This window comes from Embleya hyalina, assembly GCF_003967355.1.
Classification (GTDB): domain Bacteria; phylum Actinomycetota; class Actinomycetes; order Streptomycetales; family Streptomycetaceae; genus Embleya; species Embleya hyalina.
Genome location: NZ_BIFH01000021.1, coordinates 92,103 through 257,925 on the forward strand (window position 1 = coordinate 92,103; position 165,823 = coordinate 257,925).

Consider the following 165,823-nt stretch of genomic DNA (forward strand, 5'->3'; position numbering starts at 1 on the left):
TGCGACCGGGAAGCGGCCCCGGTGGGCACTTGTGACGGCTGTGCGGTCGGGAAGTGGCCGCGATGGGCGCTGTGACGGCGGCGCGGTCGAGGATCTGCCCCGATGGACACCCGTATCGCCGCACGGCCGGGAAGTGGCCGCGATGAGCATCCGCGATCAGTACGAAGCCGAGAGTGGACCGACGTGAGTACCCGCAATCTCCTGACCGATACCCCCGAACTCTACGAACGCCGCTTCCCCGACCCCGGTCGGCTCGCCGCCCGGTGGACCGACGCGATCCTGCGGCGCCACCGCGCCGGGCCCCGCGTGCTGGACGTGGGCTGCGGCACCGGACGGGACGCGGCCTGGTTGCAGGCGCACGCCGCCCGCGAGGTGGTCGGCATCGACACCTCGGCGGCGATGGTGCGGCACGCCCGCGCCCACCACCCCGGCCCGGACTACCGCCTCGCCGACATGCGCGACTTCGACCTCGGGCGCGTCTTCGACGCCGTGGTCTGCCTGGACAGCGCGCTGCTGTACTGCCACGAGAACGCCGACCTCGCCGCGTTCCTCGATCGTTGTCGGGAACACCTCGTGCCCGGCGGGCTGTTCGTGGCCGAACTGCGCAACGGCGCCTACTTTCTGCAGGGCGCCGAGGGCGCCCGGCCCGAACCCGAACCCCGTACCGACACCGTCGTGCGCGCGGGGGTCACCTACACCTCGCGCACCACCCTGTGGGTCGACCACACGGCCCAACTGCTGCGCCGACGCCGGGAATGGACGTCGGACGACGGCGTGCCGCCCCGGGTGCAGCACTCCGCGTGGCGGCTGCTGTTCCCCCGCGAGCTGGGCTATTTCCTCGACGTCGCCGGCTTCGACGTGCTCGACCTCCACGACCGCCCCGGACCGCGTACCGACCCGCCCTGGACCGAGGGCGCCCCGCCCGCCGCGACCGGGCACGGCGACCGCCTGCACGTGGTCGCCCGCCGCCGCTGACGCGGCATCACTTCGCCCACCACCACCGCCGACACGGAGAGAACGACCCATGAGCCGGATCCACCCCCGCATACCCCTCGGCGCATCGCTCGCCGGTACCTCCCGCCGGGCCTTCCTGACCGCCGGGGGCGTCGCCGCGCTGACCCTGGCGGTGGGCTGCACCGGCGGCACGGCCGAGCCCGGGCCGCGCGCCGGTACGCCGGGCGAGGGAACGCCCAGGCGCGGCGGGCGGTTGCGGGCGGCCTTCCCGGGCGGCGGCGCCAACGAGACGCTGGATCCGCACCTGGCCAATCTGTTCGTCGACGTGGCCCGGGCCAAGGCGTTGTTCGACAAGCTCGCCGACTACGGCGCGGACCTGGCCCCGGTGCCCCGACTCGCCGCCGGATGGGAGCCGAACGCGACGCTGGACACCTGGCGGGTGCGGCTGCGCCCGGCGACCTTCCACGACGGCCGGCCGGTGACCGCCGAGGATGTGCTGTACAGCTTCCGTCGGATCGCCGACCCCGCACGGGCGTTCCGGGCCAAGGCCGCGTCGGAGTCGATCGACCATGCCGCGAGTCGGGTGGTCGACCCGGCCACGGTGGAGTTCCGACTCAAGCTCCCCTACGCCGAATTTCCCAACGTGCTCGCGGCGTTCGGCGCCTACATCGTGCCGGCCGGTGCGGACTCCTTCGAGCGCCCGGTGGGATCGGGTCCGTTCGTCTTCGGGTCGTTCAAGCCCGGGAGTTCGCTGCTGCTGCGGCGCAACGACGGCTACTGGGACGGTGCTCCGCACCTGGACGAACTGGAGTTCGTGATCGCGGGAGAGGAGTCGGCGCGGACCAACGCGCTGCTCGGCGGTCAGGTGGAGTACGCGCACGAACTGAACCCGGCCACCGCGCGGGTGCACGAGGGCGGGGGCCGGATCACCGTGTTGCGGTTGCGGAACAGCGCGATGCAGGGCTTCGTGATGAAGACCGATCGGCCGCCGTTCGACGACCGGCGGGTCCGACAGGCGTTCTGCCTGATCGCCGACCGTCGGGAACTCGTGGACGGGGCGCTGTCCGGCGCCGGGGAGGTGGGCAACGACCTGTTCGGCAAGGGATGTCGCTACTACGCGGCGAGCCTGCCGCAGCGCACCCAGGACCTGGTCCGGGCCCGGGCGCTGCTGCGCGAGGCCGGTGCGGAGGGATTGACCGTCACCCTGGACACCGCGCCCGCCGCCACCGGATTCGTCGAGGCCGCCGGGATCTTCAAGGAACAGGCGGCGAAGGCCGGGGTCACCGTGCAGGTGCGGATCGGCAACAAGGACACCTACTGGAAGGACATCCTCACCGCGGGCACCCTCGCGTCCTACCGCTCGGGTGCGATGCCGATCGAGTCGCACGTCTCCCAGCGGCTGTTGACCGGATCCACCACCAACGCCACCCGCTGGCGGGACCGGGACTTCGACGAGCTGTACCGGCAGATCCAGTCCACCCCCGACGAGGCGTCGCGCACCGCGCTGTACGAGCGCATGCAGCGCCGACTCCACGACGAGGGCGGGTTCCTGATCTGGGGCTTCGCCGACTGGATCGTGGCCACCGCGAACCGGGTGCGCGGCGTGGCGACGAACGCGCCCGCCAATACGCTGGACTGGGCCCGGTTCGACAAGGTCTGGCTCGGGTGAGCGCGGATCGTGGTCGGCCGGCGCGCCGACTGCTGCTCGGCCCGGTCCAGATCGCGGCCGTGGTGGTGCTGATCTTCGCGTTGACCGAGGCGCTGCCGGGGGACGCGGCGGTGGCCCTGGCGGGCGACCAGCCCGACCCGGAGCGGATCGCGCGGATCCGGGAGTCGATGGGCCTGGACCGTTCGATGGGCGGGCGGTTCGGCGCCTGGGTCGAGCGTCTGGCGCACGGCGACCTGGGCACCTCGCTGGTCTCGGGCCGGCCGGTCGCCGACCTGCTCGCCGATGGGTTCGGCCCGACCCTGGTACTGGCCGGGGTCACGGTCGTGCTGCTCGTGCCGCTGTCGGTGGGCCTGGGGGTGCTCGCCGCGCGGCGCGAGGGCGGTCCGGTGGATCGCCTGATCAGCGCGCTGACGTCGGCGGTGCACGCGGTCCCGGAGTTCGCCCTCGGGGTGTTGCTGATCACGCTGTTCGCGCTCGAACTCCGGTGGTTGCCGCCGACGGCGGTGGGTACCGACGGTGATCTGCTCGGCCGTCCGGCCGTGTTGGTGCTGCCCGTGGTGGTGCTGCTGTCCCGGCCGGTGTGCACGATCGCCCGGCTGGTGCGTGCCGGCATGATCGACGCGATGGCGTCGCCGTACGTGGCACACGCGCGACGACAGGGCCTGTCCGGTGCCCGGGTGTGCTGGACGCATGCGCTCCCGAACGCCCTTGCCCCCGCGACCCAGCAACTCGCCCGTACGTGTGACTGGTTGCTGAGCGGGGTGATCGTGGTGGAGGCGCTGTTCGTCGTCCCCGGGCTCGGCACCGTGCTGGTGGACGCGGTCGCGGCGCGCGACATCCCGGTGATCCAGGGGCTCGCGCTGGTGTTCGGCGTGGTGACCGTTTCGGTCAACCTGGTCGCCGATCTCGTGACGCTGCGGCTGGCGCCGCGCGTGGAGGTGGCCGCGTGATGAACTCGCGTCTTCGCGAGCCGAGTCGGGCCTGCCGGGACGATCGCAGCGGTCGGCGCTACGCGGTGGCGCTCGGATTGATCGGGCTGCCGCTGGTGATCGCGTTGATCGGGCCGTGGTTCGCGGGGTCGGCGCAGCCGCGTGCGGTGTCTTTCAGCGCCGGGGAAGGGCACTGGTTGGGCACCGACTTCGCCGGGCGCGACGTGTGGCGGCAGGTGTTGCTCGGCGGGCGATCGGTGGTGTTGGTGGCGGTGGCCGCGACGCTCCTGGCCTATCTGGTGGCGGTGCCGCTCGGGCTGGCCGCGGCGGCGACGCGGCGCGGGTGGGTGGCCGAGGTGCTGATGCGGCCGCTGGACGTGCTGATCGCGGTGCCCTCGCTGCTCGTCGTGCTGCTCGTGGCCGCGCTGTTTCGGCCGGGGCCGGCCGAACTGGTGCCGGTGATCGCCCTGGTGGCGATGCCGGACGCCGCCCGGGTCGTGGCCGCGGCGGGCACCGAGGTGGCGGCGCGGCCTGCCGTCGAGGCGCTGCGCATGCAGGGCGAGTCCTGGTGGCGGATCACCGTCGGCTACCCGCTGCGGTCGATCCGGCGCACGCTGGCCGCCGACGCGGGGACCCGGCTCGCGAGTGCGCTGTACCTGGTGGCGACCGCCGCGTTCCTGGGCGTGGGTGTGGCCCCGGATGCCGCCGACTGGGCGGTGATGGTGGACCGCAACCGGCCCGGCCTGTTCCTCCAACCCTGGGCCGTGGTGGTGCCCGCGGCGCTGATCGTGGCGCTGTCGATGGGCACGAACCTGGCGTTCGACACGGCCTTGCGGACGCCGACGGGCGGGCGGGGGAGGGACGATGAGCGACGCTGAACCCGTTGCGGTGGTCCGCGGGTTGCGGGTGGAGGTGGGTGGTCGGGCGATCGTGGACGGGGTGGATCTGACGCTGCGTGCGGGGCGGATCACCGCACTGGTGGGACCGTCGGGCAGCGGCAAGACCACCACCGCGCTGGCCCTGCTCGGCGAATACCCGCCCGGCGCCCGGGTGACGGGCGAGGTACGGGTCGTGGGTGGCGGAGCGGTCGGCTACGTCCCGCAACATCCCGGCGCGGTGCTCAATCCGGTACGTCGGGTGGGCGTGTTGTTGCGGGACATCGCGCGGGCGCGCGCGGGCGATCGGAGGTCGCATCGGGAGGCGGTGCACGAGGCGTTGCGGGCGGCGCGGATCGAGCATCCCGAGCAGGTCGTGCGGCGCTTTCCGCATCAGCTCTCCGGCGGGCAGCAGCAACGCGTCGTGGTGGCCCAGGCGTTGCTGCTCGGTGCGCGGGTCGTGGTCGCCGACGAGCCGACCACCGGGCAGGACGCGCTGACCAGGCAGGGCGTCGTGGAGCGACTGGCGGCCCTGGCCGGGGAGGGGATCGCGGTGTTGTTGCTCAGCCACGACCTCGACGTGGTGCGCCGACTCGCGGACGAGGTGGTGCTGTTGGCGAATGGGCGGCCGGTCGGGTTCGGGCCGCCGGCACGAGTGCTGCCGGCGCCGGAGCCGGTGGAGGTTCGGCCCGCGAGAGCGGGGGCCGACGACGGCCCCGACGCCGACGCCGCCACCGAGGTTCGGCTGGAGGTTCGGGACCTCACGGCCGGATACCCGACAGGCGTGCGGCGCGAGGCGACCGTCCTGGATCGGCTGAGCCTGACCGTGGCACCCGGCGAATGCCTCGCCCTGGTGGGTCGTTCGGGCAGCGGCAAAACGACGCTGGGACGCTGCCTCGCCGGGTTGCACAGCGGATACCGGGGACGGATCCGGTTCGACGGGATGCCGTTGCCCCGCTCGTTGCGCGGCCGTACCACCGGTCAACTGGCCGCCGTGCAGTACGTGTTCCAGGACGCGCGGGCCTCGTTCGACGAGGGACGGCCGGTCGTGGACCAGGTGGCCCGGACCGCCGTGCGGCTGCGTGGCGTGTACCCGGACGCGGCTCGGACGCAGGCGCTCGACACGCTGGCAGACCTCGGCCTGGCCGCGCCTGTGGCGGAGCGGCGACCTGGCGCCCTGTCCGGGGGCGAGTTGCAGCGTGCCGCGTTGGCTCGGGCCCTGCTCGCCCGGCCCGGTGTGCTGGTCTGCGACGAGATCACCTCGGGCCTGGACGGCGCGGCCCGGGCGGAACTGCTGGACCTGCTCGCCCGTTCCCGGGAACGCATCGGCCTGTCCCTGGTGTTGATCACCCACGACCTGACGGCGGCGGCACGGCTCGCGGACCGGATCGCGGTCCTGGACGCGGGCCGGCTGGTCGAACAGGGCCCGGCCGGACGGATCCTGACCGATCCCCGACACATGTTCACCCGCAGCCTGGTGCGCGCGGCCGGCGAAGCCGTGTCCCGGGGCCGGGGAGGCGACCTCGACGACCCGGACGGTACGGACCTTCTCGGCCCCCCGCGCATCGGCCGGGAGCCGAGCGACGGCGACCGGGTCGAACCCGTACCGGGCCGGGCGAGCGAGCCACGCGGCCCGATCGGAGGTTGACGGACCCGGTTCGGCGGGTACCGGCGCGTCGGTGGTGGCCCGATGTGGGTTGCTCACGATGGCGAGTGACGACGAATGCGGGGGCGTCGTTCTTCTTGGAGGTTCCGTCATGCCCGAGGTAACCAGTCCCTATACACCCGGTACACCCTGCTGGGTCGACCTGATGGTGCCCGACCAGCAGGCCGCCCTCGACTTCTACCGCGACCTGTTCGGCTGGCAGGGTGAGGTGGGTCCGCCGGAGACCGGTGGTTACGCGGTCTGCACGCTCAACGGCAAGGCCGTCGCGGGCATCATGAAGGCGATGTCCCCCGACGGCGGACCGACCCCGCCGACCGCGTGGACCACCTATCTGGCCACCGAAGACGTGGACGCCTCCCAGGAGAGGATCACCAAGGCCGGCGGCAGGGTGATGATGCCGGCGATGGACGTGATGACCCTGGGCCGGATGTGCGTCGCGGCCGGTCCCACCGGCGCGGTGTTCGGTCTGTGGCAGGCGCGGGACTTCGGTGGTGCGCAGGTGGTCAACGAGCCCGGTTCGGTGATCTGGAGCGAGCTGAACACCAGTGACACGGACGCCGCGGCGAAGTTCGGCAAGGCCGCGCTCGGTCTGGAGGCCGCGCCGATGGAGGGGGCCGAGGGCTACTACTCGCTGAGCGCGGGTGGGCGGGTGATCGGCGGGATGCAGGGACTCGACCGGCAGCCGCCGGGTACGCCGTCGCACTGGCTGACCTACTTCTCCGTCGACGACACCGACAGCGTGGTCGACGCGCTGATCCGGGCCGGCGGCAACGTGCTCCAGCCGCCGTTCGACATGATGGCCGGCCGGATGGCCGTGGTCACGGACCCGCAGGGCGGCGCGTTCGCGGTGATCAACGCGACCGCTCCGGCCCCGTACTGACCCGACGGCCCGCCCGGCGCCCGCGTAGGGCGCCGGGCGGGCCGTGTGGTCGTACTGCCGGGTCGTGCCGTCGTGCGGTCGTGCCGTCGGGGCCGGCGCGGCGTTGCGGCCGGACGGGTGACCACCGGTGCGCGTCGCCCGCCGCCGCCGGGTCGGCGAGGCGTACGTACCCGACGCCGGGCGCATGTCTCACCACCTCGGCGGGCCCGATCTGCGGTCCCCCAAGGACGACGCGCGGCTCGATCTCACCGACCTGTTCGTGTTCTCCCGGCCCGGCGGCCGCACCGTCCTGATCATGAACGTGCACCCCCTCGCCGGGGCGGGCGCGGCCTTCCATCCGGACGCGGTGTACCGGATCAACGTCGACACCGACGGCGACCTGCGGGCCGACGTGGCGTTCAGCGTGGTCTTCTCGGCGCCGAAGGACGGACGCCGGACCGCCACCGTCCACCGGGCGACCGGCGAAGCGGTCCGCGCGCACGAGGCAGCGGGCGAGCCGATTGTTGTTGACGCGCCGGTGGCCGGCGACGCCGACGCGATCGTGGTTCGGGCCGATCCGTACCGCTTCGCCGTCGGCCTGCGCAGCGACCCGTTCTTCGCCGATCCGGACGGCATCGTCAAGGATTTCCAGTGGACCGGCGTGTCCCGGGGCGCGCACCCCTCGTCAAGGACGCCGACAACGCCGGCGAGCCCGCTGGGACTGGGACACCTATCGCGAGCCGTGGATCGCCGCGCTCGCCCACTTCGGCCACTACGAGCCTGCCGACGCGGAACGTACGCTGCGCACGGTCCTGCCGGACGTACCGCGCTTCGACCGCTCCCGGCCCGCCGCCTATCCCAACGGCCGCACGCTCACCGACGACGTCACCTCGGCCCGGCTGACCATGCCGTCCAACGGCAGGATCACGAGCGACCACATCGGGCCGCACACCGACCTGCTGCCCGACTTCCCCTGTCTCGGCGCGCCGCACCCCGCCTGAATCGGCCGGTCGCGCGACACGAACGGTCCGCCCCCGTGGTGTGAGGGGCGGACCGTTCGCACTTTCGGGTCGGGACTACGGGGTCGGGTGGGTGTTGTCGGCCAGGGCCTTGAAGCCGCGCAGCCGCAGGCTGTTGCTGATCACGAAGACCGAGCTGAAGGCCATCGCGGCCCCGGCGAGCATCGGGTTCAGCAGGCCGGAGGCGGCCAGCGGGAGGGCGGCGACGTTGTAGGCGAAGGCCCAGAACAGGTTCGACTTGATCGTGCCCAGGGTCTTGCGGGCGAGGCGGATGGCGTCGGCGGCGGCGCGCAGGTCGCCGCGCACCAGGGTGAGGTCGGAGGCCTCGATGGCGACATCGGTGCCGGTGCCCATGGCCAGACCGAGGTCGGCCTTGGCCAGCGCGGCGGCGTCGTTGACGCCGTCGCCGACCATGGCCACGATCCGGCCCTCCTCCTGGAGGCGGGTGACCACGTCGACCTTGTCCTTGGGCATCACCTCGGCGAACACGTGTTCCGGGTCGATGCCGACCTGCGCGGCGACGGTGTGCGCGACCGTGGTGTTGTCGCCGGTGAGCAGGATCGGGGTCAGGCCGAGGTCGCGGAAGCGGCGGATGGCCTCGGCGGAGGTCGGCTTGATCGCGTCGGCGACGACCAGGACCGCGCGTGCCTTGCCGTCCCACGCCACCGCGACGGCGGTACGGCCCAGCGCCTCGGCGTCGGCCATGGCCCGCTCCAGCTCCGCCGGGAGGTCGAGCGCCCACTCGGTCAGCAGCCGGGTGCGGCCGACCAGGACGGCGTGGCCCTCGACGATGCCCTGCACGCCGAGCCCCTCGACGTTGGCGAAGTCCTCCGGGTCCGGCAGGTCGCCGACCCGCTCGGTCGCGCCCTTGGCGACCGCCTGGGCGATGGGGTGCTCGGAGGCGTTCTCCAGGGCACCGGCCAGCCGCAGCACCTCGGTCTCGGTCTCGTCGGCGGCGAGGTGCACGTCCAGGAGGGTCATCCGGCCGGTGGTGACGGTGCCGGTCTTGTCGAGCACGACGGTGTCGACCCGACGGGTGGACTCCAGCACCTCGGGGCCCTTGATCAGGATGCCCAGTTGCGCGCCGCGCCCGGTGCCGACCATCAGCGCGGTCGGGGTGGCCAGGCCCAGGGCGCACGGGCAGGCGATGATCAGCACGGCGACGGCGGCGGTGAACGCGCCGGCGATGCCCTGGCCGGTGCCCCACCAGAAGCCGAGGGTGGCGGCGGCGAGGGCGATCACGATCGGGACGAAGATGCCGGAGACCTTGTCGGCCAGGCGCTGCACCCGGGCCTTGCCGTTCTGCGCGTCCTCGACCAGACGGGCCATCTGGGCGAGCTGGGTGTCGGCGCCGATCCGGGTGGCCCGGATCACCAGCCGGCCGCCGGCGTTGACGGTGGCGCCGGTGACGGTGTCGCCCGGTGCGACCTCGACGGGGACCGACTCGCCGGTGAGCATCGAGGCGTCGACCGCCGAGGTGCCCTGCTCGATCACGCCGTCGGTGGCGATCTTCTCGCCGGGACGGACCACGAACAGGTCGCCGACGGCGAGCTGTTCGACCGGGACACGCTCCTCGCGCCCGTCCCGCAGCACCGCCACGTCGCGGGCGCCGAGTTCGAGCAGGGCCTTCAGCGCGGCGCCGGAGCGGCGCTTGGCGCGGGCCTCGAAGTATCGCCCGGCCAGGATGAAGGTGGTCACCCCAGCGGCGGCCTCGAGGTAGATGTTTCCGGCCCCGTCGCTGCGTTCGATGGCGAAGGAGAACGCGTGGGTCATGCCGGGCTCGCCGGCGCTGCCCCAGAACAGTGCGTAGACCGACCAGGCGAGCGCGGCCAGCGTGCCCATCGACACGAGCGTGTCCATGGTCGAGGTGCCGTGCCGCAGGTTGGTCCAGGCGGCCTTGTGGAACGGCCACGCGCCGTAGGCCACGACCGGCCAGGCCAGCGCGAGGGACAACCACTGCCAGTTGGTGAACTGGAACGCCGGGACCATCGCCATCGCGATCACCGGCACGGTCAGTACGGCGGAGATGAGCAGTCGGTCGCGCAGGGCGCGGACCCGACCACCCTCGGGGTCCGCCTCGGGCGCGGCGTCGCCGGCTCCGCCGGCGGTGACGGGAGGGGCGGGGAGCTCGGCCGTGTATCCGGCCGCCTCGACCTGGGCGATCAGGTCGGCCGGCGCGATCTCGCCGGCGTAGCTGACCTTCGCCTTCTCGGTGGCGTAGTTGACCGTCGCGGTCACGCCGTCGAGCTTGTTCAGCCGCTTCTCGATGCGCATCGCGCACGAGGCGCAGGTCATGCCGCCGATCGACAGTTCGATCTGCCCGCTGTCCTGTGGCGTCGAGGTTTCGGTGGTCGAACCCATCGCCTGCTCCTGTTCGGATCGGTGGTTGCGCGGCCGTCGCGGGGCCGGGGGCGGTGGCGGCCGGTGCCGTCCCGCGATCATGCCTGAACTATACCCTAGGGGGGTATCAAAACGTCAAACGTCGGCCACGGCCGAGGGACGTGTCGGGTGTCCCTAGTGCGCGTGCTCGCCGTGCTCGGGCTGGTCGGACCGCGTGGGCGGGTCGGACTGGGCGGGCGGCGGGGTCGGTGCGGTCGCGGCGCCCACCGTGACGGTGAACTCGGCGGTGCGGACCCTGCCCTCGTGTTGGAAGTCCAGGTACAGGCGGTAGTTGCCCGCGCTGGGGGCCTGGGCGTGGAAGCCGATGCCGGGGCCCGCGGGGGTCTTGCCGTCGCCGGGCGCGCCCTGGGGGTGCACGTGGAGGTAGGCCAGGTCGCCCTGGCGCAGCGCGACCAGGTGGCCGTAGGCGCCGAGATAGGGCTGGAGGTCGGTGACGGGGCGGCCGTCCCTGCTCACGTTCAGGGTGAGCGGTGCGGATGCCCCGGTGGTCAGGTCGCCGGCCAGGGTGACGGTGTAGCCGTCGACGACGGCCGTGCGGGTCGGTGCGGGCAGCGCGGCCGGTTCGTAGCCGCCCGCCACCACGACGTCGGCACCCAGCGTGAGCGTGCCGCCGGGGTCGCCGGTGGGTGTGAAGTCGGCGAACACGCGGTACGTGCCGGCGTTCGCGAAGGTCAGCGGCACGCTCCAGGTGCCGTCGGCGCCGAGTACGGGGTGTACGTGCTGGAAACCGGACAGGTCGCGGCGGGCCACGATCAGATGCAGGTCCTTGTCGTGGGCGCGGTCGTAGCGCGTCCACGGTCGCCCGTCGGGGCCCAGTACGCGGAAGCGGAAGTCGCCGGCGGCGCCGGCCGGCAGCGGCTCGGCGGGGGCGACCAGGGTGTAGCCCCGCTCGGAGACCTGGAGGCCGCCCGGCGTCTCGGCGGCGGCCGGTGTGGCGCCGGGGGAGCGGGCGCCGCCCGACGGGCCCGCCTGGGCGCCGCCGTGGCCGCCGTGTGCGGGGGCGGGATCGGAGCCGACCGGGCCGACCGCGTGGCCGACGCCGAAGGCGGCCCCGAAGGCCAGCACGACGCCGGCGCCGAACGCGCCGACCTTGACTGCGGTGTTCATGGTCTCTCTCCCTGTTCGATGGCGCGTTCGACACCGCGTCGGATGCCGCGTTCGAGGCGGTGGGGCGGGTGGTCGCCGCGGTGTGGCGGGTCCGGGGGTGCGGCGGGGCCCGGTGGTGGGGCCGACCGGGGCCGTGGGTGCTCCGTCGAGGGGGCGCCGGTGTCGGGCGGCGCCCCCTCGACGGGTCAGTGGCAGCTGCCGCAGCAGCTCGCGCCGGCCTCGGGGGCCTCGGGGGCCTCGGGGGCCTCGGCCGCCGGGGCGACCAGTTCGTAGCCGGCCTCCTCGATCGCCGCCGCGACGGCCGTGTCGGCCGGAGCCGCGTCGGAGGTGACCGTCACCGTGCCGCTCGCGAGGTCGACCGCGACCTCCGTGACGCCGTCGATCCGGCCGACCTCGGCCTTGACCGAGGAGACGCAGTGGCCGCAGGTCATGCCGGTGACGGTGTAGGTCGAGGTGACGGAAGTGGTCGTGCTCATGGCGAAGCCTCCTGGTTCTCGGGTCCGCCGCACCGGAGGCGTTCCGGTCGGCGGCTTCGACTACAACATACCCCCCCTGGGTATGTTGTCAAGCCGAGAAAATGGATTCCCGGTTCGGAGCGGGGGTGTGGGGGCGGTGAACTACCGTCAGGAGCGCACCAGTCGGGCCACCGCGTCGGCGGCCTCGCGGACCTTGGCGTCGGCCGCGTCGCCGCCCTGCCCGGCCGCCTGGACCACGCAGTGGCCCAGATGATCGGTCAGCAGTCCCAGGGCGACCGCCTGGAGCGCCTTGGTCACGGCGGACACCTGGGTCAGTACGTCGATGCAGTAGGCATCCGACTCCACCATCCGATGCAGGCCTCTGACCTGGCCTTCCACCCGCTTCAGGCGGGCCAGGTAGGCGTCCTTGCCGTCGTCGTATCCGGTCATCGCGGGCCTCCTCGGTCGGGCATGCGGTCTCGGTTCGACCGCAAGGTACCCCCGTAGGGTATCGTTTCGGCCGGTCGAATACCCCCGGGCCCTATGAAAATATTCGGAGTGCCCGGCGTCCGGCCCGAACCTCGGAGGCACGACATGCGGCCGCCCCCGGGATCGGTGGATCCCGGGGGCGGCCGCAGGTGATTCGGGGCGGGCGCTCGCGCTCAGTCGCGCAACATCAGGATGACGCCGGCCGTGAGCGCGCCGACCGCGACGGCGGCCAGGCCGTAGGCGACGCGGTGGCTGCGCAGGATCGGCAGGAAGCGGTCCACGGCCAGGCGGCCGGGGCCGGTCAGCGCGAGTGCGGCGGCGGCCGCGGTGAGCAGCAGTTCGTACTCCACGCCCTTGGGCGCGAAGAAGCCGCCGTCCCACTTGACCGCGATGGCGTTGATCATGGTGCCCACGATCCCGGCGGCGGCCAGCGGCGTGCACAGGCCGATGACGAGGGCGAGGCCGCCGAAGGTCTCGGTGAGGCCGGCCACGGTGGCCATCGCCTTGCCGGACGGGTAGCCGCTCATGGTGAAGAACTGGCCGGTGCCGTCCAGACCGGAGCCGTCGAACCAGCCGAAGAGCTTCTGCGAGCCGTGTGCGGCCATGGTGAGGCCGACCACGACGCGCAGCAGGGCCAGTCCGAGGTCGTAGCCGTGCAGCGACCCGCCGGGCGCGCCGGCCGGCGCGGTGCGGGTCGCCTGATCGGGGTCGCGGTGGGTCGTCTCGGCGGGGGAGTACATGCGGGTGCTCCTGTCGATGGCGAGGTCGCTGGGGCGATCTTGCGGCGTGCGGACATGCGGCGCCGCCGCACGCGGTGTCACCACATGTGGCGGCGCTCTCCGCGATGCGCGGTAGGTCCAGTTCAAATTTGAACTACTTCGACGCTACAGGCCGACCCCGGCTTCGACAAGCTGGGTAGGGTTTGCCGCATGAGCGAACCGCGTTGGCTGGACGACCTGGAGATGGCCGCGTGGACGAGCTTCGTCGAGGCCGGCCACCGGGTGGACCGGGCCCTGGAACGCCAGCTCAAGGACGAGGCGGGGTTGTCCCACCCGCAGTACGAGATCCTGGTGCACCTGGCGGACGCGCCCGACGGCGAACTGCGGATGGCCGAACTTGCCGATCGCCTGATCACCTCGAAGAGCGGGATCACCTACCAGGTCGCCCAGTTGGAGAAGCTGGGCCTGGTCCGCCGACGCGCGTGCCCGGAACAGGCGCGCGGGGTCTACGCGGTGCTGACCGACGAGGGCTCCGCACGGTTGCGCGGCGCCGCGCCCGCGCATGTGGCGCGGGTGCGCGAGGTCCTGATCGACGTGTTGGATCGCGAGCAACTGGCCGTACTGGCCGAGGCGTTGGGCGTGGTCGGCCGCCGGCTGCGAGCGCACGACCGGGCCTGAGGCGGGGCCGGCGCGCGGACCCGGACACGGATGCGCCCCGCCCCCGGCGCGATGCCGGGGGCGGGGCGGTCACTCGTGGTGCGGTGCTTCTCGGGACGCGGTCAGGAGATCGAGACGTCGTCCACGAAGAACGTGGTCGTCGCGGACTCGTCCTCGGAACCGGAGAACTGGAGGCTGACCGTCTGGCCCGCGTAGGCGCTCAGGTCCACGGTCTTCTGTACGTAGGTACCGGTCGCGTTGGCGTTGGAGTAGGTGGCCAGGGTGGTGCCGTTGATCTGGACACCGAGGGTGTCGTAGACGGTGCTCCCGACCTCCTCGGTGGTGATCTTGACCCACACGCGGAGCTTGGCGTTGGCCGGAATCGTGATGTTCGACTGGCTCAGGGTCTCGGTGGCGGTGCTGCCGTAACCCATCATCCAGGCGTACCAGCCGCCGCTGTGCGGGGTGGCCTGCGTGCTGTTGGTGATGTCGTTGGCGCTCTGCGTCCAGTTGGCGGTGCCCTGCTCGAAGCCGCCGTTCTGCAGCGAGTTGCCCGGGTTCACGGTGCCGACGGTCAGCGTGTACGTGGTCGCGTGCTGCACGTTGCCGGTACCGGTGATGGTGATCGGGTACGTACCCGTCGCGACGTTGGCCCCCACCTGGAAGGTCACCGTCGAGGACGCGCCGGACTGGACCGACGTCGGGTTGAAGGTCACGTCCACGCCGTTCGGCGCGCCGGAGGAGGTCAGGTTCACCGTCTGCGGGTTGCCGCTGGTGGTCTGGGTGTTGACGGTCGCGGTGGTGTTGCCGCCCGGCTGGGTGTTGCCCGAGTTCGGGCTCACGCCGACCGAGAAGTCGTTGCCGGGGTTGCCGCCGCCGACCGCGGTCTTCCAGATGGTGTAGGCGACACCGTCCGCGCTGCGGTCCAGAACCGTCGCGTTGATGTTGGAGGTGGTGTCACACGCGGAGTGGTAGCAGGAGTCGTAGGACTGGTTGGCCTGTCCGCCCCACTTCGTCGCCTGCGCGGAGGTCTTGACCGCGTCGGCACCGGCCGCGTAGCCGGAGGTGGGGATGCCGCCCTGCTGGAAGGAGTAGTCGTCGGAGCGGCCCTGGCCCTCGACGTTCTCCTCGGGACGCAGGTTGAGCGAGTCCCAGTACGCCTTCATCGGGGCGGCGGTGGCGGAGTTGATGTTGTTGATGAAGTAGCCGCCGTTGGGCGAGCCGACCATGTCGAAGTTGTAGTAGCCCTTGATCGCGGTGCGCTGCGTGGAGCTCAGCTGGCTGACGTAGAACTGCGAGCCCTGGAGGCCCTGTTCCTCGCCGGCCCACCAGCCGAAGCGCACGTGCTTGGTCAGGTTCGGGTTGGCCTGCGCGAGGACGAGCGCGTTCTCCAGGAGGGTGGCGGAACCGGAGCCGTTGTCGTTGATGCCGGGGCCGGCCTGGACGCTGTCCAGGTGGGCGCCGAACATGACGGTGGAGTCGGCGGGGCCGCCGGGCCAGTCGGCGATCAGGTTGTTGGAGCGATAGGTGCAGGAGGTGCAGGTCTGCTCGGTGACCTGGTAGCCGGCCGCCTGGAGCTTACCCTTCACATAGGCCAGCGACGCGGTGTAACCGGCGCTGCCCGCGCGGCGGTTGCCGCCGTTCTGGGTCGCGATCGTATTCAGCTGGGACAGGTGCGACTGCACGTTCGCGACGCTGACGTCGGGTATCGGGGAGGACGTGCCGCTGACCGTCAGGGTGTACTGCGCGGTGTGCGTCGCGCCGGTGCCGGTGCCGGTCACCGTGATCGTGGACGTGCCCGGCGTGGCGGTGGAACTCGCCGACAGGGTCAGCGTGGAGTTGGCGCCGGACTGCACACTGCCCGGGTTGAACTGGGCGGTCACACCGTTCGGCAGGGGGGAGGTGGTCAGGTTGACCGTCTGCGCCTGGCCGCTGGTGATGGTCGTGGCCACCGTGGACGTGACGGACGAGCCCGGGGCCACCGTGCCGGCGGTCGGGTTGAGGGTGATCGAGAAGTCGTTCTGACCCGGGCCGGGGGTGCAGGTCGGGTCACCGGTCTGCGCGGGCACGCTGATCGCGTCCCAGGCGGCCTTGGTCTTGGTGAACAGCGCACAGGTCGGGTCGAGCGTCTTGGCCGCGCTGAGCGTCGCGGTCCGGTAGCGCTTGTAGGTCATGCCGCTGGTCTTCAGGAGCATGCCGCCGTAGAAGACCTTGCCGGCCTGCTGGATGCCGACCCCGGTCAGGGTGCTGCTGTTGCAGGTCGGGCTGGTCGGCTTGCCACCGCCGGGGTTGGTGCCCTCGGCGAGCAGGTAGAACCAGTGGTTCATCGGTCCGGCCGCCGCGTGCTCCTCCGTGTTCGGGATGGAGGAGCTGTAGCAGTCCGGGTCGCCGTTGGTGGACGGCTTGTACATGTAGCGGATCGGGCCCTGGCCCACGAGGTTGACGGTCTCGCCGACGGTGTAGTCGGGCGCGTCGTAGGGGGAGGGCTCGTTCGTGTACGCCTCGGTCAGCGCACCCATGATGTCGCCGGTGGCCTCGCCGAGTCCGGCCTCGCCGCTGGTGCTGCCCGGGGTGAACTGGTCGATGCCGTGCCCGAATTCGTGGCCGACCACGTCCATCGAGCCGATCCACTGGTTGCTCTGGTTGTGGCCGATCGAGATGGACGAGCCGTCCCAGTAGGCGTTGACGTCGTTCAGGCCGACCTTGACCGGCCAACTGCCGCCGTTGCCGTTGTGGCCGTTGCGACCCAGCCAGTCCTTGAGCATGTTCCATTCCTTCTGCGCCGCCCACATGACGTCGACGCAGCCGGTTTCCTTGCTCGATGCCTGACCGTTGCCCCACGAGTCCGAGGACTTGGAGAAGACCTGGCCACTCGAGTAGTCGGCGCAGGTCAGGCCCGGCCGGTTGGGGTCGCGCAGGGAGTACGTACCACCGGAGTTGGTGGTGTCGATGGCGAGCGGGTTGGGACCGTTCCACTGGCTGTTGCCGGTGCCCGCCTTGACGTCGTCGACGGTGTCGAGCACCGTGCCCGTGCTCGCGTCCACGAACACGTGCAGCCGGCTGGGCGCGGTGGCGGTCCGGCCGATCAGCACGGTTTCCCAGGCCAGCGCGCTCTTGCCGTCCTTGACCCGGACGACCAGGCGGTGCGAGTCGACCCGGTCCACGCTCGCCAGCTTGGTCCTGGACGTGGCCTCGGCCGCGCCCGCCGCGACGGTGGGCTGGGTCGGTACGGAGATCCGGGCGTCGGTGGACGACTGGGTCGCCCGTACCCGGCCCTTGCCGTCGGCCATCACCACGGCGTCCGCGCCGACGACCGGCAGGCCGCGGTAGGTGCGCTGGTACGCGACCGAGTACAGGTCGTTGATCCACGGGGTGACGGCTTGGCGCTGGTACTGCTCGTCGGGACCCTTGGCGAGGGTGTCGAGGCCGCTGGAGACGGCGCGGTCGGCGGCGGAGACCGCCAGTTCCTGTGAGCTGGGCTGCGGCGGGTCGGCTTGCGCCGGCTGGGCCGCCACGCCCACGGTGAGGCCGGTGAGCATGGCCAGAACGGTTCCGGCCGTGGTCATTCTTCGATTCATCGAGGCTCCTCGAGTGGGAAGGCAGACCTCGACCACGAATCCGGCGTGGACCGGGCGCCTCGTGAGCGCCGCGGCCGACCGAGCGAGCCGGGTTCGTGCCCGAGCGAGCGAAACACTCACACGGACACGAGGGCCACGCGAAGGGCTCCGGCGAGGCCGGCAAATAGTGGCGAAATCGGCGCCGCTTAGGGCCTGTTGCGGTCGCGGCGGCCGGGCCACGACGCCGTGGCCCGGCCGCCGCGGGAGGGTCAGGGACAGGAGGACGGTTCGCCCGGCTGGACCGGGATACCGACCGCGCTCCACGCGTCCCTGGTCGCCTTCCAGGCGACGCAGGTCGGGTCGAGAAGCTTGGCCGCGCGGACGGTGATCATGCGCAGCTTCGGGTAGTTGGTGCCGGCGGGTCGGCCCATGAGGCCGCCGTAGAAGACCCGGCCGGCCGTCTTGATACCCACGCCGGTGACCGTGGAGCCGTTGCAGGTGGGGCTGTTCGGCTTGCCACCGCCGGGGTTGGAGCCTTCGGCGAGCAGGTAGAACCAGTGGTTCAACGGACCGGACGCCTTGTGCTCGTCCGGTGGCAGCGTCGAGCTGTAGCAGTTCGGGTCGCCGGTCAGCGAGGGGTTGTACATGTGGCGCAGCGGTCCGCCGCCGAAGTCGACCATCTCGCCGACCGTGTAGTCCGGGGTGTCGAACGGCGGGGGCTCGTTGGCGTAGAACTCGGTGAGCGCGCCGAAGATGTCGCCGGTGCCCTCGCTGAGGCCGTACGCCTTGAACGGGTAGCCCGGACTGGTCGAGTCGACGAGGTGCCCGTATTCGTGGCCCACGATGTCCATCGCGCCGAGCCACTGACCCCTGTTGTCGTGGCCGATGATCACCTTGGTGCCGTCGAAGTAGGCGTTGACCTGGGGGAGGCCGACCACTACCGGGAAGGTACGGCCGGCGCCGTTGTGCCCGCCGCGGCCCAGCCAGTCGCGGAGCATGTCCCATTCCTTCTGCACCGCCCACATGGCGTCGACGCAGCCGGTCTCGATCGAGGTCGGGTTCGCGTTGCCCCAGTCGTCGACGGTCTTCGTCAACACCGCGCCGTTGTACTTGGAACAGGTCAGGCCGGGGCGGGTCAGGTCGTTCATGAAGTAGGTGGAACCGCTGGAGGCGGTGGTGATGGTGATCGGGTCGGGGCCGTTCCACTTGCTGTGCCCGGTGCCGGCGCGCACGTCGTCGAAGGTCGCGTCGTCCAGCACCGCTCCGGTCCGCGCGTCGACGAACACGTGCAGCCTGCTCGGCGCGTTCCCGATCCGGCCGGCCAGTACCGTCTCCCAGGCCAAGTGGGCGGCGTCGGGCCCGAGTTGAACCACCAGGCGAGGCGCGTCGACCCGGTCCACCGCGGTCAGTCGGGTGCGGGCGCTCGCCTCGGCCGTCGCGGCGGGCAGGGTCGGTTCGGTCGGCACGTCGATGACGCGCGGGCCGTCGGCGCTCTCCACGGCCCGGACCCGGCCGGTGCCGTCGGCCAACACGGCGGCGTCGCCGCCGACCACGGGCAGGCCGCGATAGGTGCGGGTGTAGGCGATCGAGTAGAGGTTGTCGAGCCAGGGCGTCACCATGCCCCGCCGGTACCGCTCGCCGGGTGATGTGGCGAGTCCGCTCGAGGCGCCGGTGACGGCGCGGTCGGCCGCGTCGATCGCGGCGGCGCGGGCGGCGTCGGGGGAGTTCGGGGGTGCGGTCGCGTTCGAGGGTGTGGTGGTGCCGATCACCAGGCCGGCCAACAGGGCCAGGACCGACCCGACAGTCAGCGTTCTGCGATGCATCGAGGCTCCTCGGGTGGAAGACGGGCCCCGACGACGAAACCGATCGCCGGCGCGCCGGGTTCGTCGCCCGAGCGAGGAACACCCTCACAGCGGAACGGTTCTGCGGCAACGAAGGCCGAATAATCGGCACATTCCGGCAAGTTACGGGAGCGGAGCGGGCGATTGGAGCACCCCGGCGCGGCGCCGCCCGCCGACCGGCTCCCGGCCCACGCGGATGGCCGGCCTCAGTGCCGGGGCTCCCAGCGAAACAGCCGGACGCCGAGCACGGCGCCGATCAGTGTCCAGGCGCTCACCGACGCCAGCGCCAGGAGCGCGCTGCCCACGCCCATCCCTTCCCAGGCCCCGGTCGCGAGGGTCACCACGCCGTCGCCGGGTACCAGGTAGCCCAGCCATTGCAGGTGCTCGGGCGCGCGGTCCTGCACCAGCAGACTGCCGCCGACGGCGACGACCAGGAACGGCATCGTGGTGATCTGCGCCTGCTCCGCCGACGCGGTGAACGCCGAGGTGGCCATCGCGACCCCCGTACACATCAACGCCCCGCTCACGATCGCCAGCACGAGCAGCCCCGAGTTGTCGGGAGCGGAGAGCCTGGTGTGCGACAACACGGCCACCAGCACCACGATCTGACCGCACGTGACCAGGATCGCCGGCAGCACCAGCCCGACGATGACCGACGCGTCGGGGTCCGCGCCGCTGCGCAGACGTTTGAGGAACAGGTCCTTGCGCCGGGCCGCGAGCGTGGTGGCGAGTGTCGCGTGCACCCCGATCAGCAGCATGAACAACACGGCGTGGGCGACCGTGTCCGGCGTCGGCGAGGCCAGTGCGGTGAACGCGACGAACAGCGGCAGCAGTACCACCGTGGCCGCGACCGCCTTGTTGCGCAGCATGATGCGCAGTTCGGCGGCGGCCACGGCCCGCCAGGCGGTGCCCCTCACGCGGCCACCCCCGTCGGCGCGGGCCCCGCGACGGCCCGGAAGACGTCGTCCAGCGTCGCCGGCCGGGTCACCAGGCCGCGCAGCCGCACGCCCTGCCCGTCCGCCCAGGCGAGCAGCATCACCATGGCGCGCTCCGGTTCGTCGGTGGTCACGGTGACCCGGTCGCCCCGGCTGCCGGCCACGTCCACCGCGAGCGGCAGGTCGGTCGCGGCCGGTCCGTCGGGGAGGTCGAAGGAGATCCGCGCGGGGTACGGGGCGAGCAGTTCGGCCAGGGTGCCCTCGACCGCGATCCGACCCTCGCGCATGATCGCGATCCGGTCGGCCAGCGTGCTCGCCTCCTCCAGGTAGTGCGTGGTCAGCACCACCGTGGTGCCGCCCGCCGACAACTCGCGCAGCAGGTCCCACAGGAGATCGCGCGTCTGCGGATCCAGCCCGGCGGTCGGCTCGTCGAGGAACAGCAGTTCGGGCCGCCCGTACACCGCCATCGCCAGGTCGAGCCGCCGCCGCTCGCCGCCGGACAACCGGTCCACCCGGACGTCGCGCCGCCGGGTCAGCCCGAGCCGGTCGATCAACGCGTCGTCGTCGTCCTCGCGCCGGGCGACCCGGCTCCACAGCCGCAGCGTCTCGATCGGCGTCAGCTCGGCCGCGAACCCCGACTCCTGGAGCATCATCCCGGTCCGCAGCCGCACCGCCGTCGAGCGCGGATCGCCGCCGAACACCCGGACCGACCCCGAGGTCGGCCGGCGGTGGCCCTCCAGGGTCTCCAGCGTGGTGGTCTTTCCCGCGCCGTTGGTGCCGAGCAGGGCGTACACCTCACCCCGGCGCACGTCCAGGTCGATGCCGGAGACGGCCTCGAAGGTGCCGTACGAGCAACGCAGTCCGCGTACTTCGATCATCGTCGCTTCCATGTCCCCAGCGTGTGCCCGGCCGCCCGGGCCCGGTAGTGGCCCGGTGTCCGCTCCCCGGCTGACAAATGTCACGCCCGCCGATGACCGATCGACCGGGAGCCGACCCGGGCCCACACCTACGCTGGGCACATGGTCTCCTCCACGATGCGACGGGCGCGCCGGTTCACCGCGTGGTCGCTGCTGTCGGCCGTGGTGCTGGTCCCCGGCATCCCCGCGCTGCTCGCGGTGGTCGAGGCGGTGCACGGCGACAACGGGTGGCCGTTGGCCCTGGCCGCGGTCGGCTGCTGTGGACTGCTGTTCGCCACCGCCCGGTACTGGGCCGGTACGCCGCCGCGCGGCCTCTTGGTGGCGACCGGCGTGGTGGCCCTCGGGGTCTCCGCGGCGGCGCTGGCCCACGACGCGATATTCCCGTGGCCCATGCCGCTCGCCACCGCCGTGGGGCTGCTGACGATGTACGCGCGGGGTCGTCGGTGGCGGGTGCTGGCCGCGGGCCTGCTGGTGACGGCGGCGCTGCCGATACTCCTGGGGCCGTCGCCGAGGGAGGCGCCGGATCAGACGGTCGGCGCCCTGATCATCGGCGCCAGTGTGGCGCTGACGTGCGTGATCAACGACTGGGTCTGGCGCCAGTTCGTCGAGCTCGACGACGCGCGCCGGATCGCGGGCGAGTTGGCCGTGGCCAACGAACGGTTGCGGTTCGCCGCGGACCTGCACGACATCCAGGGGCACACGCTGACCCTGATCGCGGTCAAGAGCGAACTCGCCCGCCGGCTGGTCGAGAGGGACCCCTCGGCCGCCGCCGCGCAGATGGGCGAGGTGGAGGCGCTGGCCCGCGAGGCGGTGACCGACACCCGGGACCTGGTGCACGGCTACCGCGAGGTGTCCTTCGCCGCCGAACTGGCCAACGCGGCAGCGGTGTTGACGGCGGCTGGGATCGAGTGCAGCTACGCGAGCCCACCACCGCTGCCGGACCGGGCCGGCACGCTGTTCGGCCTGGTGGTGCGGGAGGCCACGACCAACATCCTGCGGCATTCGGCGGCCACCACCGCCTCGATCGACGTATCCGCCGACGGTTGTCGGCTCACCATCCGCAACGACGGTGCCACGCGCGGGAAGCGCGCCGGCGGCACCGGTCTGGCCGGCCTGGACGCCCGGCTGCGCGGCCACGGCGGCGAGTTGCGCGCCTCGGCCGGCCTGGGCGTCTTCGAGGTCGTGGCCCGTCTCGATGTCGCCGACCGTACGGAGGCCCCCGCGTGATCCGCCTGGTGCTGGTCGAGGACGAGGCGATGTTGCGCGGCGCGCTGGGCCAACTCCTGGACCTGGAGCCGGATCTGACCGTGGTCGCGCAGGCCGCCGACGGGACGGCCGCGATCGCCGAGGCCGCCCGGCACGTACCCGACGTGGTGGTGATGGACCTGGAGATGCCCGGCGGCCCCGACGGTCTGGAGGCGGCCGGCCGCATCCTGGCCGGACGCCCCGACACCCGGATCGTGCTGGTCACCCGGCACGCCCGCCCCGGCGTGCTCACCCGCGCGCTGCGGGTGGGGGTACGCGGATTCGTGCCCAAGTCGCGGCCCGCCGCGCATCTGGCCCAGGTGATTCGCGACGTGCACGCGGGACACCGACACGTGGATCCGGAGATCGCGGCGGCGGCCCTGGTGCTGGACTGCCCGTTGTCCGAGCGCGAGTTGGACGTGCTGCGGCTGACCCGGGAGGGGTTGAGCGTGCGCGACATCGCCGGCCGGGTGCACCTGGCCGCCGGGACGGTACGGAACTACCTGTCCTCGGCGATGATCAAGGTGGGCGCCCCGAGCCGGCACGCCGCGGCCCGCTACGCGGTCGAACGCGGCTGGTTGTGACGGCCGTGGTGGGGGATCGACGGTGACCGGTCGGGAATCGCCGGAGGCGGCGGCCTTCGAGCCGGCCACCGGCACGGAGGCCGTACCGGTGGCGGGCACGCGGGAGCGCGCGGCGGCGGTGCGGGACGCGTTCGAGGCGCTGCTGCGGATTCGCGACGTGGTGAACAGCGGCGCCGTCGACCCGCGCGCGACGCCGGCCGAGTGGGAGCGGGTCCGGATGGTGCGTGCCGTCGCGCTGGCCCTGGAGGCCGCCGGCGTACCGCCGTCCGCCCTGGACGAGCGCGGACAACGGACCGCGACCGGATACTGCGTCACCGCCGGCGACCACCCCCGGGTGGTCCGGGTCGAATGGCCGGGCCCGCGCGGCAGCGGCGCCGGTCACGAGGCGGAGCGGGCGCTGCGCGGGTGCGCGCGGGTGTTGGGCGAGCTGGGCTGGGTGGTGCTGGAATACCGGGGCAGGGGCGGCCGGCGATATCTGGAGGTCGAGGCCCCGGCGACGATCCGACGGTGAGGCGGTCATGCGGTCATGCGGTCCGGCGGGTCGCCCTCACAACCCCGGATCCAGGCCCGCGTGCCGACCGCACAGGGCCATGCAGACCTGATTGGGTCCTTCGTACGCGCGCTCCGGAAGGGCTGCCAGGGCCCGAGCCACCCAGACCGCGGCTCCATTGATCGTCGCCGCGGCGCTCAGCGCCGCCGGGCGGGCGGGGAACCGCACACCGAACATCGCGCAGTGCAACTCCTCGGGATCCACGGTCGTCGATTCGCCGATACTCCTCATGGCTCCTCCACACGCGTCCACCCGACGCGGGTACGCGAGGACCCACCGCCGGTGTCGCTGCGCGCCGGGGGCCGGTCTCCGTGTCACCCACGGGGTCGCGCGTCGACACGAAGAGCCGCCGGTCGCACGACCACGGGGCGGTCGCGGCTCGGGAAGCCCGGGGTGGCGGCAGCTTGTGGTTTCAGAGCTATAATACGCCGCCCGCGCCCCGATGAGGGGATCACGACCCGGTCGGATGCACGCGACACGGACCCGGGCACCCCCTCGCCGCCCGGCCCGGCGTCGTTCACAGCCCCGGCGCGCCCCACACCGGGAACCACCGGGACAGGTCGGATTCGAGCCGCAGATCGTCGGTGACCGCCGCGCCCACCTGGAGCTCCAGCGCACTGTCCCGCTTCTCGTGCCCGCCCGGCACCGGGGCGAACGGATAGAAGGTGCCCCGCTTGTAGAGGTAGACCAGGGCGAGCCGGCGGCCGTCGGGATGTCCGAACACGGCGAGCGAACACAGCAGTTGCGGACCGAAACCGCCGTCCTCCAGCGCCGAGTTGATCGCGTGCAGGTCGGTCACCAGGGCGCCCGTGTCCTCGGGCGGCCGTTCGGCGAGCAGCCAGGTGTACCCGTAGTCGTCCCGGCTGCTCCGCAACCCGTCGAGCAGTTCGGCCAGGTCGCGCAGCACCCCGTCGAACGTGCCGCCCTCGACCGTGGCGAAACACACCGATCCGGCGCCGGTGGGCCGGAAGCCGGTCGCCAGGTCCAGTGTGATCGCCGCCGAGGGCAGGCCGAACAGCTGGTCGAGATCGGGCTTGACCGCCCTGCTCCGGCCGAAGAGCGAGTCGAACAGCCCCATCAGGCGGCACCGCCCAGTTCGGCGCTGATCCGGGCCAACTGCTCCAGGCGCCGTTCCAGGGTCGGGTGGGTCGCGAACAGGTTGGCCAGGCTGTCCTTGGAGGCGATCGCCGGCGCGAAGAAGAACGCGTTGAACGGCTCGGCCCGGCGCAGGTCCCGGGTCGGGATCCGGGCCATGGTGCCGCTGATCTTGGTCAACGCGGAGGCGAGTACGGAGGGCCGGCCGGTGAGCAGCGCGGCCGAGCGGTCCGCGCACAACTCGCGGTAGCGCGACAGGGTCCGGATCAGTACGAAACTCAGCGCGTACACGGCCACGCTCACCGCGGTCACGACCAGCACCAGCACCGCGGCGTTCTGGTCGCGGCGCATCCCGCCGAAGAGCCCGAACTGCACGCCGACGCGGGTGAGCAGCCCGGCCAGCACGCCGAGGAAGGACGCGATCGTCATCACCGCGACGTCCCTGTGCGCGACATGCGAGAGCTCGTGCGCGAGCACGCCCTCCAACTCGGCGGGCTCCAGGCGGCGGAGCAGCCCGGTGGTGGTGCACACCACCGTGTTCTTCCGGTTGCGGCCGGTGGCGAAGGCGTTGGGCACGTCGGAGTCGGCGACCGCCACGCGCGGCTTGGGCATGTCGGCGAGCGCGCACAGCCGGTCCACCGCGCCGTGCAGTTCCGGCTGCTCCTCGGGGGTGACCTCGCGGGCACCCATCGCGAACGCGGCGAGTTTGTCGCTGAACCAGAACTGGGCGACGAAGACGCCGCCGATCAGGACGACCGCGATCGGCCAGGCCCGGCCCAGGACGACCACGAGGGTGCCCACGAAGACCACGTAGAGCAGGCCGAGCAGGAACATGGTGGCGAGCATGCGGCCGACCAGGCCGCGATCGGTGGCGAATCGGGTGCCGGCGCTGGTCCTGGTCATCGATTCCTCCCTAATGGGGGGACCTGGCGGCGGGCCTCGTGGGTGGCCCGAGGGAGGCGCTCTTGCGGGTTGAAAAGCCAACAAATCGGGCGCCACTTCGATTCTGCCTCGCCGGCGGGCACGGCGGGCGTGCCGCCCAGAGGTTCGGGTGCGGAATCCGAGGTGGACGTGGTCGTGGCGGGTGCCGTCGCCGAGGAAGGCCGCGCCGGATGGTGCCGGCGCGCAGGTCGGCGGCTGTGGCCGGCGGCGGCGTGACGCGCGGGCCGGCCGGGACGGGGCCTCCCGGGCGGAGGGGGTGGCGGCGGGTGTTCCCGGTGTCGAGGGGTGCGGGCGGTGACCGTGCGCTCGGGCCGGGCCCGGCCCGAGCGCACGTCGACGGTCACGCCGTCGGCCGCCGTGGTTCCGCCCGCCCTGCGGATCCGCGGGCGGCGGACGACAGGACACCGGTGGTGTTGTCGAGGATGCCGCCGTACCGGGCGTCGACCACCTCGACGACGGCCTCCGGCGCGTCCGCGAGCAGTGGCCCGGCCCGGTCGGCGAGGGTCGGGGAGTAGCCCGGCGTGGCGATCCGGGCCCGCGCGGCGGCCGGATGCCGGGCGCGGAGACCAGGGTGACCCCGCCCGCTATTCGACGTGCGGTCGCACGTCGCCCGGGCCGGGTGTCCGGGCGGTGACCGCGGGCGGCGTGGACGGGACGGCCGGCGGGACGCCGGTCGTGGTCGGATGCGGGCTCGCGGACCGGCTCCCGCCCGGCGGGTGGCCCGAGGGCGTCGGCTCGGGGTGCCGACTTCCGGACGACGAGCAGCCGGTCGCCGCCGCCACGATGCCGAGAACCACCGCGCGCCGTCCCGGAACGGATGTCTTGTCCACGCGGCTGCCCGCGTCGGGGGATGGGCCGACCTCGGACGACGCCGAGTCCGACACGCGGGTGTCGGCTACGACGCCGGTACGGGTGCGTCCGCCGGCGGCCGGACCAGTATCCCGGTCAGCAGGGCGTCGAGGTAGCGGGCGGCCAGCTCCGGGTCGTCGCGGTCGGGGGAGTGGCGGACGGCGAAGCCGAGGCCGTGGAGCAGGAGCAGCAGGTCGGCGGGTCCCAGCGGCTCGCGCAGCACCTCGGCGTCGGCGGTACGGGCGAGCAAGTCGCCGGTGGCGTGCAGCAGTTGGCCCCGCAGCTCCAGGGTCTCCGGGGTGGCCGCGCCGGGGTCGGCGGCCGCGGCGGCGAATGCCTCGTCCTGTATGTACGCGTCCAACGCGTCCTCGAGGAAGGCGCGCAACGCCTTCTGCGGGTCGGCGAGTCCGGCTGCCTCGCGGGCCTGCCGGACGAGCGCGGCGAAGCGGTCGGCGGCCAGCGCCTCGAGCAGCGCCTCGGGTGTGGGGAAGTGCCGGTAGACGGTGCCGACGCCGACATCGGCGGCGAGGGCGACCGCGTTCAGCTGCGGCGGCCTGCCCCCGCGCACGAGCACCCGCGCGGCGTCCATGATGCGCCGCCGGTTGCGGGTCGCGTCCTTGCGCCGCGTGGGGCGATGGGGGGAGGCCGTGTCGTCCATGCGCGTGACGTTATCGGCAAAGCGGATGAGTAGTCCATTAGGAGGATTCATCCGTTTACCGGGGACGCCGGTGACCCGAAGAGCCGGAAGGCGCTCGCCGCTTCGGGGGGCCGAAAGAGTTCGCCGGATCGGGTGAAATTTCGGGGTTCTCGGCCTTGCCGGCGTGCCCGCGGCCGGAATCGGGGGTTCTCTCGGAGGGCGGTTCCGAAGGAGGTCACGATGGCGCGCGTCACGGCCGGTGGTGCTGTGTCGCGGCACGGCGTGCGCCTGGTGGTCGTACTCGTCGCGCTGCTGGCCCTGTTGCACGCGGCGCACGGCGCCGGTGCCGGAGCGCGCGTCGGTGGGTGGGATCCGGATCGGTGTGCCGCCGGTACCACCCGGTACACGGCCCCCGCCGACGCCGAGGACGTGCCGGCGGAGGACTCGGGTGGTCGGCCCGGTCCGGCGGACCCGACCGGCTGTACCCCGCCCGGCCTGCGGCCGCGACCCCCGTCCGGCTCCGTGTCGAGCGCGACGTCGGTCGGCAGGCGCGGACTTCGGCTCGCCGACCCGGACGTGCCGGTCGCCCGTACCGCGTCGAATCCGCCGGCGGGGGTGGCGACACCCGCGCGGACAACGGTCCTGCGCTGCTGAGCGGGCACCGCCGCCCCGCCGTCGCCGCAGTGGGCGATCGGCCGGGCCGGCGTGCCGATCCGATTCCGCAGCCCGCGAACACGGGAGATTCCGCCATGTCCTTCGACGCCTACCTGCTGATGAGCGCCCTGGTCCGGGCCGAGGCCGCCCGCGCGGCGGCCGGTGCCCCGGACGCGGAGACGCCGCCCGCCAAGACCCCGCCTCCGGTCGCCGACCCCGTCGCCGGCGACCCACCCGGCGCCCGGGCCGAACCCGAGGGGGTCCCGGGGATCTCGGGCGCCTCGGGTGCCGACCACGGCCCCGCCGGCGCGATCCCCGGGCACTGATCCCCGCCCCGCGGCCCCCGGCACGCGTGCGCCGGGGGCCGCGGGGCGCCCCGACTCGACCGCTCGTGCCCGCATACCCCCGGCCTGGACACCTTCCGACCAGATGATTATGGTTTTCATTATCGAAGCGTCGGGACGGCACCTGCCGATCGACGTGGACCCACCCCTGCCTGGAGACATCCCATGCGTATATCCGCCCGCGCCGGCGCCGCCCTCGCCGCCGGCGTCCTGAGCACCGGCGCCCTCGCCGCGTGCGGTTCCGACGACAAGGACGCCAAAAACGGCAAGCGGACCGAGGCCGCCCCGGTGGCCAACGCCGGCGCACCCGCCGCCGGTTCGGGGCCGAAGGTCAAGGTCGTGGCGACCACCACCCAGGTCGCGGACTTCGTGCGCAACGTCGGCGGCGACCGGGTCGAGGTGACCCAGTTGATCAAGGCCAACGCGAGCGCACACGAGTACGAGGCCACCCCCGCCGACCTGAACGCCATCCGCGGCGCCAAGCTCGTCGTCGAGAACGGCGTGGACATGGAGAAGGCGTGGCTGCCCAAGGCGGTCCAGGCCGCCGGCTTCACCGGAAAGGTGGTCGACTCCTCCACCGGCGTACGCCTGCGCAAGGGCGAACCCGGCAGCGACGGCGAGGAGTCCGACCCGCACATCTGGCACGACCCGACCAACGCCAAGGTGATGGTGGCCAATATCGGCCGCGCCCTGAGCACCGCCGACGCGACGAACGCCAAGGTGTACGAGAACAACCTCGCGGCCTACACCGCCAAACTCGACGCGCTCGACGCGGACACCCGGGCCAGGATCGACGGCATCCCCGCGGCCGATCGCAAGCTGGTCACCAACCACGACGCGTTGGGCTACTACGTCGACCGCTACCGGCTGGAGTTCGTCGGCTCGATCATCCCCGGCTTCGACGACCAGGCCGAACTCTCCGGCAGCCGGATCGACGAGATCGTCGGCAAGATCAAAGCCACCGGCGCCAAGGCCGTGTTCGCCGAGAGCGCGCTGCCGCCCAAGACCGCCGCGACCATCGCGCGGGAGGCCGGCGTCAAGGTCGTCGACGGCGACGACTCGCTCTACGCCGACTCGCTCGGTGCCCCCGGCTCGGCCGGCGACACCTACCTCGGCGCGGAGAAGCACAACACCGACACCATCGTCGCCGCGCTGCGAGGGTGACGATGACCGACCGCATCGCCGCCGCCGCGGCCGTCGCCGCGCCGTGGGCCCGGCCATGACCGAGCCCGCTCCCGACCCGATCCGCTTCACCGACGCGACCATGGCCTACCACCGCGCCCCCGTCCTGGAAGGCGTCGACGGCCGGGTCCGCGCCGGCGAGGCGGTGGCCCTGATCGGCCCCAACGGCGGCGGCAAGACCACCCTGATCAAGGCCGTGCTCGGCCTGGTCCCGGTGATCGCGGGCACGGTGACCGTGGCCGGCCGCCGCCCGGCCGAGGCACGCGCCCGGGTCGGCTACGTGCCGCAGGCGGCGAGCCTGGACCCCGAGTTCCCCGTCACCGCCCGCCAGGTGGTGATGATGGGCCGGCTGCGGCTGATCGGCCGATGGCGCCGACCCGGGCGGCAGGACCGGGCGGCCGTCGACGAGGCGCTGGACCGGGTCGGCCTCGCCGACCGCGCCGGCGCCCGCTTCGGCACGCTGTCCGGCGGGCAGCGCCAGCGGGTGCTGCTGGCCCGCGCGTTGTCCCCGGACCCGCCGATCCTGCTCCTGGACGAACCCTTCAACGGCGTCGACGCGGTCAGCCAGGACGCGCTGATCACCGCCCTCACCCGGGCCAAGAGCACCGGCACGGCCGTGCTGGTGAGCACCCACGACCTCGCCCCGGTCCCGTGCCTGTGCGAACAGACCTGCCTGGTCAACCGCCGGCAGATCGCCTTCGGCCCGACCGAACTGGCGCTCACCCCCGACCTGTTGCGCGCCTGCTACGGCGGACACGTGGTCGACCTCGACGCCGGCCGACTCGTCGTCACCCGAGGCTGACCGGCCGTGGACACCGCACTGCTCCTGGAACCCTTCCGCGTCCCCTACCTGACCCGGGCCCTGATCGAACTGACCATCCTGGGCGTACTCTGCGGCACCGTCGGCACGTTCGTCGCGCTGCGCCGCCTCGAATTCGTCGCCGACGCGCTCACCCACACCGTCTTCCCCGGCGTGGTGATCGGCTTCGCCCTCCGGGGCGCGACCGGCATCCTCGCCGGCGCGCTGATCGCGGCCGGCGTCACGGCCTGCGCCCTGACCCTGCTCGGCCGCCACCGCCGCACCGGCGACGACACCGCGCTCGCCATCGTGCTGACCGCGATGTTCTCCATCGGCGTCCTGGTCGTCTCCCGCAGCCACTCCTACACCGCCGACCTCGAGACCTTCCTGTTCGGCCAGGTCCTGTACACCTCACGCGCCCAGATCACCGAAACCGCCGCGGTGGCCGTGCTCTGCCTGGCCGCGCTCGCCGTACTGGGCCGGGAGTTCGTGCTGCGCGCCTTCGACCCCGACGCGGCCCGAGCCGCCGGTCACCGGGTCGGCGCGCTGGACCTGGCGCTCAACCTGATCGTCGCGCTGACCGTGGTCGCCGCGGTCCGCACCGTCGGCACCGCGCTGATCCTGGCCCTGCTGGTGATCCCGGCGGCCATCGGCCGCACCCTGGGCCGCCGCCCGGCCCACCTCGCGCTGATCGGCTCGGTCGCCGCCGTGCTGTGCGGCTACCTCGGCCTGACCATCAGCTACACCGCCTCCGTCGACCACGACCTCGCCCTGCCCGCCGCCCCCACCGTCGTCCTCACCCTCGTGGCCGTGCACCTGCTCGCCCTCGGCGCGTGCGGCGCGGCCCGACTGCGCCCCGCCCGCTTCCGGAGCCCCCGATGACCTGGTTCGACACCTACACCCACCGCGCCTACGCCGAGGCCGTCATGGTCGGACTCCTGGCCGGCGTCGTCGGTGTCCAGGTCGTACTGCGCAGGCTCGCGTTCCACGCCATGGCGACGACCCACGCCACCTTCCCCGGCGTGGTCCTGGCCTCGATCCTCGGCATCGACATCTATCTCGGCGGCACCGCGTTCGGTGTGCTGTTCTCCATCGCGGTCCTCGCGCTGACCCGGCGCCCGGGCCGGACCGCGTCGGGTGCGATCGGCGTGGTCCTCGCGGCCGGCTTCGCCCTGGGCGCCGTCCTGGTCGCGGCCGGACCGGCGAGCGATCGCAAACTGTCCGCCTTCCTGGTCGGTTCCATCGTCACCATCGACACCCACGACCTGGCCGTCACGGCCGCTGTCGGGACGGTGATCCTGGCGCTGCTCGCGGTGTTCGGCCGCGAACTCGGCTTCGCCGCCTTCGACCACGACGGGATGCGGGCCGCCGGGCACCCGGCCCTCGCCCTCGATCTGCTGCTCCTGCTGATCGTGCAGGCGGTGGTAGTGGTGCTCACCCCGGCGGTGGGCGTCATGCTCACCCTGGCCCTGCTCGTGGCCCCGGCTGCGACCGCCCGGCTGTGGACCGACTCGCTGCGCCGCACCGGCGTGGTGGCCGGTCTGCTCGGCGCCGGCAGCGCGGTCACCGGCCTGGAACTCTCCCGGCACTACGACGTGGCCGCGGGCGCGACCATCGCCCTCGTGGCGGCGGCCGGCTTCGTCGTCTCGCTGCTCGTATCCCCACGACACGGCGCGCTCGGCCGGCTCCTCGACCGCCGCCCGGGAACGGCGACGGCCCCGGCCTGACCCCGCCCCCGGAAGCCGCTGTGGCGCACGTCACCCGATTTTCCCGGCGGTACGCGTCGACCGAGACTTGGTCCGCGGGCGTATGTCCGCCGAGTCCGAAAGAGAGCCGGGGGAGTCGTTGACCGTCGAGGAGTTCGAAGAGTTCTACGCGGCCGCCGTCGGCCGACTCACCGGTCAGCTCTACCTGATGCTCGGCGATCGACACGAGGCCCAGGACGTGGTCCAGGAGGCGTTCGTCAAGGCGTGGAGCAGACGCGGACAACTCGATCGGCACGGCAATCCGGAGGCGTGGATCCGAGTGGTCGCCTGGCGACTGGCGGTGAGCCGTTGGCGCGGTAGACGGCGCACCGACGACGCGTGGCGGCGACACGGCGCACCCCTCCAGGCGCCCGGTCCCGAACCCGGCATGGTCGTACTGGTCTCGGCGCTGCGGCAGTTGACCCCGAAGCAGCGCCGGGTGATGACCCTGCACTACGTCTGCGACCTGACGGTGGAGCAGATCACCGCCGAGACCGGTATGGCGAGCAGCACCGTCAAGACCCACCTGGTGCGCGGACGTGTGGCCCTCGCCCACCTCCTGCCCGACCCGTACGCAGAGGAGTCGCCCGGTGCCGGAGCCTCATGAGTCGTCGAACCCGTCCCTCCCGTACCTCCCGGACCGGGATCCGTTGCGCGCCGCGCTGCTCGAGGTCGCCGTCGAGGGGGGCCGGCAGGCCACCCCCGCGCCCTTCGCCACGATCCGGCGCCGCGGCGACCGCCTGCGCCGCCGCCGGACGGCCCTGCTGGGCGCGGCCGCGTGCCTGGTCCTCGGCGGCACCGCCGCACTCGCGGCGACGCTGATCCCGGACGACCCGAGCCCGTCGCCCCCGGCGGTATCGCCCGGTCCCGTGCCCTCGGAGTCGCCGATCCCCACCCCCGAGGGCACCGACGCGACGCCGTCGCTGTACACCGACCCGACGGGCGACACCGCCGGCGACCCGACCGGCTGACCCCGCCGGCCGCACCGCACGGACCCGCGACCCGCCCGCCCGACCGGCCCGACGCCGCCCGGTCGGCGTCAAGGATGCGACAAGGTTGGCGGCGGAGCCGCCAAAGGTGTGTCAAGACTCGTCCGGACGGTGGACGATCGAGGAATTTGGGACTCGTCCGCCGCGTATCCGGTGAGAGGCCGGGCCCGTGCCCGAGTCGGTATCGCCGCGCGGCCGGTCGAGCGACGGATACCCGGACGGTCGAGCAACGGAAAGCGGGGGTGCACCGACCCGGATGCAGATCTCTCGACGCGGCACTCTGCGCGTCTATCTCGGCGCCGCGCCCGGGGTCGGCAAGACGTACGCGATGCTCGACGAGGCCCGCCGCCGGTTCGACCGGGGCACCGATGTCGTGGTCGCGGTCGTCGAATGCCACAACCGGCCGCACACCGAGGCGATGCTGGCCGGCCTCGAAATCGTGCCGCGCAGGCAACTTTCCTACCGGGAGGGCTCGTTCGCCGAGATGGACGTCGACGCGGTGCTCGCCCGCCGACCGCGACTGGCACTGGTCGACGAACTCGCGCACACCAACGTCCCCGGCTCGCGCCACGAGAAGCGTTGGCAGGACATCGACACACTTCTCGACGCCGGGATCGACGTCATCTCCACGATCAACGTGCAACACCTCGAATCGCTCAACGACGTGGTCGAGTCCATCACCGGCGTCCCGCAGCGCGAGACCGTGCCCGACGGCGTGGTGCGCCGGGCCGACCAGATCGAACTGGTGGACATGGCGCCGGAGGCGCTGCGCCGCCGGCTCGAACACGGCGACGTGTACACGCCGGACAAGATCGACGCGGCCCTCGCCAACTACTTCCGGGTCGGCAACCTGACCGCGCTGCGCGAACTGGCCCTGTTGTGGGTGGCCGACCGGGTCGACGAGTATCTGCGCGCCTACCGCGACGAGCACGGCATGGAGACGAGCCGGCCGACCCGGGAGCGGATCGTGGTCGCCCTCACCGGCGGCCCGGAGGGCGACACGCTGATCCGCCGGGCCGCCCGGATCGCCGGCCGCGGTCCGGGCGGGGAACTGCTCGCGGTGCACGTGAGCCCCAGCGAGGCCCTGTCCGAGTCCTCGCCGATGGAACTCGCCCGCCAGCGGCGCCTGGTCGACTCGCTCGGCGGCACCTTCCACTCCGTGGTCGGGGACGATGTGGCCGGTGCCCTCCTCGACTTCGCCCGCGGGGTCGACGCCACCCGGATCGTGCTCGGGTGCAGTCGGCGCACCCGCCGGGAGTACGTCTTCGGCCCCGGCGTCGGTGCCACGGTCGCCGCCCGCGCCGGCGACATCGTCACCCAACTGGTCACCCACGAACACGCCGGCCGGGGCCGACCGGATCGGCCGCGCCGCTCGACCGTGCCGCGCGGGCGGGCGATCGCCGGCTGGGTGACCGCGCTGCTCGGCCCGCCCGCGCTGACCGCCGCGCTGATGCCGACCCGGGGTACCGCGACGCTGCCCGTGGACATGCTCCTGTTCCTGCTCCTGACCCTGGTGGTGGCCCTGTTCGGCGGACTGTGGCAGGCGGTGACGACCGCGGTGCTCGCCTCGACGATGGTCGACTACTACTTCACCCCGCCGCTGGACACCCTCGACATCGCCGCGCCGGGCAACGTGTTCGCCTTCCTCGTGTTCGTGGTGATGGCCCTGGCCGTCGCGTCGGTGGTGGACCGGGCCGCGCGGCGCACCCAGCAGGCCGCGCGCGGGCAGCGCGAGGCGGAGACGCTCGGCTTCCTCGCGGGCACCGTGCTGCGCGGCGAACGGGCGCTGCCCGCGCTGCTGGAGCGGGTGCGCACGACGTTCGGCATGGAGTCGGTCGCGCTGCTGCGCCGCGACGGGCCGCGCGGTGTGTGGACGAGCGTCGACGCGGTCGGCGCCGACCCGCCCACCCGGCCGGACGCCGCCGACGTGGAGGTCCCGATCGACGACTCGCTCGCGCTGGTCCTGTCCGGGCGTACGCTGCCCGCGGACACCCGCCGAGTGCTCGGCGCGTTCGCCGCGCAGGCCGCGCTGGTCCTGGAGTGGCGGGCGCTGCGCGCCGAGGCCGAGGAGGCACGCCTGCTGGGCGAGCGCCACAGCGTGGACACCGCCCTGTTCGCCACCGTCGCCCGGGACCTGCGGGCGCCGCTGGTGGCGATCAAGTCCGGATCGTCGGGGCTGCGGGCGGAGGAGGTCGCCTGGGCGCGCACGGACCGGGCCGAACTGCTCGCCACCATCGAGGCCGGTGCCGACCGCCTGGACCGGCTGATCGGCAATCTGCTCGACATGAGCCGGTTGCGGATGGGCACGATCGAACCGCTGCCCGTCGACATCGCGCTGGACGAGGTGGTGCCGGGCGCGGTGGTCCGGGCCACGCCCGGCACGGTGCGGGTGTGCGTCCCGGAGACGCTGCCGACCGTGCGGGCCGATCCGGAGCTGTTCGAGCGGGTGGTGGCGAACCTGGTGGCGAACGCCGTACTGCACACCCCGCCGGACACGCCCGTGGAGGTGGCCGCCGAGGAGGTCGGCGACCGGATCGCGCTGCGGGTGGTCGACCGCGGCCCCGGTCTGCCCGACGAGGCGAAGGCGCGGGTCTTCGAGGCCTTCGCCCGGCACGGCGACGCGCATCGAAGTCGCGGGGTGGGTCTGGGACTCGCGGTCGCCCGGGGCTTCGCCGAGGCGATGGCCGGCACGCTCACCGCCGAGGACACCCCGGGCGGCGGGCTGACCATGGTCCTGACCCTGCCGGTGTCCACCACCACCCACCACCCCGAGGGGTTCCCGTCCTGAGACCCCATGGGCGTCGGGCCCGGTCAGGCGCGGCTGGCGAACAGGCGGCCGTCCACCGGCGTGACGGGCAGGGTGAAGCCGAGGCCGGTACCGCCGGCCAGGGCCAGGACCGGGATGATCGCCTCGGAACCGTAGGCCACCGACGCCATCGCGTCCGGCGACAGCGGGGCCGGTTGCTCGACGACCGTGAGCCGATACCGATCACCGTCGCGGGGCTCGGCCCCGACCTCACCTTCGGACTCGCGCACACCGATCCTGCGGACACGGCGGGACATCATGGACACGCTCACGGTCCCTCCGACCGGACCGGCTCGAACGCGGCACAGGCTGCGCGCCCACGACGCGCCGGGAGCCGCACCCGACATGATTCCGGCGCCGCCGCGACCGACTCCTACGCGTTCCTGTCGGCCCGCAGGTCGCGACGTCCGGACCGGGTGCGCGCATGCCGTTCGGGATCGCCGGACGCCCGGGCGCGCGTGGTGCGCCGACCTCGAACGGGCGCGTCGGGGCGGGGGGTTGTGCTGAACTGTGGGTATGGAATTCTCCCGACTGCTCGACTGTCTCGCGGCCGACTTCGCCCGCCTCCGGGCCGTGTCGGCGACGGACCCCACGGCGGGCGTGCCGACCTGCCCGGGCTGGACCGTGGCCGACCTGACCCGCCATGTCGGCGAGGTGTACCTGCACAAGACGCAGGCCATCCGCGAGGGCGCCGAACCCGACCCGTGGCCGCCGCGGGAGCTCGCGAAGGAGGACCCGATCGCGCTGCTCGACCGCGCGTACGCCGATCTGCGACACGAGTTCGCCACCCACGGCCCGAAGGATCCGGCCGGATCCTGGTACACCCCGGACCCGACCGTCGGCTTCTGGATCCGGCGGATGGCGCAGGAGACGGTGATCCACCGGATCGACGCCGAACTCGCCGCCGGGGAGCCGATCGCCGAGATTCCCGCCGATCTGGCGGTGGACGGCGTCGACGAGTTGCTGAAGGTGTTCGTGGCGTACGGCGTCGCCGAGTGGGGCGACTACTTCACCGGCGTCCTGGCCGAATCGCCGGGCCGGACCTACCTCGTGCGCGCCGACGAGGCGGCGTGGCGGGTATCGACGGGACCGGGCCTGTTCCGCGTCGAGGACGGCGCCGGCACCGGCCCGGCGGACGTGACCGTGAGCGGGCCGTCGGCGGCGGTGTTGCGCCGACTCTGGAACCGGGAGGAGGCCGACGCGACGAGCCCGGTGACGGTCGTCGGTGCCCCGGAGGCGGTCGAGGAACTGCACCGCTGCATCGTCGTCGCGACCCAGTAGCGGGGATCGTGCCCCGCGTCCGCCCCGGCCCGCACCCGGATCGCCGGCCCCGCGACCCGAGTGGCCGACGAGGTGTGCGGCGGAGACGATGAAAGGAGCGTGTGCGGGCTTCGCCGCGCGGTTTCGGCCGCCGCCGTCGGCGGCGCGTTTCGGGAGAGGTACACACCATGACCATGGCCAGGGACATCATGCACGAGGGCGCGCAGTGGATCCCGCGGACGGAGACGTTGGACCGCGCGGCCCAGCTGATGCTTCGGCTCGACGTGGGCTCGCTGCCGGTCGCCGATCCGAACGAACGACTGTGCGGCATCATCACCGACCGCGACATCGTCACCAAGTGTGTTGCCCTCGGCCACGATCCGGCCAAGGTGACGGCGGGCGACCTGTGCGAGGGCACACCGCGTTGGATCGACGCCGAGGCGGACATCGGCGACGTGTTGCAGGAGATGCGGGAACACCGGATCCGGCGACTGCCGGTGATCGATCACAAGCGCCTGGTCGGCATGATCAGCGAGGCGGATCTGGCCCGGCACCTGTCGGACGAGCAGATAGCCGCCTTCGCGGAAAGCGTGTACGCGGCGTCGCGCTAGGGCTCGAGGACACGCCCTGGGGCCGTCCGGCGGATCGCCTGCCACAACGGCCGTTCCCCGCAACCCGGTTCGGATCTCCCGGGGCGCGGGGGGCGGCCGTTTCGCGTGGGCGCCGACGTCGGTCAGTGGACGGGCACCACGCCCACCGGACACCGGGCGTGGTGCAGGACGGCGTGCGTGGTCGGGCCGAGCCGCATCGGCAGGGGGCCGCGCCTGCGGTGCGCGGCGACCACCACGAGGGCGCCGTCGATCGAGGCGTCGACCAGGTCGCGGCCCGCGGTTCCGTTCATCACCACGGTGTCCACGGGCAGTTCGGGATCCGTGCTACGGATCCTGCCGAGCACCTCGTCCACCATCCTGGTGCGTTCGGTTCGGACCGCCTCGACGTCGATCATGCTCGGCAACACCAGGCTCGGCGCCAGGCCGGTGACCGGGAGCACCCACGAGTGCACCGCGCGCAGTCCGCCGCCGAGACGTCGCGCGTGGTCGGCCGCGAAGTCCGCGGCGGGGCCGTCCTCGGGGCCGCCGACGCCGACCACGACGTCGCGCGCGTCCTCGGCCGCGGCGGTGTGTACGACGATCACCGGACAACTGCTGTGCGCGCACACCCGCAACGACACCGAGCCCAGGAGCAGCCCCGTGAAGCCGCCGTGCCCGCGACTGCCGACCACGATGGTGTCGCACCGGGCACTCGCGGCGAGCAACGATTCGGCGCTGTCGCCCTCGCGGACCGAGGTCTCCACGGCCAGCCCGGGAAAACCCGCGCGGATCCGCGCGGCGGCGGTGTCGATCAGGACGTGGGCGCGCTCGCGGACCTCGACCCGATGCTGATGGCCGAGCCCGCCGCCGGGCACCGCCGTGACGATGTACAGCGGCACCCGACGCGCGGCGGCGTCCCGCGCCGCCCAGTGCAACGCGTGGTCGGCCGCGGCCGAACCGTCGTGACCGACCAGGACCCCGAGACCGACTTCGCTGTGTGGGTACGACATGGCACTCACCTCGAGAGGGCATCCACCTGGGTCATACCCGCTCCGGCGGGTGCCGAGTTCGATCGGATCGACCCGGGACCTCACATTCGGGCGCGCCCGCGCGTCTACCCGATACGGAGTCGACACCCGGTCGACACGGGCCGATACACACCGATACACGCCGAAACAGGCCGCACGCGGCAGCCGTACATCGCAGAGGAGACCGGCATCATGGACACCCGCCACGCGCTCGTGGACACCTCCCTGGGCGCACTGACCGTGGTGGCCGCGGACGACGCCGTCGTCGGGCTCTACTTTCCGGGGCACTGGTACCTGCCGCCCGAGGAGAGCATGGGACGCCGGGTCGACCACCGCGACGACCCGCTCCTGGCCCGGACCGCGGCCCAACTGGTGGAGTACCTGGCCGGCGAGCGCACCTCGTTCGACGTGCCGACGGCCACCCACGGCGACCCGTTCCAGGAGCAGGTGTGGGCCATGCTGCGGGAGATCCCGTTCGGCGAGACCACGACCTACGGAGCGCTCGCCGAGCGGCTGGGCAACAAGGCGCTGGCCCAGTCGGTCGGCCAGGCCGTCGGGCACAATCCGATCTCCATCATCGTCGCCTGTCACCGGGTGGTCGGCAGCGACGGCAGGCTCACGGGCTTCGCGGGCGGCCTCGCCCGCAAACGTACGCTGCTCGACCTGGAGGAGTCCGACGCGTCGAAGGCGGCCCGGCTGTTCTGAGCGCCGGCCGGGCGCGAGCACGACGTCGTACGGGATCGGGGAGATGAAGCAACCTTTCGAACGGGTCGTCGACGAACACGGGGACACCGTCCTGCGGGTCTGCCGGGCGATCGTGGGGGTGCACGACGCCGAGGACGCCTGGTCGGAGACCTTCCTCGCCGCCCTGCGCGCCTACCCCGACCTGCCCGAGGACGCCAACACGCAGGCCTGGCTGGTGACCATCGCGCACCGCAAGGCCATCGACATCACCCGCGCCCGGCGCCGGCACGCGGTGGTCACGGACGACCTGCCCGAGCGGCCGTCGACCATCGGCGTGCCCGGCTCGGTCGACCACGAGTTGTGGGACGCGGTCAAGGCGCTGCCGCCCAAGCAGCGCCGAGCGGTCGCCTACCACCACTTCGCGGGCCTGCCCTACGCGGCCATCGCCGAGATCGTCGGCGGCACCCCGGCGGCGATCCGCCGCGCCGCGTCGGACGGGATCGGGGCGCTCCGCGCCGCCCTGTCCGCATCCACCCCGAAGGAGTAGCACCGTGATCGACACCCACACCGACGGCCCGGACACCCCGGCCGTCCGCGCCCGGGCCGTTTCGGACCCGGACACCCTCGATCGGCTGCACGAGCGGCTGGCGGCCGCCGCGAGTCGGGACGGGCTGCTGGACGTGGCCTACACCAGCGTGGACACCCCCGTCGGTTCGCTCCTGCTGGCCGCCACCGGGACCGGCCTGGTCCGGGTCGCCTTCGAGAGCGAGGATCACGACCTGGTCCTGGACACGCTGGCCGGCCGGCTCGGCCCGCGCGTGTTGCGCGCGCCGGCGCGCCTGGACCGCGCGGCCCGCGAACTCGACGAGTACTTCGCCGGCACCCGGACGAGCTTCGACCTGCCGCTCGACCTCGCGCTGTCGCGGGGCTTCCGGCACCTGGTGCAGCGCCGCCTCGCCGAGATCGAGTACGGGGACACCTGGAGCTACGCCCGGGTGGCCCGCCTGGTCGGCAACCCCGGCGCGGCCCGCGCGGTCGGCACGGCGTGTGCGACCAACCCGCTGCCGATCGTGCTGCCCTGCCACCGGGTGTCGCGGGCCGACGGCACGCTCGGCGGCTACGCCGGCGGCCCGGCCCGGAAGTCGGCCCTGCTGGCCCTGGAGGCCGGCGTCCGGACCGGGCCCCGGTCCGGCGACACCGGCTAGCCGGCGATCCGAACGCCACGATCGGGGTCCGGAGGAGGTTTCGGGCGAGCCGGTTACGACATGTGGACATACAGTGACTTTCATGGACGATTTCTTCGGTGTGTCGGGCGATGAGGCGCCCGGGGACGCGGTGCGCGAGTTGGCCGAGCAGACCACCCGCCCGGACTGGGTCGAGCCGGATCCCGCGACGGACCTGGTGCCGCGCCTGCGGGTGGCCTGTGACCTGCCCGGTTCGCCCTGGCGGTTGCGCGGGACCACGCTCCTGCCGGGCGGCATCCTCGCCGTCGACGTCGAGCACGCCCGCCCGCGCAGCCCCCGCCTCCTGGCCGACGCCATCGAGCTGCTGGCCGGCGTCGCCGGTCCGGCCTTCTTCGTGCACCACACCGACGCCGCGACGTTCGACTGCGTCACCGGCACCCTGCGCAGCGACACCCCCGGCCCCGGCCGGGGCCACCTGCTCCGGCTGCGCCTGACCGCGCCCGGACCCGACGGCAGGCCCACCCTTCGGGCCCACGCGGAAGCCCTGATCCCCGCGCCCTGATCCCCGCGCCCCGAACCGGCCGCGACCGTGCGGAAGCCGGGCCGGCCGCCCGGGACACCGGTACCCCGGGCGTGGGGCCGGCGCTGCCGAACCGCCGCCCCGGGCCCGGATATCCGGTGGTTCGGCGGCGGTGGGACTGGTTGGATCCGGGGATGAACAGTCACTTTCCCGAGGGCTTCGAGGTGTCCACCGATCCGACCCGGCTCGACGTGGCGACGATCCACCGATGGTTGTCCGAGGACGCCTACTGGGCGCTCGGCCGGCCGCGCGAGAAGTTGGAGCGGGCGATCGCCGGCTCGCTAAACTTCGGTGTGTACGACGTCGTTTCCGGCGCCCAGGTCGGCTATGCCCGGGTGATCACCGACCGGGCCACCTTCGGCTGGCTCTGCGACGTCTACATCGATCCGACGGTGCGCGGCAAGGGGCTGGGGACCGCGCTCACGATCGCCGTCCGCGACGAGTTGGCGCCGGACGGGCTGCGCCGGATCATGCTCGCCACCGCCGACGCGCACGGGGTGTACGCCAAGGTGGGTTTCCGGCGGCCGGCCTCGACGGACACGTGGATGGTGCTGGGCGAGCAGTGACCGCCGCACGGTGCCGGGCCCACCCGACCCGCGACGGGCGGCCCCGGTCCGGGCGGGACACGACCGGGCCGGCGGGGGGCCGCAGGCTCATTCGCTCGGGACACCGTCGGGCGCACGGTGGGTGCATGACTTACCAAGGCGACACGATCACGCGGGAACCCGACGACCCGCTCCCGCTCTCGGCACCCGTAGCATCCCTCGGAAGGACCAGGACCATGTGCCGGCACATTCCCACCTGTCCCACCGCATCGGCCCCCGACCACCTCGCGGCCCACGTCGTCAACAGCCACCCCGAGCAGGGATGGAGCCTGCTGTGCAACGGGGTGGTGATCTTCGAGGACACCGGCGCGCTGCTGCCCGACGGTGGCGTCGAGGCACCGCACCGGCCGAACCCGGAAGGACCGCCCGTCGACGGGCCCGCCCGGGTCCCGGCGCAGCGCCGGCTGGAAACCGCCGGCTAGGCGGGCCGACCGCACCGATACCCACACAGGACCGCACGCCCCGCGCGTGCGGTCCTTTTCGTGTGCGCCCGAGCGCGTGACGCGGGTGTCCCGCGGGGGTGCGACCGCCTCGTTCGGTCCCGGGGTGCTCCGGGACTCGGGACGGGACTTCGGCCTCAGGTGATCGGGACCCGGGTGCGCCGAAGGTTGTGGACACATCGCCCCGCAGTTCCGCACGGTAGAGAGAGGCACCCCGTGAGTACTCTGTGCCGGCCCGCCGTGGCCGTTCCCGAGAACATCGTCACGCTGGACGAATCGATCGACGTCGCCCGTCGGTTGCACGCCGACAACCCGCGGCTGCCGCTGGCGCTGCGGCTGATCGGCAACACCGGCGTCCGTAAGCGACACCTCGTACAACCGCTCGAACAGACCCTGCGGCACCCGGGCTTCGAGGCGCGCAACCTGGTCTACGAGCGCGAGGCCAAGCGTCGGGTGCCGCCCGTGGTCTATCAGGCGCTGGCCAACGCGGAGTTGGGCGTGCGGGACATCGATCTGCTGATCTACGTCTCCTGCACCGGCTTCACCATGCCCTCGATGACCGCCTGGCTGGTCGAGGCACTGGGCATGCGCTCGGACACGCGCCAGTTGCCGATCGCCCAGCTCGGGTGCGCGGCCGGTGGCGCGGCGATCAATCGGGCGCACGACTTCTCCACCGCCTACCCCGACGCCAACGTGCTGATCGTGGCCTGCGAGTTCTGCTCGCTGTGCTACCAGCCCGGCGACGACGACATCGGCTCGCTGCTGTCCGACGGGTTGTTCGGCGACGCGGTCGCGGCGGCGGTGGTGCGCGGTTCGGGCGGTACGGGGGTCCGCCTGGAACGCAACGCCTCCTACCTGATCCCGCACACCCGGGACTGGATCTCGTACGCGGTCAAGGCGACCGGTTTCCACTTCCGATTGGACAAGCGGGTGCCGGGCACGATGGAGCCGCTGGCGCCGGTGATCACCGATCTGGTGAGCCGACACACCTGGGACGCCTCGGCGTTGGACTTCTACGTCGTGCACGCCGGCGGCCCGCGCATCCTGGACGACCTGAGCCGATTCCTCGGCGTCGACAAACACGCGTTCCGGCACAGTCGGGCCACGCTCACCGAGTACGGGAACATCGCCAGCGCCGTGGTGTTCGACGCGCTCGATCGGCTGTTCGCCGAGGGCGAGCCGAGCGTCGGCGGGCGCGGCATCGTGGCCGGATTCGGCCCGGGGATCACCGCCGAGATGGCGCTCGGTACCTGGACCCGCGGCGCGCCGCCCGTCGAGCACCACCGGCGCGGGCGGACCCGGGGCCGGGTCGCCGGACAGCGGTCCGCGCCCGTGCACCCGGCGACCTCGCCCGTGCGGCCGGGATGAGGCCGCCGAGCCGGTCGCGACCGTCCACCGATCCGAGCACCGGGAGAGCCCGATGAACGCGAAAACCTCCGAGCCCGCCGCCTCCGCCGGGGCGCCGGCCACGGACTGGCTGGCCTGCCCGAGCTGTCGGGCGCTCGTCTACCGCAAACGGTTCGAGCGGGCCGACGGGGTGTGTCCGAGTTGCGGGGCGCACGCGCCGCTGAGTGCGGCGCGGCGGCTGGAGGCGCTGCTCGACCCGGGCAGCGCCCGGCCGTTGACCGCCGCCGAGACGGTGCACGACCCGCTGTCGTTCGCCGATCTGAAGCCGTATCCGGACCGGTTGTCCGCCGCCCGCGCGGCCACGGGGCACGCGGACGCGGTGCGGGTGGCGGCCGGCACGGTGAGCGGGCATCCGGTGGTGGTGGCCGCGATGGACTTCGCCTTCATGGGCGGCAGTCTGGGCGTCGCCGCCGGGGAGGCGGTGGCGATGGCCGCCGAGGCCGCGCTGGCCCGGCGGGCGCCGCTGGTCCTGGTCACCTCGTCGGGCGGCGCGCGGATGCAGGAGGGCGCGTTGGCGCTGATGCAGATGGCCAAGACCGCGGCGGCGATGGCGGCGCTCGACGAGGCCGGCATCCTCACGGTCACGGTGATCGCCGATCCGACCTACGGCGGGGTGGCCGCCTCGTTCGCCACCCTCGCCGACGTGGTGGTGTGCGAGCCCGGGGCCCGGATGGGCTTCGCCGGTCCGCGCGTGATCGAACAGACCATCGGGCAGCGGCTTCCGGACGGCTTCCAGACGGCCGAGTTCCTGCTGCGGCACGGCCTGGTGGACGCGGTGCACCCGCGCGGCGAACTGCGCCGTACGCTCGCGGTCCTGCTGGCCTCGGCGCGCGGACACCCCGACCACACCGGCCCGGCGCGCGCCGGCCGCGACGATCGGGTCGCGGAGCTGCCGCGTCCCGCACCGGCGCCGGTGGTGCGCGATCCCGCGCGGCTCGCCGTGCGGTCCGCGCCGGAGGTGGTCGCGGCGGCCCGGGACCTGCGGCGGCCGACCACGCGCGACCACCTCGCGTACTGGATGGACACCTTCGTCGAACTGCGCGGCGACCGGGCGGGCGCGGACTGCCCGGCGATCGTCGGCGGCCTCGGCACGGTGGAGGGCCGCGCCGTGGTGGTACTCGGCCACCAGAAGGGGCACACCACCGCCGAACTGGTGCGGGCCGACTTCGCGATGGCCTCGCCCGCCGGCTACCGCAAGGCGATCCGGCTGGCCCGGCTCGCGGAGAAGATCGGCGTGCCGCTGGTGACGCTGATCGACACCCCCGGCGCACATCCGGGGATCGAGGCGGAGCAGCAGGGCCAGGCCGGGGCGATCGCGGACTGCCTGCGGGTGTTCACCGGGCTGCGGGTGCCCGTGGTGGCGGTGGTCACCGGGGAGGGCGGCAGCGGCGGGGCGCTGGCGCTCGGCGTCGCCGATCGGGTGCTGATCGCCGCGAACGCGCTCTACTCGGTGATCAGCCCCGAGGGCTGCGCGGCGATCCTGTGGAAGACCCGGGAGGAGAGCCCGGCGGCGGCCCGCGCGCTGGGTCTCGACGCCCGGTCGCTGCTGGAGCTGGGCGTGGTGGACGGGGTGGTGCCCGAGCCCGAGGGCGGCGCGCAGGCCGATCCGGCCGCCGCGAGCCTGACCCTGCGCGACGCGGTGCTGGGCACGCTGGACGAACTCGCCGTGCTCGACCCGGCCGAACGCATGCGCCGACGGCGGCGACGACTGCGCGGCTTCGGACTGCCCGGGCCGACCGCGACCGGGACGGACCGGGCGCGCTTCGAGGACATCGACGAGGAGGAATCGGCATGACCGGCGCCGATCACCAGGGCCCGGCGGCCACCCTGGCCGCTCTGCACGCCGCGCTCGACCGGGTGTTGCGCGATGCCCCGCGACCACCCACGCACGTCGTGGTGCGGTCCGGAGGGGAGAGCATCGAGTTGACCTGGTCGGCCGCGGTCGCCCCGCCACCCGCACCCGAGGCGGCCCCACCCGCGCCGGTCGAGGCGGAGCAGCCGGCGGCGAGCGACGGACACCTCGTCCGCGCCCCGCTGGTCGGCACCTTCTACGTCGCGCCCGAACCCGGCGCGCCGCCGTTCGTCGCGGTCGGCGACCTCGTCGAGGCGGGCCAACAGGTGGCCATCATCGAGGCGATGAAGCTGATGAACCCGATCGAGGCGGACCGCGCCGGTCGGGTCACCGCCGTGCTGCTCAAGAACGGCGAGGGGGTCGGCTACGACGAGCCGCTCTTCGAACTCGACTGCGACGGGCAGGGGTGAACCACCGTGTTCGACACTGTACTGATCGCCAACCGGGGTGAGATCGCGCTGCGCGTGGTGCGCACCTGCCGGGACATGGGCATCACCAGCGTGGTGGTGCACTCGGGGGTGGACGCGGACTCGGCCGCGGTGCGCGCCGCCGACCGGCGGATCAACATCGGCCCGGCCGATCCGCGGCGCAGCTATCTCTACGCGCCGGCGGTGATCGAGGCGGCCCGGCTGACCGGGGCGCAGGCCGTGCATCCCGGATACGGATTCCTGTCCGAGGACCCGGACTTCGCCACGATCTGCGCGGAGAACGGGCTGGTCTTCGTCGGCCCGGCGGCCGACGTGATGGCCCGCCTCGGCGACAAGTCCACCGCCCGGCGGATGATGGCCGACGCCGGGCTGCCGGTGGTGCCGGGCTCGCGCGAGCCGGTGGGCACCGCCGACGAGGCGGCCGAGGTGGCGCGGCGGATCGGCTACCCGCTGATCGTCAAGGCGGTCGCGGGCGGGGGCGGCCGCGGGATGGCGGTGGTGCGCGACGCCGGCGCGCTGCTGCCCACGTTTCGGGCCACCCGCGCCTCGGCCCAGGCGGCGTTCGGCGACAACCGCGTGTACCTGGAGCAATACCTGCACGGCGCCCGGCACATCGAGATCCAGGTCCTGGCCGACGGGCACGGCAACGTGGTGCATCTCGGCGAGCGCGACTGTTCGGTGCAGCGCCGACATCAAAAGCTGATCGAGGAGTCGCCGGCCCCGGAGTTGCCCGCGGGACTGGCCGATCGACTGGCCGGCCACGCGGTGGCCGGGTGTCGGGCCGCGGGGTATCGCGGCGCCGGCACCTTCGAGTTCCTGGTGCGTGGTGACGAGGCGGCGTTCATCGAGGTGAACTCGCGGATCCAGGTGGAGCATCCGGTGACCGAGATGGTCACCGGGATCGACATCGTCCGCGAGCAGCTGCGCATCGCCGCCGGGGAACCGCTGGGCTTCGACCAGGATCGGGTGCGGCGGCGCGGGGCCTCGGTGGAGTGTCGGATCAACGCCGAGGACCCGGCGCGCGACTTCGCGCCGTGTCCCGGCACGCTGACCGCGTTCCACGCGCCGGGCGGGCCGTTCGTCCGGGTCGACACGCACGCGTTCCCGGGGGCGCAGGCCCGCCCCGAGTACGACTCGCTGCTGGCCAAGGTGGTCACGTGGGGGCAGGACCGGGATCAGGCGCTGGCCCGGATGCGCCGGGCGCTGGGCGAACTGCGGGTGGAGGGACCCGGCGTGCACACCACGGCCGGGCTGCTCGCCGACGTGCTCGACGACCCGGACTTCCGGGCGGGCCGACACGACACGACCCTGCTGGACCGGCGCGCGGCGTCCTGACGACGAGGGCATCCGGCGCGTCGACGCAGGGTGCCCCGTCCGGCCGGGCGCCGGCTTGCGGCGCGAAACCCGGCCGGCCGAGGAGCCTTCGAGGCGTCGGCCGGTTCGGTGCGTCGGACGTGCGCATGATCTCGCCCCCATCGCCGGACGCGATGGGGGCGAGATTCCCGCTGTTCGACTGTTTCCCGATGTCCGGATCCCGATGTCACCGCCCGGGTGGATCGGGATCCGCGACGATGGGCGCTCCGCCGGCGCGCCGGGCCTACGGCGGGTAGCGATGGCCCGGGTCGGAGGTGTGCGGATGGCCCGATCCCGACGGCCGGTGTGGCTTGCCCGGTTTCCCCGGCTTCCCGGGCTTCCCCGGTTTCGACGGGTGTTCACCACCCGGCTCGTCCGGTTCGCTCGGGTCGGGCAGCACGAAGCACTTCGGGTTCGGCGGCGTGCACGAGGCACTCGGGTCGATCCCATTCGGCTCCGGTGGCTGTTCGCCCTTCGGGTGGGGGTGGTGCGACATGTCGTCCTCCGTGGTGATTGGGTGGGGATGCGGTGCTCCTGTTCTGCGACCGCTCCTCCACTCTCACGCAGCGCCGTCCCGGGCGCATGTGATCATGGTCCCGGCCCGGTCCGGGGTATGTCCCGGGTGTGTGGGCCGGGGCGCGGGATCACCGCACGCACGGTGGTGCCGTGTGCGTCCCTGGTCGCGGTGAAGGTGCCGCCCAGTTCCTCGGCACGATCGGCCATCGAGCGCAGGCCCACCCCACCGCCCGCGGCGTCGGGGCCGGCCGGGTCGGGGGCGAGGCCCACACCGTCGTCGGTGATCTCGACGCTCACTCGGGTGTCGCTGATCCGGATGGCGAGCGCGGCGTGTCGGGCGCGGGCGTGCCGCACCACGTTGTTCAGTGCCTCGCCACAGATCCGGTAGACGGCGACCTCGACGGCCGGGGGCAGCTCCGGTGGCGGGTCGGGGTCGAAGGCGATCTCGATCCGGGGGTGCCCGTCGGGGCCGGCGTCCAAGCGGTGCGCGGCTTCGCGCAGGGCGCCGGCGAGGCCCAGGCGCAGCAGCGCGGCGGGGGCGAGCCCGTCGGTGATCCGGCGCAGTTCGGTGATCGCTTCGCCGATGCCCTGCGAGGCGATTCCGAGGGTGCCGGCGGCGGGGGTGTCGGGGGGTACACAGGCTCGGGCGGTGTCGACCTGGAGGCGGGTGCCGGACAGCGCGGGGCCGAGGCCGTCGTGCAGGTCGTGCCGCAACCGGCGGCGGGCCTCCTCGCGGGCGAGCACGATGCGCTCCCGGCTCTCCTGCAACTCCTCGTACAGGCGCAGCGACGCGACGGCGGGGGCGGCCTGGTCGGCGAGGAGACGCAGCAGGTCCACGTCCTGCCGGTCGAGCGTGGTCTGGCCGACGCGTGGCGGTACGGACAACCGCCCGATCACGGCCCCCTCGTAGGCGAGCGGGAATTCGGTGCGGTCGTCGGGGAGAGTGCCCAGGTGCGCGAGTTCGCGTTCGCCGCGCCGGGTGTCGACGACGACGCTCGCACCGGGCAGGCCGAGGGTGTGTACGACGGTGCGGCACAACAACTCGGGGGCCGCGCCGGGAGCGACCGCGCGACTGAGTTGTTCGGCCAGGTCGCGGACCACCTGGTAGGGCTTGGCGCGTTCGCCGTAGTAGAAGCGATCGACCAGGCGCGCGCCCCATGCGACGGTCGGGCGCAGCAGCGCGCCGATGACGAGCGCGCCGCCGGCCACCACGATGGCGCCGGAGCTGTCGGCACCGGGCAGGCGGTCGGACAGTTGCACGGCGATCGCCAGGTATCCGCCCATGAGTACGGCGGCCAGCGCGAACGAGGCCAACACCCGGGAGACGGAGCGGTCCAGATGTCGGCGTCGGTCCCGGGCGAAGGCGTACGCGAAGGAGAGCTGCCACACGACGATGCCCCCGTAGATCAGGAAGTTGTAGACCGAGTCCGAGAGTTCGAGGTGGTAGCCGAGGAATTCCACGGCGAGCCAGAACACGTAGGGCAGCAGCGGTAGGAAGCGCACCGCGTGCGGGCCGGGGGAGCGCACCCAGCGCACCGTCATGATGGTCAGGCTCATGGCGATGACCAGGGGTGGGATCAGCTCCTGGTGCGGGGTGATCCAATCGTTCAGCCACCGTTCCACGTCGGCCCACACGCCCTGGTCCAGGAAGCCGGGCAGGCCGTACCAGTCGAAGCTTGCGTAGTCGCGGTAGGCGTGTACCGCGCTCCACCCCGCGACCAGCACGGCCCACACCCGCACGACGCGCGAGCGGGGCAGCCGACCGTCGGGGAGCCACAGGGGCAGCGCGTACATGGTGAACAGGTACACGGTGTCGGCGATCAGCCACAGCGTGATGGCGAACGCGGACCAGCCCGGTCCGGCGTCGGCGAACACGGCGCACAGCAACACCGCGTAGCCGACGGTGACCGCGACTCCGGTGTAGAGCAGCAGCCGGCCCAGACCGGGCGCCGAGCGGCGGGCGAGCACGAACAGACCGGACAGCGCGAAGGCACAACCGATCAGCACGAACACACCGACCAGGCCGGGGTTGGGGGCCAGGCGCGGGTCGTCGAGGTGGGTGATCAGCAGGACCAGGGCGACGAGACAGCTCAGCAGGCTGACGGCACCCGCTCCGTAGACCCGGGCGGGTCCCGCACGTTGCTCCAGCGCAGTGATGGGCATGTGGCCTCCTCACGGGACGTCGGCGGGGACGTCGCGGACGAGTGGAGCGGGGCCGCCGCCGGCGGATCCGACACGTGGATGCCATCTGCGTTCGCCGGTCCCAGCGTGCGGCTCCCGTGGTCCCGGGCGCGGGAGGCACCGGTCCCGAGACGGTCCCGGGGTGGTCGGGACACCGTGGCGGGGTGAGCGGGGTGCGGCCCGGGACGTGCCGGTCGGTCCCGGCAGGCGCCGGTTCAGGGTTCGGTGGGCTCGTCGGCGCCCAGACCGACGTCGCGGGCCCGGGCCACCGCCTCGGCGCGGGTGCTCACGTGCAGCTTTTCGAAGATGTGGGTGATGTGGTTGCGTACGGTCTTCTCGGCGAGGAAGAGCCGACGCGCGATGCGTCGGTTGTCCAGGCCGCGGGCGAGCAGGTCGAGCACCTCGCATTCGCGGTCGGTGAGCTCGGGGAAGACCCGCTCGCCGCCGCGCCCGGCGGTGCCGGCGAGCAGCGCGGTCAGTCGGGGCACGGTCTGCGCGCCGAAGACCGCGCCGCCGCCGGCGACGGTGCGCACGGCGTGCAGGACCTCGTCCCGGGCGGCGCCCTTGACCAGATAGCCGCCGGCACCCGCGCGTATCGCGGCGAGCAGGCTGCCGTCGTCGTCGGACATGGTCAGCACCAGGACCGGCACCGGCGTGTCGGCGACCAGGGCGCGGGTGGCCTCGATGCCCGAACCGTCGGGCAGGTTGAGGTCCATCACGACCAGGTCCGGCCGATGTTCGGCGACCGCCGGGGCCACCGCGGCGGCGGTCTCCACCTCGGCGACGACGAGGATGTCACCGGCGCTCTCCAGGGCCGCCCGCAGGCCGGCGCGGAACAGCGGATGATCGTCGACGATCACGATTCGCAGCGGCACGGACCCGCGTTCACCAACCACGCGGTACATACTACGCGTGAACAGGTCGTTACATCTCGTAGCTTCCGTGTGTGGCGACGCCGGCGTCGCGACCCGGTCGGCCCGAGCCCTCGCGGCGTCCCCCGATCGGCCCGGTTGTGGCGCAACTGCCCCAACCGGTCAGGTTTTCCGGGCATGGCCCTAGGAACCGCAGGCACCCGTCGCTACCCTCCAGCGCATGATTTCCACGGTTGTCTGGGGTACCGGCAACGTCGGTCGCGCGGCCATTCGAGCCGTCGAGGCCCATCCGGCGCTCGACCTCGCGGCGGTGCTCGTGCACAACCCGGACAAGGTCGGCCGCGACGCGGGCGAACTCGCCGGACTCGACGGGACGCTGGGGGTCGCGGCGACCGACGACATCGACGCGGTGCTGGCCGCCGGACCGGGGGCCGTGGTGTACGCGGCGTCCGGCGACATCCGCCCCGACGAGGCGCTGGCCGACATCGTGCGGGCGATCGAGGCGGGCGCGGTGGTGGTCACACCCGCCCTGTACGCGCTCTACGACCCGACCAACGCCCCGGCCGAGCTGCGCGATCCGGTGCTGGCGGCGATCGCGGCGGGCGGTGGCTCGTTGTTCGTCTCCGGCGTCGACCCGGGGTGGGGCAACGACGTACTGCCGCTGCTGATCAGCGGATTGGGCACCACCGTGGACACGATCCGCTGCCAGGAGATCTTCGACTACTCCACCTACGACCAGGAGGACTCGGTCCGCAACCTGGTCGGTATGGGCCAACCCATGGACTACGGCGCGCCGATGTTGTGGCCGGACATGCCGACCATGGTGTGGGGCGGGCAGATCCGGTTGATGGCCCGGGCGCTCGGCGTGGAACTGGACGAGATCCGCGAGACGATGGACCGCCGGGCGCTGGAGAGCACCGTGCGGACCTCGACGATGGGCGAGTTCGCGGCGGGCACGCAGGGTGCGGTCCGGTTCGAGGTGCAGGGCATCGTCGAGGGCGAACCGCGCATCGTGATCGAACACGTCACCCGGATCCACCCGTCCTGCGCGCCCGACTGGCCGACGCCGCCCGACGGGGCCGGGGCGCACCGCGTGGTGATCGAGGGCCGGCCGCGGATCGAGGTCACGGTCGAGGCCACGGACGAGGGCGAGAACCGATCCGCCGGCGGCAACGCCACCGCCGTCGGCCGCCTGGTGGGCGCCATCGACTGGCTCGTGGCCGCCGAACCCGGGCTCTACGACGCACTCGACATCCCCCTTCGGCCGGCCGTGGGCAAACTCGGAAGGAAACACGCATGAGGATCGACATCCCCGAGGACAAGGACCCGATCGCCTACGTCTGGGGCGAGATGGTGCCGGAGATCGGCATCGCCGCCTCGACCTTCTCGATGAAGGTCTACGACCACACCACGCTCGGCCTGCGCGAGTTCGAGGCCGCGCGGTTGCGGATCGCGCAGATCAACGGCTGCGTGTTCTGCCTGGACTGGCGCACCGAACGGGACGGGGAGAAGGTCGAGGACGGTTTCGACGAGGCGGTCGCGCAGTGGCGCACCACCGAGGTCTTCGACGACCGCACCCGACTGGCCGCGGAGTACGCCGAGCGCTACGCGGAGGACCACCACAACCTGGACGACGAGTTCTGGGCCCGGATGTCCGCGCGGTACAGCCAGGCCGAGATCGTGGAGCTGAGCATGGCGATCGGCTCCTGGCTGGCCTTCGGCCGGCTCAACCACGTGCTGGGCCTCGACACGGTGTGCGTACTCACGCAGCACTGACGCGGACCGGCCGGGCGCGGGTGCCCCGGCCGCCCGGTCGGCGGGCGGCCGGCGCGACCGCGAGCGGTCGCGCCGACTCCGAATTCGACGTACGAGCGTTCGTATGGATCGGGCGGGGCGTGCGAGGATGGAGGCATGAGTGCGACACGCCCCGATTCGGCGGCCGGGTCGGCCCGCGAGCCGGTGGATCCGGCCGATGCCGTCGATCCGGTGGACGTGATGGAGCCGGTGGATCCGGTCGTGTCCGGGACGACCGATCGGCGGCTGTTGCGGGGCGCTCGGGCCCGGCAGGCGATCGCACGGCACGCCGTCGATGTCGCCTCCCTGGAGGGGCTGAACGGCCTCAGCATCGGTCGCCTGGCCGGTGACCTGGGGCTGAGCAAGAGCGGCATCGCCACCCTCTTCGGCACCAAGGAGAAATTGCAGCTCGCCGCCGTCGCCTGGGCGCACGCGGCCTTCCTCGACGCGGTCGTGCGCCCCGCCTCCGTCGCCCCGCGCGGCGCCGCGCGGCTGCGGGCGCTGATCGAACACTGGCTCGGCTACGCCGAGACGCCGCTGTTCGCGGGCGGCTGCTTCTGGGCCGCCAACCTCCCCGACTTCGACAGCCGGCCCGGCCCGGTCCGGGACGAACTGCTCCAACACCATCGGGGCTGGTTGGCGCTGCTGGCCGGCGAGGTGCGCCGGGCCGTCGAGGCCGGCGAGATCGTGGACCCCGACGCGGACCTGGCGGCCTTCCAGATCGACGCGGTGCTCACCGCGGCGAACACCGCGCTGCGCCTGGGCGACGCGGACGCGCCGGACCGGGTCCGCCGGGTCGTCGACACGCTGCTCGTGCCGCCGGCGTGAGGCCCGGGCGCGCGGCGGGTCAGGCGGCCCACGGCGGGATGAACGGCTCCCGGCCGGCGAGCAGGGCCAGGCCGCCGACCGGGAGGATCGCCACCGCCTCGAACGGGTCAGGACCGGGGTTGGCGAGGGTGAACAGCGTGTCGGCCGGGACGATCAGCGCGTCGCCGGGGCCGACGTCGAAGGTGTCGCCGTCCATGGTGACGACGGCCCGGCCGGAGAGCGCCACGAAGATCTCCTCCCGGGACAGGGCGTGCGGCGGACCCGCCGCACCCGGTTCGAGGGTCACCCGCCAGGCCGAGTTCTCGCCGGAACCCCGGCTGGGGGCGGCCAACCCGACGAAGGTGGCGTGGCCGTTGTCGAAGACGGGGGCGTCGGCGGCCTTGACGAGCGGCATGGTGGTTCCTCCGGGTGATATCAACGGCTATGGTGAGCACCCTGAGTGTTCAACCGAGGTTGACAACCAAGGTGTGTAACCAGAGTTGAACATATGCGGGAGAGGCCGTCAATGGATTTCGGATTGTTGCTCGGGCACGCCTACGAGTCGTTCGTCCAGGAACTGCACGCGCACCTGACCGCCAACGGCGCGACCGTCGTGGGCGCGTCGTACGGCTTCGTGCTGCGCACCCTGGACGTGGCGGCGGTCACCACGAGCCAACTCGGCGACCGGCTCGGGATCACCGCGCAGGGGGCGGCGAAGATCGTCGACGACATGGTGGCGGCGGGATACGTGGAACGGCGGCCCGACCCGGCCGACGGTCGGGCCAAGCGGCTGTACCTGTCACCGGAGGGCCGCGAACTGCTCGATCGGGTCCGGGCGTTCCACGCCGACTTCGAACGCCGCCTGGCCGAACGGCTCGGCGCCGAGAACGTGGCGACCACGCGCGAGGTGTTGTCCCGCGTCGTGGCGACCACGTCCGACTCCACGCGCCTGTTCCGGTCCGTGTAACCGCCGTCGGACCCGGGTCGGGCCGCGTCCTCGCGGCCCGACCCGGGTCCGGCGGCGGTGCGGGCGGGGTCAGACCACGCCGGCCGTCATGTCCATCAGGCGGGACAGGACCGTGGCGCCGGAGGCGGCGACGCCGTCGTGCTCCCACTCGTTGGTGACCCAGGTCCGGACCGCGCCGACCTCGCGGGCGGTGCGCAGGGACAGTCCGGCGTCGACGTACATGTCGTCGTGGTAGACGATCGCCGCGACCGGGACCCGGTTGGCGGCCAGCCGCGCGGGGTCGTACAGCGGCGCCCAGTCGGCGCGTTCGGCGAGCAGGTGGGCGGCCTCGGCGAACGGGCGCAGGCCGGCGATCTCGTCGAACATCCAGGGATGGATGGTCTCGCCGGTGAGCAGCAGCGGGTCCGCGTCGTCGGCGAAGTCCGCGAACCCGGTGTGGGTGCGCTCGGCGGCCCATCCGGTGGGGCCCGCGCCCTGGGCGTAGACGGACTCGTGGAGCACCGCGTACAACGGGTTGTCGACGAACCCGGTCAGCGTGGCCACCTGGCGCAGGAAGGTGTCGGAGAGTTCGCCGGTCGCGGGGTCCAGGGCCTCGTCGAGCAGCCAGTGCACCCGTTCGAAGCCGTCGCCCATGCCGAACACCTGGCCCAGGGTGCGCAGTCGACGCACCGTCAGCACATCGCCGTCGGGCAGTCGCACGCCGCCGTCGGCGACCGTGTCGGCGATTCGGCGCAGGCGGGCCACGTCGTCCGGGTAGCGCTCGCGGAACTCGGCGTTCTTGTCCCGGATGCGCGGGTAGGTCAGCGCGTACACGTCGTCCGCCGTGGCGGACAGGCCGGGCAGCCCGCCGGTGATGTGGCAGCGGCGCAGTCCCTCCGGGGCCAGCGACAGGTAGCTGAGCGTGATGAAGCCACCGTAGCTCTGGCCGAGCGTCTCCCAGGGTTCGTCGTCGCACAGCGCGCGGCGGATCGCCTCGGCGTCGGCGACGATCGAGTCGGCGCGGAAGTGCCCGAGGTGGGCGGCCAGTTCGTCGGCGGAGCGGAACCGGGCGGCGGCCCGGGCGGTCACCGGGGTGCTGCGTCCGGTGCCGCGCTGGTCCAGAAGCAGGACGCGGTGGGTCCTGGTGGCGTGCCGCAGCCAGCCGGGGGATCCGGAGATCGGACGCGGCGACTTGCCGCCCGGGCCGCCCTGGAGGTAGAGCAGCCACGGCAGCTTCTCGTGGGCGCGGGCGGGATCGACGACCTCGCGGGCGAAGACGTCGATCCGGGGACCGGTCGGATCCCGGTGGTCCAGCGGCAGCGGGAACACGTGGTCGGTGATCGTGTATCGGTGGTTCATGGGGGAGTTCGCCCTACTCTTCCGGTGTGGACTCGCGCGCCCGGTCGGACCAGAGCGAGCGGATGTGGCCGAGGTGTTCGCTCATCGCACGGCGTACGCCGGCCGCGTCGCCGGCGAGCAACAGGTCGAGGATCTCCTCGTGTTCCCGAGCCGAGGCGACCAGCGTGCCACGCTCGGCGAGTTGGGTGAGGCCGTACAGCCGCGAGCGCTTGCGCAGGTCGCCGACCACCTCGACGAGGCGGCGGTTGCCGCCGAGTTCGAGCAGGCCGAGGTGGAACTGGCGGTCGGATTCGAGGTATCCGATCAGGTCGCGGCGTTCGGCGGCGGCCACGATGGCGGCGGCCACCGGGCGCAGCGCCTCCAGGGCCGCGTGGTCGGCGGTCTCGGCGAGGCGCTCGATCACCGGGATCTCGATCAGCGCCCGGATCTCGGTGTATTCGTCGAGGTCGCGGCCGGACAGCGCGGTCACCCGGAAGCCCTTGTTGCGGACCACCTCGACCAGACCCTCCTTGACGAGGTCGAGCATCGCCTCGCGCACGGGGGTGGCCGAGACGCGGAACTGGGCGGCCAGGCTCGGTGCCGAGTAGACGACGTCGGGGCGCAGCTCGCCGGCGATCAGGGCGGCGCGCAGCGCGTGCGTGACCTGATCGCGCAGACTGCGGTGCTCCCGCACCGACGGCAGGTTCAGCGAGCCCGGGGTGTTCCCGGCGCCGTTCCCGAGGACGTGCCCGCTCGATGCTTCGGCGTCCGCGCTCATCTGGTTGTCCTTCCTCGGGACCGGATACGATCCGGCCTTTGTACGATGTGCAATGGCACAGCGTAGCCGCCACCGCGCCCGAAGCCTCCTCTCCGTCGTGATCTCTTTGTGTGCCGGTGTGCCGACCGGGTGCCGGCGGGGTGCCGGTCGCGGGTCGACCGCGCAGCTACGGCGTGCCGGTGGGGTCCGCCGGGAGCAGGCTCACGGTGCGTACCGAGGTGTAGAAGTCGGCGGCGGCGCGGCCCTGTTCGCGGGGGCCGTGGCTGGATGCCTTGGTGCCGCCGAAGGGCAGGTGGAAGTCGACGCCGGTGGTCGGCGCGTTGACCTTGACCAGGCCGGTGTCGATCCGGTCGACCACGGTCAGCGCGGCGTCGAGGTCGCGGGTGTGTACGGAGGTGACCAGCCCGTGCGGCACGTCGCGGGCCAGTTCCAGGGCCTCGGTGAGGTCGGCGGCGGTCTGCAGGACGGCGACCGGGCCGAAGACCTCCTCGCGCAGGATCGGGTGGCCGGCGGGGACCCGCTCCAGGATGGTCGGGGCGGTGTACCAGCCCGGGCCCTCGGGGGTCTCGCTCGTGGCCAGGACCCTCGCGCCGGCGCCGGTCGCGGCGTCGATCGCGGCGCGTACCCGGTCGCGGGCCGCCTCGCCGATCACCGGTCCGCACACCGTGGCCGCGTCGCGGGGGTCGCCCACGGTCAGGGCGCGGGCGGCGGCGGCCAGGGCCGCGCGCAGCGGGTCGGGGTCGCCGACCACGATGATCCGGCCGGTGGCGGTGCACTTCTGGCCCGCGTAGCCGAACGCGGCCGCGATCAGCTGGCCGGCGGTGGTGCGCACGTCGGCGTCCGGGAGCACCAGCGCGGCATTGCAGCCGCCCAGTTCGGCCTGTACCGGGACGCCCCGGGCGGTGGCGGCGCGGACCACCTCCTGCCCGACGGCCGTGGAGCCGGTGAAGGAGACCACGTCGGCGGCCTCGACCACGGCCGCGCCGGTGGCGGCCTCGCCGGGCAGCACGGTGAACACGTCGGCGGGCAGCACGTCGGCCAGCAGTTCGGCCAGGCGCAGTGCGCAGCCGAGGGCCTGCGGGGCGGGCTTGAGCAGGACCGCGTTGCCGGTGGCGAGCGCGGGCGCGGCCTTCCACAGCGGGATGGCCAGCGGGAAGTTCCACGGCGTGATCAGTCCGGCCACGCCGTGCGGGCGACGGCGGGTGAGCAACAGGCCGGGGCCGGCGGCGGCTTCGTGCACCGTGCCGACCGGGTCGTAGGCCTGCTGGGCGTTGTAGCGCAGGATGGCGACGGTGCGGGCGACCTCGCCGCGGGCCTCGGTGATCGGCTTGCCGACCTCGCGCACGATCAGGTCGGCGAGGTCGCCGGCCGCCGCGGCGAGCCGGTCGGCGGCGGCGTCGAGCGCGGCGCAGCGGGCGCCGGCGCCGGCGTCGAGCCAGGCCCGCTGCGCGATCCGGGCCCGCTCGGCGGCCCGACGCACGTCGGCGGGCGCGACGGCCGGCGCCTCGGCGACCCGCGTGTCGGGGTCGGCGGGGTCGTGGCTGCGGACGGACGGTGCGGTGGTGGTGGTCACGATGGCAAGCCCTTCGGGAAGGGAACGGTGGGGGCGGGTGGCGTCGGTGCGGTCGGCCGGCGGCCCGCGACGGGCGTGGCTCGGAGCGATGCCCGGGGTGGGCGAGGGTGGTGTCGCGGGCCGGAGGCGGGTGTGGGCCGGAGGTCGGGGCCCGTCGGTCGCGGGTCGGTCGGTCAGGTCAGCCCGGCGGCGACGGCGCGTTCGGTGGCTCGGCGCACGGTGTCCCGGGCCTCGGCGGAGAGCGGGCGGCGCGGCGGGCGGCAGGGGCCGCCGGGCTTGCCGACCACATCCATGGACAGCTTGATCGCCTGGACGAACTCGGTGCGGGTGTCCCAGCGCAGCAGCGGGTGCAGGATGTCGTACAGCTCGCGGGCGCGGACCAGGTCGCCGGCGCGCGTGGCGTGGTACAGCTCGGCGCAGGCGGTCGGCAGCACGTTGGAGAAGCCGCCGATCCAGCCCTTGGCGCCGCCCACGGCCAGCTCCAGGAGCACATCGTCGGCGCCGGCCAACAGGTCGAGGTCGGGGGCGAGTTCGGCGATCCGGTAGGCGCGCCGGGGGTCGCCGCTGAACTCCTTGACGCCGACGATGTGACCGTCGGCGTGCAGCTTGGCGAGCAGTTCGGGGGACAGGTCGACCCGGGTGTCGAACGGGTTGTTGTAGGCGACGATCGGCAGGCCGACCGCGGCCACGTCGGCGTAGTGCGCGTGCACCTCGGCGTCGTCGGCGCGGTAGGCGTTCGGCGGCAGCAGCATCACCGCCCGGGCGCCGGCCTCGGCGGCCTGTTCGGTCCAGCGGCGGGCCTCGGTGGAGCCGTACGCGGCGACTCCCGGCATCACCCGGTCGCCGCCGATGGCCTCGATCGCGACCTCGACCACGCGGGCGCGTTCCTCCGGCGTGAGGGTCTGGTACTCGCCCAGGGATCCGTTGGGCACGACGCCGTCGCAACCCGCCTCGACCAGCTCGCGCAGGTGGTCGGCGAACGCGTCGTAGTCGATGCTCAGGTCGGTCCGCAACGGCAGGGTGGTGGCGACCATGAGGCCGCGCCAGGGGCGCGGTGTGCGGTCGGCGGTGGTCGGTGCGGACATGGGAACTCCTTGACGGGTCGGGCGAATCGGATGGTGGCGCGCACTGCGGAGGCGGCCCCCGGGCAGGCCCTCGGACCGGCCCTGCCGGCCGCGCGGGCCGGGCGCGGGTCGAGGGGCGGGTGACGGGGGAGGGCGGGTGCCGGTCGCCGGCGAGGCGGACGACCGGACCCCGGGCGCCGGGGCCGGGGGTGCGGCGCCGACGCCGGTCCATGTCGGCTCGTGCGACGTCGTTGTCGCAGGGCTCGGCTCCGGTCACCTCAGTACAATGTCACATGGCTCTCCGTTGCGCCAGTCCCCCGACGGAGGCGGCCGAAAAATGACCGCGAGGGTAAAACCGCAGGTGAAAGGTAAAGGAAAAGTAAATACAATGTCGCACCTCAAATGTGACACGGCCTAAACCTTGACCCTTGGATCACCCGTGGGCAGAGTTCCCCACCACCACCCACCCCGCCGCCTCCCGAGAGGCCCGCCAAACATGACCACCCTCGCGCCCCCCACGGATCCGCCGGTCGAGGAGGATCCGCCCGCCACCCGACCGGCCCCCACCGGGCTGCGCCCCTCGCAACTCGCCTGGCGTCGCTTCCGGCGCGACCGCACCGGGATCGCCGCCGCCTGCGTCGTCGCCGTCTTCGTCGTCGCGGGCCTCGGCGCACCGCTGTTCGCCAAGCTCTACGGCAAGGACCCGTACACCACCTACGGCCAGAACCGCCCCGGCCTGCTCAACGAGTTCGGCTTCCCCATCGCCCCCAACGGCGGCATGTCCGGCGAGTTCTGGCTCGGCCTCGAACCCGGCCTCGGCCGGGACGTGCTCACCCAACTCCTGTACGGCATCCGCACCTCGCTGCTCATCTCGCTCGCCGTGGTCGCGGTGGTCACCGTGCTCGGGGTGCTGGTCGGGGTGACCGCCGGATACCTGGGGGGCGGCACCGACTTCGTGGTCGGCCGGGTGATCGACGTGATGCTCAGCTTCCCCTCGACGCTGTTCTTCATCGCCTTCACGCCGGTGGTCACCTCGCTGCTCACCGAGCCCGGCGAACAGATGTCCTCGGTCCTGCGGGCGGGGGTGATCATCGCCGTGCTCGCCGCGTTCGGCTGGGCCTCGGTGGCCCGCCTGCTGCGCGGTCAGGTGTTGTCCCTGCGCAGCCGCGAATACGTCGAGGCCGCCCGGGTGATCGGGGCCTCGCCCGGCCGCGTGGTGTTGCGCGAACTGCTGCCCAACCTGGTCACCCCGATCCTGGTCAGCGCCTCGATGGCGGTGCCGACCTACGTGACCACCGAGGCGGCCCTGTCCTACCTCGGCGTGGGCATGGTCGAACCCACCCCCGACTGGGGGCGGATGTTGCTCAAGGGCGCCGAGGTCTACAAGACCGACATCACCTACATGTGCGTGCCGGGCATCTCGATGCTCGTCTTCGTCGTCGCCTTCAACCTGCTCGGCGACTCGGTCCGCGACGCGCTCGACCCGAAGAGCGATCGCTGACCACCGCGCTTCCCGCGATACCGCACCGGCACGGCAAACCCTCGGAAGGAACCATGACCCTGCGCACCGGTACCACCAGAGCCACGCTCGTCACGCTGGTCCTCGCCCTCGGCGCGGCGGCGTGTTCCGGCGGCGGCGGCAGCTCCGACGGCGGAGGGCCCGGCAAGGGCGCCGCCCCCAAGGCCCAGGTCCGCGCGGTGTCGATCGGCACCGCCGCCGAGTCGAAGGGTCCGGCCAAGGAACTCCCCGGCGCCAAGCCGGGCGGCACCGCCACGGTCCTGGAGCGGGCCGACTTCAACCACCTCGACCCGGCGCGCGTCTACGTCTCGCACGAGCAGACCGCCGAACTGCTGATCACGCGGCAACTCACCACGTACAGGCAGGAGGGCGACCACACCACGCTGGTCGGCGACCTGGCCACCGACACCGGCACCAGCCCCGACGGCGGCAAGACCTGGACCTTCACCCTCAAGGACGGGCTCAAGTACGAGGACGGGTCGCCGATCACCGCGCAGGACGTCAAGTACGGCATCGAGCGCTCGTTCGCCAAGGAGATCACCGGCGGACCGACCTGGATCCAGGAATGGCTGGTCGGCAACACCGACTTCCGCTCGGTGTACGACGGCCCGTACGGCGGCCGCGAGTTGGACGCGATCAAGACCCCCGACGCGCGGACCGTCACGTTCACGCTGCCCGCGCCGCGCGGCGACTTCCCGTTCGCGGTGGCGATGCACACCAGCACCCCGGTGCCGCGCGCCAAGGACACCAAACTCGAGTACGACAAGCGCCCGTTCTCCAGCGGCCCCTACAAGATCTCCGGGCGTGAGATCGACAAGTCCATGACCATGGTGCGCAACGAGCACTGGGACCCGAACACCGACGCGGTCCGCCACGCCTACCCCGACCAGTGGAAGTTCGAGTTCGGCGCGTCCAACCAGCAGATCAACGAGCGGCTGATCGCGGCCAACGGCAACGACCGCAGCGCGATGACCTTCCGTGTGGCGGTCGGTCGCGAGGTGGCCCAACAGGTGCTCACCACCCCGGAGTTGAAGGCCCGCACGGCGGACGCGGCCACCCCGTACACCGAATACTTCGAGATGAACAACCGGCGCCTGACCAACCCGAAGGTGCGCCAGGCGCTGATCGCGGCGTTCCCCAAGGAGCAGGTGCGGCAGATCCTCGGCGGGCCCGCCTACGGCGAGTTCGCCACCACGCTGATGGGCCCGACGGTGCTCGGCTTCGAGTCCTACGACCTGGCGGGCGTGCCGCCCACGGGTGATGTGAACAAGGCCAGGCAACTGCTCGCCGAGGCCGGCACGCCCAACCCCACCATCACCTACGCGTACAGCCAGACCCCCATGTGGGAGCAGGTCTCGGTGACCATCGTCCAGGCCCTCCAGCAGGCCGGCTTCAAGGTGGTCCCGCAGCCGATCAACGACAAGAGCTACTACACCGAGATCGGCCGGATGGACAACAAGTACGACCTGTACTGGAGCGGTTGGGGCGCCGACTGGCCGAGCGCGGCGACCGTGCTCCCGGCCAAGTTCGACGGCCGCAAGATCATGGACGACGGCTCCGTGTACAGCCTGTACGGCAACCCGGCGATGAGCACCGAGATGGACCGGATCACCTCGATGTCGGACGTGGTCGCCGCGGGCAAGGAGTGGTCGAACCTGGAGAAGAGGATCATGGCCGACGCCCCGGTGGTGCCGTTCGTCTACCGGCGCCAACTGACCCTGTACGGCCCCGGCCTGGGCGGCGTGCGGGTCGGCTTCATCGGCTCGACCTACCCGATCGACGTCTGGGTCAAGTAGCCCCGGGCGAGGCGGCCCCGGCCCCGGCTTCGGCCGGCGGCGCGAGCGGGAAGGTTCCCCCCTTCCCGCCCGCGGCACCCGCGCCGCCGCCGGGCCGCCCGGCCACTTCCCGGTCCGACCTCCAGTGAGGGCCCATCCCCATGTTCCGATTCCTGGTGCAGCGACTGCTCGGCGCGGCGCTGATCCTGTTCGTCGTCTTCACCGTCACCTTCTTCCTGTTCTTCGCCATGCCGGACGACCCGGCACGGCTGTCCTGCGGCAAGACCTGCACCCCCGAGACGCTGGCACTGATCCGTCGCGACCTCGGCCTGGACGAGTCCGTGCCGATGCAGTACTGGCACTACATCGTCGGCGTCTTCGCCGGCCGCGACTTCGGCACCTCGCACTGCTCCGCGCCGTGCCTGGGCTACTCGTTCGTCAACCACGAACCGGTCCTCGACACCCTGCTCGACCGTTTCCCGGCCACCCTGTCGCTGGCGCTCGGCGCCTCGGTGATCTTCCTCGGCGTCGGCGTCATGATCGGCATGCTCGCGGCGCTGCGGCGCGGCACCTGGCTGGACAAGTCCACCATGGCGCTGTCGCTGATCGGCGCCTCGGTGACGATCCAGTTCCTCGGCGTGATCGCCCGATACGTGCTGGTCGACCAACTGCGCTGGTTGCCCAAACCCGAATACCTCCCGTTCACCGGTGATCCCGGCGGCTGGATGGGCGGGTTGTTGCTGCCGTGGCTGACACTGGCCTGCGTCCAGGCCGCGGTGTACGCCCGACTGACCCGCGCGTCGATGATCGACGCGCTCGGCGAGGACCACGTGCGCACCGTGCGGGCCAAGGGATTGACGTCGCGTCAGGTCTACCTCAAACACGCGTGGCGCGGCGCGATCACCCCGGTGGTCACCGTGTACGGCATCGAACTGGGCGTGTTGCTCGGCGGCGCGGTGGTCACCGAGACCACCTTCAACATCCCCGGCATCGGCAAGCTCGCGGTCAACGCGGTCGCCAACTCCGACCTGCCGATGATCACCGGAGTGGTGCTGATCGCCGCCACCGCCATGGTGCTCGCCAACGTCGCGGTGGACGCCGTGTACGCCGTCATCGACCCCCGGGTGCGTGTGTGATGACCTCTCCGCTGCTTGCGGTCCGCGACCTGCGGGTCCGCTTCGCCACCGAGGGCGGCGTGGTCAAGGCCGTCGACGGTGTCTCCTTCGACGTCGAACGCGGCCGCACCCTCGGCATCGTCGGCGAGTCCGGCTCGGGCAAGAGCGTCACCAACCTCACCCTCCTGGGCCTGCACAACCCGGCGCGCACCACCGTCGAGGGCAGTGCCGTCCTGGACGGCACCGAACTGGTCGGCGCGTCCGAACGCACCCTGCGGGACCTGCGCGGACAACGCGTGTCGATGGTCTTCCAGGACCCGCTCACCGCGCTCTCCCCCTACTACACGGTCGGCGCGCAGATCGTGGAGACCTACCGCCGGCATACCGGCGCCGGCCGCCGCGAGGCGCTCGACCGGGCGATCGAGATGCTGGACCGGGTCGGCATTCCCCAGGCCGCCCGACGCGCCCGGGAGTATCCGCACCTGTTCTCCGGCGGTATGCGCCAGCGCGCGATGATCGCCATGGCGCTGGTGTGCGAACCCGACCTGCTGATCGCCGACGAACCCACCACCGCGCTCGACGTCACCGTCCAGGCCCAGATCCTCGACCTGCTCGGCGAACTCCAGGCACAACTGGGCACCGCGATCATCCTGGTCACGCACGACCTCGGCGTGGTCGCCGACGTCGCCGACGAGGTGCTGGTGATGTATGCCGGGCGGGCGGTCGAACTCGGCCCGGCCACCCGGGTGTTGGAGACCCCGAAACACCCGTACACCCGGGGCCTGCTCGCCTCGGTGCCGCGGCTGTCCGATCCGTTGGACCGCCCGCTGCGACCGGTCCCCGGCGCACCGCCCAGCCTGCTCGCGCCGCCGCCCGGCTGCGCCTTCCACCCGCGCTGCGACCAGGTGATCGCGGGGCCCGGATCGCCGTGCCGCACCCGGGCGCCGGTGCTCGTCGGGGTGGGCGACAGCGGACACGAGGCCGCCTGTCACCTGGAGGCGGGGGCCGGGGCGGCGGGAGTCGGTTCGGCGGAACGGGAGCGGGAGCGGGCGCAGGTGCCCGACGCGCGAGAAGGCGGGAAGAACCCATGAGCACATCCGAGGCGCCGCTGCTCGAAGTGGCGGGACTGACCAAACACTTCCCCGGGCCGCGCAGTCTGCTCCGCCGCCGAGTCGGAGCCGTCCGCGCGGTGGACGGCATCGACCTCACCGTCGAGGCCGGGGAGAGCATCGGCCTGGTCGGCGAGTCGGGCTGCGGCAAGTCGACCACCGGGCGGCTGATCACCCGTCTGCTCGAACCGAGCGGGGGCACGATCCGGTACCGGGGCCAGGACATCACGCACGCCTCGCGCCGCGAACTGGCGCCGATCCGCGCGCAGATCCAGATGGTCTTCCAGGACCCGTACTCGTCGCTGAACCCCCGGCACACCATCGGCGGCATCCTGCGCGCCCCGCTGGACGTCAACAACATCGACCCACCCGGCGGTCGACGCGAGCGGGTCCGGGAACTCCTCGACACCGTCGGCCTCAACCCCGAGCACTACAACCGCTTTCCGCACGAGTTCTCCGGCGGACAGCGGCAACGCATCGGGATCGCGAGGGCGTTGGCCGCCGGGCCCAAGCTGATCGTGGCCGACGAGCCGGTCTCCGCGCTGGACGTGTCCATTCAGGCGCAGGTGATCAACCTGCTCGCCGACCTGCGGCGCGACCTGGGCATCGCGTTCGTGTTCATCGCGCACGACCTGGCCGTGGTCCGGCACTTCTGCGACCGGGTCGTGGTGATGTACCTGGGCCGGGTGGTGGAGAGCGCGGAACGCGGCGCGCTGTACGAGGACGCGCATCACCCGTACACGCACGCCCTGTTGTCGGCGGTGCCCGGCGCGGTCGGGCCGGGCGGCGGCCGGCGCGAACGCATCCGGCTGACCGGCGACGTGCCCAGTCCGATCAACCCGCCCTCGGGCTGCCACTTCCGGACCCGCTGCCACAAGGCGCGGGACGTGTGCGCGACGACCGTGCCGCCGCTGACCGCCCTGGCGGGGGATCCCGGACATCGGGTGGCCTGCCACTTCCCGTCACCCGCCGAGACGTTGGCGTCGGTGCGGGGATAGGACCCCGGTCGGACGGGGGTCGGCCGGACGGGGGGACGAGGGCGGGGCGGGCGGCCGGTCATGGCTTTGGCGGGCCGCCCGCCCCGTGAGGGCGCCGGTGAAGGGTCCTTCCCTTCACCGACGTTCGGTGTTCCTGTGCCACCACCGCCAGGCCCGCTCCACCGGCTGCCAGGCGGGGTTGCCCACCGATTCGACGGTGGGCCGACGCGGCGCCGGTTGGTCATGCCGGGCGGCGTCGGGACCGAACACCGCGGCCGGAACCACGATCACGACCACCACGGCCACCACGATCGGCACCAGCACCCGGTGGGCGGTGCGGGACGGGCGTTTCGGGCGGCGGGCGTCGGAGCGGCGGGAGTCGCCGTGGCCGGGGGTGACGGACATGGGGAGAGTGTGGCGCGGGGTTCATGAGGATTTCGTGATGCGGCCGCGGCAGGCGTCGCCGGGCCGGGTCAGGGCTCGCGGGGTTCGGGGGGTTCGCAGGGCGCTTCGGGGTGGGATTCCGGGGCCGGTTCGGCCGGCAGGCGCAGTTCGGCCACGGCGCCGCCGCCGGGGGCGTCGGTGATGCGGGCGGTGCCGCCGTGCAGGTCGGCCACCCAGCGCACGATCGCCAGGCCGATTCCCGTACCGCCCGTCGGGCCCGTCGCGCGTCGCTCGAAGACCCGTTCGCGGTCGCCCTCGGCCACCCCGGGCCCGCGGTCGCGCACCCGCACCGCGCCGTCCCCGACCTCGACGTCGATCGCGGCCTCGCCGCCGCCGTGCTTGAGCGCGTTGTCCACCAGATTGCGCACCGCCTGGGCCAACAACTCCGGATCGCCGCGCACCACGGTCGGCTCGGTCCGCACCACGAACCGCGCCCCGGAGGGGGGCAGTTCGTCCACCACCTGCTCGACCAGCTGATCGAGCCGCAGCGCCTCGCGCTCCACCTCCTGCGTCCCGGCCTGGACCCGGGCCCGCACCAGCAACCCGGTGACCAACCGGCCCAGCTGATCCACCAGGCGCGTCGCGCGGGCCAGTTCCCTCGGCGCGGTGTCCGGCGCCGCCGCGCCCGCCGAGGTGACCAGACGCAACGTGGCCAACGGGGTGCGCAGTTCGTGCGCGGCCTCGGACAGGAACTGCTCCTGCTGCTCCAGGGTGCGCAGCGCGGGCCGCATGCTGCGCCCGGACAGCAGGTGCCCGGCCAGGCCCGCCGCCGCGGCCAGGGCGAGACAGCCCAGGAACAACCAGCGCACGAGCCGGTCGTGGTCGCGCCGACCGGGCCCCGGGTCGGCGACGGCGATCAGCGCCGCGTCGATACGATCGGCCTCCCACACCGGCGCCGCGGCCACCCGCACCGTACGGCCGTCGCGCCCCTCGGCGTCCCAGGCCACCGCCGACTGCGCCTCCCGGGCGTCCGCGCCGATCCGGGTGAGCTGCTCCGCGCTCGGCAGCAGCGGCGAGTCGGCGGGTTCGGCGTAGGAGCGTCGGGGCACCCCGGCCGGATCCCATTCGACCACGGCGATCGCCACGTCCCCCTCGACGAGTTCGTCCTCGTGCAGCGAGTCCAGCCGCAGCGTCCCGTCCTCGTAGTAGAGGGCCCGGGACAGGCCCGACACGCGGCGGTCGAGGTCGTTGTCCAGCTCACGGTCCCGGGACTGGCCGTCGATGGAGCCGGCGACCACCGCGAGCACGACCAGACAGACCGCCGTGGTGAGGGTGAACAGCGCGGTCAGCGTCCAGCGCAGGCGGCGCAGCCGGGTGACGGCGGGACGGATGGGCCGGGTGGGCGAGGGGTTCGGTGCCTCGGCCGCCGATCGTGCGCGGGATCTCACGGGGCGCCGGTCGCTTCGTCCGCGCCGATCACGAAGCCGACGCCGCGCACCGTCCCGATCAGGGCCGGCGGGCCGAGTTTGCGGCGCAGTTGGGCGATCACCGCGTCCACGACGTTGGACATCGGCTCGGCCATCTCGTCCCAGCAGCACTCGATCAGATCGGCACGCGGCACCACCCGTCCGGCGCGGGCCGTCAGCAGTTCCAGGACCGCGAACTCCTTCACGGTCAGCGTGAGCAGCACCCCGGCCCGGCGCACCCGGCGCCGGGCGGTGTCGATCTCGACGTCCCCGACCACCGAGACCGGCGGCCGGGGCTGCTCCGCGCGGCGGCACAACGCACGTACCCGGGCAGCCAGTTCCTCGAAAACGAACGGCTTGACGAGGTAGTCGTCGGCGCCGCCGTCGAAGCCCGCGAGCCGGTCGGGCACGGCGTCCATCGCGGTCAGCATCAGCACCGGCGTACGTGCGCCCGCCGCGCGCAGCCGGCGGACCAGGTCCAGCCCGTCCCCGTCGGGCAGTCCGCGATCGACGACCAAACAGTCGTAGCTGTTGACCGCGATCTTCAGGTCGGCGTCGCCGATGTGCCCGGCCGCGTCCACCGCGAACCCGACCGTCTGCAATCCGGACACCACGGCCCGACCCAGTTCCGCATCGTCCTCCACCACGAGCACACGCATGGCCGCGAGCCTAGGCCCTGTCCGGCGGATCCCGCTGGGGTCGCGCCGCCCGGCACCGCACCTCGGCGCGCCGGAGAAGCAGCCGAATGGAACCACTATGCGGCTGCTTCTCCGGCACGCCGATGCACGGCACCGGACGACGCGACCCGATCCACCGGGATCCGCCGGACAGGGCCTGGGCCCTGTCCGGCGGATCCCGGTGGATCACCCGCTTCACGCGGGTGCGGGACCTCGGCTGAGCTCCCACCACGGGCTCACCTGGCCGGCGTCGTCGGTGTCGACCCGATCCCCGGGGCGGGGCACGGCCAGCCGTACGTCCTTGGCCTTGGCCTCCTGCCACAGCCGATCGACCGGTTCGGCCCACGGGTGCAGGGCGAGGTCGAAGGTCGCCCAGTGCACCGGGAGGAGCACCTTGCCGCCCAGGTCCAGGTGGGCGGTGACGGCCTCCTCGGGGTTCATGTGGATGTCGGGCCAGCTCGGGCTGTACGCGCCGATCGGCATCAGGGTCAGGTCGAACGGGCCGTGCGCGGCGCCGATCCGGGCGTAGCCGTCGAAGTATCCGGAGTCCCCGGCGTAGAACACCCGGCGCTCGGCGCCCGCGACCACCCACGAGCCCCACAGCGTGTCGTTGCGACGCAGCGTGCGGCCGGAGAAGTGGCGGGCCGCGGTGGCGGTGAAGCGCAGGCCGGCGACCGTGGCGTCCTCCTCCCAGTCGAGTTCGACGATGCGGTCGGCGGGGACGTCCCAGCGCTCCAGGTGGGCGCCGATGCCGAGCGGGACGAGGAAGGGCGCGGTCTGGGTCGCGGTGAGCGCGCGCACGGTGGCGCGGTCGAGGTGGTCGTAGTGGTCGTGCGAGATGACCACCGCGTCCACAGTGGGCAGCGCGGCGAGCGGCACCGGCAGCGGATGCATCCGGCGCGGCCCGACCAGCTGGGACGGGGAGACCCGGTCGCTCCACACCGGGTCGAAGAGCACCCGGCGCCCCTCGATCTCGACCAGGGTGGTCGCGTGGCCGTACCAGACAGCGCTCACCCCGTGCGCGGACTGCGGCACGGTCGGGGCGGCGACCAGCGGTACGGGCGCGGCGGGTCGCCGCAGGTCACGGTCGCGGAGCAGGGCCGCGATCAGCCCGGGCGCGCTGCCGGCCGCGACCAGGGCGGCGGGTACGGGATTGTGGAACGCGCCGTCGCGGAACTGCGGCGAGCGCCGCATGCGGGCCAGTCGTTCGCCGTCGGCCGTGCCGCCGAGCTCCGCCGGAACATCCCGCAACGCCCAGCCGGCGGCGGCCAGCGCCAGCCCACCCGCGACCAATCGCCCCGCCGATCGGAATCCCGCCATCGATCACACTCTCCTCGTGTCGTCCTCAGGCACTTCAACCGACGACGCGGGTAACACGTTCCCCGATCCGCAAACCGACGCCTCCACCACGACCGCGCCGCTTGCACGCCCCGCCCCGCCGCCCCGCCGGCCGGCTTCATCGCGCCGGCTGTTGTATTCCCATTTGCTTGATTGCATCATGCAGTTGATGGATCAAGTCAAGCGAAGCGAGGGTGCACGCGATGGACACCGGTGAGTTGCTGGACGACCACGACGCGGTGGGGCTGGCCGATCTCGTCCGGCGCCGAGAGGTCGCGCCGACGGAACTGCTCGACGCGGTGCTGCGGCGGATCGAGGAGCGTGATCCGACGCTGCGCGCGTTCGTATCGACACGTGTCGACGCGGCCCGGGCGGAGGCGGCCGGGGAGTTGCCCGACGGTCCGCTGCGAGGGGTGCCGTTCGCGGTGAAGGACCTCGCCTGCGACGTGGCCGGCATGGTGAGCAGCCAGGGCTCCCGGTTGTTTGCCGACGCGGTCGCGGCGCGGGACGGTGCGCTGACCACGCGGTACCGGCGGGCCGGGTTGATCGTGGTCGGCAAGACGAACAGCCCCGAGTTCGGCAAGAACGCCAGTACCGAACCGCTCCTGCACGGCCCCTCGCACAACCCGTGGCGGACCACGCACTCCACCGGGGGCTCGTCCGGCGGTTCGGCCGCCGCCGTGGCCGGGGGCATCCTGCCGGCCGCGCACGCCAACGACGGCGGCGGCTCGATCCGGATCCCGGCCGCCTGCTGCGGGCTGTTCGGGCTCAAGCCGTCGCGGGGCCGGGTCCCCGACGACCACGGTCTGTCCGCCCTGGCCTACCCGCTGTCGGTCGCACACGCGGTCACCCGGACGGTCCGCGACTCGGCCGCGCTGCTCGACGTGGTCGCCGGACCGCTGCCGGGCGACCCGTACGCGGCGCTGCCGGCGCCCGCCGCCGGATCGTTCCTGGCCGCGCTCGAAGCCGCGCCCACCCGGCTGCGGGTGGGGTTCGCGACGGCCAACGTGGACGGGGTCGCCGCGCATCCGGCGGCGGTGCGCGCGGTGGAGCGCACCGCCGCGCTGCTCGCCGAACTGGGCCATCGGGTCGAGGAGGCCGCGCCGGTGTGGGACGGACCGGCCACGGGGCAGGCGCTCGGGCAGGTGATGTCGGCGGCGACGCACGTCCAGATCGAGGACCGGTTGGCCGAACTGGGGCGGGAGTTGCGGGCGGACGACATCGAGCCGTTCACCCGGGTGATCCACGAGCGGACGGCGGCGATGCGGGGGCCGGATCTGGTGCGGGCGCTGCAGACCGTGGTGCGGATCGGGCGGGAGGTGGCGCCGTTCTTCGAGGCGTACGACGTGTGGCTGAGCCCGACATTGGGTGTGCCGGTGCCCGAACTCGGCGTGCTGGACACGAGTGACCCGGCGAGCATGTACACGCACGCCGTGCGGATGACCTGGTTCACGTCGGTGTTCAACGTGACCGGACTGCCGTCGGCGAGTGTGCCGGCGGGCTTCGACGAGGCCGGGTTGCCGGTGGCGGTCCAGCTCACCGGACGGCTCGGCGCCGAGGCGCAACTACTGCGGGTGGCGGCGCAGTTGGAGGAGGCCGCACCGTGGCCCCGGCAGGCACCGTGGCCGCCGGCGGAGCTCGGCGCTTGATGCCGACGCCGCCGTAGCCCCGGACGTTCTCCACCGGGTCAGGCGGGTCCTCGGGTACGCCGTCCGGGTTTTGGCGCGGACGGATGCCCGGGGGCTCGACCGGGTCGAAACCGTCGAAGCGGGACGGGATGTCGGCGCAGCCGCGCATGGCCATCGGGCCGAGGCGTTCTGCCGTCCGGCGGCTCCGGCCCGCCCCCGGGCGGGCTCGGCGTCGGAGGAGACGTGCGACAGGATCGGCCTGCCGCCCGGCGCGAGGGCGTCGCGCAGCGTCGCGACGATTTCCGCCGGGCACTCCACGTCCTCGATCAAGCGCGGGATCGCGATCGGCATGACCGCGACCGGCGCGGCGAAGTCGATCACGTCGGTCACTCACTCCGCGCGCGGTCGGGATCGCCTTCGGGTCGCGCGGATCGGCCGGGTGAAGGTGGTGCGGCCCGGGCCGAGGCCGGTCGTCGGCGCGCGTCCGTGCACGAGCACGATCGGGGCCGGGGCGTGCTCGGCACGGGGCGCTCGGTGCGCCGAAGTGGTGTGACCGGGTGGGGTATCGGCGTCTGGCACGGCCTTTCGGGGATGACTGCGGCGAGATAGTAGCTATGTACATCATCGCCATGTACTGTATCCGTCATCAGCGCGGCCCTCCCGGGCCGCCCGAGAACCCACGGAGCAGTCATGACCATCGCCGCGCCCCCAATCACCCCCCGCGCCCTCGCGCTGGCGCACTACGCCGGGCGGGCCCTCCTCGAACGGGTCCTGGCCCGCCACGGGATCACCTTTCACCAGAGCGTCACGCTGCGGGTCGTCGCCGTCGCGGACGGGCCCGTCGGTCGCGACACGCTCGTCGGCGAGGTGACCGGTTCGCTGAAGGAGGCCGAGTCCGTGGTGCGCGGCGTCGTCGAGGAACTGGTGGCCGCGAAGCTGGTCGAGGCGGACCCGGCGGACGTGGCCCGCCTCCGACTCACCGACGCCGGGCGGAGGTCGTACGACACCACCTCGGTCGAGAGCGCCGAGATCTCCGCCCGCGTCTATGCCGACATCCCACCCGAGGACCTGGCCGCCGCGGGCCGCGTCCTGGCCACGATCGCGGAGCGCGCGAACGCCGAACTGGCCCGCACCTGAGCCGAGTTCGGCGCGGTCGGCGGGTCGGGGGCGGCCCGGTCGGGCACGGTCGTGAGGGCGGCTCGCGGGTTCTCGAAGGAATGGTGCGTCAGTCGGCCGGGTGGAAGTCGTACGGGAGTTCGTCGTAGACGTAATAGACGCAGTCGGCGCCCGGTGCGCATTGGCCCCAGTGCACGGCCTTGCCCAGGTAGGACAGGAAGTCGCCCGCGCCGACGCGGTGGCGCTTGTGGCCCTCGACGTTCCAGAGCACGGTGCCCGAGACGCCGACGACGTGTTCGGGGCTGGTGTGCCAGTGGGGGGCGAAGCGGGTGCCCGCCGCGAGCGTGAACATCGCCTCGGACGGGCCGGTCCTCGGGTCGCCGGCGAGTTGCACGTACGTGCAGCCGGCCAGGCCCTCGCACGGGGTGCCGACGCCGGGGCGGTGGTGGTGGTAGACGACCTTGTCGCGGCCCGTGGGCGTGGCGTCGGCCGCGGCCGAGGCGACGCTGCCCACGGTGAGGGCCGGGGCGAGGGCCAGGGCGGCCAGGAGGGCCCGGTTCCGCCGGTGACGTGTCCCTGTCCGTGGACGCGTCGTACGCGTTCGTGGCATGACGACTCCTCGAGAGTACGCAGGCCCGAAACGGTATTCGGACCGTGGTCCGCTTAATTTAGCGGACTGCGGTCCGTTTGTCTTCGTCGTGGTGCGTCATTCGAGGGGTCGGCCCGGTCGGGGTCGGCCGAAGAGCAGGTCGTAGCCCGGTGGAAGTTGCAGCAGCAGGCGGTTCATCAGGTCTTCGCCGGCGGCGTCGGCCACCACGCTCAGCACCGCCCCGACGTCCCACTGGGCGGTCTCGTCGGTGGCACCGTCGATCCAGGCGCCGGTCGCGCGGACGAAGCGCTCCGCGCTGAGCGGTTCGTGCGCCGGGAGCGGGTTGAGCAGTACCAGCGCGCAGGTCTCCGGCAATCGCGGGGCCAGTTCGGCACGTTCGCCGCCGACCAGATGGGCGCCCAGGAGGGCGAGTACGACACGGATGGCGCGTTCGGCCTCTTCGGGCGAGGAGTATTCGCCCCGTTCCCGGACTGCCGCGAGGAATGGTTCCCATCGCATCGGCATGTGCATCGGACCTTCTTTTCCTATCGGTCTGCGGTGCTCGGGGCCGCCGGCGGGCACGGGGCGCGGGTGCCTCGGAGCCTCGTTCGGCCCGGGTCGGCGCACGCGTCTTCGGGGCGGGAGCGGCGCGCCCGGGGTGTCGGGAAACCCCGGGGCCGGTCGCTCCGGGGCTTCCGCTCACGGAGCGGGTGCGTGCGGATGCGCATCGGTATGCGCGCGCCTCCTCGGGTCTCCGACGCGCACGGGGGTGGCCCCATCTATTTAACTCTCCACCTGACGCCGGCATGAACATCCACGACATATCGGTCTGGATCGTGCCGCCGAGCACCGCGCCGGTGTCGTCGCTCCCGGCCGCGGATTCACGCCCACCGGTCTTCGGTGGCGGGACGTGACCGGCCGCCTGCCGTCGGTCGTGGGTTCGAGCGGTCCCGGGGTGCGCCGGGTCTTCCCGTGAAGCTCGTTCGGGTGTGCGCGGGTGTTCATGTGCCGGACATCGGTCGCCGGCCTACTGAGCCGAACCGTTTGGCCAACTCGACTTCTGCCTGGAGTACTTCCGTGCCCACCACCCGTGGCCGCGACATACCGGTCCCCGCCGGTCGCGCGGCCGCGCTCGGGCACGGGTCGGGCATGGCGTGCGATTGCCGAGTGGTGGTCCTACGCGGCGCCGCCTGCCGGAACGTTCTCGGCTGAGTCTCCCCGAGTCGGTGTGCCGCACCACCCGGATGTCCTCGTACCACTGCCACCTCCCCGTACCGGAAAGGAATCGACGACATGTCTGGGAGCTCGCTCACCCTTGTGCGCCCCACCGCGCCGAAGGAGGGTGATCAACTGACCTTCCGCTTCGCCACCGACGCGCCGCACCCGAAGAACTGGGTCGGGGTGTACGACGGCGCCCGCGTACCGGGCAACGGGGCTTCGCTGGTCTGGAAGTACGTCACCACCGCCGAGGGCGAGGTGACCCTGGAGACCCAGGGGCTCACCGACGGGCCGTACACCGCCTACCTGTTGGCGGAGGACGGCTACGCGATCCTCGCGCGGAGCGCGCCGTTCGGCTTCGCGGCCCGGCCGGTGCCGCCGCGGCCCCGGTTCGCCGTCGACACCGTCACCACCTCGGCGGTGGTGGCGGGGGAGGCGGCCGTGGTGCGGTTGGCGGGCCTGTGGACCACGGCCGACGGGCGCCAGAACGGTCGGGGCGTCACGTTCCGGGCCCGCGGCGGCGACGGCTGGCTGAGCGTCGGCGCCGACGGCACCGTCACGGCCAAGGCCCCGCGCGCCGGCACGCACCGCCCCGGCGTGCTGACCGTCGAGGGCCGTGACGGGGCGACCGGGGCCACGTCGCAGGTCGCCGTCCAGGTGCCGGTGCGGCGCAACCCGCGCGGCATCGTGTTGAAGGTGGCCACCCTCGACGCCTGGGACGCGGGTCGGCACGTGGACGGCGCGCTCACCAAGCTGCTCCGACTCGTGCTCATCCAGGGCCTGGACGTGCTCGCCCTCCAGGACACCGGCGGCACGCTGGGTACTTCGCTGGCCGAGGCGCTGGGGTGGGCGGTGTACGAGGACCCGGGAGGGCTCGCGCTGATCAGCCGGTATCCGCTCGCCGACCCGCGTCCGGAGGGCCCGGATCTACCCGCGATCGCGGCCACGGTGCGGGCGCCGGGCGTGCGCGCCGTACGGGTGTGGAACGCGCGCCTGGACGAGGGCGACTACGGGCCGCTCGGGATCCGGCGGGGGCGCACCCCCGCGCAGGCGGAGGCGGCCGAGTGGGCGAGCCTGCGCTACCGGCAGGCGCAGAACCTGGTCGCCGCGATGGCCCCGGACCTGGGCGCGGCCCGGGACACCCCGGTGCTGCTCGCCGCCGCGCTGTCCTCGCCCTCGCACCTGGACTGGACGGTGCGGACCGCCGGCAGCCACGGCACGACCGGCCCGGTGCGCTGGCCGGTCACCCAACTGCTCGACCAGGCCCGCCTCGTCGACGTCTTCCGGGCCGCGCACCGCGATCCGGTCCGCGAGCCCGGCAACACCTGGTCGCCGGTGGACCCGGCCCAGCCCCAGGACCGGATCGACGCGCTGTACACGGCCGGGCCGCTGTCCGCCGACGAGGCGCACATCCTGGTCACCGGCTGGCCCAAGCCGATCCCGGACACGGCCGCGAACGGCTGGCCCAGCGACCATGCCGCCGCCGTGGCCACCTTCGGCGTCCGCGCCTGACTGCCCGTCAATTCCCTTTCCCGAAAGGTCGCTTCGCCATGACCGAGTTCAGCCGCCGCTCCTTCGTGGGGGCCTCCGCGGCCGTCGGCGCGGCCGGCGCGGTGGGTCTCACCGCGACGCCCGCGCAGGCGGATCCGGATCCGGCCGTGGACGCCGCCCGCCGGCCCGCGCCGGGCAGCATCAAGGACGTGCGCCACGTGGTGATCCTGATGCAGGAGAACCGCAGCTTCGACCACTACTTCGGCGCCCTCGCGGGCGTGCGGGGCTTCGCCGACCGGCAGGGGCTGGTCCTGCCGGGCGGCGGCGACGTGTTCCGCCAGCCGCACCCGGGCCGCACCGACGGCGGCTACCTGCTGCCGTACCGGATGGACTCCACCAAGTACAACGCGCAGAACGCCGGCGGCCTCCCGCACGACTGGACCACCGGGCACACCGCGGTCAACAACGGCGCGCAGAACCGCTGGGTGGCGGCCAAGGGCGAGCGGTCGATGGGCTACTTCACCCGGGAGGACATCCCGTACCAGTACGCCCTCGCCGACGCGTTCACCGTCTGCGACGCGTACTTCACCTCGCTCAACGGGCCCACCGACCCGAACCGGCTCTACCTGTGGTCGGGCACGGCGGGTCCCGGTCGGGACGGCACCACGGGGCCGTGGATCGACAACACCCCGGTGACGGACAACCCGGTCGCCGACTGGACCACCTACGCCGAGCGGCTGTCCGCCGCCGGGGTGAGCTGGCGGGTGTACCACAACCCGAGCAAGGACGAGCGCTACGGCGACTACGACGACAACGGACTGTCGTACTTCAAGCAGTTCCACGCCTTCGCCAAGGACGACCCGCGGTACGTGAACGCGATGACCAAGTGGGACCTGGGCGCGTTCGACGCGCACTGCAAGGACGGTACCCTGCCGACGGTCTCCTGGCTGGTCGCGCCGTATCTGTTCAGCGAACACCCCGACGCGGGGCCGAACTACGGGGCGCACTGGGTGAACACGGCGCTGCGGTCGCTGTTCGCCAACCCCGAGGTGTGGAAGCACACCGTGTTCCTGCTGATGTACGACGAGAACGACGGCTACTTCGACCACGTGGTGCCGCCGATGCCGGAGCCGGGTACGCCCGAGGAGTTCGTCGGCGGGCGGCCGATCGGTCTCGGGTCGCGGGTGCCGCTGTGGGTGGTCTCGCCGTGGAGCCGGGGCGGGCGGGTGAACTCGCAGGTGGCCGACCACACGTCGGTGCTGCGCTTTCTGGAGACGGTGACGGGGGTCGCGGAGCCCAACATATCCGCGTGGCGGCGCACCGTCTGCGGCGACCTGACCTCGTGCTTCGACTTCGCCGGGCCCGACTTCACGATCCCGGCGCTGCCGGACACGAACGAGCTGATCGCGAAGGCGGACGCGGCCAAGGCGCTGCCCGGCGTGCGGTTGCCCGAGCCCGGCGCCCAGCAGGTGCCGGTCCAGGAACCCGGCTACCGGCCGCATCGGCCGCTGCCGTATCGGCCGTGGGCGGACGCGACCGTGGACCGGGGCACCGGTCGGGTGGTCTGCACGCTGACCAACGAGGGCACGGTGGGCTACCACTTCACCGTGTTCCCGAACATCGCGCTGCCCTTCGCCGGCACGCCGTTCACGGTGGCGGCGGGCAAAAGCGCGACCTACGTGTGGGAGGCGGCGGGCACGGACGGCGCCTACGACTTCAGCGTGCACGGGGCGGACGGCTTCGTGCGCCGCTTCGCCGGCACCGTCGTGCGCGAGCCGCAGCGCGACATCGCGGTGCCGTCGGTCCGGGCCACGCTGCGCGGGCGCCGGCCGGACTCGGCCCGGCTCGACCTGCGGCTGGGCAACGACGGCGACACGGAGGTCCGCTTCACCATCACCCCGAACGACTTCGGCGGCACCGCCCGCGAACACTGGGTCGGCCCGCGCGCCCACGACTCGGTCTCCTGGCCCACCGACGAACACGGCCGCTACGACATCACGATCACCGCCCCCGACGGCTTCACCCGCCGCTACGCCGGCACGGTCCACCCCTCCGACCGCGACTGACCGGCCCGCCTTCCCCGGCCCCGGGTGTGCCGGGCCCGGGGGAGGGCGGCCCAGGATCGGCCTCGGATCGTTTTTGAACATGTTCAACTTTTCCGACCAGAGTTGGCCCCTCGGATCGAGGGGGTTCGATGAAGGTGGTCATTCCCGGTGGCACCGGGCAGGTGGGTGGGATCCTGCGGCGGGCCCTGGCGGCCGCGGGACATGAGGTGACGGTGTTGTCCCGGCGGGCCGCGGGGGCGGGGGAGATTCGGTGGGACGGGGAGACGCTCGGGGACTGGGTCGAGGCCCTGGACGGTAGCGATGTGGTGATCAACCTGGCCGGGCGCAACGTCGGTTGCCGCTACAGCGACGCCAACCTGCAGGAGATGATGGACTCGCGGGTACGGTCCGCCCGGGTCGTCGGCGAGGCGATCGCGGCGGTGTCGCACCCGCCTCGGGTCTGGCTGCAGGCGAGTACCGCCACGATCTACGCGCACCGCTTCGACGCGGCCAACGACGAGACGACCGGCGTCATCGGCGGCGCCGAACCCGGGGTGCCGGATTACTGGGCGTTCAGCGTCGACATCGCCAAGTGCTGGGAGCGGGCCCAGGAGCAGGCGTACACCCCGCACACCCGCAAGGTGGCGTTGCGCTCGGCGATGGTGATGAGCCCCGATCGGGGCGGGGTGTTCGACGTACTGCTGTGGTTGGCCCGGCTCGGGCTCGGCGGGTCGGTCGGGGGCGGCGCGCAGTACGTGTCGTGGATCCACGAGCGGGACTTCGTGCGCGCCGTCGAGTTCCTGATCGAGCGGGACGACCTGGCCGGGCCGGTGAACCTCGCCGCGCCCGAGCCGCTGCCCCAGCGGTCCTTCATGCGGGCGTTGCGGGACGCGTGGGGGATGCCGATCGGGGTGCCGGCCACGAAGTGGATGGCCGAGATCGGCGCCTTCGCGCTGCGCGTCGACACCGAACTCCTCCTCAAGAGCCGCCGCGTCGTGCCCGCCCGCCTCCGGGCCGCCGGCTTCGCCTTCGACCACCCCACCTGGCCCGAAGCCGCCAGGACCCTGACCCACCAGGTCCGCACCACCCGTACCGGCTAGGGAACCGGTGTCCGGCGCATTCCGGAACGTCTCGGCAGGGGTGCCGGGGGAGCCCGCCGCGGGCTCGGCCGGACGGTCGGGAGGGTGGTGTGCGCGGCGCGCCCGTCAGGGCCGGTTCGGGGTGTGCGACGTCGCGGTCGGGGGATGGTCGGCAAGGAGCGCGGCGATGCGTACGAGCGCGTCCCGGTCCTGCGCCGTCAGGCGATCCAGGAGGTGTCTGCGCACCGCGCCGGCATGGACCGGTCGGGCCTGGTGGAGCATGGCGCGTCCGTGATCGGTGAGCACCACAGTGGTTCCGGTCGGTCCCTTCTCGCGCAGCACCAGGCCGCGTTCGGTCATGCGCGTCAACTGGTGGGACATCGCGCCCTTGGTCAGTTGCATGGACGCGGTCAGGGCCTGCTGGCCGAGGGCCCCGCCGTGGTCGTCGAGTCGGTAGACGACGCCGTAGTCGGCGCCGGACAAACCGGTACCGGCGGTGATGTCGGTGACGACCCTGCGGGTGACCACCATGCCCAGGGTCTTGCAGGCGTGCCACACCGCGAGGTCTTCGCTGCCGAGTGAATGCATGGGGCCAGCATAGGTTGCCATGGCAACCTCGTCCGTGATTCCCTTGGTTGCCATGACAACCACAGTGATCGTGACGGGCGGATCCGGCGGCATCGGCCGCGCGGCATGCCAACGTCTGGCGGGGCAGGGCTGGAACGTCGCCCTGGCCTATCACCGCGGCGCGCGACAGGCCGCCGAGATCGCGTCCGGGATCGAACGGGCGGGCGGATCGGTGCTCACCATCCGAGCCGACGTCACCCGACGACGCGAGGTGAGCGCCCTGTTCGACCGCACCTGCGAGACGTTCGGCCACGTCGACGCCCTGGTCGCGTGCGCCGGTACCAGTGTCGTCCGGTCCATCGCCGACAGCGACGACGACGTCGTCGCCGAGCAGATCAACGTCAACCTCCTCGGTACGCTGCACACGTTGCAGGAAGCGGCCACCCGCCTCCGCCCCGGCGGCGCCATCGTCACCGTCTCCTCCGCCGCCGTCCCGATCGGCATCCCGGGCTTCGGCGCGACCCTCGCGGCCAAGGCCGGCGTCGAAGCGCTGACCCGGGTGTCGGCCAAGGAACTGGGATCACGCGGCATCCGGGTCAACGCCGTGGCCCCGGGGCTGCTGGACACCCCGACATTCCGCGCGGGCAAGACCGAGCGGGACCTCCGGCGATTCGCGGCCCGGGTACCCCTGGGGCGCCTCGGCGACTTCCGGGAGGCCGCGGCGGCCATCGCCTACCTGCTCGGCCCCGACGCGTCCTGGGTCAACGCGCAGATCCTGCGCGTCAACGGCGGATATCCCTAGACCCGTCGACGACCGGATCCCGAACCCGCCCCGACCCCCCGGTCGTCCGCCGGATGTGTGTTCGATTCGGACATCGAGGGCAAACGACCGGAGCGTGGTCGAGTCGGTGCGCGGCCGAAGCGGGATCCCGGCCGGCTTCTTTGGCCGTGAGTGCAACTGATCGGGGCAGTCTCAGCGTTGATGAACATGACGCACCGTTTCGGGGCGTCGCACCATTCACAGTCAGGAGAGGCCATGACCGGTCCCTTGATCCTCGGCCGCAGGGCCCCGGTTCCCATGGGTGGGGCGCCCGTGTTGCCCCGTCACCACTACGACCCCGACCTGTGTGTCAACGTCACCGCGGGCGGGAAGCTGCTGATCCACGCCGTGAACTCCGGCACCTACACCGGCACGCAGGAACCCCGGGGTTACAAGAAGGATGACTGATCACGGCGCGGGCGTCGTGATCGTGGCCACCGAGGAGGATCTGACCGCCGACATGGTGGCGGCTCACCTCCTCGGCGGTCCGGCGGCCGTCCTGCGTCTGGATCCGGGGCGAATGCGCGAACGCCCGCTCGTCACCGGGCATTTCAGCGGCGGGCGCTGGCGCACGGTGTTGAGCTCCGGCACCGCGACGGTGACCCTGGACGAGCAGTGCGCCGTCTACTGGCGCAAGCCCACCCGCCCCGACACACTGGCCCCCGCCGAGGAGCGCTGGCGGGCGGACGAGAACACCACCGCGCTGCTCGGGCTGTTGCGCGCGCAGCCGCTGAAGGTGTGGATCGACGATCCCACCGTCGTCGAGGCCTCACGACACAAGCCCACCCAGCTGCGGGCCGCCGCGCGGCGCGGCTTCACCGTGCCCGACACGCTGTTCACCAGCGACCCCGAGGCCGCGCGCGCGTTCATCGCCGCGCATCGGGACAAGGCCGTGGTCAAGGCGTTGACCCAGCGGCACACCACGTTCATCCCCACCACGCGCATCCGGCTCTCCGACGACCTGTCCGGGATCGCCGGGACCCTGCACTACCTCCAAGCCCTGGTCGAGGACCGGCTGTTCGACGCGCGGGTGACGGTCGTCGACGACCGGGTCTTCGCCGCGGCGATCAGCACCGACGGCGAACTGGACTGGCGCGCCGTGCCCGCCGACGCGTGCGAGCACCGGGTGATCACCCCGCCGCCGGACCTGGCGCGGGCCTGCGTCGAACACGTCCGCGACCTCGGACTCACCTACGCCGCCCTGGACTTCGTGGTCACCGCCGCCGGGTGGACCTACCTGGAGACCAACTGCGTCGGCGAGTTCGGCTGGATCGAGAGCGCGACCGGTCTGCCGATCTCCGCCCGGATCGCACACACCCTGCGGCACGGCCGCAGCCGACCGGGCGACCCCCTCCGCGCCGTCTGCGGCTGAGCGCGCGCCCGCCGCGTGACCGGGCGACCCGCCGTCATCCCCCCATGCCGTCCACGGTGTCCCGGGCGCCTGCGAAGATCGGGGAATGGATCCGCTGCTCGCCGCCGCGCTGGACGCCCTCGGCATCGCCGACCGCCCGCGTCCGCTGACCGCGCACCACACCAATGCCTGGCGGGCGGGACAGTGGCGGATCAAGACCGCCGAGACCCCGGCGGAGGCCGTCCCGCTGCGCCACGAGGCGCGTGCGCTGACGCTGTTGCGCAAGCAGGGGCTGTATCCGGTCTCGGCCACCTACGGGCGGGTGGGCGCCGGACTGTGGACCGCGGTGGAGTGGCGGCCGGGGGTGACCCTGTGGCGGTGGTGCGCCTCCGCCCGACGCGGCGGACCCGGCCGGGCGCATCACCTGCCGGTCCTGGCGCACCGGGCGTTCGCGGGGCTGGCCCGGCTGCACGCGGCCGGGTGGCACCACGGCGACATCCAGCCGATGAACATCCTGGTCACCCCGGGCGGCGAGATCGAGTTCATCGACCACGACCTCGCCCAGCATCCCGAACTGCTCCCGCTGTCGGTGCCCTACCGGGGCGGTATGGACCTGACCACCGCGCCCGAGATAGCCAGGCGCCTCCTGGACACCGGGCCCGGCGAGCACATCGAGCTCAGCGACGCCGCCGAGGTGTACAGCCTCGGCGCCTCCTTCCGAGCCGCGTGGACCGGCCGCCCGCCCGCCACCGACCGGCAGGTCGGCGACGGGGTCCGGGCCGCCGACATATTGGAGGACATCGCCACCGGCCGGCGCCGCACCCCGCTGGTCGACGCCCGGCCGTGGCCGGACCCCGATCTGGAGTCGCTGATCGAGGCGACCATGTCCCTGGACCCGACCCGGCGCGCCAAGGGCGCGTGACGGCCACCGGGCGACCGGGAAGCACTCCCGGGGGCACGCCGTGCGGTGCCCGTGACGCCCGTCAGGCGACCGGGGAGGACATATCGGCGATCGCGGCGGTGTGCGGCGCCTCGGGCCGCTGTGCGGGTACCAGGTGCGGCCGGCGCGCGGCGGCGACCAGAGCGTCCGCGACGCGCGTGTCCCGGCCCGCCTCGGGGTGCCACTGCACGCCGAGCACGAACTTCTCGTTCGGAGCCTCCACGGCCTCCACGATGCCGTCCCGGGCCCGAGCGCACACCACGAGCCCGTCCCCGAGCCGGTCCACCGCCTGGTGGTGGAAGGTCGGCACCTCGTACGCCTCCACCCCCAGGGACCCGAACAGCGTCCCGGGGATCGGCTCCACCACGTGCGCGCCCATGATCCCGGGCGAACCGAAGTGTTCGCCCGGGCCGACCACGTCCGGCAGGTGTTGGATCAGCGTGCCGCCGAGCACCACGTTGAGCAGCTGCATGCCCCGGCAGATCGCCAGGAGCGGGGTGTTCGACGCGAGGGCCGCCTCGATCAGCGCGATCTCCCACAGGTCGCGCGAATCGTTGTGCGGGCCGCTCTCCGGGTGCGGCTGGGCACCGTAGCGCTGTGGCCGTACGTCCGGCCCGCCCGCGATCACCACCGCGTCCAGCCGCGCCACCGTCTCGACCGCCGCTTCGGGCTCGTCCGGCGGCAGCAGGACCGCCAGGGCGCCGGCGCGCCGGAAGTGGGACGGGTAGTCGGTCGGGACCAGGACGGCGGGCTGCCGCCACGCGCCCCATTGGGCGGATTCCTCGAGGTAGGTGGTGATACCGATGAAGGGCTTGGGCATGGTGGCGGCTGGGTTCCTCTCGGTGCGCGGCGGACGGGGCCGGGGTTCGGCGGGGTCGGGGAGGGGATCGGTCGGTACGGGCGGTCGGTGTGGGCGGGGACGGGCGGGCATCGGGGTCAGTCCCGGTCGAGTTCGGCCTCGGCCGCGGCCAGCGCCGCGAACTCCTCCTCCGGTGCGTTGGCCACCAGGCGATGGCGGCTGTACAGCGCGAAGTACGCGAGCGCGACCGCGTAGACACCCAACGCGATGAAGGCCGCCTCCTTGTCCACCAGGAATGTCGCGACCAGCGCGGAACAGGCGAGCACGAAGGCCACCGACGAGGTGAGACTGCCACCGGGAGTGCGGTACGGCCGGGGCAGCTCGGGCTCGCGACGACGGAGCACGATGTGCGACAGCGACATCAGCGCGTAGGAGATTGTCGCACCGAACACGGCGATATTCAGCATTCGAGCGCCGTCCCCGCTCCAGGCGGCCAGGGTGAAGCCCAGCGCACCCGGAACCACCAGGCCGAGCCAGGGCGCCTTGCGACGGCTGGTCAGGGACAGGAAGCGGGGCAGGTAGCCCGCCCGGGACAGGGCGAACAACTGCCGGGATCCGGCATAGATCAGGGAAAAGAACGAGGCTACCAGGCCGGCCAGACCCGCGTAGTTGACGAACCGGCTCAGCGCGGTCGGATCACCGCCGCCCTGGAGCGCGGTCACCAGCGGGTTGCCCGCGTCCAGGACCGCGTTCGACCCGTGCGCCCCGGTCGCGGCCAGGAAGGTGAGCACGGCCAGCAGCAGCAACACGCCGATCGACAGGCCCATCGCCTTGGGCAGGGTCCTGGCCGGATCCCTCGTCTCCTCGGCGGCCAGCGGCACCCCCTCCACACCCAGGAAGAACCACATCCCGAACGGGAACGCCGACCAGATGCCGAGCAGGCCGAACGGCAACCACGAGTTGGCGCCGAGCGCGTCGTGGTCGACCGGGATGTCGTTCAGCCCGTCGCCGTCGAACTCGGTGAACGCGCCGACCGCGAAGATCAGCAGCGCGGCCACCGCGATGCCGGTCACCACGAAGCTGAACCGCAGCGCCTCGCCGACACCCCACAGGTGGATGCCGATGAAGATCACGAAGCAGGCGAGGTAGACCGGCCACGACGACTCCAGGCCGAACAGGTTCAGCGACTCCACATAGTCGCCGATGAAGATCACGATCGCGGCCGGGGCCAGGACGTACTCGATCAGGATCGCGGTCCCGGTCAGGAAGCCGCCCCAGGTGCCGAGGGCGCGGCGCGCGAAGCCGTAGCCGCCGCCCGCGGCGGGCAGGATCGAGGCCAGCTCGGCCAGCGAGAACACCATGCACGTGTACATCAGGCCCATCAGCGCGGCGGCGATCGCCAGCCCGCCGAAGCCGGCCTCGGCCAGGCCGTAGTTCCACCCGGAGAAGTCGCCCGAGACCACGTAGGCCACACCCAGGCCGGTCAACAGCAGCCAGCCGGCGCTGCCGCGGCGCAGGGAGCGCTTCTCCAGGTAGGTGTCCGCCGTGCGGGCCGCGGCGGTCGTGGCGGTCGTGTCGGTGCCGCCGCCCTGCTTCGTGCGCGCTGGTATGTCGTCGACCACGAGCCACTCCTGACGGGAGGGAGGGTGAGGGGAGGGGATTATTGGTTCGAGCGCATACCTTTGCTCGTCGAGTCGGGGCGGCGCAAGACCCCTGGGCGAATCGATATCGACACGCGAAACGCCCGGCGGCCCCGGGAGGGGCGTCACGGGATGCCGCGGTGAGGGGTGGAGGGGCGCACGGGCGGGGCGTCACGGGATGCCGGGGCGAGGCGTCGAGGGGTGTGTGGTGGGGCGGCCGGGGCCGGGGTCGGGGGCGACGTGGTCGGGCGGGGAAGGACGTCACGTGTTCCGCGGTCACCCTCGACCACGCCGCCGGCCCGACCCTCGATCGGCCGGAGGCCGGTCGCCCCGGGCGGCCGTGTGCCGGGGCGGCCGGCCACGCTCGTTCGGGCCGCCGGCCGTCTCGGATCCGACCCCCGGGTCGGGCCGTCGGTCACCCGGCGAGGGTCGTCCGAGCAGACCGGTGGCCGGGGTCCAACCGGCCGGCCCCGGCGGGCGTCGTCCGAGTGGATCGGTGGCCGGGGTCGAGTCGGCCGGTCATCCGGCGGGGTCGTCCGAACGGATCGGAGGCCAGGTCGAACCGGCCGACTCCCGGCGAGGGTGGCCCGAGTGGGTCGGTGGTCAGGGGTGAGTCGGCCGGCTCCCGGCGGGGGCCTCCGAGTGGGTCGGTGGTCAGGGGTGAGTCGGTCGGTCGGGTCCTTGGTCAGGCCAGAAAACCGCGCAGCAGGGCTGCCGTTCCCGCGCAGTGTTCGCGCATCACCTCGGCCGCCGCGTCCGGGTCGCCCTCCAGGATCGCCTCGACCAGCGCGGTGTGCTGATGTTGCGAATGCTCCAGATTGCGCACCAGCAACGGGATACAGTCCAACAGATCGTTCACGGTGGCCCGGACCGCCGCGTACTGGGTGGCCAGCGAGGGCGAACCGCACAACTCCGCGAGGGTCAGATGCAGCAGCGTGTCGCAGCGTCGATATTCCGCGAGCGGCGCGTCCCGGGTCCGGTCGAGCGCCGCCCGCAACCGTGCGGCCCGCGCCTCGTCCAGGCCCTGCGCCGCGCACAATCCCGCCGCGCCCACCTCCAGCACCTCGCGAAAACGCAGCGTGTCCTCCACATCCACCCGCGCGATCCGCCGCCGCAGCTCGGCCGCCGATCCGTCGCCCACCGGCCCCGGACGCTCGCGCACGAAGGTGCCGCCGTAGCGTCCCCGACGGCTCTCCACGATGCCCTGATCCGCCAAGACCTTCAGCACCTCGCGCAGGGTCACCCGGCTGACCCCCAGCCGATCGGCCAGCTCGCGCTCGGCCGGCAGCCGGCCGCCGTCCGCGACCAGGCCGAGCCGGATCACCTGGAGAATCTGCTCCAGCGCCTCCTCGAAGCCGTTGCCCGCGCGAACCGGGCGCAGCAGCGGCGACAACCGGTCCCCGTGGTCCGCCCTCGATCCCTCGGCCACGATCCCTCCCCTCCAGCTCTTCCCAATCAATGGTTCACGGCCATACCTTATGGCTTCCGGTTGGACCGACAGGAGGCATTCCCTTGGCAGACCGAACGCCCCCGCTGTCCGTCGACGAACTGCGCGCACTCGTCGACACCGGGGAAATCGACACGGTAGTCCTGGCCTTCACCGACATGCAGGGCAGGCTCCAGGGCAAGCGCTTCGCCGCCCGGTTCTTCCTCGACGACACGCTCTCCCACGGCACCGAGGGCTGCAACTACCTCCTCGCCGTGGACACCGACATGAACACCGTCTCGGGCTACGCGATGTCGTCCTGGGAACGCGGCTACGGCGACTTCGTACTGCGCCCCGACCTCGCCACACTGCGCCGCACCCCCTGGCACCCGGGCACCGCGCAGCTGACCGCGGACCTCCTGTGGCACGACGGCTCCCCGGTCGTGGCCTCGCCGCGCCAGATCCTGCGCCGCCAACTCGACCGGCTCGCCGAACGCGGCTGGACCGCGCACGCCGGCACCGAACTCGAGTTCATCGTCTTCAAGGACACCTACGAAGCCGGCTGGGACCGCGCCTACCGCGACATGACGCCGGCCAACCAGTACAACGTCGACTACTCGATCCTGGGCACCGGCCGGGTCGAACCGCTGCTGCGCCGCATCCGCAACGAGATGGGCGCGGCCGGGATGACCGTCGAGTCGGCCAAGGGCGAATGCAACCTCGGCCAACACGAGATCGCCTTCCGCTACGACGAGGCACTGGTCACCTGCGACCAGCACACCGTCTACAAGACCGGGGCCAAGGAGATCGCCGCGCAGGAGGGCATGTCGCTCACCTTCATGGCCAAGTACGACGAGCGCGAGGGCAACTCGTGCCACATCCACCTGTCCCTGCGCGACGAGGCCGGCCGGCCCGTGCTCGCCGACGACGACGGCGCATACGGCATGTCGAAGACGATGCGGCACTTCCTGGCCGGACAATTGGCCGCGATGCGCGAGTTCACCCTGCTGTACGCCCCCAACATCAACTCGTACAAACGTTTCCGTCCCGGCTCGTTCGCGCCGACCGCCGTCGCGTGGGGCCCGGACAACCGCACGTGCGCGCTACGGGTGGTCGGGCACGGCCACGCGCACCGCTTCGAGAACCGCCTTCCGGGCGGCGACGTCAACCCGTACCTCGCGGTCGCGGGAATGATCGCCGCCGGGCTGTACGGCATCGAGCACGAGTTGGATCCGGGCGAGGCGTGTACGGGCAACGCCTATACGGGCGACGCGCCGCACGTACCGGGCACGTTGCGCGAGGCCGCCGAGTCGTGGGCGGGATCCACGATCGCCCGGGACGCCTTCGGCGCGGAGGTGGTGGAGCACTACCTCCACATGGCGCGGGTCGAACAGGACGCGTACGACACCGCGGTCACCGACTGGGAGCGCTTCCGCTCCTTCGAACGCATGTGAGGATCGGAACGTTGTCCGAACACCAGGCACCCGACGCACGATTCGCGCCGGACGGGCCGCACGAGCACGACATCATCGACCCGACCACCGAGGAGATCGTCGCCACCGTCGCGGCGACGTCCGCGGCCGAGGTGGACGCGGCGGTGGCCCGGGCCGGCCGGGCCGCGGAACAGTGGGCGGCCCGCGCTCCCGCCGACCGGGCCCGCCTGTTGCGCCGATTCGCCGTCGTGGTGGACGAACACCTGGAGGAACTGGCCCGATTGGAGGTCCGCGAGGCCGGCCACCCGATCGGCAACGCGCGTTGGGAGGCGGGCAACGTCCGCGACCTGCTCGACTACGCCGCGGGCGGAGCCGAGCGGCTGACCGGCCGGCAGATCCCGGTGGCCGGCGGCCTCGACGTCACCTTCCACGAACCGCTCGGCGTGGTCGCGGTGATCGCGCCGTGGAACTTCCCGATGCCGATCGCCGGCTGGGCCCTGGCCCCGGCGCTCGCGGCCGGCAACGCCGTCCTGCTCAAGCCCGCCGAGACCACCCCGCTGACCGCGCTGCGGCTGGCCGAACTGGGCCTGGCGGCGGGGCTTCCGGAGGGACTGTTCCAGGTGCTGCCGGGCGCGGGGCCGGTGACCGGTCGGGCCATGGTGGAGCACCCGGGCGTGGCCAAGGTGGTGTTCACCGGCTCCACGGCCGTGGGCAGGGACATCATGGCCCGCTGCGCCGCAGGGCTGAAGCGGATCACGCTCGAACTCGGTGGCAAGAGCCCGAACATCGTCTTCGCCGACGCGGACGTGGCGGCCGCCGCGGCCGCCGCCCCGGGCGGATTCCTGGACAACACCGGGCAGGACTGCTGTGCGCGCACTCGGATCCTGGTGCAGCGTCCGGTGTACGACCGGTTCCTGGAACTGCTCGAACCGGCGGTGCGGGCCTTCCGGGTCGGCGATCCGAACGATCCCGACACGCGGATGGGCCCGCTGATCTCCGCGGCCCACCGCGAGCGGGTGCGCTCATACGTGCGCGAGGACGCGCCGGCGGTGATCCGCGGCGAGGTGCCGGCCGGCAAGGGCTTCTGGTATCCGGCCACGGTGCTCGCTCCGGAGTCCGCGGCGGACCGTACCGCCGTCGAGGAGATCTTCGGCCCGGTGGCCGTCGTGTTGCCGTTCGAGGACGAGGCCGACGCGGTACGGCTCGCCAACGCCACCGCGTACGGCCTGTCCGGATCCCTGTGGACCCGCGACGTCGGGCGCGCGCTGCGCGTTTCGCGGGCCGTCCGGGCCGGGAACCTGTCGGTCAACTCGCACAGCAGTGTCCGGTATTCGACCCCCTTCGGCGGGTTCGGGCAATCGGGCCTGGGCCGCGAACTGGGCCCGGACGCCCTGGTCGCCTTCACCGAGACGAAGAACGTGTTCATCAGCACCGAGGAGAACTAAGTGACCGAGCAGACCCCCGTGTGCCGCCGCCTGGTCGGCCGTACCGCCGTCGTCACCGGAGCGGGCAGCGGAATCGGCCTGGCCACCGCCCGGCGACTGGCCTCCGAGGGCGCCAACGTGGTGTGCGCCGACATCGACGAGGCGTCGGGCAAGGCCGCCGCCGCCGAGGTGGGCGGCCTGTTCGTCCGGGTCGACGTGACGAACGAGGAACAGGTCGAGGCGCTGTTCAAGGCCGCGTTCGACGCCTACGGCTCGGTGGACGTCGCGTTCAACAACGCCGGCATCTCGCCGCCCGACGACGACTCGATCCTGACCACCGGCCTGGACGCCTGGCGCCGGGTTCAGGAGGTCAACCTGACCTCGGTGTTCCTGTGCTGCAAGGCCGCGTTGCCGTACATGCGCCGGCAGGGCCGCGGTTCGATCATCAACACCGCGTCGTTCGTCGCGGTGATGGGCGCGGCGACCTCGCAGATCTCCTACACCGCGTCCAAGGGCGGCGTGCTCGCGATGTCGCGCGAGTTGGGCGTGCAGTTCGCGCGCGAAGGCATCCGGGTCAACGCGCTGTGCCCGGGACCGGTGAACACCCCGCTGCTGAAGGAGTTGTTCGCCAAGGACCCCGAGCGCGCCGCGCGCCGCCTGGTGCACATCCCGGTGGGCCGGTTCGCCGAGCCCGAGGAACTGGCCGCCGCGGTCGCGTTCCTGGCCAGCGACGACGCGTCGTTCGTGAACGCGGCCGAGTTCCTGGTCGACGGCGGCATCGCGGGGGCGTACGTCACCCCGATGTAGCCCCGGCCACACGCGGGTTCGCCGCCGCCGACCGTTCGCGCCGTACGCTCACGGTCGGCGGCGGCATGTCGCACGTCAGCGTGCGATCGTCGCGATCTCCGCGAAGGGCGCGGCGTGGGTGGCCGCGAACGCCCGGTCGATTTCGAGGGCGGCGGACCGCAGCGGGCGGGCCGCGCGTTGTGCGTCGAAGGAACCGATGCGACCGGTGATACCGATCATCCCGACCAACTCGCCGTCGGGAGCGTGCAGTCCGGTGGCCACACAGGAGTAGCCGAGCAGGCACTGCTCCTGCTCGATCGCGGTCCCGGTGTCCCGGACCGTGTCGACCGCGGCGTCGAGCCGCGCCCACGAACCGGCGGCGTACCGGGTGAGCGGAGCCGGCGGGCGGGCGCGCAGGTGCTCGGCCAGTTCCGGCCGACTCGCCATCAGCACCCGGCCGACGGCGGTGTTCGGGAAGGCGGCGCTGTCGATCGGCAGCGGCCAGCCGCCGCGCCGCACGTCCTGGGCCCGGTTGGCGCCGAACGCGGTGCCCACCAGGGTCAGGGCGGTCTCGGTGAACGTGGTGATCCAGACGATCTCCCCGGTGCGGGCGAAGAGATCCTGGACATGGGGAGTGCCGATGCGATGCAGGCCCTGCTGCGCCGCGGCACGCATGCCCAGATCCAGTAATCGGCTGCCGAGCCGATAACGGTGGCCGCAACGGTCCAACAATCTGCGGCGGACCAGGTCGTGTGCGATGCGTCGCACGGTCGGTTTGGGAATCGTGGTACGGCGGGTCAGTTCGGCCAGCGAAGCGGGGGTGCGCTGGGCGGCGACCGCGTCGAGTACCGCGATGACACGTCCGGTGACGGTGTGATCGTCCATTGGCCCACTATGACCGCGCTTCGTCGTTGCCGCTCGGGTACCGGGGTCACTCAGTGACCCGTCCGGCCGGTGTCCGAACACAGCGGGCCACACACTGCTTTCGTGGGCCGTCGCCGCACCGTGCGGGGGCGGGAGCCCTCGGCGGTGCCGCGCCGGGGTCGAGCTCAGACGCGGTTGCGGCGGTGCAGGCGCACGGCCTTGACCATGGCGAGGGCGGCGGCGGTGGAGAGGGCGGCGCGGATGCCGTTCCAGATGTTCCAGGTGGTCTCGAAGTCGGTGCGGGTTGTGGTGGGGTCGGTGGTGCCGGCGTGGGCGAGCATCTGGTTGAGGGGGACGTTGATGCCGGAGGTGGTCAGGACGGTGGTGGTGTAGAGGGCGAGGGCGGCGAGGGCCCACTTCATGGCGGTGCCGCCGCCGAGTCGGCGGAGTTTCCAGGCGGCGACGGCGGGGGCGGCCATGGCGGCGGTGAAGACGGCGAAGAACAGGGGGTTCTCGATGCCGGTGTTGATGTCCCGCATGGTGGTCACGAAGTCGGCGTCGTCCTTGGTGCCGAGCCAGGGCATCACGGCCGCGGAGAAGGCGACGTAGGTGCCGGCCATCAGGGTGTTGGCGACGGCGCCGGCGGTGAGCCAGCGGCCGACGGCGGTGCGGGTGCGGGCCGTGGCGGTCGAGCCGGCGGCGAGGGTGTGGTCGATGGCGGCCATGGTGAACTCCCTGGTGGCGAGGCGGTGTCGGGTGTCGGGACGCCGGCTTTCGCGGTGCTCCGCGCTGCCGTTCCTTCCGACACCTCAAGATTCGCGGCTGCGCCGCCCCCGAACAACGATCGATCCCGGAACCGGGGTTAACCCAGGGGTTATCGATGCGGCCGAGGGCCGGGGCGTGGCCGAACGGCACCAGGCCCGACCCGGGAAGCCGTACCCCGTGTGTGCTCAGCTCCTCGGCGCGCCGGTGCTGGTGCGGACGACCAGTTCGGGGTGCAGCAGGTGGCGGGCGGCCCGGGTGCGTTCGCCGCGCAGGCGTTGGAGCAGGGTCTCGGTGGCGAGCCGGCCCATCTCCTCCCTCGGCTGGTTGATCGTGGTCAGCCCGATGTGCCGGAGCCCGGCCAGGTGGGTGTTGTCGTAGCCGATCACCGACACGTCCTGGGGCACCCGGACGCCCGCCTCGGACAACTCGCCGATGATGCCGACCGCGTTGAAGTCGTTGGCCGCGACGATCGCGGTCGGGAGCGTGTCGCCGGCCAGGAGGGCGCGGGCGGCCTCGGCCCCGCCGATGTCGGTGTACTCGCTCGGCACCACGCGCAGATGGCGGGACAACGCCAGTCGCCGCATCGCCTGTTCGTAGCCCCGGCGACGGACCGACGACTGCGAGCCGCCACCGCCGTCCACGTGCACGATGTCGCGGTGGCCGAGCGCGGCCAGATGCTCGACGGCCAGCGCCGATCCGGTGGCACCGTCGTCGTTGACCGTGTCCACGTGCCCCGCCCGGACGCTGCGGGCGACCAGGACGGTGGGCACCTGGGAGGCGGCCTCCTCGATCGCCGCGGTCTCCACCACGGGGCCGAGCAGGAGCAGGCCGGCCGGGCGGAACTGGAGCAGGCGCTCGACGCTGCGGCGCTCGTGCGCGGGTCGGCGGCCACCGGTGCCCAGGATGATCTCCATGCCGTTGTCGTGCGCGGCGGCCTCGACGCCGTCGACCACCTCGGCGAAGTACGGGTTGTGCAGGTCGGAGATCATCACGCCGAGCGTGCCGCTGTTGCCCGTGGCCAGCGTGCGGGCGTTGAGGTTGGGGCGGTAGCCCAACTCGCGGGCGGCGGCGAGCACGGCCCGGCGCCGGCCCTCGCTGACCTTGGGCGAGTCGCGCATCACCAACGACACGAGGGAGCGGGAGACCCCGGCGCGGGCGGCGACGTCCTCGAGGGTGGGACCGGACACTGATGCTCACCTTTCTCCCGGATGCGGCGTCGTCGATCCGACGGCGCGCCGTCGGCCGGCTTGTGGCGTCGACGCGTGGCGACGACTCGACGACGTCGACGTCACGATGGGAGCGCGACCCGCACAACCGCGCCCCGTCCACCCGGCGTCCGAACCTCGGCGCCGTGATCCCCACGATCCCCACACGGCCGGGCCCGGCCACACCGGGACCCGCGACCGACAACCTGAACCGAAGATACACGCTTGGAGCGCTCCAATGAATGGAGCGCTCCACTCCGATCGGGCCCGGGCCGCCGCGACCGACCCGACGAATGGCTGTAATGCCCACCGATCCGGGTGTGTCGACGACGTTCGGTCAACGTGGCGGGTGACCCTTGACATGCTCGGACGGCGAGTATCAGTCTTGGGGCGTTCTCGGATTGGAGCGCTCCAAATAGTGGAACGCGCCAACACACGGAGTGCTCCGACGCACGGATCGCTCCGTCGGGCGGACCCGGGGAGGCTCCTCGATCGGCTCGACTGCCAAGTTCCACCTGCCCACTGGAGAAATGAATCTGATGCGTATCGGAGTCGCAGGCGTGGGGCGGATCGGCGCGATGCACGCGCGCAACCTCACCGACCTGGAGACGGTCGACAAGCTCGTCCTGTTCGATCCCCAACCGGGACGCGCGGACACCCTCGCCCGGGAGATCGGCGCCGAGGCGGTCGCCGACCTCGACACCCTGCTCCGCGAGGTGGACGGGGTCGTGGTGGCCACGCCCACCGACACCCACCCGGAGATGGTGCGGCGCACCGTCGCCGCCGGCGTCCCGACGCTGTGCGAGAAGCCGATCGCCTCGGACGTGCCGGCGATGCGCGCGCTGATCGCCGAGGTGGAGGCGAGCGGGGTCCCGGTGCTGGTCGGCTTCCAGCGCCGGTTCGACCCGGCGGTGGTCGAGTTGAAGCGACGCCTGGACGCGGGTGAGACGGGTACGCCGTACCTGGTCCGCGCGGTCGGTCAGGATGCCGCGCCGCCCGACTTCGGCTACCTGCCCGCGTCCGGCGGGATCTTCCGCGACCTGCTGATCCACGACCTGGACGCGGTGCCGTGGCTGATCGGCGAACCCGTGGTCGAGGTGTACGCCAGTGGATCGGTGCTGGTCGACCAGGCGTTCGCGGACGCCGACGACGTGGACAACGCGGTCGTCGTGCTGCGCTTCGCCGGCGGGGCGCACGCGGTGCTCACCGGCGGGCGGCACGACCCGGCGGGATACGACCACCGGATCGAGGTACTGGGCTCGGTCCAGTCGCTCGCGGTGGGTCTGGACCCGCGCACCCCGCTGACCTCCCTGGAGGAGGGCGGACCGCAGGCCGGGCCGGACGCCTATCCGGGCTTCCCGGAGCGCTTCGCCCGGGCGTACGGCAACGAGATGCGGGTGTTCGTCGAGGTGGTCGCCGGACGGATGGCCAACCCGTCGCCGGTGCGCGACTCGCTGGGCAGCCTGATCCTGGCCGAGGCCTGCGAGCGGTCGCGGCGCGAGGGGCGCCCGGTGGTCCCGGAGCCGTCGGCCGGCGGCCCGGCGGTGACGGCGGTCGGGGAGGCGTCGTCGTGAGCGCCCCCGCGGGAGCCGACCTGCGGCTCGCGGGCGCGCCGATCACGTGGGGGGTGTGCGAGGTGCCCGGCTGGGGCCCGATGCTCCCGGTGGACACCGTGCTCGGCGAGATGGCCGAACTCGGCCTGACCGCGACCGAACTGGGCCCGCCCGGCTACCTGCCGGACGACCCCGCCGCGCTCAAGGGCGTGTTGGCCGGCCACGGCCTGACCCTGGTCGGTTCGTTCGCCGCCCTCGTCCTGCACGACCCGCACCGCCTGGCGCGGACGCTGACCGCCGCCGCACACACCGCCGAACTGATCGCCGCGGCCGGCGGCGAGGTATTGGTGCTGGCCGCCGCCACCGGTCTGGACGGCTACGACACCCGACCGGGGTTGTCCGACGCGGAGTGGGGGCAACTGATCGCCACCGCCGAGGAGATCGGCCGGATCGCGGCCGGTCGCGGCCTGCGCGCCACGCTGCACCCGCACGTCGGCACCCACGTGGAGAACGCGGCGGAGGTCGAACGTTTCCTCCGGGACAGCACCCTGCCGCTGTGCCTGGACACCGGCCACCTGCTGATCGGCGGCACCGACCCGCTCGACCTGGTCCGCCGGCACCCCGACCGGATCGGGCACGTGCACCTGAAGGACGTGCACGCGGACACCGCCGCGCTGGTGCGGTCCGGCGCGCTGACCTACGCCGAGGCGGTCGGCCGCGGCATATACCGCCCGATCGGCGAGGGCGACGTCCCGGTCGCCGAGATAGTGGCGACGCTGCGCGCGGCGGGCTATCGGAACTGGTACGTCCTCGAACAGGACATGCGCCTCGGCGACGACCCGGCCGACGCGGACCTGCCGCGCCGGGACACCGCGCGCGGCCTGGCCCACCTGCGCGGCGACTGACCGGTGGGCGCCGGGCGCGGCGCGGTGGGCGGATTCGCTCGCCCCGTCGGGGTACGACACACCTACCGGGCCGGGCGTCCGGCACGCCGCGCACGGTACCCACGCCGCACACATCACGCACGTCACGCACTCGTCGCCGCCAGGCACCCGACCCTCATCCTCATCACCTCCCCCGAACGTCCCGAACGTCCTGACGAGGAGTATTCGATGCCCCGACGTTCCCTCGGATTCGCCGCAGCCATCGGCGTGTCCGCACTCGTCCTCGCCGCCTGCAGCAGTCCCTCCGGTTCGGACCCGGACACCAAGAACACCGCGAACAGCGCCCCGACGGTCGCGGCCAAGGGCAACAACACGGTGGCCGTGATCACCCACGGCTCGGCCGGTGACGCGTTCTGGAGCGTCGTCCAGAACGGCGCGCAGGACGCCGGCAGGAAGCTGGGCGTCGACGTCCAGTACCAGGGCAACGGCGACCCGGCCGGCCAGGCCCGGTTGATCGACAACGCGGTCACCCAGGGGGTGGGCGGGATCGTGGTCTCGATGGCCAACCCGGACGCGCTGGCCAACTCGATCAAGGCGGCCACCGCCAAGGGCATCCCGGTGATCACCATCAACTCGGGGCAGAGCAGGTCCGCCGAGTTCGGCGCCATCGCGCACGTCGGCCAGGACGAGTCGATCGCCGGCGAGGCGGCCGGCGCCAAGCTCAAGCAGGCGGGTCGGACCAAGATGTTGTGCGTCATCCACGAGGCGGGCAACATCGGCCTGAACCAGAGATGCGACGGTGCCAAGGCCGGCTTCGGCGGCGCGACGCAGACCCTCCAGGTCGACATCGGCAACCCCACCGACACCCAGGCCCGGATCCGCGGCGCGCTCCAGTCCGACTCCTCGATCGACGCCGTGCTCGCGCTCAACCCGCAGGTCGCCGCGGTCACCGTCGGCGCGGTCGGCGACGCGAACTCCAAGGCGCAGATCGCCACGTTCGACCTCAACCCGGACGTGGTCACCGCGATCAAGGGCGGCAAGATCGTCTTCGCGGTGGACCAGCAGCAATACCTCCAGGGCTACCTGCCGGTGACGATGATCAAGCTGTACCGGGACAACGCCAACACCGTCGGCGGCGGCAAGCCGGTGCTGACCGGCCCCGGATTCGTCGACAGGAACAACGTCGACGCGGTGGCCGGATACGCACAGCGGGGGACGAGATGACCACGACGCCACCGTCGAAGCCCGCACCCACCCCTTCGCCCACACCCGCGCCGCCCGCGGAGACCTCGGGCGGCGCCGCCCCGGGGCCCGCGGGCGCCGGCGACGAGCGGGTGTCGCCCGTGAACCTGGCCCACCGACTGCTCGTGCGGCCGGAGTTGGGCTCGCTGATCGGCGCAGTGCTGGTCATGGTGTTCTTCTCGGTCGTCGCCGACGGCTTCTTCACCGCCGCCGGCGCGGCGACCTGGCTGGACGACTCGGCCACCCTGGGGATCATGGCGGTCGCCGTGGCCCTGTTGATGATCGGCGGCGAATTCGACCTGTCCGCCGGGGTGATGACCGCCTCGACCGCGCTGATCACCGCCATGCTCGCCACCCGCGCGGGCTGGTCCGTCTGGCCGGCGCTCGCGGTGTCCCTGCTGTTCGCCCTCGCCGTCGGCGCGCTCAACGGCTGGCTGGTGGTGCGTACCGGGCTGCCCAGCTTCATCATCACGCTCGGCACGTTCCTGGCCCTCCAGGGCCTCAACCTCGGCGTCACCCGGCATGTGACGAACAGCGTCCAGGTCAGCGGGATGCGGGCCACCGACGGCTACGAGTCGGCCGGGCGGTTCTTCGCCTCGACGATGGCCGTGGCCGGCACCGAGATCCAGGTCTCCGTGTTGTGGTGGCTGCTGTTGGCCGCGCTGGCCACGTGGGTGCTGGCCCGTACCCGGTTCGGCAACTGGATCTACGCCGTCGGCGGCGCTCCGGTGAGCGCGCGCAACGTCGGCGTCCCGGTGGACCGGACCAAGATCGTGCTGTTCATGAGCACCGCCGCGGCCGGCTGGCTGGTCGGCTCGATCAACATCCTGCGCTACACCTCGGTCCAGGCCAATCAGGGCATCGGGCTCGAATTCCAGTACATCATCGCGGCGGTGATCGGCGGCTGCCTGCTCACCGGCGGCTACGGGTCGGCGATCGGCGCCGCCCTGGGCGCGCTCATCTTCGGCATGGCCCGGCAGGGCATCGTGTACGCGAAGTGGAACAGCGACTGGTTCCAGCTCTTCCTCGGCGTGATGCTGCTCGCCGCCGTGCTGGTCAACAACTCCTTCCGGCGCCGCGCGGAAAGGTCCCGCCGATGACGAACACCACTCCCGAACCCCGGCCGACCGGCGCCGAACCGGACACCCCCGCCCCGCTCGGTTCGGGTGCCACCCGGGCCGGCGCCCGGGCCGGACACCTGCTCGAACTGCGCGGAGTGGGAAAGCGGTTCGGCAATGTGATCGCGCTCGACGACGTGTCCACCTCGGTCGACGCCGGCGAGGTGACGTGTGTCCTGGGGGACAACGGCGCGGGCAAGTCGACGTTCATCAAGATCCTGGCCGGCGTACACGCCAACGACAGCGGCGAGTACCTCGTCGAGGGTGCGCCGGTGCACTTCCACTCGCCCCGTCAGGCGCTGGACCGGGGGATCGCCACGGTCTACCAGGACCTGGCCGTGGTGCCGCTGATGAGCGTGTGGCGCAACTTCTTCCTCGGCTCCGAACCCCGAAAGGGACGCGGGCCGTTCGCCCGGCTCGACATCACGCGGGCGCGCGACACCGCGCGTCGGGCGCTGCTCGACATGGGCATCGACCTGCGCGACGTGGAGCAGCCGGTGGGTACGCTCTCCGGCGGCGAACGGCAGTGTGTCGCGATCGCCCGGGCCGTGCACTTCGGCGCCAAGGTGCTGATCCTGGACGAGCCCACCGCCGCGCTCGGTGTCAAGCAGGCCGGAACGGTGCTGCGCTACATCGCCCGGGCGCGCGATCGTGGTCTGGGCGTCGTGTTCATCACCCACAACCCGCATCACGCGCACCCGGTCGGGGACCGGTTCCTCCTGCTCAACCGCGGGCGCAGCCAGGGCAGTTACACGAAGGACGAGATCACTCTGGCCGAACTCACCCGGCAGATGGCGGGCGGCGCGGAACTCGAGGCGCTGGCACACGAGCTGCATTCGGGAGCCAAGGCATGACCGGGGACGCGGGCATGACCGGGTCCACGACGGAGCCGGAGCGCGGCGGGCCGGTCGACACCGGGCCCGAGGTGCTGACCGTCGGACGGGTCGGGGTGGACCTGTACCCGAGGGAGAGCGGGGTCCCGCTCGACCGGGTCGAGACCTTCGCCCGGTCGCTGGGCGGCACCGCCACCAACGTGGCGGTCGCCGCGGCCCGGCTCGGCCGTCGATCGGCGGTGTTGACCAAGGTCGGCGCGGATCCGTTCGGCACCTTCGTCCGCGACGCGCTGACCGGGTTCGGCGTCGATCCCGCCTGGGTGTCCACGCACGAACGGCTGCTGACGCCGGTGGTGTTCTGCGCGCTCGACCCGCCGGAGGATCCGCCGCTGCTGTTCTATCGGCTGCCCACCGCGCCCGACCTCACGCTCACCGACGCGGACGTGCCGTGGGATCTGGTCCGGCGGGTCCCGGTGTTGTGGGTGACCGGGACCGGCGCCAGTGTCGAGACCTCGCGCGGCACCCATCTGCGGATGCTGGCCGCGCGCGGCCGGCGCGAGCACACCGTGCTCGACCTCGACTACCGGCCGATGTTCTGGCCGGACCGGGACACCGCCTCGCGGCACATCGGCGCGCTCGTCGACGAGGCCACCGTGGTGGTGGGCAATCGGGCCGAGGTGGAGGTCGCGGTCGGCACGGCCGATCCGGACGAGGCCGCGCGGCGGTTGCTCGCCCGGGGGGTGCGGCTGGCCCTGGTCAAGAAGGGCGCCGAGGGTGTCCTGGTGGCCACCGCCGAGGGCAGCCACACGGTGGCGCCGCGCCCGGTCGAGGTGGTGTGCGGGCTCGGCGCGGGGGACGCGTTCGGGGGCGCGCTCGTGCACGGTCTGCTCTCCGGGTGGGATCCGGTGCGGATCGCCGAATTCGCCAACGTCGCCGGGGCGCTGGTGGCGGGGCGGCTCGCGTGCGCGGACGCGATGCCGACGCCGGAGGAGATGGCGGAATCGGCGACCGCACACGAAGCGAACACGAACCACCCGATCGTGGACCACCCGATGTTGGAGACCCGAACGTGATCAGCGACCACGACTGGAACACCCTGCTCGCGACCCGGGCGAACCGGCCCGACGCGGTCCTCGCCGCGTACGACGAGCGCCGTCGCCGACCGGGCCTGCTCTCCCCGCACGGCACCCTCTTCCTGGTCGCCGCCGACCATCCCGGCCGCGGCTCGCTGGGGGTGGGTGGCGACGCGCTCGCCATGGCCGACCGGCGCGACCTCCTCGACCGTCTGGTCACCGCCCTGGAACACCCGGATGTGGACGGGGTGTTGGGCACGCCCGACGTGATCGAGGAGTTGCTGCTCCTGGGTGTGCTGGAGGACAAGGTGGTGATCGGGTCGATGAACCGGGGCGGTCTGGCCGGCGCGTCCTGGGAGATCGACGACCGGTTCACCGGGTACGACGCCGAGGCCATCGACCGCTACCGGCTCGACGGCGGCAAGATGTTGTTGCGCATCGTGGACGCCGACGCCGGCACGATACCCACGTTGGCGGGCTGCGCGCGGGCGGTGAGCGAACTGGCCGACCGGGGGATCCGGGCGATGATCGAGCCGCTGCCCTATCGGCGCGACGCGTCCGGGCGGCTGGTCCTGGACCGGTCGACCGAGGCCAACGTACGGGCCGTGACGGTCGCGTCCGCGCTGGGGACGACCTCGGCCTACACCTGGCTGAAGTTGCCCGCGACCGACGAGCCGGACAAGGTGGCCGGCGCCACGACCCTGCCGACCGTGGTGCTGGGCGGGGTGCCGTCCGCCGATCCGCGGGCCGATCTGTCCTCGTGGGGCCGGGCGCTCGCGCAACCGGCGGTGCGCGGACTGGTGGTGGGCCGGGCGCTGCTGTATCCGGCCGACGGGGACGTGCGCGGCGCGGTGGACGCCGCCGCGCGGGTCCTGCGTGCGGCCAATCCGCGCGCGGCGGAGGTGATCGTGTGAGCGACGCGCGACTGTTCCACCCGTGGGGTACGGCGGGCGGGGCCGACGACCCGGTGCTGATCACGCCCGAACTGGCGGGCTGGCGCTACAGCGGCCTGCGGGTGATCCACCTGCCGCCGGCCGGCCGGCGGGTGCTGGCCACCGGGGACCACGAGGTGGCGGTGATCCCGCTGGCCGGTGGGCTGACCGTGGAGACCGAGGGCCGTCGGTTCGAACTCGCCGGACGCGAGACGGTGTTCACCGCCGTGCCGGACTTCGCGTACGTCCCGCGCGACGCGGAGCTGCGGTTGGGCTCGGCGCACGGGTGCGAGGTGGCGTTGGCGTCGGCGCGGGCGACCCGACGGCTGGATCCCGCGTACGGGCCGGCCGCCGCGGTGCCGGTCGAGGTGCGCGGCGCGGGTCGGGCCACCCGGCAGGCGAACAACCTGCTCACGCCCGACGCGTTCGACGCGGACAAGCTGGTGGTCTGCGAGATCCTGACCCCGGACGGCAACTGGTCGTCCTTCCCGCCGCACAAGCACGACGAGGCGAGCGCGCACGAGTGCGTCAACGAGGAGATCTACTTCTTCCGGGTGGCCGGCCGGGACGGGCGCACGCCCGACCGGGAGGGTTTCGGGCTGCACCGCACGTACACCGCCGACGGCTCGATCGACGAGACGGTGACGGTGCGCGACGGTGACGTCTTCCTGGTCCCGCGCGGCTACCACGGTCCGTGCGTGGCCACCCCCGGACACCACCTCTACTACCTGAACGTGATGGCCGGACCCGCCGCCGAACGCGCGATGCTCGCCTGCGACGACCCCGCCCACCACTGGGTACGGGACAGCTGGGCCGGACAGCCCGTCGACCCGCGCTGCCCGCTCACCTCGCCGCCCGCCCCCGACGGAGGAATCCGATGACGACGCCCGGTGCCACCGTGCGGCTGACCACCGCCCAGGCCCTCGTCCGCTGGCTGATCGCCCAGGGGAGCGAACTCGTGGACGGCCGCCGAGTGCCGCTGTTCCCGGGCGTGTTCGCCATCTTCGGCCACGGCAACGTGCTCGGCCTCGGCGACGCGCTGCACGAGGCGGGTGGGCGACTCCCGGTGTGGCGCGGCCAGAACGAACAGGGCATGGCGCTCGCCGCGGTCGGCCACGCGCGGGCGACGCAGCGCCGACAGGTGATGGTCGCCACCTCCTCGATCGGGCCCGGCGCGCTGAACATGGTCACCGCGGCGGGTGTGGCGCACGCCAATCGGCTGCCGCTGCTGCTCCTGGTCGGGGACACCTTCGCGAGCCGGGCGCCCGACCCGGTGCTGCAGCAGGTCGAGCACTTCCACGACCCGGGCGGCACGGTCAACGACGCGTTCCGCTCGGTGAGTCGCTACTGGGACCGGATCACCCGGCCGGAGCAGTTGATCGCCACGCTGCCGCAGGTGGCCCGGGTGCTCACGGACCCCGCCGACTGCGGGCCGGTCACGCTGGCGCTGCCGCAGGACGTGCAGGCGCAGGCGTACGACTTCCCGGTCGCGATGTTCGCGCCCCGGCTGCACCGGCCGGTGCGCCCGCGCCCGGATCTGGGCGAACTGGCCGACGCGGCGGCACTGGTGCGGGCGGCCGCGCGGCCGTTGCTGGTGGTGGGCGGCGGGGTGCGGTACGCGGACGCGGCGGCGGAGGTGCTGGCGCTCGCCGAGGCGCACGGGGTCCCGTTCGCCGAGACGGTCGCGGGGCGCACTTTGCTGCCGCACGAACACCCTTTGCACGCCGGGCCGTTGGGCATCACCGGATCCGCGTCGGCGAACGCGCTCGCGGCGGACGCGGATCTGATCCTGGCCGTGGGCACCCGCCTCCAGGACTTCACCACCGCGTCCTGGACGGTCTTCGCCGCCGACGCGCGCCTGGTGTCGATCAACGCGGCCCGGTTCGACGCGGTCAAGCGCGGCGCGGCGCCGGTGACGGGGGACGCGCGGGAGGCGCTGCGCGAACTCGGCCCGCTGTTGGGCGACTGGCACCCGGATCCGGCCTGGACCGCGCGCGCCGCGAGCGAACGCCGGGCCTGGGACGACACGATCGACGCCCTGCGCGCGCCGGGCGATCCGGCGGATTTGCCGACCTACGCGCAGGTCGTGGGCGTGGTCAACCGGGCGGCCGGGCCGCGGGACTACGTACTCACCGCCGCGGGCGGGCTGCCCGGCGAACTGGTGGGCGGCTGGCGGTCGGTGGGGGCGGTCGGGGCGCCGACGATGGACGTCGAATACGGGTTCTCCTGCATGGGCTACGAGATCGCGGGCGCGTGGGGCGCGGCGATGGCGCGGCCCGAGGGGGTGGTCACCACGCTCCTGGGCGACGGGTCGTATCTGATGCTCAACTCCGAGGTGTACTCGGCGGTGTTGTCCGGGCACCGGTTCGTCGCGGTGGTCTGCGACAACGGCGGCTACGCGGTGATCGCGCGGCTGCAGGAGGGGCAGGGGGCGGCGCCGTTCAACAACATGATCACCGACTGCCGGGGACCGGGCGCCGCGGCCGACCACCGGGTCGACTTCGCCGCGCACGCCGCCGCGTTGGGCGCCGAGGTGTTCACCGCCGACACGGTGGCCGACCTGGAGAAGGCGTACGCGGCGGCCCGCGCGTCGCGGCGGCCGGCCGTGGTGGTGGTGCGGACCAGCCCGGACCACTGGACCGAATCCGGCGCGTGGTGGGAGGTCGGCGTCCCCGAACTCTCCGCCCGCCCGGAAGTGACGGCGGCCCGCCGGCGCATGGACGAGGCGAGGGCGGAACGCGCGGCCCGGGGCTGACCGGGCCCGCGCCGCCGGGCTCGGGTGGATCGCTCCACCCGAGCCCTCGTGCGCGCGATCAGGCCGCGATCGGGCGGGCCGGGAGGCCCGCGCCTGCCCTCGCCTCGGCGAACGAGCGGAGCAGACGATCGTGGATGGCGCCGTTGGAGGCGACCAACTCCCCGTCGCCGGGCTTCCAGTCGTGGCCCTCGAAGGTGGTGGCCCGCCCGCCCGCCTCGCGGACCAGGATCGCGCCGGGCGCCCAGTCCCACGGACCGCAGCGCTGCTCCCAGTAGGCGTCGAGCCGGCTCGCGGCCACCCAGGACAGGTCGATCCCGGCGCAGCCCAACCGCCGCACGTCACGGGTGTCGTTGACCACCGACAGGAACTCGGCCAGGTTGTTGTCCGGGTCGGTGGCCCGGGACGGCGGGAAGCCGGTGGCGATCACGCTGCGGCCCAGGGTGCGGGTGTCAGAGACGTGCAGGCGCTTGCGGCCCTCGTACGCCCCGCGCCCGGCCTCCGCCCAGTATGTTCGGCGCCGCGTCGCGTCCGCGACCACGCCGAGGGCGAGTCGTTCGCCGTCCCAGAACGCGATCGCGCAGGCGTAGTGCGGCAGTCCGTGCGCGAAGTTGGTGGTGCCGTCGAGCGGATCGACGAACCAGGTCGGGCGGGTCAGGTCCAACTCGGCCAGCCCGCCGCCCTCTTCGCCGACCACCGCGTCCTGCGGATAGTGGCTGCCCAGCCAGGCCCGGACCAGCTTCTCCACGCGCAGATCGGTCGCGGTGACCAGGTCGGCGGACGACGACTTGAGCCGGATCCGCCGAGGCCGCCCGGCTCGGCGAATGACCTGGGCGGCCTCTCGGGCGACGCGCAGCGCCGCAAGCGTACGGGGGAGGGGGAAGACCACGGTGACGCTCCTTGCCTACGGCGCTCGATGAAACCGATGCCCGATCGACCACGGAGCACCCACCGGCCCCCACACCCGACCCACGCCCCTCGCCCCACGCGAAGACCGCCCCGACACCGCCTCGCCGCCCTGCAACACCTTGCCCCGACATTATGTCGACCCCCACCCCCCCACCACCACCAAGTTGGCCCGCGCACCGACCTCCCGCGGTCGGCGGCTCCGGGACGCGGAGCCGCACCGCGGTCGTCGCCACGGGTGCGGGCTCGGCCGCGCACGGTGGCCGAGCCGATCGATACCCGCTGTCGGGCGCGGTTACCGGGCGTGGGGTTTGCGGGGGCTCGGGGTGGTGGTTCGTGCGGGGGTGGGTTGAGGTTGGGCTGGTGGGTCATGATGAGGGGGTAGTGGTATCCGTGCGGCCGGAAGGTGCGAGCGTTCGGCGGGTGGACTTGGGGTGGGTGGGGCGTCGGAGCGCGTGACAGTCGAGGAGCCCCCCATGGCACGTCCTGTTGGTATCGATCTCGGTACGACGAACTCGGTGGTCGCGGTTCTGGAGGCCGGTGAGCCCACCGTCATCGCGAACGCGGAAGGGGCTCGGACGACGCCGTCGGTGGTCGCCTTCGCGAAGAACGGCGAGGTGCTGGTCGGCGAGGTGGCCAAGCGGCAGGCGGTGACCAACGTCGAGCGCACCGCGCGGTCCGTGAAACGGCACATGGGCGACAACACCTGGCACTTTCCCGAGACCGGCGACATCGACGGCAAGCGGTACACCGCGCAGGAGATCTCCGCGCGGGTGTTGCAAAAGCTCAAGCGCGACGCCGAGGCGTATCTGGGCGAGAAGGTCACCGACGCCGTGGTGACCGTGCCGGCGTACTTCGACGACGCCCAGCGGCAGGCCACCAAGGAGGCCGGGGAGATCGCGGGTCTCCAAGTGTTGCGGATCGTGAACGAGCCGACGGCGGCGGCGCTGGCGTACGGGCTGGACAAGGTGCGCGACCAGATGATCCTGGTGTTCGACCTGGGTGGCGGCACGTTCGACGTGTCGCTCCTGGAGATCGGCGAGGGGGTCGTGGAGGTCAAGGCCACGCACGGCGACACGCATCTGGGCGGCGACGACTGGGACCAGCGGGTGATGGACCACCTGGTCAAGCAGTTCAAGAACGCGCACGGGATCGACCTGTCCAAGGACAAGATGGCCGTACAGCGGCTGCGCGAGGCGGCGGAGAAAGCCAAGGTCGAGTTGTCCAGCGCGACCGAGACGTCGATCAACCTGCCCTACATCACCGCGTCGCCCGAGGGCCCGCTGCACCTGGACGAGAAGCTGACCCGGGCCCAGTTCCAGCAGCTCACGGCGGACCTGCTCCAGCGCTGCCGGGCCCCGTTCCACGCGGCGATCGACGACGCGGGGATCTCGGTCGCGGAGGTCGATCAGGTGGTCCTGGTCGGCGGGTCGACCCGGATGCCGGCCGTGACCGAGCTGGTCCGGGAGCTGACCGACGGCAAGGAGCCGAACAAGGGCGTCAACCCGGACGAGGTCGTGGCCGTCGGCGCCGCGTTGCAGGCGGGTGTGCTCAAGGGTGAGGTCAAGGACGTCCTGCTGTTGGACGTGACGCCGCTTTCGCTCGGCATCGAGACCAAGGGCGGCATCATGACCAAGCTGATCGAGCGCAACACCACGATCCCGACGAAGCGTTCGGAGATCTTCACCACGGCGGAGGACAACCAGCCGTCGGTGCAGATCCAGGTGTTCCAGGGTGAGCGCGAGATCGCCGCGTACAACAAGCGGTTGGGCATGTTCGAGCTGACCGGCCTGCCGCCGGCCCCGCGCGGGCTGCCGCAGATCGAGGTGATCTTCGACATCGACGCGAACGGCATCGTGCACGTGTCCGCGAAGGACCTGGGCACGGGCAAGGAGCAGTCGATGACCATCACCGGTGGTTCCAGTCTGCCCAAGGACGACATCGACCGGATGATGCGCGAGGCGGAGGCGCACGCGGAGGAGGACCACCTGCGGCGGGAGACCGCGGAGACCCGCAACCAGGCCGAGCAACTGGTGTACAGCACCGAGAAGTTCCTGGGGGACAACGGGGACAGGGTGCCGGCGGACGTCAAGGGCGAGGTGGAGACGGCGCTGACCGCGCTCCGCGAGGCGCTCGCGGGCGAGGACACGGCCACGATCCGCGAGGCGGCGGAACGGGTGAGCACGGTCAGCCAGAAGCTGGGCACCGCGATGTACGCGAACGCCCAGCCGGGCGCGGAGGGCGCGGCCGGGGCGGCGGGCGGCACCTCGGCCGACGTCGACGAGGACGAGGTCGTCGACGCCGAGATCGTCGACGACGACAAACGCGGAGGTGGGACCGCATGAACCGGATCTCCCCCGGCCCGGGACCACTGCCGGTTCCGACCGGGCAGCCACCGTCGCCGATCCTGGCATCGCTGCTGGCCGAGATCGCGGCGCAGCGCGAGCAGGTGACCGAGCGGGTCGACGAGTTGTGCCGGCTCCGGGCGGACTACGACGGCTATCGCCGACACGTACGGCGGGACCGGCTGGCGGTGCGGGAGGCGGCGCTGGTCAACGTGCTCACGCCGCTGCTGCCGGTGGTCGACGGCTTCGACCGGGCGCGGGCCGCCGGTGATCTGACGCCGGGGGTGGCGAGTGTCGTCGACGCGCTGGAGGACGCCCTCGCGGCGCTCGGGCTGCGGGCGTTCGGGGCGGTGGGCGATGTGTTCGATCCGTACGTGCACGACGCGTTGGCGCTGCACGTGGCGACCGGGGTCGATCCGCCGATCTGCTCGACCGTGCACGAGCCGGGGTATCGGGTGGGGGACCGGCTGCTGCGTCCGGCCCGGGTGACGGTGACGGGGCCGCCGCCGGCGGGTGCGCGATGAGTCGCCGGCGGGTGGTCGTGTCGGGGGACGTGCAGGGCGTCTACTTCCGGGACACGTGCCGCGGTACCGCGGAGCGGCACGGCGTCGCGGGCTGGGTGCGCAATCTGCCGGACGGCACGGTCGAGGCGGTGTTCGAGGGCGCGCCGGACGAGGTCGCGCGGCTGACGGCGTGGACCGGGCGCGGGCCGTCGTTGGCCGTCGTCGACCGGGTGTACGTGTACGACGAGGATCCGGTGGAGGAGGGGCTGGTCGGGTTCGAGATCCGCCCGACACCGGTTCCGCGTGAGCGATTGCGGTAAAACTACCGATTCGTGGCGGATTGAACCATCCTGGTGGGAGGGGGGGAAAGCGGCGGCGGCGACGGAGTGGACCGACGGAGTCGGGGGCTTGGAGGCGGCAGGTATGCAGATCGTGGGATGGCACATAGAGATGGAGTTCAAGGAGGACGGCAAGCGCACCGAGGCCGCGGCGCTGCTGCGCCTGCGCGACGGTACGGAGCTGCGCTCGCACGCGCACGCCAGTCGGTATCCGGACGACCCGGATCAGCCGGCGGTCGGCGAAGAGATCGCCGCGGCACGGGCGTTGACCGACCTGACCCGGCAGCTGCTGGACAAGGCGGCGGGCGAGATCGAGTCGTCGACGAGTCGGCCGGTTCACTCGCTCGCCTGAACGGCGCGGGGCCGACCGGGCTCGACGGGGCCGGTGCCGACCGGCGGCGAACCGCCGACCGGCACCGGCCCCCGCGCGTTCCGGCCGGGACGGCGGGCGAATGACGGGTGGTCGACGGTGGGTGGTTCTAGGGTGTGTTTCGGGGGATTCGGCGGGTATCCACTACCCGGGTCTCTCGATGTGATCGATCGATTACCTTGTGTGCTCACGTGTTGGTTGTTGCGGGCCGCGACCGCGGGGGGTAGAGCAGAGCCGATGAGTGTGGCGATCGAGGTACTCGTGATCACCCCGGTCCGGATCTATCGCGACGCCACCGTGCGGGCGCTCGCCGACGAACCCGCGTTGCGGCTGGTCGGGTCGGGTGGCTCCGCCTCCGAGGCGGTCGCCGGCGCACGGCGGCTGCGCCCCTCCGTACTCCTGCTGGACCTGAGCACGCCGGACAGCATTCCCGCGATCCGCGCGATCCGCCGCGGGTCGCCGCAGACGCGGCTGATCGCGATGGGCGTGGACGAATCCCGCGACGACGTGATCAGCGCGGCCGAGGCGGGCGTGGCCGGGTTCATCGGCCGCGAATACTCGCTCCCGCAGACCGCCGCCGCGATCATCGGCGTGGTGCGCGGCGAGGCCTCGTGCAGCCCGCGGATCGCCGCGCTGCTGCTGCAACGCGTACAGTCCCCGGCCGTCGTCGCACAGCGCACCGGGCCGGCGCTGCCCGAGACGCTGACCGCGCGCGAGCGGGAGATCCTGTTCCTGATCGCCGAGGGCAGGACCAACCACGAGATCGCCCGGGGCCTTTCCATCGGCCTGTCCACGGTCAAGACCCATGTGCACGCCGTACTGCGGAAGTTGGGCGTCCCGCACCGCGAGGCCGCCGCCGGCCTGCTGCGAGCCACGCCGACCGGCGAACCGCTCGGCCGCGCCCGGGTGGAGGCCGACGGCGCACCGGATCGAGCGCTCGGCGCACCGCGCACCGTGCCGCCACCCCAGTGGGGCTCGCGCGCGCCGCGCACCCGACGGGCGCCGGACCACGAACAACACGCCGGTGGCGGGCCCGCGGCCGGGTAACCGGGTCCTCGGGGGCGCGACGGGCCCACCCGATCGGGTGGACGACGCTCTCCATCCGAGGTGGAGGCGGACGGAGTCGGCCGGTGGTGGAGGTCTACTCCTCCGCTCGGCGAAGATCGACCCGGCGGGTGGATGACGCGCTTCGGGCCGATGATCAACGATCGCGACATGGCTGTTGCCGGCTCGATCGGTTCGAGCGCACCCGTGTTCCCCGACCTCTCCGACCTGGAGCGGTGGATCGCGGACGTGCTGGCCCGGGCGGTGCAGGCCAACGGGCCGGAATCGGGCGAGAGTTCGTTGGAACGCCTGTACCCCTCCCACGGCGAGGTGCGCGCGGCGCTGGCGGGCGCGCCACGGCCGGCGCCGGTGCTGATCACCGGCCCGCCGCTGCCCGCCCACCTGGCGCTGCCGCTGGCCCGGCGCGGCTTCGACCCGTTCGACCTCGCCGCGCTCGCGCTGATCCTCGCCCCCGAACTCGACCCGGCGTACGGCCGGGCGATCGCCTGGCTGCAACGCGACTCCGGGCAGCCGTACCCGACGCTCGACCTGCTCGCCCGGCTGTGCTGCGAGACCGGGGAGGACCGGGCGGCGGTCGCGGTACGGCTGTCCGCCGCCGGTCCGCTGCTCCGGTGCGGGCTGGTGGAACCGGTCGGCGGGCGCCCCGGACCCTCCTACGCGGGCGCCGTGCGGCCCTCGGCGGTGCTGCTGCGCCGGTTGTTCGCGATCAGCCGACTCGACGACGCGCTCGCGCCGTTCGCGACGGTGGACGCCTACACGCCGGTCGAGGCGCCCGACCCGATCGCCGCCGAAGCGCTGGTCGCCCGGCTGGTCGGCGACGCGCCCTCGCTCACCCACCTGTCCGGCGCGCCCGCCGCGACCTGCCTGGACGTCGCGTGGTGGAGCGTGGCGCGGGCCGGCCGGCGGGTGCTGACCGTGCGGCCCGAAGCGCTCGCCGATCCGGCCCTGCTGCCCGGCCTGGCCGCCGAGGCGCTGCTGCGCGAGGCCGTACTCGTGGTGGACACGCACACCGGCGGCCCGCCCGACGCGGTGTGGGACCGGTTCACCTACGCCGTCGTGGTCGGCGGCCCCGACACCCTCGCGCCCACCGGGCCCGACGTGCCGGCCGAGCGGGTGGCCGCGCTGTCGGTCCGCCGCGCGGTCGGCGTGCCCGGCGGCCTGGCCACCGCCCTGGCCGCGCACGGCGTCGAGGTCGCGAGCACGCCGGGCGCCGACCCGCTGGCCGGCTGGACCCACCTGGCCGGGCCGGAGTTGCGGCACACCCTGGACGCGGTCGCCGCCCGGGCCCGCGGTCGAGCCGAGCCCGGCGCGCCGCTGCGCACCACCGCGACCGAGGTCGCCGACGTCGCGGCCCGGATCACCGGCGGCGAACTGGGCCGACTCGCCACCCGGTTGGGCACCTCCGACGACTGGTCCGCGCTGATCGTCCCCGACGACGTCGGCGCGCGGCTGCGCGACGTATGCGCCCATCTGAGCGCCCACCGCACGGTGCTCGACGCCCCCGGCTTCGCCGACCGGCCCGGCCTGGGCCGCGGTGTGTCGGTGCTGTTCGCCGGACCCAGCGGCACCGGCAAGACGCTCGCCGCGCGCCTGGTCGCGGGCCGGCTCGGGCTGCCGCTCTACCGGGTGGACCTGGCGTCGGTGGTGTCCAAGTACATCGGCGAGACCGAACAGAACCTGGACGCCGTGTTCACCGCCGCCGCGCGCACCGACGCCGTGCTGCTGTTCGACGAGTGCGACGCGCTGTTCGGCAAGCGCAGCGAGGTGCACGACGCGCGCGATCGCTACGCCAACCTCGAAGTGGCCTACCTGCTCCAGCGGTTGGAGGACCACGACGGGCTCGCGGTACTGGCCACCAACCTCCTGCACCACATGGACGACGCGTTCATCCGCCGGCTGACCTACTGCGTGCACTTCCCGTTCCCGGAGGCCGCCGAGCGGCGGCGGATCTGGCAGGGCGCCTGGCCGGCGGCGCTGCCCCGGGACGTGGACGTCGACCCGGCCGAACTGGCCGAGCACTACCCGCTCTCCGGCGGCCACATCCACAACGTCGCGGTCGCGGCGGCGCACCTGGCCGCCGCCGAGGGGCGCGCGGTGGACCGGGCGGTGGTGCTCCGGGCGATGGAGCGCGAATACGACAAGATCGGCCCGTCCCCGCAGGCCCCCGCCACGATCGGGGCGCGGTGATGGCGGCGCCGACGAAGGCGGGGGACACCGCTTCGCACCTGCCGGCCGAGTTGGAGGCGCGCGCCGAACGGGCCCGGCCGCTGGACGCCGCGCTGCGCGGCTCGATGGAGCGCTCGTTCGGCACGTCCCTGGGCGACGTGGTCGTGCACACCGACGCCGACGCGGCGGCGTCGGCCGAGCACCTCGACGCGAAGGCGTACGCGGTCGGCCGGCACGTCGTGTTCGGCCCCGGGCGCTACGACCCGCACTCGACCGCGGGCCGGGCGCTGATCGGCCACGAACTCGCGCATGTGGTGCAGCAGCGCCGCGGCGGCCCGCGGCCGGGGCCGCGCGGCGTGCACCCCTCGGGCACCGCGGCCGAAGGCGCCGCGCACACGGCGGGCGCCCGAGCCGCCGCCGGCCTGTCCGCCCCGGTCGCGGGCGGCACCGCGCCGGGCGTGTCCCGGGCGCCGAAGAACGAGGCGGAAGAGGAGGCCGAACGCGCCGAACTGCGGGAGAACCGCGCCGCGGCGATGGTCGCCTTGGGCGCCACCGAGGGCGTCGCGCTGGAGGTCACCGGCGCCGTGGACACCCTGATCGGCCTCGGCTACGGAGCACACGACGCGGGTCGCCTCGGCGTGCGCAAGGCGGCCTCGCTGCTCGGGCTGTCGGGCGACCAGACGACGGTGGTCCAGGCGTGGTACGAGGGGGCCTCCGGCGGGTTCGTCCTGGACGCCGTGCGTGACCGGGCCAAGGCGGCGGGGCTGGTCGACCCGTACACCGGCGTACCCGCGCTCTCGCCGGGGGTCACGAAGGCGGGCGACCTGACCGAGGCGTACTTCGACCGGGTCAGCGGCGGCCACGCGCCCGACGACGGCAGTCTGTTCAGCGACCGCGAGCTGACCCAGATCGCCGTGCAGCTCGGGGTGAAGACCATCCTCGCCTACACCGGAGGAGAGGAGGTGCTCCTCGCGCTCAAGGTGTTGGGCGTGGCGAGTTCGGTCGAGGCGATCCTGAACGCGATCAACGCCAATCCGGAGGGCTGGCCGTCCGATTCGCGGTTCTGGCTCCAGGTCGTCGGCGCCGTGCTCAACGTGGCCGGACTGGCCGCGTCGTCGGCGGGCAAACGATTGGCGGCGTTGCTGCTCGACGCGGCGCTGGCCACGCTGTCGACCGCTCCGGCCGTGCGGAAGTTGTGGGTGGACTGGAAGGGCGCGCACGGCCCGGACCGCGACGCGGTGCTCGAACAGGACCTCAAGGACGTGGTGCGGGCGCTGATCGCGGTGATGCACCAGATCCTGCTGCACGCCGCCGGCTACCGACGCTCGAAGGCACCGGGCGGGGGCGGTACGGAAGGCGGCGCCGGCCGCGAGCATGCCGGGCCGCCCGTGAGGCAGCCGCAGCCGGCCGCCGACGCGCATGCCGGCCCGCCGCCGGCGCCCGCGCACGCCGGTGCCGGGACGGCACCGGCCGGGGCGACCACGGCCGGCCCGGCGACACCCGCGCCGCCCGCCGCCGCGCCGGCGGCGGCGCCGAAGCCGGCCGGGAAGTCCGGTGGGAAATCGGGCGGCGTATCCGGCGGCGCGAAGGCGCCCGGCAGGAAATCGCCGGGCAGGCCCAAGACCGCGTCGGCGGACCCGAAACCCGCCCCGTCGACCACCGGACCGGCTCCGATCGAGCCCGCGCCCGGCACGGCCGCACCTGCGGAGGCGACGACGAGCGCCGCGAAGCCGACAGGCGCGAAGGCCACGACAAAGGCCCCGGCAGCCAAGACCCCCGGCCGCAAGGCGCCCGCACGAAAGGCACCCGCACGGAAGCCGGCCGGGAAGAAAGCCGCCGCGCGGAAGGCGACCCCGGAGAAGACCGCGGCGGAGCGCAAGACCGCCGCCGGCAGCGGCTCCGCCGAGGCCGGACGGACCGAGGGCACCCCGGTCGAGCCGACCCGACGGGAGAGGCGGCAACTGGTCAAGGACGTTCGCGCCCGGGCCAAAGCGCTGCGGGCGGAGGCGCGGAAGGACCCGTCCGCCGTGGACCGGCTGCGCGATCTGTACGAGGGCCAACCCGACCACGTGCTCGGCGCGTTGAGCGACGACCCGGTGGCCGCGCAGGTCCGGGACCGCCGCCGGGCGCGGCAGCAGAAGGACGAACTCGCCAGGATCGACGCGAGCGACTTCCGCCCGCCGCACGAGGCCACGGTCCGCGTGCTCGACCCCGACGGGAGCGTCGTGCACAACGAGTCCCTGCGCAGCGGCGGCGTCACCCCCGAACAGCGTGCGGCACGCGGCCTGAACCGGGCCAACCAGGACAGTCACACCGAGGCCAAGGCGGTGACGCGGGTCCCGCTGACGGCCGGTCAGCGGATGTACATCACCGGCCAGTACGACCCGTGCGGATCCTGCCGGGCCGCCATGCAGGCGGCGGCCCTGCGCAGCGGCGGGCGGATCAACTACTGGTGGCCCGGCGGACCACCCGAAGGCATCTGGTTTCCGCTCGGCTCCGGCGGTGCGCGGTGATCGACATCCTCGACCTGATCATCCGCGAGACGCTGATCGCCGGCGTGCCCGGTCTGACCGGTGCCCGGATCGGTTTCCAGCCACCCGACGACGACTGGCGGCAGCGGGTGGGCGCGAGCCAGGGCGTCTGGGTCAACTGCGCGCTGGTCGATCTGCGCGAGGACCGGCACATGCGGCAGAACATCCGGCGGCGGATCACCACCGGCGCGGTCACCGTGGAGCGGCCCGAGCCGGCGCGGATTCGCTGCCACTACCTGATCACCGCGTGGAACGCGGCCAAGGACAGCCCGCAGATGCCCGCGACCGAGCAGGAACACATGGTGCTCGGCGCGATCCTGGCCGTGCTCCTGCACGCCGACCCGCTGGTCGCCTCCGCCGTGCTGACCCCCGATCAACTGGCCTCTGTACCCGAGGTGTTGCGCGAGGCGGAACTGCCCGTCGAGGTGGTGCCGCCGGAAGGGTTCGGCAAACTCGCCGAGTTCTGGGGCACGGTCGGCCGGGCCACCTCGTGGCACCCCGCCGTGTACCTGATCGTCACCATGCCGGTCCCGGAGGCGGACCGGCGGATCGACGGCGTGGTGCACACCGTGCTCACCTCCTACCAGGGCACGCCGCCCGACGGGCCCGTCGAGCAACTGGCCGACGTGGGCGGACTGGTGCTCGACGCCACGGCCGGCCCGGGGATGCCGCCGGTGCCGGTGGCCGACGCCCGGGTCGTGCTGCTCGACGCGGCGGGCGGCGAGGCGGTCCGTGCCCGCAGCGGCGCCGACGGGCGCTTCGTGGTGGTCGACGTGCGGCCCGGCGCCTACACCGCGCTGGTCACCGCCGCCGGACTGCCGCCACCCGCGCCCACCCCCGTCCAGGTCCCCGGTTCCCCCGACGCGCTGATCGAACTGCGCTTCACCTGATCACCTGAGAGGACGTCCGCCATGGCCGTGCAGGTCTCGTACCCCGGCGTCTACATCGAAGAGACCGAGCCCGCCGCGCCCATCCAGGGCGTGTCGACCAGCGTCGCGGCGTTCATCGGCATCAGCGCGCAGGGGCCGATCGCCGAACCCACCCTGGTGACCAGCCCGGACGCGTTCACCGCGCTGTTCGGCCCGCCCGTCGACGGCGGCGACGTGCCCTACTATCTGCCGCTCGCCGTGGACGGCTTCTTCCGCAACGGCGGCACCCAGTGCTTCGTGCTGCGCGTGGGCACCGCGACACCGGCCGGGATCGACCTGCCGGCGCGGGCGACGGGGGCGCCGGCCGCGGCCCGGGTGGTGGCCCGTCTCGACGGGCCCGACGGCGAGGGCGGTTCCGTGCGGATCGCCGACTCCAGCGCGCTGGCCGCCGCGTTGACCGCGGCCGGCGCCGGTACCGACCTGCCCGTGGTCCGGGGCAGCGCGAGCATCACCGCCGTCGACGCCACCCGGCGCGTGCTCACCGTGAACGCGGTCGACGGCCTGGCGGTGGGCGATCGGGTGGTGGTGGCCAAGGGCACCGATCGGCAGACGTCGCGGGTGACGTCGGTCCAGGCGCCGGACACGGTCGTGCTGGCGAGCGGCCTGTCGGGCACGGTCGACTTCGCCGGCGGCACCGTGACCGGTGACGATCTCGCCGCCGGGGACACCGTGTTGCGGCTGACCGTGCCCGCCGCGATCGCGCTGCGCCCGCTGGTCCCGGTCGGCTCCTCCGTGCGGATCTCCGACGGCACCAACACCGAGTGGGGCATCGTCGCGGCGGTCTCCAACGACGCGATCACCCTGCGCAAGCCGCTCGCCAAGGCGTACCGGCTCACCGCGCCGACGCGGGTGGCCACCGCCGAGTTCGACCTCACCGTCACCGACCGCAACGGCCGGGCCGTCGGGTATCCGGGACTGTCCACCACCCCGTCGCATCCGCGCTGGTGGGGCGGGCCCGCGGTGACGAGCGACTACCTGCGGATCGTGATCGCGGCCGACGCGCCGATCCCGGCGGGCGATCCACGCCCCAGGGCCGGGACGTACGCCCTCGCCGGCGCCGTGGCCGACGTGCCCGCCGGCTCCTGGGCCGACGTGGCGAACAAGATGCCCCAGCACCTGAACCTGCTCCGCCCGATCGACGAGATCAGCCTCGTACTCGCGCCGGGCTGCACCGACACCGGCGCACAGCGGGCGATCGTCGAGCACTGCGAGTCGTTGTACGACCGCTTCGCGATCCTGGACAGCCTGCCCGGCGTGGACGTGGTCACGGTCAAGGCCCAACGCGCCGACCTCACCGGCGCGTTGGACAAGGGATTCGCGGCGCTCTACTACCCGTGGATCCAACTCCGCGACCCCGCCAAGCAGGCGGTGGTCGTGCACCCGCCGTCCGGCCACCTGGCCGGGATCTACGCGCACACCGACGCCACCCGCGGCGTCCACAAGGCCCCGGCCAACGTCGGCATCGCGGGCGCGCTGGGCCTGGAACGGCGGCTGAGCGACGCGGATCAGGGCCTGCTCAACCCCGACGGGGTCAACGCGCTGCGCATCCTGCCCGGACGCGGATCGCCGGTGGTGTGGGGTGCGCGCACCACCGCGGGAGATCGCAATTGGCAGTACGTGAACGTGCGACGGTTGTTCCTCTACCTGGAGGAGTCGATCCAACTCGGGCTGCGCGGAGCGGTGTTCGAGCCGAACGACCTCGAACTGTGGGGCAAGCTCAAGCACACCCTCACCGAATTCCTCACCCGGGTCTGGCGCGACGGCGCGCTGTTCGGCGCCAAGGCCAAGGACGCCTTCTTCGTCCGCATCGACGAGGCGCTCAATCCGCCGAGCACCCGCAAACTCGGGCTGCTCCACATCGAGATCGGCGTACAGCCGGTCTACCCGGCCGAGTTCATCGTGGTCCGGATCGGCATCTGGGACGGCGGCGCGGAGGTCAGCGAGCAGTAGCGGGCGCCCGGCGGCGCGACACCGACCGGTACGAACACCGACCGGCACGACAGGGCAACGACAGGCAGTGGAGGGCGCCGTGAGCACGGGCGATATCCAGGACCCCTTTGTCAATTTCAACTTCAAGGTCGAACTCGACGGGATCATCCGCGTCGGCTTCCACGAGGTGAGCGGCCTCGACGCGACGGTGGACGTGGTGGAGCACCGCGAGGGCGGCTGGAACATCACCCCCTACAAGTTCCCCGGTCAGGCCAAATTCGCCAATATCATGCTCAAGTGGGGCATGACCACCGACACCGAACTGTACGACTGGCACCGGCAGATCGTCGAGGGCGACATCGTCCGCAAGAACGGCGCGGTGCTGCTCCTGGACCGGCGCGGCGTGGTCACCTCGCGCTGGAACTTCGTCCGCGCCTGGCCCACCAAGTACACCGCCCCGCCACTCACCGCCGAGTCCAACGACATCGCGATCGAGACCCTGGAACTGGTCCACGAGGGCCTGGAGCGGGTGCAGTGACCATGTTGCGGATCGAACACGACTTCACCCTCCCGGTCGGACTCCTCGGCGACGACGGCACGTTGCACCGCGACGGCACGATGCGGCTGGCCACCGCCGCCGACGAGATCCTGCCGCTCGCCGACCCGCGCGTGCAGCGCAACCCGGCCTATCTGTCGGTGATCCTGCTCAGCCGGGTGGTCACCAGGGTGGGCGCGGTCGAGACGGTCACCCCGCGCACGATCGAGACGCTGTTCGCCGCCGATCTGGCCCACCTCCAGGACCTGTACAACCGGATCAACAGCGTGGACGAGCCGGACTCGGCGACCGAGGGGTCCTGTCCGAACTGCGGCGAGGAGGTCCGTCCGGGCCACGAGCGCCTGGGGGGATCCGCGGATATCCGGTCGATCGGCTGAGGGAGGAGATCGCCTTCGTCGCCTACCACCTGCACTGGTCGCACGCCGAACTGATGGACCTCGACCACGCCGAGCGTCGCCGATGGGTGGAGCGGGTGTCGGCGATCAACCAGCGCCTCAACGAGGCGGCGGGCGGCGGTTGACGTCGGATGGGGGAGCGCGGAGCGCGAGCCCGCGCGGCGGGCGTGGATGTGCGTACGAGCACCGGGCGCATCGGAGCACCGGTCGTGAACGTGGGTATCGGGAAGGGAGTTCGACCGTGATCGTCACGGGAGCGCGTCCGCCGTCGGCGGGGTGGCCGGTTCGGGCGGCGGCCTCCTCGATGCTTGCCGCCGTTCGTGCCCGGGTCGAGCCGGGCGCCGCGCGGGACCGGGCCAAGCGGGTCGAGGGGCGCGTGTCCGGGGCCGCGTTCGTGCTGCGGGTGGCGCCGCGTGCGCCGAGGCCCCCGAAGGCGCGGGAGATTCCCGTGCGGGTCGCGGACGTTCGGCGGTGTGCGCACGTGCGGCTCGATGTGCGGGTGAGCCTGCCGCCGATGGTGGCGCTCACGCGGGTCGAGCGGGTCGACGCGGGTGGGGTGGCCGGGTCCGGGGTGGTCGGCGGGCCGCCGGTACCGGTGTTGCGTACCGGGTCCGCCGGGGGCGGGGTGGTCGAACGGGCGCGTGCGACACGCCGGTTGTACGAGCGGGGGGCCGGGCACGGTCGGCGGATCGAGGAGCCGGGCGGCCGGCCGACCCCGACGTCGCGCGGCGCGGGACCCACCACGCCCGGGGCGGCGCCCTACGCACGGCCCCGGAGCGTGTTGACGTTCGCCGCCCCCGCCCGACCCGAGCCCGCCCCGGCCGCCGCGCCCGGGTATTCGGCCGATCCGATCGCCCGGGACCGGGCCGCGCGGCCGGATCGCGCCGCCCCGGCCGCGCCCGCGCTCACCTCCGCGGATCTGCCGCGCCTGGTGGACGGCGTGGTGCGGGAGATCGATCGCCGGGTGCTCGCCCGCCAGGAGCGTCGGGGGTGGAGCCGATGACGGTCATGGAACGTGCGACGATCACCGATTCCGTCACCGGCAAGGTCACCCGCGTGTTGTTCAACCCGGAGGACTACACGGTCGACCGGCAGACCACCTACGCCCAACTCCCGGTGCCCGGACTGTCCGCGCCGATCGTGCAGTTCGTGCACGGCAACGCGCAGACCCTGGAGATGGAACTGTTCCTCGACTCCCTGGAGGCGAACGACCAGGCGGGCGCGGGCAGCGACGTGCGGATCCTGGTGCGGCGCGTCGTCGACCTGATGAACATCGACCCCACGCTGCACGCCCCGCCGCCGCTGGTGTTCGCCTGGTCGAGTCTGACCTTCACCTGCGTACTGACCCGGGTCGCGCAGAAGTTCGTGATGTTCAAGCCGGACGGCACCCCGGTGCGGGCCCGACTGAGCGTCACCTTCAGCGAGTTCCGCAACGTGGACATGGAGGCGAAGGAGGTCAAGCGGCAGACCTCCGACTACACCAAGGCGCATACGGTCGTGGCCGGCGAGACGTTGCAACTGATCGCCTGGCGCGAGTACGGGTCCGCCTCCGCGTGGCGGCCGATCGCGCTGTACAACGGGCTGGACGACCCGCGCGTATTGGCCGTCGGCGACACGCTGCACATCCCGCGCCTGCCGTACCGGGACCGGGGTACCGACGAGGTCTTCGACGCGCCGCCGCCGGAGGTGCCGGCATGACCGTATTCCCGTACTACGCACCGGAGATGCGGCTGCGGTTCGCCGGGCGGCCCGCGCCGGCGGCGGTGCGCGGCTCGGTCACCGGGGTCACCTGCCAGACGGGCATGGGCGACGCGGACCGCCTGGAGGTCTCGCTCGCCAACGAGGCGCTGCGTTGGCTGGACGATCCGCTGTTCGGGCTCGACACCGAGGTGAGCATCGCCCTGGGCTACGCGCCGGACGAGCCGCGCCGGTTGTTCACCGGCGAAGTGGTGGGCAGCGAGGCGACGTTCCCCGCCGACGGCATCCCGATGTTGCGGGTGATCGCGCAGGACCGTCGGACCCGGCTCGCCGCCGCCTCGCCCGCACGCTGGTTCGGGGTGCCGGTGCCCAAACTCGGCGTGCTGCCGCTGCCGGACCCGGTGGTCGCCCCGCTGCTCGCGGTCGAACACGGGATGATCCCGCTGCTCGACCCGCTGGGCGCGTTCCTTTCCGCCGCCCTGGGCGTGGTCGACGTGGTGGCCTCGGTCGAGGACCCGAGCATGCGGCAGCGGGTGGTGCGGCGGCAACACTCGGAGACCACGCTCGACTTCCTGCGGAAGATCGCCGCGGAGAACGCGTGGGAGTTGATCGTCGAGCACGACAGCGAACCGTCGGGATTCGTGCTGCGGCTGATGTCGCCCGCCGCGTATCTGTCGCCCGACGTGAGCCTGCGGTACGGGAGTTCGCTGATCGAGTTCAACCCCCGGATCAGCACCGTCGGCCAGGTGGGGCGGGTCTCGGTGCGGGTTTGGCGGTCGGAGGTCGGCCTGGAACTGACCATCGCGGTCGGCTACGACTGGGACCGCCGGGCGCTGACCATCGAGGTGGTTCCCGGATTCCGGGGGCCGGAGGGTCGGGGCGGGCCCGCGCGCGAGGTGTTGCTCGTGGACGAACCGGTGACCATCGCCACCGCACCGCGACTGATCGTGTCCAAGCTGCTGCCCCGGCTGAACCGGCGTACCACCGCGAGCGGTTCGTGTGTGGGCGACCCGCGGATCACGGCGGGTCGGGTATTGCGGATCGAAGGCGTGGGGGAGACGTTCGGCGGCCTGTGGCGAGTGGTCTCGGCCCAGCACACCCTCGACGGCGGCGGCTACCGCACCTCCTTCGACCTGCGCAAGGAGATCTGGTTCGGCGGCATCCCGCCCGCCGCACAGGGCGCGGTCCGCGTGCAGGGCGGGCTGTTGTCGCTGCCCGCGCCGAACTCGTAGGTGGGTGACGCGACTTGCCGCAGACCCGATCCGTCACCGACGACCGGCCGCGCCGTGCGCGGACCGGCCCGATGTTCCGACCGCTCGACCTCCCGGGAGGACCGGCATGTTCGAACCGCTTTTCGACGCCCTCGACGACATCCACGAGTCGGACAGCCCCCGGGTGACCGGCGTGGCGCCCGCGACCGTGGTGGACAACCTCGACCTGACCGGGGCCGGGCGGGTGCAGATCCGGTACGCGTGGCTGCCGGGTGTCGAGCCGTGGGCGCGGGTGTGCGCGACGGTGGCGGGTGACGGGTCGGGCGTGTGGTTCATGCCGCAGCCCGACGACGAGGTCCTGGTCGCGTTCCGCAACGGCGACGTGCGCGAGCCGTACGTGCTCGGCGGACTCTGGACGATGACCTCGCGCCCGCCCGCGGCGCTGCCCACCGACTCGATCACCAAGCGCATGATCCGCACCCCCGTGGGCCACGAGATCGCCATCGACGACCTGGTGCAGAAGCTCACGCTGACCCACACCCTGGGCCACTCGATCGAGATCGCCGCGGACGGGATCACCCTGTCGGTGGCGGGCGGCGCGGCGAAGATCTCGCTGAGCGCGTCCGGCGCGGTGAGCATCACCGGCACCCGCTCGGTGGAGGTGACCGGCCTGGATGTGAGCGTCAAGGCCGGCAACGGCCTGACGGCGAACGCGACTCGGGCGGACGTCCGGGCCGCCGCCACATGCAGCATCCAGGGCGCGCTCGTGAAGATCAACTGACTCGCCGGACCGGGCCCGCGCGTGCGCGCGCCGTCGGATCCGAACGCACCCCGACCCACCACACCCGAGGAGGCAGCCGTGCCCGCAGCAGCGCGTGTCACCGACCCCACCGGTCACCCCGGCATGGTCGCGGGACCCGGCGTGGCCACCGTGCTGATCGGCGGCCTGCCCGCCGCCGTCCAGGGCGACATGCACGCGTGCGCGTTCCCGCCGCCGGCCGCGCACCCGCCGTCGCCGTTCACCAAGGGCTCCGCGACGGTGCTCGTCGGCGGTCGCGGCGCGCTGCGGCAGGGCGATCTCGCCGGCTGCGGTGCGCCCGTGGTGGCCGGCGCGCCGACCGTGCTGATCGGAGGCTGACGGTGGCCGAACCGAGCGCTCCGCTGAATCCGGATCCCGCGCGGCGCACCCCCGACGACGCCGCCGTGCTGGGGCGGGGCTGGGCCGCGCCCGCGCACCTGGATCCGCTCGGCGAGGCGGCGCAGACGTCCGGGCCGGAGAAGGTCCGCCAGTCGGTGCTGCTGATCCTGGGCACCAGGCGTGGCGAACGTGTGATGCGCCCCGACTTCGGCGCGGGCCTGGAGGACCTGCTGTTCGAACCGGTCACCGCGGCCACCGCCGCCGTGGTGCGGTTGCGGGTGGAACAGGGCCTGATCGCCTGGGAACCGCGGATCGACGTGCTCGGCGTCGAGGTGTCGGTGACCGACCGCGCGGCGGGACGCCTCGACGTGAGCATCGACTACCGGATCCGCGCCACCAACACCTTCTACAACCTCGTCTATCCGTTCCACCTGCACGAAGGGGCCGCCGGATGAGCTCGTCGCGTGGGCGGGGCGAGGTGGTGGCGGCTCTGCTGGCCGTGCGGAACGGGTGGGTGCCCGATTGGCATCCGACGCCGGGCGGGCCGTCGCTCGGGGTGGCGCACGGGCTCGGGGCGTTGCTGGCCGCGCTGGAGGAGCGACTCCTCGCGCTGCCCGACCGGCAACTCGCCGCGCTCCTGGACATGGTGGGGGTCTCCCTGCTGCCCGCGCAGGGTGCCGACACCACGGTGCTGCTGCAACCGCTGCCGGGCGTGCCCGACGCCCGGGTCACCGCCGGCTCGCGGCTCGGCGCCACCGTGCCCGGACAGGACGCGCCGCTCGTCTTCGAGACCCAGGAGACGGTGGCCCTGGCCGGCGCGCCGCTGGTCGAGGTCTGGAGCGTGGACCCGGGCGCGGACGCCGCCGCCGACCACTCCGCCGACGTACTGGCCCGCCGCCCGGTCACGCTGTTCACCGGACTGCGGCCCGCGGTACGGGAGTTGTACCTGGCGCACGGCACGCTGCTCGCGTTCGCGGGACGCGCCGTCGTCGAGGTGGCGATCGCCCTCGCCCGCCCCGCGTCGACCGCGCTGCGGGTCGGCTGGGCCTGGTGGGACGGCGCCGACTGGCGGCCGTTCGCGCCCTGGGGCGACGGCGACGACGCCTCCCGCGACGGTACCGCCGGACTGACCCGCTCGGGCACGGTGCGGCTCGTCGCCCCCTGCGCGACGGCCGTGACCACGACGGTCGACGGGATCGACGGCTACTGGATCCGGGCCCGACTCGACTCCACACTCTCGGCGCGACCCGGCTTCGTGGTACCCGAGTTCGCGCACATCCGGCTCGCCGCGGAGAGCACGCATGCCCGGATCGCGCTGTTCGCGAGTCCCGCGACGGGCGCCGGGACCACGGTGACCGTGCGCGCGCCGTACGGGACGACCGCGCCGCCGACGGTGACGCTGCATGTCGCGGACACCACCGCCGGGGTCAAGGAGGACGTGGCCGGGCAGCCCGGCACGCCGCTCGCCGTGGCGGGTGGGCACGAGGGCCACACCGTACGGTTCGGCGTCACCGTGCCGCCGACCGCCGCCGACACCTTCACCGCCGGCACCGCCGCCCCGAAACCGGGCGTCGACTACTTCCCGCTCGACGACCCCGACGACCTCACCGCGTCGCTCGCCCTGGACACACCGCTGCACCTGGACCTGACCCTGCGCGCGGGACTGGCCCCGGACAAGGCGGTCGCCGACGCGCAAGCCGTCGATCTCACCCGGGCGTTCACCCCGCTGGGCCCGGCTCCGGTGCGCGGCAGCGCGTTCCACGTCGCGTGCGACGCGGCCTTCGGCAAACCCGGCGCCCGGGTGACCGTGGTGGTCGGCCGACCGCGCACCGCGGCGGAGGAGGCCGACCAGCGCACCGGCGAACTGACCGGCGGCGTCCAGAACGCCAAGGAATTCCGGGACAAGACCGTCGCCGACATCCGCGCCGTGGCGACCAGACTGGCCGCGCTCACCGCCGTCACCGGCGACCTCGGCCGGGCCGTCGTCTCGCCGCTGTCCGGCGAGGACCCGGTCGGCTGGTACACCGGGGTCAAGACACACATCCGCGACGCGCTCACCGCGCTCGGCACCGCCGCGCAGACCGAACCCGGCCTGTTCGCGGGCGTCGGCAGCGCCCGCGACCACGTCAAGGCCGCGCAGACCGCGACCGACCCCGGCCCCGACCTCGCCGCCGCGCTGACCGCCCTCGGCGGCGCTCCGCGCGCCAGTGCCGCGCTGCTCCTGGCCACCGCCGACGTGGCGGCGCAACTGTCCGCCGGGGCAAGCGCGTTGGCCGCACCGCGGGCCGCCCTCGCCCAGGCCCTGGCCGGCGGTACCGATGCCCAAGTGGTCGCCGCACACGGGCCGTTGGCGGGCGTACTCGGCACCGTGCTGGCCACGCCCACGCCCTACCTCGCGGACACGCCGCTGCCTTCCTTCCTCGCCGCCGACCCCGTCGCCTTCGTCGCCGACGTGACCGCCCGGATCGGCACGGCGAAGGCGGCCGTCGACACCCAGGTGCAAACGGCCCGCACGATCGCCACCGACCTGGAGAACCTGGCCCCCGAGGACCTGCTCAAGGCCGTCGCCGGCGCGCAGACCCCCAATCAGCTCACCGCCCCCGAGGTGACCTGGGAATACTTCGACGGCACCCGCTGGCGGGCGATCGGCGCCGCCGGCGCCCCCGCCGTACTCGCCCTGCAACGTTCGGGGGCACTGCACTTCACCGTGCCCGACGACTGGGCGAGCGCGAGCGTCACCGGCGACGAACGCCGCTGGTTGCGCGCGAGGTTGGAACGCGGCAGCTTCTCGTTCCTGCGGCAGGTCAGCTGGACCGACAAGTCCGGCGTGCTCAACTTCCTGCCCGTGGTGGAGCCGCGCCCGCCGATCCTGGACCGGTTCGAGGTGTTCTACCGCCACCTCGCCGGACCGGACGACCCGGCCCACACGCTCGCGCTCGACGACCACACGCTCGCCGACCTGACCGCCGGCCTCGCCTTCCCCGGACCCGGCGCCACGCCGTTTCGACCGATGGCCGAGACGGCCCCGAGCCTCTACCTCGGCTTCGACGGCGAACTGCCCGCCGACCGCCTCGGGCTCTACGTCGAACCCGCCGACGAGGACCCCGACGCGGTACCGGTGCGGCCCACCTGGGAGGGCTACGACGGCACCGCGTGGGTGACGCTGGCCACCGACGACGGTACGGAGGGGCTGACCCGCACCGGCGTGATCGGCCTGCTGTGGCCCGGCACCTCCGGTGCGCCCGGCGCCCCCGTCGCGGGCGCCGCCGACCACACGGTGACCCTGCTCGGGCGCGGTGCCGCGGCCCGATTCGCCCCCGGCGACCGGCTGTTGCTCACCGACCTGCGCGGCGGCGAACCGGTGACCGCGGCCGCCGCCGACGGCGAGACGCTGACCGTGCGCGACCGGCTCACCCGCGCCTTCGCCGGCGGCGAACTCCGCGACGCGCCACCGGCCCGATTCGGCACCCCCCGCACCTGGATCCGGGCCCGCTTCCCGGCCGAGGCCGACCCGCCGCAGGCGACGCTCACCGCGCTGGTCCCGGGCGGCGCGCGGGTGCGGCAGGTGCAGACGGTCACCGACGAACTGCTCGGCTCGGCCGACGGCAGCGCCGGACAGGTCTTCCAGGCCCTGCGGATCCCGGTCCTGGACGGCGCCGTGGTCGAGGTACGCGAGCTGGACGGCGACCGGGCCGCCGTCGATCTGCCGCTGCTGCAACGGGAGTTGGGCGAGCGAGCGGCGGGCGCGCTGCGCCTGGTGAGTGACCCGCGCACCGGCCGGACCACCGAGGTGTGGGTGCGCTGGGACGAACTGCCCTCGCTCGGCCTGGCCGGGCCGGCCGACCGGGTGTACGTGTGCGACCACGCCACCGGACGCCTGCTGTTCGGCGGCGACGGCCACGGCCGGGTGCCGCCGGTGGGCGCGGACAACGTGCGGCTGCGCAGCTACCGCTCCGGCGGCGGCGTGGTCGGGAACGTACCGGCCGGCGCGATCACCCAGGCGATCAGCGCGGTCGCGGTCGGCGGGGTGGCCAATCCCCGTGGCGCGAGCGGCGGTACGGACGCGGAGCGATTCCCCGACGTGCTGCGTCGCGGACCGGCGCTGCTGCGGCATCGGCGGCTCGCGCTGACCGAGGCGGACGTGGCCGCGCTGGCCCGGGAGACGGTGCCGGCGATCGCGGCGGCCCGCGCGCTGGGCGCCCGGGATCGACACGGGCGGGTGCTTCCGGGCGTGGTCCGGCTCGTGGTGGTGCCGCGCGACGGGACACCCCGGCCGGAGCCGACGGGGGAGTTGTCGCGGCGGGTCCGGGACGCGGTGGGTGCGCGGATGCCGGCGGCGGCACGTCTGGTGGTCGAGGGGGCCCGCTATTTCCCGGTCGGTGTGGCCGCGACGGTGCGGCCGACGCGGGCCGGCGACGCGGGGCCGGTCAGGGGCGCGGTGCTCGCCGACCTGGCGCTGTTCCTGCATCCGCTGGACGGCGGGCCGGGCGGGACCGGGTGGCCGTTCGGGCGCGGCGTGTACCTGTCCGATCTGGCGCGGCGGCTGGAGGCGGTACCGGGGGTGGACGTGGTGACCTCGTTGGAGCTGACCGTGGGCGGTGTGCCGGCCGGGGACGTGGTTCCGGTCGATCCGGACGCGGTGGTGTGCGCGGGTCCGCTCGCGGTGCGGTTGGCCGGGCCGGCCGGCCGGTCCGCGGGTCCCGGAAGGGAGTACTGAACCATGCCCCTGTTCCCGCCGAATCCCGACACCAGGCGATGGCCCGACCTCGTCGCCGAGGCGCGGGCGTTGTTGCCGCTGGAGAGTCCGCGGTGGACCGACCACAACCACTCGGATCCCGGCATCGCGGTGATCGAGATGCTGGCGTGGCTGGTGGACACCGACGTCTACCGGGTCTCCAGGGTGACCGACCGGCATCGCCGCAAGCTGCTCGCGCTGCTCGGCGTACGACCGGCCGCGCCGAGCGCCGCGCGCGTGGTGTTGTCGATTCGCCCCGGGCCCGGCGCACCGGCCGAACTGCCCGCCGGTCTCGGCTTCGTCGCCCACGGGGCGGACGCGCCGCTCGGCCTGGAGACCGTGGCGGCAGTACCGCTGACCGGCGCCACGGTGGCGGCGGCGGTGGTGGCGGGCACCGACGAAGAGTCCAATTGGACCGATCACACCCCCACCCTGCTCGCCGGCACCACCGTGGACGCCCTCGGCCCGGACCCGCACGTCGGCGCCGCACTGCTGCTCGGCCTGGACCGTCCGCTGCCCGAGGGCACCGCGCTGACCCTGTGGGTGGACGCCGACGGCACCGACGACCTCGACTCCGAGCCGCATCACAGCGCGCGGACCGTCTGGGAGGTGCGCTCCGGCGGCGCCTGGGTGGCGCCGGCCGAGGTCGACGACCACACCCGCGCGCTGACCCGATCCGCCGCCGTGCGCCTGCGGATCGGGCCCGGCGGACTGCCCGTCGAGCCGCTGGGCGCGGCCGGGGCCCGGGCCTGGCTGCGCTGCCGCCTCGCGCGAGGCCGGCACGACGCGGCGCCGCGGCTGCGCCGGGTGGTCGCGGACGCGGTCGAGGCGACGCAGGCGAGTACGGCGGTCGGCGCCTACGACGTCGCGCCGGGAGTGGTGGTCGGCGGAGCGGGGGCTCCGGTGGAGGGGGCCCTCACCGCGTTGACGATCACCGTGGACGACGCGCGGACGGTACGCACGGTGCGCACCGGCGATCCGGCCGCGCCGACCGTGCGGGTGCTGCGCTGGATCGCGCCGAGCGCGACGGCACCCGGGCGGCTCGTGGTCGAACTCGTCGCGGTCGGCGTCGGGGACGGCGCGCCGGAGCAGGTCTTCGCGCTGCCCGGCGGCGCGCCGGCCGAGGCGCCCCGGGTGTGGTTGGCCGATCCGGCGGGCGGTGTGGAGGCGGTGCGCTTGGTTCCGGATTCGGACGCGGCGGGCCGGACCGACCTGTCCGCCGTGTTCGACGCCCGCACCGGCACGTTGACCTTCGGCGACGGCCGCGCGGGACGGGTGCCCGAAGCGGGCCGTACGGTGCTCGCCGGCTACCGGGGCACCGCCGGGGCCCGAGGCGGCGTACTCGCGCCGCCCGCACCCGTGGCCGTCGCCGACGACGCCCGCACCCGGGTCCTGCTCGGTGGCCCGCCCGCCCCCGGCGCGCTGACCGCCGCCCTCGTCGGCGCCGCGGCGGGCGGCACCGACGCCGAGGACACCGCCGCCGCCGCGGCCCGCGCGGAACGGGCGCTGTGGGCCCACGAACGCCTGCTCGACGCGCTCACCGCGGCCGACGCCCGATCCCTCGACGACCTGCCTCGCGCGACCGTGCCACGCCTGGCCGCGCCGGAACGCGCGGTCACCCTGCCGGGCGTCGAGCGGTGCGCCCTGGACACCCCCGGCACCCGGATCGCCCGGGCCCGCGCCTTCGCCGAGACCGACCCCCGCCTGCCGGGCCTGGTCGCCGCGGGCTGCGTGACCGTCGTGGTGGTGCCGGCGCTGCCGCGCGAGCGCCCCGAACCCACCACGGGCCTGCTGCGCGCGGTCCGCCGGCACCTGGCCGGGCTGCGAACGGTCGGCACCCGGTTCTTCGTCACCGGGCCGAGCTATGTCCGGGTGCGCGCCGAGACGACGGTCGTCCTGTTCCCGGGCGCCGATCCGGCGGCGGTCGCGGCGGCGGTGCGGGCCGCGCTGGACACCTTCCTGCACCCGGTCACCGGCGGGCCGCGCGGTACGGGATGGCCGTTCGGGCGGGACGTGTATCGCAGCGAGGTGATGCGGGTGATCGACGAGGTTCCCGGGGTGGACCACGTGAGCGCGCTCGCGCTGCGCGCCGACGGCGGGCCGCCCGGGTGCGGCGGGTTGTGCGTACCGCCGACCGCGTTGGTCGTGCCGGGGCCGCACACGGTGCACGCGGTACGGGCGGAGGCGGGTCGATGAGGGTCGGTGGCGGCGCGGCGTCCACGGGGTCCGCGGATCGGGTGGTCGAGGAGGCCGGCGTGCGACTGGCCGCCGCCGATCTGCGCGACCTCACGGGCAACGAGGTGTCGAGCCTGGCCCGGCACACCCGGGCCGCGCATCGCACGTGGGGTGTCGGCGTGGGTCTGGCGGTGTGGAACATCGGCGACGGGCGGGTGCTGGTGGAGCCTGGTGTGGCGCACACCCGCCGCGGCGAGTTGCTGGTGCTCGGGGCCGACGAGGTGTCGATCGTGCCCGCGCCGGCGACCGGGCCGCTGACGCTGGTGCTGCGGGCCGAACGCGGCGGCCCCAGGGCCCGGGCGCGCTGGGTGGCGGACGGGGTGCCGGCGGACGCCGAGGATGTGCCGCTCGCGGTGTACCACCCCGACACGCAGGCGCTGGACGTCGGCGACGGCGCGCGGCGCAACGCCCGCGGACCCGGCCCGGCGGTGGTGGTCGCGGGCCGGATGGCACGGGGTGGGACGGCCGCCGAAGGGTCGCGGACGCAGTGGTCGGCCCGGATCGACTTCGCCCGCCCGTTCGCGGGTGTACCGGAGGTGTTCGCCACCGCCGAGGGACCGCCGCCGGCCCCCGCGGGCGCCACCACCGTGCAGGTCTCGGCGGTCGACGCGGCGGGATTCCGGATCATCGTGCGCCACGTGCTGCCGGACGACGGCGAGCCGAGCGAGCAGCCGAAGGTGTCCGCGGTGCCGATGGCGTTCGGGTGGACGGCGGTGCTGGCCGCCGAGGCGGTCCCGGCGCGCCCCGAGCCCCGGACCGACCCGTGCCCACCACCGTGCACCCGCCCGCCCCTGAACCTGCCCGGCCTCCGGGCCGACGTGCGACCGGGCGAGCACCCGGATCCCCGATCGAGAGGGAGGTTCGTATGACGGGCCCGACGACGGGTGGGGCGGCGTCGCCGTCGACGCGTCGACCGAGTCGCTTCGCCCGGCGGGTGCGGGTGGATTCGGTCGTGTGGGGCGGGGTGTGTCGGTTGCCGCGCCGGGTGTGGGCGGGTGTTCGTCCGGGTGTGTGCCCGGGCCTCGGATCGAGGGGGAGGTTCGTATGACGGGCCCGACGACGGGTGGGGCGGCGTTGCCGTCGACGCATCGGCCGAGCTTCTTCGCCCGGCAGGTGCTCGCCGCGGCGGAGTTGAACGACCTGGTCGCGGTGGAGCGTTCGCGGCGGTGGTTGCACAACCGGGTGTTGCACGGCTGGGGGGTGGCGCTCGGGTTGGAGGTCACCGGTGCTCGGGGCGGCAAGCGGGTGGCGGTCGGTGCCGGGTACGCGCTCGACGCGCTCGGGCGGGACCTGATCCTGGCCGAGGGGGTGGAGGTCGACGTACCGGCCGTCGCCGCCGGGCCGGACGGTGGCGCCGTGGTGTTCTGCCTGACGCTGCGCTGGACCGAGGACGACGAGGCGGCGGTGCGGACCCGGTCGGGCGAGTGCGGGGCGGTCGGTGCGGTGCGGTTGGCGGACGGGCCGACCGCGGCCTGGTGCACGCCGGCCGAACTGCGCGACGGGCTGGACGTGCTGCTCGCGACGGTGTCGGTGCGCGGGTGCGCGCTGACCGCGCCGCCCGATCCGGCCGGGCGGCGGGTCCTGCCGGTGCTGCCGACGCCGTATGTGGCCACCGGCTCCACGGGTGCCTTCGGCACGGTGTGGTCGCGGGTCGAGGATCCGGCCACCGGTGTGGTGATCGGGCTGCGCACGCAGGTGGACACGAGCGCCGCGGGGTTCGGTGAGACCCCCGCGTATCTGGTCCGCCTCGACGGCGACCGGGAGTTGACCGCCGCCGGCGCGCCGGGCGGCCAGGCGTGCGTGTTGGACGGTACGCCCTACGTCGACGCCCCGGAGCCGGGCCGGATGACCGTGGTGGTGCCGCTGCCCGCCGGCCGGATCGGCGGGGTCCTCGGCGGCGCCACGACGCTGCCGCTGAACCCGGCGCGGGTCCTGGCCGATGTCACCCTGCCCGACCTGGTGCGGAGCGAACTCGGCTGGCACATCTCGTGGATGGGGGTGGAGGGGGCGTGAGCGGCGTGCGCGACTATCGCTGGGTCAATGCCCTCGGCCGCTGGCCCGGCGCGCGGTTCGCGGGGGTGCGCACCGACGGCGAGCGATTGACGCTGGCCCCCGGCGCCGCCTCGCTCGAACCGGTCGCGGTGGTCGACCTGGACCCGGCGGGCGGTCCGCTGGGCACGGTCGTGCTCGCCGACGGCACGGTCCTGGTCACCGACCCGGGCCACGGCCGCGTCCTGCGGGTGGACGGCTGCGACCACACGGTATGCGTCCTCGGCTGCCTCGACGTCGCGACGGGCGACCCGGCCGCACTGCGCGAACCGCGCGCCCTGTGGCTGCTCGGCGGTGGGCGACTGCTGGTGCTGGACGACGCGACGCAGGGGGGCGACCTCCGTGCCCCCGACGGCTCGCGCCGAGCGGAGTGTCGTGCCGTCGGCATGGTCGTTCGGGCCGACACCGGTGAATATCTCGCGCCGTGGAGCGATCCGCCGCCGGCCGAGGACCCCGCGCTGCGGGCCGCCCGCGAGCGGGTCGGCGGGCTCGCGGCGGTGGGGGTGGCCGACGGGGTGTTGGTGGTGGGTGGCGCACGGCAGGTGCCGGGGGCCGGGGTGGTGTTCGTTCCGGGCGACGGCGGTGACGTTGTGCTCCTGGCCGCCGGGGACCTGGCCGGGATCGCGGTGGATCGTTGTGGGCGGGTGTTCGTGGCCGGCCCCGGTGGCATCGCCCGCCTCGGCCCTCGGCGGATCGGGGCGCGCGGCGTCGCCGTGGTGCCCGCGCCGAGGGAGCCGGTCGGGGTCGAGCACTGGGATCGGGTGCGGGTCGTGCTCGCCGAACCCGCGCCGGCGGGCACCCACGTTCGGGTCTGGACGATGCTCGCGGCCGACGCCGCAGGCACCCCCGATCCGCCCGACCCGACGCACGCCGACGCCGAGGACGCGCCGGTGCCGACCGCCCGGGGGCGCTGGCGGGCCGGGCCGCTGGACGGTGTGGACGTACGGGTCCTCGCCGGCCCGGCCCACCCCGGCGACCGGCTCTGGATCACGATCGAACTGCTCGGCGACGGCCGCGGCACCCCGCGCGTGGACGACATCCGGGTGGAACGCCTCGGCCGCGGCCTCCTCGACGCGCTGCCCGCCGCCTACACGGGCGACGACGACGGCTCCGGCACGCTCGGCCGACTGCTCGGCCTGTTCGGGTCGGCGCACGCGGCGTCGGTACGCGACCTCGACGACCTGCCCGCGTCGCTCGACCCCGGCTCGGCCCCCGATCGTCCCGACGACCCGTGGCTGGACCGGCTCGCCGGCTGGGTCGACGCGGTACCGCTCACCGCCGCCGACGAGGCGGCCCGCCGCGCGAACGTCGCCGGAGCGTACGCCGCGCATGGCCGACGCGGCACCCCCGCCGGCCTGATCGAGGCGGTCGAGCGCGAGACCGGGGTCGTCGTCCGGGTCGTCGAACCGCTGCTGAGCGCCCAGGTCTGGCGCCTGGGCACCGGCGGCCTCGGCCGGGACACCGGCACCCGCATCGCCGACCCCGGCCCGCCCGCCCTGGACAGCACCGCCGTCCTCGACGGCGCCGACCTCGTCCCGGCACACGATCGCGGGCTGCCGCTGTACGCGGCCTACGCACACCGGGTGTGCGTGCACGTCCCGCCGGAACGGGCCGACGCGCTGCCGGAGATCGCCCGCGTGGTCGAGCGGGAGCGTCCGGCACACGTGTTCGCGCAGGTACGGCCGGCCCGCCCGGGCGTGATTCCGGGACAGATCGGCATCGACACCTTCGTGGCGGGCCCGCCGCCCGAGTGGACCGCCGGCGCCGCTCCCGGGCCGGGCGCGGACGTACGCCTGCCCGGGTCGCCGGCCGCGCACGTCGGCGGCCCGGTCGAGGCCCGCCTCGACACAACGCTTCCCACACCGGGCGGTCGCGGTGCGACCCCCGTCCGTCAGCAAGGGGTTGAGCACACGTGAGTCAGGACCGTCGAAACCACGCGTCGGACACGGGATGCGGCTGCGGCGGCGAGGACGCGGCCCCGGCGCCGCCGGTGCGAAACCGGTTCTATCCCGGCAAGTCGATGGACGTCCGCCACTGGTACATCGAACAGTCCTACCACCGGCGCACGGCGGCCACCCTGGCCCGACTCGGCCTCGGCCCGGGCGTGTTGTGCGGGCTCGACGTCGAACTGGGCGCCGACGGCGCGCTGACCGTCTTCCCCGGCGTCGCGGTGGACGGCCGCGGCCGGCTGATCGTGGTCGACGACCAGGTACGGATCGAGCACCCGAACCAGCCCACGGACTGCGCGGGGGACCCGAAGGGCGACCCGATCGAGACCGGCACGGTGGTACTGCGGTTGTGCCGGCACGAGTGCGGGGCCGAGTACGCGCGCATGCCCGTGGTGGACTGCGAGGTGCGCGAGGAGTGTGTGCCCTCGCTGACCCTGGAACGCTTCTCCCTGCGGATCACCGCCGGCGAACCCGATCCGGTCGGGCTGACCGCCGCGCAGTGCGCCGCGATCTTCCCGACCCGGCCCGGCCCGCACTTCGACCGCCGGGAGGAGATCGCCGACACCGTCGAACACGACTGCGGGTGCGTCGAGGAGTGCCTGGCGCTGGCGACGGTGACGTACGACCCGCCCGACGCGCCGGACCTGGACGCGGTCACCGCGCGGCCGGTCGTGTACTCCAACCGGGTGTTGTTCGACCTGCTGATGTGCCTGGCCGCGCGGGTGGACAGGTGTTGCGCCGACACCACCGCCCCGCCCCGGATCACCGGGCTGTGGCCCAAGGTGGGCACCGGGGCGAACCCGGACACCTGGCGGGCGTTCGTCGCCGAGAAGCGCCTGGAGATCGCCTTCGACCGGCCGCTCGTGGACGCCGCGTTCGACGCCCCCGACGCCTGGCTGGGCCTGTGGCAACTGGACCACCTCGGTGCCCGGCGGCTGACCCTGACCCGGGCCGGCGGCGCGTTCACCCACGTCACGGTGCCCGCCGGCGGTGAGGGCGTGGCGTACACCGTCGGCCTGCAGAGCGAGGGGCTGCTCACCTCGACGGTGTTCGTGGTCGGCAGCCGGGTGGCGCTCGGCGGTCCGCCGCGCGCGCAGGGTCCGGACGGACTCGCGCTGGACCCGGACCTGGTCGGCACGGCCCTGACCACCGCCGACCGCAACACGCTGTGGACGCTGACCCCGGGCGCGCCCAAGGACACCACCCTGAACACGCTGATCGACCGGGCGCCGCTCACCGCCGTCCCGCCGTTCCCCTCCGGCAACGGCACCCAGGGCGGCGAGATGCACGTGTTCACGCCGTTCCCGCCGCCGACCCTCCGGGACGAGGAGCGCGCGCCCCGACTGCTGCGGGTGTGGCCCGAGGGTGGCGTACGCCTGGACCCGGCCGGAGCGTCGCGCCGGGAGTGGGAGCACTTCACGCGCAGGCCGCGGATCCGACTCACCGTGGACCGGGCGCTCGCCGACGCCGCCCTGGCCGACCCCGGCGACTGGGTGCGGCTGTTCCAGGCGGTGCGCGAGGGTGATCGGATCGCCGGCTTCCGACGGCTCGAACTGGGCGGCGGTGTCGTCGCGGAACCCGAGGGCGAGTCGCCGGCACCGGCCGAGTCGATCACCTACACGTTCGAGCCGGCCGGCGTGCGGCCGACGACCGCGGCGGAGCCGGACACGCGGTTCCTGCTCCAGGTGCGTTCATCGCACACCGTCCCGGTGCCGCCGCGGGGCGCGGACGCGCCGACCCTGGCGCTGGACGCGGACTTCCTCGGCACCGCGCTCGACAACCACACGCTCTTCTCGATCTGGTCCGGCGACCGGCACCCGCTCCCACCGCTGCCGGGTGGCGCCCTCGGCGCCCGGTCGACGGTCGGCGAGCGGTTGTTCGACGGGAGCCCCGGCGGGTTCCTGCACATCGCGTTCACGGTGGCGCCGGGATGAGCGCGGCGGCCGTGAACCGAGACGCCTGCCGAGACGTCTGCCAAGGCGCATGCCGAGGTGCATGCCACGACGCACACCGACACGCACACCGACACGCATATCGAGGAGCTGAGGGACGTTGACCGGGTACGAGCAGACGATCCGGCCCGTGGCGCCGGGCGGGCCGGGCGGGTGCGGCTGTGGGTGCGGCGGGGGCGGCGCCGGGACCGGCGGGTCCGGTTCCGGTGGTTGCGGGTGCGGGGACTGCCTGGCGGGGCACGCGACCGGGCGGCTGCGCCCCCGCTGGTTCGGCGGACAACTCGTCGGCCCGGAGGACCTGACGCAGACCGGGGTCTGGCTGCTGGAGCGCATGCGCCGCCACAACCGGCTGCTGCACGGATGGGGCGTGGTGTGCGGGGCGACCGTGAACCCCGTGCGGATCGGCGACGGCGGCCGGCGGCCGTGGCTGCTCGACGTGTCGGCCGGCTACGTGCTGGGGCCGTACGGCGACGAGATCGTGATCGAGCATCCGCTGCGGGTGGACGTCCGCGACGCGCTGCCCGGCGGGACGGAGGGCTGTCCGCCGCCGACCGATCCGTGGTGCGCGCCGGTGCGCCGGCGCCGCGAACCGGGGCGCACGTACTACCTGGCGGTGCGGTACGACGAATGCCTCACCGCTCCCGTGGCGGCGGCGGGGTGCGGATGCGAGGACACGGCCTGCGAGTACAGCCGGGTGCGGGAGGGCTTCGTGCTCGGTGTGCTGGACACGCTGCCCCCGGCCTACCTCGAGGGGATCGACGACACCCTCCAGGAGACCACCGGCTGTTCCTCCCGGATCACCGGCATCGGCACCCGGCCGTGCCCGTCGTGCCCCACCGACCCGTGGGTGGTGCTGGCCGACTTCACCGCGTCGGCGGACGGTCGGCTCACCGTCGACCCGCTGTACAACCGGCGCTTCGCCGCCTCGTTCGGCGGATTCGGCTTCTACTGCGGCCAACCGGGCCAGAGCCAGGCGGGGGCGCGGTGGGGCGAGGTCACCCGGCAGGCCGCGGCGCACGCCTTCGCCGAGAGCCACGCCGAGGACGTGCTGACCGCCGACGACCCGGCGGCGGTCCGGGCGCTGCCGGCGCGCGCCCTGCTCGCGGTCGCGGACACCCCGCACCTGGCCGACGTACTGGGCGGGCGCACGGTGGCCGAGTTGGCCCGGACCGACGCCGCGACGCTGATCGAGCGGGCCCGGGCGGCGGCGGTTCCGCCCGGCCCGGTGCTGACCGCGATCGACCGTGCCCACCTGGTGTTGCGGCTGACCGAGGGCTGATCCGGACGGCCGCCGAACCCCGAAGCCGGAATCGAGGCGGTCGAGGGAGCCGAAGACGTCGACCCTGAACGTCGAGTAGAGATCGAGGTGCGCCGCGCGGACCCCGCCCGACCGTCCCGGAAACCGGCGAAATCGGACCGTGCGCCCGGTCACCGGGCCCACCCGGCGCTATCGTGAGAGACGGCCGGTGTCGACGCCACGAGGGCGTCCGGGGTCGCTCCCGGACCCGGGCGGCGCCGCCGATCGGGCGTTGCGGATCGGGTGCTTCGCGGCGGACCGCGCGAGGAGCCGCGCCGATTCGGTCCCACCGCGCTCGGCGCCGTCGCCTCCGGCCCCGGTACGGCCCCCGCCCGTCGCGGGTCGCCGCGCAGGAAGGGGACGCCCATGGCCGGCGCGTACGTGTACGACTTCTCCGAAGGCTCCCGCGATCGGGCCGACCTGCTCGGCGGCAAGGGCGCGAACCTCGCCGAGATGACGCGGCTCGGCCTGCCGGTACCGCCCGGGTTCACGGTGAGCACCGACGCCTGCCGGGTCTTCCTGCGCACCGGCGCGCCGCCGACCGGCCTGGACCGGGAGATCGACGAACATCTGGCCGACCTGGAGAAGTCGATCGGACGGCGCCTGGGGCAACCGGACGATCCGCTGCTGGTGTCGGTGCGTTCGGGGGCGCGGTTCTCGATGCCCGGGATGATGGACACGATCCTCGACGTCGGCCTCAACGACGCCTCGGTGCTCGGTCTGGCCGAGACGAGCGGCCGGGAGCGCTTCGCGTGGGACTCCTATCGCCGACTGGTGCAGATGTACGGGACCACCGTGCTCGGCGTGGCCGCGGCGCGGTTCGAGGCGGTGTTGTCCCGGCGGCGCGCCGAGTCGGGCGTCGCCGACGACCTGGGGTTGGGCGTGTCCGACCTGGTGGCGATCGTGCGGGAGTTCCGGGCGCTGATCGCGGCGGACACCGGCGAGGAGTTCCCGCAGGATCCGCGGGAGCAGTTGGATCGCGCGGTGCTCGCGGTGTTCCGGTCCTGGAACGGCGAGCGGGCCCGGGTCTACCGGCGACGCGAGCACATCCCCGACGACCTGGGGACGGCGGTGACCGTACAGGCGATGGTGTTCGGCAACTCGGGGCCCGACTCGGGCACGGGCGTCGCGTTCACCCGCGACCCCGGCACCGGACGCACCGGCGGCTATGGCGACTACCTGCCCGACGCGCAGGGCGAGGACGTGGTCTCCGGGGTGCGGGACGCGCATCCGCTCCACGATCTGGAACGGCTCGATCCCGCCGCGTACGAACGACTGATCGGATGCCTGGGATTGTTGGAGGCGCACTATCGCGACCTGTGCGACGTGGAGTTCACCGTCGAGCGGGGCAGACTGTGGATCCTGCAGACCCGGGTGGGCAAACGCAGCGCCGAGGCGGCCTTCCGGATCGCGTGCGCGCTGGTGGACGAGGGCGTGATCGACTGGCCCGAGGCGCTGGCGCGGGTCGACGGCGGGCAACTCGACCAGCTGACCTTCCCGCGCTTCGACGCACACGCCGACACGGAGCCGCTGGCGCACGGCGTACCGGCCTCGCCCGGCGCGGCGGTCGGCGCGGCGGTGTTCGACGTGGCGGAGGCGACCCGGCGGGCCGAGGCGGGGGAGCCGGTGGTGCTGGTCCGGCCCGAGACCAGTCCGGACGACCTGCCCGGGATGATCGCCGCCGAGGCCGTGGTCACCGGCCGGGGCGGCAAGACCAGCCACGCGGCGGTGGTCGCGCGCGGCATGGGCAAGGTCTGCGTCTGCGGTGCGGCCGACCTGGACATCGACGTCGAGGGCCGGCGGGCCGCGGCGGCCGACGGGACCGTGGTCGCGGAGGGCGACACGATCTCGGTCGACGGCACGGCCGGCACCGTGTACCTCGGCGAACTGCCGCTGGTGGCCTCGCCCGTCACCCACTACCTGGAGACCGGCGAGCGTACGCCCGGCGTGGTCGAGGCGGTCGCCCGCTTCCTGGACCGGGCCGACGCGACGCGTCGGCTGGACGTGCTCGCCAATGCCGACACCGCCGAGGACGCGGCCCGGGCCCGGCGCTTCGGCGCCCGGGGGATCGGCCTGTGCCGTACCGAACACATGTTCCTGGGCGATCGGCGCCGGCTCGTCGAGGAGCTGATCCTGGCCCGCGACGACGCCGACCGCAAGCAGGCCCTGGACGCCCTGCTGCCGCTCCAGCGCCGCGACTTCACCGACATCCTGGCGGCCATGGACGGCCTGCCGGTGACCATCCGGCTGATCGACCCGCCGCTGCACGAGTTCCTGCCCGACCACACCGAATCGGCGGTACGGATCGCCCGGGAGCGCGCGGCGGGGCGGGAGCCGGACGCACGCGAGGTGCGGATGTACGAGGCGGGCGAACGGTTGCGCGAGCGCAACCCGATGCTGGGGCTGCGCGGGGTGCGCCTGGCCCTGGTCGTCCCCGGCCTGATCGCCACGCAGGTGCGCGCGATCGCCGAGGCGACGGTGGCCCGGCTGCGGGCCGGTGGTGACCCCAGGGCGGAGATCATGATCCCGCTGGTGGCCACCGTCGAGGAACTGCGCCCGGCCCGCGCGGAGGTGGAACGGGTCCTCGCCGAGGTCGGGCGGGAGGCGGGCGTCGCGGTGCGGTGTCCGGTGGGCACGATGATCGAACTGCCCAGGGCCGCGCTCACCGCGGCCGAACTCGCGGGTGAGGCGGACTTCTTCTCGTTCGGCACCAACGACCTGACGCAGACCACGTGGGGCCTGTCCCGCGACGACGCCGAGGCCTCGTTCCTGGCCGTCTACCTGGAGCGCGGCATCCTGCCGGTCTCCCCGTTCGAAACCCTCGACCGCGCCGGTGTCGGCCGGCTGATCGAGAGCGCCGTCACCGACGCGCGCCGCACGAAGCCGGATCTCCGCATCGGCGTCTGCGGCGAACACGCGGGTGACCCGACGTCGATCCACTACCTCGCCGGCCTCCCCATCACCTACGTCTCCTGCTCCCCCTACCGCCTGCCGAGCACCCGCCTGGAAGCCGCCCGCGCGACGGCGGCGGGCGATACCCGCATCCGGAATCGGAATCCGTGACCCTTCGGAATCGGCCATGCGGTGATGTCCGAGAGTGGTCGGGGGGTTGTGCGCGACGTGGATGGGCGGGCCTCGGGAGCGTGCCGAGGAGGGGCTTCTTCACTTTCGGCCCGCTCGGCCGTTCTCCGGGATTTCACCGGGTGTAGTCGACTGGTCACATGATCATCGAGCGCCTTGTCCACTTTCGGTGACGAGGCCGAAACAGAGCGTGTCGCCACTGTCCGTAAATGGGGCTTCACGCACCGCTGTCGATAGGGAAACGTGGCCTGCGTCGGAGCCGGGCCAACCAACCGCACGGCCCACCGGGGCGGCGGGGCAGGTCCGACGAGATCGGCACGAATCCAACCAGGTGAAACGCACGACAAGGAATGAGGAAACGTCGATGTACCGCTCACTCGCCACCGTGGCGTCCGGCGTGGTTGCCGGCACTCTCTCGGGCGCGCTCGCCTTCGCGCCCACCGCACGGGCCGACGCCGCCGCTCCCGACACCTCCTGCCCGACGGGGAACCTCTGCGTCTACAGCGGGGAGAGCCTCACGGGCACGCGCACGGTCGTCCCGGCGCGGGCGATCGAGGAGCGCGGTGACGCCGGGTACACGATCCGGGAGCCGGTTCTGTCGATCGCGAACCGAACCGGCTTCGACGTGCTCCACGGCGTGAGTCGCTCCGTGGTGTGCATTCGATTCCCCTGTTACCAGTACACGGTGGACGGGCGCGTCGAGGCCGGGCGCGACCTCGCGTCCGCCGACACGGCCGGTCGGCCGCTGGTCGTCGGCAAGGACTTCGGCCGGTAGCACCCCGGCCGGTATACCCACGGCCGACAGGGCTCGGGCACTTCGGTACGACCGCCCGGGGTCGCCGTCCCGCGAGGGATGGCGGCCCCGGGCCTTTCGCGCGTGGTGCGGGACCGGCCCGCGGGTCGTCGGTGGTCGGTGGTCGGTGGTCCGGGATGTCGGAGGCCGGCGGGATCATGGTCGACATGACCGATGAGCGATACTCCCGCCTTGCCGCCGAGCACCTGCCCGCCGACCTTGCCGAACGGTGGATCGCGCTGCTGCGTCCCTGCGTTCGGCTGCGCCGAGCCGGCGCCGGCGAGCAGGTCGCCGCGGTCCTCGGCGGCGTGCCGGAGCTGCCGGGTGGGGTCGATTGGCCCGACTGGCCGGGAGTCGGGCCGTTGTCGTTCATTGCCTCGGTGCGGTGCGCGGCGCTGCCGGCGGCCGGGCGGGCTCCGGGCTTTCCGTGCGACGGGACGCTGCTGTTCTTCTACTTCGACGGCCGGGTCGACAGTGATGGCGACGACGAGCCGGCGTTCGTCTCCATCCACGATCCCGCGACGTGGGTCGGCGCCCGGGTGCTGTACGTCCCGGAGGGCACACCGGTCTCCCCGGCGGACGTGCCCCGCGAGCCGGCACCGTACCCGCGGGTGGAGTTGGCGGCCGAGGTCGAGCAGAGTGCCCCCGATCTCTGGCTGCCGCAGGTACGGGAGGCCCTGCTCGGCACCGGTGACCCGTGGCCCGAACCTCGCGAGATCCCGGTCGGGCTGCGGCCGTTCCGGCGTGCCTTCGGGAAACTGAACGGCCGGATCGGCCATCGGATCGGCGGCCACGCCGTGCCGATTCAGGGTCCGGTGGAATACGAGATCGCGAACGCGGATCTCGGCGTCGAACGCCCCTGGGGCGACCCGCCGTTGGATGCGGAGGCCGGGCGTTGGCTGCTCCTCGCCCAGTTCGACGGCGACGAGGACGCGGGGATGGAGTGGGGCGACGCGGGGACCCTGTACTGGCTGATCCGCCCCGAAGACCTCACCGACCGAAACTTCACCCGAACCCGCCTGGTGGCCCAGTGCTGAGCGCCCGGAGCACCGGTGACGGGGCGAAAGCGCGGGCATAGGCTGATCGCGGGTCGGGAAGCTCTCGGGTCGATGGGTCGGAGAGCCCGGGCGATCTCGGCATGGGGGGTTTGGTGCACGCACTCGGGCCGGACGATCCTTCGCGCATCGGCGGGTACGACCTGGTCGGCGTGCTCGGTGCCGGTGGTATGGGACGGGTGTTCCTGGGGCGGAGCCGGTCGGGGCGGCCGGTCGCGGTCAAGGTCGTGCACGCGCGTATCGCACGCGACCCGGCGTTCCGGGCGCGTTTCGAGCGGGAGGTCCGGGCGGCGGAGCGGGTCGGCGGGGCGTTCACCGCGCCGGTGTTGGATCACGACGCGGCGGGCGAACGCCCGTGGTTGGCCACGGCCTACCTGCCCGGTGTGACGCTCGCGGACGCCGTCGGGACGTACGGGCCGTTGTCCGAACCGGCGTTGCGCCGCTTGGCAGCCGCGCTCGCGGAAGCGCTGGCCTCGATGCACGCGGCGGGCGTCGTGCACCGCGACTTGAAGCCGAGCAACATCGTGCTGGGCGAACAGGGGCCGCGCGTCATCGACTTCGGCATCTCGCGGGTCACGGGCGACACGACCGTGACGGCGCCGGGCAGCACGCTGGGCACGCCCGGCTACCTCGCGCCCGAGCAACTGGCGAAGGGTGGAGTGAGCTCGGCGGGCGATGTGTTCGCACTCGGTGCGGTGCTGGTGTTCGCGGCCACTCGGGAGGGGCCCTACGGCACGGGTCCCGCGTCCGCGCTGTTGGTTCGGACCATGCGTGAGGAGCCCCGGTTGGCCGGCATGCGGGCGGCGCTTCCCGGGTCGGATCTGCCGGAGTCGGCCGCCGCGTGCCTCGCCCGGGATCCGGCGGCGCGGCCGGACGCGAGGGACGTGTTGGCGCGGGTCGGTGGCACGGCGCGGGCGGCCATCGGTGGTGACTGGCTGTCCGGGGAGGTCGCGCGCGCGGTCGAGGACAGTCGTACCGAAGCGGAACGCACGCTGGGATCGGGCCTGGTGGAGACGAGTGACGACGGGCCGCCGGGTGCGGGGAGCGGTGTCGCGGCGCACGATCCGGTCGTGATCGGCCCCCGAGAGGTGGTCGCGCCATCGGAGTCGGGCGGAATGCGCCCGCTCACCCGTCGGTTGCTGGTCGGCGGCGCCGCGGCGGGGGTGGTCACGTACATGGTGTACGCCCCGAGGTTTCCGTTGTTCGGCGCCACGGACGCCCCGGCGGCGAAGCCGTCGACGTCGCCGACCGCCCCGCCCGTGTGGCCGGTGCCGGTGGTGTGGGGTCAAGAGGCCGGTGAGGACGCCCGGGAGTTGACCGTCGGGGGCGACGCGCTCTACCTCGCGCGGGCCAGGTCACTCGACAAGGTGGCGTCGGCGGACGGTGCCAAACTGTGGGGCGCGGTCACCGAGTTCGAGGCCGACCCGCCCGTGTGCGACGCGGACTCCGTGTATTTCTCCGATGCGAGCCGACTCGTCGCGGTGGATATCCGGTCCGGCGTCGAACGGACTCGGTGGCGGGTCGCCGATCTCGCCGATCTCTCCAGTGCACCCTCGCTGTGGCGCGATCGGCTGTGGCTGATGAGCCGCGAGGGTGTCCTGACCGCGTACGCCACGTCCGACGGCCGGGTTCTGACGACAAGGAGCATGCCGGAGACGGCGACCCCCGGCGCAGGCCACGTCACACCGCCCCTCGTCTTCCGGGACGCGCTGTACCTCCCATACGCCGGCCTACGTGCGCTCGACCCCGAAAACGCCGCCACACGCTGGACGTTCGGCTCCGCCGGGCGCGGCATCGTGACCGCGGCCGACGAGGGCCCCTACTTCGTCGCGGGCACGGAGCTGTACGCCCTGACGCCGGCCGGGCGGCAGCGCTGGTCGTTCACGGCCGACGCCGAGATCGCCGCCGCCCCCACGATCGCCGACGGCCGGGTGTACGTCGGGGATCTGGTCGGCGCGCTCCACTGCCTCGACGCCGAGACCGGCACGCGCATCTGGCGCTTCTTGTCCGGCGCGCCGATGAAACGCCCGCCGGTCGCGATCGGCGGCACCGCGTACGCGTCTTCCGACAAGGTCTACGCCCTCTCGGCCGCCGACGGCGTCCGGCGTTGGTCGTACCCGCACGCCGGGACTCTGCTCGCCGCGCCGAACCGTTTCCTTGTGGTGTGGACGGGCACGGGGCGCATCGAGGCGCTGCGCGTGGAGTGACATCGCCGAGTGTCGACGCGTGATACCCCTGACCGCCGCCGGTAGCCGGCCCGAGAAAGGAAGTCCGCCACGTGCAGCCGCTGCGCCCCGGCGATCCAGCCGTGATCGGCCCGTACCGATTGAGCGCTCGCCTCGGTGAAGGCGGTATGGGCGAGGTCTTCCTCGGCCGGTCGCCCGGGGGAATGTCCGTGGCCGTCAAGGTCGTTCACGCCGACCTCGCCGAACTCCCCGGATACCGCGAGCGATTCGCCCACGAGATCGCCGCCGCACGGGCGGTGGGCGGGGCGTTCACGGCCGCAGTGGTCGACTCCGGGGACATGCCGCGCCCGTGGATGGCCACGGTGTACCTGCCCGGTGTCTCGCTGTTGCGGGCGGTCACGGACCACGGACCGCTGTCGTATCCGGTGGCGCGCGTGCTCGGCGCGGGACTCGCCGAAGCACTGGTGTCCATACATCGTGCGGGAATCGTGCACCGCGACCTCAAGCCGTCGAACATCCTGCTGACGTCGGACGGTCCGCGCGTCCTCGACTTCGGCGTCGCGCGCGCGGACGACCGCGACACGGTCACCGAATCGGGGGCCGTGCTCGGCTCGTTGCCCTACATGGCGCCGGAGCAGTTGTTCGGCCGGCCACCCGGCCCGGCGGTGGACGTCTACGCGCTCGGCGGGGTCCTGGTCTACTGCGTCACCGGAGCACCGCCTCTCGGCGAGGTCCCTGGTGGGGCGCCCGGCCTCCTGCACCGGATCACGGCCGGACCGCCCGACCTGCGCGCTGTGTCGGATCCCTCGCTGCGGGAACTGCTCATCGAGTGCCTGGCCGAGAACCCCGAAGCCCGGCCCGCGACAGCGGACCTGGTGGTGAGACTGCTTCCGGACGGGGCCGGGCACGGGCATCGATCGGGAGCCGGAGTCACGGTTCCCGGCGACTGGATGCCCGTCCCGCTCACCGGGTCGATCGCCGAGCAGGCCACCCGCGCGCGAGAGGCGCTCGCGGAGACCACGGTGTCCCTCGCCCCGGACGCATCTCACGACGCTCGGCCGACACCTGGCGACCTCCCGGACGAGCCGGCGCCGCCCGCCCCTCGTCCGGCCCGCCGTTCCGCTGCCCGCGCGCAACGCGCACGAGCGGTACTCCCGCGCACGCTGCCGCCGCCGCGGCTCATGGCCCCGGTCGCCGTGGACGCCGCTCCGAGCCGCCGCCGGGTGCTTCGGGCGTTGCTCGCCGCCGGCGGGCTCGCCGCCGCGGGCACGATCGCGTGGGCGGCCACCCGTTCGGACGGCGGCGGGTCCTCGCCGGACACGCTGTGGACCGCCGAGTCGAGGATGCCGTTCGTGAAATCGGCCTCGGGTGGACGGGTATTCGTCGCCGATCCGGCGACGAAATCCCTCCTTTGCCTGGATGCTGGGAGCGGTCGCGAGGTGTGGCGCTCCCAGGGCACCGACAGCTTGCTGATGTCCGACTCATCCGCTTTGCTCGCCTTGGCCGATGTGCTGGTGACTCGCTCCCTCGGCGAACTCGCGGTCCGCGACATCAACACCGGTGTGTCGCGCTGGTCCAAGCCCGTGTCGCCAATCGGCCCGGATCGGCAACGAATCGCGGCCGACGACTCGTTCGTGTACGGCGCCGTCCCCGGCGACGCCATCGGCGCCCTGCCGGTCCTGCATGCCTACCGCCGCGACGGCACGATCGCGTGGCGCCGCGAAGTCACCGGGGGGAAAGCCGGATACGTACGCGTGACCGGTGGGCCGGTGCTCCTCGCCAACCGCCTCGTGGTGACCGGGAACACCGGCATCGGCACCGGGGCGTGCTTCGCCGCCGCGTACGAGCCCCGATCGGGAGCACCTTTATGGGTACGCGAGTTGCCCGGCGACGACGAGCCCTCCCACCCCGTGGGCCCGACGCCGGACACGGTGTACGTCGGCAACGGCCGATACACCGTGTTCGCACTGGACGGCGCCACCGGTGCGCCCCGGTGGTCCGCGGCCCCGCAGTTCGCGCCGGACGGGCGTGACGAGTCGGGCAACGTGCTCGACCACAGCGAGCGCGGCGCCGAGCCCCTGATCGCGAACGGCGTCATGTACGTCGGTGGCGACGACCGAACGATTCGGGCCTTCGACACCACGAACGGAAGCCGGTTGTGGACCCGGCCGGTCCAGGTGTCGGCGAAGGTGACGATACCCGGCGACGCGTGCCTGCCCGTGATCGTGGGGGACACCGCGTTCATCCAGGACACCCGCGCACTCGTCGCGGTGGGAGCCCGGGACGGCCACGTGCTCTGGTCCGCGCCGCTGCTCAACGACGTGGACTCTCCGCCTCCCCGCCCGGTCGTGGTCGACGGCCTGCTCCACACCGTCGACAAGACCCCCGACGGAGACGGAGAGCTCCGCTCGTACGACCCGTCCGACGCCACGCTCGTACGAACGATCCGCTTCGGAACCGGAAGGCTTCGTTTGACGGCGGGCGACGGAGTCCTCTTCCTCGCCTCGAACAGACTGACCGCCTTGTCGCCGCGCGCCCGGTGACGACGGCTCGGCCCGGGGTGGGAGGGTACGGGCGTAGGAGGCGATGGGCCGCCGTGTGGAGGCGGCCGCGGACTTGGGGGTCTACGGCTGCGGGTTCGCGTCGAGGGGGCGCAGGAAGCGGCGTTCGTAGCGCTTGATGCAGCCGGTGGTACGGGCCAGTTCGATCGCGGCCCGGCATTCCGGGTCGACCGCGCTGTCGATGCGGTACTGCTCGTAGGCGGCGAACCCGGGGAACGAGAAGAGGGCGTAGGCGATGTCGCTGTCGCCCTCGCTCGGCAGGAAGTAGCCGTGGTGGGTGCCGCCGAAGCGGTTGACCAGGTGAACCCAGCGGCGGCCGTACTCCTCGAAGTCGGCGAGCTTGTCGGCGTCGATCTCGTACTTGAGGTGAATGGTGATCATGCGCTCATGATGCCGGGTGGCCGGCCGGCGTGCCGGATCAGCCGGAGTTCAGCCGCATGGCCAGCAACTGACCCGGCCACGGGGGCTGGTCGGGGCGTTCGACGGTGAAGGGCGTGACCGGGGTGAAGCCCAGGCTGCGGTATTGGCGGATCAGGGCGCCGTCGTCGCCTCCGTAGCAGTCGACGCGGATCAGGTCGACGCCGCGGCTCGCCGCCTCTCGGCGGGCGTCCGCGATCAGGGCGGCGCCGACGCCCGCGCCGACGAAGCGGCGGTCGGTGACGAGGAGGTTGATGAACAACTCGGGTTCGTCGACCGGGTCGATGTACGCGGAGGGCGTGTCGGAGAAGACGCAGCCCCCGGCCGGGACACCGTCGATCTCGGCCAGACGGGCGTGTCCTTGGCGGATCACCGACTCGACGCGCGCCTCGCCCCCCGGGCGGGTGGACCACGGTTCGGTGCCCCATTGGCCGGGTCGCCCGGCGGCGGTCAGCCAGGCCACCGCGCTGTCGAGCATGGTCAGGAAGACCGACACGGCGCCGGTGTCGACGTCGACCGCCCGCACCCGTACCGGCAAACGTGTGCCGTTCTCGTGTTCCCGTGCCATCGGGGACCCCTTTCCGATCGCCCCGATCCTCGCACGCGACGCGACGCGTGGAACAGGCACGAGGGCGTCGATCGGCGGTCGGTTCCGTCGCAATACCTGTCGTCGCACTGCGGACGCGGTTGGTTCCAGCGTGTTACGTTCCCGCCATGGCATCGGGTGCTGCAAAGCAAGTCATCGATGGTTTAAGGGAGTTGGCCGCATCGGGTCGGCCTGCGGCCGAAGTGTTCGCGCGGGCCGACGAACTGCTGCGGAATGTGCTCGGATACGACGCGGTCTGTTGGCACACCGCGGATCCCACCACCGGGCTCGTCACCTCCGTGGTGAGCAACGACCTGAGCATGGCGGGGTTTCGCGAGGCCGTGCGGATGGAGGTGTGGCACGAGGACATCGCCTCCTTCGCCGCGATCCGGCGCAGTGGGGTCCGGGCGGAGACGCTGAGTCGGGCGACTCGGGGGCGGCCGGAACGGGCGATGAGATTCCGGGAGCAGCTCGCCCCGGCCGGGTTCGGCGACGAATTGCGGATGGTCTTCGACACGCAGGGCGGGCGCTGGGGGTGTGCCGCGTTCATGCGGGGCCGGGAGCACGGCCCCTTTCTGGGCCGGCAGCGGGACCTGGCGGATGTCGCCGCGCGGCACATCGGCAACGCGCTGCGGGCCTGCCACGCCGCTCCGGCGTGGGCGCTCCCGGCGGACCAGACGCCCGCGATGGTGATCCTCGGTCCGTCGAACGGCCTGGTCGCGGCGGATCAGCGGGCCCAGCGGCTGCTCGTCGAACTCGCCGACGACTCGTCGGCCGTGATGTCGGTGCCCACCGCCTTCGCGATGGTGTCCGAGCACGCGCGGCGGGCCGCGTCCGGGGCGCTCGCCTCGCAGGTGCCGATTCGGGTGCGTACCGGGGACGGGCGGTGGTTCGTCCTGCATGCCTCGCTGGTCGACGGTCTCGCCGACGGTCATGTCGGGGTGGTGGCCTCGCCCGCGTCGCCGGCCGAGACGATGCCGCTGTACCTGGCCGCGTTCGGGTTGACCGGGCGTGAGCAGGAGGTGGCGCTGCAGGCGATCCGCGGTTGTGACACCCGGGAGATCGCCCGGCTCCTGGCGATGACGCCGTACACGGTCCAGGATCATCTGAAGGCCGTCTTCACCAAGGCCGGGGTGTCCAGTCGCCGGGCGCTGATCGCCCGTGTCGTACAGGGTGAGCTGCCGCCAAAGTAGCGGTCGTGGGCCGGTGGGCGTGCCCCGGGAAAAGATCGTGGGCGCGCGTCGGGGCGGTGTTAGGGTGCCAGACGCACTGTGTCACATGGGATGAGTTCGTTCGGAGAGGAACGTCATGCGCCGAGGGTTCAGCGGTCTCTACGGAATTCGTCCCATCAGTGCAGTCGCGGGAGCCTCTGGCCGTCATGAACCATCTGAACATCGGGATCCTCGCGCATGTTGACGCGGGGAAGACCAGCCTGACCGAGCGTCTGCTGTTCGACGCGGGAGTGATCTCCCGGGTCGGCAGTGTCGACGCCGGCAGTACCCAGACCGACTCGCTCGACCTGGAGCGTCGGCGCGGGATCACCATCCGTTCCGCCGTGGTGGCGTTTCGGGTGGACGACCTCCAGGTCAATGTCATCGACACCCCCGGCCACTCCGACTTCGTCGCGGAGGTGGAGCGGGCGCTGCGCGTACTCGACGGCGCCGTGTTGGTGGTGTCCGCGGTGGAGGGCGTGCAGGCCCGAACCCGGGTGTTGATGCGCTCGCTCGCCCGATTGCGGATTCCGGTCCTGGTGTTCGTGAACAAGATCGACCGGATGGGCGCGCGCCGCCGGGAGGTACTGGACGCGCTGGCCGCCGAATTGGGGCCCGGCTGCGTCGCGATGGGGTCGGTGGCCGGGATCGGTACCGCGGACGCGCGATTCGCGCCGTTCGACGTGGGCAACCCGGGGTTCGCGGAGCGGCTCGCGGAGGCGTTCGCCGACCATGGCGAGTCGTTCGTGGACGCGTACCTGGACGACCGGATCGTGGTCACGGCGGCGGACTACACGCGCGAACTGCGCCGCCAGGTACGGGAGGCCCGGGTGTACCCGGTGTTCTTCGGCTCCGCGCTGACCGGGGAGGGGGTCGAGCACCTGGTGCGGGGAATCGCCGCGTGGTTGCCGCGGGTCGAGGCGACGGTGGGGCAAGAGCCTCTGCGGGCGGTCGTGTTGAAGATCGAGCGGGGGCGCGCGGGGGAGAAGATCGCCTACGTGCGCACCTGGAGCGGGGTGCTTCGGGCGCGGGACTCGGTCGCGCTGTTCCGGCGCGAACACGGGGGCGGTGTGGTCGAGTCGACCGTGCGGGCCTCCGGGGTGCAGGTCTTCGATCGTGGTACGGGGGTCCGGGACGCGGATGCGACGGCGGGCACCATCGCGAAGGTGCGGGGTCTGGCGCAGGCGCGGGTCGGCGATCAACTCGGGTCGGCGGATGGGCTGCCCCGGACCGGACTGTTCGCGCCGCCGACGTTGGAATCGGAGGTCACGCCCGGGCAACCGGGCGAACGCCCCGCGCTGTTCGCCGCGTTGCAGCGGATGGCCGAGGAGGACCCGATGATCGACGTGCGGGGCGACGAGGCGTCGGGGGCGATCTCGGTGCGCCTGTACGGCGAGGTGCAGAAGGAGGTGATCGGGTCCACCCTGGCCGAGGAGTTCGGTCTGCGGGTGGCGTTCGCCGAGTCACGGCCGCTGTACTTCGAGCGCCCGGTGGGGCCGGGTGAGGCGATGGAGGAGATGGACGCGGACGGGCCCACCTACTTCTGGGCCACGGTCGGTGTGCGGGTCGAGCCGGCGCCGCCGGGGAGTGGGATCGAGCTGCGGTTGGGGGTCGAGTTGGGTGGGCTGCCGCTCGCGTTCCATCGAGCGATCGAGGAGAGTGCGCGCCGGACGTTGCGGCAGGGGTTGTACGGGTGGGAAGTGCTGGACTGCACGGTGACGGTGACCCGTACCGGGTATTTCAGTCCGGTGAGTGCGGCGGGGGACTTCCGGAGCGTGACGCCGCTGGTGGTGGCCGATGCGTTGCGGCGGGCCGGGACGCGGGTGTTCGAGCCGACGCATCGGTTCGAGGTGGAGACTCCGGCGGACTGCCTGGGGGCGGTGTTGTCGGCGCTCTCCGCGGCGCGGGCGGTGCCGGAGGAGCAGGTGGCGCGGGGGGATCGGTTCCTGGTGCGGGGGAGCCTTCCGGCGGCGATGGTGCATGGGGTTACGGGGCGGTTGCCGGGGCTGACGCGGGGGGAGGGGGTCCTGGTCAGCGAGTTCGAGGATTATCGGCCGTTCGGGGGGCACCCGATTCCGACCCGGGAGCGTGCGGGGGCGGACCCGTACGACCGTGAGCGCTACATGTTGCACTCCCTGGGACGGGTTCGGGGCGGCTGAGGTCGCGGGTTGACCCGGCTCGGGTGTCCTCAGGCGCCGGACGGGCTGGGTTGGGTGCGCCCAGTGCCGGAGGCCGCGGTTTGGTGGTGGCCTGCGGCCCGGGCGTCCTCAAGCGCCGGACGGGCTGGTTCGGGTTGGGTGCACCCGGTGGGGGCTGTGGTTTGGCCTCCGGCCGGGTGTCCTCAGGCGCCGGACGGGCTGATTGTTTCGGTGTCGCGAGTGTCGGGGGCTGCGGTTTGGTGGTGGCTTGCGGCTCGGGTGTCCTCAAGCGCCGGACGGGCTGGTTCGGGTTGGGTGCACCCGGTGGGGGCTGTGGTTTGGCCTCCGGCCGGGTGTGCTCAGGCGTCGGACGGGCTGACGTGTTTGGGTGCTGCGGATGTTGGAGGCCGCGGGTTGGTGGTGGTCTCCGGCTCGGTGTGCTCAGGTGCCGGACGGGGTGGTTGTTTCGGTGTTGTGGGCTGCGGTTGGTGGCCTCTGGGGTGGTGTTTTCATGCGTTGGACCCGGTGGGGGCTGCTGTTGTGGAGGCTCTTGCCACCAGGCGGGGGGCGAAGCGGTGGTCTACGTGGGGGACGTGGTAGCCCTGGAGTTGTTGCCACATGGCTGTGGCGATCGCGGTGGACATTTGTTCTATGGGTTGTTGGATCGTGCTCAGTGGGGGGTCGCTGTGGGCGGCCAGGTATGAGTCGTCGTAGCCGACTACCGAGACGTCGGTCGGGACGTGGCGGCCGGATTCTCGGGCGGCGGAGATCGCGCCGAGGGCCATCAGGTCGCTGCCGGTGATGATCGCCGTGGCGCCGGCGTCCAGGAGGCGGCGGGCCGCGGCCTGGCCGCCGGTGATCGAGTAGGTGGACTCCACGTAGAGCGCGTCGTCGCAGCCGCCGAACGTCGCGGTCATCGCCGCGCGATAGCCGGCCAGGCGGTGGCGGGAGGGGCGGTAGAACTCCTCGCCGCCGGCCAGCGCGATCCGGGTGTGCCCGAGGCTGTGCAGGTGCGCCACCGCCATCGCCGCGCCGGCCGCCTCGTCCGTGGTGACCGTGGACACCGGCAGGCCCGGTACGCCGCCGTTGACCAGCACCATCGCCACGTGCTTCCCGTGCAGGTGCCAGTAGAAGCCGTGGTCGGCCTCGGGGTTCGCGTGCCGTCCGGAGACCAGGACCAGTCCCTCGATGCCACGCCGTAACAGCGTTTCGATGTAGTCCAGCTCGGTCGGTCCGTGCTTCGTGGAGCTGCCGATCAGGGCGGTCACCCCGTACTGGCTCAGCCGTGCCTCCACCGCGCCGGCCAGCAGGGCGAAGGCGGGGTTCTCCAGCTCCGGCACGATGATGCCGACGAAGGGTTGGCCGACCGGGGCCGGCGCGACCATGCCCTGCTCGCGAATCGCCGCCAGGACCCGGGTCCTGGTGTGTTCGGCGACCCCCGGTTTGTCGTTGAGGACCCGGCTGACGGTCGCCGCGCTCACCCCGATCCGGTCGGCGATCCTGCGGACCGATAGGCGGTCTGGTGTCACGCGATGGTCACCTCTCTTCGGCGGATACAGCGCACGGGGGACACGCACACGCTAGCGAAACGTGTTTCGTCGTTGCAACAAAATCTTTGAAACATGTTGCAGAGTGTTGCAGTCGTCAATGTCGAGCTTTTACGCTCCTCGGCATTCGACCTGATGAACGGCACGTTTCGGAGTCGCAAACACCATGCACCCACCGGAAACACTCTGTAACACAGTGGCACATCACGACGGTTCGCCGGGCTATGTGAGCAACCCGTCGCCGCAACCGGGCGACCGCGTCGAGCTGTTGGTGCGCGGCCGCACCGACGCCGGCACCAAGCGGGTACACGTGCGCACCAAGCTCGACGGCGAACCGGTGTTCACCGAGGCCCGGGTGGATCGGGTGGACGGCGACGAGACCTGGTGGCGGGTCGAGGTCGAGGTCGGCAGCACCGAGTTCGGCTACCGCTTCCTGCTCGACACCCCGACCGGCAACCGCTGGCTGACCGGCGCCGGCATCGCCTCGCGCGACGTGCCCGACACCGGCGACTTCACCCTCACCACCCACCCGGCGCCGCCCGCCTGGGCCGCCGACGCGGTCGTGTACCAGATCTTCCCGGACCGCTTCGCCCGCTCCGCCCGGCAGAGCGACATCCTCCCGGACTGGGCCACTCCGGCCGCCTGGGACGATCCCGTCCCGTGGGGCACCCCGGGCGCGCTCCAGCAGATCTACGGCGGCGACCTGTGGGGTGTGCTCGACCGGCTCGACCACATCCGGGGGCTGGGCGCCAACGTCCTCTACCTCACCCCGTTCTTCCCGGCCCGCTCCAACCACCGCTACGACGCGACCACCTTCGACCGGGTCGACCCGCTGCTCGGCGGCGACGAGGCGCTGCGGGCGCTGACCGCCGAGGCGCACCGGCGCGGCATGCGGGTGATCGGCGACCTGACGCTCAATCACTCCGGGGACGGGCACGAGTGGTTCCGGCGCGGACAGGCCGAACCGGACTCCGCCGAGGCGGGTTTCTACTACTTCGACGGCGCGGATCGAGGCCGCTACGCCTCGTTCTGTGGGGTCGATACGCTGCCGAAGTTCGACCACGCCTCCGCCGAGCTGCGGGCGCGGTTGTACGAAGGTGCGGGTTCCGTGGTGGCCCGCTACCCGCGGGACTTCGGCCTGGACGGCTGGCGGATCGACGTCGCCCAGTCGGCCGGCCGCCATGGCACCCAGGACCGCAACGCCGAAGTGGCCCGCGCCACCCGCGCCACGCTGAACGCCGCCGCGCCGGACACGCTGCTCTTGGCCGAGCACCAGCACGACGCCTCCGCGTCGCTGCGCGGCGACGGCTGGCAGGGCACGATGGCCTACTCCGGCTTCACCCGGCCGGTCTGGGGGTGGCTCGCCGACGCGCCGCTCACCGAGTTCTGGGGCGTGCCCGGGCCGATCCCGGGCTACGGCGGCGCCGATCTGGCCGCCGTCATGCGGGACTTCGCCGCCCTGCTGCCCTGGCGCTCGTACACCCACAACCTGACCCTGCTCGACTCGCACGACACCCAGCGCTTCCGCTCGATGGCCGGCCGCGAACGCCAACACCTGGGCGCCGCACTGCTGTTCACCCTGCCGGGCCTGCCGATGGTGTTCGCCGGCGACGAGGTCGGCGTGGAAGGGGTGCATCTGGAGGACGGCCGCCGGCCGTTCCCGTGGGACCCCGCGCGCTGGGACCACGACACCCACCGCGTCTACCGCGACCTGATCGCGCTGCGGCGCGGACACCGGGCCCTGCGCGAGGGCGGCCTGCGCTGGCTGCACTGCGCCGCCGACACCGTGTTGTTCGAGCGGTGGTTGCCCGAGGAGACGCTGCTCGTCCAGGTCGACCGCGCCTCGCACACCCCGGTCGCCGCCCCGGTCGCCGCGCGGAGCCTGACCGGCGGACCCGACCTGCGCCCCGGCGAGCCGATGCCCGCCGACGGACCGGCCTTCCACGTCTGGCGGGTGGAGCGCCCGTGACCCGAACCGAGCCTTTTGCCCCCGCCCCCACCCCGGGAGAGTCACCCCGCATGTCCCTGCCCCCGAACACCGGCGGCGTGATCGAGACGTTGTCGAACGTGCGCTCGACGCACCTGGACAACGTCCGCGACGTCCACGTGTACCTGCCGCCCGGCTACGACCGGCAGGCCGGACCGTACCCCGTGGTCTGGCTGCACGACGGGCAACACGTGTTCGCCCGCACCGGCCTGGAACCCAGTTGGCGGGTCGAGGAGACCCTGGACCGGCTGATCGCCGCCGGCCTGCTGCCGCCGCTGATCGCGGTGGCCGTGGACAACGGACGCGACGACCGCGGCGCCGAGTACAGCCACTACGTGCCCTACCCGCGCGATCCGCGCGCGTTGTCCCGGGGCGAGTCGTACGAGCGTTTCCTGATCGAGGAACTGCGCCCGCTGATCGCGGACCGGTACCCGATCACCGACGACCCGGCGCACACCGCCGTGCTCGGCTCCTCGATGGGCGGCCTGGTCAGCTACCACCTGGCGTTTCGCCGCCCCGACGTGTTCGGCCTGGCCGGAGTGCTCTCGCCGTTCCTGGTCTTCGTCGACCCGATCACCCTCGCCGAGACACCGGTGCACCACCGGCAGACCGCGCGCGGCCCGGCCCGGATCTGGATCGACATCGGCGGCATGGAGGGCCTGATCACCGTGCGGCACACCCGCGACCTGGTCGACCACCTCGTCACCGATCTCGGCTACGCGCCGGACCGCGAGGTGCGCTTCCACGAGGATCCGCAGGCGCCGCACCACGAGAGCGCCTGGGCCCGGCGGGTGGGCAGCGCGCTGCTGCACCTGTTCGGCGACGCCGACCTCCCGCTGGTCGAACTGACCATGCCCGAGCGGCCCGCGGTGGCCACCGGACAGGCCGACGTGAGTGTGGCGCCGGTGGGCGTGCGCGCCGACGGCTGCACCTACTCGGTGCTGGACGCCGCGCTCTCCTGGACCCCCGCCGACGCGCTGCGCCCGCTCGGCCTGGCCCGGGTCACCCCCGGCCGGCCCGGGCCCGTCGCGCTGACCGCGACGGCCGGCGGCCATACCGCCGAGGGCACGTTGGAGGTGGTCGAGGGCGGCGCCGACGCGCTGTTGGAGGTCACCGTGACCACCGCCGCCGACCTGCCCGCCGACGAGACCGTGTACTACTCCGGCCTGGTCACCACCCGCGTCGCCGCCGGCGTCCACCACGGCACCTGGCGGCTGCCGCGCGGGGTGGGCCTGAACGGCGCGGTCGGGCGCGGCTGGCGCTGCGACGGCCTCGCCGAGGACGGCACCCCGATCCGCGACCCCTTCCACCACGACGGCGACCGCCGGCTCACCGTGCACGTCCCCGCCTGGACCGACCCGAACGCGCGGACCCCCGCGACGCCCGCCGCCGACCCCGCGCCCGAAACCGACGCGACCGCACCCATCGAGGAGACCCCGTGAGACCACGACTGCTGCTCCCGGCCGTGCTCGCCGCCGCCACGCTGCTCGTCACCGCGTGCGCCGGCGGGGGCGGCGACAAGGGCGACGACAAGACCGCCCCGCCCGCCTCGGCCCCGGCGGCCGGCAACGGCTCGCTGACCGTCTGGGCCGACGACGCCCGGGCCAAGCCGCTCCAGGACATCGCCGCCGCGTTCACCCGGGACAAGGGCGTCAAGGTCAAGGTCGTGCAGAAGGGCCTGGGCGAGATCCGCGACGACTTCGTCTCCCAGGCCCCCACCGGCCAGGGCCCCGACGTGGTCGTCGGACCGCACGACTGGCTCGGCAAACTCGTCCACAACGGGGTGCTCGCACCGCTCGAACTCGGCGACCGCGCCGCCGCGTTCTCCCCCGTCGCGCTGGAGGCGATGCGCTACGAGGGCCGTACGTACGGACTGCCGTACGCCGTCGACAGCATCGCCCTCCTGCGCAACACCGAACTGGCCCCGCAGGCTCCGGCCTCGTTCGACGAACTGCTCGCCACCGGACGCCGGTTGGTCGAGCAGGGCCGGGCCGAGCTGCCGGTGGCGGTACCGGTCGACGCCAAGAGCGGGTCGCCGTACCACCTGTACCCGCTGCAGACCTCGTTCGGCTGCCAGGTCTTCGGCACCAAGCCCGACGGCGCCTACGACCGGACCAGGCTCGAACTGGACGGCCCCGGCTGTCAGCGCTTCGGCCCGTGGCTGCGCGGCCTGGGCAAGGACGGCGTGCTCTCCACCTCGCTCACCGCCGACATCGCCACCGACGCCTTCCTCAAGGGCAAGACCCCGTTCCTGCTCGCCGGCCCCTGGGACGCGGCGACCTTCCGCGCCGCACACGTGCCCTTCGCGGTCGACCCGGTGCCCAGCGCCGACGGCTCCCCGGCCCGGCCGTTCGTCGGCGTCCAGGGCTTCTTCGTCGGCGCCAAGTCGGCGAATCCGATCCTGGCCCAGGACTTCGTCCTCAACTACCTCTCCACCCCGCAGGCGCAGCGTGCCCTGTACGACACCGGCGGCCGGGTCCCGGCGACCACCGCCGTGCTCGACCAGGTCAAGGACGATCCCGTGGTGGCCGGTTTCGCCCGCGCCGCCCAGGCGGGCATGCCGACGCCGAACCTGCCCGCGATGGACAGCGTGTGGGCCGACTGGGGCCTGACCCAACTGGCCATCATCCAGGGACACGGCGACCCGGGGGAGCTGACCGGCGCGATGGCCGGACGCATCCGCGCCAAGATCGCCGCCGGCTGAGCCGGAGCGACGAGGAGAGACCGAGACCGTGACCCAGACCCTGCCCACCCAGCCGCCGCGCACCCCACCGGGCCGGCGACCCCCGGCCGACCCCGGCCACCCCCCGGCCCACCGCGGCCTCGTCGGCCTCGCCGTGCGGATCGTCCTGCTCGCCGTCGTCGACGCCCTCGCGGTCTACGGGCTCCTCGCACTGGCCGCGCAGCACAAGTGGGGGATGTTCGGCGCCCTGCTCGTGGGCACGGTCGCGGTCAACGTGATCTACGCCGGCAAACGCCACGTGCCGGCCAAATACCTCGCCCCCGGCGTCGCGTTGCTGCTCGTGTACCAGGTGTACGTGGTGTTCTACACCGGGTTCGCCGCCTTCACGAACTATGGCGACGGCCACAACAGCGACAAGCCCGACGCCGTCGCGGCGATCCTCGCGCACAGCGAGACCCGCGTACCCGACTCGCCGGTCCGCCCGGCCACGGTCGTCGCCCGCGGCGACCGGGTCGGCCTGCTGGTGACCCTGCCCGACCGGGGTGTCCGCCTCGGTTGGGCGGGGCACCCGCTGGAGCCCGTCGCGGACCCGGTGTACGACTCCGTCGGCCGCGCGGTCGCCGCGCCCGGCTGGCACCGGCTGAGCTACGCGCAGATCGCGAGTCGGCAGAAGGAGATCAGCGAACTGCGGGTGCCCGCGAGCGAGGACCCGAACAGCGGCAGCCTGCGCACCGCCGACGGGATCAGCGCCGCCGCCTACCGATCCACGCTCGACTACGACCGCGGCGCCGACACCATCACCGACCGGAGCACCGGGAAGGTCTATCGACCCACCTCCGACGGCGTCTTCGCCGCCGCCGACGGCACCAGGCTCAGTCCGGGCTGGAAGGTCCTCGTCGGCCTGGACAACTTCGAGAAGATCCTCACCGACCGCGACATCCGCGGACCCTTCCTCGGCGTGCTGGTGTGGACGTTCGTCTTCGCCGGCATCTCGGTCGCGGTGCCGTTCGCCATCGGGCTGGTCCTGGCCGCGGTCCTCGACGGCAAACGGCTGCGCGGACACCGGATCTACCGCTCGCTGATCATGCTGCCCTACGCCTTCCCGGCGTTCCTGGCCGCACTGGTCTGGCAGGGCCTGCTCAACACCGACTACGGCTACGTCAACGTCTCGCTCCTGGACGGCGCGCACATCCCGTGGCTCACCGATCCATGGCTGGCCCGGCTCAGCGTGCTCGCGGTCAACGTGTGGATCAGCTTCCCGTACATGTTCCTGATCTGTACCGGCGCGCTCCAGGCCATCCCCGCCGAGGTCACCGAGGCGGCGCGGATCGACGGCGCGAGGCGCGGGCAGATCCTGCGGCACATCAAACTGCCGCTCCTGCTCACCGCCGTCACCCCGATGCTCATCGCGACCTTCGCCTTCAACTTCAACAACTTCAACGTCATCTACATGCTCACCGGCGGCGGTCCCAAGGATCCCGACGCGCCGATCGAGGTCGGCTCCACCGACCTGCTGATCTCGCTGGTGTACAAACTCGCCTTCGGCGGCAGCAATCGCCAATACGGCATGGCCTGCGCCGTGTCGATCCTGATCTTCGTGGTGGTCGCCGCGATCTCCGTCGTCGGCCTGCGCCGCAGCCGCGCGTTCGAGGAGTCCTGATGATCCGTTGGTTCGCGCGCACCGGATGGCGGCACCTGATCGGGGTGCTCGCGGTCGTGGTGGCCGTCTTCCCCCTGGTGTTCGTGTTGTCCGCGTCGCTGAACCCCAGCGGCACCCTGACCGGATCCAACGAACTGTTCTCGGACAGCACCGACGCGCACTACCGGGAACTGTTCGACGACCCGCTGCACCCGTTCGGCAAGTGGTTCCTGAACTCGATGGCGGTCGGACTGGCCACCGCGATCGGGTCGGTGTTCCTGGGCGCGTGCGCCGGCTACGCCTTCTCGCGCTTTCGGTTCCGGGGGCGCAAGGCGGGGCTGACCACGCTGCTCCTGGTCCAGATGTTCCCCCAACTGCTGGCGTACGTCGCGCTGTTCCTGCTCCTGTCCAGCTTCGACGACGTGTTCCCGGCGATCGGCCTGGGCAGCCGGCTGGGCCTGGTGATGATCTACCTCGGCGGCGCGCTCGGGGTGAACACCTACCTGATGAAGGGCTTCTTCGACACCGTGCCGCGCGACCTGGACGAGGCGGCGCGGATCGACGGGGCCTCGCACGCCCAGGTGTTCTTCCGGATCGTGCTGCCGCTGGTGGCACCGGTACTGGCCGTGGTCGCCCTGCTGTCCTTCGTGGCCACGCTCAACGACTTCGTGATCGCGAGCCTGGTCCTGAACGACCCGGACAAGCAGACCCTCGCGGTCGGGCTCTACCACTTCATCTCGTACGGAGTGGGCCGCAACTGGGGCGTGTTCGCGGCGGGTGTGCTGATCGCGGCGCTGCCGGTGCTGGTGTTGTTCCAGTTCCTGCAACGCTTCATCGTCGGCGGGTTGACGGCCGGAGCGGTGAAGAACTGACCCGGCGCGCGAGTTCATGTCGTCTCTGTGTGATTTCTCCCTCGAAGGAAGCTTTCGGATGACCGTCACGACCACGAACACCCGTACGACCACCGGCTGGTGGCGCGACTCGGTGATCTACCAGGTGTACGTGCGCAGCTTCGCGGACGGCAACGGCGACGGGATCGGCGACCTGCCCGGTGTGCGCAGCCGACTGCGCTACCTGAGCGAACTGGGTGTGGACGCCGTCTGGCTCACCCCGTTCTACGCCTCCCCGCAGGCCGACCACGGCTACGACGTGGCCGACTACCGGGCCGTCGACCCGCTGTTCGGCACGCTCCAGGACGCCGACGCGCTGCTGCGCGACGCGCACGCGCACGGCCTGCGGGTGATCGTCGACCTGGTGCCCAACCACACCTCCGAGGCGCACGCCTGGTTCGTCGAGGCGCTGGCCGGCGGCCCCGGATCGGCCGCCCGTGAGCGGTACCACTTCCGTCCCGGTCGTGGCGCCGACGGGGAACTTCCGCCCAACGACTGGGAGTCGGTGTTCGGCGGCCGGGCCTGGACCCGGGTGCCCGATGGCGAGTGGTACCTGCACCTGTTCGCCCCCGAGCAGCCCGACCTGAACTGGGAACACCCCGAGGTGCACGCCGAGTTCGAGGACGTGCTGCGTTTCTGGCTGGACCTGGGCGTGGACGGCTTCCGGATCGACGTCGCGCACGGCCTGGTCAAGGCCGAGGGCCTGCCCGACATCGGCGGCGGCGCCGGGATCGAACTGCTCGGCAGCGCCGAACTGCCGTTCTTCGACCAGGACGGGGTGCACGAGATATACCGCGGCTGGCGGCGCATCCTCGACGGATACCCCGGCGCCCGGATAGCCGTCGCCGAGGCATGGACGCCGAGTCCGGAGCGCACCGCGCGCTATGTGCGCCCGGACGAGCTGCACCAGGCGTTCAACTTCCACTATCTGGGCACCGATTGGGCCGCGCCCGCGCTGCGCGAGGTGATCGACGCCTCGCTGGCCGGCGCCGCCGGTGTCGGTGCGCCCGCGACCTGGGTGTTGTCCAACCACGACGTGCACCGCCACGTCACGCGCTACGGCGACGGGGAGACGGGGCTGCGGCGGGCCCGCGCGGCCGCGCTGTTGACGCTCGCGCTGCCCGGGTCGGTCTATGTGTACCAGGGCGAGGAACTGGGCCTGCCCGAGGTGTTGGACCTGCCGGACGAGGTGTTGCAGGACCCGAGGTGGGAGCGGTCCGGGCACGCAGAGCGGGGCCGGGACGGCTGCCGGGTGCCGCTGCCGTGGTCGGGTGGACGGGCGCCGTACGGATTCGGCGCGCCGGGCGGTGCGCCGACCTGGCTGCCGCAGCCGAGCGACTGGGCCGGGTTGAGCGTCGAGGCGCAGTGGGACGATCCCGCGTCCACGCTGTCCCTGTATCGGTCGGCGCTGGCGATCCGTCGGGCGCACCCGGACCTCGGTGACGGCGCGGAACTGCGGTGGTTGCCGTCGCCGGAGGGCACGCTGGTGTTCCGGCGCGGGGCCGGTCCGGTGTGCGCGGTGAACCTGGGCGGGGAGCCGGTGCGGCTGCCCGAGTACGGTCCGGTGTTGCTGGCGAGCGGCGAACTGCTCGGGGCCGGCGTGCTGCCGGGCGATACGGCGGTGTGGTACGCGGTGGACGGGGACTGAGCGGGGCGGTTCGGGTGTTCGGCGGGTCCGGCGGTCCGGCGGCGGCTTCCCGTTGGTGGCAGTCGCCGCCGATCGGCCGCTGTCGTGGGGCCCAAGGGTGCGGCTACAGTGGGCGGGTGGCGCAGTTCGAAGTAATCGTGGACCCGGAACGCGAAGCCTGGCTCGGGCGAATGCTCACCGAATCCAATACGGCGGTCGCACCGAATCTGGCGACCCTGCGCGGGACATCCGCCGAGAACGAGGAACCCCTCCAGCTCTACGCCCGCGACGACGACGGTGATCTCGTCGGCGGGTTGACCGGCTACACCTGGGCCTACTGGCTGCACGTGCACCTGCTGTGGGTGGACGCGCGCCTGCGCGGCGCCGGGTTGGGTTCGGAACTCCTGGAGCGGGCGGAGAAGATCGCGTCGGCCGAGCGGGAGTGTCGGCACGCGCGACTGGAGACCTGGGACTTCCAGGCTCCGGACTTCTACCGCAAGCACGGCTACGAACACGTGGGCACCGTACGGGACTACCCGCCGGGCAGTGTCGAGTACATCTTCGTCAAACGCCTCGGCTGAGCGGCGTCGGGTCGGCGGGTGTCGCTCGGCTGACGGGTGCCGCCATCGCTACCGCGGTGTCCAGGAGTTCGAGCAGCGTGCCGGAGAAGTCGGGCAGCAGTCGTACGGCCACCGTCCAGGCCTCCGGGTCCGTGCCCAGGCGGGCCCGGAGGCGACGCGGTCGCAGTTCGTCGGGCAGTCGCCACGGGTCGAGCGCGGGTCGGCGGTCGGCCGGCGCCTCGATGATCGCCGAGCCGGCCAGGAGGTCGAACGCGACGCGGGCCGGGCGGCATGTGCGCACGACGTCCTCGACGGTCAACGCGCCGCGATCCAGGGCGGCCCACACCCACGCGCGCACATGTTGCGGCTGCTCGGGCGCGAAAGCCAGCCCGGCGAGCAGGAGTTCGCGCGGGCAGTCCGGGTGCGCGACGACCGCGTCCCGGACCTGATCCGGCCAGGGGTCGCGGGTCAGCGTCTCGATCAGCGTGTCCCAGGGCGGTGGCCCGCACTCGGCGAGGACGAGGTCGGCGGCATGGGCCGGGCCGCGCAGGGCCGTGACGATCGCCGCCGGTGTGGTCACCTCGGCCAGCCGGGCGTGCAGGATGGCCGGGCCGTCGACGTCGTCGAGGGCGGCGCGGGCGAGCTTGACGGTCTCGGCCGGGAAGGGGTTGCGCGAGTCCTCCAGGCCGTGGCGGGTGGCCTCGTCGATCAGGGCACGCACGCCGTCGGGGCCGGCGTCCCGCCACCGGTCGAGCAACGCGCGCAGCCGACCGGCTTCGGTGTGGAGGGCACGTCGACGCAGGACGATCCGCGCGACGCGGGGGTCGTCCGAGGCGGGGGCGACGTCGACGGCGAGCCGGCTGTTGGGCCCTTCGTCGCGTTCGAGGCAGCCGAGCAGGGCGGAGGCGAGCGGGACCGTCCCGGGGCGACCCGTACGGTCCGCGCCGGACAGCAGGCGGGTCACCATCGTGTCGTCCAGCCGGGCGCGGTGGAACAGCAGGGCGTTCACCGCGGGGTCGTCGAGATCCAGTAACTCGGCGACGGTCTCCGGGGGTTGCTCGGCGGAGACGGCCAGGATCAGGTTCGCGGCGGGCCCGTGCACGGCCCGGAGGCGCTCGCGCAACGCGCGGTCGGGCGGGGCGGCGGTCAGCAGCGGACGCAGTGCGGGCGGGTCGAGCAGGGCCACCAGCGCGTGTTGTTGCGCACTGCTCGCGCAGCGGAACAGCAGGATGCGGGCGGGGTCGCCGCCGGAGGGGCGGGTTCGTGCCCGGTTCGGGGCGAAGCCGGCCAGGGCCGTAGCGACGAGGGCGGCCGGGGTGCCGGGGAAGCGCGGGAGTTCGGCGAGGACGGTGGACCACGCGTCGGCGTCGGTGCCCAGGGGGGCGAGGAGTTCGCGCACGGCGGCGTGCACGGCGGGGTCCTCGTCGGGCAGGGCCAGGAGCACCGCTACGGCCGGTCCGGCCTCGTCGAGCAGCGCGGACGCGGTGAATCGGCCGCGGCGCAGGCCGCGGCGCAGGAGCGGGGTCCATTCCCATTCGTCGTGGTCGAGGTCGTGGTCCCGCTCGTGTTCCCGCTCGTGGTCGAAGTTTCGGCCCGAGCCCGCCGGGGCGGTCGCGGGGAGGCGGAAGGCGCGGGCGCGCAGGGTGGGGCGGGCGGATCGCCCGCCGTCCCGGACGATCTCGTCGGGACAGTCGGCCCATCGGGCGAGGACCGCGGTCACCGACGACGGGAAGGGTTTGCGCAGGTGCTCCTCGCGCGCGGCGGACCAGTCGGGCGGGACCGGGACGGGGCCCTTGGCGCGGCGGATGCGCAGGAGCAACAGGTCGGTGGGGGAGGAGAGTTGCCGGCCCTCGGCGGCGGCCGGGTCGTCGAGGCGGTCGAGCAGGTCGCCGTGGTCGAGGTCGCCGGCCGCCCGGCGGAAGCGGGCGAACGCGGACGCGTCGAGGAGGGAGCGCAGCGCGCGGTGGCGTTCGGCGACCACGGCCGGGGGGAGGTCGGGGCCGAGTTCGAGCAGGGCGTGTGCGACCAGTTCGCCGAAGGGGGCCCATAACGCCGGTTCGAGGAGCCGTTCGTGATGCCGGGTCAGCAGCCAGGGCACGAAGCCGTGCGGCGCGCGCCAGTCGGGATCCGCGGGATCGGCGGCGGCGAGTACGGCGCGCCGGAGCACGACCGCGTGCCGCTCGGGGTTGGTGGGCCGGTACAGGGTGCGGGCCAGGGCGGGGCGGCCGAGTCGGGCCAGGCGCAGCAGAGTGTCGTGGTCCAGTCCGGGGTTCCCGGCCAACGCCCGGAGCAGGTCCGTGTCGTCGGTCTCGAACACGACCTCGATCAGGGCACGCGGCAGCGACCGGGCACGGCGCAGGGCCAGGAGGCCGGAGCCGCCCAGTCGCCGGAGCAGTGCGCCGGATCGGCCCCGACCGACGTTTCGGAGCGCCACCATGGCGGCGGTTCCGGGTGTGCCGGTCTCGTGCATGCGGGGCCTCCTGGGGGCGCTGGTGCGGCCCTGGGGACATTACGCGATGGGTTGATGTTCCGGTTCGGGGTGGGGTGTTGGTGCTTGGGAGGTCTTCTCGGCCGGGCGGGTGGACGCGCGGCGCCGGCGGCGGTACAGGAGCCGGGCGGTGATCAGCGCGAGGAGGGCGGCCGCGGTGGCCACCGCGCTCCAGGGGATGGCGCGAACGCTGGTGTGGGCGTGGGTGGTCGGGCCCGTGTCGGGGGAGCCGCCGGGGACGGGTGTGGGGTGCAGGGCGAGGTCGACGTCGAGACGGAACGCCTGGGTCACGCCGGATACGCGCACGGTTCGGGTGAGCGAGGCGCCGGGCAGCAACTCCGGGAGCGGGTCGAGCCTTTGGTGGGTGCCGGTCAGTCCCCAGGGACCGCGGACGGTCAGGTCGGGGCGGGCGCCCAGGCGGATGTTGCCGCTGTTGCGGACGGTGTAGGTGACGTTCAGGGCGCCGTCGAGGGGGTCGAGCGAGGTGCGAATGCTCGCGCTGAGGCCGCCGGAGGTGAGCGCGGGGCGCAGCGGGCCGTCGACGCGCAGGTACATCCGGGTGCCCACGCGGCGGTCGACCACGACCCGGTTGCCGGCCTGGTCCCGGCCGGGGCCGGCCAGGGAGGCGACGATGCCGCCCGCGTGGTCGCCGGGGGAGGCGTCGGCGGGGACGGCGAGCTCGAACGGCACGTCGCTGCGGGTGTGCGGCGGCACGGTGATCCGGCTCTCCTTGAGCCGGATCCACGCGCCGACGTCGGCGGCGGGGCGGCCGCCGGCGAGGAGGTCGAAGCCGCCGGAGGCGGTGGTGAAGGCGTCCTGCGCGTAGAGGTCGACGGTGAGGGGCTCGTCGCCCACGTTGGTGACGGCGACGTAGTCGACCTGGCGGGCACCGGGGGCGAGGGCGTACCGGAAGGCCGGACGGTCGTCGGGCCCGTGCTCGGTGGAGGGCTGGACGGACCAGGTGGCGGGCGGGGGCGCGGCGTCGGTGGCCGCGGGTGCCGTCGTGGCGGCGGCGGTGGGGGTGAACAGGCAGGCGACGGTCGCGGCGACGCCGGCGAGGGAGGTGACGGCTCGGCGGAAGCGGCGCGTCGGGCGGTGGGGCATGAGGTTCCGTTCGGGGCCCGGGGGTGGGGCGGCCGGCTACGCGGCCCGTGACGCACGTGCGTTTCGCGACCGGGCGTGGCCGCCTCGCCTCGTGGCGCCCGGGTGCCGGGTGGCCGTGGGCGGCGCGGGGTCGGTGTGCCCCGCGCCGCCTTGGTGGGTTCGGGTCCTGCCGGTCAGATCGCGGTGACCGTCAGGGTGGCGCTGTACGTGCCGGGGGCCGTGGTGGTGGGCAGGTTCAGGCTCAGGTCGGCGCCCAGGACGGCGGTGCCCCGGCCGTGGCCCGCCTCGGCGCGGCCGAGGGTGCGGGTGGTCTTGACGCCGCCGTCGGCGGCCGGGGCGATCGGGGTGCCGGCCGTGACCTGCTGGCCGTCACCCGCCTTGACCACCTTCGGGGTCCAGCCGAGGGCCGAGCCGTCGAAGCCCGTGCCGCCCTGGGCGGTGGTGAAGTCGGTGACCTGGCCGCTGACGTTCCAGCCCGGGTCGGCCGCGCGCAGGTCGGTGACCTGCACGGTGTTCAGCGCGCCGGAGGTGGCCAGTCGGTCGCCGGAGGCGGTGAGTTCGGGGGCGGGCAGGGTCACGGTGCCGCCGGCCGCGGTCATGGTCAGGGCGCCGGTGCTCTTGACCGTGGTGGTGATGATCTGGCTGCCCGACAGCGGGTCGCCGCCGCCCGGCGTGGTGCTGCCGCTCGCGGTGAGCGTGACCTGGTCGACCGCCCAGAAGCGGCTGTTGGTGCCGGTGTAGCGGAAGCGGACCTGTGCCGTTTTGGCGTCGGCGGGCACGTCGAGGGTGAGGCGTTCGACCTGGTTGGTGTCCGCGCGGTAGGACTTGACGAGCTTGGGCTCGCCGCCGTCCCAGGACACGTACACGTCACCCGTCTGCGGGCCGTCCACCTGGTAGTCGGTGACGTAGCTCAGGTCGACCTTCGCCTTGCCCTGGACCGGGTGGGCCGGGGAGACCAGGGTCGAGTCGAACTGCCCCGCCGCGTGCGCCTTGTCGTCCCACTCGTCGGAGTCGGCGACGGCGAACACGTTGCGGCTGCGGACGTTGCCCTCGCGGGCCTGGCCGCCCTCGGCGCGGGTGAAGAACTCGTCGGTGGCGAACGACCATCCGCGCCATTCGGTCATGCCGCCGGTGGGCATCGCGGAGTTGTCGATGGACCAGCCGTCGGGCGCGGTGTGCGTGAAGCCCTTGACGCCGGCGGGGATGCCGGTCTCGTCGACCCGCTCGGACAGGGTCGGCCGCAGGGTGTCGAAGGCGTCCGGCTTGATCTCGTCGATCGGCTGCCCGTCCAGGCCCCACGCGGGGTCGATGCGGACGCCCTCGTGCTTGAGCACGGTCGGCGCGATGTCGACCAGGCGCACGTCGTGGCGCACGGTGCCGGCGGGCAGGCCGGCGCCGTTGGCGATGACGAAGGTCTGCCGCTCCTGCGGGGTCGCGCCGCCGTGGCCGCCGGAGTCGGTGTGGCCGTGGTCGGCGGTGACCAGAACCAGCCAGTCCTCCTGGGCGTACGTCGGGCGGGCGCGCAGCGCGTCCAGCACCTTGCCCACGCGCGTGTCGGCGTCCTTGACGGCCTTGGCGTATTCGGGACTGGTGCCGCCGTTGTTGTGGCCGGCGCCGTCGACCGCGTCCAGGTGCATGAACGCGGTGTCGGGGTTGCCGGTGGACAGGTACCGCGCGGTGGTGTCGGCGGCGACGTCGTCGTTCTCGCCGGTGGGCACGCGCACGTCGACCTTCGGCGAGAAGATCGTGGACGCGATCGGCTCCCACGCGCCGACCACGAGGGTCGAGGCGGTCGGGTCGGCGGTCTCCAGACGGGTCGCGAAGTCGGGGTACTTGTCGTACCGGGAACCCGCGAACGTGTTGTCGTGCACGCCGTGCTTGTCGGGCCATACGCCGGTGGCGATGGTCGACCAGCCGGGGCCGGAGACGGTGGGCGCGAACGGCTGGGCGTACAGGTTGCTCGGCGCACTCACGCCGCCGGCCATGAGCGCCTTCAGGTTGGGCGCGTCACCGCTCTGCAGCTTGTCGAAGCGCAGTCCGTCGATGCCGATGACCAGCGTCTTCGCCTTCTTGGTGCCGTTGGGCAACGGCGGCGTCGAGTCGCCGGCGGCGGGGGACGCGGCGAATGCGGCGCCGGCCAGGGCGAGCGGGACGGCGAACGCGGCGACCGCGGTCGCCGCGAGGCCGCGCCGGGCGCGAATGGATCCGTACACTGCGATAACTCCCTCGGTGGATGAACCGGAGTGGGGTCGGTCCGAGGCGGGCGCAATCCGCCGCGGACCCGCCGGGCC

At 73.2% G+C, this 165,823-nt stretch carries 144 protein-coding genes and 1 pseudogene; 102 read left to right on the top strand and 43 right to left on the bottom strand.

Going from position 1 to position 165,823, the window contains the following annotated elements; translation table 11 throughout:
• Nucleotides 1-183: 183 nt before the first annotated feature.
• The 8 genes and pseudogenes from EMA17_RS21065 to EMA17_RS54165 all read left to right on the top strand — a co-directional run bounded on the left by EMA17_RS21065 (nt 184) and on the right by EMA17_RS54165 (nt 7,953).
• Nucleotides 184-975 (top strand): class I SAM-dependent methyltransferase, encoded by a 792-nt coding sequence (locus tag EMA17_RS21065; protein ID WP_126638634.1) that lies wholly within the window; start codon nt 184-186, stop codon nt 973-975.
• 49 nt (nt 976-1,024) lie between these two features.
• Nucleotides 1,025-2,623 (top strand): ABC transporter substrate-binding protein, encoded by a 1,599-nt coding sequence (locus EMA17_RS21070; protein WP_126638635.1) that lies wholly within the window; start codon nt 1,025-1,027, stop codon nt 2,621-2,623.
• Complete coding sequence (locus EMA17_RS21075; RefSeq protein WP_126638636.1) at nt 2,620-3,573, top strand: ABC transporter permease; 954 nt, start codon at nt 2,620-2,622, stop codon at nt 3,571-3,573. The genes EMA17_RS21070 and EMA17_RS21075 overlap by 4 nt, the downstream gene beginning before the upstream one ends.
• Nucleotides 3,573-4,430, top strand: coding sequence for an ABC transporter permease (locus tag EMA17_RS21080; protein WP_126638637.1), 858 nt, complete (start codon nt 3,573-3,575; stop codon nt 4,428-4,430). Before EMA17_RS21075 ends, EMA17_RS21080 begins: the two co-directional genes overlap by 1 nt.
• Entirely contained in the window at nt 4,417-6,075 is a 1,659-nt protein-coding gene (locus EMA17_RS21085; protein ID WP_126638638.1) for an ABC transporter ATP-binding protein, read from the top strand. Before EMA17_RS21080 ends, EMA17_RS21085 begins: the two co-directional genes overlap by 14 nt.
• 109 nt (nt 6,076-6,184) lie before the next feature.
• Nucleotides 6,185-6,973 (top strand): VOC family protein, encoded by a 789-nt coding sequence (locus tag EMA17_RS21090; RefSeq protein ID WP_126638639.1) that lies wholly within the window; start codon nt 6,185-6,187, stop codon nt 6,971-6,973.
• A 184-nt stretch (nt 6,974-7,157) separates the two neighbouring features.
• Nucleotides 7,158-7,406, top strand: a pseudogene (locus tag EMA17_RS55985) (DUF4331 family protein); the annotation flags it as partial.
• Nucleotides 7,407-7,476: 70 nt separating this feature from the next.
• Nucleotides 7,477-7,953, top strand: coding sequence for a DUF4331 domain-containing protein (locus EMA17_RS54165; protein WP_246126801.1), 477 nt, complete (start codon nt 7,477-7,479; stop codon nt 7,951-7,953).
• A 75-nt stretch (nt 7,954-8,028) separates the two neighbouring features.
• On the opposite strand, the gene EMA17_RS21100 is transcribed toward EMA17_RS54165, so the two are convergent.
• From EMA17_RS21100 to EMA17_RS21120, 5 genes are all read right to left on the bottom strand, one after another.
• Nucleotides 8,029-10,332: a heavy metal translocating P-type ATPase gene (locus EMA17_RS21100; protein ID WP_126638640.1), complete on the bottom strand. Its 2,304-nt coding sequence runs from the start codon at nt 10,330-10,332 to the stop codon at nt 8,029-8,031.
• Nucleotides 10,333-10,485: 153 nt separating this feature from the next.
• Nucleotides 10,486-11,478, bottom strand: a complete 993-nt coding sequence (locus EMA17_RS21105) for a DUF8832 domain-containing protein (RefSeq protein WP_126638641.1) — start codon at nt 11,476-11,478, stop codon at nt 10,486-10,488.
• Nucleotides 11,479-11,663: 185 nt separating this feature from the next.
• Complete coding sequence (locus EMA17_RS21110) at nt 11,664-11,954, bottom strand: heavy-metal-associated domain-containing protein (RefSeq protein ID WP_126638642.1); 291 nt, start codon at nt 11,952-11,954, stop codon at nt 11,664-11,666.
• Nucleotides 11,955-12,101: 147 nt separating this feature from the next.
• Nucleotides 12,102-12,383, bottom strand: a complete 282-nt coding sequence (locus EMA17_RS21115) for a metal-sensitive transcriptional regulator (RefSeq protein ID WP_078981450.1) — start codon at nt 12,381-12,383, stop codon at nt 12,102-12,104.
• A 212-nt stretch (nt 12,384-12,595) separates the two neighbouring features.
• Nucleotides 12,596-13,162: a DoxX family protein gene (locus EMA17_RS21120; RefSeq protein ID WP_126638643.1), complete on the bottom strand. Its 567-nt coding sequence runs from the start codon at nt 13,160-13,162 to the stop codon at nt 12,596-12,598.
• Between the two features lie 189 nt (nt 13,163-13,351).
• On the opposite strand from EMA17_RS21120, the gene EMA17_RS21125 reads away from it, so the two are divergent.
• Nucleotides 13,352-13,819, top strand: coding sequence for a MarR family winged helix-turn-helix transcriptional regulator (locus EMA17_RS21125; protein WP_126638644.1), 468 nt, complete (start codon nt 13,352-13,354; stop codon nt 13,817-13,819).
• 101 nt (nt 13,820-13,920) lie between these two features.
• Here the strand turns inward: EMA17_RS21125 and EMA17_RS21130 are convergent, their stop codons facing one another.
• The 4 genes from EMA17_RS21130 to EMA17_RS21145 all read right to left on the bottom strand — a co-directional run bounded on the left by EMA17_RS21130 (nt 13,921) and on the right by EMA17_RS21145 (nt 21,021).
• Complete coding sequence (locus EMA17_RS21130; protein ID WP_170222203.1) at nt 13,921-17,376, bottom strand: M28 family peptidase; 3,456 nt, start codon at nt 17,374-17,376, stop codon at nt 13,921-13,923.
• A gap of 248 nt (nt 17,377-17,624) precedes the next feature.
• Nucleotides 17,625-19,178: a M4 family metallopeptidase gene (locus EMA17_RS21135; protein ID WP_126638645.1), complete on the bottom strand. Its 1,554-nt coding sequence runs from the start codon at nt 19,176-19,178 to the stop codon at nt 17,625-17,627.
• A 224-nt stretch (nt 19,179-19,402) separates the two neighbouring features.
• Nucleotides 19,403-20,113 carry an ABC transporter permease gene (locus EMA17_RS21140; RefSeq protein WP_126638646.1) on the bottom strand — a complete coding sequence of 237 codons (711 nt, stop codon included), beginning with the start codon at nt 20,111-20,113 and terminating at the stop codon, nt 19,403-19,405.
• Nucleotides 20,110-21,021 (bottom strand): ABC transporter ATP-binding protein, encoded by a 912-nt coding sequence (locus tag EMA17_RS21145; RefSeq protein ID WP_126638647.1) that lies wholly within the window; start codon nt 21,019-21,021, stop codon nt 20,110-20,112. Before EMA17_RS21145 ends, EMA17_RS21140 begins: the two co-directional genes overlap by 4 nt.
• A 129-nt stretch (nt 21,022-21,150) precedes the next feature.
• Between EMA17_RS21145 and EMA17_RS21150 the strand changes: the two genes are divergently transcribed.
• From EMA17_RS21150 to EMA17_RS21160, 3 genes are read left to right on the top strand one after another with little or no spacing between them, the layout of a single operon-like run.
• Entirely contained in the window at nt 21,151-22,275 is a 1,125-nt protein-coding gene (locus EMA17_RS21150) for a sensor histidine kinase (RefSeq protein ID WP_126638648.1), read from the top strand.
• The gene (locus tag EMA17_RS21155; protein WP_126638649.1) at nt 22,272-22,877 is read left to right on the top strand and encodes a response regulator transcription factor; all 606 of its coding nucleotides are present in this window, start codon (nt 22,272-22,274) and stop codon (nt 22,875-22,877) included. The genes EMA17_RS21150 and EMA17_RS21155 overlap by 4 nt, the downstream gene beginning before the upstream one ends.
• Before the next feature lie 22 nt (nt 22,878-22,899).
• On the top strand, nt 22,900-23,388 hold the full coding sequence (locus tag EMA17_RS21160; protein WP_126638650.1) for a hypothetical protein: 489 nt from the start codon (nt 22,900-22,902) through the stop codon (nt 23,386-23,388).
• A 36-nt stretch (nt 23,389-23,424) separates the two neighbouring features.
• On the opposite strand, the gene EMA17_RS21165 is transcribed toward EMA17_RS21160, so the two are convergent.
• The 4 genes from EMA17_RS21165 to EMA17_RS21180 form a co-directional block, all read right to left on the bottom strand.
• Nucleotides 23,425-23,658 carry a DUF2795 domain-containing protein gene (locus EMA17_RS21165; RefSeq protein ID WP_126638651.1) on the bottom strand — a complete coding sequence of 78 codons (234 nt, stop codon included), beginning with the start codon at nt 23,656-23,658 and terminating at the stop codon, nt 23,425-23,427.
• Nucleotides 23,659-23,944: 286 nt separating this feature from the next.
• Entirely contained in the window at nt 23,945-24,505 is a 561-nt protein-coding gene (gene pspAB, locus EMA17_RS21170; protein ID WP_126638652.1) for a PspA-associated protein PspAB, read from the bottom strand.
• Nucleotides 24,505-25,425 (bottom strand): zinc metalloprotease HtpX, encoded by a 921-nt coding sequence (gene htpX, locus EMA17_RS21175; protein WP_126638653.1) that lies wholly within the window; start codon nt 25,423-25,425, stop codon nt 24,505-24,507. Before htpX ends, pspAB begins: the two co-directional genes overlap by 1 nt.
• Before the next feature lie 934 nt (nt 25,426-26,359).
• Entirely contained in the window at nt 26,360-26,971 is a 612-nt protein-coding gene (locus tag EMA17_RS21180; RefSeq protein ID WP_218042955.1) for a TetR/AcrR family transcriptional regulator, read from the bottom strand.
• 219 nt (nt 26,972-27,190) lie between these two features.
• Between EMA17_RS21180 and EMA17_RS21185 the strand changes: the two genes are divergently transcribed.
• From EMA17_RS21185 to EMA17_RS21225, 9 genes are all read left to right on the top strand, one after another.
• Nucleotides 27,191-27,604 (top strand): hypothetical protein, encoded by a 414-nt coding sequence (locus EMA17_RS21185; protein WP_126638654.1) that lies wholly within the window; start codon nt 27,191-27,193, stop codon nt 27,602-27,604.
• A 95-nt stretch (nt 27,605-27,699) separates the two neighbouring features.
• The gene (locus tag EMA17_RS21190; RefSeq protein WP_126638655.1) at nt 27,700-27,930 is read left to right on the top strand and encodes a hypothetical protein; all 231 of its coding nucleotides are present in this window, start codon (nt 27,700-27,702) and stop codon (nt 27,928-27,930) included.
• Nucleotides 27,931-28,113: 183 nt separating this feature from the next.
• Nucleotides 28,114-29,112: a metal ABC transporter substrate-binding protein gene (locus EMA17_RS21195; protein ID WP_126638656.1), complete on the top strand. Its 999-nt coding sequence runs from the start codon at nt 28,114-28,116 to the stop codon at nt 29,110-29,112.
• Nucleotides 29,113-29,167: 55 nt separating this feature from the next.
• The gene (locus EMA17_RS21200; protein ID WP_126638657.1) at nt 29,168-29,932 is read left to right on the top strand and encodes a metal ABC transporter ATP-binding protein; all 765 of its coding nucleotides are present in this window, start codon (nt 29,168-29,170) and stop codon (nt 29,930-29,932) included.
• Nucleotides 29,933-29,938: 6 nt separating this feature from the next.
• A complete protein-coding gene (locus tag EMA17_RS21205) occupies nt 29,939-30,811 on the top strand; it encodes a metal ABC transporter permease (RefSeq protein WP_126638658.1) in 873 nt (290 codons plus the stop codon).
• Nucleotides 30,808-31,656, top strand: a complete 849-nt coding sequence (locus EMA17_RS21210) for a metal ABC transporter permease (protein ID WP_126638659.1) — start codon at nt 30,808-30,810, stop codon at nt 31,654-31,656. The genes EMA17_RS21205 and EMA17_RS21210 overlap by 4 nt, the downstream gene beginning before the upstream one ends.
• A 118-nt stretch (nt 31,657-31,774) precedes the next feature.
• The gene (locus EMA17_RS21215) at nt 31,775-32,281 is read left to right on the top strand and encodes a SigE family RNA polymerase sigma factor (RefSeq protein WP_170222211.1); all 507 of its coding nucleotides are present in this window, start codon (nt 31,775-31,777) and stop codon (nt 32,279-32,281) included.
• Nucleotides 32,265-32,645, top strand: a complete 381-nt coding sequence (locus tag EMA17_RS21220) for a hypothetical protein (RefSeq protein ID WP_126638661.1) — start codon at nt 32,265-32,267, stop codon at nt 32,643-32,645. Before EMA17_RS21215 ends, EMA17_RS21220 begins: the two co-directional genes overlap by 17 nt.
• A 274-nt stretch (nt 32,646-32,919) precedes the next feature.
• On the top strand, nt 32,920-35,451 hold the full coding sequence (locus EMA17_RS21225; RefSeq protein WP_126638662.1) for a DUF4118 domain-containing protein: 2,532 nt from the start codon (nt 32,920-32,922) through the stop codon (nt 35,449-35,451).
• A 23-nt stretch (nt 35,452-35,474) separates the two neighbouring features.
• On the opposite strand, the gene EMA17_RS21230 is transcribed toward EMA17_RS21225, so the two are convergent.
• A complete protein-coding gene (locus EMA17_RS21230) occupies nt 35,475-35,741 on the bottom strand; it encodes a hypothetical protein (protein ID WP_371863024.1) in 267 nt (88 codons plus the stop codon).
• 244 nt (nt 35,742-35,985) lie between these two features.
• On the opposite strand from EMA17_RS21230, the gene EMA17_RS21235 reads away from it, so the two are divergent.
• Both EMA17_RS21235 and EMA17_RS21240 read left to right on the top strand, forming a co-directional pair.
• A complete protein-coding gene (locus EMA17_RS21235; RefSeq protein ID WP_126638663.1) occupies nt 35,986-36,750 on the top strand; it encodes a maleylpyruvate isomerase family mycothiol-dependent enzyme in 765 nt (254 codons plus the stop codon).
• Between the two features lie 167 nt (nt 36,751-36,917).
• Nucleotides 36,918-37,340: a CBS domain-containing protein gene (locus tag EMA17_RS21240; protein WP_126638664.1), complete on the top strand. Its 423-nt coding sequence runs from the start codon at nt 36,918-36,920 to the stop codon at nt 37,338-37,340.
• A gap of 122 nt (nt 37,341-37,462) precedes the next feature.
• Here the strand turns inward: EMA17_RS21240 and EMA17_RS21245 are convergent, their stop codons facing one another.
• On the bottom strand, nt 37,463-38,329 hold the full coding sequence (locus tag EMA17_RS21245; protein ID WP_126638665.1) for a universal stress protein: 867 nt from the start codon (nt 38,327-38,329) through the stop codon (nt 37,463-37,465).
• A 210-nt stretch (nt 38,330-38,539) separates the two neighbouring features.
• Between EMA17_RS21245 and EMA17_RS21250 the strand changes: the two genes are divergently transcribed.
• The 10 genes from EMA17_RS21250 (at nt 38,540) to EMA17_RS21295 (ending at nt 46,862) form a co-directional block, all read left to right on the top strand.
• The gene (locus EMA17_RS21250) at nt 38,540-39,052 is read left to right on the top strand and encodes a methylated-DNA--[protein]-cysteine S-methyltransferase (protein ID WP_126638666.1); all 513 of its coding nucleotides are present in this window, start codon (nt 38,540-38,542) and stop codon (nt 39,050-39,052) included.
• Between the two features lie 43 nt (nt 39,053-39,095).
• Nucleotides 39,096-39,578 carry an RNA polymerase sigma factor gene (locus EMA17_RS21255; RefSeq protein WP_126638667.1) on the top strand — a complete coding sequence of 161 codons (483 nt, stop codon included), beginning with the start codon at nt 39,096-39,098 and terminating at the stop codon, nt 39,576-39,578.
• A 4-nt stretch (nt 39,579-39,582) separates the two neighbouring features.
• The gene (locus EMA17_RS21260; protein WP_307721553.1) at nt 39,583-40,236 is read left to right on the top strand and encodes a methylated-DNA--[protein]-cysteine S-methyltransferase; all 654 of its coding nucleotides are present in this window, start codon (nt 39,583-39,585) and stop codon (nt 40,234-40,236) included.
• Nucleotides 40,237-40,318: 82 nt separating this feature from the next.
• Nucleotides 40,319-40,777 carry a hypothetical protein gene (locus EMA17_RS21265; protein WP_126638668.1) on the top strand — a complete coding sequence of 153 codons (459 nt, stop codon included), beginning with the start codon at nt 40,319-40,321 and terminating at the stop codon, nt 40,775-40,777.
• 152 nt (nt 40,778-40,929) lie between these two features.
• Entirely contained in the window at nt 40,930-41,361 is a 432-nt protein-coding gene (locus EMA17_RS21270; protein WP_126638669.1) for a GNAT family N-acetyltransferase, read from the top strand.
• A gap of 215 nt (nt 41,362-41,576) precedes the next feature.
• The gene (locus EMA17_RS21275; RefSeq protein WP_126638670.1) at nt 41,577-41,822 is read left to right on the top strand and encodes a DUF5999 family protein; all 246 of its coding nucleotides are present in this window, start codon (nt 41,577-41,579) and stop codon (nt 41,820-41,822) included.
• Between the two features lie 234 nt (nt 41,823-42,056).
• Nucleotides 42,057-43,208: a type III polyketide synthase gene (locus EMA17_RS21280; protein ID WP_126638671.1), complete on the top strand. Its 1,152-nt coding sequence runs from the start codon at nt 42,057-42,059 to the stop codon at nt 43,206-43,208.
• A 52-nt stretch (nt 43,209-43,260) separates the two neighbouring features.
• Nucleotides 43,261-45,042 (top strand): acetyl-CoA carboxylase, carboxyltransferase subunit beta, encoded by a 1,782-nt coding sequence (accD, locus tag EMA17_RS21285; RefSeq protein WP_126638672.1) that lies wholly within the window; start codon nt 43,261-43,263, stop codon nt 45,040-45,042.
• Complete coding sequence (locus EMA17_RS21290; RefSeq protein WP_126638673.1) at nt 45,039-45,509, top strand: acetyl-CoA carboxylase biotin carboxyl carrier protein; 471 nt, start codon at nt 45,039-45,041, stop codon at nt 45,507-45,509. The genes accD and EMA17_RS21290 overlap by 4 nt, the downstream gene beginning before the upstream one ends.
• Nucleotides 45,510-45,515: 6 nt before the next feature.
• The gene (locus tag EMA17_RS21295) at nt 45,516-46,862 is read left to right on the top strand and encodes an acetyl-CoA carboxylase biotin carboxylase subunit (protein WP_126638674.1); all 1,347 of its coding nucleotides are present in this window, start codon (nt 45,516-45,518) and stop codon (nt 46,860-46,862) included.
• 606 nt (nt 46,863-47,468) lie between these two features.
• Here the strand turns inward: EMA17_RS21295 and EMA17_RS21300 are convergent.
• Both EMA17_RS21300 and EMA17_RS21305 read right to left on the bottom strand, forming a co-directional pair.
• On the bottom strand, nt 47,469-49,559 hold the full coding sequence (locus EMA17_RS21300; RefSeq protein ID WP_126638675.1) for a GAF domain-containing sensor histidine kinase: 2,091 nt from the start codon (nt 49,557-49,559) through the stop codon (nt 47,469-47,471).
• A 233-nt stretch (nt 49,560-49,792) separates the two neighbouring features.
• A complete protein-coding gene (locus EMA17_RS21305; RefSeq protein WP_246126802.1) occupies nt 49,793-50,473 on the bottom strand; it encodes a response regulator in 681 nt (226 codons plus the stop codon).
• A gap of 196 nt (nt 50,474-50,669) precedes the next feature.
• Between EMA17_RS21305 and EMA17_RS21310 the strand changes: the two genes are divergently transcribed.
• The 3 genes from EMA17_RS21310 (at nt 50,670) to EMA17_RS21320 (ending at nt 53,071) form a co-directional block, all read left to right on the top strand.
• Entirely contained in the window at nt 50,670-51,749 is a 1,080-nt protein-coding gene (locus EMA17_RS21310) for an NAD(P)H-dependent amine dehydrogenase family protein (RefSeq protein ID WP_126638676.1), read from the top strand.
• Entirely contained in the window at nt 51,746-52,225 is a 480-nt protein-coding gene (locus tag EMA17_RS21315) for a carboxymuconolactone decarboxylase family protein (RefSeq protein ID WP_126638677.1), read from the top strand. The genes EMA17_RS21310 and EMA17_RS21315 overlap by 4 nt, the downstream gene beginning before the upstream one ends.
• A 135-nt stretch (nt 52,226-52,360) precedes the next feature.
• Entirely contained in the window at nt 52,361-53,071 is a 711-nt protein-coding gene (locus EMA17_RS21320) for a TetR/AcrR family transcriptional regulator (RefSeq protein ID WP_246126803.1), read from the top strand.
• Between the two features lie 19 nt (nt 53,072-53,090).
• Here the strand turns inward: EMA17_RS21320 and EMA17_RS21325 are convergent, their stop codons facing one another.
• On the bottom strand, nt 53,091-53,465 hold the full coding sequence (locus EMA17_RS21325; protein WP_126638678.1) for a cupin domain-containing protein: 375 nt from the start codon (nt 53,463-53,465) through the stop codon (nt 53,091-53,093).
• Nucleotides 53,466-53,576: 111 nt separating this feature from the next.
• Here EMA17_RS21325 and EMA17_RS21330 point away from each other — a divergent pair, with 111 nt between their 5' ends.
• Complete coding sequence (locus tag EMA17_RS21330) at nt 53,577-54,017, top strand: MarR family winged helix-turn-helix transcriptional regulator (RefSeq protein ID WP_126638679.1); 441 nt, start codon at nt 53,577-53,579, stop codon at nt 54,015-54,017.
• Between the two features lie 69 nt (nt 54,018-54,086).
• Here EMA17_RS21330 and EMA17_RS21335 read toward each other — a convergent pair whose 3' ends face one another.
• The 4 genes from EMA17_RS21335 to EMA17_RS21350 all read right to left on the bottom strand — a co-directional run bounded on the left by EMA17_RS21335 (nt 54,087) and on the right by EMA17_RS21350 (nt 58,770).
• Nucleotides 54,087-55,355, bottom strand: coding sequence for an alpha/beta fold hydrolase (locus EMA17_RS21335; protein ID WP_126638680.1), 1,269 nt, complete (start codon nt 55,353-55,355; stop codon nt 54,087-54,089).
• Between the two features lie 13 nt (nt 55,356-55,368).
• Nucleotides 55,369-56,112 carry a GntR family transcriptional regulator gene (locus EMA17_RS21340; protein ID WP_246126804.1) on the bottom strand — a complete coding sequence of 248 codons (744 nt, stop codon included), beginning with the start codon at nt 56,110-56,112 and terminating at the stop codon, nt 55,369-55,371.
• Between the two features lie 166 nt (nt 56,113-56,278).
• Nucleotides 56,279-57,688 (bottom strand): aldehyde dehydrogenase family protein, encoded by a 1,410-nt coding sequence (locus EMA17_RS21345; RefSeq protein WP_126638829.1) that lies wholly within the window; start codon nt 57,686-57,688, stop codon nt 56,279-56,281.
• A 170-nt stretch (nt 57,689-57,858) separates the two neighbouring features.
• Nucleotides 57,859-58,770 (bottom strand): dihydrodipicolinate synthase family protein, encoded by a 912-nt coding sequence (locus EMA17_RS21350; RefSeq protein WP_126638681.1) that lies wholly within the window; start codon nt 58,768-58,770, stop codon nt 57,859-57,861.
• Nucleotides 58,771-59,245: 475 nt separating this feature from the next.
• On the opposite strand from EMA17_RS21350, the gene EMA17_RS21355 reads away from it, so the two are divergent.
• The 5 genes from EMA17_RS21355 (at nt 59,246) to EMA17_RS21375 (ending at nt 65,265) form a co-directional block, all read left to right on the top strand.
• Complete coding sequence (locus EMA17_RS21355; protein ID WP_174861409.1) at nt 59,246-60,250, top strand: ABC transporter permease; 1,005 nt, start codon at nt 59,246-59,248, stop codon at nt 60,248-60,250.
• 53 nt (nt 60,251-60,303) lie between these two features.
• On the top strand, nt 60,304-62,064 hold the full coding sequence (locus EMA17_RS21360) for an ABC transporter substrate-binding protein (RefSeq protein WP_126638682.1): 1,761 nt from the start codon (nt 60,304-60,306) through the stop codon (nt 62,062-62,064).
• A 140-nt stretch (nt 62,065-62,204) separates the two neighbouring features.
• The gene (locus tag EMA17_RS21365) at nt 62,205-63,179 is read left to right on the top strand and encodes an ABC transporter permease (RefSeq protein WP_126638683.1); all 975 of its coding nucleotides are present in this window, start codon (nt 62,205-62,207) and stop codon (nt 63,177-63,179) included.
• The gene (locus EMA17_RS21370; RefSeq protein WP_126638684.1) at nt 63,179-64,249 is read left to right on the top strand and encodes an ABC transporter ATP-binding protein; all 1,071 of its coding nucleotides are present in this window, start codon (nt 63,179-63,181) and stop codon (nt 64,247-64,249) included. The genes EMA17_RS21365 and EMA17_RS21370 overlap by 1 nt, the downstream gene beginning before the upstream one ends.
• The gene (locus tag EMA17_RS21375) at nt 64,246-65,265 is read left to right on the top strand and encodes an ABC transporter ATP-binding protein (protein ID WP_126638685.1); all 1,020 of its coding nucleotides are present in this window, start codon (nt 64,246-64,248) and stop codon (nt 65,263-65,265) included. The genes EMA17_RS21370 and EMA17_RS21375 overlap by 4 nt, the downstream gene beginning before the upstream one ends.
• 114 nt (nt 65,266-65,379) lie before the next feature.
• On the opposite strand, the gene EMA17_RS21380 is transcribed toward EMA17_RS21375, so the two are convergent.
• The 4 genes from EMA17_RS21380 to EMA17_RS21395 form a co-directional block, all read right to left on the bottom strand.
• On the bottom strand, nt 65,380-65,649 hold the full coding sequence (locus tag EMA17_RS21380; protein WP_126638686.1) for a hypothetical protein: 270 nt from the start codon (nt 65,647-65,649) through the stop codon (nt 65,380-65,382).
• Between the two features lie 68 nt (nt 65,650-65,717).
• On the bottom strand, nt 65,718-67,076 hold the full coding sequence (locus EMA17_RS21385) for a sensor histidine kinase (protein WP_246126805.1): 1,359 nt from the start codon (nt 67,074-67,076) through the stop codon (nt 65,718-65,720).
• Nucleotides 67,073-67,753: a response regulator transcription factor gene (locus EMA17_RS21390; protein ID WP_126638687.1), complete on the bottom strand. Its 681-nt coding sequence runs from the start codon at nt 67,751-67,753 to the stop codon at nt 67,073-67,075. Before EMA17_RS21390 ends, EMA17_RS21385 begins: the two co-directional genes overlap by 4 nt.
• Nucleotides 67,754-67,966: 213 nt before the next feature.
• The gene (locus tag EMA17_RS21395) at nt 67,967-69,091 is read right to left on the bottom strand and encodes an MBL fold metallo-hydrolase (RefSeq protein ID WP_126638688.1); all 1,125 of its coding nucleotides are present in this window, start codon (nt 69,089-69,091) and stop codon (nt 67,967-67,969) included.
• A gap of 221 nt (nt 69,092-69,312) precedes the next feature.
• Here EMA17_RS21395 and EMA17_RS21400 point away from each other — a divergent pair, with 221 nt between their 5' ends.
• Nucleotides 69,313-70,758 (top strand): amidase, encoded by a 1,446-nt coding sequence (locus EMA17_RS21400; protein ID WP_126638689.1) that lies wholly within the window; start codon nt 69,313-69,315, stop codon nt 70,756-70,758.
• Here the strand turns inward: EMA17_RS21400 and EMA17_RS55990 are convergent.
• On the bottom strand, nt 70,675-71,088 hold the full coding sequence (locus tag EMA17_RS55990; protein ID WP_371863028.1) for a hypothetical protein: 414 nt from the start codon (nt 71,086-71,088) through the stop codon (nt 70,675-70,677). The two genes, EMA17_RS21400 and EMA17_RS55990, sit on opposite strands and share 84 nt — an antisense overlap.
• A gap of 339 nt (nt 71,089-71,427) precedes the next feature.
• Between EMA17_RS55990 and EMA17_RS21410 the strand changes: the two genes are divergently transcribed.
• Nucleotides 71,428-71,874 carry a MarR family winged helix-turn-helix transcriptional regulator gene (locus tag EMA17_RS21410; RefSeq protein WP_126638691.1) on the top strand — a complete coding sequence of 149 codons (447 nt, stop codon included), beginning with the start codon at nt 71,428-71,430 and terminating at the stop codon, nt 71,872-71,874.
• Nucleotides 71,875-71,962: 88 nt separating this feature from the next.
• Here the strand turns inward: EMA17_RS21410 and EMA17_RS21415 are convergent, their stop codons facing one another.
• Nucleotides 71,963-72,463, bottom strand: a complete 501-nt coding sequence (locus tag EMA17_RS21415) for a cupin domain-containing protein (RefSeq protein WP_126638692.1) — start codon at nt 72,461-72,463, stop codon at nt 71,963-71,965.
• A gap of 96 nt (nt 72,464-72,559) precedes the next feature.
• A complete protein-coding gene (locus EMA17_RS21420; RefSeq protein WP_126638832.1) occupies nt 72,560-72,967 on the bottom strand; it encodes a DUF2267 domain-containing protein in 408 nt (135 codons plus the stop codon).
• 768 nt (nt 72,968-73,735) lie between these two features.
• On the opposite strand from EMA17_RS21420, the gene EMA17_RS21425 reads away from it, so the two are divergent.
• The 3 genes from EMA17_RS21425 (at nt 73,736) to EMA17_RS21435 (ending at nt 78,296) form a co-directional block, all read left to right on the top strand.
• The gene (locus EMA17_RS21425; RefSeq protein WP_126638693.1) at nt 73,736-75,172 is read left to right on the top strand and encodes an exonuclease/endonuclease/phosphatase family protein; all 1,437 of its coding nucleotides are present in this window, start codon (nt 73,736-73,738) and stop codon (nt 75,170-75,172) included.
• A 38-nt stretch (nt 75,173-75,210) separates the two neighbouring features.
• Nucleotides 75,211-77,217 carry a phosphocholine-specific phospholipase C gene (locus tag EMA17_RS21430; RefSeq protein ID WP_126638694.1) on the top strand — a complete coding sequence of 669 codons (2,007 nt, stop codon included), beginning with the start codon at nt 75,211-75,213 and terminating at the stop codon, nt 77,215-77,217.
• 128 nt (nt 77,218-77,345) lie between these two features.
• A complete protein-coding gene (locus tag EMA17_RS21435; RefSeq protein ID WP_126638695.1) occupies nt 77,346-78,296 on the top strand; it encodes a TIGR01777 family oxidoreductase in 951 nt (316 codons plus the stop codon).
• A 105-nt stretch (nt 78,297-78,401) separates the two neighbouring features.
• Here EMA17_RS21435 and EMA17_RS21440 read toward each other — a convergent pair whose 3' ends face one another.
• Nucleotides 78,402-78,863: a MarR family winged helix-turn-helix transcriptional regulator gene (locus EMA17_RS21440; protein ID WP_160161489.1), complete on the bottom strand. Its 462-nt coding sequence runs from the start codon at nt 78,861-78,863 to the stop codon at nt 78,402-78,404.
• A gap of 52 nt (nt 78,864-78,915) precedes the next feature.
• Between EMA17_RS21440 and EMA17_RS21445 the strand changes: the two genes are divergently transcribed.
• From EMA17_RS21445 to EMA17_RS21460, 4 genes are all read left to right on the top strand, one after another.
• Nucleotides 78,916-79,644, top strand: a complete 729-nt coding sequence (locus EMA17_RS21445) for an SDR family NAD(P)-dependent oxidoreductase (RefSeq protein WP_160161490.1) — start codon at nt 78,916-78,918, stop codon at nt 79,642-79,644.
• A 234-nt stretch (nt 79,645-79,878) separates the two neighbouring features.
• Nucleotides 79,879-80,070 carry a hypothetical protein gene (locus EMA17_RS21450; protein ID WP_078981407.1) on the top strand — a complete coding sequence of 64 codons (192 nt, stop codon included), beginning with the start codon at nt 79,879-79,881 and terminating at the stop codon, nt 80,068-80,070.
• Nucleotides 80,063-81,034, top strand: a complete 972-nt coding sequence (locus tag EMA17_RS21455; RefSeq protein WP_126638698.1) for an MvdC/MvdD family ATP grasp protein — start codon at nt 80,063-80,065, stop codon at nt 81,032-81,034. Before EMA17_RS21450 ends, EMA17_RS21455 begins: the two co-directional genes overlap by 8 nt.
• Before the next feature lie 85 nt (nt 81,035-81,119).
• Nucleotides 81,120-81,935 carry a protein kinase family protein gene (locus EMA17_RS21460; protein ID WP_126638699.1) on the top strand — a complete coding sequence of 272 codons (816 nt, stop codon included), beginning with the start codon at nt 81,120-81,122 and terminating at the stop codon, nt 81,933-81,935.
• A 61-nt stretch (nt 81,936-81,996) separates the two neighbouring features.
• Here EMA17_RS21460 and EMA17_RS21465 read toward each other — a convergent pair whose 3' ends face one another.
• The 3 genes from EMA17_RS21465 to EMA17_RS21475 all read right to left on the bottom strand — a co-directional run bounded on the left by EMA17_RS21465 (nt 81,997) and on the right by EMA17_RS21475 (nt 85,821).
• Nucleotides 81,997-82,773, bottom strand: coding sequence for a gamma-glutamyl-gamma-aminobutyrate hydrolase family protein (locus tag EMA17_RS21465; protein WP_126638700.1), 777 nt, complete (start codon nt 82,771-82,773; stop codon nt 81,997-81,999).
• 116 nt (nt 82,774-82,889) lie between these two features.
• On the bottom strand, nt 82,890-84,284 hold the full coding sequence (gene eat / locus EMA17_RS21470; RefSeq protein ID WP_126638833.1) for an ethanolamine permease: 1,395 nt from the start codon (nt 84,282-84,284) through the stop codon (nt 82,890-82,892).
• Between the two features lie 793 nt (nt 84,285-85,077).
• A complete protein-coding gene (locus EMA17_RS21475; RefSeq protein WP_126638701.1) occupies nt 85,078-85,821 on the bottom strand; it encodes a FadR/GntR family transcriptional regulator in 744 nt (247 codons plus the stop codon).
• A gap of 83 nt (nt 85,822-85,904) precedes the next feature.
• On the opposite strand from EMA17_RS21475, the gene EMA17_RS21480 reads away from it, so the two are divergent.
• The 3 genes from EMA17_RS21480 (at nt 85,905) to EMA17_RS21490 (ending at nt 89,482) form a co-directional block, all read left to right on the top strand.
• On the top strand, nt 85,905-87,272 hold the full coding sequence (locus EMA17_RS21480; RefSeq protein WP_126638702.1) for a glutamine synthetase family protein: 1,368 nt from the start codon (nt 85,905-85,907) through the stop codon (nt 87,270-87,272).
• Between the two features lie 71 nt (nt 87,273-87,343).
• The gene (locus EMA17_RS21485) at nt 87,344-88,696 is read left to right on the top strand and encodes an aldehyde dehydrogenase family protein (RefSeq protein WP_371863029.1); all 1,353 of its coding nucleotides are present in this window, start codon (nt 87,344-87,346) and stop codon (nt 88,694-88,696) included.
• Complete coding sequence (locus tag EMA17_RS21490) at nt 88,697-89,482, top strand: 3-oxoacyl-ACP reductase (RefSeq protein WP_078981401.1); 786 nt, start codon at nt 88,697-88,699, stop codon at nt 89,480-89,482.
• A 75-nt stretch (nt 89,483-89,557) separates the two neighbouring features.
• Here the strand turns inward: EMA17_RS21490 and EMA17_RS21495 are convergent, their stop codons facing one another.
• The 3 genes from EMA17_RS21495 to EMA17_RS21505 form a co-directional block, all read right to left on the bottom strand.
• The gene (locus tag EMA17_RS21495) at nt 89,558-90,346 is read right to left on the bottom strand and encodes an IclR family transcriptional regulator (RefSeq protein WP_126638704.1); all 789 of its coding nucleotides are present in this window, start codon (nt 90,344-90,346) and stop codon (nt 89,558-89,560) included.
• A 164-nt stretch (nt 90,347-90,510) separates the two neighbouring features.
• Nucleotides 90,511-91,050, bottom strand: coding sequence for an anthrone oxygenase family protein (locus tag EMA17_RS21500; RefSeq protein ID WP_126638705.1), 540 nt, complete (start codon nt 91,048-91,050; stop codon nt 90,511-90,513).
• Between the two features lie 225 nt (nt 91,051-91,275).
• The gene (locus EMA17_RS21505; protein WP_126638706.1) at nt 91,276-92,277 is read right to left on the bottom strand and encodes a LacI family DNA-binding transcriptional regulator; all 1,002 of its coding nucleotides are present in this window, start codon (nt 92,275-92,277) and stop codon (nt 91,276-91,278) included.
• A gap of 458 nt (nt 92,278-92,735) precedes the next feature.
• On the opposite strand from EMA17_RS21505, the gene EMA17_RS21510 reads away from it, so the two are divergent.
• From EMA17_RS21510 to iolD, 9 genes are all read left to right on the top strand, one after another.
• Complete coding sequence (locus EMA17_RS21510; protein WP_246126806.1) at nt 92,736-93,869, top strand: Gfo/Idh/MocA family protein; 1,134 nt, start codon at nt 92,736-92,738, stop codon at nt 93,867-93,869.
• The gene (locus EMA17_RS21515) at nt 93,866-94,753 is read left to right on the top strand and encodes a TIM barrel protein (RefSeq protein ID WP_126638707.1); all 888 of its coding nucleotides are present in this window, start codon (nt 93,866-93,868) and stop codon (nt 94,751-94,753) included. The genes EMA17_RS21510 and EMA17_RS21515 overlap by 4 nt, the downstream gene beginning before the upstream one ends.
• A gap of 207 nt (nt 94,754-94,960) precedes the next feature.
• Nucleotides 94,961-95,956 (top strand): sugar ABC transporter substrate-binding protein, encoded by a 996-nt coding sequence (locus EMA17_RS21520; protein ID WP_126638708.1) that lies wholly within the window; start codon nt 94,961-94,963, stop codon nt 95,954-95,956.
• Nucleotides 95,953-97,074 (top strand): ABC transporter permease, encoded by a 1,122-nt coding sequence (locus EMA17_RS21525; protein ID WP_218042958.1) that lies wholly within the window; start codon nt 95,953-95,955, stop codon nt 97,072-97,074. The genes EMA17_RS21520 and EMA17_RS21525 overlap by 4 nt, the downstream gene beginning before the upstream one ends.
• Nucleotides 97,071-97,946, top strand: a complete 876-nt coding sequence (locus EMA17_RS21530) for an ATP-binding cassette domain-containing protein (protein WP_246126807.1) — start codon at nt 97,071-97,073, stop codon at nt 97,944-97,946. The genes EMA17_RS21525 and EMA17_RS21530 overlap by 4 nt, the downstream gene beginning before the upstream one ends.
• 14 nt (nt 97,947-97,960) lie before the next feature.
• Entirely contained in the window at nt 97,961-98,998 is a 1,038-nt protein-coding gene (gene iolC / locus EMA17_RS21535) for a 5-dehydro-2-deoxygluconokinase (protein WP_126638835.1), read from the top strand.
• Complete coding sequence (locus EMA17_RS21540; protein WP_126638709.1) at nt 98,995-99,912, top strand: Cgl0159 family (beta/alpha)8-fold protein; 918 nt, start codon at nt 98,995-98,997, stop codon at nt 99,910-99,912. Before iolC ends, EMA17_RS21540 begins: the two co-directional genes overlap by 4 nt.
• Nucleotides 99,909-100,811, top strand: coding sequence for a 5-deoxy-glucuronate isomerase (gene iolB, locus EMA17_RS21545; RefSeq protein ID WP_126638710.1), 903 nt, complete (start codon nt 99,909-99,911; stop codon nt 100,809-100,811). The genes EMA17_RS21540 and iolB overlap by 4 nt, the downstream gene beginning before the upstream one ends.
• Entirely contained in the window at nt 100,808-102,685 is a 1,878-nt protein-coding gene (gene iolD, locus EMA17_RS21550) for a 3D-(3,5/4)-trihydroxycyclohexane-1,2-dione acylhydrolase (decyclizing) (RefSeq protein ID WP_126638711.1), read from the top strand. Before iolB ends, iolD begins: the two co-directional genes overlap by 4 nt.
• 58 nt (nt 102,686-102,743) lie before the next feature.
• On the opposite strand, the gene EMA17_RS21555 is transcribed toward iolD, so the two are convergent.
• Nucleotides 102,744-103,571, bottom strand: coding sequence for an inositol monophosphatase family protein (locus EMA17_RS21555; RefSeq protein ID WP_126638712.1), 828 nt, complete (start codon nt 103,569-103,571; stop codon nt 102,744-102,746).
• Between the two features lie 493 nt (nt 103,572-104,064).
• On the opposite strand from EMA17_RS21555, the gene dnaK reads away from it, so the two are divergent.
• The 30 genes from dnaK (at nt 104,065) to EMA17_RS21700 (ending at nt 144,637) form a co-directional block, all read left to right on the top strand.
• On the top strand, nt 104,065-105,933 hold the full coding sequence (gene dnaK / locus EMA17_RS21560) for a molecular chaperone DnaK (RefSeq protein ID WP_126638713.1): 1,869 nt from the start codon (nt 104,065-104,067) through the stop codon (nt 105,931-105,933).
• The gene (gene grpE, locus EMA17_RS21565) at nt 105,930-106,457 is read left to right on the top strand and encodes a nucleotide exchange factor GrpE (protein ID WP_126638714.1); all 528 of its coding nucleotides are present in this window, start codon (nt 105,930-105,932) and stop codon (nt 106,455-106,457) included. The genes dnaK and grpE overlap by 4 nt, the downstream gene beginning before the upstream one ends.
• Complete coding sequence (locus EMA17_RS21570; RefSeq protein WP_126638715.1) at nt 106,454-106,756, top strand: acylphosphatase; 303 nt, start codon at nt 106,454-106,456, stop codon at nt 106,754-106,756. The genes grpE and EMA17_RS21570 overlap by 4 nt, the downstream gene beginning before the upstream one ends.
• Nucleotides 106,757-106,859: 103 nt before the next feature.
• A complete protein-coding gene (locus EMA17_RS21575; protein ID WP_126638716.1) occupies nt 106,860-107,126 on the top strand; it encodes a DUF1876 domain-containing protein in 267 nt (88 codons plus the stop codon).
• Nucleotides 107,127-107,381: 255 nt separating this feature from the next.
• On the top strand, nt 107,382-108,191 hold the full coding sequence (locus EMA17_RS55385; RefSeq protein WP_126638717.1) for a LuxR C-terminal-related transcriptional regulator: 810 nt from the start codon (nt 107,382-107,384) through the stop codon (nt 108,189-108,191).
• A gap of 168 nt (nt 108,192-108,359) precedes the next feature.
• Nucleotides 108,360-110,396 (top strand): AAA family ATPase, encoded by a 2,037-nt coding sequence (locus EMA17_RS21585; RefSeq protein WP_126638718.1) that lies wholly within the window; start codon nt 108,360-108,362, stop codon nt 110,394-110,396.
• Entirely contained in the window at nt 110,396-112,888 is a 2,493-nt protein-coding gene (locus EMA17_RS55390; RefSeq protein ID WP_126638719.1) for an eCIS core domain-containing protein, read from the top strand. Before EMA17_RS21585 ends, EMA17_RS55390 begins: the two co-directional genes overlap by 1 nt.
• Entirely contained in the window at nt 112,885-113,796 is a 912-nt protein-coding gene (locus EMA17_RS21595; protein ID WP_160161491.1) for a Pvc16 family protein, read from the top strand. Before EMA17_RS55390 ends, EMA17_RS21595 begins: the two co-directional genes overlap by 4 nt.
• 21 nt (nt 113,797-113,817) lie before the next feature.
• Nucleotides 113,818-115,785: a phage tail sheath subtilisin-like domain-containing protein gene (locus EMA17_RS21600; RefSeq protein WP_126638721.1), complete on the top strand. Its 1,968-nt coding sequence runs from the start codon at nt 113,818-113,820 to the stop codon at nt 115,783-115,785.
• 79 nt (nt 115,786-115,864) lie between these two features.
• A complete protein-coding gene (locus tag EMA17_RS21605) occupies nt 115,865-116,302 on the top strand; it encodes a phage tail protein (RefSeq protein WP_126638722.1) in 438 nt (145 codons plus the stop codon).
• 2 nt (nt 116,303-116,304) lie between these two features.
• Nucleotides 116,305-116,697 carry a hypothetical protein gene (locus EMA17_RS21610; protein WP_126638723.1) on the top strand — a complete coding sequence of 131 codons (393 nt, stop codon included), beginning with the start codon at nt 116,305-116,307 and terminating at the stop codon, nt 116,695-116,697.
• A 50-nt stretch (nt 116,698-116,747) separates the two neighbouring features.
• Nucleotides 116,748-116,840: a hypothetical protein gene (locus EMA17_RS55995; protein WP_371863030.1), complete on the top strand. Its 93-nt coding sequence runs from the start codon at nt 116,748-116,750 to the stop codon at nt 116,838-116,840.
• 116 nt (nt 116,841-116,956) lie between these two features.
• Nucleotides 116,957-117,718 (top strand): hypothetical protein, encoded by a 762-nt coding sequence (locus tag EMA17_RS21615; RefSeq protein WP_126638724.1) that lies wholly within the window; start codon nt 116,957-116,959, stop codon nt 117,716-117,718.
• Nucleotides 117,715-118,413, top strand: a complete 699-nt coding sequence (locus EMA17_RS21620; protein ID WP_126638725.1) for a CIS tube protein — start codon at nt 117,715-117,717, stop codon at nt 118,411-118,413. The genes EMA17_RS21615 and EMA17_RS21620 overlap by 4 nt, the downstream gene beginning before the upstream one ends.
• On the top strand, nt 118,410-119,645 hold the full coding sequence (locus EMA17_RS21625) for a phage late control D family protein (RefSeq protein WP_126638726.1): 1,236 nt from the start codon (nt 118,410-118,412) through the stop codon (nt 119,643-119,645). The genes EMA17_RS21620 and EMA17_RS21625 overlap by 4 nt, the downstream gene beginning before the upstream one ends.
• A gap of 106 nt (nt 119,646-119,751) precedes the next feature.
• The gene (locus EMA17_RS21630; RefSeq protein WP_126638727.1) at nt 119,752-120,405 is read left to right on the top strand and encodes a phage baseplate assembly protein V; all 654 of its coding nucleotides are present in this window, start codon (nt 119,752-119,754) and stop codon (nt 120,403-120,405) included.
• 78 nt (nt 120,406-120,483) lie between these two features.
• On the top strand, nt 120,484-120,762 hold the full coding sequence (locus EMA17_RS21635) for a PAAR domain-containing protein (protein WP_126638728.1): 279 nt from the start codon (nt 120,484-120,486) through the stop codon (nt 120,760-120,762).
• Between the two features lie 2 nt (nt 120,763-120,764).
• Nucleotides 120,765-121,217 (top strand): GPW/gp25 family protein, encoded by a 453-nt coding sequence (locus EMA17_RS21640; RefSeq protein ID WP_246126808.1) that lies wholly within the window; start codon nt 120,765-120,767, stop codon nt 121,215-121,217.
• Complete coding sequence (locus EMA17_RS21645; protein WP_126638729.1) at nt 121,214-125,479, top strand: baseplate J/gp47 family protein; 4,266 nt, start codon at nt 121,214-121,216, stop codon at nt 125,477-125,479. Before EMA17_RS21640 ends, EMA17_RS21645 begins: the two co-directional genes overlap by 4 nt.
• Before the next feature lie 3 nt (nt 125,480-125,482).
• Nucleotides 125,483-127,693 (top strand): baseplate J/gp47 family protein, encoded by a 2,211-nt coding sequence (locus EMA17_RS21650; protein WP_126638730.1) that lies wholly within the window; start codon nt 125,483-125,485, stop codon nt 127,691-127,693.
• Entirely contained in the window at nt 127,690-128,601 is a 912-nt protein-coding gene (locus EMA17_RS21655) for a hypothetical protein (protein WP_126638731.1), read from the top strand. The genes EMA17_RS21650 and EMA17_RS21655 overlap by 4 nt, the downstream gene beginning before the upstream one ends.
• Nucleotides 128,602-128,776: 175 nt before the next feature.
• On the top strand, nt 128,777-129,745 hold the full coding sequence (locus tag EMA17_RS21660; protein WP_126638732.1) for a hypothetical protein: 969 nt from the start codon (nt 128,777-128,779) through the stop codon (nt 129,743-129,745).
• Nucleotides 129,742-131,697, top strand: a complete 1,956-nt coding sequence (locus tag EMA17_RS21665) for a phage tail protein (RefSeq protein ID WP_160161492.1) — start codon at nt 129,742-129,744, stop codon at nt 131,695-131,697. The genes EMA17_RS21660 and EMA17_RS21665 overlap by 4 nt, the downstream gene beginning before the upstream one ends.
• Complete coding sequence (locus tag EMA17_RS21670; RefSeq protein ID WP_126638734.1) at nt 131,694-133,664, top strand: hypothetical protein; 1,971 nt, start codon at nt 131,694-131,696, stop codon at nt 133,662-133,664. Before EMA17_RS21665 ends, EMA17_RS21670 begins: the two co-directional genes overlap by 4 nt.
• Before the next feature lie 118 nt (nt 133,665-133,782).
• Nucleotides 133,783-134,961 carry a hypothetical protein gene (locus EMA17_RS21675; protein WP_126638735.1) on the top strand — a complete coding sequence of 393 codons (1,179 nt, stop codon included), beginning with the start codon at nt 133,783-133,785 and terminating at the stop codon, nt 134,959-134,961.
• A 384-nt stretch (nt 134,962-135,345) separates the two neighbouring features.
• Nucleotides 135,346-138,042, top strand: a complete 2,697-nt coding sequence (gene ppdK, locus EMA17_RS21680; RefSeq protein ID WP_126638736.1) for a pyruvate, phosphate dikinase — start codon at nt 135,346-135,348, stop codon at nt 138,040-138,042.
• 382 nt (nt 138,043-138,424) lie between these two features.
• Nucleotides 138,425-138,835 (top strand): peptidase inhibitor family I36 protein, encoded by a 411-nt coding sequence (locus EMA17_RS51880; protein WP_160161493.1) that lies wholly within the window; start codon nt 138,425-138,427, stop codon nt 138,833-138,835.
• Between the two features lie 185 nt (nt 138,836-139,020).
• Nucleotides 139,021-139,890, top strand: coding sequence for a YwqG family protein (locus tag EMA17_RS21690; RefSeq protein ID WP_246126809.1), 870 nt, complete (start codon nt 139,021-139,023; stop codon nt 139,888-139,890).
• Between the two features lie 101 nt (nt 139,891-139,991).
• Entirely contained in the window at nt 139,992-142,115 is a 2,124-nt protein-coding gene (locus EMA17_RS21695; RefSeq protein WP_126638739.1) for a serine/threonine-protein kinase, read from the top strand.
• A gap of 101 nt (nt 142,116-142,216) precedes the next feature.
• Nucleotides 142,217-144,637 carry a serine/threonine-protein kinase gene (locus tag EMA17_RS21700; RefSeq protein WP_281290528.1) on the top strand — a complete coding sequence of 807 codons (2,421 nt, stop codon included), beginning with the start codon at nt 142,217-142,219 and terminating at the stop codon, nt 144,635-144,637.
• 81 nt (nt 144,638-144,718) lie between these two features.
• Here the strand turns inward: EMA17_RS21700 and EMA17_RS21705 are convergent, their stop codons facing one another.
• Together EMA17_RS21705 and EMA17_RS21710 are read right to left on the bottom strand one after the other, a co-directional pair.
• Nucleotides 144,719-145,036 carry an NIPSNAP family protein gene (locus tag EMA17_RS21705; RefSeq protein WP_126638741.1) on the bottom strand — a complete coding sequence of 106 codons (318 nt, stop codon included), beginning with the start codon at nt 145,034-145,036 and terminating at the stop codon, nt 144,719-144,721.
• A gap of 37 nt (nt 145,037-145,073) precedes the next feature.
• On the bottom strand, nt 145,074-145,640 hold the full coding sequence (locus tag EMA17_RS21710; RefSeq protein WP_307721554.1) for a GNAT family N-acetyltransferase: 567 nt from the start codon (nt 145,638-145,640) through the stop codon (nt 145,074-145,076).
• A gap of 146 nt (nt 145,641-145,786) precedes the next feature.
• Here EMA17_RS21710 and EMA17_RS21715 point away from each other — a divergent pair, with 146 nt between their 5' ends.
• Nucleotides 145,787-146,851, top strand: a complete 1,065-nt coding sequence (locus tag EMA17_RS21715; RefSeq protein ID WP_126638742.1) for a helix-turn-helix transcriptional regulator — start codon at nt 145,787-145,789, stop codon at nt 146,849-146,851.
• 185 nt (nt 146,852-147,036) lie between these two features.
• A complete protein-coding gene (locus tag EMA17_RS21720) occupies nt 147,037-149,028 on the top strand; it encodes an elongation factor G (protein ID WP_126638743.1) in 1,992 nt (663 codons plus the stop codon).
• 488 nt (nt 149,029-149,516) lie between these two features.
• On the opposite strand, the gene EMA17_RS21725 is transcribed toward EMA17_RS21720, so the two are convergent.
• Nucleotides 149,517-150,536 (bottom strand): LacI family DNA-binding transcriptional regulator, encoded by a 1,020-nt coding sequence (locus EMA17_RS21725; protein ID WP_126638744.1) that lies wholly within the window; start codon nt 150,534-150,536, stop codon nt 149,517-149,519.
• Nucleotides 150,537-150,750: 214 nt separating this feature from the next.
• Here EMA17_RS21725 and EMA17_RS21730 point away from each other — a divergent pair, with 214 nt between their 5' ends.
• The 7 genes from EMA17_RS21730 (at nt 150,751) to EMA17_RS21760 (ending at nt 159,961) form a co-directional block, all read left to right on the top strand.
• Nucleotides 150,751-152,523, top strand: a complete 1,773-nt coding sequence (locus EMA17_RS21730; RefSeq protein WP_126638745.1) for a glycoside hydrolase family 13 protein — start codon at nt 150,751-150,753, stop codon at nt 152,521-152,523.
• Nucleotides 152,524-152,573: 50 nt separating this feature from the next.
• Nucleotides 152,574-153,983 carry an alpha/beta hydrolase-fold protein gene (locus EMA17_RS21735; RefSeq protein WP_126638746.1) on the top strand — a complete coding sequence of 470 codons (1,410 nt, stop codon included), beginning with the start codon at nt 152,574-152,576 and terminating at the stop codon, nt 153,981-153,983.
• The gene (locus tag EMA17_RS21740) at nt 153,980-155,245 is read left to right on the top strand and encodes a sugar ABC transporter substrate-binding protein (RefSeq protein WP_126638747.1); all 1,266 of its coding nucleotides are present in this window, start codon (nt 153,980-153,982) and stop codon (nt 155,243-155,245) included. Before EMA17_RS21735 ends, EMA17_RS21740 begins: the two co-directional genes overlap by 4 nt.
• A gap of 28 nt (nt 155,246-155,273) precedes the next feature.
• Nucleotides 155,274-156,884, top strand: coding sequence for an ABC transporter permease subunit (locus tag EMA17_RS21745; protein ID WP_126638748.1), 1,611 nt, complete (start codon nt 155,274-155,276; stop codon nt 156,882-156,884).
• On the top strand, nt 156,884-157,735 hold the full coding sequence (locus EMA17_RS21750; protein ID WP_126638749.1) for a sugar ABC transporter permease: 852 nt from the start codon (nt 156,884-156,886) through the stop codon (nt 157,733-157,735). Before EMA17_RS21745 ends, EMA17_RS21750 begins: the two co-directional genes overlap by 1 nt.
• Before the next feature lie 58 nt (nt 157,736-157,793).
• A complete protein-coding gene (locus EMA17_RS21755) occupies nt 157,794-159,401 on the top strand; it encodes a glycoside hydrolase family 13 protein (protein WP_126638750.1) in 1,608 nt (535 codons plus the stop codon).
• A gap of 116 nt (nt 159,402-159,517) precedes the next feature.
• Entirely contained in the window at nt 159,518-159,961 is a 444-nt protein-coding gene (locus tag EMA17_RS21760; RefSeq protein WP_371863025.1) for a GNAT family N-acetyltransferase, read from the top strand.
• Here the strand turns inward: EMA17_RS21760 and EMA17_RS21765 are convergent.
• The 3 genes from EMA17_RS21765 to EMA17_RS21775 form a co-directional block, all read right to left on the bottom strand.
• Nucleotides 159,945-162,410, bottom strand: a complete 2,466-nt coding sequence (locus EMA17_RS21765; protein ID WP_126638751.1) for a hypothetical protein — start codon at nt 162,408-162,410, stop codon at nt 159,945-159,947. The genes EMA17_RS21760 and EMA17_RS21765 overlap by 17 nt on opposite strands.
• Before the next feature lie 39 nt (nt 162,411-162,449).
• Entirely contained in the window at nt 162,450-163,532 is a 1,083-nt protein-coding gene (locus EMA17_RS21770; protein WP_126638752.1) for a WxL protein peptidoglycan domain-containing protein, read from the bottom strand.
• 173 nt (nt 163,533-163,705) lie between these two features.
• On the bottom strand, nt 163,706-165,745 hold the full coding sequence (locus tag EMA17_RS21775; protein ID WP_246126810.1) for an alkaline phosphatase family protein: 2,040 nt from the start codon (nt 165,743-165,745) through the stop codon (nt 163,706-163,708).
• Nucleotides 165,746-165,823 lie beyond the last annotated feature (78 nt).

Bases quoted from the DNA above. Each gene is read 5' to 3' on its own strand.
- EMA17_RS21070 (WP_126638635.1), top strand. From the start codon at position 1,025: ATGAGCCGGATCCACCCCCGCATACCCCTCGGCGCATCGCTCGCCGGT.
- EMA17_RS21080 (WP_126638637.1), top strand. From the start codon at position 3,573: ATGAACTCGCGTCTTCGCGAGCCGAGTCGGGCCTGCCGGGACGATCGC.
- EMA17_RS21085 (WP_126638638.1), top strand. From the start codon at position 4,417: ATGAGCGACGCTGAACCCGTTGCGGTGGTCCGCGGGTTGCGGGTGGAG.
- EMA17_RS21090 (WP_126638639.1), top strand. From the start codon at position 6,185: ATGCCCGAGGTAACCAGTCCCTATACACCCGGTACACCCTGCTGGGTC.
- EMA17_RS21100 (WP_126638640.1), bottom strand. From the start codon at position 10,332: ATGGGTTCGACCACCGAAACCTCGACGCCACAGGACAGCGGGCAGATC.
- EMA17_RS21105 (WP_126638641.1), bottom strand. From the start codon at position 11,478: ATGAACACCGCAGTCAAGGTCGGCGCGTTCGGCGCCGGCGTCGTGCTG.
- EMA17_RS21110 (WP_126638642.1), bottom strand. From the start codon at position 11,954: ATGAGCACGACCACTTCCGTCACCTCGACCTACACCGTCACCGGCATG.
- EMA17_RS21115 (WP_078981450.1), bottom strand. From the start codon at position 12,383: ATGACCGGATACGACGACGGCAAGGACGCCTACCTGGCCCGCCTGAAG.
- EMA17_RS21120 (WP_126638643.1), bottom strand. From the start codon at position 13,162: ATGTACTCCCCCGCCGAGACGACCCACCGCGACCCCGATCAGGCGACC.
- EMA17_RS21125 (WP_126638644.1), top strand. From the start codon at position 13,352: ATGAGCGAACCGCGTTGGCTGGACGACCTGGAGATGGCCGCGTGGACG.
- EMA17_RS21130 (WP_170222203.1), bottom strand. From the start codon at position 17,376: ATGAATCGAAGAATGACCACGGCCGGAACCGTTCTGGCCATGCTCACC.
- EMA17_RS21135 (WP_126638645.1), bottom strand. From the start codon at position 19,178: ATGCATCGCAGAACGCTGACTGTCGGGTCGGTCCTGGCCCTGTTGGCC.
- EMA17_RS21145 (WP_126638647.1), bottom strand. From the start codon at position 21,021: ATGGAAGCGACGATGATCGAAGTACGCGGACTGCGTTGCTCGTACGGC.
- EMA17_RS21150 (WP_126638648.1), top strand. From the start codon at position 21,151: ATGGTCTCCTCCACGATGCGACGGGCGCGCCGGTTCACCGCGTGGTCG.
- EMA17_RS21165 (WP_126638651.1), bottom strand. From the start codon at position 23,658: ATGAGGAGTATCGGCGAATCGACGACCGTGGATCCCGAGGAGTTGCAC.
- pspAB (WP_126638652.1), bottom strand. From the start codon at position 24,505: ATGGGGCTGTTCGACTCGCTCTTCGGCCGGAGCAGGGCGGTCAAGCCC.
- htpX (WP_126638653.1), bottom strand. From the start codon at position 25,425: ATGACCAGGACCAGCGCCGGCACCCGATTCGCCACCGATCGCGGCCTG.
- EMA17_RS21180 (WP_218042955.1), bottom strand. From the start codon at position 26,971: ATGGACGACACGGCCTCCCCCCATCGCCCCACGCGGCGCAAGGACGCG.
- EMA17_RS21185 (WP_126638654.1), top strand. From the start codon at position 27,191: ATGGCGCGCGTCACGGCCGGTGGTGCTGTGTCGCGGCACGGCGTGCGC.
- EMA17_RS21190 (WP_126638655.1), top strand. From the start codon at position 27,700: ATGTCCTTCGACGCCTACCTGCTGATGAGCGCCCTGGTCCGGGCCGAG.
- EMA17_RS21195 (WP_126638656.1), top strand. From the start codon at position 28,114: ATGCGTATATCCGCCCGCGCCGGCGCCGCCCTCGCCGCCGGCGTCCTG.
- EMA17_RS21200 (WP_126638657.1), top strand. From the start codon at position 29,168: ATGACCGAGCCCGCTCCCGACCCGATCCGCTTCACCGACGCGACCATG.
- EMA17_RS21210 (WP_126638659.1), top strand. From the start codon at position 30,808: ATGACCTGGTTCGACACCTACACCCACCGCGCCTACGCCGAGGCCGTC.
- EMA17_RS21225 (WP_126638662.1), top strand. From the start codon at position 32,920: ATGCAGATCTCTCGACGCGGCACTCTGCGCGTCTATCTCGGCGCCGCG.
- EMA17_RS21235 (WP_126638663.1), top strand. From the start codon at position 35,986: ATGGAATTCTCCCGACTGCTCGACTGTCTCGCGGCCGACTTCGCCCGC.
- EMA17_RS21240 (WP_126638664.1), top strand. From the start codon at position 36,918: ATGACCATGGCCAGGGACATCATGCACGAGGGCGCGCAGTGGATCCCG.
- EMA17_RS21245 (WP_126638665.1), bottom strand. From the start codon at position 38,329: ATGTCGTACCCACACAGCGAAGTCGGTCTCGGGGTCCTGGTCGGTCAC.
- EMA17_RS21250 (WP_126638666.1), top strand. From the start codon at position 38,540: ATGGACACCCGCCACGCGCTCGTGGACACCTCCCTGGGCGCACTGACC.
- EMA17_RS21255 (WP_126638667.1), top strand. From the start codon at position 39,096: ATGAAGCAACCTTTCGAACGGGTCGTCGACGAACACGGGGACACCGTC.
- EMA17_RS21265 (WP_126638668.1), top strand. From the start codon at position 40,319: ATGGACGATTTCTTCGGTGTGTCGGGCGATGAGGCGCCCGGGGACGCG.
- EMA17_RS21270 (WP_126638669.1), top strand. From the start codon at position 40,930: ATGAACAGTCACTTTCCCGAGGGCTTCGAGGTGTCCACCGATCCGACC.
- EMA17_RS21275 (WP_126638670.1), top strand. From the start codon at position 41,577: ATGTGCCGGCACATTCCCACCTGTCCCACCGCATCGGCCCCCGACCAC.
- accD (WP_126638672.1), top strand. From the start codon at position 43,261: ATGAACGCGAAAACCTCCGAGCCCGCCGCCTCCGCCGGGGCGCCGGCC.
- EMA17_RS21290 (WP_126638673.1), top strand. From the start codon at position 45,039: ATGACCGGCGCCGATCACCAGGGCCCGGCGGCCACCCTGGCCGCTCTG.
- EMA17_RS21300 (WP_126638675.1), bottom strand. From the start codon at position 49,559: ATGCCCATCACTGCGCTGGAGCAACGTGCGGGACCCGCCCGGGTCTAC.
- EMA17_RS21310 (WP_126638676.1), top strand. From the start codon at position 50,670: ATGATTTCCACGGTTGTCTGGGGTACCGGCAACGTCGGTCGCGCGGCC.
- EMA17_RS21315 (WP_126638677.1), top strand. From the start codon at position 51,746: ATGAGGATCGACATCCCCGAGGACAAGGACCCGATCGCCTACGTCTGG.
- EMA17_RS21320 (WP_246126803.1), top strand. From the start codon at position 52,361: ATGAGTGCGACACGCCCCGATTCGGCGGCCGGGTCGGCCCGCGAGCCG.
- EMA17_RS21325 (WP_126638678.1), bottom strand. From the start codon at position 53,465: ATGCCGCTCGTCAAGGCCGCCGACGCCCCCGTCTTCGACAACGGCCAC.
- EMA17_RS21330 (WP_126638679.1), top strand. From the start codon at position 53,577: ATGGATTTCGGATTGTTGCTCGGGCACGCCTACGAGTCGTTCGTCCAG.
- EMA17_RS21335 (WP_126638680.1), bottom strand. From the start codon at position 55,355: ATGAACCACCGATACACGATCACCGACCACGTGTTCCCGCTGCCGCTG.
- EMA17_RS21340 (WP_246126804.1), bottom strand. From the start codon at position 56,112: ATGAGCGCGGACGCCGAAGCATCGAGCGGGCACGTCCTCGGGAACGGC.
- EMA17_RS21350 (WP_126638681.1), bottom strand. From the start codon at position 58,770: ATGTCCGCACCGACCACCGCCGACCGCACACCGCGCCCCTGGCGCGGC.
- EMA17_RS21355 (WP_174861409.1), top strand. From the start codon at position 59,246: ATGACCACCCTCGCGCCCCCCACGGATCCGCCGGTCGAGGAGGATCCG.
- EMA17_RS21360 (WP_126638682.1), top strand. From the start codon at position 60,304: ATGACCCTGCGCACCGGTACCACCAGAGCCACGCTCGTCACGCTGGTC.
- EMA17_RS21365 (WP_126638683.1), top strand. From the start codon at position 62,205: ATGTTCCGATTCCTGGTGCAGCGACTGCTCGGCGCGGCGCTGATCCTG.
- EMA17_RS21370 (WP_126638684.1), top strand. From the start codon at position 63,179: ATGACCTCTCCGCTGCTTGCGGTCCGCGACCTGCGGGTCCGCTTCGCC.
- EMA17_RS21375 (WP_126638685.1), top strand. From the start codon at position 64,246: ATGAGCACATCCGAGGCGCCGCTGCTCGAAGTGGCGGGACTGACCAAA.
- EMA17_RS21380 (WP_126638686.1), bottom strand. From the start codon at position 65,649: ATGTCCGTCACCCCCGGCCACGGCGACTCCCGCCGCTCCGACGCCCGC.
- EMA17_RS21390 (WP_126638687.1), bottom strand. From the start codon at position 67,753: ATGCGTGTGCTCGTGGTGGAGGACGATGCGGAACTGGGTCGGGCCGTG.
- EMA17_RS21395 (WP_126638688.1), bottom strand. From the start codon at position 69,091: ATGGCGGGATTCCGATCGGCGGGGCGATTGGTCGCGGGTGGGCTGGCG.
- EMA17_RS21400 (WP_126638689.1), top strand. From the start codon at position 69,313: ATGGACACCGGTGAGTTGCTGGACGACCACGACGCGGTGGGGCTGGCC.
- EMA17_RS55990 (WP_371863028.1), bottom strand. From the start codon at position 71,088: ATGCCGATCGCGATCCCGCGCTTGATCGAGGACGTGGAGTGCCCGGCG.
- EMA17_RS21410 (WP_126638691.1), top strand. From the start codon at position 71,428: ATGACCATCGCCGCGCCCCCAATCACCCCCCGCGCCCTCGCGCTGGCG.
- EMA17_RS21415 (WP_126638692.1), bottom strand. From the start codon at position 72,463: ATGCCACGAACGCGTACGACGCGTCCACGGACAGGGACACGTCACCGG.
- EMA17_RS21420 (WP_126638832.1), bottom strand. From the start codon at position 72,967: ATGCCGATGCGATGGGAACCATTCCTCGCGGCAGTCCGGGAACGGGGC.
- EMA17_RS21425 (WP_126638693.1), top strand. From the start codon at position 73,736: ATGTCTGGGAGCTCGCTCACCCTTGTGCGCCCCACCGCGCCGAAGGAG.
- EMA17_RS21430 (WP_126638694.1), top strand. From the start codon at position 75,211: ATGACCGAGTTCAGCCGCCGCTCCTTCGTGGGGGCCTCCGCGGCCGTC.
- EMA17_RS21435 (WP_126638695.1), top strand. From the start codon at position 77,346: ATGAAGGTGGTCATTCCCGGTGGCACCGGGCAGGTGGGTGGGATCCTG.
- EMA17_RS21440 (WP_160161489.1), bottom strand. From the start codon at position 78,863: ATGCATTCACTCGGCAGCGAAGACCTCGCGGTGTGGCACGCCTGCAAG.
- EMA17_RS21445 (WP_160161490.1), top strand. From the start codon at position 78,916: ATGACAACCACAGTGATCGTGACGGGCGGATCCGGCGGCATCGGCCGC.
- EMA17_RS21450 (WP_078981407.1), top strand. From the start codon at position 79,879: ATGACCGGTCCCTTGATCCTCGGCCGCAGGGCCCCGGTTCCCATGGGT.
- EMA17_RS21455 (WP_126638698.1), top strand. From the start codon at position 80,063: ATGACTGATCACGGCGCGGGCGTCGTGATCGTGGCCACCGAGGAGGAT.
- EMA17_RS21460 (WP_126638699.1), top strand. From the start codon at position 81,120: ATGGATCCGCTGCTCGCCGCCGCGCTGGACGCCCTCGGCATCGCCGAC.
- EMA17_RS21465 (WP_126638700.1), bottom strand. From the start codon at position 82,773: ATGCCCAAGCCCTTCATCGGTATCACCACCTACCTCGAGGAATCCGCC.
- EMA17_RS21495 (WP_126638704.1), bottom strand. From the start codon at position 90,346: ATGGACGATCACACCGTCACCGGACGTGTCATCGCGGTACTCGACGCG.
- EMA17_RS21500 (WP_126638705.1), bottom strand. From the start codon at position 91,050: ATGGCCGCCATCGACCACACCCTCGCCGCCGGCTCGACCGCCACGGCC.
- EMA17_RS21520 (WP_126638708.1), top strand. From the start codon at position 94,961: ATGCCCCGACGTTCCCTCGGATTCGCCGCAGCCATCGGCGTGTCCGCA.
- EMA17_RS21525 (WP_218042958.1), top strand. From the start codon at position 95,953: ATGACCACGACGCCACCGTCGAAGCCCGCACCCACCCCTTCGCCCACA.
- EMA17_RS21530 (WP_246126807.1), top strand. From the start codon at position 97,071: ATGACGAACACCACTCCCGAACCCCGGCCGACCGGCGCCGAACCGGAC.
- iolC (WP_126638835.1), top strand. From the start codon at position 97,961: ATGACCGGGTCCACGACGGAGCCGGAGCGCGGCGGGCCGGTCGACACC.
- iolD (WP_126638711.1), top strand. From the start codon at position 100,808: ATGACGACGCCCGGTGCCACCGTGCGGCTGACCACCGCCCAGGCCCTC.
- dnaK (WP_126638713.1), top strand. From the start codon at position 104,065: ATGGCACGTCCTGTTGGTATCGATCTCGGTACGACGAACTCGGTGGTC.
- grpE (WP_126638714.1), top strand. From the start codon at position 105,930: ATGAACCGGATCTCCCCCGGCCCGGGACCACTGCCGGTTCCGACCGGG.
- EMA17_RS21570 (WP_126638715.1), top strand. From the start codon at position 106,454: ATGAGTCGCCGGCGGGTGGTCGTGTCGGGGGACGTGCAGGGCGTCTAC.
- EMA17_RS21575 (WP_126638716.1), top strand. From the start codon at position 106,860: ATGCAGATCGTGGGATGGCACATAGAGATGGAGTTCAAGGAGGACGGC.
- EMA17_RS55385 (WP_126638717.1), top strand. From the start codon at position 107,382: ATGAGTGTGGCGATCGAGGTACTCGTGATCACCCCGGTCCGGATCTAT.
- EMA17_RS21585 (WP_126638718.1), top strand. From the start codon at position 108,360: ATGGCTGTTGCCGGCTCGATCGGTTCGAGCGCACCCGTGTTCCCCGAC.
- EMA17_RS55390 (WP_126638719.1), top strand. From the start codon at position 110,396: ATGGCGGCGCCGACGAAGGCGGGGGACACCGCTTCGCACCTGCCGGCC.
- EMA17_RS21600 (WP_126638721.1), top strand. From the start codon at position 113,818: ATGGCCGTGCAGGTCTCGTACCCCGGCGTCTACATCGAAGAGACCGAG.
- EMA17_RS21610 (WP_126638723.1), top strand. From the start codon at position 116,305: ATGTTGCGGATCGAACACGACTTCACCCTCCCGGTCGGACTCCTCGGC.
- EMA17_RS21620 (WP_126638725.1), top strand. From the start codon at position 117,715: ATGACGGTCATGGAACGTGCGACGATCACCGATTCCGTCACCGGCAAG.
- EMA17_RS21625 (WP_126638726.1), top strand. From the start codon at position 118,410: ATGACCGTATTCCCGTACTACGCACCGGAGATGCGGCTGCGGTTCGCC.
- EMA17_RS21630 (WP_126638727.1), top strand. From the start codon at position 119,752: ATGTTCGAACCGCTTTTCGACGCCCTCGACGACATCCACGAGTCGGAC.
- EMA17_RS21645 (WP_126638729.1), top strand. From the start codon at position 121,214: ATGAGCTCGTCGCGTGGGCGGGGCGAGGTGGTGGCGGCTCTGCTGGCC.
- EMA17_RS21650 (WP_126638730.1), top strand. From the start codon at position 125,483: ATGCCCCTGTTCCCGCCGAATCCCGACACCAGGCGATGGCCCGACCTC.
- EMA17_RS21655 (WP_126638731.1), top strand. From the start codon at position 127,690: ATGAGGGTCGGTGGCGGCGCGGCGTCCACGGGGTCCGCGGATCGGGTG.
- EMA17_RS21660 (WP_126638732.1), top strand. From the start codon at position 128,777: ATGACGGGCCCGACGACGGGTGGGGCGGCGTTGCCGTCGACGCATCGG.
- ppdK (WP_126638736.1), top strand. From the start codon at position 135,346: ATGGCCGGCGCGTACGTGTACGACTTCTCCGAAGGCTCCCGCGATCGG.
- EMA17_RS51880 (WP_160161493.1), top strand. From the start codon at position 138,425: ATGTACCGCTCACTCGCCACCGTGGCGTCCGGCGTGGTTGCCGGCACT.
- EMA17_RS21690 (WP_246126809.1), top strand. From the start codon at position 139,021: ATGACCGATGAGCGATACTCCCGCCTTGCCGCCGAGCACCTGCCCGCC.
- EMA17_RS21695 (WP_126638739.1), top strand. From the start codon at position 139,992: ATGGGGGGTTTGGTGCACGCACTCGGGCCGGACGATCCTTCGCGCATC.
- EMA17_RS21705 (WP_126638741.1), bottom strand. From the start codon at position 145,036: ATGATCACCATTCACCTCAAGTACGAGATCGACGCCGACAAGCTCGCC.
- EMA17_RS21710 (WP_307721554.1), bottom strand. From the start codon at position 145,640: ATGGCACGGGAACACGAGAACGGCACACGTTTGCCGGTACGGGTGCGG.
- EMA17_RS21715 (WP_126638742.1), top strand. From the start codon at position 145,787: ATGGCATCGGGTGCTGCAAAGCAAGTCATCGATGGTTTAAGGGAGTTG.
- EMA17_RS21720 (WP_126638743.1), top strand. From the start codon at position 147,037: ATGAACCATCTGAACATCGGGATCCTCGCGCATGTTGACGCGGGGAAG.
- EMA17_RS21735 (WP_126638746.1), top strand. From the start codon at position 152,574: ATGTCCCTGCCCCCGAACACCGGCGGCGTGATCGAGACGTTGTCGAAC.
- EMA17_RS21750 (WP_126638749.1), top strand. From the start codon at position 156,884: ATGATCCGTTGGTTCGCGCGCACCGGATGGCGGCACCTGATCGGGGTG.
- EMA17_RS21755 (WP_126638750.1), top strand. From the start codon at position 157,794: ATGACCGTCACGACCACGAACACCCGTACGACCACCGGCTGGTGGCGC.
- EMA17_RS21765 (WP_126638751.1), bottom strand. From the start codon at position 162,410: ATGCACGAGACCGGCACACCCGGAACCGCCGCCATGGTGGCGCTCCGA.
- EMA17_RS21770 (WP_126638752.1), bottom strand. From the start codon at position 163,532: ATGCCCCACCGCCCGACGCGCCGCTTCCGCCGAGCCGTCACCTCCCTC.